Below are 222,597 nucleotides of genomic sequence, written 5' to 3'. Positions count from 1 at the left end.
CAAGGGCGACGACACCCTGAAGATCGCCTTCCCGACCGAGACCACGCAGAAGATCCTGCTGCTCGCCACCAACGGCAAGGTGTTCACGCTGGAGGCCTCGAAGCTGCCGGGCGGGCGCGGCTTCGGCGACCCGGTGCGGCTGATGGCCGACCTCGACGACGGCACCGAGATCGTGGCGGCGCTGCCCTACCGGCCGGAGACCAAGCTGCTGATCGCGGGCTCCGACGGGCGCGGCTTCCTGGCGCCCGCGGACGCGCTGGTGGCCAACACCCGCAAGGGCAAGAACGTGCTGGGTCTCGACGGCGACGCCAAAGCGGCCGTGCTGGTGCCGGCGGACGGCGACCACGTCGCGGTGGTGAACACCGAGAAGCTGCTCCTGATCTTCCCGGTCTCCGAGGTGGCGGAACTCGCCCGCGGCAAGGGCGTGCGGCTCCAGCGCTGCCGCAGCGGAAGCCTCCTCGACGCGCACGTCTTCAAGCTGGCGGACGGCCTGCCCTGGCAGGACGGCTCGGCCGAAGGCCGGCTCGCCAACGTCTCGGTGCTGGAGAAGTGGCTCGGCCACCGGGCCGAGGTCGGGCTGATGATGGCGCGCAGCTTCCCGAAATTCGAGCGGTTCGGGCGGTGAGGGAGGCCGGGGGCGCTCCAGTGCCCCCTCCCGGCCTGAGGTGCCAGTGCTCGCTGGACCCCTCCTTCTGGACGGCTCCACCGCAGCTCAGGACGAGGGCGCGGTCGGGCGCGGTCTCCGCGTTGCGGAGGCCGCTGTCCTCAATGCGCCCGCTGGGCGAGCCAGAGCGCGCCGAAGGCCAGCACGCCGCCACCGAGCGGAACCGCGAGCAGGAGGAGAAGCTGGGCTGTCGTCATGGCCGAAGGTTCCGCAATGCGTGCCTCACGGCCCAATGTATGGCGCCACTCATGATCCAGCAAACCACCATGGCGATGAGCACGGGCGCGAAGTGCGGACGATCCGACAGGGCGGTCGAGATGAACGGCGCGAAACCGCCGACGGCGAAGATCGCGACGGCCAGGCCGTTGGCGTAGGTCGCCGAGAACTTGATCCGCTCGTTCGCCACGAGCGTGTCGCGCGCTTCGCTCTCCGCTTCCGACATCGAACCAGAGCCCCCGGCCGGCCGCGAGCTTAGCCGATACCGGCGACGCGGACCATGAGCCTGCCGGCCGCCTCACCGCCCCGTCACGGCCGCCTCGTCCGCCGCCCAGAGGTGCTGTGCCGCGTAGGCCCGGAACGGGCGCCACGCCTCCGCCCGGGCCAGGAGCTCCGCCGGGCTCGGCCGCCCGGTGCCGGTCTCCAGCGCCCGCAGCAGCCCGACATCGCCCACCGGCAGGGCGTCGGGCAGCTTGAGCGCCCGCATGGCGATGTACTGCGCGGTCCAGGGCCCGATCCCGCGGATCGCCGTGAAGCGGAGCAGAGCGGCCTCCAGCGACTCGGCCGGAGCGAACAGGTCCGGGTCGGCCAGCGCCGCCGCCGCGAGCGCCCGGATCGCCGCGCCGCGGGCGCGGGGCATGTTGAGCGCCCGGGCGACATCCGCCTCGACCAGATCCGCCGGCGCCGGGAAGACGTGGGTCAGGCCGCCCGACGGCTCCGCCAGCGGCGTCCCGAACGCCGCCACCAGCTTGCCCGCGAGGCCGATCGCGGCCGCCACCGACACCTGCTGGCCGAGGATCGCCCGGCAGCCGGTCTCGAACGGGTCCCAAGCCCCCGGCAGGCGCAGACCCGGCCGCGCGGCCACGAGCGGGGCCAGGATCGGATCCCCGGCGAGGCAGGCCGCGACGGCGCCGGGATCGGCGTCGCAGTCGAACAGGCGGCGCAGGCGCCCGGCGACCGCTTCGGCGTGCCCGGCCTCGACGCCGCGGAGCGTGACGCGCAGGCCGTCCGCGCCGGGGGCCACCGTCAGGAGGCCGTGCCGCCCCGCGACGCTGACCGTACGCGCGTAGGCCTCCGCGGGATCCGTCGCCTCGACGCCCGGGATCGCCCGCTTGGCCAGGAAGGCGCGGATCGCCCCCCAGTCGTAGGGCGGCCGGACGGGCAGGCAGAGCTCGATCGCCTCCGCAAACACGAAGGGCGGCCTCTCGGCCGCCCCGCTGGTCGCGTCTCCGGACAGGTGATCCCGCCTCAGCCGCGCTGGTCGACCGGCACGTAGTCGCGCTGGGTCGGACCGACGTAGAGCTGGCGCGGACGGCCGATCTTCTGCGACGGGTCCTCGATCATCTCGGCCCACTGGGCGATCCAGCCGACCGTGCGGGCCACGGCGAACAGCACGGTGAACATGTCGGTCGGGAAGCCCATCGCCTTGAGGGTGATGCCCGAGTAGAAATCGATGTTCGGGTAGAGCTTCTTCTCGATGAAGTACTCGTCCTTGAGGGCGATCTGCTCCAGCTCCATGGCGACGTGCAGCAGCGGATCGTCGGTCTTCCCGAGCTCCTTCAGCACCTGGTGGGTGGTGCTCTGCATGATCCGGGCGCGCGGGTCGTAGTTCTTGTAGACCCGGTGGCCGAAGCCCATCAGGCGGAACGGGTCGTTCTTGTCCTTGGCCTTGGCGACGTACTTGCCGACGTTCTCCGGAGTGCCGATCTCCATCAGCATCTTCAGCGCCGCCTCGTTGGCGCCGCCATGGGCCGGGCCCCACAGGCAGGCGATGCCGGCCGCGATGCAGGCGAAGGGATTGGCGCCCGAGGAGCCGGCGAGCCGCACCGTCGAGGTCGAGGCGTTCTGCTCGTGGTCGGCGTGCAGGATGAAGATCTTGTCGAGCGCGCGGGCGAAGACCGGGTTCACCTCGTACTCCTCGCACGGCACCGCGTAGCACATGCGCAGGAAGTTCGACGTGTAGTCGAGGTCGTTCTTCGGATACACGAACGGCTGACCGATCGAGTACTTGTAGGCCATCGCGGCGAGCGTCGGCATCTTGGCGATCATGCGGATCGACGCGATCAGCCGCTGGCTCTCGTCCGTGATGTCGGTGGAGTCGTGGTAGAAGGCCGAGAGGGCGCCCACCGAGGCGACCATGACGGCCATCGGGTGCGCGTCGCGGCGGAAGCCGGTGAAGAACCGGTTCATCTGGTCGTGCACCATGGTATGGCGCGTGACCCGGTACTCGAAATCGGCCCGCTGGGCGGCGGTCGGCAGGGCGCCGAACAGCATCAGGTAGCAGGTCTCGAGGAAGTCGCCCTTCTCGGCGAGCTGCTCGATCGGGTAGCCGCGGTACAGCAGCACGCCCTCGTCGCCGTCGATGTAGGTGATCTTCGACTCGCAGGAGGCCGTCGAGGTGAAGCCCGGGTCGAAGGTGAAGGCGCCGGTCTGGGCGTAGAGCTTGCCGATATCGATCACGTCCGGCCCGATCGTGCCGGATTTCACCGGCAGTTCGATCGACTTGCCGTCCACGGTGATGGTGCTGGGTGCGCTCATGGATCGTGGACCCTTCTCTGGCGACGTGGCGGATGCCGGCCTCGGGCTGCCCGAGTCGGTCCCGGGGGCCTGAGCACACGCATTATGCTGCGGGTGCTCACAGCCATGGGTTACCCAAACGGCAGTGCAGCAGCAACGGGGTCGGTGACAACCCGCCCCCGACGCCAAGCGAATTCCGCCAACTGAATTCCACCCAACGCAATCCGGGCCGGGGCCCGCAGTTCCCGGTCCGCGCGCGGCAGTCTCAGCCCTGCGGCGCCTGATCCCCGAGGCGCGCCAGGGTTTCCTCCCGGCCGAGCACCGCCATCACGTCGAACAGGGGCGGGGAGGTGGTGCGGCCGGTCAGCGCCGCGCGCAGGGGCTGGGCGACCTGTCCGAGCTTGCAGCCGGCCGATTCCGCGTACTGGCGCACCGCGCCCTCGGTGGAGGCCGCGCTCCAGTCGGGCAGCGCCTCGAGCACCGGCCGCACGCCGGCGAGGCGGCCGCGCCCCTCGTCGGAGAGGAGGGCGCGGGCCTTGTCGTCCAGTGCCAGGGGCCGCTGGGCGTAGAGGTAGTAGGCGCTGTCGAGGAGCTCGATCAGCGTCTTGGCCCGCTCCTTCAGGCCCGGCATGGCTTGGATCAGCTTGTCCTTGAGGTCGGGCTGCAGCGGCGCCGACAGGCCGCGCTCCGGCCCGACATTCGGAAGGATGGTCTCGATCGCCGCGACGAGATCGGCATCGGCGCTGGTGCGGATGTAGAGGCCGTTGAGGTTGGCGAGCTTGGCGAAGTCGAACCGCGCCGCGGAGCGACCGACCGCCCCGAGGTCGAAGGCCGCGACCATCTCCTCGGTGGAGAAGACCTCCTGGTCGCCGTGGCTCCAGCCGAGCCGCACGAGGTAGTTGCGCAGGGCCGCCGGCAGGTAGCCGAGATCGCGATAGGCCTCGACGCCGAGCGCGCCGTGGCGCTTCGAGAGCTTGGCCCCGTCCGCCCCGTGGATCAGCGGGATATGGGCCATCCGGGGGATGTCCCAGCCCAGGGCGGAGAAGATCTGGCTCTGGCGCGCCGCGTTGGTGAGGTGGTCGTCGCCGCGGATGATCTGCGTGACGCCCATGTCGTGGTCGTCGACCACGACGGCGAGCATGTAGGTCGGCGTCCCGTCCGAGCGCAGCAGGACGAGGTCGTCGAGGTCCTTGTTGGCCCAGGTGACCCGGCCCTGGACGGCGTCCTCGACGACGGTCTCGCCCTCGATCGGCGCGCGCAGGCGGATCACCGGCTTGACCCCGGCGGGCGCCTCGGACGGGTCGCGGTCGCGCCAGCGGCCGTCGTAGCGCGGGGCGCGCCCCTCCGCGCGGGCGGTCTCGCGCATCTGCGCGAGTTCCTCGGCGGTGGCGTAGCAGTGATAGGCGCGGCCCGCGGCCAGCAGCTCCTCGGCCACGGCGCGGTGGCGCTCGGCGCGGGCGAACTGGAAGACCACGTCGCCGTCCCAGTCGAGGCCGAGCCAGGACAGGCCGTCGAGGATCGCGTCGATCGCGCCCTTGGTGGAGCGCTCCCGGTCGGTATCCTCGATGCGCAGCAGCATCTTCCCGCCGGTGTGGCGGGCGTAGAGCCAGTTGAACAAAGCCGTGCGGGCCCCGCCGATGTGCAGGTAGCCGGTGGGCGAGGGGGCGAAGCGCGTGACGACGGCTGAGGACATCGGTCCGGTATGTTCCGGGGCTGGTCGCGGACGGAGCGCGACGGACGGCGAAGGGGCGGCGGAGCGGCGAGGGGCTCGACAGGGCGCCCGTAGCACGAAGAGCCGGCTGTAGCACGGGCCGGCGGATGCGTTAAGAATCGCCCGCAGAATCGCTCGGCCCCGACGACAGGTCGCGCGGAGCGGGGCGGCGGCGATGCGGCGGATCGGCGCGAGGCGGGCGGGCGGCGCGGTGGCGCTGATCGGCCCGCGCGTCCGAGCCCTCCCGCCCGCCCTACCGGCGCTCCGCGGCTGGGTCGCCGCCGGTCTCGCCCGCGAGGCCGAGCAGCGCCGGCTGTTCCCCTGGCTGGCAGTGGCCTTCGGCGGCGGGATCCTGGTCTACTTCGCGGCGGCCGACGGCGCGCCGAGCCTGGCCGCGCCCCTGATCGCGGCCGCCTTCGCGCTGGCGCCGGTTCCCGTCCTCGGCGCGCGGCCGGCGGCCCTGGCGGCGGCGCTCGCGGTGGCGGCCGCGCTCCTCGGCTTCGCGGCGGCGACCTGGCGGGTCACGCAGGTCGCCGCGCCGATCCTGACGCGCACCACGATCGGTCCGCTCGTCGGAACGGTCGAGGCCCTGGACGAGCGCGAGGTCGGCGCCCGGCTGGTGATCCGGGTGGAGAGCTTCGCCGGCCTCGCGCCCGAGGCGCGGCCCGCCCGGGTGCGGGTCTCGTTCCGCAAGACGCCGATCCCGCGCCCCGGGGACGTCGTCGCCGCCACGGCGCGGCTGCTGCCGCCCCCGGAGGCGGCCCGGCCCGGCGGCTACGACTTCGCCCGGGACGCCTACTTCCAGGGGATCGGCGCGGTGGGCTCGCTGGTCGGCGCGGTCACCGTCCGGGCGCCGTCCGAGCCGCCGCCGCTGGGCCTGCGGCTCGCCGCGGCGCTGGACGCGGCCCGCAACGGGCTCACGCGCCGGATCGCGGAGGCCGCCGGCGGCCAGGCGGGCGCGGTGGCGGCGGCCCTGGTGACCGGCAAGCGCGGCCTCATCGGACCGGCGACCAACGACGCGCTCCGCGCCGCGGGCATCTACCACGTGGTGTCGATCTCGGGCCTCCACATGGTGCTGGCCGCCGGCGTGGTGTTCTGGCTGGTGCGGGCGGTCCTCGCCGCGGTGCCGCTCTGCGCGCTCCTCTGGCCGATCAAGAAGATCGCGGCCGGCTTCGCCATGGTCGGCGTCACCGCCTACTGCGCCTTCTCGGGCTGGGACATCGCGGCCGAGCGCTCGCTGATCATGACCCTGATCATGCTGGGCGCGATCCTGGTGGACCGGCCGGCCCTGTCGATGCGCAACCTCGCCCTCGCGGCGCTGATCGCGCTCGCCCGGGAGCCGGAGGGCCTGCTCGGCCCGAGCTTCCAGATGTCCTTCGGCGCCGTGGCCGGGCTGATCGCCTGCGCCCGGCTGATCGACGGGCGGCTGTTCGTGCGCCCCGGGGCCGGGCGGATCGGCCGCCTCGTCGGCACCGGCCTCTCGGCGATCACCGGGACCCTGGCCACGACCCTTGTGGCGCAGGTCGCGACGGCCCCCTTCGCCACCTACCACTTCCAGACGGTCCAGCCCTTCGGCCTCGTCGGCAACGCCCTGACCCTGCCGCTCGTCTCCCTGGTGGTGATGCCCGCCGCGGTGATCGGCTGCCTCGCCTATCCCTTCGCCCTCGACCGGCCGGTCTGGTGGCTGATGGGGCAGGCGGTGGCCGGCATGCTGGCGATCTCGGACTGGATCGCCGGGTTCGAGCGGGCGAGCCTGGTGCTGCCGGCCTTCGGCGCCGCGGCGCTGACCCTGCTGACCGCGGGCTTGCTGCTGGCGACGCTGCCGGCCTCCCGCCTGCGCTGGCTCGCCGTGCCGCCGGTCCTGCTCGGCCTCGTCCTCGCGGCCCGGCCCGACCGCTACGACCTCTACGTCGACCGGCAGGGCGCGGGAGCGGCGGTGCGGGGTCCGGACGGGCGGCTCGCGGCCCTCGGAAGCCCCTCCGGCTTCGTCCTCGAGCAGTGGCTGAAGGCGGACGGTGACGGGCGGCGGCCCGCGGCGCTCATCGTCCGGTCGGGCAGCGGGCGCTGCGACCGGCTCGGCTGCACCGCCCGGCTGCCGGACGGGCGGGCGGTCGCCCTCGTCCGGGACAGGCGGGCCTTCCCGGAGGACTGCGCCCGCGCCGCGGTGCTGATCACCTTCCTCGCGGCGCCGCCGACCTGCACGGGCCCCCTGGTGATCGATCGGCAAGTCCTCGCCGCCCGCGGGGCCGTGGCCCTCCGGGCCGACGGCGACGGCTTCGCCGCGCGCTTCGCCCGGGACGACGGGCGCGCCGTGCCCTGGCGGCCGGCCCCGGGACGCGATCCGGGACCGCCGCGGCCGGTCACCGCGGAGGACGGGGCCGCCGCGCCGGGCGGAGACCTCGCTCCCGGCGACGCGCCGGCCGAGCCGCTTCAGTAGCGGCGGACGAGGCTGACGAGGCGGCCCTGGATCCGGACCCGGTCGGGCCCGAGCACGCGGGTCTCGTAGGCCGGGTTGGCGGCCTCCAGGGCGATCGAGGAGCCGCGGCGGCGCAGGCGCTTGAGCGTCGCCTCCTCGTCGTCGATCAGCGCCACGATGATGTCGCCGGTATTGGCGGTGTCCTGCTTGCGGATGACCACGAGGTCGCCGTCCAGGATCCCGGCCTCGACCATCGAGTCGCCGCGCACCTCGAGGGCGTAGTGCTCGCCGCCGGCCACGAAGTCCGGCGACAGGGTGATGGCGTGGCTCTGGTTCTGGATCGCCGAGACGGGCGTACCGGCCGCGATCCGGCCCATGACGGGGATCGAGATGGCCCGGCCGGACTCGTCGATCATCCGCGTGCTCGCCGGGGCCGGCGGCTGCTTGGACTTGCCGCCCTCGACCACGCTCGGCGTGAAGCGGCGCGGCTCGGCGGGGGTCTGGGGCGCCGGCGCGGCCTGCGTCAGGCTCTCGGGGATGCGGATCACCTCGATGGCGCGCGCCCGATTCGGCAGGCGCCGGAGAAAGCCGCGCTCCTCCAGCGCCGTGATCAGCCGGTGGATGCCGGATTTCGACTTGAGGTCGAGGGCATCCTTCATCTCGTCGAACGACGGCGGGACGCCGCATTCCTGCATCCGGCTCTGGATGAATCGCAGGAGGTCCAGCTGCTTGCGCGTGAGCATCGACGGGGGACTCGCGGCTTGGCGGACCGCCACGTGACGGTCTCCGAAACAAATCACGAACAGGTTAAACGTTCCGCAAGTGTTCCGCAAGAGCGGCACCGCCACGCTCTGGGGCGGCGCAGCCAAATTGGCGGGCAACTCGCCATCGCTAACTGGCGGAGGGCAGAAAAATCTGATGCCATTCCACAGTTTGGGGGACCCGCATTGCGGACCTTGATCGCGCAGGTCCGGCATCGCCAGTTATAAGTAACTCGTTGTACGGCAGTAATTTTTTGCGGACCATGCACATTGCGGTCGGCCGAATGCGGACCCTATTGCGGACCCTGCGGCGTGAGGCGTCGGTCAGTCGCTGCGATCGGTGTCCGTGGGATCAAGGCGCGGACCGAATGCCGTCCCATCCGAGGACATGAGTTCTGTTGCCGCAACGGCTACGGCACGTGCCGCTTCGGCATCGAGCCCTTCATTTTTCTGTAACTGCTGCGCAGCCTCGGCCGCTCGTTTATATTGGAAAGCAATAGCTTTAGCCATCTGATTGAGCTCGGTCACGGTGTCCGCACCAATGACTTTGATGCGCTCAAAGGCCAGCAGGCTAAGCAAGATCGCTCGCAAGAGCTGAACATCAAGTTCTACTTCGCCACCTTGCTGTCGACCTTTATCGCCTCGACCCGTCAGAATGTAATCTATTGACGCATTCCGAGCATATGATGCGGCCACCGCCTCTGCATAAGGCACTGAGTTACGCGATCTCCACTTTGATATGTTTTGTCTAGTGGTGCGAAGAACATCGGCCAAGGCGGTATCTGTATCGACATCATATATCTCTTTCATCCGATCAAGGACAGCATCAGCATTTATCTGTTGCGCTTGGTTGGATGACGACACCGGCAGCCCTCGATCGATGGGAGTTGACATAATGGCTACAGGGGTGTTTCCATTTCGGTTACAAAACCGGAGCCTATCATGGACATCGTGTTGCACGATACCGTGCAAGCTTATGAGGCCGAATACGCACGTGTGCGTTCTGTCCTCATCGCACAGGGCAGCTCGCTCAATACGTATCTGAAGACCCGCGGCATCTGTCGCCAGCTCGCCTACAGAGCGCTGAAGGGGCGGTCTCTTGGTCGCAAGGCCATAGCCCTTAGGACGCAGATTATCCGGGACGTGCTGGATACGGCGGCCTGAAATGGAGGACTGGGTCACCGCCTCCGAAGTGGCTCAGGCTGCTGGCATTTCTGAACGCAAGGTTCGGCACGCTCTAGGGCGGATCGGCTCCGGGAAGGCGCAGACCTGGCGCGGATCGCGCCTCAACGTTCGCATGTGCCACGGGCGCGGTGGACAGGCTGGAGCTTCGTGGCGCGTTCTGGCAACGAGCCTCCCGCCCGAACTTCAGCTCCGCATTGAAGCCGCGGAAACGCGTGTTGAAGGGCTGTTGAACCCGTCCGCGAGAGCCGTTCAAGCGGCCGAGTGGTGGGCTTACTTCCTTCGTCCGGCTCTCGCCCATCCGAAGGGCTCGCGCGAACGCCGATCCGTCATGGAGGCGCTGGCAGGCGTTGAGGTGTGCGGCCCGGACGGACGTTGGTTCGTCCCGAGCCTTCGGGACATCGAGCGCAAGGTCAGCAAGGCGACGGCCTCCGGCATCCGCGGCCTCGTGCGCAAGCGGCGCGAGGTGAAGCCGGAGAGCCTACCGATCATCACCCGTCGCTGGGATGCCGCGACTGTCGCCCTGGATGATGATACCCGCGAGCGGATCGCCGGAACGATCCAACGGTACATCCGCGCCCTCTGGGGCAATGGCACGAGCTACAGCGGCGTCGTGCGCCTAGCATCCGAGCGCCTGGCCGAGCTGACGGCCCAGGCGGGCATCGGAGACTACGAAGCCAACCTGTCGGCCTGCCGGCTCCCGAAGCACGTCATCGAGGCCGGCCGGGATGCTCGTCGCGTCCACGGATACCGCACCAACACGAAGGAATGGGACAACGCCCGGCCGCGGGTGCGGCTCACCTCTGCCGGTCTCGCGCCCATGGAGGTGGTCTACGGCGACGTGCACCACTTCGATGTGTACGTGCGGCGGCAGGATGGCTCACTCGCGACACCCAAAGGCATCGCTTGGCTCGATGCAGCGAACCGCCGCCTGCGCTTGGACCTCGTGCTGTGCGAGCCCGGCACCGCGGTCCGCAACGCTGATCTGATCCGCAGCTTCGTTGCCATGACTCAGGATCCGCACTGGGGCATGCCGGCTCACCTCTACCTCGACAACGGCTCGGAGTACGCCTTCGCCGACTTCGTGCGCGACGCCATAAAGCTCACCAACCTCGATTGTCGATCGGGGCAAGGCGGCGGGATCACGCGAGCGGCTCCATACAACGCTGCGGCGAAGGGCATCCTGGAGGGCTCGTTCCGCGCCCTGGAGCAGAAGATCCTAGCTCCAGTGAAAGGCTACATCGGCGGCGACCGAATGAAGACGCGCTCGGGCAACCTTGGGCGTGCACCGGAGCCGTTCGACGGAAGCTTCGATGAGTTCTGCGCCCGGTTCGAGGGGCTGCTGGCCTACTACAACAGCGACCCTCAGAAGGGCGATCTGCGCGGCCTGTCCCCAGCCGTCGCCTACGGGCGAGCCGTCAAGGAAGGCTGGCAGCGGACCGACGCAGATGCCGATGCGCTGCTGATGGCCTTCTCCACTGAGGGTACGCGCATCGTCACGGACGGCAAGATCCGGTTCGACGGTGACGTCTACTTCTGCGATCAGCTCGCCGGACTGAGCGGCCAGCGCGTGCGTGTGCATTTGCCGAAGTTCGTCACCTGGGACGCCGTCCCGGTGCTGACGATGCAGGGCGCGCTGATCGGCATCGCCCGCCCGGATCCAGTCTATGCCCGGCTTGATCCACGCGGTGCGCGCGAGGCCGCGCGGCGCAAGGGGCTGGCGCTGGCCGACATCGCCGCCACTGCGAGCGAGATCGATGATCTCGACGTGCCCGCGGAGATGATCGCGTCAGCCGCCCGTCAGCCGGCACCGCCCGTGCCGGAGAGCAAGGGCACGATCGGTCTCGCCTCCACGATGGCCGAGATGGGCCGGAAGGTCCTGGAGAACCCGGTTGACCGCAAGAAGCGCGAGCGTGCGGAGAAAGAGGCGAAGATCCACGCCGCTCTCGCTCGTACGCAGATGCTGAGGGGGACGCCGTGAGCGACCTGCGCCCTTGGACTGACTTCGATCCGAACGATCCCGTCGATCGCGAAGTGCTCGAGTGGTTGCGCACCGAGCCGGAGCGGCGCGGCCGTGAGGCGGCCGAAGCTTTCCGTCGCGAGCGCGCGGAGCGCGAGGCGGAGAAGGTGCGCGCGACCGTTGAGGCGGAGAGGCGGGCTGCAATCGAAGCGCGGCGTCGGGAGCAGGGTATCTGGGAAACACCCTTCGTCCCCACTTCGGCGGCCAACCTCATCCACGGTGCGATCGATCGCTGCCTGCGCTTCGGCCAGAACGCCCTGATCATCGGATCGCCTGGCGTCGGCAAGACACGCGCCCTGGAGGAAGCGGTGCGCCGCTCCAGCACGCTTGAGGGGCCGTCTGTTGGGCTCGTCACCGTGTCGAGCGTGATGGGCGCTTCGACCATGGCGGTGTTCGAAGAGGTCGCCCCGCATCTCGGAGTACGCCCGGCCTACAGCATCGCGGCGACCCTCAAGCGCCTGTGCCGGGAAGCGTGCTTCGCCCCCGTCATGCTCTTCGATGAGGCGCAGAACCTCACCCTGCGCTCGGCACGCGAGCTGCTGACCATCAGCGAGCAGGCGCGCATCCAGATGGTGTTCGTTGGCAACGACGAGGTGATCAAGCTCGTCAGCTCCAGCCAAGCCGCCATCCAACAGATCGCCCGCCGCCTCCCGATCCGGGAGGAAATCGACTGCATCCTGGAGACGGACGCGGATCTGATCGCCAGCCGCTACGACGTAGAGGGCATGGATGCGTTCCGGCTGTGCCGGGATCTCGCCAGCGCTCGCCACGCGGACGGCCTCGGCAAGGTGCTGCCGGTGGCTCGCGCACTCGCGCGGGAGCGGCAGAGCAAGATGGTTCACGCGGTCGACATCCGCGCGGCTCTTATGACCTTCCCGCATTTCCAGCGCGACCTGGAGGGGCCGAGAGCCGCGCCCGCCCCGCAGGTCAAACGCCAGAGCAGCCTCAAACGCCTGCCGCGGAAGCGCTGATCCCCTTTCGTTGCGTACCCCGAGCTGGGGCTAACCCAGCCGGTCACTCCAGAGACGAGGCAAGCATTATGGCAGCCCAAGCGTCCCCCATTGCGGCGGATCCAACGCCGCGTGTTCCTCGCACCATGAGGGTTGACCCCACCGGCCGCGTCGTTCAGCCGCAGGTTCCGGATGATTTGCTCCAGCGCTGGCGGGACGATCGCGCTGCGCTCCAGGCCGAGGCTGCTGAGGCAGCGGCCCGCCACGCGACCGAGGCACGGATCCTGGCTGGCAGGGTCGGTGACCTTCGCCGCCTCGTGAGCGACGGCTACATGGTCGGCCACAACCTGCGCGGCCTCGTCTACCTGTTCGAGAAGGCGGTGACGGAGGATGGTCCGGAAAGCCCGCTGACCACGGCCTCGCACATCGTCATCGACTGCCTCAATACGATGGCCTCGCGCCTGGAAGCACTGGAGGAGCGGGCCTCAGCTACGCGCGGCGCTGGAGACGTACAGTGATCCGGCCAGCGCAGCGCAAGCTCTTGGACCGCGCCCGCGCGGCGTCCTCGCCCGACGCGACAGACTTCGCCGAAGTGCTGCGTCGCTATGGCGGCGCCGATCGGATTGAGGATCTCACCGCGGCCGGGCTCGACCGGCTGCTGGACCACCTCACTGTGACCGGCTTCCGCTCGCGCCAGCGGCCAATCATCTCGGCTCGCACCCGCAAGCTGATCGAGGAAGCCGCGCGCCAGCTCGGCCTCACGCCGCACGTCTACACGGCGGACCTGCGCGGCCACGGCGGCGTCGCCGATCTACGCGACCTTGTCGGCCGCGGGCTCCTCGATCTGCTGGCGCGATGGGAGCGGCGCGGCCTAGACGTGGCCGCCTTCAACACCGCTCGCCGCGAGATCTCGCCCGCGCAGCTCCGCCTGCTCCAGGTCGCCCGCAAGCGCGTCGAGATGGTCGAGCGCCGCTGGCACGCCATCCTTCAGGATTTCGGCGGCGTCGTCTCGGCGGCCGACCTGGACCGGCGCGGCGTCGACCTGATCATGGCCTTCCTGGAGGCCGAGGGCTTCGATCGCGTGCCGGTCGCCCCCGCCGGGCCCGTGTTCGGCCGTCGGCCCGGCTTCGCCTCGCCCGAGCAGGTGGAGCTGATCCGCACCCTATGGCGGGAGTGGACTGCCCCTGCCGCCGAGAGCGAGGCCGACGTTGAAGCCGGACTGAACACCTGGCTGGAGCGGTACCACGGCGCATCCTCACTGCGCTTCCTGTCCGCGGCCGGTGCCGCGAAGGTCATCACGGCTTTGAAGTCGATGAAGGCTCGCAAAGGCGAGCGGGAGACAACGCATGCTTGAGATCACGCCCGAGGCCACGATCGGCGGCTTCGTCTCCGTCGAGCTGGCCGCGAAGGCGGCCGGGATTGCGCTGAACGAGATGCAGCGGATCACCGCGGCGTTTGCCAAGGGGCGCGAGGCGCCATGGTTCGGCGCCGTTCTGGAGGTGCGCACAGAGAAGGTGATGGGCCGCCGGCGCCGGGACATTCGCGTGGCTAGCCTACCAGCGGCGATGCGCACGGCGCTGGAGAGCGACGCCTATCGCTTCCTCCTGGCGGCCGAGCAGGTAACGCTTGGCGCGGAGCTAAGGCCACAGGACTTCCTGCTGCTGCACCGCGCAGCGCACGCCGAGTTCGGTGCACCCCGCCTCGTCGGCGACGTTGTGTCGATGATGTGCAACGGCGGCCCACTGCTCGACGTGTCCCGCGCTTTGTATGACCTGACCGTAGACAACCTCTACGGCTACGGCTTCCGCGACGACGCCCTGCCGGGGGTGTCCACTGATTACAGAGATTGGCTCGACGCCTGCCGCCACCACCTCGGGATGAGCAACCGGTATTATGCCGCGCTTCTGATGGAGCTGGCGGGCGTAGATCGTCCGGAGCGGATCGACGGCCACGGCTTCATGATGCTGGCTCAGTACCTGCTGAGACAGGGCGTGCCATGGCCCCTGCCAAGGCGGGACTACATGGATCGCGAGGCAGTCGGCATCCTCAGCGAGGCCCGGCATCAGCTTGACCTACCCTACAATGAGTTCAAGCAGATCGTGACGATGGTCGGTGGTGGGGTGCACAGCGTTGGCGACCTCGATCTATCCGGCTGGTGCCGTGTCCGAGCTCAGTTCATGAAACTTGGCTATCGTGCTCCGGAACCGGTGCCGCGGGTGTCAAACGCGCGGGGCTTTATTAGCCAGCCGCAGGTGAACCTGCTCTCGCGGCTGGCCCGCGGGCCGCAAAACTGGGACACCGCCAGCATGGCCTCGCTGACCACAGCTGGAGCGGCTCGTATAATCGATCAACTTCTTGAACCAGTGATTAAAAGGCGCATACAGGGCGAAAGATAGTCATTCCGCATCGTCCTCCTCAGCTCGGGCCATTCTTACCGAAGCTGGGCCGATGAACAAGCTGTATCCACGCCGGACAAGATCATCCAAAGACGCAAAATAGCTGGTATACCGCGAAAGCAACCATGTGTTTCGCTGCTCGATTGCAGCTTGAGCAGCTTCATTTTTCATTCTGCGAGTCCATCCGCCGGACCGACCTGCGTCATCGAATTCGTGCCTAGCCGCTACGGACCATCGCTCATCCAGCCGATCCTTCACCCGCTGCACCCAAGCATCGAGGGCAGCCCGCCAAGCATGGAACTCCTCCTCGTCACTCGCATCCTTGATGTTATCGTAGAGATCAAGCCCCTCGCGGCGCATTTGACTGAGCGTCAGAAGCTCGCGTTCAACATCAGCATCAGTCTCCATCTCCGCCTTGTAGGCCGCGACTTCAGCCCGTAGTTCGGCATCAAGTCGTGGCGGCAAAGATAGCAGCCGCCATATTAGCGTTACTACGAATATCAAGACGATAGCGCCAACGGCACTTAAACCTAGGCGAACTTCGCTGGATGCATCAGGATTTTCAGTCCCAATAAATGGGATCCTGGACCATCCAATACTATAAAGCAGAAGGACGGTGCCCGACCATAAAACAAGACTTCGAAAGGCCTCCGTCGATTTTGTAAGCCCTATGGCTGCAAACGCTTCGGCGAAGGCTCGGCGGAACAGTTTTACGTAGTAACTCTTTGCGGCACCCTTGGGTTTTGCCTGCTTCATCCTACCATCAAGGCGTTCTTGCGCAGCTGAGTTTCGCATCCGAGGCACAGGTCACAATCCCCAGGGTATATCTGCTCTAGTCCACAGCACTGAATGATGCATGCCAAGAAAAAATCTAAATGGCAGAAACGAAACCCTTAAGTTTTTTAGGCAAAGCATCTAGTATGAAATCCTGACTTTTCGGCGCGATGCGCGCCAATTCCTTATGATACATTCTGTATATTAACCTGTTATACCTTTGCGCCAAGTTCTTCATTTCTGAGAATAGGTCCTCAAACTCAGATTGGTCGAAATGAGAAATAGTTCGCATGGGCACCCTTAGAGATAAGAACTCCTCAGAGGCCGCGTGAGTGTAAACGCAAAGCGCGGAGTACGAGTCTACTATTGAGCTCAAATCCGACCGAACAGGGGAATTCGCGTCTGCCAATGCACTTGCTTTGACAAGAGTGATTAATTCAAAAGTGAACTTGGCTCCGGAGGTGACAAAGCCCTGCTCAAGCGCAATCACGCGGAGCATGTTTTCCACCGAGCTTCGCATCATCATGCGCGCGGGCTTATATAGCCCTCCCAGAGCGAGCACCTGCGTTGACGCTAAATCTGAGAGGAGTTCATCGAACTGCAGGACAGCATCAGCGGATACTGCGCTCCCAGCTTGGTTAAGCGCCTCTCTCCAAAGCAAAAGAGCGTGAACGTACTTATATACACCGACGTAAATCTTCCGATTTAACGATACGGAAAGCGGACTTTCAAAACTTAGACTTGAAATAAAATTGTGGACTTCAGTGACGTACCCATCAATGTTGCTCATAGAGCACTACCGCAACAGAAGGTTTTGAATCACTACATTCCAGCTCATTCCCGCTTCTTTTCGATCTTCGATCAATTTCCTGGCATCGACTTCGCCATCAACGATACGCGTTAAAGCTCTTGTGAGATGCGCTACCTGCTTGTCGTTCAGACTGACAGCATGGCAAACGATGTGACCTACTAACTCAAATTTGGCCTTCTTCTGCCATCGAGGGATATTGATCTTCAATGCAAGCGAAGAAAATTCTGCAATATCTTCGTTGCTTGGAAACAACTTTTCATCCATAAAGAGACCAGGAAGCGTTCCGACCAAATAAACAACATTTGGATTTTTAGGTGCAAATTTTTGCAAAGACTCTGGCGGGTTCTCTTTCTGAACCGAAAGATCCTGCAACGCCTTGAAGTCTAAGCCTGAATATGACGTAAGAAGCCATGATAGCTCTTCGACAAATCTCTGCGCCGCCTGAGCATCAGAACGACGCGAGGATTTCTTGCGAGAGGTATTTGCTCCATCAGACATTTTTGATGCGTTCCAGGAACTCATTGGTGATTTTAGTCAGCGCTAGCTTTGCATCCTCCAAATCCGATCCCAGGATCATGACTTGCCGCCCCTGATTGCGAGCGATCTTGGTCCTATGCGGCATATGAGCCGCAAACCGCTTACCCTTCCATGCTGCGTTTTGGTCAAGAAAGGCTTTAGCTTCGTCGAAAACGAGGGTCCGCGCATCGACGCTCGTAAGCACGACACCGAGGCAACTTATATCATGTCCGTGGTTTTCCGAGCATCGGTTGACCACACCCCGAAGCAGGTCGATCCCCACCGTTGAGAGGGGCTCAGGCTTCACCGGGACGAGATAGGCATCAGAGGCCAGCAGCGCACTCATCATCCAGGGCGATGGGGTTGGAGGCGTATCAATTAGGACGAAATCATATTTAGTGTCGGCCTTGATTTTCTCAAGAAATCTTTTCAGGCGCTGCTCTCTTCCTTGCCCCGCCCCCATGTCGAGGCGATACAACTCTAAGTCGCCGGGGATGATGTCGAACCCCTTTATGGATTTCCAAGGAACTATATCTTCCAGCTTAACGGCAGGCGCAACTACGGCGCCCTCAACAGGACTTACTATCGTGTGCGCAGCATCATTGAAAACATTCAATATTGTATGCGCCCCCTCAGACCGCCTCTTCACGTACTCGGATGGAGAGAAAACGCATTGAGTTGCATTGAATTGAGGGTCTGTATCAATCAATAATATGCGCTTGCTGTGGCGGCGAGCAAGCGAATTAGCCAGATTAGTCGCAAGCGTAGTCTTTGCAACTCCGCCTTTCATATTTACAAGGGCGACTGTTTTCATCGTAGGCCCACTCGTGACATCGATCAAAGAGAGCGAGCCGGCACGAGAGAGTCAACCTCAGCGCAACATTCTTGCAGTTTTACGGTTACAAAGCGTGACGTTTTCCGTCACATCATCCCTGAAGTTGGATTGGATAGGATACCCCACGAGCCTCAGCGCATTGCGCGTCAGCAGCTCGACCCGCAGCGAGCGTTTACGCCCTCGTGCTGGCTCAGAGGCATTGCGAGACTGGAACGTGCCACGGTAAGCTATCTTTGCCGACGGTCGAAATCGAGGCACTGCCCAAATGCGGGTAGGAGGGGTCACGTCCTCCCGGCGGCCTCACCGGTCTTCTTCTGACGCCGCCTCTCTTTGGCTGCCTCCTTCTTCGCGAGCATCTGTTCCTTGCGCCGCGCCGTGATCACAGAGGGTGCCTCCCATTCGGTGTGATTGCGGGCGCTTTCAATGATCAGCTCCAGCATCGAGTAGCGAGAATGTATCCTACGCAGCCTCTCGTTGTTCGCCGCCTTCAGCCGTTCGATCTCATCGTCTAGGTGACTGTCGGCCGCTTCGCTGAATTCGCGATCGTCCCGCATGCAGTCCCACAGAGCATAGAGACAGCTGCGCAGGTCGAGCCCCGCCGGTAGGACGAAGGTTCGGGCGCAGTCTTCGAACCGCTCGCAGAACAACCTGATCTTTCCCACGATCTCGGCATCTGCCGCACCGTCAGGCAGCTCGAAAAGGCGCGTCAGCCGCTTCCGGTTGATCTCGCGCGCCATCGGACTTCACGATGTCAGAGAGCTCGGCCAGACGCCGGAACGGCGCGCCGCGAAACCTGCCCTCACGGATTAAGGGTGTCCCGCGCTTCACGGATCGCGTCGAGCATCAGGATCTTGACCCGCGCCGCGCGGATCCGCTCCAGGTTGGCCTCGATTTCTACGTTCAGCCGCTCGACCTCGGCGGCTTGCTCGGCCTTCACTCGCTCAATCTCAACGAGGCACGCGGCAGGCGACGTGTCGGGTGACAGGCCGAGCGCGCTAGCGATCTCCGGCCACGGCGCACGTCTGCGCCCGATCTCGGCGACGATTGCCGCTTCATCGGCGTCGGCTGGGATCCAGAGCAACCGAGCGAACGCGGACAGATCCTGAGGCTCGCGTTGGACTTCGCTCACCAATACCCCCTCAAATCGCCTCAGGTGCTTCAATTCCATCTTCAAGGAATTTGGGGCCCCGATGGCCGGAAACGGGCAAACGCCGCTCCACGGGCCGGATTTAAGCGCCCGATGAAAAGCAGCCGAGCCCCGTCGCGATGGCAGGGCGACAGCGTAACCCGTTCCCTCGCCTCCGACACGGCGAAGGGCTTCGCAGTGTCGAAACGTTTCGGTCAGGGCAGACTGTCTTCCGTAGCCATCGGCTCACGATAGCGGGACGAACCGAAGTGGAACGGGGGGAAGTGCTTCCCCCTGTCGAAACGTTTCGGTCTCTCTCATCAGTCCAATACGGATACGGGGGTCCGGCAAGGGCGGTCATGTCGGCGAACGCGCGAGACATTCTGAGCCTCATCCAGCAGATCAGCGGTACTGAGGTTGCTCACCACGTCCACGAAGCCTGCATGGGCAAGAGGGTCAGCCTCAGCGTCGTCGCGATGATGTCGGACGCGCACCCGTTCCGGCGCATCCTGGACGGGCCCGCGATGGCGCACCTCATCGAGATTGTGAGGCAAGATCTCCGGCGAGGGGGCCACGTGCGCTTTCCGGCCAGGATCGAGAGCGCCTATCTCCGCGACCGCGAGGCAAGAGCCGAGCGCCTGCGCCAGCTTATCACAGCCGGCCTCAGCACGGGGGACATAGCCCGCGCCGCTCGCGTCAGTAGCCGCACCGTCGAGAACCATCGCGCCCGGATGCGCCGCGAAGGCCTTTCCCCGCAGGAGGTACAGTCATGACCGGTGGGCCGCTCGGGACCTCGACGAAATATCGCGCTCCATTCCTCCAGGTCACCGGTCCCAACGATGAGGACATGCTGAAAACCTGGGGGAGCCGATTAATTGGCGTAAAGCTGATCGACCGCGCGTCTGACGTGAGCGACGAAGCCATCTTCATGTTCACTCGGAAGCCGCCTTACATGCCGCTGCCGAACGACGGCACGCCGTTCCGGGTGCGGCTCGGATGGTCGAACACAGATGTGGTGCTCGTCGGCTACTACACCTTCCAGCGCACACACATCTTCGGCTCCCCCAAGCGCGGACAGCAGCTTCACCTGATCTGTCGATCAGCGAACCTGGTAGAGCATTTCAAAGCCGTCGATAGCCAGCACTTCGACAAAGAGGGCGGCCACTACACATTGGGCGACGTGTTCCAAAGCATATTTCGCTCGACCGGCCAATCCGTAGACGTCCATCCGGACATTGCAAAGCTGGAGATCCCCGGCGGGTACCTCCTGCGCTGGAACCAGAGCGCCATCGATTTTGCAAGCGAGCTAGCCGACGCAAATGGTGCGCATGTCAAAATCCAGGGCAATAAGGTCCTAATTTTGAAGGACTATTCAAAGCAAAGCGTCAGCGGAAAAGAACTCCCGCGCATCACAATAAAGTACAGTGACAACTACGAATTTGATGTGGAGCTTGAGCCTCGCTTTGAGTACCGCAAAGTAACGGCCCGCTACCTCAACACAGATGAAGGTCGTCTTGAGAGCGCGGAGAAAACGGAGGGCCAAGGGAAGGATGGCGACGTTCTCCCGCACACCTATAGCTCCAGAGATCAGGCGGATCGGGCCGCCGCCGCTGTAGCCGCAGCTTGGGCGGCAAACTCTGGGACGGGGCTGTTTACCTCCTACGGCCGCCCCGAGGCTGTGGCCGATGCCCCGGTGAAGTGTGTCGGCTTCGGACCCGAGATCGATGGCGCGGCGTGGATCTCTACCATCGTTACCCACGACGTGAACCCTGAGGTCGGGTGGGTGACCACCGTGGAGACCTCGATCGACCCGTAGCCACCGGCCGGGACGCGAGCCCGACTTCATTCCTCAGCACAGTCCGGACAACACCATGAGCGAAGCCGCACCGAGTCTCCCACCCCTCAACATGTGTACCGCTGTCTTGGCGGGCGAGTTGCCGACACTGGCCGCCAGCGGCGCACCGCCGGATTGGATCAAGGTGACCCCTCGGGGTCGGGTGAAGACCCGCGACGGCCGCTCCTTCGCCTTTGATCCGGAAGCCCTCGTTGCCCGGTTCTCTGCCGATGCCGTGGATGTGCCTGCGGACATGAACCACGCCATCGCCATCCTCGGCGCGGCCGGGAAGCCCGCCCCTGCCATCGGCTGGGCAAAGGAAATGCAGGCCCGTGGGGATGGCACCTACGCCCGCATGGAATGGTTGGCATCCGGCAAAGCGACACTCGCCGCCCGGACGCACCCCTACATCTCTCCGACGTTTCCGCATGACGCCGCCGGCAACGCCGCGTGGCTGCACTCGATCTCGCTTGTCGCGGCGCCGGCCCTCGGCAACATGCCGGCGCTCGCGGCAGCCTGGGCGGATGGCAACGCACCGGCGTCGGTCGCAGAAGCGCTCGGCCTCGATGCCGCGGCAGACGAGGCAGCCTGCCTTGCGAGGTTGAGCGCGATCCGGTCCGAGTTCGTGCCTCTCAGCCTCTTCAATGACGCCGTGGCAACGCTGAATGCGGCTAACGGCACGATCGCCGAGCTGCATACGGCCGAACGGCAGACACGCGTCGCGACCCTGATCGAAGACGCGCTCAAGGCCCGCAAGATCGTTCCTGCTCAGCGGTCCCAATACGAGGCGCTGTGCAGCACCGACGCCGGCTTGGCTCATGTTGCCAGTCTCTTCGCTGCCACAGTGCCCAACCTCCAGCCTTCCGGCCTCGATGGGCACGTACCGGATCAGGGCCGGAACGATGCCGAAAGGCCCGAAATGCTGGCCGCCCGTGCGGCCCGCTACCGCGCGAATGAAGCGACCAGCGGCCGGATGCTCAATCACGCCGAGGCAATCCGCTTCGCGCACGAGAACCCGACAGCCGGCCGGTAGCCGGTTCCACCAGCGTAAACCACCGAGGATTTCCTATGGCCGGCACAGCTCGCCCATTCCCGACCGATCCTGTCCTGAGCGCTCTGGCGCTCGGCTACCACAACGACAGCACGACGCTGATTGCCGACGTGGTGCTTCCGAGGGTGCCGGTGCCCGCACCGAGGTTCTCCTGGACGCGCTATCCGATCGCGCAGGTGTTCACCGTCCCCAATACGCTCGTGGGCCGCCGCGGCCGGACGGAACGGGTCGAGTTCAGCGGCGCTCGCGATGCCAGCGAGGTCAACGACCACGCCCTGGAGTTCAGCGTCCCGCAGACGGACATCGATGAGGCCAAGGTCATGCGCGATCGTGGGCTTGGCAGCTTCAACCCCGTCGATTTCTCGACGATGGCGCTTACAGACCTCATCTTGCTCGATCGCGAGGTGCGCGCGGCCGCGATGGTCCAAGATCCCAGCAATTACGCGATCAACAAGCGCTTGACGCTGTCCGGCACGGACCAGTTTGATCATGCGGAAAGCGACCCAATCGCGGTGTTCAAGGCGGCATTTAATGCCACCCTGATCTACCGACCCAACACGATGACGATGAGCCGGCCAGTGTGGTCGGTGGTGTCGTCCCATCCCAAGATCGTGAACGCGATCCGCGGCAACGTTACGGGACAGGGCATCGTCACGCCGGATGAATTCGTACGCCTGTTTTCGGGAGAAGGGCTTAAGACGCTGGCGATCGGCGAGAGCTTCGTGAACACCGCACGCCCTGGCCAGGACGCGCGCATGGCCCGGGTGTGGGGAAACGCGATTTCGCTCACCCATCTCAATCCCATGGCGAACCCGACCACGGGCGGGGTCACCTTCGGCTTCACTAGTGAGTATGGAGCGCGTTTCGCACTGTCGTGGCCGGATCGCGATGTTGGCGCAGAAGGCGGGGTCGTGGTGCGCGTGGGTGAGCGGCTACGGGAGCTGGTGGTGGCACCGGATGTAGGCTTTCTCATTCAGAACCCGATCACCGGCATGCCGGGGCCAACGATCATCCCTGCTGAAACGATGCGCGGTTATTGAAGGCCACTTCAATGAGCGATGAAGGCAGCCCGCACGTAGTGCCGCCGCAGCAGCCGGAGCTGGAGATCCAGCCCGGCCAGCCGCTTCCCCTCTTCGGCCGCCGTGAGGGTGTCGAGGTGGTCGTGATCCGCTCAGATGAGTACCGCAAGCTGATCGGCCTCCAAGCGCGAACGGCTCGCGACGAGATCAGAGCGGTATCTCAGGAGCGGAAGGGACCACCGCCCGGCCTCTCGACCATCGAGAAGGATCCGGAGGTGGCAGACTTCCTTCGCGACCTGTTCCGCGGTCGGATGACGCTGGCGACGCTACACGAGGCGTGCGTCGAACGCTTCGGCGCGGGCCGCGCGCCATCGGCCAGCCGGATCCAAGTATTTCGCTCGCGCTGGCAGAGCTACTAATGTCAGACCCACCTTCCGTGGAGCCTATCCGAAACACAATCGCAGGCGTCGAGCTTGTGACGATCCCTCTGTGGCACTACGCCGAGTTACTGGGCCGCCAGCGTGCACTCGTAGTGGCCAACACGACTGCTATCACGCGTCCGCACCCGGCTTTGCGCAGCATCGACCCCCGAAGCCGCTTATTTGCGGATCCGGAGGTCAGCATGTTTCTCTACGAAGCTTTCGGGCAGATGAAGCTAAAGGACGCTACCGCCGCGTGTCGTGCTAGATTTGGAACAGACCGCAGCCCCAGCTCAGCAACTATTTCGCGTTATTGGACGCGACTGCGCGCACACTTGTAAAAAACAAACTGACGAATTACGTATATCATCACGCAACCTAAGTCGAGGCGAATTTATTGGATATTTGAATTTTTCTTCGGGGAGCCACATCTGCCTCCTATCGCTCTGGAGTGGGCAATATACCAACAATTAACGCCCTAACAATCTCTGCAGACCGATCTCTTACGTAGTATACCTGCAAATATACCATGTCGACATTCATACTGTCTATGAGTTTTCTCCTGATGGAAGGCAAAATATCATACGGTATGCTGAAGTTAATAACCTTAGCGCCGTTCTCGATCTTAAATTTTCCCCAGCCATTATCTTTATTAAACTGAGTTATATCAGCTAATATCGGGGTTATTTCATCGTCAACAATTGCAGTCTCAATCTCTTGAGCCATCCTTCGGTCAAGAAAAAGCACTGAATTCGAACCGCCCGTCGTCGCAGTAGTTATCTCTAATGTATTGGCACTTCTACGCAAGGCTGTCGCCATTTCGCTTATCAACGGCGCAGACATAGCTATCAACTTCTGACTTCTAGCGATATCTATGCGTGAAATCTCTGCTTGATTGAGCGCAAGACGTTGCTCTCTGTCTGTCTCGGCAACCCGTCGCTTAATTAGCTCCCCTATCTGGGGAGGGAGATCAGACGCTGAGGCCTCACCGGACCTGATTGTCGCAATAAGGCGATCCAATGCCGCCACCGGCGCGTCGCCCGGCGCATCACCGCCCGGAGGGCGGTCAGCCGAGCCTGTTGTCGTGTCTTGAAGGGAATTTTCATCGATCTTTTCGACGACCCTTTCGCTAACATAAGCGACAAGATCCGCCAGCGAGGCCCGCATAAAGGGATCATCTCCAGTACTTTGCTCAGGACTTTCGATGTTTATATTGAACGATCCGTCAGACTGACTCACCAACTGAACATCAAAATTTGAATTATTTGTTATATTTTTAACAAATCTGCCGCTTTGCCTAAATTGAACAAGTTTTACCATCAACCTTGCGGCAGCGTACTGAAATCTAGCAGACTCATAGAAATTCATCCTGTGCGTATCAGCAAGCGCACCTTCAAAATGGAATATTAGCTTTTCAGACACGAGACCAAACCTCGATACGAAAATGGTAACTCTCTCCAAATTCCATTACTTAAACTCAAAGTTGCTCCTTGACAATCCTACGTGAGGAGACAAACACTTTTCGAGGCTTTTTGATCGATGTAGGACTTGCGACCGAAGCGATGATCGATATCAGTGTGGGGGCAGTTGGAGCAGCCATAATAGCAGGGATCATATCCCTGATTGGCCTTATCCTTGGCAAAGAACAGAAGATTTCCGAGTTCAGGCAATCTTGGGTCGATGAACTCAGAAAGAGTCTTGTTGCTTATATTGTAAATATTAATGCCATATCGGATTTCCTGCGCCTTAGGAAGAGCGGCGACTCAGGCGACAACTCAGCATTGATAGCAAATTACAAATCATTGAATGAAGCGAGTCTGAGCATAAGACTTCGAATAAACGATAAAGAGGCTCAAGCTCAGGCGCTACTTAAGACAATGGAAGAATTTGAAAACTTAGCAGCCAGCAACAGCAGCCTGATACCCGACAGAATTAAAATAATAGAAAAAGATTTCATGGCTGCCTCTCAGACTTTACTCAAATTCGAATGGCAGCGCGTAAAAAAAGGAGAAAAAACATTTGTTGCAATCAAGCAAATAATTCTTGCAATTATTGCCGCTCTTGTAGTTTATATGTTGTACTTGACGATATCACCTGCAAGGCGCCCTAATAACAACACTACCACTAGTCCGAGAATTGAATTACTCTCATCAACTTAGGATTAAAACTAAGGAACCGCGAGAAATCGGACGCTCCGGAAGCTGAGCGGCCGTCGCCGCATCGGAAATCAAGCCGAGTTCCGATGCCGACAAACCCATGTGGCCTGCAAGCAACTGTCGGCCTTTAATCGCATCCCTGGACGGCCACCTTTGCGACATTGTGGGCCATAGCAGGGTGTCCGCATCAACGGCGATGCAACTCGCACCGTCCTGCATGATCCCGCCCAATCCCGCCAATTGCAGGTGGCTGCCGCCAGTTAGCGATGACATACACAGCTCGGCGCGCCGCGGCGCGCCCGCGGGACAAGGCGGAGAAACGCATTGACGGCGCAAGCGGAGCCGTTTCAATGCACCGCGGTGCCCCGCCGGGCAGGCGGCGGATCCGGGGCGCGGGCTGGGACCCTCTTGGAATGACGAGGATGCGACGACCCGCGGCTCTGCTGCCCCTCGGCCTCGCCGCCCTCGGCCTCGCCGGCTGCACCACCGGGTTCTCCTACATCTCGCGGAACTACGTGGCGCTCACCCCCCAGGTCGTGACGATCGGCTGCAAGGAGCCCTACGAGGTCTACGACAACCGGCAGCTGCGCCGGATGCTGATCGTCTCCAACGCCCTGCGCGAGTACACCGGCTGCAATCTGAGCGAGGTCCGGATCGATCCGGAGCCGGACGCCACCCGGGTGAAGCGCTTCCGCACCGCCGCCCGGGCCTATCTCGACGAGACGGTGCGCGAGGATTGCCGGATCACCGGCGAGACCGTGTTCGATCCGCTGAAGACCGAGTTCGCCTACGCGTGCGACGCGCCGATCGAGAAGCGCGGCACGGTGGTCCCCCGCCTGCCGGGCCGCAACCCCGGCCTCGGGGTGCGCTGACCGGCCGGCGGCGCGCCGTCAGGCGCCCGGCTTCGGGAAGGTCCGCTCCGCCGCGTCCCCGGCGGCGGCGAGCAGGGCGCGGGCGAAGGCCCGGGCCTCGGCCCGGTCGAGCACGATCGCGGCGGTCACCGGCGCGCCGCCGAGGTCGGCGAGGGCGAGTTCCAGGCGCACCCCGTCGGGCACGGCGCTCGCCTGCAGGCTCCAGCCGGAGCCCCGATCCGTGCTCTCCGCCATCTCACGCTCCTCCCGCCTGCCCCGGGAAAACGCCGCAGGCGCCCGCCGGAACCGCCCGTGCGCGGGACTGTTCCCGAGCCGTGCCCAGCGCTTCCCTGCCTCGCCTGTCCGCTTACCTCAAGGCCGCGGGCCCCGGACTCGTGGTGATGCTGGCCGATACCGATGTCGGAAGCCTCATCACGGCGGCCCAGAGCGGGGCGCGCTGGGGCTACGCGCTGCTGCTCCTGCAGATCCTGCTGGTGCCGATCCTGTACGTCGTCCAGGAGCTGACGGTGCGGCTCGGGACCGCCACCGGGCGCGGCCACGGCGCGCTGATCCGGGAGCGGTACGGGCCGGTCTGGGCCTGGATCTCGTACGGCGGCCTCGTGGTCGCCGGCCTCGGCGCCATCGTCACGGAATTCTCCGGCATCGCCGGCATCGGGGACCTGTTCGGGGTGCCGCGGCTCGTGAGCCTCGGCCTGCCGGCCTGCCTGCTCCTCGGGCTCGTCCTCACCGGGAGCTACCGGCGCGTGGAGGTCGTGGCGATCGTGGTCGGACTGTTCGAGCTGGTCTTCGTCGGGCTCGCCGCCGCGGCGCGGCCGAACGTGTCCGAGATCGTCGCCTCCTTCGGGCACATGCCGCTGGGCGACGGTCAGTTCCGGGTGCTGATCGCCGCCAATATCGGCGCGGTGATCATGCCGTGGATGATCTTCTACCAGCAGTCGGCGATCGTCGATAAGGGCCTGGGCTGGGAGCACGCGCGGCGCTCGCGGCTCGACACGCTCGTGGGCGCGGTGATCTCGCAATGCGTGATGGGCGCGATCCTCGTCGCCGCCGCCGCCACGATCGGCAAGGCCGGGCAGGGCAGCGCGAAGGGGCTGGAGACCGTCGGCGACCTCGCGGGCGCCTTCACGCCGGCCCTCGGGCCGTGGCTCGGACAGGTGGTGTTCGGGGTGGGCATCGTCGCGGCGGCCTTCGTGGCGCTCAACGTCGTGGCCCTGGCGCTGGCCTGGGGGTTCGGCGACGTGACCGGCCGGCCCCACTCCCTGGAGCAGTCCCCCCGGGAGGCGCCGGCCTTCTACGGCGCCTTCGCGCTCGCCGTCGCGGCGGGGGCGGGCGCCGTGCAGCTCGTGCCGAACCTCGTGGCGCTCAACATCGCCGTGGAGGTGATGAACGCGCTGCTCCTTCCCCTGGCGCTCGGCCTGCTGATTCTCCTGGCCACCCGGGCCCTGCCCGAGGGACAGCGCGTGGCGGGCGCCTACAAGTGGCTGGTCTACGCGGTGTCGGGCCTCACCGTCGCCTTCGCGATGGTCGGCGTCCTGGACGGGGTGGGCCTGCTCTGACGCGATTGACGCGGGGCCCCCGATGATGTCTCCCGCGGGCTCCGATCAGGTGGAGTTCGAACATGCAAGAGATCTGGTTCCGCGCGGGCGAGGCCACGGTGCTGGCGGCCGAGGGCCAGTACACCGACGCCATGCCGGAGGTGCTGATCGGCTCGGTGCGCGGTCCGGTGGGTCAGGCCTTCGCGTCGATGATGGGGCAGGTCCAGGGCCACACGCGGATGTTCGTGGTGCGCGACCTCAACCAGCTGGTGCGCCCGGCCACGATGATGACCACCAAGGCCACGATCCACACGGCCGAGTACGTCGAACTCCTCGGCGGCGTGGTCCAGGCCGCCACCGGCGACGCGATCGTGGACTGCATCATCGAGGGCATCCTGCCCAAGGACGGGCTCGACGAGCTGTGCATGATCATCATGATCTGGCTCGATCCCCGCTGCGCGGAGGACGACAACCTCGACCAGAAGGACCTCTACCGGACGAACTACGAGGCGACGAAGCTCGCCATCGCCCGCGCCCTCAAGGGCGAGCCGACGGTGGACGAGCTGATCGCCAACCGGAAGACCGTGAAGCACTACGCGCTCGACGGCGTGATCGAGTACTGATCGGCCGCGCGGACCGCATCCTGCCGGCTCAGGTAAGCCTCAGCCCGGCGGGATGCGCCCCACCGAGCAGAGGGTGCGCACCGTGCTGCTGCCCGGGTCGGTGTAGCAGGAGGCCGACCAGCCGTTCTGCTGGATGAACGACTTGCGCCGCTCCGCCAGCGCGGTCCGGTAGGCGTTGGCGATGATCGGCTCGACGGTCGCGGCCGGCTCGCCGACGAGGATCTCGGAGGCCACCGACAGGTCGCGGAAGAAGGCCGACGAGGGGGCCGGCTCGGCGGAGGTCGCCTGCACGATCGGCTCGGCCCGGCAGGTGACGTCGAACTTGATCGGGCCGGCCACGCGGATGTCGATGCTGGGGCCGGCGCGCTTGCCGACCCGGCCGCCGATCGCGCCGGCGATCTGGCGGGTGAGGTCGTCGCAGCTGTCGGCCCGGGCGGCCTCCGCCAGGAGGGGCAGGGCCGCGCAGGCGGCGAGGAGGAGGCGCGGAACGGCGAAGCTCGACATCGCCGCACTCTACGCCCGGCGCGGGGCCTGTCGAGGGGCGCGCCTCAGTGGAAATCCCGGCTGCGATACACGCGCCGGTCCGGGGGCACGCCGAAATCCGTGGTCTCGGGCGGCAGCCTCATGCCGGCCTCGCGCAGGTCGCTTAAGGAGGCGGTGAGGTCGCGGAACCCCTCCGCCACGAGGTGGACCACCCCGTCCGCCCGCTGGATCCGGCCGCGCACGGCGAGGAACCGGGCCTGCATGGCGGCCCGGCGGTTGGCCTCGAACACCGCCTTCCAGACGATCACGTTGGCGATACCGGTCTCGTCCTCCAGGGTCAGGAAGACCACGCCCTTGGCGGTGCCCGGTCGCTGGCGGATCAGCACGAGGCCCGCCACCGTGACCCGCGCGCCCTGAGGCAGGGCCGGATCGAGATGGGCCCGGGCCGGGATCGCGCCGATCCGGGCGAGCCGCCCCCGGAAGAACGCGACCGGGTGCCCCTGCAGGGACAGGCCGGTGGCGGCGTAATCCTCGGCCACCGCCTCGGACGGGGCCAGGGCCGGCAGGTCCACCGCCGGCTCATGCCGGAACAGGCCGTCATCGGCGTGCCAGGCGAAGAGCGGCAGCGGCGCGTCCAGCAGATGGGCCCGGCGCTCGCTCGGATCGGCTCGGGCGGCCTTGCGGGCCGAGGTCCCCTCCAGGGTGCGGACCATCCAGAGGGCGGCGCGCCGGTCGAGGCCGAGCGAGCGGAACGCGTCCGCCTCGGCCAGGCGCTCCAGGGCGTTGCGGGGCAGGGCGAGGGACGCCTGCAGGCCCTCGATGCTGGCGTAGCCGTTGGCGCGCAGCCGCACGAGCCGGCGCATGGCGGCCTCCGGCAGGCCGCGCACCGCGCGCAGGCCGATCCGCACGGCGTGCAAGGCCGGATTCCCGCCCGGCTCCAGGGTGCAGTCCCAGTCGCTGGCGTTGACGCAGACGCCGCGCACCTCGACGCCGTGGGCGCGGGCGTCGCGCACCAGCTGGGCCGGCTGGTAGAAGCCCATGGGCTGGGCGTTGAGGATCGCCGCCAGGAAGACGTCGGGGTGGCGGCACTTCATCCAGGCCGAGGCGTAGACGAGGAGCGCGAAGCTCGCCGCGTGGCTCTCCGGGAAGCCGTAGGTGGAGAAGCCGCGGATCTGCGCGAAGCAGCGCTCGGCGAAGTCCTTCGGGTAGCCCCGGCGGGTCATGCCGCCCACGAACTTGTCCGCGAACCCGCCGATCGAGCCGACATGGCGGAAGGTCGCCATCGCCCGGCGCAACCCGTCGGCCTCGGCCGGGGTGAAGCCCGCCGCCGTGATGGCGATCTGCATGGCGTGCTCCTGGAACAGCGGCACCCCGTAGGTCTTCTGCAGGACCTCCTTCAGCTCGTCGGCCGGGCCGTGGTCCGGGTGCGGGGCCGGGTACTCCACCGGGTCGATCCCGGAGCGCCGCCGCAGGTAGGGGTGGACCATGTCGCCCTGGATCGGGCCGGGGCGCACGATCGCGACCTGCACCACGAGGTCGTAGAATTCCTTCGGCTTCAGGCGCGGCAGCATCGACATCTGCGCCCGGCTCTCGACCTGGAACACCCCGACGGAATCGGCCTTCGCCAGCATCGCGTAGGTCGCGGGATCGTCCTGCGGCAGGTCGGCCAGCGTCGCGTAGAAGGTGCCGTGGTCCCGCTCCAGGAAGTCGAGGCCGCGCTTGAGGCAGGTCAGCATGCCGAGCGCCAGCACGTCGACCTTCATCAGCCCGATCGCGTCGATGTCGTCCTTGTCCCACTCGATGAAGGTGCGGTCCGCCATGGCGCCATTGCCCACCGGCACGGTCTCGTCGAGCCGACCGCGGGTCAGCACGAAGCCGCCGACGTGCTGCGACAGGTGGCGGGGGAAGCCGATCAGCTGGTGGGCGAGGTCGAGCGCCTGACGGATCGCGGGATTCTCCGGGTCGAGGCCGGCCTCGCGCACGTGCCGGTCCGGCATGCCGGTGCCCCAGGAGCCCCAGACCGTGTCGGCGATCGCCGCGGTCACGTCCTCGGTCAGGCCCAGGACCTTGCCGACCTCGCGGATCGCCATGCGCGGGCGGTAGTGGATCACCGTGGCGCAGAGGGCGGCCCGCTCCCGCCCGTAGCGGGCGTAGAGGTGCTGGATCACCTCCTCGCGGCGCTCGTGCTCGAAATCGACGTCGATGTCGGGCGGCTCGCCGCGGTTCTCCGAGATGAACCGGGCGAAGAGCAGCCGGTGCTTCGACGGGTCCACCGCGGTGATGCCGAGGCAGAAGCACACGGCGGAATTGGCCGCCGAGCCGCGGCCCTGGCAGAGGATGCCCTGGCCGCGGGCGAACTCGACCACGTCGAACAGGGTCAGGAAGTAGCGGGCGTAGTCCATCTTGGCGATGAGCCGCAGCTCCTCGCGGAGCGTCGCCGCGACGGCGTCCGGGACCTCGCCGGCGTAGCGCCAGCGCGCCCGCTCCCAGGTCTTCTCCTCCAGGTATTCCTGCGGCGTGCGCCCGGGGGGCACGGGCTCGTCCGGGTACTCGTAACGCAGCTGCGCCAAGTCGAAGGCGCAGGCCTGCGCGATCTCGACGGTGCGGGCCAGCGCCTCCGGGTGGTCGGCGAACAGCCGCGCCATCTCGAACGGCGGCTTCAGGTGGCGCTCGGCATTGGCCTCCAGGCGGTAGCCGGCGTCCTCGATCCGGCAGCCTTCGCGGATGCAGGTGACCACGTCCTGGAGCGGGCGCCTGTCGGGATGGTGGTAGAGCGCGTCCGAGACCGCGACCATCGGGGCGCCGGAGGCCGCGCCCAGCTCGGCGAGCAGCCCGAGGCGCCGCCGCTCGTCGCCGCGGCGCGTGTGGCTCGCCCCGAGGAAGGTCCGGCCCGGGGCCGCGGCGGCCAGCGCCTCCAGCCGGGCCCGGAAGCCCTCCGGCAGGCGCCGGGCCGGCGGCATGGCGATGAACATCTGCCCCTCCGAGGCCTCCAGCATCTCGGCGAAGGCGAAGCGGCAATCGCCCTTGCGGACGCGCCGGTTGCCGAGGGTGAGCAGCCGGCAGAGGCGGCCCCAGGCCTCGCGGTCCATCGGGTAGGTGACGGCCTCGAACCCCTCCTCGGTGACGAGGCGCACCCCCGGCAGGATCCGGATCGCGGTGCCCTGCGGTTCGAGGGCGCGGGCCGCCGCGTGCGCGCGCACCACACCGGCCACGGTGTTGCGGTCGGCGATGCCGATGGCCTCGAGGCCGTAGGAAGCCGCCTGCGCGACGAATTCCTGCGGGTGCGCGGCGCCGTGCAGGAAGGAGAAGTTCGTGGTGACGGCGAGCTCGGCGTACGGGAGCTGAGGCGCGGTCACGCGAACAGCCCGTGGACGTACCACGCGGCCGGGCGGTCGGGGGCGTGCGGGCCGTCGCGGTAGAGCCAGAGCCGGTGCCCGGCCTCGCACTCGATGCGGTAGTAATCGCGATCCGCGCCGGGCTCGCGCCACCATTCGGCGGCGATCCGCTCCGGCCCCTCGGCATGGGTGACCCGGTGGATCCGGGCGCGCCAGCGGAAGCGCCGGGGCGGCCCCTCCGGAACGGTCGAGAGCACGTCGAGGGCGGCCTCGCCGCGGGGGAAGATGACCAGGGGGCGGGGCGGGAGGTCTTCGGGCCAGGGGGACGCGCGGGTGCGCGCCTTCCCTTCCATCCCTGTGCGGGAGGTTGCCCCCATCGGGGTCGAACGCCGCCCTTGATCAAGGAGCGCACCCGGCCCCCCCTCCCGTGCGGGGTAAGGTCGGGGTGAGGGACGGGAAGCGTCGGGATCGAGCACACCGCCGCCGTGAGAGGCGGTCGCGCCGCGTCCCGCAGGACCTGATCCCTCTCCCTGCCCCTCTCCGGCCACCCAGACCCGGCTCCGGTCGGCCCGCTCGGGCAGGTGGCTCGCCCGGGGCTCGAGCCGCAGGAGCGCCCGCCCGAGGCGCTGCGCCAGGGCATCGGCCAGGACGCCGACCCCGTCGGCCGCGGACGCCGCGCCGAGATCCGTCTGGCGGGCCGGCATGGGACCGGTCACCGTGACGGCGAGCGCCACCGTCTCGAACCCGAAGCCGGCGTCGAGGGCGGAGCCCAGCCGGTCGAGGCGCAGAGAGACGAGGGTCGCGACCCGCTCCGGGCAGCGCTCGGGGCGGGATAGGCCGAGATCGAGGACGCGCAGGGCGCCGTCGACCCGGTGCAGGCTGAGGCGCAGGGCGCAGGCGCCGAGCCCGTCCCGCTCCAGCCGGGGGGCGGTCTCGGCCATCAGGTCCCGGACGGTCCGGACGATGTCCGCTTGCCGCCCGATCGGGTCGAGGAAGCCGCGCGCGGCGGCGTAGGCGGCGGCCTCCGTCAGGGGCGCCAGCGGCTCGGGCCGGCGGGCCAGGGCCTGATCGAGGCGCAGGAGCAGCGCCGCGCCGAATCGGCGGGCGAGGGGCCCCCGGGGCAGGGCGTCGAGTTCGCCGATCCGGCGCAGGCCGAGCCGCTTCAGCCCCGCGACCGTACCGGGATCGAGGCGCAGGGCGTCCACGGGGAGGGCCCGCAGGGCCTCGGGGGCCCCGCCCGGCGGCACCACGACCCGGTCGCCCCCGCCATGCCGCGCCAGCGCGAAGGCGCCGCCGGGCGTGTCGGCCAGCGCGATCCCCGCCGGGACGCTGCTCCGCGCGAGCCGGGCGGCCAGGTCCGCGACGAGGTTCGCCTCGCCGCCGCGCAGTTGACTCGCGCCGGCGACGTCGATGTAGAGCCCGTCCGCCGCCTCACCCGGCCCGAACGGCGCCACGAGGGGCGCGTACCCGCTCGCCCAGCGGCACAGCCGCAGCAGGGCGTCCCGGTCGGCTTCCGGGTCGGCGGGATAGACCTGGAGCGGGACGCCGATCCGCGCCCGGACCCGGCCGAGGGGCTCGCCGACCCGGAGGCCCAGGGCGCGGGCCTCCGGGTCGAGGGCCACGAGCCGCAGCCCGCCGGACCCTTCGGCCGCCACCGCGAGGGGGCCGCGCTCAGGCGCGAGACCCGCCCGCCGCAGCCGCGTCACCGGCCAGTGGCTCAGGCAGATGCAGACGATGCGCGGCATGGTCCCACTCCACAAGCCAGTCGCCGCCCCGCCCGTTGCGGCAGCGGTCGAGCCGCGCCCGCCAGCGCGGCCTGTCCAGGGTCCCGAACCGGTCCCGCGCCGCCGGCGCCGCCGCGATCCGCCAGCGTGTGGCGGCCCCGTTGGGCAGGCTGGCGGGCGCCGGCCGCAGGATCAGCAGCAGCGGCGGCGCGGGCCCTTCCGCGGCGAGCTGCAGGCGCCGGCCCGGCTTCAGCGGCAGCCCGTCCCGCAGGAGGCCGATCAGGGCCGTGAGCGCCCGCGCGTGCAGGGCCGCCTCCAGGGCGCGGAACACCTCCGCGTCGCTGCCGGCTTCCAGCAGCAGCAGGCGGCCGGGGTCGAGGCCGAGGCCGGCGAGACCGTGTCCGTAGGGCAGGGGCTGGCCGGGCGCGGCGGCGATCAGCGCCTCTCCGGGCGCCCGGGCGAGGTGGCGGGCGCAGAGCGCCAGGGCGAAGCCCAGGGCCGCGATCGCGTCCGCGGGCTCGGCCGGCGCGATCTCGTGGGGCGGCCCGAGGACGAGGCCGCCGCCGGGCAGGTGCGCGTCGAGGTCCGACACGCCGAGCGGCAGGACCGGGGACGGATCCCGGCCCCGGTCCGGCGGCGCGAGGCGCACCCGCAGGGCCGCCAGCCGGGCCCGGGGATCGCTCGGCGCGAGCGCCGCCTCGGTCTCGTCCGCAGGGTCCAGCCCCATCTCCATCGGCTCCGGTCATGCTGGACGATAGGAACAGAACAGGAACATGCACAAACGGTTTCCGCAGGGTCCCGGAATCGCGCGTGGCGGCAGCGGCTTGGCCTGTGGACGGCTGTGGACGCCGGTGGACTCGACAGCCACCGCAGGGTTCGAGGTCACGGTTGACCGCAATCGCAGGGCGAGACCAATGTCCCGACGCCGCGCGCGTGACGCGGCCGAACCGGACCGCGCATGCGCTCAGCCCTCAGCTCAGCCCTCACCCTGACGCTCCTGCTCGCCCTGTCGGGGGCGGCACTCGGCCAGCAGGCGGATCCGCCAAGTGCCGCCGGTCCGGATCCGGCCGCGGCCGCCCCCGTGACGGGGCGGTCTCGCCCGGCCCGCCCGCGGGTCCGCCACGCGCAGGCCCCGAGCCAGCCGATCATGGTCTACGACGCGCGGATCGAGGCCGGCGACCTGCGGATCTCGGGCTCGGTGCGCAAGCCCGGGGCGATCGTGGTGCTGGACGACGACATCTCGATCCAGGCCGACCGGCGCGGCCGGTTCACCTTCCGGCTGCCCTACCGGCCCTCGACCTGCGTGGTGACGCTGAAGGCGGAGCCGGACGAGCGCGAGGCGGTGGTGGCGAACTGCGCGCCCGAGGGGCCGCCCGGACCGCCCGGTCCCCAGGGTGCGGCGGGACCGGCCGGCGAGACGGGCCCCAAGGGTGAGACGGGCCCCAAGGGTGAGACCGGTCCCAAGGGCGAGCAGGGGCCCAGGGGGGAGCAGGGGGCCAAGGGCGAGCAGGGCCCTCAAGGCGAGCGGGGCCTCAAGGGCGATACGGGTCCCCAGGGCGAGCCCGGCCCGAGAGGAGAGCCCGGTCTCGCGGGCGCGGTCGGCCCACAGGGCGCACCGGGTCCGAAGGGCGACGCGGGCCCACGGGGTCCGGTCGGACCGCAGGGCGGCCCGGGTCCGAAGGGCGAGGCCGCCGCGGCCAGCCTGCGGCCCGTGCGCAAATCCGACTGCCCGGGGGGCTGCACGATCACCTGCGGGACCGGCGAGATGCTGGTCACGGCCCACTGCCTCAAGGGCGGCGCGCCGGTCTACGAGGGGGAGGGCGCCAGCTGCCCGGCGGAGGCGTCCGGCATCGTCGGGTTCTGCACGCGGCCCTGAGGCGGGCAACCCTGATCCCGGCGGCTCAGCCGCCGGTCTCGCGCAGCCAGTCGAGCATCCCGGCGGCGGCCGCCCGGCCGCCCGCGAAGGCGCCCTGGAGCAGGTAGCCGCCGGTCGGCGCCTCCCAGTCGAGCATCTCGCCGGCCAGGAACAGGCCGGGATGGGCGCGCAGCATGGACCGCCCGTCGAGGGCGTCGAGCCGGACGCCGCCCGCCGTCGAGATCGCCCGCTCGATCGGCGCGGAGGCGGTGAGGGTGATGGGCGCGGCCTTGATCAGACCGGCGAGGGCCCCGGGCTCCGTCGGGAGGGCGCCGCCGGCCGCCTCGCGCAGCAGACCCGCCGCCGCGGGCGCGAGGCCCGCGGCCTTGCGCAGCCGGGTCCCGGCCGAGTCGCCCGGCCGGGACCCGGACAGGCGGCGGGCGAGGGCCTCCCGGGTCAGGTCGGGGCGGAGATCCACGACCAGCCGCGCGCTGCCCACGGCCGCGATCGCCTCCCGCAGGGGGCGCGAGAGGGCGTAGATCGCCCCGCCCTCGATGCCGGCCTCCGTGATCACGGCCTCGCCCCGCACCGTGGTGCCCGCGCAGGTGAGCGCCACCCGCTTCAGCGGCGCGCCGGAGAACCGCTCCCGGAACAGGTCGGACCACGCCGCCGCGAAGCCGGCATTGGCCGGACGCAGGGGCGCCACCGCCACGCCGAGCCCTTCGAGGAGCGGCACCCAGCGCCCGTCCGAGCCGAGGCGGGGCCAGCTGGCCCCGCCCAGCGCCAGCAGGGTGGCGCGGGGGCGGAGGTCCAGGGGACCGTCCGGGGTCTCGAAGCGCAGGCCTTCGGCGATCCCCGTGAGCCGGTGGCGGGTGCGGATCCGGACGCCGAGGCGGTCGAGCCGCGCCAGCCACGCCCGCAGCAGCGGCGAGGCCTTGAAGCTTTGCGGGAAGACGCGCCCGCTCGAGCCGACGAAGGTCGGCTCGCCGAGATCCGCGCACCACGCCCTGAGCGCGTCGGGCGGGAAGGCCGCGATGGCCGCGTCGAGGACGCCGCGCGGATGGTAGCGGGCGAGGAACTCCGCCCGCGCCTCGCTGTGGGTGATGTTGAGGCCGCCGCGCCCGGCGATCAGCAGCTTGCGGGCGACGGACGGCATGCGCTCGTAGACCGTGACCGCGCGGCCGGCCTCCCCCAGCAGCTCGGCCGCGGCGAGCCCGGCCGGCCCGCCGCCCACGATGGCGATTGCATCCCTGTCATCCGGCATGGGCCGGGAGAGCGACAGCCCGGCGCCCTCTGTCAAGGGCGAAGGCCGGATCGGCGCCGGGCGCCATGGGCTGGCCTCCGGCGTTGCGCTAGGAACCGGGTACGTCCGGACCTGCGTTCTTTCCGATCCCGGGCGCCGCGGGTACCGGCACACCGGCCCGCGACCGCGGTCCGTCCGCACACCTCCTCATGCCGCCCCAGGCCCCGTCCGCCCCGGACGGTCGGCCGGCACGGTCCGGATCAGAGGCTCTCAGACACGTGGCCAGTCCCGTCGCCGTCACCGAGGTCCAGCCGCAAACCCGGGCGCGGCCGGCCGGCCCGCAGGCCGCGCTCAGCCCCGGCGAGATCCGCGCCATCGTCTACGGGCTGATGACCGCGATGCTGCTCGCGGCCCTCGACCAGACCATCGTGGCGACCGCCATGCCGACCATCGGCCTCGACTTCGGCGACGCCGCGAACCTGCCCTGGATCGTCACCGCCTACCTGCTGGCCTCCACGGCGGTGACCCCGCTCTACGGCAAGCTCAGCGACATCCACGGCCGGCGGATCATGCTGCTGATCGCCATCGCGACCTTCGTGGTCGGCTCGCTCGCCTGCGCGCTCGCGCCCACGATGGTGGCGCTGGCGCTCGCCCGGGGCCTCCAGGGCGTCGGCGGCGGCGGGCTGATCGCCCTGGCGCAGACCATCTTGGCCGACATCATGTCGCCCAAGGAGCGGGCGCGCTACCAGGTGGTGATCGCGGGCGTGTTCGTGACGGCCTCGGTGGCGGGGCCGCTGCTCGGCGGCTTCTTCGCCCAGCACCTGCACTGGTCGCTGATCTTCTGGATCAACCTGCCGATCGGCTGCCTCGCCTTCGCGCTCACCAACGCCAACCTGAAGCGCCTGCCGCGCCACGAGCGCCGCCACCGGCTGGACTATCCCGGCGCCGCCCTGATGGTGGCGGGCTCCGTCACCCTCCTGCTGGCCCTGAGCTGGGGCGGGGTGCGCTATCCCTGGGACTCGGCGCCGGTCCTCGCCCTCCTCGCCGGGGCGGCCGTGCTGGGGGGCGGCTTCGCGGCGCGGCTCGCCACGGCGCCGGAGCCGCTGATCCCCACGGAGGTGCTGAGGGACCGGGTGGTCTACAGCGCGACGCTGGCGGCCTGCTTCGCCATGGGCACCTTCATCGGGCTCACCATCTACGTGCCGATCTTCCTCGAAGGGGTGATCGGGCTCTCGGCGAGCGAGTCCGGCGTGGCCCTGGTGCCGCTGATGATCGGCACCGTCACGGGCGCGACCCTGTCGGGCCGGTCGATGCTGCATTTCCGGCACTACAAGCGGGTACCGCTGGCGATGATGTGCGTCAGTCTCGCCTGCTGCGCCACCATCGCCTGGCAGGGCCGGGCGCTGCCCTTCTGGCTCATGGAGGTGCTGTTCGCGCTGCTCTCCATGGGAATCGGGACGATCCTCCCGCTCTCGACCATCTCGATCCAGAACGCCGTGGAGACGCACCAGCTCGGCATCGCCACCGCCGCGATGAACTTCTTCCGCTCCCTCGGTGGGGCGCTGATCGTGGCGGCCTTCGGGACGATCGTGCTCGGCGGCGCCGCGGGCGGGGCAGGGGGAGGGGCGCACGACGTGGAGAGCCTGATCCGCGGCGCGGACCCGGCCCAGCTCGCCCTGACTTTCCGCTACGTCTTCCTGGCCGCCTGCCTCGGCCTGCTCGGCGCCTTCACGTTCCTGGCGCTGATGGAGGAGCGGCCCCTGCGCGAGCGCACGTCGCCGAAGATGGCCGCCGAGACGCCGGAGGCCTCCGCCTGACGGCCCCCGGGGTGGACTTGTGCCGATCCCGCGACGCCGGACCGGGCCGGGATCCCGTCACCGCGCACGCGGGCGGGGCCGAGACGGGAGACCGCTCCGGAGCAGGTCGCGGACGCGTGCGGGTGCTCGCGCCTTCCGGCGGCATCCGGAAGGTGACGCGCTCCTTCGTCGCGCCGGGGCCACGGGGGCCGGATATCGTCACCGGTCCGCGCGCCACGCCGGCGCTCTGCCCTTGATTCGCCCGGATCGCCCCTTACGTCGACCTCATCGGCTGCGGGCCCCTCTGGCGGGCGCTCCTCAGCGCCCGTGATGTCGGAGCCGATGCTTTCCATTCGGAATCAGCATCAGGTCCCGCACATGATGGACGTCCTTACCGTCGTATGGCTCGGCAAGCCGTTGTGGATGTGGCTCGGGTTCCACGTCCTGATCGCCTGCCTGCTCGCCTTCGACCTCGGGCTCCTCCACCGCGACAAGGAGCACGAGATCGGCGTCCGGGAGAGCCTGCTGCTCACCGGCTTCTACCTCGCCCTCGGCCTCGCCTTCGGCGGCTGGATCTGGTGGTATCTCGGGCCGTCCTCCGCCGAGGAATACGTCACCGGCCTCGTGGTCGAGAAGTCGCTGTCGATGGACAACGTCTTCGTCATCGCCATGATTCTCACGGCTCTGGGCGTCCCCCGGGCCGCCCAGCACCGGGTCCTGCTCTGGGGCATCCTGGCGGCCGTGGTGCTGCGCGGCCTGATGATCGGCCTCGGCGCCGCCCTGGTGCACGAGGTGCACTGGGTGCTCTCCCTGTTCGCCGCCTTCCTGATCTACGCCGGCCTGAAGATCCTGATCGCGGGCGACGAGGAGGAGGGCGACTTCCAGAACAGCGCCGTCGTGCGCTGGTTCAAGACGACCTTCCGGGTCACGCCCGACCTGCACGGCCAGCGCTTCACGGTGCGCAAGACCGACCCGAAGACCGGCAAGGTCGCCCTGTACTTCACGCCGCTGGCCCTCGCCCTGGTGCTGGTGAACGGCGCCGACGTGATCTTCGCGGTCGACAGCGTGCCGGCGATCTTCGCGATCACCACCGACACGTTCGTCGTCTACACCTCCAACATCTTCGCGATCCTGGGCCTGCGCGCCCTCTACTTCGCGCTCGCCGCCATGGTCGACCGGTTCGCCTACCTGAAGACGGCGCTGGCCTTCATCCTGATCTTCATCGGCGCCAAGATCGTGGTGGCCGACACGTTCGGGCTCATCCACGTGCAGCCCTGGGTCTCCCTTGTGGTGACCCTGACGCTGCTGGCGGCCGGTGTCTTCTACAGCCTCTGGCGGACCCGGACCGACGCTTCGGCCGCGGCCGCCCCGGAGGCCGCCCCCCCGCACGAGGCGCGGGCCCACCGCGCCTGAGGGAGGCCCGGCGGGCGCCCGGCCCTCAGGACGCCGGCAGCGCCGCGATCAGGTCGCGCAGGGTGGTGATGGTGGAGGCGTCGGCCACGCCGTCCACCCGCGCCGGGCGGAAATGGCGCTGGAACGCGGTGACCACAGCCCGGGTGCGCGCGTCGAACGTCCCGGTCACCGGCAGGTCGTAACCGTAGAGCGCGAACATCGCCTGCAGCGCCTCGACGGGCTGGCCAGCATCGCCCCGCGCGAGGAAGCGGCCGTCCTGGAGGCGCGCGGGCGGCACGTGGTGACCCACCCCCGCCGCCGCGAGGCGGTCCCACGGGAAGATCTCCCCCGGATCCTCCTTGCGCTCGGGCGCCACGTCGGAATGGGCGAGCACCCGCTCCGGCGGGATCGGCCAGCGGCCGAGGATGTCCCGGGCCAGCGCGATCACGGCCTCGACCTGCGCCTCCGGGTACGGCGGCAGCCCGCCGGCATGGCCCGGATTCACGATCTCGATCCCGATCGACCGGGAATTGACGTCGGTCTCGCCCTTCCAGGCGCCGGCCCCGGCGTGCCAGGCCCGGCGGGCCTCCGGCACCATCTGGACGGTGCCGCCATCCTCGAACACGAGGTAGTGCGCCGAGACCTCGCTCAGCGGGTCGCGCAGGCGCGCGAGGGCGGCGGCCCCGCTGTCCATCCCGGTGTAGTGCAGGATCAGCATGTCGAGCGGCCCCGCGCGGCGGGCGCCGTGGTTCGGCGAGGGCGCGACGCGGCGGGCCAGGGGGCTGTCGGGCGCGAGACTCACCGGAGTCCGCGCTCCTGCGCGATCCGGTCATAGGCCGCGTTGATCGCGGCGAGCCGCCGCGTGGCGATGGCGACCGCCTCCGTCGGCAGGCCGCGAGCGAGCGCCCGGTCCGGGTGGTGCTCGGCCACCAGCGCCCGGTGGCGGGCCTTCACGGCGGCGTCGTCCGCCCCGCGGTCGAGCCCGAGGACGCCGTAGGGATCGTCCGGCAGCCGCACGTGGCGGGCGGCGATGCGCCGGAACGCCGCCTCGTCGAATCCGAAGATGCCCGAGACGGCGCGCAGGTAGCGCTCCTCGGCCTCGTGCAGCGCCCCGTCGGCGCCGGCGATCTGGAACAGGCCGTCGAGCACGTCCTCGAGGAGCGCCGGCTCGTCGCCGAAGGTGGTCGCCAGTTGCTGGGCGTAGGCCTCGAAGCCGCTCGTGGTCTTCTTGGCGAGGTCGAACAGGCGCTCGACGCCCGCCCGCGCGGACGGCTCCACCTGCACGACCCGGCCGAACGCCTCGACCTCCGACGGCAGCACGACCCCGTCGGACTTGGCCATCTTGGCGGCGAGCGCCACGAGTCCGGTGGTGAACACGACGTCGCGCGGCGTCCGCCCGAAGGGCGCGCCGACGCGGTCGAGCAGGAAATGGCCCGCGACCCCGCCGATCAGCGCCCCGAGCGGACCGCCGAGCGCGAGGCCGAATCCGGCACCGCCGAGCTTGCCCCAGACGCCCTGAGACTTGGTCGCCTGATTCATGGGCGGACCGGTCCCGGCGCTGATCCTCGGCTCGGCTCTGTCATCGGGGGCGGCGGGGTTCCGGCGCCGGGACGGGCCCGGCCGAGCGACGGGATAGCCGCTCCGCACGCCGCGAGGAAGGGCCGGGACGCGCCCGGCCCCCCCCCAGGTACGCTCAGCGCGGCTCAGCGGCAGTAGACGTTGCCGTAGGCGTCGCGGTAGGTGCCGTAGGGGCAGCGCGGCGCGGTCGAGGCGCCCACGATGGCACCGCCGGCGCCGCCGATCGCGGCACCCGCCAGGGCACCGCCCGCGCGGCCGGTGGCCGCCGCGCCGATCGCCGCACCGGTCAGGGCGCCGAGGCCGGCACCGCCCAGAGCCCGGTCCTCCGGGGTGTTGCAGCCGGCGAGCGAGAGGGCGGCGATGGTGGCGATGGCGGCGGCCGTCAGCTTCTTCATGGTCCCCAGAACTCCCTTGTGTATCCGGTCCGGCCGGTGGCCGTGATCGTTGCGGATCGCGTCGAGCTTAGCAGGAAAGGAATGTCGGCCATACGGCTAAGGTTCCATCGGCCGCGGGACGAGTTGCGCCGGGTTCCCGTCTCGCCCTATGCCACGGTTCGGAGGCGCTCCGGCCGCAATGCCGCGACGCCCTATCCGGCACCACGCCCGGCACCAGTCCGGCTCATGTCCGAGGGTCCCATGCCGACAGCCACCACGATCGTCCGCCGGGCCGCGGTCCGCGCCGACCGCGTCGCCGACACGGTGACCCTCGACCGCGCGGCCCGGGCTGCCGTCGCGGGATCCCTGGTCGCCGAGGGCGGCCTCGGCTTCGACGTCGCGCTCACCAGGGCCGCGGCGCTCGAGGACGGCGACGCCCTGCGCCTCGACGACGGTCGGCTCGTCGCGGTGCGGGCGGCCGCCGAGGACCTCCTGGAGGTGCGCGCCGAGAATCCGGCCCGCCTGCTGCGCCTGGCCTGGCAGCTCGGCGGCAGCCACGTGGACGCCGAGATCGGCACGGACGTGCTCTACGTGCCGGCGACACCCGCCGCGGCCGAGCTGGTGCGGGGGCAGGGCTGCGTCGCGACCCCCGTCTCCCGCGCCTTCCGGCCCGAGCAGGCCGCCCACGATCACAGCACCTGCGGACACGATCACGGGCACGACCACCATGCCCACGATCACGACCACGATCATCACGACCACGGTCACAAGCACGCGCACGACCACCGTCACAGCCACGATCACGGGCACCATCACGAGCACGGGCACCAGAAGCACGCCCACGATCACGCCCATGACCACGGCCATGACCACGGCCACGTGCACGGTCCCGGCTGCGGCTGCGGCCACGAGCACTAGCGTTCGAGCCGGGCCCGGTCCGGAGCGGCGCTCGGGGACAGGGCGGGTCAGACGGGACCGATCGGGGGTCCCGCGCCGGCTCCCGACCGCGGCCGCTCCACCACCGTCACGCGGCCGTCACTCCGCCGGGACGAAGCGCAGCGTGCCGGCGCGACGCGTGGGCTGGCCGGTGTCGTTCGTGTGATTGACGCCGTCCATCACCGGGACCTCCGGAAAGTCGAAGGGGCTGACCCCGTCCAGGCAGGCCACGTTGACGGCGTGGACGTTCGGGTCCGACCGCCGCTGATGATGCGTGTAGACGCCGCAGCGGGAACAGAAGAAGTGCTGCGCCGCCCCGGTGTGGAACCGGTAGGTCGTCAGCGCCTCCGCGCCCTGCAGGATCCTGACCCCGCCCGGCCGCGCCATGACGACGACGGCGCCGCGCATGCGGCAGTAGGAGCAGGTGCACCGGCGGATCGACGCGAGATCGTCGCCGAGGGCCGCCTCGAAGCGCACGGCCCCGCAATGGCAGCGGCCGGACCGGATCGTCGCGTCGTCCGCCATGGGCCGGGCCTTCCGTGCGTTTTCCTGCGATCCGACTCGGCGACAGACCCGGCCGGTGCTCCGACGTCTAGGTTCCCGACGCCGCGGGGACAATCACCATGTCTTCACGCGGCGTGTCAGGAAAACTCACGCTCCGCCGTCAGGACATCCGCTGCGCTCCGGGTCACAGGCGCTTCGGCACGGGCCTGCGGCAGTAGAGGCGCGCCTCCTCGTCTGACAGGCTGTCCTGGGCCGCCACGCACTGGTCGAGGGTGAGGCCGATGCTGGCCGCGTAGGGCTCGTCGGGCGACAGCGCCGCGCGGGCGAGGGCCGCCAGGTACAGCAGGAACGCCGCGGCCGCGGCGATCAGCGCGGCGACGACGGCGCGCTTCAGCAGCATCGCCGGCGACCGATCACGGGATACCGACCAGCAGCAGCGCGAGCGCGAGCACCGCCAGCCCCGCTCCGATCAACGCCACGGCGGTGTAGTCGCGTCCGGACCGCCGCGCGGACGCCCGGCCGGGCCGGTTCATGATCGGCGTTCCGGATCCCTGTGCAGCGTTCGGGCCCCGGGGCTGGCTCACTTCAGCAGGCCCCACAGGCCCGTGGCCAGTCCGAAGGTGAGCGAGAGCATCGCGGCGCAGAGCAGGACGCGGTCGATCACGCGGGCGGCCCGATCCTCCGGCTGTGCGTCGATCATGGCGAGACCTCCTCGCGGCCAGAGTGGCGAACGGCTGTTGCTGACCTGTGTCGGCCCGCCGCCGGCACACGGGTTCGTGTTGTCCGCGACGGAAGCCGCCTCGAACGGGGCCGTGCCGGGCAGGGCTGTGCCGGGCGGGGCGCGGCGCCAGGGCACTGGAACACCCGGGAGACCGTGCGGTTGGACCGGCATCCCTATCGGAGACGACGCGTGACCACGGATCCGCTGCACAAATATCCCCGCCCGCCCTTCGCGGCGCAGCCCCAGAGCTTTCCCGGCAAGACCGGCCGCATGGAGCCGGAACCCGACCACGGCGAGGCGAGCTACAAGGGCTCGGGCAAGCTGACCGGCCGAGCGGCGCTGATCACCGGCGGCGATTCCGGCATCGGCCGCGCGGTCGCCATCGCCTTCGCCCGCGAAGGGGCCGACATCGCCATCTCCTACCTGCCCGACGAGCAGGCCGACGCGGAGGCGGTCGCCCAGTGGGTCGAGAAGGCGGGACGGCGGGCGCTGCTCCTGCCGGGCGATCTCAAGGACGCCGCCTACGGGCGCCAGATCGTCGCCCGCACGCTGGAGACGTTCGGGCGCCTCGACGTGCTGGTCAACAACGGGGCGTTCCAGCAGCCGAACGGGGACCTCGCCGGGATCGACGACGCCGTGTTCGAGGACCATTTCCGCACCAACGTGTTCGGCGCGTTCTACGTGACCAAGGCGGCGCTCGCCCATCTGAAGCCCGGCGCCTCGGTGATCTTCACCTCGTCGGTGAACTCCAAGCACCCGATGCCGTCGCTCCTGGCCTACAGCGCCACCAAGGGCGCCCTGAGCAACATGGTGCTCAGCCTCTCCCAGCTGCTCGCCGACAAGGGCGTGCGCGTGAACGGCGTGCTGCCCGGGCCGATCTGGACGCCGTTCATCCCCTCCGGGATGAGCCAGGATTCGGTGAAATCCTTCGGCAGCCAGGTGCCGTTCGGCCGGCCCGGACAACCGGCCGAACTCGCCTCGGCTTACGTGATGCTGGCCTCTGAGGAGAGCAGCTACACGTCGGGCGCGCTCGTCACGGTGGCCGGGGCCATGCCGGTGTTCTGACGCGCCCCTCCGGTGCGCTTCGCGGACGGGCCCCGCACCCGGGGGCGCCCGTCCGCGCGACGGCGCGCTCAGGCGGCGCGCATCTCGACGAGAAACCGCATCACCTCGGCGCGCAGGGCCTCGGCGCTGCGGCAGACATCGCCGGCCGCCGCGCCGACCTCCGCGGCCACGCGGTGCGTCGCCTCCGCGGCCGACGAGGCCGAGACCACGTTCTGGCTCACGGCGTCGGTTCCCCGGGCGGCCTCGTCGATGTTCTGCGAGATGTGCCCGGTGGCGAATCGCTGCTGCTCGACCGCCGCCGCGATCGCGCTGGCGATCGCGTTCATCGTGTCGACGGTCCTGCCGATCGCGTGGACCGCCCCGACCGCCTCCGTCGTCTCGCCCTGGATCGCCGCGATCTGCGCGGTGATCTCCTCGGTGGCCTTCGCGGTCTGCCCGGCCAAGCCCTTCACCTCGGCGGCGACCACGGCGAAGCCGCGACCGGCCTCGCCGGCCCGCGCCGCCTCGATCGTGGCGTTCAGCGCCAGCAGGTTGGTCTGCTCGGCGATCGCCGCGATGATCCGCACGACCTCCCCGATTCTCTCCGCTGCCCCGGCGAGGCCGCGGATCTGCCGGTCGGTCCGCTCCGCCTCGGTCACGGCCTGGCCGGCGATCGCGGCCGACTTGGTGACCTGCCCGCCGATCTCGCCGATCGAGGCGGACAGCTCCTCGGTGGCCGCCGCCACCGTCTGCACGTTGGCCGCCGCCTGCTGCGCCGCCCCGGCCGCCGAGCCCGCCTGCCGCGACGCCTGCGCGGCGGTGTCGGCCATCGCCCGACAGGCCTCGCGCATGCCGGCCGCCGCGGTATCGACCTGTGCCAGGAGCTGGCTCGCCTCGGTGTCGAAGCTGCGGGTCACCGCCTGCATCCACTGGGCGCGCTCCTGCCGGCGCTCCTGCTCGGCGCGCTGCTCAATCGACAAGGTCCGAGCCTGGATCATGCTGTCCCGGAACACGCCGGCGGCCTCGGCCATGTGGCCGATCTCGTCGCGCCGACCGAGTCCCGGAATGGCGACGTCCGTCGCGCCGTCGGCGAGGCGGCGCAGGGCCGCCGTGAAGGCGCTCAGGGGTCGCGTGATGCTGCGCGCCAACAGGAACCCGACCAGCCCGATCCCGACCGCGAGGGGTGTCAGCCAGAGCAGGGTGGTGACCGTCCGCCCCCGGTCCATGGCGTGGATGTCGTCCACGTACAGGGCCGAGTTGATGACCCATTGCCAGGGCTCGTAGGCGAGCGAGTAGGCGACCTTCGGGGCGGGCTCGGTCTCGCCGAGGCGGGCCCAGCGGTACTCGGTGAAGCCGCCGCCCTCCTGGCCGTGCTGGATCATCGTCCAGACGAAGGTCTTCTTCATCGCCGCGTCGTCGCGGGACCGCGTGCCTTCGATCTTGGGATCGGGATGGACGACGTTGCGGCCGATATTGCCCGGGGCCGAGCTGTAGACGAAGACGTAGTCGCTGCCGTTGTAGCGCATCGCCCGCAGCGCCTCCCCCGCGCGCCGCCGCGCCTCGTCGGCCGTGATGGCGCCGGCCTCCGCCTGCTGGGCGAACGCCGCCACGATGCCGTGCGCCGACTCGACCTGGGCGCGGATGGCGGCCCTGCGGCCATCCATCATCACCGCGCCGACGAGCGAGATCTGAACGCCCACGATCGATATGAAAGCCAGCAAGATACCGCCGATAAGGTAAAATATCCTCTTTCCGATCGTCATATCGAATTTCCCGGCCATGAATAAAGTTATTATGCCCAGACCGCGGACAGAATCGACTGTCCCTCAGCGCTGCGCCGGACCATCATCTGCCGTACATTGGAATTATTCCATGACGGGCGAGCATATGAGATATGCTTCATCCCGATCGCGGCGGAGAAGACCTGTCCGCGCCGGACGGCCACCCGGCCGGACCGGACGCCGGCCCGGGCCGACGCTCCGCCCGACATCGGCGCGCGGCCCTGTTCGACGGGGGCCTCGCCATCGACCGGTGGGACATCCCCGGAACGCCGCCGGAACGGCGATCCGCCCGCGCCCGGATGGCTGCCCGGGGGCGACGTTCGGCGCGTGCGGCCCGGCCGGGCCGGCACCCTGCGCGCTGGCTGTGCCGGATCGACGGCGCCGAGGGCTGGGAGGCGGCCGGGTCCCGCGGGCCAGGCGCTGGGCGTCGAGCGCGCGGCGAACCCGCGCGACCTTGCCCTCCGGTCGGTGCGCGCGGGCCCGACGGTCGCGGGCGCGGAACATCCGCGAGCCGCGCGGGCGGCTCGCGGACACGTGCACTCGAAATGCGCGCGCGGCCGGCGCGATCGCCCGGAGTCAAGTCTCGCTGAACGGCCCTGTCACCGCGGCCGCGATCGGCGAGGCCCCGCCTGTCCCGACCGTATGCCCGGACGGGAGCACCGCATCATCGCGCTGGCGGGACCTGGAACCTGACAGGCCGCGGGTCCGGCACCCGTGATCCCGTCTTCGAGTCGCGGGGCGAAGCGACACCCGGGGTTTGACCAGGTCCCGTCGGGGCGGGCTCGCCTCGAAGGCTCCGCGCTCGGCGGGCCCATCCATCGCGGCGCAGCTCGCAGGCGCTGCGAGCGTGCCGGCCGCTCCGGCTCGGCCGCCCGCGCCGGACGCGACGAGGCGGCTCAGGATCCGGCGCGAAGCGCGCGAGACGCCGCGATGATCTGAAGCGCTCTCGACGGCGCTTCGCGCGGTGTCGTCCGTGTCGGCGCAGGTCTCGTCGTCAGCGAAGAAGGTTCGGGGGCACCGGCGGGCTCGCATTGAGCAGCGTGATCGTCACCCGTCGGTTCGGCGCGAGGTAGGGATTGTCGGGGAAAACCGGCTCGGTGTCGCCGCGTCCCGACACGGCGGAGAAGTTGTCGTTGGGAACCCCGGCCCCCGACAGGATCTCGCGCACGGCGAGCGCGCGCCCGGCGGAGAGGCTCCAGGGTTCGCCGGCCCGTGCCGAGCCCGGGCGCGCAACGGCCGTGTAGCCGGTGATGGACAGGCGATTGGGCATCCGGCGCAGAGCGGGCGCGAGCGCCTCCAGCACGCGACGGGTGCGCTCGTAGGGCTCGACAGAGCCCTCGCGGAACATGGAGCGGCCGTCCTGGTCCACGAGGGACACGTTCACGCCCTCCTTGGTCGGCTCGATCACGATGTTCTTCGACAGCTCGGCGATATCGGGCATCGTCTGGAGCGCCTGCCGGAGGCTGGCTATGGCGCTCCAGTTGGCCTGCACGTTGGCGACCGGACGGCTGGCATCGAGCTCGCTGGTGAGGCCCGGACTGGTCGGGCGCGCTGTGACCTCCCGCTCGGCAGAGCCCCTCTCCGCGTCGCGGGGGGTGGACGGCTTGTTGCCTGCGGTGTCCAGGGCGGTGCCGTACAGGATCCCGCCCGCACCGCTGGTTGCCGGGCTCAGAGCCGCCGGCGAGAAGTACTCCGCCAGACCGATCTTCTGCTCCTGCGTCGTCATGCTGATCAGCCACATCAGCAGGAAGAACGCCATCATGGCGGTCACGAAGTCCGCGTAGGCGATCTTCCAGGCCCCGCCGTGGTGGGCATGGCCGGCCTTCTTGACCTTCTTGATGATGATCGTGGTCATCGAATCCCTGCCGGCTATCGGGTCAGCTCTGGGCGGGCAGAGCGGCGGTCGCCGCTTCCACCTCGTTGAAGGTCGGGCGGACGTCGCTCATCAGAGCCTTCCGGGCGAACTCGACCGCCATCACCGGGGGCTGGCCGGCGATGTGGGCGAGCAGACCCGCCTTGAGTGAGAGGTAGTATTTGGATTCGGCCTCGAAGAGGCTCTTGAGCGACTGCGCCATGGGCCCGAAGAAGCCGTAGGCGACGAAGACACCGAAGAAGGTGCCGACCAGCGCGCCGCCGATCAGATGCCCCAGCACCTCCGGCGGCTCCTTGATCGCGCCCATCGTCTTGATCACGCCGAGCACGGCGGCGACAATGCCGAGCGCCGGCGTTCCGTCGGCGAGCGACTGCATCGCCGAGACGACGCGCTCCTGCTCCTGGTGGTGCGTCTCCAGTTCCTCGTCCATGAGCGCGTCGATCTCGTGGACGTTGTTGGCGCCCAGCGTCACCATACGCATGTAGTCGCAGACGAACTCGACCGCGTGATGGTTCGCCGCGAAGGTCGGGAAGGCGTTGAACAGCGTCGACTCGCCCGGATCTTCGATGTGCGGCTCGAGCGCCATCGAACCCTTCTGCTTCGCGAGCCTGAACAACGAATACTGCATCCCCAGCAGCTCAACATAGGATTGCTGGTTGTATTTGGGGCCCTTCACGAGCGTGCCCAGCATGGCGGGCACGGCCTTGAGCACCGGCCCGGTGTTGCCGATGACGAAGGCGCCGATGGCTGCGCCGAGGATGATGACGAACTCGAACGGCTGCCAGAGGACCAGCAGATGGCCGCCCATCGCCGCGTAGCTGCCGAAGACGCAGGCGAAGACGATCAATGTGCCGACGATCAGCCGCATGACTTGCCATCCTTAAGCGGCGGCAGGTGCAGCCCGCGCGACGCTACCAATGGATCCGAGAAATCACTGATCTTGGTTAACGGTGCGTTTCGAGCCGCGACCGGAGGATCGTAGGATGTCTGATCCCGGCGTTCGGTGGGGCGGGTTCGGCCTCAGGTAAGGGATGCGGGCGTGCCCGAGGCGGCCGCACCGGCTTTCACGCGTCGTCGGGCACAGCCGCGGCGGGCGCGCCGAGTTCCGCCTCCCGCTTCCTGGCCCGGGGCGCGGCCGCGCGCCGGTGGACGGTCCGGGTCTCGCGGTGGACCTTGCCGGCTCTTTTGACGGCGATCTTCGCGTGATACCCCGTCGTCCCGGTCCTCCGCGCGCTCGACGATGGTCCCCATCGCGCGCCAAGCGGTGGTACAGCACGGGGTCGAGCCGGCACGCTGAGGCCGGGCTCCGCGCCGTCCGACGCCCGATGGGGCCCGGCGAGGTACAGCACGAGAGCGACAGCAAGTGATTGCCGCAACTGAAGAACCTGTAAATCTCAGCGGATGGCGCTTCTCCGTCGCCCCGATGATGGACTGGACGGACCGGCACTGCCGGGCGTTCCACCGGTCGCTGTCGGCGCGCGCCCGCCTCTACACCGAGATGGTGACCACCGGCGCGGTGCTGCACGGGCCGCGCGAGCGGCTGCTCGGCTTCGCGGCGGTGGAGCACCCGGTGGCGGTCCAGCTCGGCGGCTCGGACCCGGGGGAGCTGGCGCAGGCCGCCCGCATCGCCGCGGATCTCGGCTACGACGAGGTCAATCTGAATGTCGGCTGCCCCTCGGACCGGGTGCAGGAGGGCCGCTTCGGCGCCTGCCTGATGCGCGAGCCGGCCCTGGTGGGTGACTGCGTCGCCGCCATGAAGGCGGCGGTCCCCGTGCCGGTGACGGTGAAGTGCCGGATCGGCGTCGACGATCAGGACCCCGAGGCGGCGCTCGACGCCCTGGCCGACGCCGTGGTGGCGGCGGGCGTCGACGGGCTGATCGTCCACGCCCGCAAGGCCTGGCTCCAGGGCCTCTCGCCCAAGGAGAACCGGGACGTGCCCCCCCTCGATTACGGCCGCGCCGCGCGGCTGAAGCGGCGGCTTCCCGGGCTGCCGATCGCGGTCAACGGCGGCCTGCGCGACCTGGATTCCGCGCGGGCGCGGCTCGCCGAGGTCGACGGCGTCATGGTCGGCCGCGCCGCCTACACCGAGCCGGCACTGCTGCTCGGCGTCGATCCCGACCTGTTCGGCGTGCCGGCCCCGGCCCCCGACGTTTTCGCGGCGGTCGCGATGTTCGAGCCCTACATCGCCGCGTGCCTGGCCCGGGGCGAGCGCCTGCACGCGGTCACCCGGCACATGCTGGGGCTGTTCAACGGTCGGCCGGGTGCGCGGGCCTTCCGGCGCCACCTCTCGACCCACGGGATGCGCCCGGAGGCCGACCTCGCGACCCTGCGGGAGGCGGTGGCGCTGGTCTCCCGCGCCGCGCCCGAGGCGCGCGCCGCCTGAGCGGCGGCCCGGTCAGGGCCGGCGCAGGATCAGGCGGTCGCCCCGGACCTCGTAGCCGGACAGGCGCGACAGGAAGGTCTGGCCGAGGAGATTCGCCGAGAGCGCGCCCGGCTTGGCCACCATGGCGTTGACCCGCCGCTCGGTGATCGTCCCGACGCTGAGCGAGTCGAGCTGGGTCGGCGCCGCGTAGGTGACGCCGTTGGCGGTGGAGACGCGGGCGGTGAAATCGGCGGGCGCGGGCGTGAGCCCCAGCGCGGCGGCATTCTCGGCGGTGAGCACGACGCTGCTCGCCCCGGTGTCGAACAGGAAGGGCTGCACCCGGCCGTTCACCTCGGCATCGACGCGGAAATCGCCGTCCGCCCGCCGTGTGACGGTGACCGAGCCGTCGGCGCCCGGGGTCGCGCTCCCCGGCCGGAGATCGCCGAGCACCCGGGCGCCGACGTCCTGGATCCGGTCGCGGTAGCTGTAACCGATCACCAGGGCGAGGCCGATCAGCGCCCAGGCCAGGAGCGCCTGGAGGTTCGCGCCGAGCCGGGCCGTGAATTGCCGCCAGAACCCGGCCACCACCAGGAGCAGGATCGTGCCGGTCCAGGCGAGGTTCGCCAACTGGTCGGGCCCGATCACGCCGCCGACGCTGTCGCTGCCGTCGCTGAGGACCAGGGCGACGAGAACCAGGGCGAGGGCCGCGAGGCCGAGATAGATCATGACGGCAGCGGCGCTTCCAGGGGCGCGAGGCGGGCGGCGCGCATCCGGGCTTCCAGCCCCGCCATCACGGCGCGGCGCTGCGCCTCCGACAGCGAGCCCCAGGCGGCGATCTCGTCGCGGGTCCGGCCGCAGCCGCAGCACAGGCCGGTCGCGGCGTCGAGGACGCAGACCTTGGTGCAGGGGGAGGACGGTTTCGGCGCGGGCGGCATCGGTGATCCTTGGCCGGGGGATCGTGGCCGGGTCAAGACGCGGCGGGATCTGTCAGTCCGCCACGCCCGCCGTCGCCGCCACCAGGGCCAGCAGGGCGGCGATCTCCGCGGCCTGCTGGCAGGCGCCGATGACGTCGCCGGTCTGCCCCCCGATCTGCGCGCGCGCCAGCCGGGTGAGGCCCAGTGCCGCGAGGCCGGCGCACAGGATCATCAGCGCGACCCCGCCGAAGGGCAGGCCGAGCGGCACGGCGCCGAGCGCCAGCACCGCGCCGAGGCCGAGCGCGGTGGCGAGGCTCGCCCGGTCCGGGCGGCCGACCGAGGCGGAGAGGCCGCCCGGCCGCGCCGGCGCCAGCAGCACCATCGGGGCGAGGGCGGCGACCCGCGACAGCGCGGCCGCCAGGATCAGGCCGGTCACGGCCGCGTGGCCGGTCCGGTCGAGGAGCGTCGCCAGGGCGCCGATCCGCAGGGCCAGCGCCAGGACCAGGGCCGCGCCGCCGTAGGCGCCGATCCGGCTGTCGCGCATGATCTCCAGGCGGCGCTCCCGCGTGGCGCCGCCGCCGAACCCGTCCGCGACGTCGGCGAGCCCGTCCTCGTGGAGGGCGCCGGTCGCCACCACCGCGACCGCCACCGCGAGGGTCGCGGCCAGGAACGGCCCGAGCCCGACGGCCCAGCCGGCCGCCAGCACCAGGGCGGCGGGCAGCGCCAGGATCAGGCCGGCCAGGGGCAGCATCCGCGGCAGGGTGGTGAAGTCGGGGCTCCGGTGCGGGTCCGGCTCGCCGGGCAGTTGCGGCACCGGCAGGCGGGAGTAGAAGCGCAGGCACCCGGCGAGGTCGTAGAGGGCGCCGCGCCCGGGCCAGTCGGCCTCCCCGCCGGTCTGCCTGTCCATCGCGGTCTCTCGCATCCGCCCGCCACCGCGCGCCGCTCCCGTATAGTCTCCCCGTCCGGGGGCGCCCACAGGAAATCATCGCCGCCATGACCGATTCGAAGACCGACCCGATGACCGCGCCCGAGCCCGGCCCCTTCGCCGACATCCGCAACCTGCTGACGGCGATGCCCGGCCCCGACGCGGAGGCGAAGGCCGCCGTCGCGGCCCGGGACGCGACCCTGACGAAACCCGCCGGTTCGCTGGGTCGCCTGGAGAGCCTCGTGACGTGGCTGGCGGCGTGGCAGGGCAAGGCGCCGCCGACCTTCGACCGGCCGCTGGTCTGCGTCTTCGCCGGCAGCCACGGGGTCACGCGCCGCGGCGTCTCGGCCTTCCCGGACGCGGTCAACCGGCAGATGCTCGACAACTTCGCCGCCGGGGGCGGGGCGATCAACCAGATCTGCGCGGCCTACGGCCTCGGCTTCAAGGTGTTCGACCTCGCCCTCGACATGCCCACCGGCGACATCACGGAGGGGCCGGCCCTCGACGAGCGCGCCACGGTCGCCACCATGGCGTTCGGCATGGAGGCGGTGGCCGCCGGCACCGACTGCCTCGGCATCGGCGAGATGGGCATCGGCAACACCACGGTGGCGGCCGCCCTCTACGCCGCCCTGTTCGGCGGCGATCCCGCCCACTGGGTCGGGCGCGGCACCGGGGTCGACCGGGACGGCCTGTCCCGGAAGGTCGCGGCCGTGGAGGCGGCGCTCGCGCACCATGCCGGCCACCTCGACGACCCGCTCCAGGTCCTGGCGCGCCTCGGCGGGCGGGAGATCGCCGCCATGGCGGGGGCGATCCTGGCCGCGCGGCTGCAGCGCATCCCGGTGGTGATCGACGGCTACGTGGCCACCGCCGCGGCGGCCGTGCTGCACGCCGCCGACCCGGCCGCCCTGGACCACTGCCTCGCCGGCCACGTCTCGGCGGAGGGCGTCCACGCCGAGGTTCTGGAGCGGCTCGGGCTGGTGCCGCTGCTGGCGCTCGGCATGCGCCTCGGCGAGGCCTCGGGCGCCGGCATGGCGATGGGCCTGCTGAAGGGCGCGCTCGCCTGCCACACCGGCATGGCGACCTTCGCGCAGGCCGGTGTGTCCGAGAAGGGCGCGGGCTGAAGACGCAGGGGCATCCGCACCCTCGCGTCTTCGCGAGCGGCGCGAAGCGATCCAGCGGCGCCCCGCCCATCAGCGCCCCGCTGCCCTGGGTTGCTTCGCTGCGCTCGCGAAGACGAACCGTCCTCGGGAGCGCCCTGATCAGGCGGTCTTCTCGATGTTCCAGAAGAACTGCACGGGCGCCATGACCATGCCCTTGAGCTTCGCGCTGACGGCCATCGGCTGCTGAACGAGGCCCGCGGGCGCGTAGGGCACGACCGCGAAGGCCCGCTCCTCGATGCGCGCGGCGAGCGCCTTCTGCTGCGCCTCGTCGCCGGTGGCGATCCAGTCGCTGCGCAGGCTCTCCAGGGTCGGGTCGTCCGGCCAGCCGAACCACGCGGCCTGACCGTTGGCGCGGATCAGCGGGTGCAGCGCCGGGTTCAGCACGTCCGCCCCCGACCAGAGGGTGTGGAACAGGGACCAGCCCCCGGCATCGACCGGCCCGCGATTGCCGCGGCGGGCGATGAAGCTGCCCCAGTCGGTCGAGACCAGATCGACGTTCATGCCGAGCTGCTTGAGCAGGTCCTGGGTCACCAGCGACTGGTTGTAGGCGATCGGCTGGTCGGCCGGGGCCAGCAGGACCACGCGCTCGCCCTTGTAGCCGGCCTGGGCCAGCATCGCCTTGGCCTTGGCGAGGTCCGCCTGCATGGCGGCGGCCCCGCCGGCCCCGGTCGACATCGGCGAGCCGGGCGTGAAGAAGGTCTTGGCCTCCCGGTAGTATTCGGGGCTGCCGACCACCGCCTGCATGTAGTCGTCCTGCTTCATGGCCATCATCACGGCCCGGCGGATCTCGGGATTGTTGAACGGCGGCTGCGTGTGGTTGAACCGCATCAGCAGGATCAGCCCGAGCGGCACGTTGCGGATCTCGATCCCCGGCTTGCCCTTGAGGACCGGGATCAGGTCGATCGCCGGCTGCTCGTACCAGTCGACCGCCCCCTGGATCATCGCGCCCACCGCGGCCGAGGCCTCGGTGATGGCGAGCCACTCGATCCGGTCGACCTTGGCGACCTTGCCGCCGGCCGCCCAGGAGGGCGCCTCCTCGCGGGGGCGGTAGCCGGCGTGGCGGGTGTAGATCGCGTTCTGGCCGGGGATCCATTCCCGCGCCTCGAAGCGCCACGGCCCGGAGCCCGTGGCGTCGGCGATCGGCTTGGACGCGTCCTGGAGGGCGACGCGATCCGGCATGATGAACGGCACGTTGGAGGACAGCTTGCCGAGTGCCGCCGGGAGGAGGGGGAACGGCTTCTTCAGCGCGATGGTGAAGGTCCGCGCGTCCTCCTGGCCGTAGCCCTCCACGAAGCCCGCCAGGGTCTGGCCGAACGCGTCCCGCTTGGACCAGCGCGCGATGGACGCGATGCAGTCCTTGGCCTCGACGGGGGAGCCGTCGTGGAAGGTGAGGCCGTCCCGGAGATGGAAGGTCCAGCGCAGGCCGTCGGGCGCGGTCTGCCACGCGCTGACCATCTGCGGCTGGATCCGGAAATTCTCGTCGGTGGCGAACAGCGTGTCGTAGACGAGATAGCCGTGGTTGCGGATGACGTAGCTCGTGGCGACGATCGGATCGAGGGACGGCAGGGGCGTCGACGGGATGAAGCGCAGCACGCTGCCGCCGGGCTGGGCCCGGACCAGGTGCGGGAGGCCGAGGCCGGCGGCCGCGCCGGCGGTTCCGGCCAGTATCTGGCGGCGGGAGAGCGTCATCGCGGGCACCCTTGTCCTGATCGAGCCCGTTGCCCGATTGATTTTATACAATTTCAACACTGGAGCTCCGCCGTCAAGGGTCCTGCGGAGCACCGGGAGCCGACCGGGAGCGAGACGATGAAGAACCGGACCATCGCGGGTTCGATCGGGACCGAGATCCGGCGGCGCATCCTCGACGGCCGCTACCCGGCGGGCTCGCAGCTCCGCCAGGACGGACTCGCGGCGGAGTTCGGGGCCAGCCGGATCCCGGTGCGCGAGGCCCTGTTCCAGCTCGAGGCCGAGGGCCTCGTCCGGATCCTGCCCCATCGCGGCGCCATGGTGGCGCCCCTCTCGCCGGCGGACGCCGCCGAGGCCCTCGAACTCCGGGGCGCCCTCGAGCCGCGCCTCCTGGCCCTCTCGGCGCCCCGCCTGACCGCCGACGACTTCGCCCGGGCCGACGCCCTGCTGGAGGAGTACGCCGCGGCCCTGCGGGCGGGCGCGACGGCGCGCTGGGGCGCCCTCAACACCGAGCTGCACCTCCTCCTCTACAGCCGGGCGGAGCGTCCCCGCGCCCTCGGGCTGGTCGGCTCCCTGCTGGCCGAGTGCGACCGCTACACCCGCCTCCAGCTCTCCACCGACGGCGCCGAGCTGGAGCGGGCCGACCGCGAGCACCGCGAGATCGTCCGGCTGTGCCGGAACGGCCACGTCTCGGCCGCGCGCGCCCTCCTGACCGACCATATCGACCACGTCGCCGCCGCGCTGATGGCGTTCCTCGGGGCCGCGCCCGGCCCGGCCCACGAGACAGGGATTGTATAAAATCCTTGCCAGACTCGCGCGGCGCTGCCATGGAGAGGCGTGCCGCCCCGCGAGGCCCGCAAGGCCGGCCGGGACGATCCCACCTCCCAGCAGGCGAGCCGGCGATGGCCTTCGATCGACACATCTTCTCCGGCACGATCCCGGCCCTGATGACGCCCTGCCGGCCGGACCGGACGCCCGACCTCGACGCCCTGGCGCGCAAGGGGCGGGAACTCGTCGATGCCGGCATGTCGGCGGTCGTCTACTGCGGCTCGATGGGCGACTGGCCGCTGCTCACCGACGAGGAACGGATGGCGGGCGTCGAGCGGCTGCTCGCCGCCGGCGTCCCGGTGATCGTCGGGACCGGCGCGCAGAACCCGAAGCGGGCCGCGGCGCTCGCGGCGCACGCCAAGGCGGCCGGCGCCCACGGCCTGATGATCATCCCGCGCGTCCTGTCGCGCGGCAGCTCGGCCGCGGCCCAGGAGGCGCATTTCGGCGGCATCCTGGAGGCCGCCGTCGACCTGCCGTCGGTGATCTACAACAGCCCCTACTACGGGTTCGAGACCCGGGCGGACCTGTTCTTCCGCCTGCGCGCCCGCCACCCGCACCTCGTCGGCTTCAAGGAGTTCGGCGGCGCGGCCTCGCTCACCTACGCGGCCGAGCACATCACCGGCCAGTCGCCCGACATCACCCTGATGGTCGGCGTGGATACCCAGGTGGTGCACGGCTACGTCCATTGCGGCGCCCGGGGCGCCATCACGGGCATCGGCAACGTCCTGCCGCGGGAGGTGCTCCACCTCGTCGCCCTGTGCGAGAAGGCCGCCGCGGGCGACGTCCCGGCCCGGCGCCGGGCCGAGGAACTCGACGCCGCCCTGGCGATCCTGTCGAGCTTCGACGAGGGGACGGATCTCGTCCTCTACTACAAGCACCTGATGGTGCTGGAGGGGAACCCGGAATACGCGCTCCACTTCAACGCCACCGACGCGCTGAGCGCCGGTCAGCGCCACTACGCGGAGACGCAGCTGCGCCTGTTCAAGGCGTGGTACGCGCGCTGGTCGGAGGAGACCGCCGGGGCCTGATCCCCGGCCGCGGCCGAACGCAGGGCAGCCCGTCTTTGCGCGGGACCGCCCGTCGGCGCTATGGCGGGTGCGAGATCGGCCACATCCGCGAACCCTCCCATGAAGATCACCCAAGCCTTCACCTTCGAGGCGGCCCACCGGCTGCCGAACGTGCCCGAGACCCATCGCTGCCACCGGATGCACGGGCATTCCTACCGGGTCGAGCTGACGGTCGCCGGCCCGGTCGATCCCCGGACCGGCTGGGTGATCGACTTCTACGACATCGAATCGATCTTCGGGCCGCTCCTCGCCCGACTCGACCACCACTGCCTCAACGAGATCGAGGGGCTGGAGAACCCGACCGCCGAGAACATCGCGGCCTGGATCTGGCATCGCCTGCGGCCGGACCTGCCGGGGCTTGCCCTGGTGCGTGTCGCCGAGACCCCGATGTCCTGGGCGGAGTACGATGGCGAATGACCCTGTCGGGCCCGGCGACCGCGCCGCGCTGGTGCTGTTCTCCGGGGGCCAGGATTCGGCCACCTGCCTGGCCTGGGCGCTGGACCGGTTCGACCATGTCGAGACCCTCGGCTTCGACTACGGCCAGCGCCACCGGGTCGAGCTCGACCGCCGCGCGGCCCTGCGGGCGGGCACGACCGCCCTCGACCCCGCCTGGGCGGCCCGCCTCGGGGACGACCACACGCTCGCCCTCGACGCCCTCGGGCAGGTCTCCGAGACGGCGCTGACCCGGGAGGCCGCGATCGGCTACGAGGCGTCGGGCCTGCCCAACACCTTCGTGCCCGGCCGCAACCTCGTGTTCCTGACCTTCGCGGCGGCGCTCGCCTACCGGCGGGGGCTCCGGCACGTCGTCGGCGGCATGTGCGAGACCGACTATTCCGGCTACCCGGATTGCCGCGACGACACGATCAAGGCCCTGCAGGTGGCGCTGAACCTCGGCATGGAGCGGCGCTTCGTGCTGCACACGCCGCTGATGTGGCTCGACAAGGCGCAGACCTGGGAACTGGCCGAGAGCCTCGGCGGGCGGGCGCTGGTCGACCTGATCGTCGAGGAGAGCCACACCTGCTACCTCGGCGAGCGCGGGCAGCGGCATCCCTGGGGCTACGGCTGCGGGACCTGCCCGGCCTGCCGCCTGCGGGCGGACGGCTACGCCCGGTTCACTGCGGCCTGAGGCCGTCGACCAGCACCGCCAGCGTCCCCCGGAAGGCGTCGGGGCTCGCGAACAGGCGCTCCATCAGGAGCGCCCCCTCCAGGGTGGCGACGACGTAGCGGGCGAGCGCCGCCGGATCCGCGCCGCCGCGGACGCTCCCGTCCGCCTGGCCCGCGCGCAGGACCGTCTCCAGCCACGCGAGGTGGTCCGCGAAGAAGGCCGCGATGTCCCGGCGCAGGCGCTCGGGCAGGGCCTCGCCCTCGATGGCCAGCGCCGCGCAGAGGCAGCCGAGCCCCTGCTCGACGCCGCCGAGATAGAGCCGCCCGTAGGCCTCGATCCGCCCCGGCCCGTCCGGCACGTCCCGGTGGATCGCCTCCAGGGCCGCGGCGTAGCGCGCCGCGTAGGCCGCCACCAGGGCGCCCCCGAGATCGACCTTGGTGGGGAAGTGGTGGTGGATGCTCGCCTTGCGGATCCCCACCGCCGCCGCGAGGTCGGCGTAGCTGAAGCCGGCGAAGCCGCGGCCCCGCACCAGGGTCTCGGCCTGCATCAGCAGCTCGGCGCGGGTATCCCTCATCGCGGCGATCGTCGCTCCAAACCCACCCGCATCATCGCACGGAGTCACGCGAACGTGCACGCGCCCCGGCGACCGGCACACGGCGGCCCCTTGACGGTCGACGAATCTACCTACTTAATGGTAGACAATCAAGATCGGGAGGTTTCGGCATGACGGCACGAGCCGTCCATCCGAGGACGCTGGCCGCCGGGCCGACGCGACGGCACGCCCTCTTCGCGGGGCTCTGCCTGTGCTGCCTGCCGACGCTGGGCCGCGCCGCCGAGAGCTTCACGATGGAGGAGGTCGGGCCGGGCCTGTACGTGCGCAAGGGCCTGATCGCCGACGCCACGCCCGAGAATGCCGACGCCATCGCCAATATCGGCTTCCTCGTCGGCAGGACCGGCGTGGTGGTGACCGAGTCCGGCGGCAGCCTCGCCGACGGCCAGTGGCTGCGCGCCGAGATCGCCAAGCGCACGGACAAGCCGATCACCCACGTGGTGCTGACCCACGTCCACCCGGACCACGTCTTCGGGGCGGGGGCCTTCGTCCAGGACAAGCCGGTCTTCATCGGCCACGCCAAGCTCACCGAGGCGCTGGCGGCCCGGGGCGAGTTCTACCGCAAGCGGCTGATCGATCTGCTCGGCGAGGACCGGACCGGTCCGGTGGTCTACCCGACGATGAGCGTCGCCGACACGGCCGAGATCGACCTCGGCGACCGGCGCCTGACCTTCACGGCCCACGGCCCGGCGCACACCACCTCGGACCTGTCGATGATCGATTCCGGCAGCGGCCTGCTGTTCCCCGCCGACCTGCTGTTCGTGAACCGGATCCCGTCCCTCGACGGCAGCCTCAAGGGCTGGCTGCGGGAGATCGAGCGCCTGAAGGCCATGGGTCCCGCCCGGGCCGTGCCGGGCCACGGCCCCGTCGCGGTCGACCTCGCCCCGGCGCTCGCCGACCTCTCCGGCTACCTGACCGCCCTGCGCGACGGCACCCGGGCGGCGATCGCCAAGGACGTCCCCATCGAGAAGGCGGTGACCCGCGTCGCGGCGGACCAGCGCGACAGGTGGGCCCTGTTCGACACCTACAACGGCCGCAACGTCACCGTGGCCTACCAGGAACTCGAGTGGGAATAGGTTTCGGGATCCCCATATCCAAGCCAATCGGGAGGCACGCCATGACGCACAGGATCGGACAGACCTTCTCCACCCTCGCCCTCGGCCTCGTCCTGGCGACCACGGCCCTGTCCGGACCGCTCGCCGGCGCCGCGCGGGCGGCCGGCGCCTCCGACACCGACCAGGAGCGGGCGGCCCGCTGGCAGGAGATCGCCAAGTCGATCTTCGGCGACCGCCAGATCGCCCCGACCGACAGCCTCGTGAAGATCGAGGCGCCCGCCCGGGCGCTCGACGCCGCCCTGGTGCCGATCACCCTGACCATGCCCAACGACGGGCAGATCAAGGCGGTCTCGCTGATCATCGACGACAACCCGGCGCCCTACGCGGCCAAGTTCGAGTTCGGGCCGGCCGCCGACCCGGCGGAGCTGAAGCTGCGCGTGCGGGTCAACAACTACACCGACATGCACGCCGTGGTGGAGACGACGGACGGCAAGCTCTACGAGGCCAAGCAGTTCGTGAAGGCCTCCGGCGGCTGCTCGGCCCCGATGGGCATGAGCGACGAGGAGGCCATGAAGGGCATGGGCGACATGCGCATGAAGTTCGCCGAGACGGCGGCCGGCAAGCCCGTCGAGGCGACGCTGATGATCCGCCACCCGAACTTCTCCGGCATGCAGATGAACCAGGTGACCCGCGACTACACGCCGGCGCGCTACATCGACAAGCTGACCGTCTCGGCGGGCGACCGGACGGTCTTCACCATGACGGGCGACATCTCGATCGCGTCGAACCCGGTGATCAACTTCGCGTTCAAGCCGGACGGCAAGCCGATCCAGGTGGCGGCCTCCGACAACCAGGGCGGCCAGTGGCAGCACAGCTTCACCCCGCCGAGCCCGACGAACTGACCATGCGGCGCCTCCTCCTGACCGGCCGGGCCGCGGCGGCCTGCGCCGCGCTCCTCTGCCTCGCCGCGGCCCCGGCCGATTCCCCGGTGAACGTGCCCGAGCCGGAGGGCCTCTACGCCGGTCCCCCGAAGGGCTACACGCCGCCGACCCTCAAGGGCGCCGCGGTGGTCGACGCCGACGCCGTCGCCGCCCTGATGGCCGGGCCCGACAAGCCGGTGCTGCTCGACGTGGCGGCGCCGGACCGCAAGCCGTCGAACTTCCCGGAGGGCCGCCTCTGGCTGCCGGTGCATCCGTCGATCCCCGGCGCCGTCTGGATGCCGGAGGCCGGCGCCGAGCCCCTGGCGCCGGCGCGCGAGGCGCTGTTCTACGCCCGCGTCGCGGCCCTGACCGGGGGCGACAAGGCCAAGCCCGTCGTGGTGTTCTGCCACGTCGAGTGCTGGGGCAGCTGGAACGCCGCCAAGCGGCTGGTGCTGAAGGGCTATACCGGCGTGCGCTGGTTCCCGCAGGGGGTCGAGGGCTGGCAGGAGCAGCACGAGACCGCGAACCTGACGGTCGATCCGGACTGGAAGGCGGGTGCCGAGCCGCAGGCGGGGCGCTGACCCGCGGCGCCGGGCCATGTAAGAGAGGCCCGGAACGAGGCTCACGGAGCGGGCGCGCCCGCTCCCGGGCGGGAGAGGGGACCCGCGCCTCGTCCTGGGTGGCCGGAATGAGGTCTGAACCATGTCGCAGGTCGTGCAGTCCCGACGGCTCCGGGCGATCGATATCGGCAAGCGCAAGGCCGAGGGGCGCAAGATCATCGCGCTCACCGCCTACCACGCCCACACGGCCGGCATCGTCGATCCCTATTGCGACTTCATCCTCGTGGGCGATTCCCTCGGCATGGTCATGCACGGGATGGAATCGACGATCCCCGTGACCCTGGAGATGATGATCCTCCAGGCCCAGGCGGTGATCCGCGGCACCGAGAAGGCGCTGGTCGTGGTCGACATGCCGTTCGGCTCCTACGAGGCGAGCCGGGAGCAGGCCTTCCTGAACGCCTCCCGGGTCCTGAAGGAGACCGGCGCCGGCGCGATCAAGATGGAGGGCGGCGCCCATTTCGCCGAGACGGTGGCGTTCCTCGTCCAGCGCGGCGTTCCGGTGATGGGCCATATCGGCCTCACCCCGCAGGCGGTGAACACGATGGGCGGCTTCAAGGTGCAGGGCCGGGGGCCGGACGACGAGCGCCGACTCCTGGAGGATGCCCGCGCCATCTCGGAGGCCGGCGCCTTCGCGATCGTGCTCGAGGGCATCGTCGAGCCGGTGGCGCGGGCGATCGCGTCCTCGCCCCGGGTCACCGCCGCCACGATCGGCATCGGCGCCTCGGCGGTCTGCGACGGGCAGATCCTGGTTCTGGAGGACATGCTCGGGCTGTCCGAGCGCACGCCGAAATTCGTGCGCCAGTTCGGGAGCCTGCGGACCCACATCGAGGACGCCGTGAAGGCCTACGCCGACGAGGTCCGGGCCGGGCGGTTCCCGGCCGACGACCACACCTACGGGTAGGGCAGGGCGGCCCATGAGGCGCGTGATCGGGCCGTGGAGCGCTGCCGCCGCGTGGCCTGTCCGGGCGCTCGCGGTCTGCGCCGCGGTCGCCGGACCGGGAGCGGCGCGGGCGCTGGAGAATCCGGCCTCGGCCTTCTGCGCGACGATGGGCGGGCAGTCGATCCTCGCGAAGCTGCCCGACGGCGGCACGATCGGGCTCTGCGCCCTTCCGGGCCGGAAGATCGTCGAGGAATGGACGCTGTACCGGATGCTCCACGGCGTGAAGCCGGCACCCGGCGCCGACCCGTTCCGGTAGCCCGGCCGGCCCGGTCCCCGAACAGTCCTCATCCGTGGCCATCGGGCCGGCGTGAGTGATCTCGGCCGCCCGACGAGGCCACTCTCGTCGTGCGGGCTCTCTCAGGCGGGATCGACGACCCATGCGGCGTACCCGATCGCGCCGGCGCCGCGTCCGCGCGTGCCTCGCCCTCGGCCTGATCGCGGCCGGGACGGGAGCCGGTCGACCCCGACACGGTCATCCGGATCGCCTCCCTGACCGAGCCCGTGACCGCGACGGTCGCGGCGGCCCTGGCGGGCGACGCGCTCGACGCCGGCGGGCTCGGCACCCTCGCGCGGCGGGACGGATCGCCGCCGTCACCCCGCGCGCCGCGACGGCAGCCGCAGGCCCGGGGCCGGGCGCTCCAGCAGCACCTCCCGGCGGAAGCGCACCAGCCGCGCCGGCCGGCCGGCGGCGCCGCTGGTGACGCTCTCGGTCTCCTCCACCAGCCCCTGCTGGGCCACGAGGCGCCGGAAATTCTGCTTGTGCAGCTGCGTCCCCGACAGGGCCTCCACGGTCTTCTGCAGCTGCAGCAGGGTGAACTCCGGCGGCATCAGCTCGAACACCACCGGGCGGTACTTGATCTTGCCCCGCAGCCGGCCGATCGCGGTGGCGAGCACCCGCCGGTGGTCGAAGGCCATGGGGACGCCGGTCGGGTCGTTCGGCAGGGCCGGGCCCGGATTGCCCTTCGCCTCCGGGATCAGCCCGGCCTCGAACAGCAGCTCGTAGCGCTCCAGGACGCGCTCCTCGTTCCACGTGCCGCCGTTCATGCCGAAGGTCAGGCCGAGGCGGTCCAGGCGGCGGGTCCGCGCGGCGCAATCCTCGGGCTCGGACGCCCATTCGGCGAGCCGCGCCTCGATGGCGTCGAGCTGGCGCGGGCGCCCCTGCCGGAAATCCTCGTAGGGCAGGTAGCGGTACCAGTTCTGCCACGCGGCCTCGGCGAGCCCCGCCGGCCGCTCCTCGCGGACGAGCGCCAGATAGGCCACCGAGAGCGAGTGCACCCCCGACAGGGTCGCCGTGCCGGAGCGGTCGCGGTCGCCGAAGGTGTAGAGCTGCTCCACGTAGCCGAGGCGCTGGTGCGTCTGCCGCTCCACCCAGGCGCGCAGGCCGCGCTCCAGCGTGGCGTGCTCGGGGACGAGGGGACCGGCCGGCAGGCCGTCGCCGCGGCCGGGCGCCTGGTCCGGGACCCGGATCGTCAGGGCGCGCGGCTCCCCCTTGGTCGCGGCGACGATCACCGCGACGAGGCCTACGGAGGAGCGCTCCGGCGGGGCCTGCCCCCCGCGCGCGTCCGTCTGCGTCGCGGCACCCGTCATCGTTCCTCGACCGTCCGTCCCCCGGGATGCGCCGTAGCGGATCCCGCCTATAGGGGGGCAGGATCGCCGCGCGTCAACGCCGCCGTATGACGGAGCGGGGGGCCCCGTCGACGCACCGCGCGCCGACGGCCGCTTGCCAACGCGGCGAGGCCTGCCCAAACAGGGGCCGGGGCGGGCCGGCACGGGGCCGGCCGAGGCGGATCGAGCGACGACAGCGATGCCAGCGAGCGCGACTTCCCCCGCGAATTCCCCTGCGAATTCCCCCGCGACGTCCTCCGCGGCCGGCAGCCGGGCCGTCGACCTGCGCCTCTACGGGCTCCTCGATGTCGGCGTCTGCGGCGCCGACGGGGCGCGGCTGGCGGAACTCGGCGCGGAGGCGGTGGCGGGAGGCTGCACCCTGCTCCAGTACCGCGAGAAGGACATCGCCGATGCCCGCGCCGCCCTGGCGCGGATCCGGGCGATCCTGGCGGCGGTGGGCGGCCGCGTCCCGGTCCTCGTCAACGACCGCGTCGACCTCGCCCTGGCGGCCGGAGCCGACGGGGTGCATCTCGGCCAGAGCGACCTCCACCCGGCCGACGCGCGCCGGCTCCTGGGGGAGGGCGCGATCATCGGCCTCACCCTGAAGAAGCCCGCCCAGGCCGACGAGCTGTACCGGCTGCCCGTCGACTACGCCTGCATCGGCGGCGTGTTCGCCACCACCAGCAAGGACAACCCCGACCCGCCGGTGGGCCTCGACGGCTTCGCCAGCATCGCCTTCCGCGCCCGCCTCGCCCGTGGGGCCGGCCTGCCGCTCGGCGCCATCGCGGGGATCGGCCTCGACAACGCCGCCGCGGTCGTCGCCGCGGGGGCGGACGGCGTCGCGGTCATCACCGCCCTGTTCGGCGCCGACTCGGTGCGCCAGCGCGCCCACGACCTGCGCGCGCGGATCGACGGCGCCCTGGCGGAGCGGGCCGGCGCCCGATGAGCGGCCCGGCGCCCATCGCGGTCACGATCGCGGGCTCGGATTCCGGCGGCGGTGCCGGCATCCAGGCGGACCTCAAGACCTTCTCGGCGCTGGGCGTCTACGGCGCCAGCGTGATCACGGCCCTGACCGCGCAGAACACGATCGGCGTCCAGGGCATCCACGACGTGCCGGCGGATTTCGTCGCCCGGCAGATCGACAGCGTGTTCGCCGACCTCGCCGTGAAGGCCGTGAAGATCGGCATGCTGTCGCAGACCGCGGTGATCGCGGCGGTCGCCGAAGGCCTGGCGCGGCGCGCCGGAGCGATCCCGGTGGTCCTCGATCCGGTGATGGTCGCCACCAGCGGCGACCGGCTGATCACCGACGCCGCCGTGGCGACGCTGCGCGAGCGGCTGCTGCCCCGGGCCGACCTGATCACCCCCAACCTGCCGGAGGCGGCGGTGCTCCTCGGCGAGCCCGTCGCCGCGGACGCGGCGGCGATCGTGGCCCAGGCGCGCCGGCTGGTCGCCCTCGGCGCCAGGGCGGTGCTGATCAAGGGCGGCCACGGCACGGGGCGGGAGAGCATCGACCACCTCGTGACGGCGGACGGCGCCCTGCGGACCCTGTCGGCGCCGCGGATCGCGACGCGCAACACCCACGGCACCGGCTGCACGCTCTCGGCCGCGGTCGCGGCGGGCCTCGCCCAGGGCCTGGCGCTGCCGGAGGCGGTGGCGGAGGCCAAGGCCTACCTCACGGCCGCCCTCGCGGCGGCGGACAGCCTCGCGGTCGGAACGGGGCACGGGCCGGTCCACCACTTCCACGCCGTCTGGTCCTAGGCCGGTCCTGGGCCGGTCCTGGGCCGGCGCTTTCCGGTGCGCACGCCGCTGCGCGCGCCGGGCGCCGCCTTGCAACAGGGCGTCGATTGCGTTTGAAGAAGCGCACGATCGTTCGGATAACGGAACGGTGCAGGCGGATCGGGGACGATGCAGGATCAGGCGGAACGGCCCGACCGGGCGCGCGGGCGCGACCTGCTGACCGGGGCGCAGGCGCTCTCCGGCCAGCTCGGCAAGACCATCCAGCGGCTGCGCAAGGCCTACAACCTCTCGCTCTCGGAACTCGCCGAGCAGTCCGGCGTGGCCAAGTCGATCATCAGCCAGATCGAGCGCAACGAGACCAACCCGACGCTGGCGACGATCTGGCGCCTGTCCCAGGCCCTCGACGTGTCGATCGAGCGGGTGCTGGCGGCCGGCGACGAGGAGCCGTTCATCGAGAAGACCTCCCGGGCCGACACGCCGATCCTCGTCTCCGAGGACGGGAAGGTGCGGCTGGCGATCATCGGCTGGCTCAAGACGATCGAGTGGCTGCAATGGTACGAGGTCACGGCCGATCCGGGCGGCGTCCTCGACTCGGACCCGCACCAGCGCGGCTCGGTGGAATCCCTCTCGGTCACCGAGGGCGCGTTCGAGGTCGAGATCGGCGGCGTCGTGCAGCGGGCGCGGGCCGGCGAGACCCTGCGCTACCGCTGCGACCGGCCCCACCTCGTGCGCTGCACGGACGGCCCGGCCCGGGCCACCATGGTGGTGATCATGAAGGCCGCCGTGATGGAGTGAGGCGGCCCGGCCGAGCCCCCGGTCAAGCCCCCGGTCAGCGCTCCGGACTGGCGGCGGCGCCCGGCGCGAGGGCGCGCATGCGGTAGTCGCGGGGGCTCAGACTGTAGCGCTCCTTGAAGCGGCGGGAGAAGTGGGACTGGCTGAGGAAGCCGCAGCCATACGCCAGGGTCCCCAGCGGCATGTGGAGGCAGCCCGGATCGGCCAAGCGCTTGGCGGCCGCCTCGAGCCTGCGGTGCCAGATCCAGTCGGCGATGTGCCGGTCCTGCGCGCGGAACAGCGCCTGCAGCCGGCGCAGGGACACGCCGGCCGCGGCCGCGAGCCGGGGCGGGTCCAGGGTCGGATCGTGGAGATGGGCCTCGAGATAGGCCCGGGCGCGCTGCACCACGACGCTGTCCTGGACGGGCTGCTGCGCCTCCCGCGCGAGCCGCTCCGCGAGGCTGGCGACGATGAGGTCGAGCCCCGTGGAGACCATGCTCTCGGCCACCTGGGGCGTCAGCCGGTCGCCCAGGCTGAGCAGGTTGCCCAGGAACGACCGGGTCAGGGTCGCGGTCGGCAGATCGCCGCCGACAGTCACGCCGGCGAACAGGCGTGCGGAGCCCAGAGCCCCCTCCAGCCGCTCCCGCGGGATCCCGATGGCCAGCACCTCGCTGTAGCCGCCGTGCTCGATCGTCCAGGGTGTATTCGTATCCCGGATCGAGAAGTCGCCGACCCGATCCGTGCTCGACCGATCGTACTGATCCGCGCGGACCTGTCCCGAGAGCACGATGCTCATGAACAGGTGGTCAGTCTTGTGGTTCTCATGGCGAAGCGTGCGCGGCGTCGTGGCCGCCCGCAGGTTGCGCAGCGCGAATTTCGTGAAGACCAGGCCGCCGATACTGGCTCCCTCGATCGTCGCGTGAAACGGATCGTCGTTGAGACGGTCCTGCGCCATCGGAACCAGGCGATCTTCGCAGACGTCTCGCCACAGGCGAAACCTATCCTTCTCCGATACACCTTCGGTTGAGAACAGAGTCTGCATCGCGGCAGCCGTATGACCGCGATTGCTGCGAACCGCAACCGCGCCCCGTCCACGCACGCCGCCGCGGGACACGGATTGATCGGCGGGAAATCCCGCGCGCCCTTGATGGACCGTCGGGCCCGTCCCATCACTCGTGGCGCCTGTCGGGCCGTGGAGCGGATCCGCACGGCTGGCATTCGGAAGACGTTCCGTCGCGAGCGCCCCGCCCCGGCGGGGGCGTCGGCGCGGGCCGGCCGCGGAGGGGTCAGCGCCCGCTGTTCACCCAGCGCACCACGTCGGCCAGCACGACGGTCAGCGCCTGATCGAGGGCGCGGGCGCCGCTGCCGGCATCGATCTTGGACACCGGGACGCGGGCCGTGAAGATCCGCGCCGCCGCCACCTTGCCGGTGCCGTCGGCCACGAGCTTCAGCGACAGGTCGACCACGGCCTCGCCGGTCCCGGACTGCACGTCGAAGGCGCGGATCTCGCTGATCAGCTGGTAATCGGCCACGACCTTGTCGCCGGGCCGGCTCACGGAGCGGAGCCGCCCGGAATTCTCCAGGCTCTGGATGAGCCGCGTCTGGATCAGGCGCGGCAGCCGGTCGGCCCACTGGCCGCCGCCCAGGAAGGACAGGGCGCCGCCGTTCTCGCGGACGATGATCCGGTCGGCCTCGAAGGGCTGGATGCTCACCGGCTCCGAGACCACGATCGAGCGGCCGGCCGCGATCGGCCGCCCCGCGGCCGGCAGCGCCGCGAGGTCGAAGGTGAGGGGCGCCGCGCCGCCGCAGCCGCCCAGGAAGGCGGCGAGCAGCGCGGCGGCGGCGATGTGGGACGAGCGGACCATACGCATGACCTGAGGGACCCCGCCGGCGAACGGCGGAGCTGTATAAGCTATGCGGTTAAAACTAATCCGCCGCGGCATCCGTGCCGTGCGCCGGGACACATCCGCCCGGCGACGCGGCATTTCACCGGCCACCGTTGTATTCAGGCAACGAAGGCTTGCCGCCGAAGATCACCTGGCTCGGGTCGCGCTCCAGGCTGCGCACCGTGCGGTTGAGGGTGCTCAGCGTCCGCTGCCCGTCCCCCGACAGGGCCTCCACCTCCCGGCGGCCGGTGCCGCTCAGCCGGCCGAAATTGGCCGAGATGCTGGCGGTGCGCTTGTCGAGGTTCTCCGACATGGTCCGGAACGCCTTGCCGGCGTCGCGCACCGAGATCGCCGCCGCGCGGATCTCCGCGAAGGTGCTGGAGCCCTCCTGGCCGGAGGCCGAGCCCAGGAAGCTCTCGGCCCCGTTGAGCACGGCGTCGATCTTGTCGGCCGAGGCGCTGAGCTTGCCGGCGAGCAGCCGGGCGTCGTGCAGGCCGGCCTCGATGTCGGGGCTGGCCTTGGACAGGGCGGCCGAGAAGCGGTCGGCGTTGTCGATCACCCGGCCGAGCTTGGCCCCGTCCACGGCCTTGACCAGCGCGGAGATGTTCGGGCCGGCATCGGCCAGCGTCTTCGAGAAGGTCTCGACATTGGCGAGCGACCGGTTGATCGCCCCCTCGTTGGCGGAGACGAGCCGGTCGAGGCGGGCCAGCATGTCGTCGGCCCGCTGCGCCACCTGGCGGGCCAGCGCCATCATGTCCTGCATGTCGGAGGAATCGGCGAAGATCGTCGGCGGCTCGCCGTTGGCCATCGGGGTCAGCACCGGCGCGTCGGCGTTGCCGCCCGACAGGGAGATCACCGAGACGCCGGTGAGCATCGCCGAGTCGAGCCGGGCGCGGGTGTCGGCCCGGAGCGGGGTCGCGGGATCGACCTTGATCGTGGCGAGCACCCGGCGGGGATCCTGCGGGGCGAGGCGGATATCGGTGACCTCGCCGACCTTGATGCCGTTGAAGTTCACGCTCGAGCCGCGCGACAAGCCCCCGACTGAGCCGGAGAAGACGATGCGGACGAGCTGGCTGACCTGCCGCGACGAGCCGCCGGAGAGCCACAGCACGGTGCCGAAGCCCGCCAGGATGACGGCGATCGTGAAGGCCCCGATCAGGGCGTAGTTCGCGCGAGTTTCCATGCGCTCAACCTGCGGTTCTGGCCGGCGGAGATCCGGCCGGGCCTGGAGCCCCGGCTCCCGGACGGGAGCAGGGCGGGATCTGGGTGGGGCGGCGACCGGGCATCGGATCAGGCATCGGATCAGGGATCGGATCAGGCATGGGCCGAGGCGCCGCCCGTGGCGATGGTCCGGGCGCGCTTGCCGTGGAAGTACGAGCGCAGCCAGGGATGGTCGCTCGCCAGCATCTCGTCGATCGTGCCGGCGGCGATGATCTGGCCGTCGCCGAGCGCCGCGATGCGGTCGCAGGCGGTGTAGAGGCTGTCGAGGTCGTGGGTGACCATGAACACGGTCAGCCCCAGCGTCTCCTTGAGGGTCGAGACGAGGTCGTCGAACTCGCCCGCGCCGATCGGGTCGAGGCCCGAGGTCGGCTCGTCCAGGAACAGGATCTCGGGATCGAGCGCCAGGGAGCGGGCCAGGGCCGCGCGCTTGATCATGCCGCCCGACAGTTCCGAGGGCAGCTTGTCGGCGGCGTCGGGCTTCAGGCCGACCATCTCGATCTTGAGCCGGGCGAACTCGTCGAGCAGGCGCTCGGACAGGTTCAGGTGCTCGCGCATCGGCACCTGGATGTTCTGCTTGACGGTCAGCGCCGAGAACAGGGCGCCCTGCTGGAACAGCACGCCCCAGCGCTGCTCCATCCGGCGCCGCTCGGCGTAGGTCAACGCGTCGACGTCCCGGCCGAACACCTCGATCGTGCCGGCCCGCTTGGGGTTGAGACCCAGGATCGTCCGGGTCAGCACCGATTTGCCCTGGCCCGAGGGCCCGACGAAGCCCAGGATCTCGCCGGCGCGGATGTCGAGGCTCAGGCCTTTCAGGATGTTGCGGTCGCGGAAGCCGACCACGAGGTCGCGCACGCGGATGATCGGCGCGGGGCCATTCGGCGAGGCGGTCATCGGGGCATCCATCGCGGCGGCCTCAGAAGTCGATCGCGGCGAAGAACACCGCGAACAGGCCGTCGAGGACGATGACCATGAAGATGGACTTCACCACCGACGCGGTGACGTGACGGCCGAGCGATTCCGCGGAGCCCTCGACCGCGAAGCCCTCGATCGTGGCGATCACCCCGATGGTCAGCGCCATGAACGGCGCCTTGATCAGGCCGACCATGACGTGGTGCACGCCCACCGCCGCCTGGAGCCGGACCAGGAACTGGTCGAGGGTCAGGCCGCCGTAGAGCATCGCGGTGAGGCCGCCGCCGGCGAGCGCCGCGAGGTCGCCGATCAGCGTCAGCATCGGCAGGCCGATCATCAGCGCGAGCACCCGGGGCACGATCAGGATCTCGACGGGGTCGAGGCCCATGACCCGGAGCGCGTCGACCTCCTCGCGCATGCGCATGGAGCCGATCTCGGCGGTGATCGCCGAGCCGGAGCGGCCCGCGACCATGATCGAGGTGAGCAGCACGCCCATCTCGCGCAGGATCAGGAGGCCGATCAGGTTGACCACGAAGGTCTGGGCGCCGAAGCGCTGGAGCTGGAAGATGCCCTGCTGGGCGACGATGCCGCCGACGAGGAACGAGATCAGCACGATGATCGGCGTGCCGTTGAGCGCCACCTGCTGGATCTGGTTGATCAGGGCGTTGCCGCGGAACGTGCCGGGCCGCAGGGCGACGCGCCCGCAGGCGGCGATCAATTCGCCCAGGAAGGCGAGGGCGGTGACGAACTCGTGGCCGCCCTGCACGGTGCGGCGGCCGGTGGCGTCGAGCAGGCCGACGACCGGGCCGTGCCGCCGCGGCGGCGGCGCGTCCGGCTCGCGCAGCCGGACCTCGCCCAGCAGAATGCGGTGCTCCGGGCGGGCGCCGAGATAGGTGAGGGCGCTGCCCGCCTGCTCGATCTCGGCGCGGGTCCGCTCCAGGACCCAGGCGCCCAGGGTGTCGAGGCGCTCGATCCTCGACAGGTCGACCGCCACCGGCCCGGTCCGGCCGGCCGCCGCGATGCGCGCGGCCGCGGCCTCGACGGTCGGGGCCTGGTCGGCGGTCCAGCGGCCGTCGAGCGCCAGGCGGCCGTCGGCCGACCGGTCCCGCAGCGCGGCGCCGGCCAAGGCGCCGGGAACACTGCCCTCGCTCAGCAACACCCTTACTCCTCGATCGAGGCACCACCCTGCCCGGCGGTTATGACGACATTACGGTTGACGATCCGTCTCCAACCGCACCCCCAGCGCGCGGCGGGAGGCCAGGGCGAGGCCCAGTCCCGCGGCGGCGAGCGGCGCCATCAGCAGGAAGGCGAGGGGGCCGCCGGCCCGGTAGGCGACGCCGCTCACCAGGGTCGCGACCACCGAGATCCCGGCATTGACCGCGCTGAGGGTGCCCTGCGCCCGGCCCCGCGCGCCGTCGGGGGCGTAGGCCGAGACCGCCGCCATGGCGCCGAGCTGCGTCGCCCCGAAGGTCAGGCCGTGGAGGCACTGGAGCGGCACCAGCGCCGCGAGATGGTCGCCGAGGAAGTACATGCCGATCGCCCGGAGGATCGCCGCTACGGCCCCGGCGCCGAGGAGCCGCACCGGGCTGCGCCAGGCGGCGGGCAGGGCGGGCAGGCCGGCGAACAGGGCGATCTCGGCCAGCACGCCGATCGCCCAGAGCGCGCCGACCCAGGCGGGCGGGATGCCCTGGCCGGTCCAGTAGATGCTGCCGAACCCGTAGATCGCCCCGTGGCTCGCCTGGATCGCGGCCGCCGCGCCGATGCACAGCCAGAGCCTGGGCGGCAGCCGCTTCCGGCCGTCGCCCTCCGCCGACGGCGGCAGGGCCGCCACCGCGCGGCTGCGCCACGCCACCAGCGCCGCGCCGAGGGCGAGGCCGGTCAGGAGCAGCGGCACGGCGAGCCGGCCGCCGAGCGCCGTCAGCAGCACGCCGCCCGCGAGGTTCGCCAGCAGGAACGCGATGGAGCCCGCCATCCGGATCCGCGAGTAGGCGAGGCGGGCATCCCGGCGCACGGCGGCGAGCGTCAGGTAGTCGATGCAGGGCACGAGCGGCGCGCCGGCGACCGCGTTGAGCACGATCAGCCCGGCCAGCAGCGGCCACGCGATCCCGGCCGCGGCGGGCATCAGCGCGTAGGTCAGGCTCAGGGCGAGGCTGCCGAGCAGGATCAGCCGCCGGGGGCCGAGGCCGCGGTCGAGGAGGCTCATCAGCGGCGCCGTGGCGGCGATCCGCGTGGCGATCGGCAGGGCGAGGAGGACGCCGATCACCCGGGCATCCAGCCCCAGGGCGTCGAGCCACAGGGGCATGAACGGCATCGCGATGCCGATCTCGGTGAACACCACGGCGTAGAGCAGCGACAGGCGCGCCGGGCCGGACGGGCGGGGCAAGGCGGGTCTCGACGAGCGGGGAGGGGGCGGAGGCGGAACCGGGAGGGCGTCCGTAAGCGCCCGTTAAAGGGCCTCTGTCAAATTCCCGGGTATCGGTGCGCACCGGGGCGGGCCGCCGCCGCGCCCGCATCGAGCGTCCAGAGAGACCCATGTTCGGTTCCGTCAACCCGAGCGCGCACGCGTCGGCCGAGTACGAGGCGATCGAGGCGACGATCAGCGCCAGCGAGCGCGGCCGCTGGTTCCTCGCCGAGTATGCCCGGCGCAACCGGGGTGCCGAGACCGAGGTGCTGCTCGGGGCGATCGCGCGGCTGGAGCGGAGCGTCACCGCCGACCGCGGGCAGGAGGCCTTCGGGCACCTGCGCGGCAACCTCCTCGACATGGCCGACGCGATCAGCCGGACCAAGGGCGAGATCGCGGCGCTCAACGCCCCGAACGGCGACGAGACCCGGCTGACGCAGGCGTCCCTCGCCCTCGACGCCATCGTGCGCGAGACCGAGCAGGCGACCTCCGACATCCTCAGCGCCGCCGAGTCGATCCAGGAGGCGGCCTGGACCCTGCGCGAGCGCGGGGCCGACGCGCAGGCCTGCGACGCCCTCGACCGCCACGCGACCGCGATCTACACGGCCTGCTCCTTCCAGGACCTGACCGCGCAGCGCACCGCCCGGATCGTCTACACCCTGCGCTACCTGGAGGACCGGGTCTCCGCGATGATCGCCATCTGGGGCGAGGACGCGGTGCGGGTGCCGCCCCACCGGGGCGCGCGGCCGGACGGCGAGCCGGCCGATCTGAACCAGAGCGACATCGACCGCTACATCGCCATGGACGTGCCGGCCGTCACCGTGGCGGCCCTGGTGGCCCGCCCCGGCAGCCCGGCGCTGCACGAGGACCTGGTGTTCCTGCCGGTCCAGGCGGAGGCCCGGGCGCCGGAGATCGAGCCGGAGACAGAGGTCGCGGCCGAAGTGCCGGCCGCGCTGGAGCCGGCGGCGGAGGCCGAGCCGGACGCCGTGTCCGAGCCGACGGGAGCGGCCGCGCTGGCATTCGCCCCGGGACCGGACCTCGCCGCCGCGGCGGGGGACGGGCCGGAGGCCGCACCCGCGGCCGACTTGCAAGCCGGCTTGGAGGCCGATCTGGTAGCCGACTGGGCGGTCGATCTCGAGGCTGCCCCGGAGCCGGAGTCGGCTCCGGACGTCGCCCCCCTTCCCGTCGCCGATCCGTCCGCCGCGGACGCGCCGGAGGCCGCCACCGCGATCGAGGAGGCGTTCGAGACGGACGTCGAGGAGGATGTCGAGGAGGATGTCGAGGAGGATGTCGCGCAGGACATCGCGCGGGACGTGGCCGACCTCACCTGGGGCGAGACCGTCGCGGCCGCTCCCGAGCCGGCGATGCCGCCGGAGGAGCCGGCCCTGAGCTTCGCCGAGATCGACGCGCTGACGCCGGAACAGCGGCTCGCGCTGTTCGCCTGACAGGCTCCGACCGGGCCTCGGCGCCGACGCCGCGCGGCGGGGCGGTTCGACAGGCGCGCGCCGGCGCGGACCCTGCTATCAGGGGCGCCCCCGGCAACCCCGAGCACGCGCATCCGTGGCCCTGCACCTGATCAAGCTCTGCGTCGGCCCCGCCACCATCGCCGACCTCGAGGCCCGGCAGGCCCGGTTCCGGGAGGAGGCGCTCCGGGACGGCCGGCAAGCGGCCCCGTTCCACGTCACCCGCACCCTGCCCAAGCGCCACCGGGAGATCACCGGCCACGGTTCGATCTACTGGGTGATCCGCGGGACGCTGTCCTGCCGGCAGGCGATCACCGCGATCGAGCCGCTCACCGGGGAGGACGGCATCCCGCGCTGCCGCCTGGTCTTCGATCCCCGGCTCGTCCCGGTGGCGCCCCGGCCCTACCGGCCGTTCCAGGGCTGGCGCTACCTCACGGCGCGCGACGCGCCGGCCGATCTCGGGGCCGAGGCTTCCGGGGACCTCGCCGAGATGCCCGAGGCCCTGCGGCGCGAACTGGTCGGCCTCGGCCTGCTGTGAGGGCGGGGCGGCGCCCGCGCCGCCCGGTCCCGCGCGCAACGTCAGGATGCGGGGGCGGGTGCGACGGATCTCGTCGTCCCCGGCGTGTGCCCCGCCGGCGCCGCGAACGGCCCCGGCGGGATCGGTCCTACGCCCCGTCGAAGCGCCCGCTGGCATGGGCCAGCATGGTGTAGACCTTGCCGGTCTCCGAGGTCAGGTAGGCGTCGGTGCGCTTGGCGTCGCTGTCGTTCTTGACCACGTCGCCGAGCAGGCGCTCGAACTCGCTGACGTAGCGGTCGACGCTGCGGCGGAACTCCGCGTCGGTCCTGTAGCGGCGCTGGATCTCCGCGAAGGTCGCCCGGCCCTGCGGCGTGTAGATCCGCGGGTCGAACAGGTTCGGCTCACCCCGGCGGTACCGCTCCCACAGGTCGACCGCGGTCCGGTGCTCGATCATCTTGGCGATGTCGGTCGAGATCGTGTCGAGGGCGATCCGCCCGGTCTCGGCGGCCGCCACCGCGGGGCGGCGGGCCGGCGCCGCGGGCGCCGGGGCGGCGGCCGGCGGCGTCGGTCGCCGCTCCTCGTCGTCGTCCAGCGAGGCGCGGGTCAGCAGGTCCGACAGCCAGCCGCGCTTGTCGCCGGCCTGCGCCGGGCGGGCGGCGCGGCCGGGCGCGCCTCGATCTTGCCGCGGCGGCGCGGGCGTCGGCGCGGGGCCGGCAGGGCCGGAGCCGCGGGGCCGCCGTCGGCATCGACGGTGCGGGCGGGCGCGGGGGCCGCGGCGGTCGGCGCCGCCGCGACGGCCCGGCCGCCACCCTCCGCGACCCGGCGCTGGGCCTGCGGCTGGGCGACGTCGACCGAGCGGCCGGAGCGGGAGACCAGGGACGACAACTCGTTGAGGGCCTTGATCTGGTCCGCCACCACCCGGCGCATCTCGCCGGTGGCGTCCTGCGTCTCGCGCGGCAGCTCGAGGACGCCCTTGGCGAGCTCGGCGCGGGTCGCGTCGAGTTCGCCGCGGATCGAGCCCGCCATCTCGCGCAGGGCCGAGAAGGAGTCGCCGAAGCTGGCCTGGGCCTCCTGGAAGCCGCTGCGCATCTCGCGGGCCGCCTCCTCGATGACCTGCCGGACGCCCTGGGCGGCCTTCTCGCCCTCGGCGCTGGCGCTGTCCTTCAGGTCGGCGAAGGCGCTCGTCACCGAGGCCCCGGCCCCCTGGGCCGACTGGGCCAGGGACTCGCCGACGCTGCGGGCGCGCTCCTCGGCGGCGCGCAGCGTCTGCTCGATGGTCTGCGCCAGGGCGGTGCCGTTCTGCTCCAGGGCCGCGGCCCGGACCTCGAACGCGGCCAGCGCCTCGGTCAGCTTGGTCTCGCGGCCCGACAGGGCCGAGTCGAGCCGCTCCTCGATGGCCGCCAGGGAGGCCGCGGCCCGGTCGAGGGCCGCGACGTGCGCGGCGGTCTGCTCCCCGAGCGAGCGGCCGCGGCCGTCGAGGGTCTCGGCGAGGCGCGAGGCCTCGCTGAGCGCCCCGTCGGCGGCGCCGCGCAGGGCCTCGACCTGGGCCGAGACGCCGGCGCTGGCGCGGCCGGTCTCGGCGGCGATGCGCTCCAGCGCCCCCTGGACCTGCTCGATCCGGCCGGCGAGACCCTGCTCGATCGCGCCGAGATTGGTGTCGGCGCCGGCCACGAGGTCGGTCAGCGCCGTGTTGGCGGCCTCGATCCGCTGGAGCAGCGCGCCGAGCTCGCGGCCCATCCGGTCGTTGGTCTCGAACAGCTCGGAGAGGGTGCGGCCGGCGCCGTCCTCGACGGCGGCGCGCAGCAGCTCGGCCGAGGCCCGCGACTGCACGGCCAGCTCCTCGGTCCGCTCCCGCAGGCTCTCGGCCAGGGGCACGCCGGTCTCGGCGAGCGTCCGCTCGATCGCCTCGGCGCGGTCCGACAGGGCCCGCGACAGGTCCATCATCGGCCCGTCGATGGCGCCGCGCAGGCGCTCGACATGGCCTTCCAGGCTGTCGCCGACGGCGCGGCCGCTGCCCTCGACGCTCGCGAGCAGCGCGCCGCCGCGCTCCTCGATGGCGCGCACGAGGGTCTCGGCGCTCTCGGCGAGACGGCGGGACAGGGCCTCGCCGCGGGCATCCACCAGGGCGCCGAGCGCCGTGGCGCGGCGCTCGAACCCCGCCCCGAGGGCCTCGGTGCGGGCGTCGATCAGGCCGGCGAGCGCGGCCTCGCGGCGGCTGAGCGTCTCGGCCAGCGCCGCGTTGTGGGCGTCGACCTGCTCGGCATGGGCGCGGGCCCGCTCGTCGAGGGCGGCGACCAGGGCCGCCGTGCGCTCGTCCATGAGGCCCGCGAAGGCCTCGTGGCGGTCGTCGAAGGCGGTGGCCAGGGTGTCGGCCCGCTGCGCCACCAGGGTCGCGAACAGCCGCATGCGGCTGTCGATGCGCTGCGTGAACGCGTCGGCGCGGGCGTCGACGCCGCGGGCCAGGGCCTCGCTCTGCGCCTCGACGGCCTGCGCCAGGGCCGCGGTGCGGCCCTCGACCACGCCGTCCAGGGCGCGCAGCCGGGCGTCGAAGGTCTCCACGAGGGTGCCGGTGCGGCCCTCGACGGCGCCGTCCAGGGCGCGCAGGCGGGCGTCGAAGGTCTCCACCAGGGCGCCGGTCCGGTCCTCGACGGCGCCGTCCAGGGCGCGCAGGCGGGCGTCGAAGACCTCCACCAGGGCGCCGGTGCGGCCCTCGGCGGCCGCCACCAGGGCCTGGCCGCGGTCCTCCAGCAGGCCCTCGATCGCGGCGCGCGCCTGCTCGAAGGTCGCCCGCAGGGTCTCGACGCGCGCGTCGACCCGCTCGGACACGTCGCGGCCGGTGCCCTCGACCAGCGCGCCGAGGCGGTTCTGCACCCGGTCGAACAGGGTCTGCAGCTCGCCCGTCCGCTCCTTGAGGGTCTCGGCGAGGCGGGTCTCGCGCTCCTCGAGCAGGCCGGCAATGGCCGGGTTCACCCCCTCGATGGTCGCCTGGAGCGCCTGGGTGCGGTGCTCGATGGTGCCGGCGATCTGGCGGCCGCGGCTGTCCACGAGCCGGTCGATCTCGCCCTGCGCCCGCTCGAACAGGCCCTGGAGGTCGGACAGACGGGTGTCCAGCAGGTCCGCCATCTGGGCGGGCGCCGCGTCGAGGGTCGTGCGCAGGCCCTCGGTCCGGGCCGCGATCGCGTCGGCGACTTCCTGGCCGCGCCCGTCCACGAGGTCGCGCAGGCCGGCCTGGGCCTCCTCGAACAGGGTCTGCAGGCGCTGCGTGCGGGCGTCGAGGGTGGCGGCGAGCTGGCGCTCGCGGGTCTCCACCAGCGCCGAGACGGCGGCGGGCGCCTCCTCCAGCACCGCGCGGAGGGACTGGATGCGGGCGTCGACCGCGGCGGCGAAGCGGCCGCCGCCGCCCTCGACCACGCCGTCGAGGGCCGACTGGGCCTCCTCGAACAGGGTGCGCAGGGCCTGGGCCCGGGCGGTGAGGGTGTCGGCGAGGCGGTTGCCGCGGCCGTCGACCAGGCTCTCCAGGTGGCCCAGCCGCTCGTCGAACAGGCTGCCGAGCTGCCGGGTGCGGTCGTCCAGGGCGCCGGTGGCGGAGCCGAACGCGCCCTCCAGGGCGGCGACCATCGCCTGCCCGCGGCCGTCCAGCGCCTCGTGGATCGGCCCCATCCGGCCGTCCAACGTGGCGGCCAGGGTGCCGGCGTGGTCGTCCAGCATGACGCGGATCTGGTTGGTCCGGTCGTCCAGCAGGGTGTGGACCGAGCGCACGCCCTCGTCGAGGAGGCCGCTGATGTCGGCGGTGCGGCTCGACAGGGTGTGGCCCAGGCGGCCCTCGCCGGCATCGAGCATCCGCTCGGCGTCCGCGATGGTCTGCTGGAGCTTGGCGAGCACGCTCTCGCCGCGCTGGTCGATGAGCTCGGCCAGCGAGCTGCCGCCGCGGTCGAGCAGGCGGGCCAGCTCGGTGATCCGGCCGCCGATCGCCCCGAACACGGCGCGGCCCTTCTCGTCGAGCTCGCCCGACATGGCGGCGATGCGCTCGTCGATGAGGCGGCCGAGCAGGTCGGCGCGCTCCGCGAAGGCCGCGTGCACGGCCTCGGTGCGGGCGGCGAGCGCCGCGTCGGCGCTCTCGGTGCGCTCGTCCACCAGCCGGATCATCGAATCCGCGCGGTTCGCCAGCGCGGCCTCCAGGCCGCGGGTGGCCTCCTCGATGGTGCCGGTGAGGGCGCGGACGCGCTCGGCCATCGCGCCGTCGAGGCCGCCGGTCCGGTCGGTGATCATCGCCACGAGGTCGCGGGTCCGGCCGGCGAGCTCCTCGTCGACAGCGCGGGTGCGCGCCTCGATCAGGCGGATCGCCTCGAAGGCCTGCACGCCGAAGCTCTCGTCCACGAGGCGGGCGCGCTGGTCCAGGGTCTCGGCGATCGCCTGCAGGCGGCCGATGACGCCGGTGTCGAAATGGCCGGCGCTCTCCTCGATCCGCCGGGCGATCTCGCCGGTGTGGCGGGCGATGTCCTGGCCGAGCCCGGAAGTGCGGCCCTCCAGCATCTCCATCAGGCCGCGATGGCCCTCGGCCATGATCCGGTCCATCTCGTCGGTCCGGGCGCGCAGCGCCTCGTCCACGGCGTTCGCGCGGCTGCCGAGATGGTCGTCGATCTGGCCGACCAGCGCTGCCACGGCGGCCGCGATGGCGGCGGCCCGCTCGGCGGAGCGCGTCTCCAGGCCGCCGAGATGGGTCTCGATCAGGCTGCCGGCCTCGCGGGCCCGGGTGGCGATCGTCTCGGCCACGGCCTCGCCCTTGCCGGTGAGGAGCCGGTCCATCTCCTCCAGCCGCGCGCCGACGGTCTCGCCCAGCGCGGCGGTGTCGCGGTTGATCCGGTCGGCCAGGATGTCGCCGCGCGCGATGGTCTCCTGCAGGGCGGCGAGGCGGTTGCCCAGCGTCTCGTCGATCGCCCGGACCCGGCCGTCGGCGGTCTCGGCGAAGCTCGCGCCGGTCTGGCTGAGGGTGTCGGCGATGCGGGCGCCCTGGCTCGCCACGGCGAGGACGATGTCGCGGCCGGTGCCGCTGATCCGGGCCTGGGTCTCGTCGGCGTGGCTGGCGAGCAGCTCGGCGACGCCGCGGCCGTGCTCGCCGAAGGCCGCTTCCATCTCGCCGATCCGGGCGGCGAGGTCGGCCGAGATCGCGCGGGCGGCCTCGGCGAGGCTGCCGGTGGCGTCGCCGGTCCGGGCGGCGAGCTCGCGGTTGAGGTCGTCGAGGGCGGCGCGGACCGCCGCGACGGCTTCCGTCCCGCGCGCGCCGAGCTCGGTGCCGGCGCGGTCGGCGGCGTCGCGGAACCGGGCGGTGAGGATCGCGGTCTCGGCCTCGACGGCGCCCGTGACCTCGCCCGAGGCGGTCCGCAGGGTGTCCAGCGCCTCGGCGAGCCGGGCGGCGGCGTCGCGCGTCTGCGTCTCGGCGGCCTGGCTCGCCTGATCGGCGGCGGCCCGCAGCGCGGCGGCCGCCTCCTCGGTGCGCGCCGACAGGGCGGCGGCGGAATCCGCGACCCGGCGCTCGAACACCCGCACGGCCTCGAGGGTGCGGGACTCGACCGCGCCGGTGGCGTCCTCGGCGGTGCCGCGCAGGGCGCTGGTGGCCGCGTCGGCGCCGCGCTGGAGCGCCGCGACCGCCTCGGCGGTGCGGCCGTCGATCTCGCCCGACAGGCCCTCGACCGTGCCCCGCAGCGACTGGACCGCCGAGGCGGCCCCGGTCTCGAAGCCCTGGCCCAGGGCCGCGAAGGCGGCCTCCAGGTTCGCCGCGACCGTCTCGGTCCGGTGCGCGATGCTGCCGCCGGCCCGCTCGGCCGCCGCCGCCACCCGGTGCTCCAGGTCGGCGGCCCGGACCGTCACGGTCTCGTCGAGGCGCGCCGCGATGCCGTCCATCCGCTCGGCGAGGGCGCCGCCGCGCTCCGACAGGGCCTCGGCGATCCGCTCGGCGGTGCCGACGAGGTCGTCGCGCACGGCGCCCGCGCGGGCCGCCAGGGTCTCGCCGGCGCCGCTCGCGGCGAGCGCCAGGGCGGCCTGGGCGTCGCGCCCGCGGCCCTCGATCGTCTCGGCGACCGACAGGCCGGCGCTCTCGATCTCGGCGCGCAGCGCGAGGCCGCGGCCGGCGATGTCCTGGGTCAGGGCCGAACCGGTCTCGGCGAAGCGGGCGGTGATCTCGGCGCCCATCGCGCCGAAGCGCTCGGTCAGCTCCGAGCCGCGCGACAGGAAGGCGGATTCGAGCCCCGTCACCGAGCGCTCGAAGGTCTCGCGCACCGTGCCGGCCTGCCGCTCCAGCGCGTCGCTCACGCGGCTGCCGGTCTCCTCCAGGGTCCGGGTGAGGGCGCCGGCATTCTCCGACAGGCGCTCGGCCAGGGCGGTGCCGGCGGCCTGGAAGGCGCCGGTCGCGGTCCCGGCGCGGTCCTCGAAGCTGCGGGTCAGGGTCTCGCCGACCTCCTGGAAGCTGCCGCGCACCTCGTGGCTGGTGGCCGCCAGCGTGTCGATCAGGTCGCTGCCGCGGGCGGTCATCAGGTTGACCACCCGGTCGCCGGCCTCGCCCAGGGAGGCGGTGATCGCGGCGCCGCGGGTCTCCAGCGCGCCGGTCACGCGCTCGCCCGCGCCGGTCACCGCGGAGACGATCCGGTCGGAGGCGCCCTCCAGGTCCTGGCTCAGGCTCTGGTGCGACCCGGTGATGGCGCTGCGCACCCGCTCGGCGTTGGTGACGATCGCCTCGCGCTGGGCCACCAGCTCGTCCACGAGGGAGCGGATGCGGATCTCGTTGTCGGAATAGGCCCGCTCCAGGGTGGCGATCTCGCCCCGGACCAGGGTCTCCAGCTCGCCGGCCCGGGCGAGCGCCCGCTCGACGCCGTCGCCCACCGCCGCCACCTCGCGGCGCACGGTCTGCGACATGGTCAGGACCGCGTCGGTGGAGAAGCTCTCGGGCTCGGCCAGACGGACCGCGACCTCGCCGACCGCGCGGGCGACGAGGCGCATCTCCTGGGCGCGCACCGCCAGCATGGCGGCGATCACGAACAGCACAACCGGGCCGAACAGGGCCGCGGCGCCGACGCTCGCCTGGAGGGCGGAGAGGCCCGACACGACCGCGCGCAGGTCGCCGTCGGACTTCGCCCACGCGATCAGCACCAGGGCGCCGATCCAGACGGCGCCGGCGGCGAGGGCGAGCAGGTAGGGCTTGGGCGAGGAGCGCACCCGCAGGGTCTGCTGCAGGATGCCGATGTTGCGCCGGTCGTCGTTGGCCACGAGCGAGCGGTCGGGGGGCAGGAGGCCGCCCTCGCGGCGGGGGCGGTCCAGGCCCGGCGGCGGCAGGTCGGAGGCGAGCGGCGGGTCGAGGTCGAGGCGCGGCGGCATGGTCCGGCCGGCGTCGAGGCCGCCGTCGCGCAGCGGGTCGGCGTCACCGACATCGGGCAGGCGCGGCTCGGCGCGGCCGTCGGTGCCGTTCGGCGTCAGGGCGTCGAGGTTCAGCGCCTGCTCGATCGCAGAGAGCGCGGCCTCGGCCGGGTCCTTCAGCTTCTTCTCGGTCGCCATTCAACGCCTCGTTACACGGGTTCACCGGCGCCTGGGGAGGCTTGAGCCGGAGACGCAACGCCCCGTTTACCATTACAAGACTAAACTCGGGCAGCGACTGCCGATACCCGAGCCCTCGACCGGCCCCAGAAAACGTTAACCGAATGGTTACCGGGCCCGTCGCTCACCGCCTCCACCATCCTGCCGCAGGGGAGGGGTCCGGCGCGATCCCCACCCGGCGAATCAGGGGGTGAATTGTGTGGATCAGATCCGCAATCCCCGACGAATCCGGATGCCGGGAGCCCGAGCATGCAGGCCATCGACCCCGCGGAACTCGAGGCGCAGACCGGCGGCGACGCCGAGCTGGCCCGTGAGGTTCTGGAGCTGTTCGCCGGCCAGTGCCGGTCGATCCTGCCGCGCCTCGCGGACCCGGCCCTGCCGCGGGAGCAGCGCGCCGACCTCGCCCACACCCTGAAGGGCTCGGCCGCGGGCGTCGGGGCGGTTCACGTGCGCGCCCTGGCGGACGCCGCGGAGACGCGCCTGCGCGCCGGCGCCGGGGCCGTGCCGGTCGACGACCTCGCGGCCGCGGTCGCGCGGGCGCTGGCGGAGATCGCGGAGGCGCGCGCCTGACGGTGTCGCCGCGATGCGGCGATCGATCCGGGATTGGTGTCTAATGCCGCGCTTGCATTCCGCGTTTCCAGCCGCCAAGCAGGCACGCCGCCCGTCGGACAGAGTGCGCTCGACGCGAGCCCGGAGCCCCCAGCATGCCCAAGATCACCTACGTCGACCACGCCGGGACGGAACGGACCGTCGAAGGCAGCGTCGGCGCGACCGTGATGGAGACGGCTATGCGCAACAACGTCCCGGGCATCGACGCGGAGTGCGGCGGCGCCTGCGCCTGCGCCACCTGCCACGTCTACGTGGCCGACGCCTGGATCGACACGGTCGGCAAGGCGCAGGACATGGAGCAGGACATGCTGGATTTCGCCAGCGACGTCCGCGAGAATTCCCGCCTGTCCTGCCAGATCAAGATCACGCCGGCGCTGGACGGCCTCGTGGTGACGACTCCGCCCCAGCAGGGCTGACACGGCCGCCGTTCGGGTCTCGTCGATCCCCCGGTCATCGCGCGCAGCGAAGCGACCCCGGGCCGGCGCGACCGCATGCGCGTGGGATCGCCGGGTCGCTTCGCTCCGCGCGCCGAGACGGCACGGCGTCCGGCCGCATCGCGCTCGAAGGCCGCGACCCCGCCTGTCACCGCACCAGCGCCCGCGCCGCCGCGTCGAGCCCCTCCAGGGTGAGGGGGAACATCCGGCCGGCGACCAGCCGCTGCACCATCCCGATCGACTGGGTGTAGCCCCAGTGCGTCTCGGGCACCGGGTTGAGCCACGCCGCCTTCGGGAAATGGTCGAGGAGCCGCTGCATCCAGACGGCGCCGGACTCCTCGTTCCAGTGCTCCACCGAGCCGCCGGGCGTGGCGATCTCGTAGGGGCTCATCGAGGCGTCGCCGACGAAGACCAGCCGGTAGTCGCTGCCGTAGGTGCGGATCACGTCGAGGAGCGGCGTCCGCGCCTCGTGCCGCCGCCGGTTCTCGGTCCAGACCGCCTCGTAGGGGCAGTTGTGGAAGTAGTAGTGGGCGAGGTGCTTGAACTCCGAGCGCGCCGCCGAGAACAGCGCCTCCGCCTGCTCGATGTGCCAGTCCATCGAGCCGCCGACGTCCAGGAACAGCAGCACCTTCACGGCGTTGCGCCGCTCCGGCCGCAGCTTCACGTCGATGTAGCCCTGGCGGGCGCTCGCGCGGATCGTGCCGTCGAGGTCGAGCTCCTCGGCCGCCCCGGTCCGGGCGAAGCGGCGCAGGCGCCGCAGCGCGAGGCGCATGTTGCGCGCGCCGATCTCCCGGTCGTCGTCGAGGTCCTTGAACTCGCGCTTGTCCCAGACCTTCACCGCCCGGAAGTTGCGGTTGCCGTCCTGGCCGATGCGGATGCCCTCGGGATTGTAGCCGTAGGCGCCGAAGGGCGAGGTCCCGCCGGTGCCGATCCACTTCGAGCCGCCCTGGTGGCGCCCCTTCTGCTCGGCGAGGCGCTGCTTCAGGGTCTCGAACAGCTTGTCCCAGCCGAGCGCCTTCAGCTCCGCCTTCTCGGCCTCGGTCAGGTACTTCTCGGCGAGCTTCCTCAGCCATTCCTCGGGAATGGCTGAGGGCTCCACCGCCTCGCCGAGGGTCTCCAGCCCCTTGAACACCGTGCCGAACACCCGGTCGAACCGGTCGAGATGCGCCTCGTCCTTCACCAGCGCCGCGCGCGACAGGAAGTAGAACGCCTCGACGTCGTGCTCCGCGAGGCCCCGGTCCAGGGCGCCGAGCAGGGTCAGGTATTCCTTCAGGGAGACGGGGACCTTGGCGTCCCGGAGGGCCGTGAAGAACTGCAGCAGCATCCCGGGAGAACGCGCCAGCCGGGCGCCCGGGTCAAGCCCGCGCGAATCGGTCGGCGCCCCGCCGGGCGGGGCAGGACTTTCCCGGAAGACTTCCGAGTCTTCGACGATGGTCGACAAGATTCCGCCCGGTCGGCATCGCTGATTCCGGGACCCGAGCGAGTCTCTCCAGCCCGTTGGGACTCATAACCTGGGTATAAGTCGTCGAATCTGTTGATATGTGGCCGGACGGGCCTCGCCCGGTCACTCAATCGGTCATGGGAATCGCTCAACTCGGGACATCGAGTGTGTGCGGACGCGGCGACGCGGCCCACACGGAGCTGGCGAGGAGACCTGCGATGGCGGTCGTCCTGCGGAATCTGACGGAATTCAAGCGGTTTCTCGGGAAGCCGGGGGCGACGATTCAGCTGGTGCGCAACACCTTCATGGACCGCCAGCCGGAGGCGACCCGGGACGCCTATCGCGACAAGGGCATGTACGCCCCGCGGGCGGTGCAGGCCCTGTCGCGCAAGGCCGCGGTCTTCACCCTGCGGGGCTATCCCGGGACGGTCTGGCTCTACTGGGACAAGGGCGCCCGCGGCTGGCGCTTCTCCGGCGACACCGTGACGGTGCCCCTGGTCACCGGCCTCGGGCCGGCGGACGAGCTGGTCTACCGCTGCAGCTTCGCCGACGGGTTCGAGCCGGCGCCCCGCAGCCGCGTGGCGCGGCGAGCCAAGCACGAGGACGCGCACCCGGTCCTGATCTGAGGAGGCCCGCGGCCCGGGCCTCACGGTCCGCGCCGCGCGGCCGCCTCGCGCCCGCCGCCTCAGGCCTCCTGGCCGGCCGCCTCCTGGTGTCCGACTTCCTGGCGCCCGACTTCCTGGCGTCCGACCTCCTGGCGCTCGGGCTCCCGCTTGACCGGGGCCTTGCCCAGCGCCTTCCCGACGGTCCGCCGGGCCCGGAAGATCGGCTTCGACTCGCTCTCGCGCTTCTTCAGCAGGGCGCGATACTCGTCCCGCCGCTCGTGGATCGACGCGATCACCAGCCCCATCGGCACGCCGACATCGACCAGCACGGCCTCCGACAGCTGCAGCGACGCCTCGATCGTCTCCGGCACCGCGTCGTCGACGCCGAGCTCGTAGAGCGAGGAGGCGTGGCGGGCGTCGCGGGCCCGGGCCACGATGGTCAGGTCCGGCCGCTCGGCGCGGGCCGCCGCCACCGCCGCCTCGACGGCGCGGGGATTGTCGAGGGTGACGACCAGCGCCCGGGCCGTGGCGATGTCGCAGCGGCGCAGCATCTCGGTGTTGCCGCTGTCGCCGAAATAGACCGGCGCGCCGGCGCGGCGCTGCTCGGCGACCCGGGCGGCGTCGGAATCGAGGGCGAGGTACGGGATCTTGTGCCGCTCCAGCATCTCGCCGACCTGCCGGCCGACGCGGCCGAAGCCGGCCACGATCACCCGGTTCTCCACGCGCTGCGGCCACGGCTCGGCCTTGGCGGTGGCCTGGGCGCCGGCCGTCGCCCGCAGCTTGAGCCGGCGGCCGACGGCGGCGAGCGCCGGGATCATGATCATCGTGACCGTGGTCACCACGAGGGCCGCCGCGCCGACCTCCTCCGGCACCAGGCCTGTCGCCATGGCGCCGCCGATCAGCACGTAGGCGAACTCGCCGCCCGGACCGAGCAGGAGCGCCGTCTCCAGCGCCACCGGCCGGGGGATCTTCAGGACGGGGGCCGCCATCATCACCACGGCGGCCTTGATCAGGACCAGCGCCAGCGACAGGCCGATGATCGCGCCCGGCGTCGCCATGAGCTGCGCCGGATCGAGGTTCATCCCCACCGAGACGAAGAACACGCCGAGCAGCAGGCCCTTGAACGGGTCGATCGTCGCCTCGATGGCCCGGCGGTACTCGGTCTCGGCCAGCAGCAGGCCGGCCACGAAGGCGCCGAGCGTCATCGACAGGCCGCTCGCCGCCGCGGTCAGCGCCGTGCCGACGATGACCAGCAGGCAGGCGGCCATGAACAGCTCGGTGGAGCGCGTGCGCGCCACGAGCTGGAACAGCGGGCGCAGGGCGAGGCGGCCCGCCACCACGATCAGCACCAGCGCGATCGCCGCCTGGCCGAGCGCCATGGCGAGCGCCCAGCCCTTGTCGCCGCCGTCGTCGCGGCCGAGCACCGCGATCGCGAACAGGACCGGCGCCACCGCCAGGTCCTGGAACAGCAGGACCGCGAAGCTGGTGCGGCCCGTGGGCGCGTTCAGCCGCTTCTGCTCGGCGAGGACCGGCAGCACCACGGCGGTCGACGACAGGGCGAGGCCGATGCCCACGATCACCGCGCCGGTGAGCGGCACGTTGAGCCCGTAGAGGATCGCCCCGAGGATCAGCGCGGAGCAGCCCACCTGCAGGGAGCCGAGGCCGAAGACCAGCCGGCGCAGCACCCGCAGGCGCTCCCAGGACAGCTCGATCCCGATCATGAACATCAGGAAGATCACGCCGAACTCGGCGAGGTGCGAGATCTCGGCCCGGTTGCCGATGGTGAAGAGGTGCACGGAGGGATAGGTGTCGGCCAGCCGACCGAGGCCGAAGGGGCCGAGCAGGGCGCCGGCGCCGATGAAGCCGAGCACCGGCGAGATCCGCAGGCGGTGGAACAGCGGCACCACGATGCCCGCCGTGACGAGAAACAGGATCGCTTCCTTGTAGGAGCCGGCGTGGACCTCTGGCATCGGCGGCGGATCGAACCTCGTCTCTCGGGGCAGGGGGATGCCGATCACGGCTGCGCGATCATGGGTCGCCCCCGCCCTCGGGGCAACCGGATTCGGGTCGCGACCGGCCCCGCGGATGTGCGTTCCGACACAAGCCGGATACAGACGCGGGTGAGACATTTCGGTCACCGGCGCGCGGGATGCGGACGGCATCCAGAGGCGGCGCGCGCGGAGGGCGTGCAACCCGGCTCAAAATCGGCACAATGCGCGCATACACGCCTGAGTTAACCGGGGGTTAAGCTCGGCCGGGCCCCGCCCGGAACTGGACCGATGGATGCGACGAGGCCGATGATCTCCATCAAATCGATATTTGCCGGTCCGACAGCGCCTCCCAGCCGCGACATCGAGCGCGAGAAGCGCGAGTGGAAGCTCGAGTCGGACCGCTGGCGCCACCAGCGCCACGTCGAGAAGGGCTACCGCATCAAGTGGGGCTACGTGGCGATCGCGTACCTCGTCGAGTTCATGGTGATCGGCGCCTCGCTCTGGGGCGCGTGGCTGTTCGCGGGCGTCTACAGCGACGGCGACTGGCACGCCTTCTACTTCATGCTGCTGGCGCCGCTGGTCTACGCCGCGGTCGAGCTGTGCCGCGTGCCGCTCGGCATCCTGGCCCGCACCCAGCGCTCCTACTTCGTGCGCGGCCTCGCCGTGCTGGGCATCATCTTCGCGGCGGGCGTGACCACCAAGTCGGTGTCGCAGCTCGGCGAGATGATGTTCCATCCCCGCCTGATGGAGGCGGCCCGGACCAAGACCGCCCTGAAGGACGCCCAGGCCGACCGCGCCACGATCGGCGACCGGATCAAGGCGGCGGACGAGCGCGTGGCGCAGTACACGGCCGAGCTCGACCAGATCGAGAAGCGCTCCGCCGACAACGCCCAGCAGCTCGCCGGCCTGCCGGCCCAGCGCTGCGAGCGCGTGTTCGGCACCAACAGCAAGGGCCGCAAGTACCAGAACCTGAAATGCGTGGCCGATCCCCGCGTCGCCGCCCTGTCGCAGGGCGTCGCCAAGGCGTCCGCCGACCGCGCCGGGATGATCAAGGACCTGGAGGAGGCCCGCAAGGCGCGCGCCGCCCTCGATCCGGGCGCCGCCGACCGGCGCGTGGCCGATGCCGAGCAGGGCTACCGCAACGCGGTCAACCGCTCGCAGCTCCACTCCTTCACCGCCATGGTCTACGGCGTCGACCCGATCGACGTGACCGAGAGCCAGGTCCACGCCTTCCTGCGGATCTTCGTGTTCCTGCCCGCGGTCTGCGCGGCCTTCGCGTCGACGATCCTGGCGCTGTGCGCGGTCTCGACCCGCCGGACCTTCATGGACGAGGACGATCTCGGCGCCGCCGTGAACCCGGAGGCGGCCCCCTACATGCTCGACGCGATCGCCGACGCCCTGCGCTCGCATCCCGAGCCGATCCTGCCGCGGGCCGCCAACGCGTCGGGCGCGGTGATCCCGATGAACCGGCCGGCCCAGGGCCAGCAGGCGCTGCCGAACCAGACCCATCCGGGCCCGACCCTCCCTGCCGCTGGAGCCGGCGCATGAACTACGTCGCCAGCGGGACCCCCGAGAACATCGCCCTCGCCCAGCAGGTGAATTCCCGCCTGCGGGCGGATTCGAGCTACGTCGCCGCCCGGGCCTTCCTGTTCCGGGCGCTGGGCTTCGGCGCCTTCGCGTGCCTCGCCGGCATCGGCGTCGGCGCGGCGGCCTACGGCTGGGCGACCCTCAACCAGTTCGACACCGCGGCCGAGAAGATCGCCGCCGCCATGCAGGCCGCGCTCTCGGACGTGACCCTGAAGACCAAGGGCGAGGTCACGCTCACCGACAACGTGCTGAAGCTCGAGGGCCTGCCCAAGGCCTCCGCGACGCCGACGCCGACCAAGGCCCAGCTCGGCAGCGACGCCGCCCCGGCCTCCAAGGCGGCGGTGAACACGACCTTCACGGTGTTCAAGCAGGTGCCCTACCTCGACGGGCAGATCGTGACCGGCTGGAACTTCAAGGACAGCGCCGAGCAGCCCTACCAGCAGTACTGCTACTTCTCCCGCCGCTCCAACGAGGCGAAGGGCCAGGTCGAGATCAAGATCGACCTCGCCATGGACGGCAAGACCCTGCCGCAGCCGCAGAAGTCGGACGTCAACCTGGAGATCCTGGCCCGGAACTGCGTCTGGCACGAGAAGGGCTGAGATCGCTCGCGGCGATACCGTCCTCGCGAGCGGAGCCGAGCAATCCGGGGCGACGCCACGCCTCGGAACGTCGCGCTGCCCTGGGTCACGTCGCATCGCCCGTGATGACGGAGTTCGGACAGGCCCGGCCGGACGGGCTCGGCGCTTGCGGCCCGGCGGCGCGGCGCGCTACCCCTGGGCCCGAGCCCCTCTCTCCGAGACCGCGATGCGCTTTTCCGGAACCGAGACCTACGTCGCGACCCCCGACCTCACCGCGGCGGTCAACGCCGCCGTGGTCCTGGAGCGGCCGCTCCTGGTGAAGGGCGAGCCCGGGACCGGCAAGACCGTGCTGGCCGAGGAGATCGCCAAGGGGCTGAACGCGCCGCTGATCGTCTGGAACATCAAGTCGACCACGAAGGCGCAGCAGGGCCTGTACGAGTACGACGCGGTCTCGCGCCTGCGCGACTCCCAGCTCGGCGACCCGCGGGTCTCGGAGATCGGCAACTACATCCGGCGCGGCAAGCTCTGGGAGGCGTTCACCGCGCCCGAGCGCCCGGTCCTGCTCATCGACGAGATCGACAAGGCCGACATCGAGTTCCCCAACGACCTGCTGACCGAACTCGACCGGATGGAGTTCCACGTCTACGAGACCGGCGAGACCGTGAGGGCCGTGCGCCGGCCGATCGTGATCATCACGTCGAACAACGAGAAGGAGCTGCCGGACGCGTTCCTGCGCCGCTGCTTCTTTCACTACATCAAGTTCCCCGACGCCGAGACGCTGCAGCGCATCGTCGACGTCCACTATCCGGGCATCAAGCACCGCCTCGTCGAGGAGGCGCTGCGGACCTTCCTGGCGATGCGCGAGGTCCCGGGCCTCAAGAAGAAGCCCTCGACCTCGGAGCTGCTCGACTGGCTGAAGCTCCTCGTCTCCGAGGACATCGCCCCCGAGACCCTGCGCGAGCAGGACGGCCGCAAGCTGATCCCGCCGCTGCACGGGGCGCTCCTGAAGAACGAGCAGGATGTCAGCCTGTTCGAGAAGCTGGCCTTCATGATGCGCCGGGACCAGCGCGGCGGCTGAGGCCGGCGGGAAGACCCGAGGATTCCCGCGAGAGGAGCCCGGGACAGGGACAGGAGCGTGCGGCATGGGCGAGATCGCGATCGTCGGCGGCGGCGTGATGGGGCACGGCATCGCCCTGGTGCTGGCGCTCGCCGGCCACGGCGTGCGGCTCACCGACACGCGGCCCGAGACCCGCGCGCGGATCCCCGCCCTGATGGACTCGGCCCTCGCGACCCTGCGGGAGGCGGGCGCCGCCCCGGAGGGCTGGGATGCCGCGCGGCTGGCCCGGGCCGTCCGGGTCGAGGCGGAGCTCGGCGCGGCGGTGTCGGGCGCCGGTCTCGTGATCGAGGCGATCACCGAGGACCCGGAGGCCAAGGGCGCGCTCTTCTCCGAGCTCGACCGGCTCTGCCCGGCCGACGCGGTCCTCGCCAGCAACACCAGCTACCTCGACGTCTTCCCGCTGATCCCGGAACGCCGGCAGGCGCGGGCGCTGATCCTGCACTGGTACACGCCGCCCTACATCGTCGACCTGGTCGACGTGGTGCCGGGGCCCGGCACCGATCCGGCGGTGATCGCCGCCATGGCCGAGTTCGTGCGCGGCCTCGGCCAGGTCCCGATCGTCCTGAAGCGCTTCATCCCCGGCTACGTCGCCAACCGCATCCAGCAGGCGATCAGCGCCGAGGTGTTCCGGCTCCTCGACGAGGGCGTGGCCGCGCCGCGGGACATCGACGACGCGATCGTCCACGGGCTCGCCCTGCGCATCCCGATCCTCGGCCACCTCGCCAAGGCCGACTTCACCGGCCTGGAGCTGACGCAGCGGGCGCTCGCCAACGGCAGCTACGCGCCGCCGCCGCCGCGCACCCGGTCCGAGACCCTCGACGCCCTCTGCGCCGCCGGCCGGACCGGGGTGATGGCGGGGCGCGGCTACTTCGACTGGGGCGGGCGCGCGCCCGAGGAGCTGTTCCGCGAGCGCGACCGCAAGCTCCTGGCGCTCAAGGCGGCGATGGCCGGGATCGGCCGGATGGAGGGAACATGATCGGAGCGGACCTGTCCGGGCGGCGCGTCCTCGTCACCGGGGCCTCCTCGGGCATCGGGCTCGCGACCGTCGCGATCTTCGCCCGCAACGGCGCCGCGGTGGCGCTGAACCACCTGCCCGACGATGCCCGCGGCCCGGCCGAGGTCGCCCGGCTCGCCGGGGAGGGCCTCTCGGTGATCGCGCTGCCCGGGGACGTGTCGCGGGCGGGCGAGGCCGAGGCGATGGTGGCGGCCGGCATCGACCGGCTCGGCGGCCTCGACGTGCTCGTCAACAATGCCGGGACGTCGGCCACGACCGCGCCCATCGCGTTCGAGGATCTCGACGCGATGAGCGAGGAGTTCTGGGCGACGATCCTCGCGACCAACCTGCTCGGGCCGTTCCGCTGCGCCCGGGCCGCGGCCGCGACCCTCAAGGCGAGCCGCGGCGCCATCGTCAACACCGCGTCGGTGGCCGGTCTCGGGCGGCGCGGCTCGTCGGTCGCCTACGCGGCCAGCAAGGCCGGGCTGATCAACCTGACCCGCAGCCTCGCCCGGGCGCTGGCGCCGGAGGTGCGCGTCAACGCCGTCGCGCCGGGCCTCGTCGCCACGCCCTGGACCGACCCCTGGTCGGAGGAGCGCAAGGCCGCGACGGTGGGGCGCACCATGCTCGGCCGCATGGCCCGCCCGGAGGACATCGCCGAGACGATCTTCTTCCTGAGTGCCGGCGCGGCCTACATCACGGGCGAGACGATCACGGTCGACGGCGGAGCGATCTAGGGTCCGAGGAGAACACCCATGGCGAGCACCACCGTCATCACCTGCGCCCTCACGGGCTCCTTCGACACGCCGCGGAAGAACCCGGCCGTGCCGGTGAGCCCGGAGGCGATCGCCGAGTCGGCGCTCGAGGCCGCCGCCGCCGGGGCCGCGGTGGTGCACATCCACGTCCGCGACCCCGAGACGGCCGCGCCCAGCATGGCGCTCGCCCATTACCGCGAGGCGGTGGAGCGGATCCGCGAGAAGAATACGGACGTGATCCTCAACCTGACCACGGGGGCGGGGGGCCGGTTCGTGCCGGGCGATCCCGACCCGGCGGTCGCCGGCCCGGGCACCACCTTCGTCAGCCCGGAGGTGCGCACCCGGCATGTCGGCGCGCTGCGGCCGGAGATCTGCACCCTCGACATCGCCACGATGAATTTCGGCGAGCACCTGTTCCTCAACACGCCAAGCCATCTGCGGGCGATGGCGGGTCACATCCGCGACGCGGGCGTGAAGCCCGAGATCGAGGTGTTCGACCTCGGCCAGATCGAGCTGGCCCGGCACCTGATCGCCGAGGGGCATCTGGCGCGCCCGCCCCTGTTCCAGATCTGCCTCGGCATCCCCTGGGGCGCCCCGGCGACGCCCGAGGCGCTCGTGGCGATGCGGGCGCGGCTGCCGGAGGACGCGGTCTGGTCGGCCTTCGGCATCGGCCGGGAGGAGTTCCCGATCCTCGCGGTGGCGGCCGGGATGGGCGGCAACGTCCGGGTCGGGCTGGAGGACAACCTGTACCTGTCGAGGGGCCGGCTCGCGCCGAGCAACGCCGCCCTGGTGGAGAAGGCGGTGAGCCTGCTGGCCCATCTCGACCGGGAGCCGGCCACCCCCGATCAGGCGCGGGCGATCTTCGGGTTGACGCCGCGGGGCGGTTGAGCGGCCGATCGCCGCCGCACACCCGTCATCACGACCGTGGCGCTGCTGGATCGCTCCGCTCGCGAAGACGGCGGTGTCGTCTCGCGTGGTGAAGGCTGTCCCTGACGGATCGCCGGCATCCTCACGCGCACCCGTTCCAGCCGCGATCCGCCACGGATAGTCTGCCTTCGGAAACGTCCCGAGCGGCGATCAACGCGGCCGGGAGAGATTCGACAGGGAGAGAGACATGACGCTCCGCCACCGCGCCGCGGCGCTGCTCGGGAGTCTGTGCGCGCTCGGCGCCGGCGCGGCGCTCGCGGCCGACCTCGTGCCGGTGAAGATCGGCGTGCTGAACGACCGCTCCGGCGTCTACTTCGACTCCACCGGCGAGGGCTCGGTGGTCGCCGCCCGGATGGCGGTCGAGGATTTCAAGCCGGAGGCGCACGGGCTGAAGGTCGAGGTCGTCGCCGCCGACCACCAGAACAAGCCCGATGTCGGCGCCTCCATCACCCGGCAATGGTACGACCGCGACGGCGTCGACGCGGTGTTCGACGTCCCCACCTCCTCGGTGGCGCTCGCCATCGCGCAGATCACCAAGGAGAAGAACAAGGCCTTCATCAACTCGGGCGGCGGCACCGCCGACCTGACCGGCCCGGCCTGCACGCCCAACACCGTGCACTGGACCTACGACACCGCGGCGCTGGCCAACGGCACCGGCAAGGCCATCCTCAAGCGCGGCGGCAAGTCCTGGTACTTCATCACCGCCGACTACGCCTTCGGCCTCGCCCTTGAGCGCGACACCAAGGCGGTGGTGGAGAAGAACGGCGGCAAGGTCGTCGGCGGCGTGCGCACGCCGTTCCCGAACCCGGACTTCTCCTCGTTCCTCCTCCAGGCCCAGGCCTCGGGCGCGCAGGTGATCGGGCTGGCCGATGCCGGCCTCGACGCCGCCAACGCCATCAAGCAGGCGCACGAGTTCGGCATCCGCCAGGGCGGCCAGACGCTCGCGGCCCTGCTGATCGCCATCACCGACATCCACTCGCTGGGCCTGGACGTGGCGCAGGGCCTCGCCTTCACCGCCTCGTTCTACTGGGACCTCAACGACGGCACCCGGGCCTTCGCGGAGCGGTTCGAGAAGCGCATGCCCGGCAAGAAGCCGACCTCGTACCAGGCGGGCGTCTACGCCAGCACGCTCCACTACCTGAAGGCGGTGGCGGCCCTGCACTCGGCCAGGGACGGCGCCGCCGTGGTCGCCAAGATGAAGGAGATGCCGACCGACGACCCGCTGTTCGGCAAGGGCACGATCCGGCCGGACGGGCGCAAGATCCACCCGATGTACCTGTTCGAGGCCAAGGCGCCGTCCGAGTCGAAGGGCGCGTGGGACCTCTACAAGGTGCTGGAGACGATCCCGGCCGAGCAGGCGTTCCGCCCGATGAGCGAGGGCGGCTGCCCGATGCTCGCCGATATGACGGCGAAGTAGGCGCCGGGTCGATCGTTGCGGCACCGCCGTCCTTGCGAGCGGAGCGAGGCACTCCAGACAGCGCGACGCCGACCGTCGTCGCGCGGCCCTGGGTCACTTCGCTGCGCTCGCGATGACGGGGAGGGAGAGCGCAACCGAAGCGTCCGGACGGGAACCGTTCACGCCGCCCCGATCCGATCCAGCGCCGCCATCGCCTCATCCGGGAGCGCGAGCGCGGCCGCCGCGAGGTTCTCGCGCAGATGGCCGAGCGAGGAGGTCCCCGGGATCAGCAGGATGTTGGGCGACCGGCGCAGCAGCCACGCCAGCGCCACCTGCATCGGCGTCGCGCCGAGCCCGGCCGCGACCTCGGACAGCGTGCCCGACTGCAGCGGGCTGAACCCGCCCAGCGGGAAGAACGGCACGTAGGCGATCCCGGCCGCCGCCAGATCGTCGATGAAGGCGTCGTCGCCCCGATGGGCGAGATTGTACTGGTTCTGCACGCAGACGATGTCGGTGATCCGGCGCCCCTCGGCGACCTGACGCGGCGTGGCGTTGCTCAGGCCGATCCGGCGGATCAGCCCCTGGCGCTGAAGATCCGCCAGCACGGTGAGCGGCGCCTCGATCGGGCCCTCTGCCGGCCCGTGGACGTCGAACATCAGGCGCAGGTTGACCACGTCGAGGGCGTCGACGCCGAGGTTGCGCAGGTTGTCGTGGACCGCCCGGGCGAGCTCCTCGGCCGAGAAGGCCGGGTTCCACGAGGCGTCGGCCCCGCGCCTGGCGCCGACCTTGGTGACGATCACGAGCCCGTCCGGGTAGGGGTGCAGCGCCTCGCGGATGATCCGGTTGGTGACGTGCGGCCCGTAGAAGTCGCTGGTGTCGATGTGGTCGACGCCCGCCGCCACGGCTTCCCGGAGCACCGCGACCGCGGCGGCGCGGTCCTCGGGCGGCCCGAACACCCCGGGCCCGGCGAGCTGCATGGCCCCGTAGCCGAGCCGCTTCACGGTGCGGTCGCCGAGGGCGAAGGTCCCGGCCTGCGCGATGTCGGTCATGACGTATCTCCTGTGGGCGCCCCGGATGTAGACGCCCGGTTTTGCGCCGATAAGCCGTGACAATCGGCACGGCCTGTGCGGATTCTCGAACGATGACCCGGGATCTCACCGACCTCGCCGCCTTCGTGACCGTGGCGCGGGCTGGCGGGTTCCGCGAGGGCGCCCGCGCCGGGGGCGGGAGCGCGTCGAGCCTCAGCGAGGCGGTGCGCCGGCTGGAGGCGGGGCTCGGCGTGCGCCTCCTGAACCGCACCACCCGCAGCGTCGCGCCGACCGAGGCCGGGACCCGCCTGCTGGAGCGGCTCGGCCCGGCGCTCGCCGAGGTGGAATCCGCCCTCGACGTGGTGAACGGGTTCCGCGACCGGCCGGCCGGGACGCTGCGGCTCAACGTGCCGCTCAGCGCCGCCCGGCTGGTGCTGCCGGCACTCGTGCCGCCCTTCCTGGCGGCCTACCCGGAGATCCGCCTGGAGGTGGTGGTCGAGGACGGGTTCGTGGACGTGCTGGCGGCAGGCTGCGACGCCGGCATCCGCTACGACGAGCGGCTGGAGCAGGACATGATCGCCGTGCCGATCGGCCCGCGGCGGCAGCGCTTCGCCACGGCGGCGTCCCCGGCCTATCTCGACCGGCGCGGCCGGCCGGAGCATCCGCGGGACCTCCTCGACCATGCCTGCCTGCTCGGCCGCTTCCCCAGCGGCGCGCTGACGGCGCCGTGGGAGTTCGAGCGCGACGGCGCGATCGTCCGGGTAGACCCGACCGGGCCGCTGATCGTGCGGGTCGGCGCCAGCGACCTCGCGGTGGAGGCCGCGGTCGCCGGCACCGGGATCGTCCACCTGTTCGAGGACTGGCTGCGGCCGCGGCTCGACGGCGGCGCCCTGGAGCCGGTGCTGGAACCCTGGTGGCAGGACTTCCCCGGCCCGTTCCTCTACTACCCCGGCCGGCGGCACCTGCCGGCGCCGCTGCGCGCCTTCGTGGACTTCGTCGGCGCGCAGGCGTCGCGCGCTAGAACCGCAGGGTGAAGCCGCCCGTCACGGCCTGATCCCGCGCGCGGGCGCCGGTCTGGCCCGTGTAGGCCACGCCCAGGCTCGCGTCCGGCGTCACCGCCAGCTCGAGCCCGACCTGCGCCACCAGCGCGTCCCGGTCGATCGGCACCCCCGCGCTCAGGAAGGCCGGACCGCCCGCGCCGAAGGCCAGCAGAGCCGTCGGCACCACGTCGCCGAACGCCCGCCGGTAGCCGACGAGGCCCCGCAGCGTCACCGGCCGGCTCAAGCCCAGGTCCAGGCGCGTCTGCGCCCGAACCCCCACGGTCGCCGCGCCGAGATCGTAGTCCCGCGCGACGCTCGCCAGCGCCGCCGCGCCCCCCGTCTCCGCGAAGGCGCCGCGCCGGATGCCGACATACGCCCCGCCCGCGAACGGCTCGACGGACGCGCCCGCCGGCTGCCCCAGCGCGATCCGCCAGCCGATCTCGCCGAATGCCTGCACCGTGTGGCCGCCGCCGTGCCCGCTCAGCGTGTCCGACAGCCCGTACGCCACGGCCCGGCGGGTGCGCGCGTCCGTCTCGGCGTAGAGGGCGCCCAGCCGCAGCGCCAGCGGGCCGCGTTCGTAGCCGCCGTACAGGCCGCCGAAGCCGCTCTTGAGCGTCGCGCTCTCCGCCCGGCTCAGGCCGCCCACCCGGCCCGCGCTGGCGAGATCGGCCTCGGTGTAGCCGCCGACCACGCCGACGCGCGGCCCGCTGGCCAAGCGCACGTCCGCGCCCGCCGCGAAGCCGGCGATCTGCCGGTTCAGGTCGAAGGCGTTGCCGCCGCCGCCGGCCGTGCCGAAGGCGCCGAAACCCTGGCCCCAGACCCCGAACACCTGCGGGTCGAGCGCCCGCACCGGCACGTCGGCCACCACCGGGGCCCGTCCGGGCAGGTCGGCCGCGTCGGCGGCCGGCAGGCGGCCGTCGTCGAGGCCTGTGCCGGGGCCGCCCCAGCGCAGCCGGTCGAGCACGGCCTCGCGCACGAAGTAGGCGGTCTCGTAGGCGGTGGACACGGTGCCGGCGTGGATGTCGCCGGCCAGCGCCCGGAAGCCGCTACCGGCCTCGTCGGCCGTGAAGGCGACCGCCGCGTCGTAGAGCCGGCCCGATCCGGCGGCCTGGATCGCGTTGGCGGCGGCCGCGCCGTTGCGGCCGGTGGCGGAGGCGGCGAAGGGCACGTCGTTGCGGGTCAGCGTCAGGTCGACCGCGTCGCTCCGGTAGCGCAGGCCCGGGCTGAGGAAGGCGAGGTTCGCGGTCACGCCGGCGAACCGGCCGGAGACGCCGCCGGCGGCGGAGAGGATCGTGTAGGTGGTGCGCGGGCTGTAGGCGCCCGGGGCGGCGCGCACCTGGACGGTGCCGCCCGACAGGGTGGCGGTGCCGGTCGCGGCGATCCGGTCCGCCTGTCCGGCGGCGCCGGCCTCGACCCGGTAGACGGAGCCCGGCGCGAAGGCGACATGGCCGGCGGCGGTGAGGGTCCCGATGGAATTGCCCGGCGCCACGGTGCCGCCCGCGAGCGCGCTGATCCCGCCCAGCGTGCCCGAGCCGCCGAGTTCCGCCCCCGGCAGCACCGTGACGACCGAGTGGGCGAGGGCGCCGTTCACCACGAGCCGCCCGGCCTGCACCGCGGTGGCGCCCGTCAGCGTGCCGAGCCCCGTGAGCGTGAGGGTGCCCGCCCCGGTCTTGGTCAGGGTCCCGGAGCCCGAGACGGCGTTGGCCAGCGTCCCGTCGGTCGACTGATCCACGACGAGCGCCGCGTCGTCGACGATGGCGCCCGTGCCGAAGGCGCCGGCATGGCCGACGAGCGTCCCGCCGCCGATGGTCGTGCCGCCCGCGTAGGTGTTGGCGCCGGTCAGGACCAGCGTGCCGCTGCCGAGCTACACGAGGCCGCCCGCGCCGCCGATGTCGTTGCGCCAGACGTCGTAGGCCGAGAAGCCGCCCCTGGCCGCGTCCATCGTGACGGTGACCGTGCCGTCGAGGGCGCCGTAGCCGTCGGCGGCGGCGAACAGGTTGATGCGGTCGTAGCCCAGCCCGTTGTCGAGGAAGCCGCCGGAGGGCAATTCGGTGGTCGCGATCACGTCGCGGCGCTGCGCCGCCGTGAGGTAGGGGAAGCGGGTCGCGAGCAGCGCCTCCGCCCCCACCGGGACCACCGGCGGCCGGTCCGTGGGCCCGACCGGCGGCAGGCCGTAGGTCAGGCGCGCCGTGTAGGCGGCCTTGTCGCGCGCGTAGTCGGAGAAGCGGTCGGTGGCCGGATCCACGGGCGCGTGGGCGCACCGCTCCAAGGGACCGCCGCAGGCCTGGCTCAGGTAGCGCTGCGCCTGCGCGAAGGCCTCGCCCAGCAGGGCCGCGTTCGCCGGGTCGTTGAGCGCCCGGATGGCGAAGGCGGTCGCCAGCACGCGGCCGCCGATCACGTCGGTGGGCGAATGCATGCCCGCCTCGATCCGGTTGTCGCCGAGCTCGCTCGCGCGGGTGAGCAGTTCCTGGAACCGCTGCGGGACCGCGTAGGCCAGGGCGAGGGCCGACAGGTAGGCGGCGTTGGTGTGGCCGCTCGGGAAGCCGCCATCCGTCGCGGGGGTCGGGCTCCTCTCCGGCCCGAGGGAGGGCGGCACGACGAAGCCGAGGCTCTGGCCGTTCAGGCTCTGCCGCCAGGGGCGCGGATAGCTGTAGGCGTCCTTGGCCGGGCCGGTGGAGGCGTTGGTCCGGAACGCGTTGACCAGCTGCACGACCTTCCCGAGGGGCGACGTCGTCACGCCGGCGCCGGTGCCCTGGTCGACGTACTGGACGCGCGACGTGGTCGCGTCGAAGGCCGGGATCGTGGTGGTCGCCCCCGATCCCGCCAGATAGGCCCGGGTCAGCGGCCCGAGGCCGTCGATGACGCTGTAGCTCTGGTTTCGGCGGTCGTCGTCGTAGGCGGCGATCTCCTGCGCCTGGGTCCGCTCCCGCGCCCGCTCGGCGACGATCTGGATGTTGCGCAGCAGGAGGGGCGCCCCGAGGGCCGTGGGCGATCCGGTGTCGTAGGTCTGCCCGGGGATCCAGATCCGCCGGAAACCCGACAGGATGTCGACGCCGTTGCCGGCCGTCTGCGCCTGAGCGCCCGGACCGAGCAGCGCGACCGCCAGCGCGGCGAGTGAGACCCCATATCCCCGTGTCATGACGCGCTCCCCGACACCGCCCCATCCGGCCGGTCGCGCGCCCCATAGCCAAGATCAGCTCCAGCAGATCGTCATAGTTCGTTCAAGATCCGACGTTCCAACGATTCGTATCATCGGAGCAACACTCTGTAAGGCGGCTTATTTTCGGAGATAGACTCTGGATTTGCGAATTTATACCGTTGAATTCGCCCCATCACAGCGGCATGCCGACCATTGATCGCCGTGAACGGCACGGCCGCACCTGAATAGTTGCGTCCGGGGCCGGCCGCCGGAGCCGGAATCGGGGCCGTGCGGGACAGGAGAGGCGGCCCGGGATGCGGCCCGGCAAACCCGGCGCGGGGGCGCCTCGGAACGTCGGAGGGATGCCGCGCGAATCGCCCGGCGGCGCGTGCGGACGCCGCCGGGGGCGGCTCACTGCGGCAGTTCGAACACCGTGAGCTGCCCGCCGGGCGCCGTGTACTGCGACAGGGCCGCGTAGCCGCCGACTGCCCCCGAACCGTCGGCCGGGTCGGTCAGCCCGGCCGCCAGACCGATCCCGGCCCAGCCGCCGACCCCGGAGAGCACCGCCACGTACTGCTTCCCGCCGTGCAGGTAGGTGGTGACGTTGCCGACGATGCCGGACGGGGTCTTGAACCGGTAGAGCTCGTGCCCGTCCCGGGCGTCGACCGCCTTCAGGTAGCCCTCCAGCGTGCCGTAGAAGACCACGTTGCCGGCCGTGGCGAGCGCCCCCGACCAGACCGAGAACGGCTCCGGGATCGTCCAGGCGATCCGGCCCCTGGCGCCGTCCCAGGCGATGAACGCCCCGGTCCGGTCCGAGCCCTCGGGCGGGTGCAGGGTGAGCGTCGCGCCGACATAGGGCTGGCCGGGCGTGTAGGTCACCCGAAACGCCTCGTAGTCCATGCACATGTGGTTGGTCGGCACGTAGAACAGCCGCGTCTTGGCCGAGTAGGCGGCCGGCTGCTGGTTCTTGGCACCCAGCGCCCCGGGGCAGATGTTCTTCGTGGCCTCGTCCTCGTCGGCCGCGCCGGGGGCGTAGCGCTTGTCGACCGCGGGCCGGCCGTAATCGGGGGCGGCGGGGTTCGTCTCCACGCGGCTCGCCCAGTTCACCGTGGGATCGAACTTCTCCGCCACCAGCAGAGCGCCGGTGGCGCGGTCCAGCGTGTAGCCGAAGCCGTTCCGGTCGAAATGGGTCAGCACCTTCCGGGCGCGGCCGTCGATCACCTGCTCGGTGAGGATCATCTCGTTGACGCCGTCGTAGTCCCACTGGTCGTGGGGGGTCATCTGGTAGACCCAGCGGGCGACGCCCGTATCGGCGTCGCGGGCGATGATCGCCTGTGCCCACCGGTTGTCCCCCGGGCGCTGGTTCGGGTTCCAGGTCGAGGGATTGCCGGTGCCGTAATAGACGAGGTTCAGGTCCGGGTCGTAGGAGAACCAGCCCCAGCTGCAGGCGCCGCCGGTCCGCCACTGGTCGCCCTCCCAGCTCCTGAGCGAGGAATCCCTGCCGATCGGGCGCCCGAGCTCGGTCGTCGTCTCCGGATCGACCAGCATGTCGGCGTCCGGCCCGGTGGCGTAGGCGCGCCAGAGCCGCTGACCCGTCGCCTGATCGTAGGCGGTGACGTGGCAGCGCGCCCCGTACTCGCCCCCCGCGAGCCCGACGATGAGCTTGCCGTGCACCGGCAGGACCGTGGCGGTGTTGGTCTCGCCCCGGCCCGGGTCGCCGTTCCGCACCGACCACAGCACCCGGCCGGTCTCCGGATCGAGTGCCACCACGGTGGTGTCGGCCTGCTGCAGGAACAGCCGCCCGTCCGCGTAGGCGAGCCCCCGGGAGACCGTGTCGCAGCACATCACGGCGATGACGCTCGCGTCCTGCCGCGGCGCGTAGCGCCACAGGATCTTCCCACCCTGGTCGAGGTCGAGGGCGTAGACCGCGTTGGGGAACGGCGTGTGCACGTACAGGACGTGCCCGACCACGATCGGCGCGCCCTCGTGGCCGCGCAGGACGCCGGTGGAGAAGGTCCAGGCGACCTTCAGGCGCCCGACATTGCCGGCATCGATCTGGTCGAGGGCGGAGTAGCGCGTGTTGGCGTAGTCCAGGGTCTGCAGGACCGGCGACGGGCCGGCCGCCGCCGCGCCGGCGAGGCCGGCGAGCGGCAGCGCCGCGAGGAGTGAAGCACGCATCGACGCCCGCATCCCTGTGATCCTCTTCGCCGCGCGGCCGGCGGCGGGCCGGAACCCCGGCCGGGATCCGCGACGGCAGCCATGGCTCCCCGCGCGAGGGCGCGCGCCTCTACGCGCCTCTACATGCGCTGCTGGACGATGCTCTCGGCCTTCGGGTCCGGCTCGTGTCCGGCCGCGCGGAGCAGCGGCACCACCTCGGCCGCCTCCCGCGCGACGAGGTAGCTCAGGTCGAGGCCCTCGCGGATGAAGCCGTGGCCGCGCATGTGCTCGAACAGGGCCAGCAGCGGCGCCCAGAACTCCGCCACCGAGACCAGCACCACCGGCTTCCGGTGGCGCCCGAGCTGCGCCCAGGTCAGCTGCTCGACCAGCTCCTCCAGGGTGCCGATGCCGCCCGGCAGGGTCACGAACGCGTCCGAGCGCTCGAACATCAGGCGCTTGCGGGTGTGCATGTCGGAGACCACCACGGTCTCCTGGATGTCGGCCAGCATGTGCTCGCGCGCCTGGAGGAAGTCCGGGATGATGCCGGTGACGTGGCCGCCGGCGGCGAGCGCCGCCCGCGCCACCGTACCCATCAGACCGACATCGCCGCCGCCGTAGACGAGGCCCATCCCGGCCTGCGCGACCGCGGTCCCGAGGATCTCGGCGGCCGCGCGGAAGGCCGGGTCGCGGCCGAAGCCGGAGCCGCAATAGACACAGACTGTCCTCACCGGAGCCATCCGGCGTCCTCCTCGCGCGTCCGTTGCGTGCCGTCCAGAACGCGCCCCCGCCCGGCACTCCACGTGCCAAACTGCTGAATTCGCGTGGGATTCACCCGCCTGGGCGGCAGGACGGCTTGGTGTGGGGACCATGTACGGTATTATGGGCGGCGCCGTCGACGGGTTTTCGCGCGGCCGGATGGCCGCCCGCCGGGCGGCGGCAGGATGAGGGGAGGCCTTCGTGGCGATGTCGAGACAGGTGCGGCGCAGTCTCGCCCTGGCGCTCGCCGGCCTCCTCGGCGGACTGGGCCTCGTGCTGGCGCTGTTCGGCGGCGACTCCCTGCGGCGGCTCACCGGCCGCGCCGGCCCCGAGACGTCCGCGTCGTCGGCGCCGGGCGGCAGCCCGCGCGGCCTCGCCGATCCGGGCGCCCTGGCCGCCGCGCCGACCCGCCGATCGACTTCCGCGACGAACAAGCCGGGCCGGGCGCGCCCGGCGCCGGGCCGGGCCCCGCGCGGCGCTCCCGCAGGATCCCGCGCCGGCGCCGCCGGGGCGCCGCAGGCCGGTCCGGGCCGGGACGCGCGCCTGCCGGAGGCGGCCGAGGCGCCGCGCTTCGACATCGTCCGCGTCGAGCCGAACGGCGACGCCGTGGTGGCCGGCCGTGGCGCGCCGGACGCCGCCATCGAGATGCTGGTGGACGGGAAGCCCGTGGCCCGGGCCAAGGCCGACGCCAACGGCCAGTTCGCGATCGTGCCGCCGGCCCTGCCGGCGGGCGCCAGCACCCTCCGCCTGCGCATGACCGGCGCGGACGGGCGCGCGACCGAGTCGCAGCAGAGCGTCGCGGTGGACGTGGCCCCCGGCCGGGACCGCCAGCCCCTCGTGGCCCTGACCGCCCCGGACGCCGCCACCGTCGTGCTGTCGCAGCCCGGCGCGCCCGGGGCGACGGCCGACGCGCAGGGTGGCGCGCACGGCGGCGCGCAGGGTGGCGCGAAGGGCGGCGGATCCGGCACGAGGCCCGGCGCCGAGCCGGGCACCCGGGCCGCCGACGCGGCGCCGGCCGGGGGCGGGGAGACCCGCGCGGCCGCGGCGTCCGGGTCGGGGCCGACCCGGATCGCCAGCGTGGACGTGCAGGGGAACGGACGCCTGTTCGTGACGGCCACCGGCACGCCGGGGGCGCGGATCCAGCTCTACCTCAACGACACGCTGATCGCCCCGGGCAGCATCGGGCCGGACGGCCGGGCGACCTTCACGATCGGGCGCGGGATCAAGCCCGGGCAGTATCAGGTGCGGATCGACCAGGTCGATCCGGCCACCGGCAAGGTCGCCAGCCGCGCGGCGGTCCCCCTCGCGGTGCCGGAGCCGACGCAGGTCGCCGCCCGGGAGACCGCCGAGCCCGCACCGGCCCCTGCCCAGGAGGGCGCGCGGGACCACGGCGGGCGCGATCGGGCCGCGCTGGCCGGTTCCGGTCGGGACGGGTCCGGGCAGGACCGGCCGGCGGCGGCCTCGCCCCCGGCCGCGGTCTCGAATCCCCAGCTGGCCGACATGGCGGGGCCGGACCGGGTCGGCGCGGTGTTCGTGCCGGAGATCAGCACCGCCCGGATCACCCGCGGCGACAACCTCTGGCGGATCAGCCAGCGCACCTACGGCCGGGGCGAGCGCTACACGGTGATCTACGACGCCAACCAGAACCAGATCCGCGATCCGGACCTGATCTACCCGGGCCAGATCTTCGTGCTGCCCACCGACAAGCGCGGCTGAGCGGCCCCGCCTACTCCACCACCTGATCGTCGCCCGCGAAGGCCAGGCGGCGCAGGCCGCGCAGGGCCCGGTCGAGCTCCTCCCGGGACGGCGAGGCCAGGGCGAGGCGCACCGCGTTCGGCGCGTGGCCGGGATGGACCGCGAAGGACGAGGCCGGCAGGAGGGCGATGCCCTGGCGCAGGGCCGCGGCCGCGTAGGCCTCGGCCCGCCACGTCTCGGGGAGCTCCAGCCAGAGATGGTAGGCCTGCGGATCGCCCACGACCCGCAGGTCGGCGAGCGCGGCCCGGGCGAGGGCCTGCCGGGCCGCGGCGTCGCGGCGCTTGGCCTCGGCCAGCGCCGCCGCCGAGCCCCCCGCCATCCAGTGCATGCCGGCCGCGAGCGACAGGCCGAGCACCGTCCAGGCGCCCTGCCGGACGGAGGCGGCGAGCCGGTCGGTGAGGGACGGCGGCGCGGCGATCAGGCCGACCGTCAGCGCCGGCATCACCCGCTTCGACAGGCTGTCCACGAAGATCACCCGGTCCGGTGCGAGGCCGGCGAGGGGCGGCGCGTCCGCCAGGAAGCTGTAGACCGCGTCCTCGACGGCGGTGAGCCCCGTCCGCTCCAGGACCTCCGCCAGGGCGGCCCGGCGCGCCGGCCCCATCGTGGCGCCGAGGGGGTTGTGCAGGGTCGGCTGGAGATAGACGCCGCTCAGCGGGGTCGCCCGGTGGGCCTGGAGCAGCGCCTCGGGGCAGACGCCCTCGGCGTCCATGGCGAGCGGGATCAGCGTGATCCCGAGCCGCGCCGCGATGCCCTTCACCCCCGGATAGGTCAGGGGCTCGCAGCCGATCCGCTCGCCGGGCGCCGCCAGGGCCGCCAGGGCGGCGGCCAGCGCCTGCCGGCCGTTGCCGGTGAACAGGATGTCGGCGGGGTCGGGGGCGTAGCCCGCCCGGGCCAGGAACCCGGCGGCGATCGCCTGCGCCGACGGCGTGCCGGCGGGCCCGTACTGGCTGAAGCCGATCTGGCCGTCGTCGCGGGCGAGCGCCGCCAGGGTCTCGGCCAGGACGGCCTCCTGCTCGGGCAGGCGCGAGTGGGTCCGCTGCAGGTCGAGGGCCGCCGGGGGCGGCTCCGGACGGAGCAATCCGGCGCGCCCCGGCTCGCTGCGGACGTAGGTGCCGCGCCCGACCTCGCCGGTCACCAGACCCCGGCGGGCCAGCTCGGCGTAGACGCGGCTCGCCGTCGAGACCGCGATGCCCCGCGCGTAGGCGAAGTCGCGCTGCGGCGGCAGCCGCGCGCCGGGGCGGAGCCGGCCCGCCGCGATGTCGGCCGCGAGCGCGTCGGCGACGGAGCGGTAATCCGCGGGGCGCATAATTGCTCCGAGGTCAATGTTTCGATTGATCCGAGGTTTGTATCGGATCAATGCTCCGCCAGCAATCCCGGCCGGACTGCATTCCCGCCACCGGATCGTCTGCGATGCAAGCCGTCACCCTGTCCCCGTCGCCCGCCGCCGCCCGTCCGACGGCCCGTCCGACCGCGCGCCCGTCCCTGCTCCGCACGTGGCTGCAGCGGATCCGCACCCGCCGCGCCCTGGCGGCGCTCCACCCCGATCAGGCCCGGGACACCGGCCTCGAGCCCTGGGACCTGCGCGCCGAGATCGCGAAGCCGTTCTGGCGGGCGTGAGACGGGGACATGCACGCAGCGCGGGTGATCCCGCGCGATCCCGGGCCTATATGCGGGTCTCGCGACACGCTCCCCGCGGAACCCCATGACCGACGACACCGCGCCCGCGGCCGGGACGAAGATCCCGGCCGAGCGCCCCGGCCTGATCGCCACCTACCGGCGGCTCTGGCCGCATCTCTGGCCGCACGGCCGGCCCGACCTGCAGCGCCGGGTGTTCCTGGCCTTCGGGCTGCTGCTCGCCGCCAAGCTCGTGACCATGGTGACGCCGTTCACCTTCAAGTGGATCACCGACGCCCTGGTCGCGGCGGTCGGCGGCAAGGACGAGGCCGTGCCCACCGGCCTCCTCGCCGCGCCGATGCTGCTGATCGCCCTCTACGGCGTCTCGCGGATCGCCATGTCGGCGCTCACCCAGGTGCGCGACGGGCTGTTCGCCAAGGTGGCGATGCACGCGGTGCGGCGGCTGGCGCTCCAGACCTTCGAGCACATGCACCGCCTGTCCCTGCGCTTCCACCTGGAGCGCAAGACCGGCGGCCTGACCCGGGTGCTGGAGCGCGGCCGCGCCGGCATCGAGGAATTGTCGCGCCTGATGGTGCTGACCCTGGTGCCGACCATCGTCGAGTTCGTGCTGGTGCTCGGCGTGCTGGCCTACGAGTTCAGCTGGACCTACGCGGCGACCGCCTTCCTGACGGTCGCGGCCTACCTGGCCTTCACCTACAAGGCGACCGAGTGGCGGATCGCCATCCGCCGCCGGATGAACGCGTCGGACACCGACGCCAACACCAAGGCGGTCGACTCGCTGCTCAACTACGAGACGGTGAAGTACTTCGGCGCGGAAGCCCGGGAGGCCGCCCGCTACGACGAGTCGATGGCCAAGTACGAGAAGGCCTCGACGCAGACCTACGTGTCGCTGGCGGTGCTCAACGCCGGGCAGGCGGTGATCTTCACGCTCGGCATGACCGTGGTGATGTGGCTCGCGGCGCGCGACATCCTGGCCGGGCGCACGACGATCGGCGGCTTCGTGCTGGCCAACACCATGCTGGTGCAGCTCTCGATGCCGCTCAACTTCATGGGCATGATCTACCGCGAGATCAAACAGGCGCTGATCGACATCGACGACATGTTCCGCATCCTCGGGCAGAACCCCGAGATCGCCGACCGGCCGGGCGCCGCCCCGCTCGCGGTCGCGGGCGGCACGGTGCGGTTCGAGGACGTGCGCTTCGCCTACAACCCCGAGCGGCCGATCCTGCGCGGCGTCACCTTCGAGATCCCGGCGGGCCAGACGGTGGCGGTGGTGGGGCCCTCGGGCGCCGGCAAGTCGACGCTCTCGCGCCTGCTGTTCCGGTTCTACGAGCCGCAGGCGGGCCGGATCAGCGTCGACGGGCAGGACATCGCGGCGGTGACGCAGGCGTCGCTCCGGGCGGCGATCGGCATGGTCCCGCAGGACACGGTGCTGTTCAACGACACGATCGGCTACAACATCCGCTACGGCCGGGCCGACGCCACCGACGCGGAGCTGCGGGAGGCGGCCCGCCTCGCCCAGATCGACCGCTTCGTCTCGGGGCTGCCGGAGGGCTACGACACGCCGGTGGGCGAGCGCGGCCTGAAGCTCTCGGGCGGCGAGAAGCAGCGGGTCGCCATCGCCCGCACGATCCTCAAGGCGCCGCCGATCCTGGTCCTCGACGAGGCGACCTCGGCGCTCGACTCCTTCACGGAGGCCGAGATCCAGTCGGCGCTCGACCGGGTCAGCCGCGGCCGCACCACCCTGGTGATCGCCCACCGGCTGTCGACGGTGGTCAACGCCGACGCGATCCTGGTCCTCGACCACGGCCGCATCGTCGAGCGCGGCAGCCACGCCGAGCTGCTGGAGGCCGGGGGCGTCTACGCGGCGCTCTGGGACCGCCAGCGGGAGGCCGACGCCGCCCTGGAGGTGCTTCAGCGCGCCGACGCGCCGGTGCTCCCGCCCCGGTCGGGCCGCGCCGCCGTGCCGGAGACCGAGGCCGCGGAGTGACCGAAAGGCGACACGTGGAGAGCGCAGTCCGGGCGGGACGCAACCGGAAGCGGTAAGCGCGGTTTGCCGGTCATGCCGCACTTCTACCTGCACATCCGGGACGGTCAGTGGCTGGTCGAGGATCTCGACGGCGCCGACCTGCCCGACCTCGACGCCGCCCGCGCCGAGGCCGAGCGCTCCGCCCGGGCGCTCTTGGAGATCCAGCAGGTCGACGGCGCGGTGCTGGCCGGGCAGTCCTTCGAGATCGCCGACGCGTCGGGTCAGGTCCTGGCGGTGGTGCCGCTGAAGGACGTGCTCGAGCTGCCGTAAGCTCCAGGGCGCGGGTGGGACGGCCGGGATCGACCGCCCGAGGGCCCCTACGGCCGGCCCCTACGGCCGCGACCGCACCCGGACCCCGAGCAGCTCCTCGAACGGCAGCACCATGGCGCCCTTGTCCCGGTCGCCGTGGCCCTGGCGCAGGGCGGTCTGGTAGGTGGCGGTGGCGGCCGCGGTGACCGGCATCGGGAAGCCGTTCTCCGCCGCGACCGCCGCGGCGGCGACGAGGTCCTTGTAGGCCGCCCCCATCGGGTAGCCCTCGTCGAACTGGCCCCGGAGGATGCGCGGCACGAAGTACTGGGCCGCGTAGCTCCGGCTCGTGCCCGTGGTGACCACCTGGGCGACCTGGTCCGGGTCGAGCCCCATGGCGACGGCCATCGGCAGCACCTCGGCCAGGGCCGCGATGTTGATGTCGTAGAGCACGTTGTTGATCGTCTTGGTGAGCTGGCCGGACCCGGCCGGGCCCATGTGGAGGATTGTCGTGCCGATCCGCTCCAGGAGCGGGCGCACCCGCGCGACCGCCCCGGCCGCGCCGCCGCACATCACGGTGAGCGTCCCGGCCTCGGCGCCGGCCGGCGCGCCGGAGACGGGCGCGTCCACGAAGGCGCGCCCGGTCGCCGCCACCGCGCGGCCGACCGCCAGGGCCTGGGCGTGCGCGACGGTGCTGAGGTCGACCACGACCGCGCCCGGGGCGAGGCGCTCCGCGAGGGCGCCGGTCCCGAGCAGGGCGGCCTCGACCGCGTCGCCGTTCGGCAGGCACAGGAACAGCACCTCGGCGCCGGCGGCCCGGCCGGGATCGGTGGTGGCGACGAGGCCCGGCCCGTCGAGACCGGCGAGGCGCGCCGGGTCGGTATCGATCGCGACGAGCGTCTCGGCACCGGAGGCCCGCTTGGCCGCGAGGTTGCGGGCGATGGGGTGCCCCATCGCGCCGAGGCCGATGAGGGCGAGGCGCGCAGCCATGCGGGTGTCCCTGTTCCGAGTGTCCGGGCGCCCGCCCCTCCGTGCGGGGGAGGCGCCGCGCCAGCATGTCGCCGGACGCGGCCGCCTTCCAGTCCCGATCCCGGCATCCGTGGGAGACCCGTCACCCCGGATCCCATGGCGGCCCCCGGGCCGCGCCCGATCGTCGTGCGACGGCCCGGACGGCGGGCGTCCCCGGCCGGGCCAGCCGCGCCATGCCGCCTCTCCCGCTCACGGAGACGTCCAACTGCGCCCCGACCTTGACAATATTCCTATTCTGTGCTTCCTGACCGCACCTGTCCGCGGCGTTTCGGGAGCGATCCCGGGGCGTCCTTCGGGGGCCTGCCCGGTGGCTGACCGGTCGGGTCCGGGGACGGGGCGGCGCCCGCGTCGGTGGCTCTCAGCCGCCATCGCCCCGGGCGGCGGACCGGTGCGGGGCGTGCCTCGGACGCGGGCGTGAGACCGGGCGGCACTCTGCCCGGCGGGGGAGGAAATGCCCCCGCGCCGACCCGCCTCTGGGCTGACCCTGAGCGACCTGCGGACCCGCCCACGACGAGGCGGGGGACGGCTGGAAGGCCACGGCGCCGATGCGGGTTCCGGGGGTTGCGGGCACGGCGTGCGCGCACCTCGCCCGAGACCGCTAACGGGGAGTCGCAGGACCGGGACGTCGGAGACGCCGCGACGAGAAAGACGGCAGCGGCCGGGGGAGAGGCCCGGCCGGTGCCGCGGGGCGCCGCGGGGATCGGATCCCGCGCGTACCTGGCCGACACCTGGGTTCCCGCGGCGTCCCGCGTCCCTCGTGCGGTCTCCCGGGCCATGCCCCCGGCGCCCAGGCGCGCGGGGACGATCACGCGCGTCGGAACGGCGGGCGGGGGCCAGGGATGCGTGGAGTTGCACCGCACCGTTGTTCCCTCGCCCGAGAAATCGGTCTACACGGCCGCTCCCTCGAAATCGCTTACCTGCCCCGTATGCAGGACTGAGCCCGGAGACGCGCGCACCATGCCGATTCTCACCTTCCCCGACGGCAACACGCGGGAGATCGCCGCCGGCACCACCGGCCGCGCCGTGGTCGAGGGCATCGCCAAGTCGCTGGCCAAGCGCACCGTCGCCATGGCGCTCGACGGCACGGTCGCCGACCTCGACGACCCGATCGACCGCGATGCCCGCATCGAGTTCCTGGACCGCACCGACCCGCGCAGCCTGGAGCTGATCCGCCACGACTGCGCGCACGTGCTCGCCGAGGCCGTGCAGGCGCTCTGGCCGGAGACGCAGGTCACGATCGGCCCGGTGATCGAGAACGGCTTCTACTACGACTTCCACCGCGAGACCCCGTTCACGCCCGAGGACTTCCCGAAGATCGAGGCGAAGATGCGCGAGATCATCGCGCGCGACGCGCCCTTCACCAAGGAGGTCTGGACGCGCGACGACGTGCGCGGCCTGTTCGCCGGCAAGGGTGAGGGCTTCAAGGTCGAGCTGGTCGACGCGATCCCACCGGGCGAGGACCTGAAGATCTACCGCCAGGGCGACTGGTTCGACCTCTGCCGCGGCCCGCACATGACCTCGACCGGCAAGGTCGGCACGGCCTTCAAGCTGATGAAGGTCGCGGGCGCCTACTGGCGGGGTGATTCGAACAACCCGATGCTGACCCGCATCTACGGGACGGCCTGGGCGAACCAGGCCGACCTCGACGATTACCTGCACCGGCTGGAGGAGGCCGAGCGCCGCGACCACCGCCGGCTCGGCCGCGAGATGGACCTGTTCCACTTCCAGGAGGAGGGCCCGGGCGTCGTCTTCTGGCACGCCAAGGGCTGGACGATCTTCCAGGAGCTGATCGCCTACATGCGCCGGCGCCTGCGCGGCGACTACGCCGAGGTGAACGCCCCGCAGATCCTCGACAAGGCCCTGTGGGAGACCTCCGGCCACTGGGGGTGGTACCGGGAGAACATGTTCGCCGCGCAGTCCGCGGGCGAGGAGGCCGAGGACAAGCGCTGGTTCGCCCTCAAGCCGATGAACTGCCCGGGCCACGTGCAGATCTTCAAGCACGGCCTGAAATCCTACCGCGACCTGCCCCTGCGCATGGCCGAGTTCGGCATCGTCCACCGCTACGAGCCGTCCGGCGCCATGCACGGGCTGATGCGCGTGCGCGGCTTCACGCAGGACGACGCCCACGTCTTCTGCACCGAGGACCAGCTCGCCGACGAGTGCCTGAAGATCAACGACCTGATCCTCTCGACCTACGCGGATTTCGGCTTCGACCAGATCGTCGTGAAGCTCTCGACGCGGCCCGAGAAGCGCGTCGGCTCCGACGCCCTCTGGGACCACGCCGAGGACGTGATGACCCGCGTGCTGGCGCAGATCGAGGAGCAGTCCGGCGGGCGGATCCGGACCGCGGTCAACCCGGGGGAGGGCGCGTTCTACGGGCCCAAATTCGAGTACGTGCTGCGCGACGCCATCGGCCGCGACTGGCAGTGCGGGACCACGCAGGTGGATTTCAACCTGCCCGAGCGGTTCGGCGCCTTCTACATCGACGCCGACGGCGCCCGGAAGCCGCCCGTGATGGTCCACCGGGCGATCTGCGGCTCGATGGAGCGCTTCACCGGCATCCTGATCGAGCACTTCGCCGGGCACTTCCCCCTGTGGCTGGCGCCGGTCCAGGTCGTGGTGGCGACGATCACCGGCGAGGCCGACGCCTACGCCCGCGACGTCATCCGCACCCTGGAGCGCGCGGGCCTGCGGGTCGAGGCGGATCTGCGCAACGAGAAGATCAACTACAAGGTCCGCGAGCACTCGCTGGCCAAGGTGCCGGTGCTGCTGGCGCTCGGCCGCCGCGAGGCGGAGGAGCGGACGGTCTCGATCCGGCGGCTCGGCAGCCAGCAGACCCGCACGCTGCCGCTGACCGAGGCCGTGGCGGCCTTCGTGGAGGAGGCGACCGCGCCGGACATCCGCCGCGCCGAGGCGGTCGCCGCGACGGTCCCGACCAGCGACACGGTGCTCGACGCCCACCACGACCGGCACGACGCGCCCTGACGGGGCCTCCGGAAGACGTCGTCCCGGCGCCGCGCGGCGGCGCCCGGGACGACAGCGCGGATCCACCGCGTCGAGGCCGGGTTCGAGCCGGCGACCGACAGAGTTCGCGTGTCGGGATCGCGGTCTCAACTTGCGGATGGTCAATCTCGGCGTGGATCGCTCAACGCGCACAACTTTCGTCAAGGTTGGCGAAAGGAATCCCATTCTATGAAGGCCGGAGACTAATTTCCGAGCCGGCTCGATCCGGCAATCGCCCGACGACGCTGTCGGGCGCTTCGGGGGACCGGCCATGGCGGCGGAGGCGGGCAGGGCGGCGACGAGGCTGGCGCGGCGCCACCGGCAGGTGGCCTGCGACCGGCGCCAGGACGGGCTCGGCCGCGGGCGCAAGCTCGGACCCGGCATCGTTCAGGCGCTGGATTCGCTGCCGCACGGCCTGTGCCTGTTCGATTCCGCCGACCGGCTGCTGTTCGTGAGCGACGGGTTCCGGCGCCTGTTCGGCCCGCCCGCGAGCCGGGTCCGGCCCGGCATGCACGCCCGGGCGGTGGGCGCGGCGAGCGCGGCGGGGGCCCTCCCGGCCGACCGGGATCCCTGCGGCCTCTGGGCGGCGCGCCGGCGGCTCCTCGCCCGGGGCGCGACCGACGCCGTGGTGCAGACGCTCGCGGACGGGCGCCAGATCGCGATCACGCTGCACCCGCAGGCCGGCGGCGCCTGGACCGCCCTGTGGGAGGACGTGACCGAGCGCTGCCGGGCGGAGTCGCTCCTGCGCTACATGGCCCACCACGACCCGCTGACCGGCCTGCCGAACCGCCGCCTGTTCGCGGCCCGGCTCGAGCGGACCCTGGCGGACCTCGACGGCGCGCCCTGCGCGCTGCTGTGCCTCGACCTCGACGGCTTCAAGCCGGTGAACGACCGCCACGGGCACGCGGTGGGCGACGCGCTCCTGCGGCAGCTGGCCGAGCGCCTGCGGGCGGCGCTCGGCGCGGGCGATTGCGCCGCGCGGCTCGGCGGCGACGAGTTCACCATCCTGCTCGGCGACGCGGCGCCGGCGCCGGCCCTCGGCTTCGCCCTGCGCCTCCAGGCGCGCCTCGCCGAGCCGTACGATCTCGGGACCGGATCGCCGATCCGCATCGGCGCGGCGATCGGCGTGGCCTGCGCGCCCCTGCACGCGACCCGGGCGCAGGCCCTGGTGGAGCGGGCGGACGCGGCGATGTACGCGGCCAAGCGCCTCGGCCACCCCTACCTGTGGGACGACGCGCTGGGTCCGGGGCCGGCGGAACCGGGCAGGGCGCCGCCGGCCTGCGGCGGCCGGGACGGCGCTCAGCGCGCCTTCTCGTGCTCCGCGAGGCCCACGGCCCTGTAATCGTAGGTCGGGAAGAACTCGGTGCGGTAGGCCCCCCAGGCCGTGTCCTCGAGGACGCGGTTGACCTCGCGCAGGCGGGACGCGGGCAGCCGCAGGACGATGATCTGCCCGATCCCCATGACGACGTTCCAGGAGACGACCTCGATCCCCGGCGGCGGGAAGGCCTTGTAGAAGCCCTGCTTGGCGAGCTGCGCGTTCAGCTCCGCCAGCGGGCGGGACTGGTCGTGGCGCAGGAAGACCGTCAGCAGCACGGCGTTGTCGGCCGTCGCCGCGGCGGAGCCGGGGGGCGGGGGCGGCGCGGTCTGCGCCACCGCCTGTCCGGCGGGACCGAGCAGCAGCAGCGCCGCCGCGAGCGGGGCTGTCAAACCTGTTGAACGTCGCATGCGATCTCCTGGCCTTCCCGTGCGCCGGCCGTCGTCAACGCGCCCGGGCGCCGGACTTTCCCGCCCCGCCCCGTCAGCCGCCCTCGACATCGTAGGAGAGCCGCAGACGCAGGCGGACCGCGCCCTGCTCGTCGCGCACGGCGATCACGTAATCCTGCCGCTCCATCGGATCGGTCAGGCCCTGCGCGAGCCGGGTCAGGATGCGCACCGCCTGCGCCCGCGCCGCGGCGAGATCCGGAAGATCGAAGCCGTCGCGGTCGCGAACCAAGTTGGCGCCGTCGTGGAGGTCGATGAAATAGCGGGGCACGGATACGAGCTCAGCGAGCGCCGGAGCTCGCAAGGATCAATCTCCGCTGTTTCTACGTAGTTTCCCGGGGGCCGCAATCCGAGGTCGCCCGTGTCGCACCCCCAGACGCGGCCGGTTGTGAGGCCGGGCAGGCGGGCGGCGTCAGCTCCCCAGCAGGCTCTCGGCGAAATCGTCCGGAACGGTCCCGAACTGGCCGAGGATGGTGACGCCCTCGAGCTCCCCGGTCTCGTCGTCGGCCACAACCTTGAGGGCCGCGGCGCCCGGCATGCGGGCGGCCAGCGCCTCCGCCTTCTTGAGGGCACCGAACTCGCTCTGTGCGGGCTCCTGGCGAGCGGGCCGCAGGCGGTTCCGGTGCAGCTCGAACGGCTGCACGAGGTAGGTGGTCTTCAGGGTCATTCCGGCGTCCTCGGCGCGGCGCGCGGTCGCGAACAGACCGCGGCGCGGTCCGCTACAGGCTGCGGGTGGTCACCCCGAGGGCGAGCAGGGCGTAGGCGCCGATGAAGAACCACTGCCGGTGCGCCACGACGGTTTTTCCGACCATCGGGATGCGTGTGTAAAGGCTGGCGACGGCGAGGCCGATCAGCACGGCCGACACCAGGAACGTGAGCAGGCGCGGGGCGGAGAGCGTGGGCATGCCCCATGCTCCGCCCGGTACGCTTACCGAACCGTTACCGGTCGAGTCCGGGCACGAGCGGGCGATACGCCGTCAACGGCCCCTGCGTCCCGGGAAGCAGCCCGACCTCGGCGAGCCAGAGGACCATGATCGCCCCGGCCAGCAGCGTCGCGAGCGAGGCGAGACGCCCGGTCCACCGCCGCAGGACGAACATGGCGACCACGACGGCCAGCAGGGCGACGAGGAGGGCGAGCATCAGCATGGTGGCGCCATGCCACGGCCGGGCCGCCGCGTCACCGCGGTTCACGGCGGAACACACCACCGGCCCGGCCGCACCGGGCTCGAGGCCGCCAGATGCACGTTCTGGTCGTTCCGCAGAGCGGAAACTCTACCGCAGTCGATAGGCCGCCTCGAGAGGCGCTCGGAAATACTCCGCCGCAAATCGCCAGGAATAGCTGTCCGCTCTCCGCGACGGGCACCCCAATCATGCACGGGATGCCGCCCACCAACGCTTTTGTAACTTGCATTCAGCGCTCAAAAGTAGCAGATCGCGGGCGAGGGGCACACCAGGAATCTTGCAGTGACAGAAGAAACCACAGGGCCCAACTCCAACTTCATCGAGCTGGCGGGCGATATCGTCGCCGCCTACGTGTCGAACAATCCGGTGCCGGCCGCGGAGCTGCCGGCGCTGATCGCGCGGGTGCACGGCGCGATCAGCGGGCTCGTCACCGGGACCCTGACGGCGGAGATCGGCGCGGCTCCGCAGGCCGAGGTCGAGAAGCCGAGCGCGGCCCAGATCCGCAAGTCGGTTCGGCACGACGGGATCGTCAGCTTCATCGACGGCAAGACCTACAAGACGCTGAAGCGTCACCTGACCAGCCACGGCCTGGACCCGCGCAGCTACCGCGATCGCTACGGCCTGCCGGCCGACTATCCGATGGTCGCCCCGAGCTACGCCGAGCAGCGTTCCGCCCTCGCCAAGGCGATCGGCCTGGGCCAGCCCGGCGCCATGGCCGAGCGCGAGCGCAGGGGCCGCAAGGCCGCCTGAGGACGAAGACCTCCGAGGGTGCCCCGCTCGGGGCACCCTCGCAACGACGCGTCGCAGGGCCCGGCGCGTCGCGCGGCCGCCGGCCTCCCCCCGGATCGGGGGAGCGGACCCCCGCGCGGCCCGAAACCGCGCCGAGACCGTTGCATCGTCGCCACACGCGCTCAGGACATCGCGCGACACGGACAAGCTGCCACACTCTGCACAAAGCTGATGCGCACGCCGGGGCCCGAGGATGCTACCGAAGGGTTCGGCGAGATGAAGCGAGAGCAGACGATGACGAGTTCGGTCGTACCGTTCCCGGCGCATATCGCGCCGGCGGTCGTGGACGAGGACACCGCGTCGATCATCGCCGTGTTGCAGGATCAGTTGGCACTGGCCCGCGAGGGCCGGCTGCGCTCGGTGGCGGTCGTCTCCGTCTCGGCGGACGGCGAGGCGATCGGCACGCAATGGTCCTGCAAGGGCTCCGATATCAGCAACCTGATCGGCAAGCTGACCGTCCTGACCCACGACCTGATGGCCGCCCGCAAGTGACCGACCGGCGCTGACGGGCATGCCCGCGGGACCCTCCGCGCACGCTGCGGGGTGGCACGGTCCGCGCGGTGCGGCGCTCCGGACTCGGGTCCAGCCTCGGACCGAAGGAATGCCCCGGATGACTCGCGCTCTCCTGTTCGCCGCCCTCCTGGCCACGGCCGTCCTGCCGGGCACGGCCCGGGCCGCCGAGGAGGCGGACGACACCAAGCGTGCTGAGACGATCCAGGGGCTCGTGCGGATCGTCGGCGCGCAGGCCGGCATCGTCCTGTATTGCCGCAAGCTCTACACCATCGACGACACGGTTTCCGAAGGCCTGTCCCGCACGGTGCGCCGAGCCCTGGACGCGGCCCTCGGCCGCCCGCGCGCCCGGAACGCCATCGCCGAGGAAGGCCGGCGGGTCGCGGGCGAGATCGCCGCGGTCGGCGCGGAGCAGTGGTGCGCCGACCAGCGCGACATCCTGAACACGGACGGCGTCCGGGTGTTCATCGACTGATCGCGTCGGCTTCCGTTCCTGCGGGCCGGTCCGGGCGGTCAGCCGGCCGATGCCCCTCGGGAACGACAACCCCAGCGGCGGCGCGCGCCGCGAGGCCCGCGCCCCGTCAGATGAAGGCGGCATTCCGGCCGTTGTTCCGCAGTGCAGAACAGATTAGCGCCTTGTTCACCGCGTCCTCGTCTGTCATGCTCCGATGACGGAAGAGCCTGAACAGATCAAGCCGGTCGCACTCGTCCGTTTACAAGAGCCCTCAAGGGCCGAGAGACCGGCGCAGAGGGAAACGCCATGTCTCGTCCAATACTTCTGGCCCTCGCTCTCGTCGTCTGCGGGGCCGCCGTCACGCTGTTCGCCTTCCTGCGCGCACCCCAGTCGCGGGAGTTCGCCGGGTGGGACGTCGCCTTCATGGGCGGCATCGGGGCCGTCGCGCTGGGCTTCCTCACCACCCTCGTCGAGGTCGTGACCGGGTAGGTCGCGTCCGCGGAAGGCCCCGGGCCGCCGAGCGGTCGGACCGAGGCCGTCCCGTCCCTGCGGATCCGTCGCCCCCGTCGACCGGCGGGTGGCGGGGCTCTGCGCATCCGGTGCCCGACCGAACCCGCATATAGAGCTCAGAATTCACAGGGACGCGGGCATCCCGACAATTCGAGGCATTTCGCAAACCGCCCTTGAACCCGGGTGACCGATCCTGTCGGGCAGAGGTTCTCGAGGCGGTGATGTTCGAACGACGCAGCGCTCCACGCACGCTTCTCAACGAGACCGGCAGCATCTCGGTCGACGAGCATCGAAGCTTGCCCTGCATCGTCTACGACCGGTCCGCCGGCGGCGTGCGGGTCGCGCTCCCGGATGCCGAGATCGTCCCGGACAGCTTCATCCTCAGCATCGACGCGAGCAGCGAGATCCTCGTCTGCCGCGCCATCTGGCGCAAGGCGGAGGAGATCGGGGCCACCACCGACATCCCCGAGACGGCGCGGTCGGGCCGGGCGAATGTCTGGCGCGAGCTCGAACCGACCTGACAGCCGCCTCGGCGGTTCACGCGGCGGGCGGCGCGGCTCCTGTCATCGACGGACTCGGCCGGCAGCGGCGTCGCCGTCCGACGCGCGTCACTCCCAGTCGATGTTGAGCGAGCGCTCGAAGGCGGCCGCCGACAGCTCCTTGCCCTTCGGATCGGCGACCGTGATCTCGCGGAAGCCGCGCCGGGCCAGCTCCCAGGTCTTCTCCATCGCCTGCTCGTCCGTCCCGCAGGCGAACGTCATGACGCGACCGGACGGATCAATCCCCTTGACGGTGAACACACCACTCTCCCTGCTCGCGCCTCCCATATAGAGTCGCGATCCGAAACGCGCCTCCCGCCATCGTGACGAAGCCGCGGGACCCGCACCCGCGCCGTCGCGTTGGCTGCAGGCAGGGAGAGACCGCATGACCCGCGCAGGCGAGACCGCAACCCCGACGCGCCCCGCTACGGACCCGGTCGAGGCGGGCGAGGTCCCGACGGAGCGCGGTGACAGGGCGGCCACGGTCCCGACCGACGATCCCGAGGTCGGCCTCGCGCAGAAGGGCAGCGGGGAAGAGGCGGTCGTTCGGCGCGAGACGGAGATCTGACCGGTCGCGCCGGTGCGCGGGCGGTCCCTGGACGCCGGCGCTTGTGCGGCGCACAAACGGGGGCCGCACCCGGATGGCGGCCGACAGGAGACCGTTCATGGCACAGATGTCGAGCTACGAGGTCCCGACCCAGATCCGCGACCTCGCCGAGACCAGCGTCGAGCAGGCCCGCAAGGCCTTCGGAAGCTTCATCGGAGCGGCGCGGCGCGCCTCCGAGACGGCGCACGATACGGCCGATCTCGCGCGGACCAACGCGCAGGCCCTGTACGCCCGCAGCCTCGACCACGCGGAGCAGAACATCCGCGCCGCCCTGGATCACGCGCAGAAGCTCGCCGCGGCCGGGTCGCTCCCGGAGGCGGCCGCGATCCAGGCCGAGTACGCCCGCGAGCGCTTCGCGGCCCTGCAGGCGCAGGCCCAGGAGGTGGGCAGCCTGGCCCAGAGCGCGTTCCAGCAGGGGGCCGAGCGCGCCCGCGCCGCTCTGCAGCAGGGCGCCGATGCGGCCCGCACGACCCTCGAGCAGGGGCAGGATGCGGCCCGGGACGCGGCGGCCGCGGCACACGAGGCCTCCGGGGCGGCGTCCCACTGAGCGGAACCGCCGAGCGCCCCCTGGGCGAGTGGCCGGCGGCCCTTCGCGGCGCTGCTGGCCGTGTTCGGACGCGGAGTTGGAAATGATGTACGGGGAGGTTGGCCGCCTGACGGATGAGAGTCTGCGGCTGGGCCTGAGACAGGCCGAGAACGCCGTCCTGCTGGTTCTGGCGGCGCAGTACGCGTGGGCGGATCTGTGGTTCGAGGGGTACCGCGCGGCGGGGACCGCCCTCAGCACCGAGCTCGATCAGCGGGCGCGGACGCGGCGCTTGATCCGTCGCGGCGTGGCACCTTCGGTGGCGTCGCAGGAGTTGCACATCGTCTGAGCTATGGCCGGGGACGGAGCCGCCCGAGGGGCTCCGTCCCCAGCAGCGGGCTCAGCGGCTCGCCTCAACGGACGCCTGGACCATCGGCCGGCGGAGGGACGAGACCGTCCGGCCGACGGTCGCCGGCGCGGCGACGGGCTGGGGCGTGGTGGTCAGATCGTGGATCGCGCGGATCTGCTGGGCGGGCCGGGCCTGATCGCGATAGAGCGGCGGCGTCAGGTGCAGGCGGTCGTCGGCGGCGGCGAGACCCGTGAAGGCCGCCGAGGTGAGCGCGGCCGACGCGAGGATGAGGATCGTGCGCATGGTGCGTCTCCGGTTCGATCGCGGCGTCGACCGCGGGATGCGATCGACCAGCGCATGAGACCACGGATTTGTGCAGCGCGGCATGCAAATTGCGCATTGCACCATATCGCCATGACGGCACGGTATTGCAGTGTTTCCCGGGAATTCCCAGCCGCGAATTCAGGCCCCGATCCCGCGCGCCATGCATTCGATGCAAATGAACTAAACTTCCATGGGCGCGTTCTCAAATCAAACTTGAGGAGCGCGTCATTTGTTTTTCGCGCGGGCCACCGGATCGACCGAAACCGTCGGGCGAGCGCGAGCATTGTTGGCGTCGCGGCCCGTGACACGAATCGGAGACCTCGACGCCAGATCCGCGTCACACAGGCACGCTAGAAGACCGCACAACCCGCGCAGGCACCCTGCGAAGCACCACGAGAGCGCCGATGACGCCCTCCGACCTCGACAGACGAGCCGAACTGACCATCTGGCCCAAGGGCGCGCCCGGCCACGCCGCGGAGGGGCGGCCCTTCGCGACCCTGCGGGAAGCCCTCGCCGTCGCGATCGCGGCGATCGAGTCCGGCGAGGCCCAGCCCTGGATCATCACCGAGGCCGGCGACATCCTCTCGCCGCGCTGGATCCAGGCGAATTCCCGGTCGCGGGCGCCGCACTAGCCGGCGCCACGCCGGGCGCGGAGCCTGATCAGCAGCCGATGCAGATGTCGCGGACCACGTGCTGATGCCGCTGGCCGGTGCGCTGGTTCGGGAGCTGTCCGTCGAGCGACGAGAAGCCGCTGCCCAGGACCCGGAAGCGGCGCTCGACCGCTGGCACGGAAGCGGCCTTGACCGGAGCGGGGGCCGGGGCCGCCGTAGGGGCAGCCGCCGGTGCGGGCGCTCCGTTGGCCATGCCGGGATCGGGCAGGGTCAGGGCCATGCCCGGCGCCGGCGGCACCTGCGCGAACTCGCCCGCCCGGCCGGGCAGAGGCGCCGCGACCAGAAGCGCGAGGACCGGGGCCGCGACGACGCGCCGGTTCAGCGGATGCATCACACTCTCCTGCCTCGGGAGCCGGCACGCCACGGACCCCGTGCCTCTGGGCCATCGCCGGATCGGCCCCCGTCCCGATGACGGGAACGGCGCCGATCCCGGTTGTGCGCGGCGGAGCGGGGCGCCGCCACTCATCCATTCGGCGGAGCGTGCGCCGGGCGGCTCAGTAGGCCCGACCGTAGAAGGGCTGCGAGACCGGGCGATAGCGGTCGCTCACCGGCCACGTGTAGGGCTGCTCCTTGCCGGTGCGAAGATCCGAGCGGAACTTCGGCTCATTGAAGCCGATCCCGTGCAGGCCCGCCGCGCCCTTGGCACCCTGGGCCTTGGGCCCGGCATCGCGCGCCAGGGCAGCGCCCGAGACGCCGATAACGAGAGCGGCCGCGAGCGAGACGCGGCCCAGCATGACGTTCATCTCTGTCTCCTGTCCCGGCCGAGGTGCCGGCACAGAAGGAACGGCAGCGGTTCGGCCCGGTTCCGGGCCCGGAGGCCGGTCAGAACCCCTGGCCGAGGCAGGCTTCGGCGAAGGGCCCGCCGCAGAGGTCGCCGGTCCGGACCGGCGCGGCCGCCGCGCCGCCGATGCCGGCACCACCGGTCGCCCCGCCGCCGCTCGGCAGGGTGCGGGCCCCGGGCGGGGTCGTCCGGGGCAGCCCGCAGCCCCGGCGATCGCGGCGCCGCCCGTGCCGGCGCCGCCCGCCCCGAGTGCCGTCACGGCCGTGGTCCCGCCGACGGCCGTGACGGTCCCGAGCCCGAACAGCCGAACAGCCCGCCGCTGGACAGGGTGACACCGGTCGCGCCGATGCCCGACGCGGTGCCCGCGCCACTGCCGAGACCTGTCGACGCGGCGGCGGCGGACGAGCCCGGCGCGAGCGAGGATCCGGCAATCCCGGCGGCGTTCAGGCCTGTGCCGAGCCCGGTGCCCAGACCGGTGCCCAGACCGGCGCCGGCGCCCGTGGCGCCGGCGCCCAGGCCGGAGGTGAGGCCCGCCCCGCTCCCGAGCCCGCCCGTGCCGGGGATCGACGTCAGGACGCTCCCGGTGGTCGAGCCCGAACCCGTGCGGGACGCGCCGCTGAGACCGCTGCGGAATCCGGTGGCGCCGATCGTCCCGCCGGTCCCGGGGGTCGTACCGGTGACACCGGCACCGCCGGTCGCGGTGGATCCCAGGCCGCCGAGCTGGCCCGCGCCGCCCGATCCGGCGGTCGTCGTACCGAGTGTCGTCCCGGCCGACAGGCCGGCCGACGAACCGATGCGGCCGCCACCTCCGCCCCCGCCGCCGAAGCTGAGCTGACCGGCATTCACGAGGCCGCCGGTCTGCGCCGAGACGGTCGGGAAGGGGCCGGTGGTGGAACTGCCGCCCAGGCTGAGCTGGCCAGGATTGGCGATGGGGGTGATCGGCTCCAGCGCGGCCCCACTCGGCACCGTCGCGGTGGCCGAGAGGCTCTGCGCCCCGGCCGGGACGGCGATCGGCAGCAGCAGGGCGGCGGCGAGGATGGACCGCATGGCACGCTCCTCAGGCGGAGGGACGGTGGCAGAAGCCGGGACGGGGTACGGCTCGGAAACCGGAGGGCGTCCGGCGGGTTCCGGCGGCGCGGGGACGCGGCGCGGCCCTGGCCGGCGGGAGAAAGGAGGCTGCCGGCCTTCATGCTGCCGGAAAGGCGGTGTGCTCTCGGCCCGGATCCGCCCGACCTGCGCCCGAACCTGCGACCGTGCCGTTGCCCGAAACCCTCGCCCAAGGCCTGCGCAGTGCCGGCTGGCTCGCCGGCCTGCCGGCCCTCGCGCTGATCTGGGCGAGCGCGACCCTCTACGCCGCCCCGCGGATCGCCGACGGGCTCGAGGCGGAGGGCGCGGCGATCGCCGCCGGCACGGCCACCGCCACCGGCGAGCCGTGGCTGCGCCTGGAGGCCAGCGGGCGCGACCTCGTGGCCGCCGGCGAGGCCCCGGACGTCGCCGAACGCGCCACCGTGCTGTCCCGCCTCGCGGCCCTCGACGGCCCGCGCCGCATCGTCTCCGAACTCGGCATCGTGGAGACCGCCGCGCCGTTCCAGTGGGCGGCGATCCGCACGGGTCAGAACCGGATCGCCCTGGAGGGGAGCCGCCCGGTGGAGATCGGCCGGCGGGCGCTGGAGGCGCGGATCACCGGCGCCCTCAATCCCGGCACCGGTCTCGACGACACCGCCAGGGCCGCCCGGGGCGCGCCGCCGGATTTCGCCGGCGCGGCCGCGTTCCTGGCGGCCCGGCTCTCCGGCCTCGCCAAGGGCGGGCGGGCGGCGCTCAGCGACACGGTGCTCAGCCTGTCGGGCGAGGCCCTCGACGTGCCGGCCTACGAGGCCCTGCGGGCGGCCCTGTCGGACCCGCCGGAGGGGTTCAGCGTCGGGCGGGTCGAGATCCTGCCCCCGAAGGTGGCCGCGTACCGGTTCGCCGTCGAGAAATCGGGCCGGGGCATCGTCCTCGACGGCTTCGCCCCCTCGGCGGCCGACCGCGAGGCCGCCCTGCGTGCCGCCACCGAGGCCGCCGCGGGCGGCACCGTGGAGGACCGGCTCCTGGCCGCCCGGGGACTCGACCCGGCGATCGACCCGAAGGGCCTCATCGCCTTCGCGTTCAGACTCGCCGAGCTGATCCAGTCCGGGCAGGTCGTGTTCCAGGACGGGGCGGTGTCGGTGACCGGAGACGCCATCGACGGGCAGGCGCTCCCCGACGCCGAGGCGCTGATGCGCGACGGCCGGCCCGCCGGCGTGGCGGCCGGGCGGGTGGCGCTCACGGCGCGGCCGCTCTCGCCCTACCGGGTGGCGATCCGCCGGACCGCCGACGCCGTGACCCTCACCGGCCACCTGCCGGACGCCGCGACCCGGGAGCGGGTGCTCGCCGCCCTGCGCCCGCGCCTGTTCCGGGAGCCGGTGATCGACCGCACCCGCCTCGCCGACGGCGCCCCGCCGGATCTCGGGGACGCGCTGGCCGCCGCCGCCCCGCTGGTGACGAACCTCGCGGACGGAACCGTCTCGGTCTCGGACCGCGCCCTGACGCTCACGGGCGAGAGCCTCTACCGGGAGGGCGCCGCGCGAACCCCGGACCGGCTCGCCGAGGCGCTGCCCCCCGGCTGGACCGGGCGGGCCAGCGTCACGGCCCGGGACGCGGCGGAGCGGCGCGATCCCGCCACATGCCGCACCGACTTCGCCGCCGCCCTGGCGGGGGCGGACCTGCACTTCCCCGCGGGCGGCGCCGTGCTGACGCCCGCCTTCTACCCGACCCTCGACGCGCTGGCCGCCCTGGCGAAGACCTGCCCGTCGCTGCGCGTCGCGGTCTCCGGCCCCGCCGACCCGGCGAGGCCGCCCGCGACCCCGGCCGCCGGGCCGTCGCCGGGGGAGGGCGCGGCCGCCGAGCCGACCCGGGTCGCCGACGCCGCCAAGCCGGAGGTTGCTGCCAAGCCGGCCCCGGCCGCTCAGGACACCGCGACGCATACGGTCAAGGATGCGGCCAAGGACGCGGCCAAAGATCGGGGCAAGGACGCGGCCAAGGACCGGGGCAAGGACCGGGGCAAGGCCGAGACCGGCAAGGCGAGCACGGCCAGGAAGGAGCCGGCCGCGCCCGGCAAGGTGGCGGCGAAGAAGCCCGCCGAGGCCCCCGACGAGCCGCCGGCCGACCTGCCGCGCCTGCGCGCCCAGGCGGTGGTGGAGTATCTCCTCCAGGCCGGAGCCCGGCCGGATCAGGTCGCGGCCGGTCCGGACGGGCCGGCCGGCCCCGTCGTCTTCGCGCTGCTGCCGTGAGGGACATCCGCTCCGCCGCGCGCCCGCCAGCCGGGCCGCGCCCATCCGCGCGCCACCATCGCGCCCGCAGGGAGGCCGGACGGCCGTGACGCTGCTGCTCGCCGGATTCTGGCCCGGACTCGCCGGGGCGGCCGCGCTCGGCCTCGTGGTCGGCGCGCTGGTCGGCTGGCCGGACCGGCTCGCCGTCTCGCTGGGCCTCTGCGTGGTCGCGGGGCTCGTGGCCGCGGCGGCGATCGCCGGGTTCGTGCCGGGCCTGCCCGGCCTGTGGCTCGACGGCGCGGCCCTGATGCTGCCGGTCTACTGCGCGGCCTGCCTGCTCGGGGCGCTGGGACGTCGCCTCGCCGGCCGGACCTGACGGCGCGGGAACCGGTCCGCCCCCCGGCCGCGTTTTTCCGGCAGAAGGGCCCCGAGGGCCCGCCCCGAACCCGGAGAGGCCGCGATGCCCAGGACCGTCGACAGTCCCCAGCCCGCGCGACGCCGCGCCGTCCGCCTGCCGCGCCCCCGCGCCGGCGCCGCCGCCACCGGCCTGTTCCTGGCCGGACTGATCCTCTCGGCCGCGACGGTGCCGCTGGTCGAGCCCGCCGACGCCACCACCGGCGGCGGCACCGCCCAGGCCGCGCTCGCGACGCCGGCCCGCTGAGCGAGGCAACCCGCGCCCGCCCCGGATTGTTGTTCGGCCGGGCCCGTCCGGCCCGGTTCTGCGGGGGAGACGCGCATGGGACTGCTCGAATCGGCGATCGGCGGCGTGCTCGGTCAGGTGTTCGGCGGGCAGAAGCAGGGCTCCGGGGGCATGTCGCCCCTGGTCAAGGCGCTGCTGATGCTGCTGCTGGCCAAGGGCGCCAGCGGCGGCTTCGGCGACATCTTCGGGCGCGGGCGCCAGGGCGAGCCCGGCCCCGAGGCCGACCGCTCCGGCGGCGCCGGCCCCTACGGGCGCGATCCCGGCCAGCACCCCGCCGATGCCGGCGGGCGCCGCCCCGACGACGGCGGCGATATCGGCGGCTGGGACCAGTACGGCGGCCGCCGCGACGGCGGCCGCCGCGACGGCGGCCCGGTGGACTCGTCCCTGCCGCCCGGCGACTTCTCGGACCTCTCCGGCATGCTCGACGGCCCCGGCGACGCCCCGCCGCCGAGCCGCGCCGCCCCGGACGGGCAGGGGGATCTCGGCGGCCTCGACGGGCTGGTCGACCGGTTCCGCCAGGGCGGCCTCGGCGACGTGATCGAGTCCTGGATCGGCCACGGCACCAACCGCCCGGTGGCCCCGGACCAGCTCGCCCGGGCGCTCGGCCCCGACACGGTGGACACCCTCCAGCAGCAGACCGGGATGGACCGCGAGACGCTTCTTTCTCAGTTGGCCCAGGCGCTGCCGGAGGTGGTGCACACGCTCACGCCGCAGGGACGGGTGCCGGGAGCGGATGAGCGGCGGGGGTGGTAGCCGGACGCCGGATCGGGTGCCGCGCGGCGCGCCGGACAGGGGATTCGATCACGACCCCATCCTGAAGGGCCGGGGCGCCGCGCCGGTCACGATGCCCTCCGTCGAGGCGGCCGCGCAGTCTGCCAGGATGCGCGCGGGATCCCGCTCACAGCGCGATCACCCGATCGAAGCCCCCATTCCGGACGTCAGCGCGCTGACGGAACCTGCGGAAGACTTTCCGAAGACTTCGCGAAGATTTGCGGAGCGTGTCGGAGTTGGACGGCGACGCGCCTAAGCGACCCGCCGCATCACCAGCGACGCGTTCGTCCCGCCGAACCCAAACGAGTTCGACAGCACGACGTCCACCTGCTTGCGCTTCGCCTCGAACGGCACGAGGTCGATCTTGGTCTGGACGGAGGGGTTGTCGAGGTTGAGCGTCGGCGGGATGACGTTGTCGCGCAGGACGAGGATCGAGAAGATCGCCTCGACCGAGCCGGCGGCGCCCAGCAGGTGGCCGACCGAGCTCTTGGTCGACGACATGGTGGCGTTCGCGGCGGCGTCGCCCAGGAGGCGCTCCACGGCCTTCAGCTCCAGCTCGTCGCCCATGGGCGTCGAGGTGCCGTGGGCGTTGATGTAGCCGATCTCGGACGGGGAGATGCCGGCGCGCTTCACCGCGGCGGTCATGCAGCGGAAGGCGCCGTCGCCGTCCGGGGACGGGGAGGTGATGTGGTAGGCGTCGCCCGAGAGGCCGTAGCCCACCACCTCGGCGTAGATCTTCGCGCCGCGGGCCTTGGCGTGCTCGTACTCCTCCAGCACCACGATGCCGGCGCCCTCGCCCATGAGGAAGCCGTCGCGGTCGCGGTCGTAGGGGCGCGAGGCCTTCTCGGGCGTGTCGTTGAAGCCCGTGGTCAGCGCCCGGCAGGCGGAGAAGCCCGCGATCGACAGGCGGTTCACCGGCGACTCGGCGCCGCCCGCCACCATCACGTCGGCGTCGCCGAGCGCGATCAGGCGGCTCGCGTCGCCGATGGCGTGGGCGCCCGTGGAGCAGGCCGTCACCACGGCGTTGTTCGGCCCCTTGAGGCCGTACGCGATCGAGACCTGGCCCGAGGCGAGGTTGATGATCCGGCCCGGGATGAAGAACGGCGAAATCCGGCGCGGGCCCTTCTCGTGCAGGGTCACGGAGGCGTCGTAGATGCCGCCGATGCCGCCGATGCCGGAGCCGATCAGCACGCCGGTGGCGCACTGGTCCTCGTGGCTCTTGGGCGCCCAGCCGGCATCCTTCAGCGCCTCGTCGGCCGCCGCCATCGCGTAGACGATGAACGGGTCGACCTTGCGCTGCTCCTTCACCTCCATCACGAGGTCGGGGTTGAAGGTGCCGTCGGTGCCGTCGCCGAAGGGGACCTGCGCGGCGATCCGGCAGGGCAGGTCGGCGGATTCGAAGCCGCGGATCGGGCCGGCGCCGCTGTCGCCCGCGATCAGCCGGCTCCAGGTGTGCTCCACCCCGCTCCCCAGCGGCGTGACCATCCCCAGACCCGTGACCACCACCCGCCGCATGTGCCCTGTCCCGTCTTGAGGCGCCGCCCCGCCGGCACCGCCGCGGTCGCGCATCGTCCTAACTCGCTCGGAGGCGGAATCGGTCCCTGCGGGACGCCTCGCGACTCCGAGCCTTGAAACGCGTAACGGCGCGGGGGCTGTCTCGCCTCACCCGCGCCGCGTCAAACCCGCTCCCCGGCGCCTTCAGGCGGCGGAGTTCTTCTCCAGGAACTTCACGGCGTCGCCGACCGTCTGGATGGTCTCGGCAGCGTCGTCCGGGATCTCGACGTTGAACTCTTCCTCGAAGGCCATGACCAGCTCGACGGTGTCGAGGCTGTCGGCACCGAGGTCGTCGATGAAGTTGGCGCTCTCGACCACCTTCTCGGGCTCCACGCCCAGGTGCTCGACGACGATCTTCTTCACGCGCTCAGCGATATCGCTCATCGGTCTTCCGTCCTCGTCCTTCTGGTCTGTCAGTCTTCTCGGGGTGGTGCCGTGGCCGCGTCGCGCCCTTGCGGGCTTGTTGTGACGGGCCGGTGTCCGATCGCGCGTGCTTCTGAGGTGAACCGGCGCGTGAGCCGGGACGCCCCCGCCGGAGGGCCTTGGACTGAAAACCCGCAGAACCGTCAACCCCCTGTACGGCTGCGGGGCGTGGTAGCACAGGGTTCCCGCCCTGGCGAGGGCCCGTTCAGAAAGCCTTCATGGGTGTGGCACTTGCGTGTCGGCGGGGGTGATTCGCGCGCCGTTCGCGCCGGTCGGGAGCCGGTATACGCGCCCTAGTACATGGCCATCCCGCCATTCACGTGCAGCGTGTGGCCGGTGACGTAGCCCGCCTCCGCGGAGGCGAGGTAGAGGCAGGCCGCCGCGACCTCCGCGCCCTCGCCGAGACGGCCGGCCGGCACGCGGGCGAGAATACCCTCGCGCTGCTTCTCGTTGAGGGCGTCGGTCATGGGCGAGCTGATGAAGCCCGGGGCGATGCAGTTGACGGTGATTCCCCGCGAGGCGACCTCGGCGGCGAGCGCCTTGGTCATGCCCACGAGGCCGGCCTTGGCGGCGGCGTAGTTGCCCTGGCCGGGATTGCCGGTGCTGCCGACCACCGAGCCGATGTTGACGATCCGCCCGGAGCGGCGGCGCATCATGCCCTTCACGGCGGCCCGCGACAGGCGGAAGGCGGCGGTGAGGTTGACGGCGATCACCTGCTCCCACTCCTCGTCCTTCATCCGCATGAAGAGGTTGTCGCGGGTGATGCCGGCATTGTTCACGAGGATGTCCAGCGGACCGATCGCGGCCTCGGCGGCCGGGACGAGACCCTCGACCGAGTCCTTGTCGGAGAGGTCGGCCGCGACGGGGCTCGCGCGCTCGCCGAGCTCGGCGGCGAGCGCCTCCAGGGCCGCGGGCCGCGTGCCCGAGAGCGCCACGGTGGCCCCCTGCGCGTGCAGGGCCCGGGCGATCGCCTGGCCGAGGCCGCCGGTCGCGCCGGTGACGAGGGCCTTGCGGCCGGTGAGGTCGAACATGCGGGACTCCGTCGGATCAGAGCGCGCGGATCAGAGCGCGAAGGCGGCGACGTCGGCGGGGGTGCCGATTGCGGCGGCGCTCGCCTGGGGGGCGATGCGCTTGACGAGGCCGGTCAGCACCTTGCCGGCGCCGAGTTCGTAGAACCGGTCGACGCCGGAGGCGGCCATGGCGGCGACGCTCTCGCGCCAGCGCACGGTGCCGGTGACCTGCTCGACCAGGGCCGCGCGGATCGCCTCCGGATCGGTGACCGGGGCGGCCGCGACGTTGGCGTAGAGGGTGACGCGCGGGGCCGCCAGGGTGACGGCGGACAGCGCTCGGGCCATGGCCTCGGCGGCCGGGGCCATCAGGCGGCAGTGGAACGGCGCCGAGACGTTGAGCATCACGGCGCGCTTGATGCCGCGGCCGGTGGCGATGCCGACGGCGCGCTCCACGGCCGGACGGTCGCCGGAGAGCACCACCTGGCCGCCGCCGTTGTCGTTGGCGACGTCGCAGACCGCGCCGTCGCCGGCCTCGTCGGCCGCCGCCTCGGCGACGGAGCGGGCGGCCTCGAGGTCGGTGCCGATCAGCGCCGCCATGGCGCCGGCGCCCGGCGCGACCGCCGCCTGCATGGCCTCGCCGCGCAGGCGCAGAAGCTTGGCGGCGTCCGCGACGGTCAGGCTGCCGGCGGCCGCGAGCGCGGCGTACTCACCGAGCGAGTGGCCGGCCACGCAGGCGACGTCGCGCGCGAGGTCGAGGCCGCGCTCGGCCTCCAGCACGCGCAGCACCGCGAGGCTCGCCGCCATCAGGGCCGGCTGGGCGTTGGTCGTGAGGGTCAGCTCCTCGACCGGCCCCGCGAACATCAGCCGCGACAGGTTCTGGCCCAGGGCGGCGTCGACCTCGTCGAGCACGGCCCGGGCCTGCGGGAAGGCCTCCGCGAGGTCCCGCGCCATGCCGACCGCCTGGCTGCCCTGGCCCGGAAAGATGAGTGCGCGCATGTTGCGTCCTGATCGCCGGCGCCGTGCGGCGCGCGAACGCCGCCCGTGTCGGCCGAAACTCTGGAATGGCGCGCGCACTCGCACCCGCGGCCCTGGGTGTCAACAATGCGCCGCACCATGACGCCGCAGCACGATGCGCGTCGGCGGCGCGCCTCGGAGGGGCGCCGGGGCCCCGGGGGCGACCGGACCGGCCTGCTCGTCGGACGCTCGTCGGACGCTCGTCGGACGCTCGTGGGCCGCTCGCCGGACGCGCGCCGGGTTCGCGCCGGGCGCGCGCCCTGCGCAACCCGCTGTGCTTGTTGCACAACGGCATCCGGTGTAGAGTGGGCCCATACCCGACATCACCCGTCGCTCAAGCCCAAGGAGCCGCCCCGCATGGCGCGCGTCACCGTCGAAGACTGCATCGAGAAGGTCGAGAACCGCTTCGAGCTGGTGCTGCTGGCGAGCCACCGGGCCCGCCTCCTGGCCGCCGGCGCCCCGCTGACCATCGACCGCGACCGCGACAAGAACCCGGTCGTGGCCCTGCGCGAGATCGGCGACGAGACGATCACGGCCGACGACCTCAAGGAGCAGCTGATCCACTCGATGCAGAAGTACGTCGAGGTGGACGAGCCCGAGGCCGAGACCGTGCCGCTGCTGTCGAGCTCGCCGGCCGCCGCCGCGGTGGCGCCCCAGTCCTCCAGCGACGACGCGGCGGTCCAGTTCGACCGCATGAGCGAGGAGGACCTGCTGCGCGGCCTCGAGAACCTCGCCCCGCCGGTCGAGACCGACGACGAGGGCGAGTGAGCCTGACGGCGTGGGCCTGGATGCGCGCGACCTGACCGAGACCGGACCCGGCGGAGACGCCGGGTTCTCTCGTTCCGTGGCCGGCCCGCCGGCACCCGGCGCGGCCGCGCCGCCGGAGGCCGGCGCCGTCCCGGCCGTCGCGGAACAACCGCGCGTGATCCCGGCCCCGCGCACCGCCCCGGACGCGCCGGCGCCGTCCCGGCGGATGATGCGCCAGTACGAGCTCGTCGAGCGGGTCAAGCGCTACAACCCGGCCGCCGACGAGGCGCTGCTCAACCGCGCCTACGTGTACGCCATGCAGGCGCACGGCACGCAGAAGCGCGCCTCGGGCGACCCCTTCTTCGCCCATCCCCTCGAGGTCGCGGCGATCCTGACGGATCTCCACCTCGACGACGCCACCATCGTGGCCGCGGTCCTGCACGACACCGTCGAGGACACCGAGGCGACGCTGGAGGAGATCCGCCGGCTGTTCGGCCCGGAGATCGGCGCCCTGGTCGACGGCCTGACCAAGCTCAAGCGCCTCGACCTCGTCTCCAAGCAGGCCGCGCAGGGCGAGAACTTCCGCAAGCTGCTGCTCGCGGTCGCGGCGGATGTCCGCGTGCTGCTGGTCAAGCTCGCCGACCGCCTGCACAACATGCGCACCCTCCAGCACATGCGCGACGACAAGCGTCGCCGCATCGCGCAGGAGACGCTCGACATCTACGCGCCGCTCGCCGGCCGCATGGGCATGCAGGAGCTGCGCGAGGAGCTGGAGGACCTGGCCTTCCGCAACCTGGAGCCGGAGGTCTACGCCACCATCACGCAGCGCCTGACGCGGCTCTCCGCCAAGTCCGAGAGCGTGGTCGAGACCATCGCGCAGGTGCTCACCGAGAAGCTCGGCGCGCAGGGGATCACCGCCGAGGTCAGCGGCCGGCAGAAGCGCCCGTTCTCGATCTGGTCGAAGATGGAGCGCAAGTCCGTCGCCTTCGAGCAGCTCTCCGACATCTTCGGCTTCCGCGTGGTCGTCGACACCGTGCAGGACTGCTACGCGGCTCTGGGCATCGTCCACACCAGCTGGCCGATGGTGCCGGGACGGTACAAGGACTACATCTCGACCCCGAAGCAGAACGATTACCGCTCGATCCACACCACGGTGATCGGGCCGAAGAGCCAGCGCGTCGAGCTGCAGATCCGCACCCGCGCCATGGACGACATCGCCGAGTACGGCATCGCGGCCCACGCGCAGTACAAGGAAGTCGGCGCCGAGCTGGTCAAGGACCCGGCCCGCGCCGAGGGCAGCGTGCATCCCCGGCTCGCCGCCGAGAGCGGTGCCTACCAGTGGCTGCGCCGGACCATCGAGCTCCTCGCCGAGGGCGACAGCCCCGAGGAGTTCCTGGAGCACACCAAGCTGGAGCTGTTCCAGGACCAGGTGTTCTGCTTCACCCCGAAGGGCCGGCTGATCGCCCTGCCGCGGGGCGCGACGCCGATCGACTTCGCCTACGCGGTCCACACCGACGTGGGCAACACCGCGGTGGGCGCCAAGATCAACGGCCGGATGGCGCCGCTCCTGCACGAGCTCGCCAACGGCGACGAGGTCGAGATCAGCCGCTCCGACGGCGCCTCGCCCCCGGCGGCCTGGGAATCCCTCGTGGTGACCGGCAAGGCCCGCGCGGCGATCCGGCGGGCGACCCGCACCGCCGTGCGCCGGCAATATGCCGGCCTCGGCCGCCAGATCCTGGACCGGGCGTTCGAGCGCGCCGCCAAGACCTTCTCGGAGGACAAGCTCCGGGGCGCCCTGCCGCGGCTCGCCCGCGCCACCACCGAGGACGTCTTCGCCGCCGTGGGGCGGGGCGAGATGTTCTCGGGCGACGTCGTCCGCGCCGTGTATCCCGACCACCGCGACGAGCGCCGGCCCTCCGCCGCGCAGGGCGCCGCCAGCGGCGCGGGCCGGCTCGTGCGCTCCTCCGACCAGACCATGCGGCTGACCTTCCCGGGGGCCGAGGGCGGCAAGGAGGGGGAGGACGCGGATCGCAGCGACGCCATCCCGATCCGCGGCCTCGCGGGCGACCTGCCGGTGACCTTCGCGCCGAACGGCGGCGCGGTCCCGGGCGACCGGATCGTCGGCATCCTGACTCCCGGCGTCGGCGTGACCGTCTACCCGATCCAGTCGGCGGCGCTCGCGGCCTTCGACAACGAGCCGGAGCGCTGGCTCGACGTCCGCTGGGACACGGAGGCGCTCGGCGGCGAGCGCTTCCCGGCCCGGCTGGCGCTCAAGTCGATCAACGAGCCCGGGGTGTTCGCCCAGATCGCCCAGGTGATCGCCGACCACGACGGCAACATCGACAACATCTCGATGAAGCGGCGCACCCAGGACTTCACCGACATCACCATCGACCTGTCGGTCTGGGATCTCCAGCATCTCAACGCCATCATCGCCGAGCTGCGCGGCAAGCGCCCGGTCAACAGCGTGGAGCGCGTGAACGGCTGAGGCCGAGAGTCGCGGGGCCCGGTGGATCTGAGGTTTACAGGATCAACTTCCGTAAACCGTCTTCTTCATGATGAATCCCTGGCGCGGCCAATTATTCCCGACCACGGATTGAGTTTTTCAGGTCCGCACAGTCTCGTGCTCTGCTTGACACGGACCCGTTTGAATCGAATGGTCCGGCGCCCGGGGCGGCGGTCGCGCGGATCTCCGACCGCGCCGGTCCACCCCGGAGTGCAGAGCGTGGCGGCCGCGATCGCGGAGCACCGTCCTCGACCGCTCGTCCCGGCCATTCGCCCCGGGCGAACCCTGACCGATTGTTCAGACGATTTCCTGTCACCCACGATTTTTCGGGATCTGACCTGTTCATGCCAGCGACCCAGCGCAGCGCCATCTTCATCGACGGCGCCAACCTCTACGCCACCACCAAGGCCCTCGGTTTCGACATCGACTACAAGAAGCTGCTCAAGGAATTTCAGTCGCGGGAGAATCTCCTGCGGGCATTCTATTATACGGCCATGATCGAGGATCAGGAATATTCGTCGATCCGGCCGCTGATCGACTGGCTCGACTACAACGGCTACCGCGTCGTGACCAAGCCCGTGAAGGAGTTCACGGACTCGATGGGGCGGCGCAAGTACAAGGGCAACATGGACATCGAGCTGGCGATCGACGCCCTCGAGCTCAGCCCGCACATCGACCACATGATCCTCTTCTCGGGGGACGGCGATTTCCGCTCCCTGGTCGAGGCGATGCAGCGGCGCGGCGTGAAGGTGACGGTGATCTCCACGATCCAGACCCAGCCGGCGATGATCTCGGACGAGCTGCGGCGGCAGGCCGACGAGTTCGTCGACCTCGCGAGCCTCGCGGGCCGCATCGGGCGCGAGCCCGGCGAGCGCCCGGCCCGGGCCTCCGGGGAGGCGCCGACCCGCTACCGCGGGGAGGGCCGGGCCAATCCGGGCCTGGAGAACCGCTACGGCATCCGCCAGCCGGAGTCCGAGGCGGAGTAGCGCCTCAGGCGCCGGCCGCGTCGAGCCAGTCGAGGACCTGCCGGGCGCTCCGGTCCGGCGGGAAGACCGGGTAGAACAGCTGGCTCACGACGCCGTCGTCGATCACCAGGGTGAGGCGGCGCAGCAGCACGTGGCCGCCGGCCTCGAAGACCGGCAGGCGCGCCGCCATCGCGAAGGCCCGGTGCGGATCGGCCAGCAGCGGGAAGGGCAGGCGCAGGCGCTCGGCCGCCTCCCGCTGGTAGGCGCTCGTCTGGGTCGAGAGGCCGAAGACCTGCGCGACGCCCCGGGCCTTCAGGTCGCCGTGGTGATCGCGGAAATCGCAGGCCTGCGGCGTGCAGCCCCGGGCGCCCGGGATCGCGTCCCAGTCGGGCGTCAGGCCCGGCTGACCCGGCTCGCCGGTGCGCGGGTAGGCGTAGGCCACGGTGCGGCCCGGCAGCCGCGCCAGCGAGACCGTGCGGCCGTCCGTGGCGGTGAGCGCCACGTCGGGCAGGCGCATCCCGCGCAGATGGTCGGCCGCGCCGTCGTCGACGGGGACGGGCAGGTCGTCGGGCAGGGCGTCGTGGGTGGACGGCATGGATGTCTCCTCCCGGCTCGGCGCACGGCCGCGGCACCCGTCATCGCGAGCGGAGCGATCCAGAGGCGCACCGCTCGCCGACGTCGCGACACCCTGGGTCGCTCCGCTCCGCTCGCGATGACGCCCGGCCTCAGCCCCGGTCCCGCATCAGCCGCGCCCGGTCGCGCTGCCAGTCGCGCTCCTTGACCGCCTCGCGCTTGTCGTGGGCCTGCTTGCCCTTGCCCAGACCCAGCTCGACCTTCGCCCGTCCCTTGTCGTTGAAGTAGATCTTCAGCGGCACCACCGTGTAGCCCTGGCGCTGGGTCGCGCCGATCAGCTTGTTGATCTGGCGGCGGTGCAGCAGCAGGCGGCGCGGGCGCTTGGTGTCGTGGTTGAAGCGGTTCGCCTCCAGGTATTCCGGGATGTAGGCATTGAACAGCATCAGGTCGGTGCCGGAGGGTCCGGCATAGGCCTCGCCGATCGTCGCCTTGCCGCCGCGCAGGGACTTCACCTCGGTGCCGGTCAGCGCGATGCCGGCCTCGAGCGTGTCCTCGATCGTGTAGTGATAGCGCGCGGCGCGGTTGTCGGCGACGATGCGCCGACTGGGCTCCGGTTTCGGGGCCATGATGCGTGACTTCCCTCAGTCGACCAGCAGGCCGGCGTGGCGCAGGGCGTCGTCGACGATGCGCTTGGTGGGCTCGGTCACCGGCACGAGCGGCAGGCGCAGCTCGTCGGTCATGTGGCCGAGCCGCGACAGCGCGTACTTCACCGGCGCCGGGTTGGCCTCGGCGAACAGGCCCGTCTGCAGCGGGAACAGCCTGTCCTGGAGGGTCAGCGCCTTGGCGTAGTCGCCCGCGAGCGTCGCCTCCTGGAGGTCGGCGCAGAGGCGCGGGGCGACGTTCGCCACCACCGAGATGCAGCCGTGGCCGCCGTGGGCGTTGTAGCCGAGCGCCGTCGCATCTTCGCCCGAAAGCTGGATGAAGCTGTCGCCCATGGCCTGACGCTGCTGGCTGACGCGGTCGATCTTGGCGGTCGCGTCCTTCACGCCGGCGATGTTCTTCAGCTCGAAGAGCCGGGCCATCGTCTCGACGCTCATGTCGATGACGGAGCGCGGCGGGATGTTGTAGATGATGATCGGAATGCCGACCGCATCGTTGACGGCCTTGAAGTGGGCGTAGAGGCCCGCCTGCGTCGGCTTGTTGTAGTACGGCGTCACCACGAGGACGGCGTCGGCGCCCGCGCGCTCGGCGTGCTGCGCCCGCTCGACCGCCTCGGCCGTCGAGTTGGAGCCCGCGCCTGCCACGACCGGCACGCGCCCGCCCGCCTCGTCGATGCAGGCCTCTACCACCCGGTCGTGCTCGGAATGGGTGAGGGTCGGGCTCTCGCCGGTGGTGCCGGTGGGCACGAGGCCGTGGCTGCCCTGCTCGATCTGCCAGCGCACGAACTTTCGGAACGCGGCCTCGTCGAAGGCCCCGTCGCGGAAGGGCGTCACAAGCGCGGTGAGCGAGCCCCGCAGGCGGCTCCCGGTCATCTCGGTCATCTCAGGCGTCCCAAAGGGTCCCAGCTGGGATTTCGGCGGTCTCGGCGCCGCGCGTGGTCCGCATCGTGCGGGCACGGACCGGCAGACATAGGCGGTCGCGTCACGGCGCGCAAACAGATCGTGGCGACGGTTAACGCGATCTTAATGGTCACAGCCCGATCCTCGACCTTTCCCGCTCCGGTGATCAGTAGGGGGGAATCGTGATCCGACCCGCGGCCTCGTCTCCGGCCTCGAAGCGCACGTCCCTCACCGCCGCCGCGCTCGTCGCCACCGTCGGCGTCGCGCTGGCCGGTCAGGTCGGCACGGACGCGCCGACCGCGGCGGCCCTGGCGGCGCCCGCGTCGCAGCCGAGCTCGCAGCCCGCCTCGCAGCCGACCCCGCCGGCGAGCGACGCCGCCCTCTCGACCGCCCAGGTCCGGGGCGCCCAGGCCGCGAAGGCCGCCGACCCGGTCGCGGCCGACGCCCTGAAGCTCGACCCGGTCCACGCCTCCGGCGGCGACGACAAGGGCGAGGAGCCCGCCCGGACGCTGCCCGCCGCGGCCTCGGCCTACGCCTCCGCCGACCCCGACGCCCCGGTGGCCTTCCCGCTGCCCGACGCCGCCGTCACCCCGGCGGCCCCGGTGCCCGAGGTGCCGGACCCGGCGCGGCCCAAGATCTCCGGCGACACCGACCCGACGCTGCTGCGCGGCGCCATCGACCTCTACCGCAAGGGCCGGGTCGCCGACGGCGACCGGATGCGCGACGGCTTCACCGACCCGGCCGCGCGGGCGCTGCTCGAATGGGTGGCGATCCGCGCGGGCGCCGGGATCGGCTTCAACCGCACCGTCGCGTTCGTCCGGGCCAACCCGGACTGGCCGGCGGGCCCGCTGCTGCGCCGCCGGGCCGAGGAGGCGCTGCTCTCCGAGCGGAAATCCCCCGCGGTCGTCCGGGCCTACTTCGCCACGGCGAAGCCGTCGAGCGCGCCGGGCAAGTTCGCCCTGGCGCTGGCCCTGCGCGCCGACGGCTGCGAGGCCGACGCCGCCGAGATGGTCCGCGACCTCTGGCGCACCGAGAGCTTCGGCCGCAGCCTCGAGGCCAAGGTGCTCGACGCCTTCCCGGACGCGCTGACCCGTGTCGACCACCGCTACCGGATGGAGCGGGCGCTCCTGAAGGACGACTGGGAGAGCGCCGGCCGGGCGGCCGGCTACGCGGGCGGCGGCTACGCCAGCCTCGTGCGCGCCCGCCGGGCCGTGGAGGACAAGTCCTCCGGCGCCGCGGCCGCGCTCGCCGCCGTGCCGCCGTCGCTGCGCGGGGACGCCTCCTACATCTTCTCCCGGGCGCAGTATCTCCGCCGGGCCGACAAGCCCGAGGCCGCCGCCGCCGTGCTCGCCACGGCGCCGAGCAACCCGGACGTGCTGGTCGACGGCGACGAGTGGTGGATCGAGCGCCGGATCGTGGCGCGCAAGCTCCTCGACCTCGGCGATGCCAAGACCGCCTACGCGGTGGCGAGCCAGCCGGCGGCGCGCTCGCCCGAGAAGCGCATCGAGGCCGAGTTCCACGCCGGCTGGATCGCGCTCCGCTTCGCCGGCGATCCCGCCGCCGCCGCGCAGCATTTCGCGCAGGTGGCGGCGATCGCCGAGAGCCCGATCTCGGTGGCGCGGGCCGCCTACTGGCAGGGACGGGCGGCCGAGGCGCTCGGCCAGTCGGAGGAGGCGAAGCGCTTCTACGAGCGCGCCGCCCTGCAGCCGATCGCCTATTACGGCCAGGTGGCCCGGGCCCGGCTCGGCCAGACCAGCCTGCCCCTGCGGGCGCCGGCCGACCTCGAGGGCGCGGAGCGCCAGGCCTTCGACGGGCGGCTCTCCATCCGCGCCCTGCGCCTGCTCGGCGAGGCCGGGATCAAGGAGCTGGCCCTCCCGCTCTACATCGACGCCGCCCGGGACCTCTCGGACCCGCGCGAGCTCCAGGCGCTCGGCGACCTCGCCACCGACATGAAGGACGCCCGCGCCCTGGTGGCGATCGGCAAGCTCGCGGTCCAGCGCGGCCTGCCGCTCGACGCCCACGCCTACCCGACGATCGGCATTCCCAGCTACGAGACCTTCACGGCGGTGCCGCAGGTCGAGCGGGCCATGGTCTACGCCATCGCCCGCCAGGAGAGCCAGTTCGACCCGCGGGCGCAGTCGGGCGTCGGCGCCCGGGGGCTGATGCAGATGATGCCGGCCACCGCCCAGCGCACCGCCCGCCGGGTCTCGACGGCGTTCGACGTCGACCGGCTGACCAGCGACCCCGCCTACTGCGCCAAGCTCGGCCAGGCCCATCTCGGCGAGCTGATGGAGGATTGGCGCGGCTCCTACGTGCTCGCCTTCGCGTCCTACAACGCGGGCGGCGGCAACGTGAAGAAGTGGATCGACGCCTACGGCGACCCGCGCAAGGGCGACGTCGACGTGATCGACTGGGTGGAGCGCATCCCGTTCACGGAGACGCGCAACTACGTGCAGCGGGTCATGGAGAACCTGCAGGTCTACCGCTCGCGGCTCGACAGCCGCAGCGCCCTGCTGATCGAGGGCGACCTCCACCGCGGCGCGCGGTAGGTCCTGGGCACGAGGCGCCGGCCCCTCGCGCGCGCGGCAGAGGTGGCGCGCGCGGCAGCGGCGGCGCGACAGAGGGCGCGCGGGGAGCCTCGCGGCGCGCGGCGGGAGTCGGCACCCGCTCGACGGACGAGCCCCTCCCGTCCGCGCCGCGGCCGCGCGAGGCCGACACCCGATTTTCCCACACCCCGCTCCGCAGCGGCATAGCTTTTGGTTGTGCCCTCGTTGCCTGGCTCCCTAGAAGATGGGCCGGTCCGCATTGATCGGCTCCCGTGAGCCCGCGCTGCCGAGAGGTTCCCCATGCCGCGTTCGAGATCGGGTTTCGCCCTCCTGCTGAGCACCGCGCTCACGGTCGCCGCCCCGGCCCTGGCCCAGGAGGCCTCCACCGCCGAGCAGACGATCGACGTGATGAACACGCTGTTCGGGAAGCATCCCGGGGCGCGGGCCAACCACGCCAAGGGCGTCGTCGCCGAGGGCAGCTTCACCCCGTCGCCCGAGGCGGCGAAGATCAGCAAGGCGTCCCTGTTCCGGGGGCCGGCGGTGCCGGTGACGGTCCGGTTCTCGGACGCCACCGGCGTCCCGACCATCCCGGACGGCGCCGCCGACGCCAACCCGCACGGCCTCGCGCTCAAGTTCAAGCTGAGCGACGGCTCCGAGATGGACGTCGTCACCAACGCGCTGAAGTACTTCCCCGTCGCCACGGGCGAGGAGTTCCGCGACCTCCTCAAGGCCGCCGCCGAGAGCGGCCCGAACGCCGCCCATCCGACCGCGCTGGAGCGCTTCGCCGCCGCCCACCCGGCCGCCGCCACCGCGGGCGGAACCGCCAAGACCCCGTCGAGCCTCGCCCGGCAGACCTACAACGGCGTCAACGCCTTCATCCTGGTGGACGCCGCCGGCAAGCGGCAGCCGTTCCGGTTCCGCTTCGTGCCGGTGGAGGGCGAGGAGATCCTCGCCCCCGATGAGGCGGCCAAGCGCGACCCGAACTTCCTGATGGCCGAGATCGGCCCGCGGGTCGCCAAGACTCCGGCGAAGTTCCGGATGCTGGCCCAGCTCGCCGAGCCGGGCGACCCGACCAACGACGCCACCAAGCCCTGGCCGGACGACCGCAAGACTGTCGATCTCGGCACCGTGACGGTGAGCAAGGTCGTGCCCGACAGCGCCGAGGCCGAGAAGGCGCTGCTGTTCATGCCCAACAACCTGACCGACGGGATCGAGGTCTCGGACGACCCGCTGATCGACGCCCGCGTCCAGGCCTACGCGGTCTCGTTCAGCCGCCGCTCGCAGTAGCGCGGTCCGGCCGGACGGGATTTCCGGCTCGCGTCCTCACCCTGAGGCACCCGCCTCAGGATGAGGTCCAGGGTGGGCGGTCGCCCGGACCGGGCGGATCAGCGGCCCGTCCCGGCCATCGGGGCTGACGGCGCCGTCGCGCCGCCCGGCTGCCCCTTGCCCTCGGCCGAGCCCGTGCGGGCGCCGTCCCGGGTGGAGCCGGTGCCGCTGAGGCCGCCGGCGCCCATGCTGGTCGTGGGCGCGCCGGCATCCTTGCGTCCCTCCGCCTTGCCCGGCCCCCCGGCGGCGTGCGCGGTCCCGGCCGCGCCGGCAAGGAGGGCGGCGAGCAGCGTCGTACGGGTCAGGATCCTCATGGGGCCTCCGCGGTTCCACCTGCGCCCGGGCGGGCTTGCCGGTCCAACCGGGCGCGCCCGGGAGCGTTCCCGCGCCGGCGGGGCGTCACCCGTTGGCGCGCAGGCTCGCGGCGGCGCGGCGGCCCCGCCGCTCGGCGGGATCCTGGAACACCCCCGACCACAGGCCGATGCGGCGTCCCCAGGCCCGGTCCGCCGCGGGCGCGTAGTCCGGCGCGACGTCCCGATCGGGCAGGGCGAGGCCCTGCGCCACCATCCAGGCCCCGAGATCCGCGTCGCCGACCCGGCAGAGCGCCGTGCTCGCGTCACCGCGCGGCTCGCAGGCGACGGCGGCCCCACCGATCCGGTCGGCCAGCGCCCGGGCGGCGTCCCGGCCGCACGGGTAGGGCCGGTCCCGGGCATCCGCGCAGGTCGCGTCCGCCTCCGGCGCGGCGATCCCGAACAGGCTGACCTGACGCGCGCCGACGCGCAGCGTGCCGGCGTCGATCACCTGGGCGGGGCCGCGCAGGATCTCGCCGGCCCGGGCGGGGGCATGCCAGGGCAGGCCGCCGATCAGGAGCGCGGCGAGGAGCGGCAGGCGCGAGCGGCCGCCCCTGTCGTCCGGGCAGAGGAGGGTGCCGGCGAGGCCGGCCGCGCAGGCGAGGAGGATACCGACGAAGAGCGACATGGTCTCAGGTCTCCGAAAGGGCTATGGCCGCCCTTGTGCCGAAGCCCCGCCCCGCGACCCTGACGCCGCCTGTCAGCGTCCCGTCAGGCGGCGCCGACTAGCCTGCACCCGCATGAGCCCGTTCCCGCCCCGCCGCGCCCTCGTTCTCGCCCTCGGCCTCGGCCTCGGCCTGCTGGCCGCCCTCGCGGGCGGGCCCGTGCACGCCTCCGAGGACGCCGACCGGGCCCGCCGGGCCCTGGAGAGCGGCGCGATCCGCCCCCTCGACGCGGTGCTGGCGGCCGCCCGGGCGGCGGTGCCGGGAGACGTCGTGTCGGTCGACCTCAAGCACGACGACGGGCGCTGGCTGTACAAGCTGCGCATCCTCGGGGCCGACGGGAAGCGCCGGACCGTGAAGGTCGATGCCGGCACGCTCAAGATCCTGGACGAGGACGACGATGATTGAGGGGGCCGACCCGTGCGCGTCCTGATCGTCGAGGACGAGCCGCGCATCGCCGCCGACATCCGGCAGGGGCTGGAGAGGGCCGGCTACGTCGCCGACGTGGTGGCGGACGGCGAGGCGGCGTGGTTCCGCGCCGAGACCGAGACGTACGACGCCATGGTGCTGGATCTCGGCCTGCCGCGCCTCGACGGTCTCGGCGTGCTGCGCCGCCTGCGCGCCGCCGAGGTCGCCCTGCCGGTCCTGATCCTCACCGCCCGCGACGGCTGGCGCGAGCGCGTCGAGGGCATCGACGCCGGCGCCGACGACTACCTCGCCAAGCCGTTCCGCATGGAGGAGCTGGTGGCGCGGCTCCGGGCGATCCTGCGGCGCACCGCCGGGCACGCCGCGCCGGTGCTACGCGCCGGCGCGGTGGAGCTCGACACCCGCACCCGCGCGGTCAGCGTCGACGGACGGCCCGCGGAGCTGACCGCCCTGGAGTACCGGCTGCTGGCCTTCCTGCTGCACCGGCCGGGGCAGGTCGTGCCGGCGGGCGAGCTGCTCGACCACCTCCACGGGGTCGGGACCGAGCGCGAGGCCAACGCCCTGGAGGCGCTCGTGACCCGCCTGCGCCGCAAGCTCGGGCCGGGGGTGATCGAGACCCGGCGCGGCCAGGGCTACCGGATCGCCGGACCGGGCGGGTCGTGAGGCGCGACTCCCTCCGCCTGCGTCTCGGCCTCGCGGCGGCCGCGCTGATCGCGCTGGCGCTGGTTCTCGCCGGGATCGGCCTCACGGTGATCCTCGACCGGGTGCTCGACGCCCGCACCGTCGCGGAGCTGGACCGGACCGCCAAGCTCATCGCCGGCCGGGTCGGCCTCGCGCCGGACGGGGCGCCGACGCTCTCGCGGGACCTGCCGGACCCGCGCTTCGCCACGCCCTACGGCGGCCTGTACTGGCAGGTCGAGGCGGGGTCGCACCTGCTGCGCTCGCGCTCCCTGTGGGACAAGAGCCTCGACCTGGGCCAAGCCGGGGCGGCCGCGCAGGCCCCCGCCACCCTCGACACGACCGGGCCCGACGGCGGCCGGCTCATCGCGGTGGTGCGGCCGCTGCAGATCGGCGCGCCGGGCGCCGAGACCGCGCTGCGGGTCGCGGTGGCGGAGGACCGGCGCGGCCTCGCGGCGAGCCGGACCACGTTCCTGCGCCTGCTCGTCCCGGCCCTGGTCGCCCTGTTCGTCGTCCTGACGCTGGCGATGGGCCTGTTCGTGCACCGGGCGCTCGGCCCGTTCCGGGTGCTGCAGGCCGAACTCCTGGCGGTCCATGCCGGGCGGCGGGCGCGGCTGCCGGAGCATTTCCCCGACGAGGTCCGGCCGCTGGTCACCGACCTCAACCGGCTGCTCGACGCGCAGGAGCGGGCCCTGGTCCGCGCCCGCGCCGCCGCCGCCGACATGGCCCACGGCCTCAAGACGCCGCTGGCGGTGCTGGACGCCCTGGCGCGCCGGACCGGGCCGGCCGACCCGGCGCTGGCGGCCGAGATCGCCGAGCAGGCGCGGGCCATGGGCGGGCAGGTCGAGCGGGCGCTGGCCCGGGCGCGGATCGCCGCCGCGGGCGACCTGCGGCGGCGCTCCTGCCGGGTCGCCCCGGTGGCGGAGCGCCTCGTCGCGACCCTGCGGCGGCTGCCGGAGGGCGACTCCCTGGAATGGACAGTGGCGGTGCCCGAGACCCTCGCCTATCCGGGCGAGGAGGGCGAGCTGATGGAGGTGCTGGGCAACCTCCTCGACAACGCCCGCAAGTGGGCGCACCGGCGGGTCCGCGTCACCGGGACGGACGCCGGCCGCCCGGGCCTCGCCGTCGAGGATGACGGCCCCGGCATGAGCGCCGCGGCCATCGCGGGGATCGGGCGCGGCCAGCGCTGGGACGAGAGCCGGCCGGGCACCGGCTTCGGCATCGCCATCGCCCGCGACGTCGCCGAGGCCGCGGGCGCCCAGCTCGATTTCGGCCGCTCGGAGCTGGGGGGCCTGCGGGCGGACCTGCGCTGGCCGGGCGGGTAGGGCCACGGGCGCCGCTGGCGGGCGCGACCTGCCCCCTCTCCCGTGCGGGAGAGGGCTGGGGTGAGGGACCGGATGCTTCAGGACGGAGCACGCCGTCGACGCGCATGAACGGTGCGCCTATTCCGGACAGACCTGATCCTTCACCCTGTCCCTCTCCCGAACGGGAGAGGGGACCCGCGTCCAGTCCCGGATCGTCAGCGCGGCCGCGACCCGTCCGCAGCTCCCGCGGCCGCCCGGCTCAGCCGCATCAGCCGCGCGCTCAGGGCGCGGGCGCAAGGCCCGGTGCCGCGGCCCTCGGTGGCGATCGTCAGATCGGGCCGCTCCGGCGCCTCGTAGGGCGCCGAGATGCCGGTGAAGCCCGGGATGCGGCCGGCGCGGGCCAGACGGTAGAGGCCCTTCGGGTCCCGGGCCTCGCACAGGCCCAGCGGCGTGTCGACGAACACCTCCAGGAACGGGATGTCGCCGGCGATCCGGCGGGCGAGCGCCCGGTCGGCCCGGTAGGGCGAGATCAGCGAGACGATCACCACCGTCCCCGCCTCGGCCATCAGCCGGGCCACCTCGGCGGTGCGCCGGACGTTCTCGGCGCGGTCCTCCGGCGAGAAGGCGAGGTCGGCGTTCAGCCCGTGGCGCAGGTTGTCGCCATCGAGGACCGCGCTGTGCCGGCCGCCCGCGACCAGGGTCCGGTCGGCCTCCGCCGCGAGCGTCGACTTGCCGGCACCCGACAGGCCGGTCAGCCACGCGATCACCGGCACCTGGCCGAGGCGCGCCCAGCGCGCCTCGCGGGCCTGGAGGGGGTGCCAGGTCACGGGACCCGGAGGGAGACCCGTCGAGACCGTCTGCGGGATCGTCCGCGGGACGCACATATCCACCGCCTGGGGCTCCACCACCTGGGGCAGCGTCCGCGAAGGCGGCCGCCGGTTCTCGGACATCGACACGGGCGCGGCCCCTAGGGCACGCGCCAGACCGGGTAGCCGAGGGCCTCGCCGAGGCGCTCCCGGCACTCCTCCAGGACGTGGGCCGTCCGCCGCCGCCACGCGGGCGGGGACCGGAAGGCGGCCCGCGCCGCCGCCGCCCGCACCAGCGCCTCGACCGCGGCCTCCGTCTCCGGCGCGACCGGCCCGGCGGCGAGCTCGTTCGGCGGCGCGGCGGGCGCGGGCGCGATGACCGCGTCCCAGCTCTGCCCCCAGCAGGCGGCGGCGAAGCGCGCGTTCCCGGCCGCGTAGCGCGCCGCGACGCGGGCCAGCCCCTCCGGCGCGTCGCCGCGGAACCGCTCCGCGTCGAGCCCCCGCGCCCAGGCCCAGTCGTCGAGGATATGGCCGAGCAGGCGGCGATGCCCGGTCACCTGCCGATGCACGCCGAGCCGGTACAGGCGGCGCGACGCCTCGACCGCGACCGGCCCGGAACTCCGGTTCGTGCGGTAGGCGAGGTCGGCCGGGCCGAGGAGCGGCGCGAGGCGCTCGCCCAGGCCCAGCCCGTCGACCAGCCGCGCCAGCAGCGGCGCGTCGGACCGTCGGTCGCGGTAGGGCAGGGCGGTGACGCGCCCCGCGGCGGCGCGGCGCCAGGGCTCGAGCCGTTCCGCGTAGTCGTAGCGCCGGGACCCGCCCTCGGAGCGCAGGAAGCCGCGGAACGTGCGGCCCTCGGCGACGACCTGGGCCCGCAGGGCGTAGGCCGAGGCCAGCTGCTCGGCCTGCGGCTTGACCACCAGCGCCGCCTCCAGGGCGAAGCCCCGGCGCGCGAAGAGATCTGCCAGAATCTCGGGCACGCGCCAGAGCGGGCGCTGGACGGAGAAGTCCTCGTAGGAGAGCAGGACCGTGTCGGCCGGCGTGGCGGCGAGGATCGCGTCGAGGCGCGCGAGGGCCTCGCGGCGCTCCGCGGCGCCGCGGCGCCGGTCCAGCGCCTGGCCGAGCCGGTAGTGATTGACGTCGTCGCTCCCGGGCGCGCCCGGCGGGGCGAGGTTCGGGTAGCAGATCCCGGCCGAGGCGAGGCGGGGGCGCAGGCGGGCCAGCACCTCCTGGAAGGCGGTGGAGCCGGTTCGCGGCATCCCGATGTGAACGATCGCGCGGCGCACGTGTCCTGTCGACCCTGCTGGAATTCGCGGTTGCGGCAAGTCTTCCGCGCAGCCGGACACAGTCCACGACCCCTCGTGGACGCGCACGTCTCGGGAAAACGCCGAACGAATCCGTAATCACGGTCCGATCACGGGAACGCGATCGGAAATAGCCAAGCTCCGTTTCTGGTCTATTTCAGGCTGCTGTCGGCAGCGCCGGGCCGGGGCGCGGCGGGTGCCGGGGAGAGACAGCGCCGTGCGGCGACCCTCGAGCGCCGGACACCAGCGGCGCGATGCTGGGGCCGCTTCCGATCGTGTTGCAACGGTTGGGAAGGACGAAGACCCCGGTCGAGACATCCGCGCCATGCCCCCTCTCCCGCACGGGAGAGGGTTGGGGTGAGGGACAAGACGCTTCGAGGTCGAGCGAGCCATCACGGCGCGACGGGGGTGTGCCTCGTCCGGACAGAGCTGATCCCTCACCCTGTCCCTCTCCCGCACGGGAGAGGGGCCCCGCGCCTCGTCCGGCACGGGCTCGACGCGCCACCGCCTCGCCTTGATCGGGAGCGGCGCTAGGGCCCGGGATCCTCGCGCCGGAGCAGGAACACGCCCTGCGCGCCGAACAGGTTCCAGACCCACCAGGGCATGGAGAACCGCATCGGCCGGCCGCGGGCGTCCAGCGCCGTGGCGTGCTCGATCCGGGCGCCGATCAGGCGGCACAGGCCGACGAAGTCGCGGATCGTGCAGTGGTGGATGTTGGGCGTCTCCCACCACGCGTCCGGCATGATCTCGGTGACCGGCATCCGGCCGCGGAAGGCCAGCTCGGAGCGCACGCGCCAGTGCCCGAAATTCGGGAACGAGATGATCACCTGCCGGCCGATGCGCAGCAGGTGCTCCAGCACCACCCGGGGATTGCGGGTCGCCTGGATGGTCTGGGACAGGACCACCACGTCGAAGGCGCCGTCCGGGTAATTGGCGAGGTCGGTGTCGGCGTCGCCCTGGATCACCGACAGGCCCCGGGCGAGGCAGGCGTTCACGCCCTCCCGGGACAGCTCGATCCCGCGCCCGTCGATGCCGCGGCGGTCGCGCAGCAGCGCCAGCAGCGAGCCGTCGCCGCAGCCGATGTCGAGGACCCGGGCGCCGGCCGGGACGAGGCCGAGCACGACGAGGTGGTCGACGCGGGCGCCGCCGCCCTCGGCCGCGTGGGGGAGGGCGTCCGCGCTCTCCCAGGGGGCGCCGTGCCGGATCCTGCCCAGGGGCAGCTTGCCGAAGGTCATCTTGCCGGACCCGCCGCTCGCCATCCGCGTCACAGCCCGCGCGCCCGGGCGGCGGCGTCGATGAAGCCGCGGGCCGCGGAGAACATCGCCGGCTCGTCGAGCAGGAACGCGTCGTGGCCCTTGTCGCTCTCGACCTCCACGAAGGCCACCGGCGCCGCGGCGGCGTTCAGCGCGTGGACGATCGCCCGCGAATCGCGGGTCGGGAACAGCCAGTCCGAGGTGAACGAGATCACGCAGAAGCGGGTCTTGGTGCCCCGGAAGGCGTTGGCGAGCACGCCGCCGTGGTCCTCGGCGAGGTCGAAATAATCCATCGCCCGGGTCAGGTAGAGGTAGGCGTTGGCGTCGAACCGCTCGACGAAGCTCAGGCCCTGGTGGCGCAGGTAGCTCTCGATCTGGAAATCGGCGTTGAACGAGAAGGTCGGCGCCGTGCCGCCCTGGAAGCGCCGGCCGAACTTCCGGTGGAGCGCCGGCTCGGACAGGTAGGTGATGTGCGCGCCCATCCGGGCGACGCCGAGCCCCTTGGCGGGGCGCGTGCCCGCCTCGAGGTAGCGCCCGTCAGCCCAGGCGGGGTCGGCCATGATCGCCTGGCGGCCGACCTCGTGGAAGGCGATGTTCTGCGCCGAGTGGCGGGCGCCGGTGGCGATCGGCATCGCGGCGAAGACGCGCTCGGGATAGAGCGCCGCCCATTGCAGCACCTGCATCCCGCCCATCGAGCCGCCGATGCACAGGAACAGGTCCCGGATGCCGAGATGCTCCAGCAGCATCGCCTGGGCCCGGACCATGTCGCGGATCGTCACCAGCGGGAAGTTCAGCCCGTAGGGCCGCCCCGTCGCCGGGTCGATCGAGGCCGGGCCGGTGGAGCCCATGCACGAGCCGATGACGTTCGAGCAGACGACGAAGTAGCGGTCCGTGTCGATCGGCTTGCCGGGGCCGACCAGCGTCTCCCACCAGCCGGGCTTGCCGGTCACCGGATGGGTGTGGGCGAAGTACTGGTCGCCGGTGAGGGCGTGGCAGATGAGGACCGCGTTCGAGCGCGCGGCGTTGAGGGTGCCGGCGGTCTGGTAGGCGATCTGGAACGGCGCGAGCTCGACGCCCGCGTCGGTGAGCAGCGGCGTGTCGGCGGCGAAGCGCGCCACCGGGCTCCTCGGGTCGAGCGCCTGCGAGCGCTCGGACGCGCGCCGCGCCGGCTCGTCGATCGGGTCCGGCCTCAGGGCCGTGTCCGTTTGGGTGTCCATGGCGGGTCTTGACGACCGTGTATCGGTTCGGATCCGAACCGGGAGAGCACGGAATCGCCTGACGCGCCGCACTCGCCCGACGCGGCCAGCCCCGCCGAGGTAATGCGCGGGGCGCCGAGCGTCAACGCGGGCCGGCCGGCGGCCCCTGCCGGGCGAGGCCGGCGCGACCGCTCACGCGATCGGCGCGGCCATCACGGCGAGCCCCAGGGCGGGCAGGCCGAGCGCGAGGGCCGCCCGGACATCGAGCCGGTCGGCGCGGACGCCCGCCCGCCAGTGCCGGCTCGCCGCGCTCTCGATCAGGATGCCGGTGAGCACGAGACCGCAGCCGATCAGGGCCTGCATCGAAACCATGGAAACCTCGCCCAGCCAGCCGCAGATCCTGGCGCCGCACGGCCCGGCACGCACCGGGTCGACGCTGGGAAATTCCGTCCGGTGGCCGACGGTTCCTCAGCGCATGGCGGCCGCGCAGGCCGCGAAGACCAGGGCGGCGCCGGCGGCCGTGATGCAGCCGTTGGCCCAGGGCGCCGCCTCGGCACGGCGCAGGCGGCAATCCGCGGCGACCGACACGAGGATCCCGATCAGGAAGAGGCTGCAGGGGATCAGGTCACCGGGCATCGTCGATCCATCCAGGGGCATGCGGGGCGGGGCACGCCCGACGCGCCCCTGTTCTCCCGGTTCAACAGGCCGAAACGTGGCGAGTGCCCCGCGGCATTTGCGCGTCGCCGATTTGCCGCGGCGCCCCGGATGGATCGAACCGGCGGGAGCGCGTCGATCAGAGCTCGGCGATCAGAGCTTGGCCGAGGCGGGCCGCGTGTCGAAATCCTCCGGGCCCAGATCGAGGAGGTCGTTCGGGGTCTCGGTTCGGTCGTAGGCCTGGCTCGCCGCGGCCTCGATCACCGCCTGATTGCGGGCGAACAGCTCCAGGGGGGCGAGGTCGGCGCCGCCGCCGAACTGCTGGCGCAGCACCGGAACCGGGACCTCGACCGCGATCACCCGCTGGCCGTTGGTCATGGCGAAGCGGATCAGCGAGTCGTCGGCGGGGAGGATGTGGGCGCCGCCGTCCAGGTAGCGTTCGAGGGGCATGCGGGAGATCCTTCGCGTTGGGCGCCTGTCGGCGGAGCGCCGGCATACAGCCACGACTCCGTGGGGCCGGACAAGTCGCCACGGCGGGATCGGGCCGGCGCCGGAGGAGGCGGGCCCGGGTTCACCGGAAGAGGAAATGCTGTAGACGGGCGCGGAACCGATCGAACCCCGCGCATCCCGAGTCGCACTGCAATGTCCGCCCCCCGACCCGCCCGTCCGGAACCGCGTCCCGGCGTCCTGGCGATCGACACCTACGTGCCCGGCAAGAGCGGGCGGCCCGGCGGCGGCAAGGTCTACAAGCTGTCCTCCAACGAGACGCCCCTCGGCCCGAGCCCGGCGGCGCTCGCGGCGCTCCACGCGGCGACCGCCAAGCTCGAGACCTACCCGGACGGGCGCGCCACCGCCTTGCGCACCGCCATCGCCCGGCGCTACGGGCTCGATCCCGAGCGGATCGTCTGCGGCGCCGGCTCGGACGAGCTCCTGTCGCTGCTGGCCTACGCGTATTGCGGGCCGGGCGCCGAGGGCATCTACTCCGAGCACGGATTCCTGGTCTACCGGATCGCCATCCTGGCCTCGGGCGGCGAGGCGGTGGTCGCGCCCGAGCGCGACCTGACCGTCGACGTCGACGCGATCCTGGCCCGGGTCACGGACCGGACCCGGATCGTCTACGTCACGAACCCCAACAACCCGACCGGCACCTACCTGCCCTTCGACGAGATCCGCCGCCTCCACGCCGGCCTGCCGCCGCACGTGCTGCTGGTGATCGACGGCGCCTACGCCGAGTACGTCCGGGCCAACGACTACTCGGCCGGGCTCGAGCTGGCGCTCGAGGCCGAGAACGTCGTGATGACCCGCACCTTCTCGAAGATCCACGGCCTCGCCGCCGTCCGGATCGGCTGGATGGTCGCGCCGTCCCACGTGGCGGACGCGGTCAACCGGATCCGGGGGCCGTTCAACGTCTCGGGCCCGGCGATCGCCGCGGGCTCGGCGGCGATCGCCGACGAGGCGCACATGGCGGCGGCCGCCGCCCACAATTCCGAGTGGCTGCCGAAGCTCACCGCGGGCGCCCGCGCCCTCGGCCTGGAGGTCACGCCGAGCGTCGCGAACTTCCTGCTGATCCACTTCCCCGACGCGCCGGGCCGCTCGGCGGAGGACGCGGACGCGTTCCTGACCGAGCGCGGCCTCATCACCCGGCGGGTCACCGCCTACGGCCTGCCCAACGCCCTGCGGGTGACGGTGGCGGGCGCCGAGGCGAACGAAGCCTTCCTGGCGGCGCTCGGCGACTTCGTGCGGGGCCACCATGGCTGAGACATCCGAGGGCGTCCCCGCGATCGACCGCCTCGCCATCGTCGGCCTCGGGCTGATCGGCTCCTCGATCGCCCGGGCGGCGCGGCGCTACGGCCTCGCCCGCACCATCGTGGCGGTGGACCGGGACGAGGCCGTGCGCGCCCGGGTGCGCGACCTCGGCATCGCCGACGTCGTCACGGGCGACCCGGCGGAGGGGGCCGCCGGCACCGACCTCGCGATCCTGTGCGTGCCGGTGGGCGCCATCGGGGCGGCGGCGGCCGAGATGGCGCCTTACCTCAAGCCCGGCGCGATCGTGTCGGATGTCGGTTCGGTGAAGGGTGCCGTGGTGGCGGCGGTCCGGCCGCACCTGCCCGACGGCGTCGCGCTGGTCCCCGGCCACCCGATCGCCGGCACCGAGTTCTCGGGCCCGGACGCGGGCTTCGCGACCCTGTTCCAGGGCCGCTGGTGCATCCTGACCCCGCCCGAGGGCACCGACCCGGCCGCGATCGAGACCGTCCGCGCCCTGTGGGCGGGGATGGGCGCCGACGTCGAGACGATGAGCGCCGAGCACCACGACCACGTGCTCGCCATCACCAGCCACCTGCCGCACCTGATCGCCTACAACATCGTGGGCACCGCGGCCGACCTCGAATCGGCGACGCAGTCCGAGGTGATCAAGTTCTCGGCGAGCGGGTTCCGCGACTTCACCCGCATCGCGGCGTCGGACCCGACCATGTGGCGGGACATCTTCCTCAACAACCGCGACGCGGTGCTGGAGATGCTCGGCCGGTTCAACGAGGACCTGTCGGCGCTCGCCAAGGCGGTGCGCTGGGGCGACGGCGACGCGCTCCACGCGATGTTCACCCGCACCCGGGCGATCCGGCGCAGCATCGTGGCGCAGGGCCAGGAGACCGCGGCCCCGGATTTCGGCCGGCCGCGGCCGCCGGAGGAGTAGGGACCGCCGGCGCTCACGCCGGCGGGCGGTTGACCAGCACCGGCTGCGCCGCCGCCCGCTCCGGGAACAGGTGCTTCAGGGCTTCGAGCTTCGGCGCGTCGTTGGCGGCGATGTACGGGTGCCCCGGATGCAGGACCATGAAGTCCTGGTGGTACCCTTCCGCCGGGTAGAAGGCCGCCCCCGGCTCGATCCGGGTGGCGACCGGCCGCCCGTAGGTCTTCGCCCCGTCGAGCTGGGCGATGTAGGCCCGCGCCACCCGCGCCTGGTCGGCATCCTGCGGGAACAGCGCCGAGCGGTACTGGCGCCCGGCATCGGGCCCCTGGCGATCCACCTGGGTCGGGTCCAGCGCCACCGAGAAGAAGATCCGCAGGAGCTCGTCGTAGCGGATCGCGGCCGGGTCGTAGGTGACCGACACGGCCTCGGCGTGGCCGGTCCCGCCGCCGCTCACGGTGCGGTAATCGGCCTCCGCACGGGTGCCGCCGGCGTAGCCCGACACCGCGCTCGTCACCCCGCGCACGTGCTGGAACACCCCCTGCACGCCCCAGAAGCAGCCGCCCGCGAAGACGGCCACGCGCGGCCCCGGCGGCTCGGCGGAGCGGGTCGCGGCCTCCGGCAGGCGCCGGGGCGCCTCCTCGGCGAAGGCCGGCAGACGCGGGAGCAGGACGGCCCCCGCGAGGCCGAGCCCGAGGGCGGCCCCGAGGAGCGGGCGGGCGAGGGGACGGGAAAGGGGGCGTACCGTGTCGCGAAGTGCCATGCTGACCTCCTTCGGCCTCCGTGCCGGCCTCCTGGCGGAGGCTGACAGCCCGTTCGTCCCGGCACCCGTTCCGGTTACGCGCGCGGCAGGCCGCATTGCGGTGGCGGCCGCATGGGTCTAGGCACCCCGCAAATCATCGCTTCGCCCGCAGGATCCGTCCCGTGACCATCGCGCCCGAGCCCAACTCCTTCCGCACCGGCCCCGACGAGCGCGGCCGCTTCGGCATCTTCGGCGGCCGCTTCGTCGCCGAGACGCTGATGCCGCTGATCCTCGAGCTCGAGGCGGCCTACGAGACGGCCAAGAAGGATCCGGCCTTCCAGGCCGAGATGGAGAGCTACGGCACGCACTATATCGGCCGGCCGAGCCCGCTCTACTACGCCGAGCGCCTGACCGAGCACCTGCGCGCCAAGGCGCCGGCGGGGCAGGGCGCCAAGGTCTATTTCAAGCGCGAGGAGCTGAACCATACCGGCTCCCACAAGGTGAACAACGTGCTGGGCCAGATCCTGCTGGCCCGCCGCATGGGCAAGCCGCGGATCATCGCCGAGACCGGCGCCGGCCAGCACGGCGTCGCCACCGCGACGCTCTGCGCGCGCTTCGGCCTCAAGTGCGTCGTCTACATGGGCGCGGTCGACGTCGCCCGGCAGGCGCCCAACGTCTTCCGCATGAAGATGCTCGGCGCCGAGGTGGTCCCGGTGGAATCCGGCACCAAGACCCTCAAGGACGCCATGAACGAGGCGCTGCGCGACTGGGTCACCAACGTCGCCGACACGTTCTACTGCATCGGCACGGTGGCGGGCCCGCACCCGTACCCGGCGATGGTGCGCGACTTCCAGTCGGTGATCGGCCGCGAGACCCGCGAGCAGATGATCGCGCAGGAGGGCCGGATCCCGGACTCCCTCGTCGCCTGCATCGGCGGCGGCTCGAACGCCATGGGCCTGTTCCACCCGTTCCTCGACGACCGCGAGGTCGAGATCTTCGGCGTCGAGGCCGCGGGCCACGGCGTCCAGTCGGGCCTGCACGCGGCCTCGCTGACCGGCGGCAAGCCGGGCGTGCTGCACGGCAACCGCACCTACCTGCTGATGGACGGGGACGGCCAGATCGCCGACGCCCACTCGATCTCGGCCGGCCTCGACTACCCGGGCATCGGCCCCGAGCACGCGTGGCTGCACGAGATGGGCCGGGTCACCTACCTGTCGGCGACCGATTCCGAGACGCTGGAGGCGTTCAAGCTCTGCTCGATGCTGGAGGGGATCATCCCCGCCCTGGAGCCGGCCCACGCCCTGTCCAAGGTCCTGGAGCTCGCGCCCCAGCGCCCGGCCGAGCACCTCATGGTGATGAACATGTCGGGCCGCGGCGACAAGGACATCCCGCAGGTGGCCGAGATCTTCGGCACGAAGATCTGAGGACGCGCGGCGGCGGTCCTCCGCCCGCCGCGCCCCGCCTGCCCCGCGCGCGCACCGTCGGCCTCAGGCGGTCTCGATGTCCGTGAGCGGGAAGTCGTTGCCCTTGTAGAGCAGCGGGACGCCGTGGGCGCGGGCACAGGCGTAGGCGAAGCAGTCGCCGAAGTTCAGGCCGGCCGGGTGCCGGCCCTTGCCGAAGCGGTCGTAGGCGTCCAGCGCACCCGCTTCGGCCTCCGGCGGGACGGCCAGGATCTCGATGCCGGCGAGGTCGAGATAGGCGTGCACCGCCTCGCGGGCGGCCGGGACCGGGAGATCGAGGTGGCGCGCCACGGCCACGCCGGTTTCCCAGACTGCCAGGGGCGACGTCACGCGGCGCAGCGCCCGCTGAAGCCGGGCCGCCAGGGCCGCCGCATCCGTTTCGTCGGTGAGGATCGCCGTGAGGGCCGACGCATCCACGAACATCGGGTCCCGCCTCAGGTGCGCTCGTACAGACCGTCGATGAACGCCGCGTCGGCGGGCTTCCGGTCCGGACCGGCGCGCTCGTGCAGGGCACGGACGAAGTCGGCCGTCCGCGCGACGAGATCGGGCCGGTTCGTCTGGCGGGCGATCTCGTTCTGAAGCGCGCGGCGCACCGCGTCGGTCTTGCTCGTGCCCAGCAGCGCCATGAGCTGGGTCGCGAGCGCGTCGACCTGCGGATCCTTGACGTAGAGCGGCATGCGCGGACCCCTGGGATATCCCGCACAGCGCTAATTTATATCCTCGGACGCCGCAAGACGGAGCGGGCCGGAGCGGGTCGCGGGGCCGCGGCCTCACCGAACGCTCACCGCACAGTCACCGCACAGTCACCTGATCCTTGATCTTCTCGTAGACTGACCGGCTGAGCACGCGCTTCGACAGCAGCTGCTCCACCGACGTGTAGGGCCGCTTGGCGACGATCGCCCGGCCGATGGCGCCGCCGCCGCGCAGGCGGTTGAGATCCGCCACCGAGGCGGTGTTGAGATCGAGGATGGCCAGGGCCCGGGGACCGGCGCTGTCCTCCGCCCGGTCGACCTCGTCCTGACCGGCCGGCTCCTGCGCCGACGGCCCGGGCTGCGCCTCCCGCGGGGGCGGCTCGGCGGGGAAGGCCGTCGCGTCGGAGGGCATCTGCGTCGGCGCCGGGGCGCCGCCGGACGGGGCGGGGGCGGGCTGGACCGCCGCGGGCGGCGCGGGCGATGCAGCCGGCGGGGGCGGAGCCGCCGGAGCCGGCTCGACGCGCCGCACCGTCGCCGAGGGCTGGGGGGCCGCCGGTGTTTCCGGAGCGGACGCGGGCAGAGTCGCCGGTCCGGGTGCGGGGCTCGGCAGCAGGGCCTGCACCACCGCCGCGAGGATGCCGGCAATGATGAGGAGAACCGAAACTCTGAGAATTGCAGGACCGCTGAGCACGCACCACTCGACGAGGATTAAAACTATATGCATCTACAGTTAATGCTGTCCTTGCGCCTCGTCCAATCCACGTCCGAAACCCGGCCGGTCATCCCCAGGGGATGAGCGGGCCCGCGCCGCGGCCGGGGGCGGGCCCGCGCCAGCGCCTCCGCGAGCGACTCGCTGGGCGCCTCGGTGGGCGCCTGGGCGAGCGCCTGGGCGAGCGCGTCGGCGCCCTGCGCTACCTGCCGACCCTGTTCCGGGAGATCGCCGCCGCGAGCCCGCGCCTGCTGGCGGCGAGCCTGTCGCTGCGCCTCGTGGCGGCCTGCCTGCCGGTCCTGACCCTCTACCTCGCCAAGCTGATCCTCGACGGGATCGTGGCCGAGCACGCCCGGCCGGCGCCGGAGGCGGGGCTCGCGGCGTGGTTCGCCGATCCCGGCCGGGCGCGGCTCGCCGGCCTCGTCGCCGCCGAGCTCGGCCTCGCCCTGCTCTCGGACCTGACCGGCCGGCTCACGAGCCTCGTCGAGACCCTGATCGGCGACCTCTACGCCAACGCGGCCTCCCTGCGGCTGATGGCGCACGCCGCCGAGCTCGACCTCGCGCAGTTCGAGGACAGCGCCCAGCAGGACCGGCTGGAGCGGGCGCGCCGGCAGGTCAGCGGCCGCACCGGCCTCATCGGCACGGTGTTCGGCCAGCTGCAGGGCCTCCTGACCCTCGCGACCCTGGCGGTCGGGGTCGCGGCCTTCACGCCCTGGCTCGTCGTGCTGATCGCCGCCGCCCTGGTCCCGGCGGTGCTCAACGAGTGGCACTTCACCAAGGCCGGCTACCGCCTCGCCTGGATCCGCAGCCCGGAGCGGCGGCGGATCGACTACCTGCGCTACCTCGGCGCCAGCGTCGAGACCGCCAAGGAGATCAAGCTCTTCGGCCTCGCGGGCTACCTCACCGGGCTCTACGCCGCGGTGGCGGGGCGGCTGCTGGCCGAGAACCGCAACCTCGCGGTCGCCCGGGCCGGCTGGGGCTTCGCCTTCGCGAGCCTCGGGACGCTCGCCTACTACGCCGCCTACGCGGTGATCGTCTGGCGGACGGTGGCGGGCGCCTTCTCGGTGGGCGACCTCGCCTTCCTGGCCGGCGCCTTCCAGCGGCTGCGCGGCGGCCTGGAGGGGCTGCTCCTCGGGCTGACCCAGATCACCGGGCAGGCGCAGTACCTCGAGGATTTCTATGCCTTCTTCGCGATCCGGCCGCAGATCCGCTCGCCCGCCCGGCCCGTGCCGGTCCCGCGCCCGATCCGGGAGGGGCTGGTCTTCGAGGGGGTCGGCTACCGCTATCCCGGCACGCAGACTTTCGCGCTGCGCCACCTCTCCTTCGCGGTCCGCGCCGGGGAGACGGTGGCGCTGGTCGGCGGCAACGGCGCCGGCAAGACCACGATCGTCAAGCTGATGACCCGGCTGTACGACCCGCACGAGGGCCGCGTGCTCCTCGACGGCGTGCCGCTCGCCGCCTACGACCTCGACGAGTTGCGGGCGCGGATCGGGGCGATCTTCCAGGACTTCGTCCGCTTCGACCTCACCGCCGGGGAGAACGTCGCGGTCGGCCGGATCGAGGCCGCCGACGACGCGGGCCGCATCGCGGCCGCGGCGGCCCGGGGGCTCGCGGCCCCGGTGATCGAGCGCCTGCCCGCGGGCTACGCCCAGCCGCTGGGCAAGCGCTTCGCCGGCGGCCTCGACCTCTCCGGGGGCGAGTGGCAGAAGGTCGCGCTGTCCCGGGCCTACATGCGCGAGGCCGAGATCCTGATCCTGGACGAGCCGACCGCCGCCCTCGACGCCCGGGCCGAGCACGACGTCTTCGCGCGGTTCCGGGAATTGTCGGCCGGGCGGACGGCGGTGCTGATCTCGCACCGCTTCTCCACCGTGCGCATGGCCGACCGCATCCTCGTCCTGGAGGGCGGCCGGGTGCTGGAGGAGGGCAGCCACGCCGCCCTCATGGCCCGCGGCGGCCGCTACGCCGAGCTGTTCACCCTCCAGGCAGAGGGCTACCGGTAGGCGGGCCGCGGCCGCCCGGCGCCGCCGCGTCCCGCAGGCGCGAGGTCCCGCGACGCGGCCCAAGCATTGCCCGATTCCGTCAGCCTGCTATCTGCGGCGGACCGAACCGGGGTTGTCCATGCGCCTGCGCCTCTCCCACCTGCTGACGGCCGGCCTTCTCGTCTGCGCCGGGCCCGCCCGCGCGGCCCCGCCGGCCGGGCCCGAGCCGGAGGCCAAGCCGCCGGCGCCCGAGATCGTGCTCGCCAACCACCGCGCGGTCTACGACCTGTCGCTCGCCGAGGGCGGCGGCACCCGCTCGGTGGAGAGCGCCCGCGGGCGCATCGTCATCGATTTCCGGGGCGACGCCTGCCGCGGCTACACGATGCAGACCCGCCAGGTGACGGAGCTGTCCTCCGGCGAGACCGGCGCGCGCCTGTCCGACATGCGCAGCACCACCTTCGAGGGCGGGCAGGGGCGCGAGTTCCGGTTCAAGACGACGACGCTCACCAACAACAAGCCCGCCGCCCCCGTGGACGGGACCGCCTCCGAGCAGGGCGACGCCCTGACGGTGAGGCTGAAGGGCGGCCCGAAGCCGTTCACCGTGGAGGGGCCGGTCCTGTTCCCGAGCGAGCACATGCGCCGCCTGATCGAGGCGGCGCGGGCCGGCCAGTCGACCCTCGCGGTCAAGGTCTTCGACGGCTCGGACGACGGCCGGAAGGTCTACGACACCTTCGCGGTGATCGGCCACGCCGCGACCGGCCCGGCCCCGGCCGCCGACTCGACCCGCGACAAGCCCCTGCGCGAGGGCTCGCTGGCCGCCATGCCGCACTGGCCGGTCCGCCTCAGCTACTACACCGAGGGCGCCGGGGAGCGCACGCCGATCTACACCCTCGGCTTCGACCTGTACGAGAACGGCGTCAGCGGCGCGCTCAAGCTCGATTACGGCGACTTCGCCATCCTGGGCGACATGACCGCCCTCGACATCGACGCCAAGGCCGGGCGGGCCGACAGGGAGGCGGGGAAGGGCTGCACGCCCTGAGGGCCCGCCTCACGCCCACTCGTCGTCCGGCCGCGGCGACAGCCTCTGCCAGGCCGCGGCGATCCGCTCCGGCTTGATGCCGAGGCCGTTCGCGCAGGCGACGAGCACGTTCTCGTCACCCATCACGTGGTCGAGCACGCCCACCAGGAAGGCGGGCTCCCGGGCGCTCGCGCGGAGCGTGTCGGGGCTCAGGCCGCTCGCCGCCAGGAAGGGCAGGAGACGGTCGTCGTCCCCAGCGATCCACAACAGAACGTCCAGGGCGAGCCGTTCGGCCGACTCATCCCCTTGAAGAGGTTTGCCATTCATCAACATGTGAACGCTACAAAGGTGACGGAGGGGCTTCACGGCCCGCTAATCATGATCGGCGCGCACCGGGACAACGGATCATGAAGAAGACGGTGCTGATCGTCGAGGACAACGAGTTGAACATGAAGCTGTTCAACGATCTCCTGGAGGCGAACGGCTACGCGACGCTCAAGACCGCCCACGGCATCGAGGCGATCGAGCTGGCGCGCGCCCACCACCCCGACCTGATCCTCATGGACATCCAGCTCCCCGAGGTCTCCGGCCTCGAGGTGACGAAATGGCTCAAGGAGGACGACGACCTCAAGGGCATCCCGGTGATCGCCATCACGGCCTTCGCCATGAAGGGCGACGAGGAGCGGATCCGCGAGGGCGGCTGCGAGGCCTACCTGTCGAAGCCGATCTCGGTCGCGAAGTTTTTGGCAACGGTTCGGGCCTATCTTGAACCGCGTTGACGCCGGCGAGGCGTGCCGTTGAACCGGCCCCCCGGCCGCGCCGGGCCGGGGGGCCGGTTCAACCGTCCGTCCCGTCGTGTCCGCCCCGGCCCCGGCGGCCGACCGGCGGCGCGCACCCACGGCACACGGCGCCCGGTCCGGGCCGCTCACCCGCGCCCTGACGAGGAAGCATGTCGGCCCGTGTCCTGATCGTCGACGATCTGTTCCCGAACGTCAGGCTTCTGGAGACGAAGCTCGGCCTGGAATATTTCGACACGCTCGCGGCCATGAACGGCCGGGACGCGATCGCGATCTGCGAGAAGGGCCTCTGCGACCTCGTCCTGCTCGACGTGATGATGCCCGGCATGGACGGGTTCGAGGTCTGCCGGCACCTCAAGAACAACCCGCTCACGGCCCATATCCCGGTGGTGATGGTCACGGCCCTCGACCAGCCCGCGGACCGCCTGCGCGGCCTCGATGCCGGGGCCGACGACTTCCTGACCAAGCCGGTGGACGACACCGCCCTGTTCACGCGGGTGCGCAGCCTGGTGCGGCTCAAGGCCGTGACGGACGAGCTGCGCCAGCGCGCGCTCGCCTCCCGCGAGTTCGGCATCGGCGATCCCCTGGCGCTCGCCACCGCCGAGACCGGCCTCGACGCCCGGATCCTGCTGATCGAGGACCGTCCCGGATCGGCCGAGCGCCTCGCCGGGGCCCTGCGCCAGCACCACGTCGTCACGGTCGAGCCCGACCCGCAGGAGGCCCTGCGCCGCGCCGCCGAGGAGACCTTCGACCTCGCCCTGGTGAGCCTCGACCTCACCGGCTTCGACGGCCTGCGCCTGTGCAGCCAGCTCCGGTCCCTCGACCGGACCCGGGCGATGCCGCTGATCATGCTCGCCGAGGAGTACGACCGCGCCCGGGTGGTCCGCGGCCTCGATTTCGGCGTGCACGACTTCCTGATGCGGCCGGTCGACCGCAACGAGCTGATGGCCCGGGTCCGCACGCAGGTGAAGCGCAAGCGCTTCACCGACGCGCTCCGCGGGGCGATGCAGGCCTCCCTGCAGATGGCCGTGACCGATGCGCTCACCGGCCTGCACAACCGGCGCTACCTCGACAACCACCTCGGCACGCTGTTCGGCGACGAGGCCGCCCGCCGGGCGAACCTCGCCGCGCTGATCCTCGACATCGACCACTTCAAGGGGATCAACGACAGCTTCGGCCACGAGGCCGGCGACGAGGTGCTGCGCGGCTTCGCCGAGCGCGTCCGCCAGCACACGCGGCCCATCGACATCGTGGCGCGCTACGGCGGCGAGGAGGTGGTGGTGATCCTGCCGGAGGCGGGCCTCGTCGAGGCGCAGGGCATCGCCGAGCGCATCCGCGAGCGCGTCGAGGCGATGCCGTTCACCGTGCAGCGGGCGAGCCGGACCGTGTCGGTGACGGTCTCGATCGGCGTCGCCGTGCGCCGCGGCGACGATCTCGGCCCCGCCGACATGCTCCGCCGGGCCGACCTCGCCCTCTACCGGGCCAAGGCGGCCGGGCGGAACCGGGTCGAGTCGCAGGCGGCCTGACCGGCGGCCTGACAGGCGCCCCCCCGCGTCAATCCGCGCGCCCGCGCGCGCGGATGAAAAGGCCGGCCTCGCCGTGTTATCGGATTCGGCCGGCCCGGCGAGGCCGGCGGAGCGGCGCGCGGGACCGAATCCATGGACATGCAGGTACCGGCACGATCCGGCCGCGACGCGAGCGTGCTGAACCACCGCCGCCTGTGCAAGATCGCCTCCTCGCCGCACGCCTACGTCCGCGGCAGCACGGCGCGGTTCTACGAGCTGCTCGCCGGGATGCCGGCCGGCACCCTGCCCGAGGGGCCGCCGGTCTGGATCTGCGGCGACGCGCATCTCGGCAATCTCGGCGCGCTCGCCGGCCCGGACGGCGGGATCGACATCCAGATCCGCGACCTCGACCAGACCGTCGTGGCGAACCCGGCCTTCGACCTCGTCCGGCTCGCGCTCTCCCTGGTCACCGCGGCGCTCAACGCGACCCTGCCGGGCATCGTCACCGCCCGGATGATGGACGCGATGGCGGACGGCTACGCCGACGGGATCGCCGATCCCGAGGGGGCCGAGCGGGGCGTCGACCCGTCCGAGATCGTCGTCACGACGAAGCGGCGGGCGCTCGGCCGGCGCTGGCGCCACCTCTCGCGCGAGCGGCTGAAGGGCAAGGCCGCCCGGCTCCCGCGGGGCAGCCGGTTCTTCGACCTCGACCCCGACGAGCAGGCGTCGCTGACGGCGCTGGTCCGCGACCCGGAGATCCGCCGCCTCGTCCTGGCGCTCGGCAGCGCGGCCGACGGCGCCGAGATCCGGCTGCTCGACGCCGCCTACTGGATCAAGGGCTGCAGCTCCCTCGGGCGCCTGCGCTACGCCGCCCTGGTGGAGGTCCTGGGCGGCGACCGCCCGCAGCTCGCCCTCCTCGACGTCAAGGAGGCCGTGCCGCACCTCGCGCCGGCCGCCGCCGGGATCGCGGTGCCGCCCGACCACGCCGAACGCGTCGTCGCGGGCGCGCGGGCGCTGTCGCCCAACCTCGGAGACCGGATGGTCGCCGGCCATGTGGGCGACCGCGCCGGCGGCACGCCCGTCACGGTCCGCGAGCTGCTGCCGCAGGATCTCAAGATCGACGCCGAGCAGTTCTCCCGCGGCGAGGCGGTCCGGGTCTCCCGGCACCTCGCCGCCATCCTGGGCCGGGCCCACGGCCGCCAGATGGGCGCGGCCGACCGCCGGACCTGGATCGACGCCGTGCGGGCGCCGGGGCCGGGCCCCGACGCCCCCGGCTGGCTCTGGTCGGTGGTCACCGACCTGATGGGCGCGCACCAGCGCGGCTACCTGGAGCATTGCCGCCGGATCGCCCGCGAGGCGCGGGACGCGGCCTGACGCCCGATCGCCGCCCGACACCGCCCGACGCCGCCCGACACGGCGTGCCTCGACCCCGGCGCGGGGCGCATCCGCCACAACGCCGGTTGACACCATCCCCGCCATCGCCAACACCTCGCGCCCGCCGCCTCTCGCGCGGCGGACCCCGGGAAGACCTGTGATACGATGGCGGTGACGCGCACCTACCTCGACTTCGAGAAGCCGGTGGCCGAGCTGGAGGCCAAGCTCGAGGAGCTGCGCGCCGTGAGCGCGCGCGACGGCGCGGTCTCGATCGCCGAGGAGGTCGGCCGGCTCGAGGCCAAGGCCGGCCAGGCGCTCGCCGAGATCTACGCGAATCTCACGCCCTGGCAGAAGACCCAGGTGGCCCGCCACCCGCAGCGGCCGCACTTCGTGGACTATTGCGACGGGCTCATCACCGAGTTCACCCCGCTGGCCGGCGACCGCAGCTTCGGCGAGGACGAGGCGATCCTGGGCGGGTTCGGCCGGTTCCGCGGCCGGCCGGTCCTGGTGCTCGGCCAGGAGAAGGGCGCCACCACCGAGGCGCGGCTGCGCCACAATTTCGGGATGGCCCGGCCCGAGGGCTACCGCAAGGCGGTCCGGCTCATGGAGACCGCCGACCGGTTCGGCTTAGCCGTCATCGCCTTCGTGGACACCGCCGGCGCCTATCCGGGCATCGAGGCGGAGGAGCGCGGCCAGGCCGAGGCCATCGCCCGCTCGACCGAGGCCTGCCTCGCGCTGGGCGTGCCGAACGTCGCCGTGGTGATCGGGGAGGGCGGCTCGGGCGGCGCCATCGCGCTCGCCACCGCCAACCGGGTGCTCATGCTGGAGCACGCGATCTACGGGGTGATCTCGCCGGAGGGCGCCGCCTCGATCCTGTGGCGCGACCAGGGCCGCGCCTCCGACGCCGCCACCGCCATGAAGATCACCGCCCAGGACCTGCTGCGGCTCGGCGTCATCGACGGGATCATCCCGGAGGCCACCGGCGGGGCGCACCGCGACCGCGAGGCGGCGATCCGGGCCGCGGGCGACGCCGTCGCCGACGCCCTCGCCCAGTTCGACGGCCTCTCGCCCGCCGAGGTCCGCGACCGGCGCGCGGAGAAGTTCCTGGCGATCGGCCGGACCCTGTGAGCGAGCCCGGGGCGACGGGGGGCCTGTTCGGCGCGCTCGGCCGGCTGCTGGGCCGGCGCGACGCGCGGGAGCCGGGCCGGCACAACCACGTCTCCCTCGGCTGCAATTGCCAGATGGCGCACGTCCTCAAGACGCTCGACCTGCGCCAGTGGTCGGGGCCCCTCGACTGGATCTTCTCCATGCCCGGCATGGCCCGGGACTGTCTCGCCGACGACTTCGCCGCGCTCGTCGACCGGGGCCAGCTGGAGAGCATCCCGGAGGCCGAGCGGCGCGGCCCCGGCATCTGGCGCGGGCGCCACCGCCTCTACCGGGAGCGGCACGGCCTCGAGTGCGTGTTCAACCACCACGACCCGGCGACGAGCGAGGCGGACTACGCCTTCCTGACCGAGGGCGTGCGCCGGCTGCGCCGGGCCCTCGACACGCCGGGCACCGACAACCGGCTCTGGATGATGACCCATCTCCACACGCCCCGGGACGTGGTCGAGGCGATCGACGACCTGCTCGGGCAGCGCGCCAGCCGCAACCACCTGACCTTCGTGCAGCTCGAGACCGGGCACCCGCGCATGGCGGTGGTCGAGGCGGTCGACCTCCGGCCCACCCTGCGCTGGCTCACCGTGCACACGCCCTCGGAGCCGGTCGGCCTGCGGCTGGCCGACCCGGCCGACGACGCGGCGCTGGTGGCGATCATCCGCGCCGAGGCGGCGCGGCGGCCGGCGCTGTTCGCCTGAGCGGCCGCCCGGGAGCGACGTTGCGGGGGCAACGTGGCCGGGGCGACGGCCGGTCGGCGCCCGGGGCGGCCGTCAATGGGCGGCGCGCGACAGGGCAACGATCGCGCCGACGATGACGATCGTCTGGACGCCGATCGAGCCGATCACCCATTTCATGATGTCGACCGTCGCTTCGGCCAGATCGGTCTCGGTGACGCGGTTCGTCAGATCGGAATCCCGACTCTCGCGGATCGCCGCGGCGATCGCCTCGGCCTGATCCTCGGACAGGCCGGTCGCCCGCAGGCGACGGACGAGGGCGTGCGTGTCGAGCGAGAGGGCCGTCATGGGCGACGTTCGCGTGTTCGAGCCGTCCGGGTCGATCGGCCGAATCCGGATGGCAGCCTCCGCGACCGTGGCGCCCTCATCCCGCCGGGGCAAGCAGCTCGAAGTCGGGCGCCCGGCGCGGTCACGCGCGTCCGCTCCGCAGGGAGTCCACCGGTACGCGCACCGGGCCGGCAGGACGGACCGGGGGCCGGACCGCGGGCCGGACCGCGCACGCGCACCGCCTGTCTCGCCGCGCGGCCCTGCGGCTCGAACGGCGCCGGCCCGCGACCCCGCCGCGGCGCGCTGTGGATAGGGTGCATCCGCCGGCTCTCCACACCGGAGAACAATCCAGTGTTGCAGCCGGGTCCTTGCGGTAAGGAAGGCGCAAGCTTAACGAGCCTATTGGGTTGGGGAGTGGCACCCGACGCGGCCAGCAAGGCCCGCGGGCGCGCGTAAGACGATCGAGGTTCCCCATGACGGCGCGTCTCGCGACCGCGCGACTGCTGGCGGCGGCGTCCCTGCTGGCCCTGTCGCTCGCCGCCTGCCAGGACGGTTCCGGGATCAACGGCCCGAGCGCGCGCAGCCTCGCGCCGATCGCCCCCCAGACCGTCGCGCTGATGCAGTCCAAGGGGATGCAGCCCTCCGACCCGATCCTGATCCGCACCTTCAAGAAGGAGGCGGAGATGGAGATCTGGAAGCGGGGGAGCGACGGCCGCTACGCCCTGATGAAGACCTACCCGATCTGCCGCTGGTCCGGCCAGCTCGGGCCGAAGACCCGCGAGGGCGACCGGCAGGCGCCCGAGGGCTTCTACACGATCACCCCGGGCCTGATGAACCCGAACTCCTCGTACTACCTGTCGTTCGACACGGGCTTCCCGAACGCCGTCGACCGGGCCAACGGGCGCACCGGCAAGTACCTGATGGTGCACGGCACCTGCTCGTCGGCGGGCTGCTTCGCCATGACCGACGCCACCATCGCGGAGATCTACGCCGTCGCCCGCGACGCGTTCATCGGCGGCCAGCGCAGCTTCCAGTTCCAGTCCTACCCGTTCCGGATGACGGCCGAGAACATGGCCAAGTTCCGCAACGACCCGAACATCGCCTTCTGGCAGAACCTCAAGGAGGGGTCCGACTATTTCGAGGCCCTGCACGAGGAGCCGAAGGTCGGCCAGTGCGGGACCAAGTACGTGTTCGGCGGGGCCGACGCGGCCGCCGGCGCGTGCCGGCCGCACGTCGACCCGCTGGTGGCCGAGAAGAGCGCGCACGACGCCCGCGCGGTCGCCGACCTCGTCGCCAAGGGCACGCCCGCGGTGCGGGTCGTCTACCAGGACGGCGGCCAGAACCCGGTCTTCCGCCCGCAGAACGCCAGCGCCTTCGCGAGCCTCGGCGGCACCGAGACGGTGCTGCCCTACGACGCCAAGGAGTACGGCCGGCACAATCTCGGCGACGTGAGCCGCCCCGAGACCCTGGCGGCGGGCCCGCAGGAGATCGAGGTCGGCCCGAAGGGCCGGCCCACGATGCTGGCCGGCGCCGAGCCGGAGGCGCCCGCCCGGGCCGCGAAGGCCGGCGGCAAGGGGCACGGGCGCGAGCCGGCGGCGCCCGCGGCGCCCACGACCCTCATGGCGAACCGCGCCGATCCCGGCGCGCAGGTCGAGACCACGGCGGCCCTGCCCGACAAGCCCGCCCGGATCGCCGTCGCGGACGCGGACGGCGATGCGAGCAGCTACCAGAAGCTGTTCGGTCAGCTCTTCGCCAAGGACAAGCCGGCCCCGGCGGCGCCCCCGGCCCCTCCGGTCGACGCCGCGGCGGCGCCGGAGCCGGCGAAGCTCGCCCACGCCGCCGAGACGGCCGCGCCGCGGGCCGCCAAGGCCCACGCGGTGAGGACCGCCAGGGTCGAGGCGAAGGGCGACGGGAAGGGGAAGGGTGACGGGAAGGCGGAGGCGAAGCCCGCCCTCCGGAAGGGCGAGCCCGAGGGCCGGAAGCCCTGACGGCTCAGACCAGCGGACGGTCGCGGTTCATCAGCCACAGGGCGTGGACCGTGCCGGGCAGCCAGCCGAGGATCCACAGCAGGATGTTCAGCAGGAACTGCAGGCCGAAGCCCGTGGTGACGAGCACGGCGATCGGCGGGAAGAAGATCGCGAGCAGGATGCGGACGAGGCTGGACACGGGGACTCCGGGCGCGAGGTAGGCACGTCCCGGCTCCAACGGCACACGGTTTCATCCGTTCCGCTCGATCCGGCCGCGACAGCCCCGGCCTGCCGGGGCCGCGCGGCGGCGCCTCAGTTCCTGGCCGGCGGCGTGGTGGCGGAGGGGACGTTGGCGGCCTGCTTCTCCGGGTGCTTCACCTGGCTGTAGGCGACGTTGGCGAAGGTGCCGATCACCGCGGGCCAGCTCGGCTTGCCGTATTGCGGGTCGTCGCGGCCGACCTTGCAGAAGGCCGTGGTCAGGCCGTTGACGATGTCGTCGTCGGTGACGCCGGTCGGCTCCGCCTTCACCTGCTGGACCAGCCGGGCGAGGGTCGGGACGAAGTCCTGCTGCTTCAGTCCGGTCAGGCTCGCCTGGATGCCGAGCTTCTCGAAGGCGGCCTTGAGCTTGTCCTGCTCGATCTCCGCGCAGGGGGCGGTGCCGGCCAGCATGGTCCGGGTGGCGGCGCGCGCCTCCGAGGCCTTGTCGCCGGTCACCGGCGGCGCCCTGTTGCCCCAGGAATTGCGGATGTAGTCGGTGACGTTCTTCACCTCGACATCGGTCATCTGCTGGCCGATCGCCACCATCGGGGCCAGCCCGCTCTGGGCGGCGAGGCCGCCGTAGATCACCCGCAGCACCGTCTCGGGCCCGTCGGACTGGACCGAGGTGTTGCCGGCGAGCGCCGGGACCGCGCCCTCGATGCCCTTGCCGTCGGGCTGGTGGCACGAGGAGCAGTAGGTCAGGTAGGTGGAGGCGCCCGGCGCGTCGGGCGTGTCGAAGGCCGTGAGGTCCTTCGGCTTGTAGGTCTGCTTGGCCGGCACGGTGCGCAGGTACGCGACCATGGCCTTGAGGTCCTCCTCCTTCACCTTGGAGAGGGATTCCATGATGGTCTGGCGCATCGGGCCGGCGGCGACGCCCGGCCGGTCGCCCGGGGCGGTGCCGGTCTTGAGGTAGGTCACCACCTGCTCGTCGGTCCAGGCACCGATGCCCTGGTGGCCGTCCGGGGTGATGTTGGGGGCGTACCAGCCGTCGATCACGCCGCCGCCGAACCGGCCCGCGAAGCTCGAATTGCCGACGAGCTTGTTCTCGTTGTGGCACATGGCGCAGTGGCCGAGGCCCTCCACCAGGTAGGCGCCGCGGTTCACCTCGGCGCTGGCCTTCGGGTCGGGCTTGAAGCGCTCGTCGGTGAAGAAGGCCGTCCGCCACGTCACCAGCGCCGTGCGGACGCTGAACGGGAACGGGATCTGGCTCTCCTGCCGCTTCTCGTTCACGGCCGGGACCGATTGCAGGTAGGCCCAGATCGCCTGGGTGTCCTCGTCGGTGACCTTGGTGAACCAGCCGAACGGGAAGGCCGGGTAGAGGTAGCCGACGTTCTTGCTGTAGCCGTGCCGGAACGCCTGGTCGAAGTCGGCGTAGCTCCAGTTGCCGAGGCCGGTCTCCTTGTCGGGGGTGAGGTTGGGGGTCATGATCACGCCGAAGGGCATGTTCAGCGCGTAGTTGCCGGCGAGGTACTTGCCGCCCGGCGCCGTGTGGCAGGCCGCGCAGTCGCCCATGGTCACGAGATACTTGCCGCGCGCGATCTGGTCGGCCGACCCGTCCTGCGCCAGCGCCGGCGCGGCCGGGAACAGGCTCGCCAGGAACAGGCTCCCCAGGATCGGCGCCGTCCGGATCGGCGGCAGGCGGCCGGAGGAGAGGGCTCTCGTGCGCTGCATGCCGCGTCTCCCATCCCGAGTTTAGAGCTGTTTGAGATTTGTGACGCGCGTGAACGCGGCCGTTCGGGGCGTTGTTCCGGGCGGCGCCGGGCTGCGGCGATGTGCCGTGGCGGACCGGAAGCGCAGGCCGAGATCGGCCAGATGGGCGGCGAGCCCGGCGAGCATCCACCCGGCGACCGCGACGAAGCCGGCCCCCGCCAGCGCCGCCCGCAGGGCCAGCATCAGCGCGGCGCCGGAGGCGAGCGTGGCCAGCAGGGACGGCAGCGGCGGCCCGCCCCGGCGGCTGAGCCAGGCGAGGACGAGGGCCTCCAGGGCGACGAGCAGGAGGATCCCGTCGACGATCCGGCCCGAGGCGAAGGCGGCGGCGAGGGCGGCGGCGAGCGGCGGCTCCATCACGCCGGCTCCCCGAAGGGCGCGTTGAGGCGCACGATCCGCAGGTTCAGGCAGGCGGCGACGCTGACCCAGGCGAGGTAGGGCAGGTTCATGAGGCCCGCCGCGACGGAGATCCGGCCGGTGACCAGCACCAGCACGGCGATCGACAGCCACAGGGCCGCGACCTCGGCGAGCGCCCAGTCGGGCCGGCGGAACCGGAAGAACAGCACGCTCCAGGCGATGTTGAGCACCCCGTTCACCGCGAAGGCGGCGATCAGCACGCCCCGGGCGACGGGGTCGGCCGCGCCGCTCCAGGCGAGGACCGCCGAGGTGGCGGTCAGCGCGAAGATCACCGCCCAGACCGGCCCGAAGGCCCAGTCCGGCGGCTTCCAGGCCGGGACCCGCAGGCGCCGGTACCACGTGTCCGTCGTGGTCGCGAGGCCGCCGGCCACGGCCACCAGCACGGCGGCGGCGGCGGCCACCGCGGGCGGCCCGAGATCGGCGAGGCCGAGGCTCACGGCGAGACCCAGCGGAACAGGTGGGCGAGGTCCTTGAAGAAGATCCGCGCGTGGGCGGCGGGCTTCGCGCGGACCAGCTCCTTGTTCATGTAGCTGTCCCAGGTGAGCTGCTGGACGTCCTTGTCCCGGCAGATCGAGACGAAGCGCTCGCGCAGGCCGTCGCTGCGGTACCAGACCCACTGCATCATCCCGAGGATCCAGAACACGCGCCCGTGCAGCTTCATGAACCGTCTTCGCGCGCGCCCGAGCGCCCGGGCATCGCCGGTCTCGAGGAAGGCGGCGGCGGCCTCGGCGGAGAGGCGCCCGCCCAGCATCGCGTAGTAGATGCCCTCCCCGGAGGCCGGGGCGACGACGCCGGCGGCATCGCCCGCCAGCAGCACGTCGCGGCCGTTGTCCCAGCGCTTCAGCGGCTTGAGGGGGAGGGGGGCGCCCTCGCGCCGGACGGTCTCGGCCCCGTCGAGGCCGGTCGCCACCCGCAGAGCGCGGATCGAGGAGCGCAGGGAGAAGCCCTTCCGGGCGCTGCCGGTGCCGATGCTCAGCGTGTCCCCGTGGGGGAAGATCCAGCTGTAGAAATCCGGCGAGTGGCGGCCCTGGTAGTAGACGTCGCAGCGGGTCGCCTCGACCGACCCGGCCCCGGGGGCGCCGGCCTCCGGCACCCGGAGGATCTCGTGATAGGCGAAGACCTGCCGCATCCTGGCGTGGCCCGGCACCTCCGCGCGGCCGACCGGCGAGCAGGCGCCGTCGGCGCCGACGACGAGGCGCGCCCGGACGGCGTGGCGGGCGAGGCCGGTCCCCGCGCCGGTGGTGAAGTGGACCAGCGGCGGCCCGTCGTCGGGCCGGGTGATCCGCTCGAAGGCGGCCGCGCGCAGGTCGGCGCCGGCCTCCGCGGCCCGGGCGCGCAGCCACGGGTCGAAATGCTCGCGGTCGACCATGCCGACGAAGCCCTCGCCCACCGGCATGTCGACGGTCTTGCCGCTCGGCGCCACCATCCGGGCCGAGCGGATCTTGGCGACGAGGAGCGCGTCGGGGATCGCGAAGTCGCGGATCAGCCGCGGCGGGATCGCGCCGCCGCAGGGCTTGATCCGCCCGGGCTTGTCGAGGAGCAGCACCGCGTGGCCGGCCCGGGCGAGGTCGGTCGCCGCCGTGGCGCCGGCCGGCCCGCCGCCGACCACCACGACGTCGTAGCTGTCGCGGCCGGGGCCGCCGTCGTCCAACCGGGCCATGGCCTCACCTCGCGCTGAAGGCAGGATCGAGCGGCACCGGGTCCGGTGCCGGGGCTGAGTCGAGCCGGGCCGCCAGGACGACCGCGACGAGGAACAGCAGCCCTTCCGCGGCGAACACCGCCGCGTAGGCCTGGACGGGTTCGGCGGTGACGAGCCGGACGGCGTCGACCGCCACCGCTCCGAGGAAGCCGCCGGCGCCGAAGGCGACGCCCTGCGCGGCGCCCCAGACGCCCATGCGGGTGCCGCGCTCCCGCGCGTCGCCGCGGCCGGCGAGCGCCATCATCGAGCCGATGGCGGCGACCGCGTAGGCGCCGTTGGCCACCCCGAGGGCGAAGACCGTCGTGCGCAGGGGGAAGTCCGATCCCGCCGCCGCGCCGCTCGCCAGGGCGAACAGGGCCGCGGCCGAGCCGGCGCAGCCGATCCCGATCCAGAGCCGCAGGGACGCGAGGGCGGTGCCCCGGGCGAGGAGCGTCACCGCCGCCACCAGCAGCATGCCGGCGAGCACGCCGCCGTGCTGGAGGCCGGCGAGCTTGGTGGTGGCGCCGGGGGTCATCGCGAAGACGAGGCCGGCATAGGGCTCCAGGATCAGCTCCTGGGCGCTGTAGGCCAGCATCGACACGAAGACGAAGACCGTGAAGGTCCGGGCCACGGGGTCGGCCAGCACCCGGGCCAGCACGGTGAAGAACGGGCGGCGGGCCTCCGCGGGCTCGGGGGCCCGGACCGGCAGGCGGCGCTCGACGCCGGCGAGCGCGAGCGCCGCCACGCCGAAGGCGACGAGCGAGACCGTGCCCGAGACCGCGACGAGCCGCGGGCCGGAGAACGGGTCGAGGAAGTGCCCGGCGAGCGGCGCCGTGACGGCGAAGCCGACGATCATCATCACCCAGACGACGGTGGCGGCCGCGCCCCGCCGGGCCGGCGCGACGCCGCCCGACAGCAGGACCAGGAGGGAGGTCCCGGCCGCGCCGACGCCCATGCCGACGCACAGGAACGAGAGGGCGGCGAGCGCCAGCCCCAGGGCGAGGTTCTCGGCCGCCAGCGCGGTGCCGCAGGCGGCGCCGAACCCGCCGAGGCAGAGGGCGGCCATGCCGCCGACGATCCACGGGGTGCGCCGGCCGCTCCGGTCGGACCCGTAGCCCCAGCGCGGGCGCAGGACCTGCACGGCGTAGTGCAGGGCGACCAGCAGGCCCGGCACGAAGGCGGGGAGCGCCAGTTCCACCACCATGACCCGATTGAGGGTGGCGGTCATCAGCACGACGACGCTGCCCAGCGCGGTCTGGACGAGGCCGAGGCGGACGATCTGGGGCCAGCCGAGGCCGTCGGCCGCGCCAGGCTGCTCGGGCACCCGCCCACGAGAACCGCGACGCGCCCCCTCTCCCGCACGGGAGAGGGGACCCGCGCCCGGCCCTGAAACCGGCTGCGCAGCGGAGGAACCGAGAGCCCCCGTACGGCGCGCGCGCGACTCGATCCCCATCACGCGCCTCCCACCAGCGGGCGCAGCGCGAAGGCCGCGACCAGCATGCCGAGGACGTAGAGCGTGGTGCCGGTGCCGTTGTACCAGATCGCCCGCTCCCGGGGATTCTCGAGGAACCGGGCCATCAGGGCGACCTGGCCGGCGAGGAGCGCCGCCACGAGGCCGGCGTGCCAGTAGCGCTCCCAGCCGGCGAGGAGCGCGATCACCGCGACCTGCGGCAGGGCCATGACCAGGCAGGCGAAGCGCGCGGCGCGCGCGGAGCCCATCTGCACCGGCAGCGACAGCAGCCCCATCCGCCGGTCGCCCTCCACGGACTTGAAGTCGTTGAGGGTCATGATGCCGTGGGCGCCGGCCGCGTAGAGCAGCGCCACCAGGAGCACCCGCCGGTCGGGCAGGGCGGCGGCCATGACGGCGGCGCCGGTGAACCAGGGCAGACCCTCGTAGCAGAGCGCCACCGCGGCGTTGCCCCACCAGCCGTTCCGCTTCAGCCGCACGGGCGGCGCCGAGTAGACCCAGGCGAGCGCGAGCCCGAACAGGGCGGCCCCGAGGATCCAGGGCCCGAGGGCGGCGGCCACCGCCAGCGACAGGGCCGTCCAGGCGAGGGCGAGGTAGAGCCCCCAACGGCCCGGGATCCGCCCGGACGGGATCGGCCGGTCCGGCTCGTTGATCGCGTCGACGTGGCGGTCGAACCAGTCGTTGGCGGCCTGGCTGGTGGCGCAGACCAGCGGGCCGGCCAGCAGGATGCCGGCGGCGATCACCGGCCACTGGCCGCTGGCCGGCTGGCCCGAGGAAATGACCCCGCAGGCGAAGGCCCACATCGGCGCGAACCACGTGAGCGGCTTCAGCAGCTCGATGACTGCGCTCGGGGCGGGCGTAGCGGTCATGGCGGGAGGCTAACGGGGCCCGCCCGAGTGTCAAGGCAGATTTACACGACGCGACCACGTGTGCGCGACGTTTGTCGGATCAATACAGCGGTGGCCCAGAAATACATTATCCGAAACACCTGGGAACCGCGGCGGCGGACCCGCCCGGCGCGGGCGGGTCCCGGCGCGACGGCGGCGCTCCGGCGGCGCCCCGGGCGCCCCGGGCGCCCCTCGGACGCGAGCACGATTCCGGGATCCTCGAGCCACTCGGCGCCCGGCTCAGGCACCCGGTTCCGGCACCGGGTTCCGGGCCGACGCGGCGCGCCCGCACGGGGCTCCGGCAGGCCGGGCGGGGATGAACCGGACGGGACCCGCGGCCGGCCGCGCCCCGGGGCGGGGGCCGTCAGGCCTCCTCGACCGGGCCGTCGAGGTCGCCGACGCCGTAGCGGCGCATCTTGGCGTAGAGGCCCTGCCGGCTCAGGCCGAGCATCTCGGCCGCCGAGGCCCGGTTGTCCCGGGTGATCCGCAGCGCCGCCTCGATGCAGAGCTTCTCGATCAGGTCCGTCGTCTCGCGGACCAGGGTCTTCATCGAGACCCGGCCCACGAGCTCGGTCATCTGCTCCACCGAGCGGGGCACCTCCCGACCGACCCCGGGACGTCCCTCGGCGATCCGCCGCGGGCCCGACCGGATGGCGAAGCCCAGGCAGGGGCGGGTCCCGGCCACCGACACGGCGGCGACCTCCACGTCCTCCATGCCGCCGTAGGCGCCGCGGACGACGGTGGCGAAGCGGCGCACGGCGCCGTGGTCGACGAGGGTCGCGAACAGCGCCTGCGCCTCGGTCTCGTCGCGGCCGAGCCAGTGGTCGAGGGTGCGCCCGCGGGCCTGGCCCACGGTGGCGAGCTGCGCCAGCTCCAGGAAGGCGGCGTTGGCCATCAGGACCCGCCGCGCCGAATCGGTGACCACGAAGCCCTCCGGCATCGCCTCGATCACCGCGGCGGTCGGCGCCTCCTGGTCGGGCCCGGCCGCCGCGGCCGCCGGGTCGGCGGCCAGCTGCAGCAGGGCGCTCGCGCCGCCCTCGCCCCGGAACAGCGAGGCCGAGACCGTGACCTCGCCGCGCCCGTGCTGGAGCGCCGCCCGGATCTCGCCCGCCTGCCCGGTCGCCCGCAGGGCGGCGAACTGGGCCTCCAGGGTCCGGGTGCTGGCGGGATCGAACAGCTCGACGGCGTCCTGCCCGGCGATGCGCTTGGCCGGGCGTCCGAGGAGGCGCGCCGCCGCCGGGTTGGCCTCGGCCACCCGGCGCGTGCCGGCATCGACCACCAGCACCGGCTCGCCGGAGATCTGGAACAGCAGCCGGTAGCGGGTCTCGGCGGCGCGGAGCCGGTCGTAGTCCCGCTCCAGGGCCTGCTGGGTCTCGACCAGCCGGCGCTGCAGGGCCGCCACCGCCCGCATGTCGCGCCCGAGCACGAGGATCGGGCCGCCCTCCGAGGGCCGGATCGACGCGTAGCGGATCGGCAGGTCGGCGCCGTCGGGCGAGGGGTGGTTCACCTGGCGCCAGCGGGTGATGCCCTCGGTCCCGGCATCCCGCAGCAGGGCGTCGATCTTCGGGCGGCTCTCCACCGTGACGGTGTCGATCCAGCGCCGGCCCAGCCAGCCGGCCACGGTCTCGGCCGCGAGGTCGGCGCCGACCGCGGCGTCCCGAATCACCCCGTCGGCGTCGATCACCAGGGAGAGGTCCGCGGACGCCGCGACGATGCGCCCGACCGCCTCGCCCTGGAGGAGGCCGGCCACCTGCTGCAGGGCCGCGGGCGGCGACTGCGGGGAGGGGCGGGGCTGAGGGGTCACGGTCACCGCAATGTGATAGTCGGTTTGAGGCCCTTTCAGCAGGCCAATGCCTGTCTGTCCAGCAAAGCTTCCGCCGCGGCGGGCGCGAGGCACGCGTCCGACGCGCAGGCATCCGCCCCGACGATCCCCGCCTCGCCGCCGTGGCGCGCGAAGAAGGGGCCGCCGACCAGCACCCGGACGTCCCGGTTGCGCGAGTCGCGGCGCACCTCCGCCACCGTCGCCGTCAGGACCGGCAGCAGGACGTCGCAGGAGAGCGACAGGCCGACCACGTCGAACCAGTCCGACCGGAGCAGGTCCAGGGGGTCGACCCCCGGCCCGGGCACCGCGGTGGTCACGTCCCAGCCGGCCTCCCGGAAGAAGCTCGCGACCAGGGACAGGCCGAAGACGTGGGTCTCGCCCGGGCAGGGCAGCAGCAGGACGCTGCGCCCGTTGGCCGGGACCGATTCGCTCTCCAGCTCGGCGCAGAGGCGGCGGCTCACGGCGTGGAGCCGCCCGAGGGCCTCGGTCACCGCCAGGAAGTCGCAGGCATCCTCCTCCCAGAGGGCGCCGAGATGCCGGGCCGCCGGGGCGAGCAGGTCGAGGAGCAGGCGCGCGAGCGGCAGGCCGCCGTCGCGCAGGGCGTCCACCCGGGCGTCGAGGTCGACCGGGCCGGCGGCCAGGAGCAGGGCGCTGAAATCGGCGATCTCCCGCGCGCTCGGCGCCCGGTCCGCCGGGACGGCGCGGCCGGCGGGCCGGTGGGCGAGCATCAGGCGGGGCAGGATCTCCGCCTCGACGACCTTGGCGAGCGCGTCCGGGACGGGCCTGTGCAGGTCGGACCAACCGAGGGCAGTGTCGCGGAACACGGGAAGACCATCGCTCACGGGGCTGCAGCCGGCCGCGGACGGACCGTAATCAAGACGGCCACCGAAATGCCTCCAGTTTCCCATCGGCATCCTCCCTGAGACGACCCCGGCCCGGAAGGGCCGGCGGATCCGCTCGCCTGCTCGGTGTGGCGTTGCTCGCCCGTCTATTCTTCGCGTCCGCCAGTTCCTGGATCTGACAAGCCAAACGGCGGCAATCTCTGCCGTCTCAGTTGACGATACGCTTCCTGGCCATCTTGGCAATGATCTTATTCGAAGAAAAAATATCCCTCCCCGTGTCATACCGCAGAAGCGTCAAGCGCACTTGACACTTCCGGGACCCCCGCCCTAGCCTCTGTCAACGACGGAGCCTCTGGCGCCGCCGACCAGCAGGGAGCGGATGCATGGGTCCCGAGGACCGGCCGGCACGACCGCTCTACACGCCCGCCGAACGGCGCCGGCGCGATTCCTCGCCCTGGACCCTGGTCCAGGGGGTTCTGGCGCCCCTCCAGTTCGCGATCTTCCTGATCAGTCTCGCCCTGGTGCTGCGCGCCCTGGCCACCGGTGACGGCGCGCGCGCGGCCGAGATCTCGGTCGTCGTGAAGACCGTGGCCCTCTACGCAATCATGGTCACCGGTTCGATCTGGGAGAAGGTCGTGTTCGGACGGTGGCTCTTCGCACCCGCCTTCTTCTGGGAGGACGTGGTCAGCATGCTGGTGCTGGCCCTCCACACCGCTTACCTCGCGGCCCTCGCGACGGGCGCCCTGAGCGGGCAGGCGCTGCTGCTCCTCGCGCTGGCGGCCTACGCGACCTACGTGGTCAACGCGGCCCAGTTCCTTCTGAAGCTCCGGGCCGCGCGCCTGGAGAGGGCCGGCAGCCGCGCACCGCGTCTCGCGGAGGCGCTGCCATGAACGCCCCCCTGGCCCACCCGCCGTCCTGCGGCGGTATCGAACTGCGCCAGGAGCACGGCCAGCGGGCCGTGTTCTGCGGCCTCACCGGCATCGTCTGGCTGCACCGGAAGATCCAGGACGCGTTCTTCCTCGTGGTCGGCTCGCGCACCTGCGCGCACCTGATCCAGTCGGCGGCCGGGGTGATGATCTTCGCCGAGCCGCGCTTCGCCACCGCCATCATCGACGAGCGCGACCTCGCCGGCCTCGCCGACGCCAACGAGGAGCTCGACCGGGTGGTGACCCGGCTGATCGAGCGCCGGCCCGACATCAAGCTTTTGTTCCTCGTGGGCTCCTGCCCGTCCGAGGTGATCAAGCTCGACCTGTCCCGGGCGGCGCAGCGCCTGTCGGGCCGCCTCGCCCCCGTGCGGGTGCTGAACTATTCGGGCTCCGGCATCGAGACGACCTTTACGCAAGGTGAGGATGCCTGCCTCGCGGCGCTGGTGCCGGACCTGCCCCGCGAGGCAGAGGCAACCGCGTCGTCGCTCCTGATCGTCGGGGCGCTGGCCGACGTGGTGGAGGACCAGTTCCTGCGGATGTTCGCCGCGATGGGCATCGCGGATGTCCGGTTCCTGCCCGCCCGCCGGGCCGGCGCCATGCCGGCGGTCGGGCGCGGCACCCGCTACCTGCTGGCCCAGCCCTTCCTGACCGAGACCGCCCGCGCCCTCGAGGAACGCGGCGCCCGCCGGCTCGCGGCCCCGTTCCCGCTCGGCGCCGAGGGCACCACCGGCTGGCTGCGGGCCGCCGCCGAGGCGTTCGGCGTCTCCGGGGAGGCGTTCGACCGGGCGACCGCCGCGGGCCGGGCCCGCGCCGAGACCGCGCTCGCGCCCCACCGCGAGAAGCTCGGCGGCAAGCGGGTGTTCTTCTTCCCCGACTCGCAGCTAGAGGTGCCGCTCGCCCGCTTCCTCGCCCGGGAACTCGGCGCTGAGCTCGTGGAGGTCGGGACGCCCTATCTGCACCGGGGACATCTCGCCGCCGAGATCGAGTGGCTTCCCGCGGGCACACGCGTGACCGAGGGCCAGAGCCTCGACGACCAGATGGACCGCTGCCGGGCGGCCCGCCCGGACCTCACGGTCTGCGGCCTCGGCCTCGCCAACCCGCTGGAGGCGGAGGGGCTGTCGACCAAGTGGTCGATCGAGTTGCTGTTCACGCCGGTGCAGGGCTACGAGCAGGCCGGCGACCTCGCCGAGCTGTTCGTGCGCCCGCTCCGACGCCGTGCCCTGCTGGAGGTGTAGCGCCATGCAGCTCACCCTCTGGACCTACGAGGGTCCGCCTCACATCGGCGCGATGCGCGTCGCCACGGCGATGTCCGGGCTGCATTACGTGCTGCACGCTCCGCAGGGCGACACCTACGCCGACCTGCTGTTCACCATGATCGAGCGGCGGGACGCCCGCCCGCCCGTGACTTACACGACCTTCCGTGCCCAGGATCTCGGCCGCGACACCGCCGAGCTGTTCAAGGAGGCGGTCGCCGCCGCGCACGCACGGTTCCGGCCCCAGGCCATGATCGTCGGCGCCTCCTGCACGGCCGAGCTGATCCAGGACGATCCGGGCGGCCTCGCCAAGGCCCTCGACCTTCCGATCCCGGTGATCCCGCTGGAGCTGCCCGCCTACCAGAAGAAGGAGAACTGGGGCGCGTCGGAGACCTTCTACCGGCTGGTCCGCGCGCTCGCCGGGGCTCCGGCCCCGCGCCCGGCGCGGGAGCCCGGGCGGCGCCCGCTCTGCAACATTCTGGGTCCAACGGCGCTGGGCTTCCGCCACCGGGACGACCTGATCGAGATCCGCCGGCTGCTCGATACCCTCGGCATCGCCGTGAATGTCGTGGCGCCGCTGGGGGCCACGCCCGCCGATCTGGGCCGGCTCCGGGACGCCGACTTCAACGTCGTGCTCTATCCCGAGACGGCCCGCTCCGCTGCGGACTACCTGAAGAAGGCCTTCGGGCAGCCGTTCACGCAAACCATCCCGATCGGCGTCGGCGGCACCCGCCGGTTCGTCGAGGAGGTGGCGGGCCTCGCCGGGATCGACCCGGCGCCGGTGCTCGACGGATCCGGCTCGCGGCTGCCCTGGTACTCCCGCTCGGTCGATTCGACCTATCTCACGGGCAAGCGCGTCTTCGTGTTCGGCGACGCCACGCACGCCATCGGCATCGCCCGGGTCGCCGCGAAGGAACTCGGCTTCACCCTCGTCGGGCTCGGCACCTACGGCCGCGAGTTCGCCCGCGAGGTCCGCGCCGAGGCGGCCGCGCACGGTATCGAGGCGCTGGTCACCGACGACTACCTCGACGTCGAGGCGGCGATCCGCGCGGCCGCGCCGGAACTCGTCCTCGGCACCCAGATGGAGCGCCACGTCGCCAAGCGGCTCGGCATCCCCTGCGCGGTGATCTCCGCGCCGGTCCACGTCCAGGACTTCCCGGCGCGCTACGCCCCGCAGATGGGCTTCGAGGGCGCCAACGTCCTGTTCGACACCCTGGTCCATCCGCTGATGATGGGCCTCGAAGAGCACCTCCTCGGCATGTTCCGGGAGGATCCCGAATTCCACGACGGCGTCGGCCCCTCGCATCTCGGCGGCAAGTCCTTCGGGACTCCGGCGGACGAGGCGTTCGAGGCCGCGGAACGGGCGCCGGCTGACACCCCTCCGACGCCGGCGCCCGTTCCGATCCTGCTTGAGCGGCCGGCCGCGACCGCGTGGTCGCCCGAGGCCGAGAAGGAGCTGAAGAAGATCCCGTTCTTCGTGCGGGGCAAAGCACGCACGAACACCGAGACTTTCGCGCGGGAGCGGCACCTGCCGCTCATCACCCTCGAGACCCTCTACGATGCCAAAGCGCATTACGGCCGCTAGGCCGCCGATCCGCGTCGTCATCGTCACGCTCGACAATCACTTGGCGAGCGCGGTGGAGCGGGCGCGCCTGCGCCTCCGGTCCGAGATGCCCGGGCTGGTGCTGGGCTTCCACGCGGCCGCCGAGTGGGACAACGATCCCGCGACGCTGGCGGCCTGTCGGGCCGACATCGCGCAGGCCGACATCGTGCTCTCGGCCATGCTGTTCATGGACGAGCAGGTGCGGGCGATCCTGCCGGCGCTGGCGGCCCGGCGCGCGGCCTGCGACGCGATGGTCGGCTGCCTCTCGGCCGGCGAGGTGGTGAAGACCACGAAGCTCGGCCGCTTCGACATGAGCGGCACCAAGCGCAGCGCCCTCGACTTCCTGAAGAAGCTGCGGGGCAAGCCGGGCCAGCAGGGCAATGCCGGCCGGCAGATGGCCCTGGTGCGCAAGCTGCCGAAGATCCTGCGCTTCATCCCGGGTTCGGCCCAGGACGTGCGCGCCTATTTCCTGACCCTGCAATACTGGCTGGCGGGCTCGGACGAGAACGTCGCCGCCCTGGTGCGCTTCCTCGTGCACCGCTACGCGGCCGGCGAGCGCGCCGCTTGGCGCGAGGGTCCGGCGGCGCCCGCACCCCTCGATTATCCGGAGACCGGTCTCTACCACCCGCGCCTCACCGGTCGGATCGGTGCCGACCCGTCGCGGCTGCCGCGCCTCACGGGCGCCAAGGGCCGGGTCGGCCTGCTGGTGATGCGCAGCTACGTGCTCGCCGGCAACACCGCCCATTACGACGGCGTCATCGCCGCCCTGGAGGCGCAGGGCCTCGACGTGGTGCCGGCCTTCGCCAGCGGCCTCGACAACCGCCCGGCGGTAGAGTCCTTCTTCATGGAGGACGGGCGCGCCTGCATCGACGCGCTGGTCTCGCTCACCGGCTTCTCGCTGGTCGGCGGCCCCGCCTACAACGACGCCGCCGCCGCCGAGGCGATGCTGGCCCGGCTCGACGTGCCCTACCTCGCCGCCCAGGCGCTGGAGTTTCAGACCCTGGAACAGTGGGAGGCGGGTGACCGCGGCCTGTCGCCGGTCGAGGCGACCATGATGGTCGCGATCCCCGAACTCGACGGCGCCACCACCCCGATGGTGTTCGGCGGCCGCTCCGCGAATTCCGGCGCCGACAACGCAAGGGACATGCGGGTCCATCCCGAGCGCGCGGCCCGGCTCGCCGAGCGGGTCGCGCGACTGGTATCGCTCCGCTGGACCGCGAAGGCCGAGCGGAAGCTCGCCGCGGTGCTGTTCAACTTCCCGCCCAATGCCGGCGCCACCGGCACGGCGGCGTTCCTGTCGGTCTACGCCTCGCTGCTCAACACGCTGAAGGGCCTGGCGGCGGACGGCTACACGGTCGAAGTGCCGGAGAGCGTCGACGCCCTGCGCGAAAAAATCCTCGACGGCAATGCCAAGCGCTACGGCACCCAGGCCAACGTCCACGCCCGCATTCCGGCCGAGGACCACCTGCGCCGCGAGCCCTACCTCGCGGAGATCGAGGCCCAGTGGGGCCCGGCGCCGGGCCGCCACCAGACCAACGGCGCCGACATCTTCGTGCTGGGCGCGCAGTTCGGCAACGTCTTCGTCGGGGTCCAGCCCGCCTTCGGCTACGAGGGCGACCCAATGCGGCTGCTGTTCGAGCGCGGCTTCGCACCGACCCACGCGTTCAGCGCCTTCTACCGCTACCTGCGCGAGGACTTCAGCGCCGACGCCGTGCTGCATTTCGGCACCCACGGGGCGCTCGAGTTCATGCCCGGCAAGCAGACCGGCCTGTCCGAATCCTGCTGGCCGGAGCGGCTGATCGGGGCGCTGCCCAACGTCTACCTCTACGCGGCCAACAACCCGTCCGAGGGGACGCTCGCCAAGCGGCGCTCGGCGGCGACGCTGGTGAGCTACCTGACCCCGAGCCTCGCGGCGGCCGGACTCTATCGCGGGCTGCTCGACCTGAAGAGCTCGATCGAGCGCTGGCGCGGCCTCGGCCCCGAGGCGGGCGGCGAGCGCGAGACGCTGGCGCGCCTGATCCAGGACCAGGGCGCGGCGGTCGATCTCGTCGCCGCCGAGCCGGCCTGGACCGGCGATCTGGAGGCTCGGGTCTCCGGCCTCTGGACCGCGCTGCAGGAGCTGGAGCAGACCCTGATCCCGCACGGCCTGCACGTGGTCGGCGCGGGCACGCCGGAAGAGGAGCGGGTCGATCTGCTCCTGGCGCTCGCCCAGTCGGCGCACGGCGTGCGGCCGGAGCGGGCCGGGATCGAGGCCCTCGTCACGGGGCAGGGGGTCGAGGCGGCGCTGACGGCTTCCGGCCTGCCCGCCGACGACGTGACCCGGGCGGCGTTCGCAAGTCTGGCGGAGACCGACCGGCTGCTGTCGCGCGACCACGAGGTTCCGGCGCTGCTGCGGGCGCTGGACGGCCGCTTCGTGCCGCCGGTGGCCGGCGGCGACCTGCTGCGCAACCCGGCCGTGCTGCCGACAGGCCGCAACCTCCACGGCTTCGATCCGTACCGCCTGCCCTCGGCCTTCGCGGTGGCGGACGGTGCCCGGCAGGTGGCCCGCATCCTCGAACGCTTCGCCGCGGACGGAAAACCCTGCCCGGAGAGCGTCGCCCTGGTCCTGTGGGGCACCGACAACCTCAAGAGTGAGGGCGGCCCGATCGCCCAGGCTCTGGCGCTGATCGGCGCCGCGCCCCGCTTCGACGGCTACGGGCGCCTGAGCGGCGCCGAGCTGATCCCGCTGGAGACCCTCGGCCGCCCGCGGATCGACGCGGTGGTGACCCTCTCGGGCATCTTTCGAGACCTGCTACCGCTGCAGACCAAACTCCTGGCGGAAGCGTCTTTCCTCGCCGCCACCGCCGACGAGCCCCTCGAACAGAACTACGTCCGCAAGCACGCCCTCGCGATCCAGGCCGAGCAGGGCTGCGATCTGGAGACGGCGGCGCTCCGGGTCTTCTCCAACGCCGAGGGCGCCTACGGAGCCAACGTCAATCACTTGGTCGACTCGGGCAACTGGGACGACGAGGCCGAGCTCTGCGAGACCTTCGCGCGCCGCAAGAGTTTCGCCTACGGCCGCACCGGCCGCCCGGCGCCGCAGCGGGCGCTGATGCAGGCGGTGCTCGCCTCCGTCGACATGGCCTACCAGAACCTCGACTCGGTCGAGGTCGGCGTCACCTCGGTCGACCACTACTTCGACGGGCTCGGCGGCATGGGCCGGGCGGTGGCCCGGGCCAAGGGCGAGTCGGTGCCGATCTACATCAGCGACCAGACCCGCGGGGAGGGGCGCGTCCGCTCCCTGGAGGAGCAGGTGGCGCTGGAGACGCGCACCCGGATGCTCAACCCGAAATGGTACGAGGGCCTGCTCGGCCACGGCTACGAGGGCGTCCGGCAGATCGAGACGCATCTCACCAACACGGTCGGCTGGTCGGCCACCGCCAACGCGGTCCAGCCCTGGATCTACGAGCGGATCACCGAGACCTACGTCCTCGACCCCGCCATGCGCGAGCGCATGGCCGCCTTGAACCCCACCGCCTCCGCCAAGGTCGCCCAGAGGCTGATCGAGGCGCACCGCCGCGGCTTCTGGACCCCCGACGCAGCGATGCGCGACGCCCTCGACCGGGCCGAGGAGGAGCTGGAGGACCGCCTGGAAGGCGTCACCGCAGGAGTGGCCGCATGAACATCGCGATCCGCAACCCCGTCGTGGCGCGAAAGGAGGAGGGGAGCCTTCAGGTCGCCCTCGATCCCGATCTGAAGATCGAGACCGCCAAGGTCTTCGCGGTCTACGGCAAAGGCGGGATCGGCAAGTCGACCACCTCGTCGAACCTGTCGGTGGCCTTCTCGAAGCTCGGCAAACGGGTGCTGCAGATCGGCTGCGACCCGAAGCACGACTCGACCTTCACGCTGACCAAGCGCCTCGCCCCCACGGTGATCGACGCGCTTGAGGCGGTGAACTTCCACTCGGAGGAGCTGCGCGTCGAGGATTTCGTGGTCGAGGGCTACAACGGGGTGATGTGCGTCGAGGCCGGCGGCCCGCCCGCCGGCACCGGCTGCGGCGGCTACGTGGTCGGCCAGACGGTGAAGCTCCTCAAGGAGCACCACCTCCTCGAAGACACCGATGTCGTCGTGTTCGACGTCCTGGGCGACGTGGTCTGCGGCGGCTTCGCCTCGCCGCTCCAGCACGCCGACCGGGCGCTGATCGTCACCGCCAACGACTTCGACTCGATCTTCGCCATGAACCGGATCGTCGCGGCGATCCACGCGAAGTCCAAGAATTACGGCGTGCGACTCGGCGGCGTCATCGCCAACCGCTCGGCCAAGACCGACGAGATCGACCGGTTCAACGACGCGGTCGGCCTGAAGCGGCTGGCGCATTTCCCCGACCTCGACGTGGTCCGCCGCTCGCGGCTCAAGAAGTCGACCCTGTTCGAGATGGAGTCCTCGCCGGAGCTCGACGCCGTGACCGCCGAGTACATGCGGCTCGCCGAGACGCTCTGGGCCGGCGCCGAGCCCTGCGAGGCGCAGCCCATGAAGGACCGCGACCTGTTCGAGTTTCTGGGATTCGACTGATGGCCAGCGCCAGCTACGACGCCCGCCGGGGCGAGCTGACCACCTACTTCGACCGCACCGCGGTCGAGGCGTGGTCGCGCCTGACCTCGGACGCGCCCGTGAGCCGGATCCGCGCCACGGTGCGGGCCGGGCGCGACGCCATGCGGGCCACGCTGCTCTCCTGGCTCCCGGCCGACATGACCGGCCTGCGTTTGCTCGATGCCGGCTGCGGCACCGGGGCGCTCAGCGTCGAGGCGGCGCGGCGCGGCGCCGAGGTGGTGGCGATCGACGTCTCGCCGACGCTGATCGGGCTGGCGCAGGAGCGGCTGCCGGCGATCGCCGGCGCGGGGCGCATCGATTTCCGGGTGGGCGACATGCTCGATCCCGGGCTCGGGCGGTTCGATCACGTGGTGGCGATGGATTCGCTGATCCACTACCGCGCCGCCGACATCGCCCGGGCGCTGGCGGTCCTGGGTGCGCGCACGGACGGGTCGGTGCTGTTCACCGTGGCGCCGCGCACGGCCCTGCTGACGCTGATGCACGCGGCCGGAAAATTCTTCCCGCGCGGCGACCGCTCGCCTTCCATCGTGCCGGTGACCGAGGGTGGATTGCGGCGGCGGATCGCCTCGGAGAGCGCCCTGGACGCCTTCGCCTGGGCGCAGAGCCACCGGATCAACAGCGGGTTCTACCTGTCGAACGCGGTGGCGCTGACGCGCACCCTGCCGCCCCGCGCGGATCGGGGCGGGGGCCCGGTGCAATCCGGGATGCGGCCATGACCCCCACCCGCAAGCTCACCGCCGCCCTGATGCGCCTCGGCCCGGCGGTGCTGCCCTTCGCGGACGCCGCCACCGCCGAGCTGCCGCTCGGGCGGCTGCTCCGCCTCGCCCTGTTCCAGGTCACCGTCGGCATGGCCGCGGTGCTGCTGATCGGCACCCTGAACCGGGTGATGATCGTCGAGCTCGGCGTCCCGGCCTGGATCGTCGCGATGATGCTGGCGCTGCCGCTGGTCTTCGCCCCCTTGCGGGCGCTGGTCGGCTTCCGCTCGGACACGCACCGCTCGGTGCTGGGCTGGCGGCGCGTGCCCTACATCTGGTTCGGCACGCTGCTCCAGTTCGGCGGCCTCGCGATCATGCCGTTCGCCCTGCTCATCCTGTCGGGCGACACGACCGGGCCGCTCTGGGTCGGCGACCTCTCGGCGGCGCTCGCCTTCCTGCTGGTCGGCGCGGGCCTGCACACGACCCAGACCGTGGGGCTCGCGCTCGCCACCGACCTCGCCCCCGCCCATGCGAGGCCGAAGGTGGTGGCGCTGCTCTGCGCGGCCCTGCTGTTCGGCATGATGGCGAGCGCGGTGCTGTTCGGCCTGTTCCTGGCCCATTTCTCGCCCGTCCGGCTGATCCAGGTGATCCAGGGCGCGGCCCTCGTCACCATCATCCTCAACGGGTTCGCCCTGTGGAAGCAGGAGCCGCGCGATCCGAACCGGACGCGGACGGCGCCGCAGCGGGACTTCCGGTCCTCCTGGCGGGCCTATGCGGGGCAGGGCACCGCCCGGCGCCGCCTCGTGGCGATCGGGCTCGGCACGGCGGGCTTCTCCATGCAGGACATTCTGCTCGAACCCTACGGCGGCCAGATCCTGCACCTCTCGGTGGCGGCCACCACGGCGCTGACCGCCTTGCTGGCCGCCGGTGGCGGGCTCGGCCTGCTGGTCGCGGCGCGCTGGCTCGGCCGCGGGGGCGACCCGTTCCGCGTCTCCGCGGTCGGCGTCGGGATCGGGATCCTCGCGTTCTCGGCGGTCGTGTTCGCCGCCCCGCTCGCCTCGGCCGACCTGTTCGCCGCGGGCGTGAGCCTGATCGGGCTCGGCGGCGGCCTGTTCGCCCACGGCACGCTCACCGCCTCGATGAACCGGGCCGGCCCCGAGGATACCGGGCTCGCGCTCGGCGCCTGGGGCGCCGTGCAGGCGACCGCGGCCGGCCTCTCGATCGCGGCGAGCGGCCTCGTGCGCGACGTGGGCGGCGCCATCGCCCAGTCGGGGGTGCTGGGCGAGGGCATGAACGAGCCGGCCATCGGCTACCTCATCGTCTACCACATCGAGATCGCCCTGCTGTTCGCCGCGCTGCTCGCGCTCGGACCGCTGGTGCGCGAGGACGCTCGGACAGAGGATCGGAACCGCATCGCCGACGGCCTTGCCGGCCGGACGGCCTGACATTCGGGGAGGACAGCCATGCCAACCGGCGCACTTACGGGTTACGTCGACGTCGCCCAGGTCGTGCTCTACGCCTTCTTCCTCTTCTTCGCGGGACTGGTCTTCTGGCTCCGCCGCGAGGACCGGCGCGAGGGCTACCCCCTGGAGAACGAGGCGGTCGGCCGGCGCAAGGCGGACGACCCGATCCTGATCCCGCGGTCCAAGGCGTTTCACCTGCCGGGCGGCGAGACGACCTACGCGCCGCAGGCGGTGCACGGCCGGGACGACATCGAGACCGGCATCCCGGCCCGCAAGGTCGAGCCCTGGCCGGGGGCGCCCTACGAGCGCACGGAATCGTCGCTCCAGGCCGGCGTCGGTCCCGGCTCCTGGGTGCTGCGGCACGACGTGCACGACCGGACCTGGGACGACGAGATCCGCATCGTGCCCCTCCGGGTGGCGAAGAACTTCGTCATCCACGAGGACGGCCCGAACCCGATCGGCATGACGGTGTTCGGCACCGACAGCGCCGTCGCGGGCGTGATCAGCGACGTCTGGGTCGACCGCGGCGAGTCGCTGATCCGCTACTACGAGGTCGAGCTCCCGACGGGCGGACGCCGGCTGATGCCGACCACGTTCTGCCGGGCCGGCGGTTTCACCAAGACGGTGACGACCGAGGCGCTGCTCGCGAGCCAGTTCGCCGACATCCCGACCACCCGCGATCCCGACAGCGTAACCTTCCTGGAGGAGGAGCGGATCATCTCGTATTTCGGCGCCGGCACGCTCTACGCGACGCCGGCCCGGGCGGAGCCCCTGATATGAGCGGCGACTTCCTCCCCGAAGGCACCCTGCGGGGTCTGCCCGGCCCGCTGCCGCCGGGCGAGCGCATCCTCTGGCAGGGCGCGCCGACCACCGCGGGCCTGCTGGTCCGAGTGTTCCACGCCCGCCTCGTGATCGCGTGGTTCTCGGTCTGCGCCCTGGCCTTCGGCCTCGCGGCGGGCTCGCCCGCGGCGGCGCTGAGGGTGGTGGCGCCGACCCTGGTGATCGGCGCCGGCGCCGTCGCGCTGCTCTGGCTGCTCGCCTGGCTCACCCACCGGACGACGCTCTACACGGTGACCAACCGCCGCGTCGTGCTGCAGGCCGGCATCGCCCTGCCGGTGACCCACAACCTGCCCTTCGCGCAGATCGAGACCGCGGCCCTGCGCGCCTTCACGGACGGCAGCGGCGACCTGCCACTGCGGTTGCAGCCGGGCCTCCGGATCGCCTACCTTCACATCTGGCCGCACGTCCGGCCCTGGCGTCTCGCCCGGACCGAGCCCATGCTGCGCTCCGTGCCGGACGCGGACGCCGCGGCGGCGCTGCTGGCACGCGCCCTCGAGGCCCATGCCGACGGCACCGCGCCGCCGGTCCGGGTGGCGCGTCTCGGCCGAGCGGACGAGAATCCCGGTCGCCTCGTCGCGGCCGAATAGGGAGGGGCACGATGGGCGAGCGGGCGGAAGGCGCCGGCCGGGCCACGGCATCGGCGGTCGCGGGACCGGCACCGGCGCTGCTGATGATCGGCGGCGGCGCGCTGATGGGCTTCACCATGCTGGCGGTCCTGATCGGCCGGAGCGAGAAGGTCGGCCTCGTCGCCCTGCCGCCCGCCAATGTGGTGGAACGGCTCGAATTCCGCGCCGAGGATCAGGTCGACGGCTCGATCGCCCTGCGGGACGTCGCCGACCGGCACATCGTGGCCTGGATCCGCCCCGGCGAGGACGGCTTCCTGCGCGGGACGCTGCGGGGCCTCGCCCAGGCCCGCCAGCGGGAGGGACTCGGCCCCGAGAAGCCCTTCAGCCTGACCCGCTACGACGACGGCCGCCTCGCGCTCGCCGACGAGGCCACCGGCCGCCAAGTGCCCCTGGAGGCCTTCGGGTCGACCAATGCCGGGGCCTTCGCCCGGCTGATGCCCGGGCCGGGCGCGCCCGCCACGGAGACGCGGTGATGGGCCTGTTCGGCAGCCGCACCGTCACCGTGCCCTGCACGGTGGAGATCGAGCAGACGCCCGAGAGCCTGCACGCGCACGTCACCCTCGATGCCGGCTTCGAGATCGAGCCCGGCGACGCGGTTCAGGTCCACGACGCGCCGACCTCGGTGCCCTACGGCGAGCGCCTCACCGTGCGGCGCACCGCCACGGTGACCAGGGCCGGCCCGCTGGAGCGGGCCTGGACCAAGCTCATCGCCCATCTCGAGCTGACCGAACTCTACGAGGTCAGCTTCTCCGAGAGGAGGAAGCTGTGAACGCACCCGTCCCGCCGCCCTCCGGCCAGCCCGTTCCGAAGACTCCGGTCAACGAGTCGACCCGGGCCGCCCAGGAGACGACCTTCCTGTCGCCCCGCTTCTACACGACCGACTTCGACGAGCTCGACCGGACCAACGTCGAGCCGGTACGCCGCGACTGGGACGTGCTGATCGCCGAGCTGCGCTCCGACCCGAACAAGCGCCACTTCACCCGCAACGCGGAGTTCGACTGCGACCTGTCGCGGATGGAGCCCGAGTTGCGGAAGGAGTTTCTGGACTTCTTGGTCTCTTCCATCACGGCAGAGTTTTCCGGCTGCGTGCTCTACGCGGAGATGCGCAAGCGCGCGAAGAACAAGGACATCAAGGAGCTGTTCGGCTTCATGAGCCGCGACGAGGCGCGTCACGCCGGCTTCATCAACGACACGCTGAAGGATTTCGGCATCGGCGTGGACTTGGGGTTCCTCACCAAGTCCAAAAAATACACGTTCTTCCGGCCGAAATTCATCTTCTACGCCACCTATCTCTCCGAAAAGATCGGCTACGCCCGCTACATCACGATCTTCCGCGAGCTGGAGCGGCACCCGGAGCGGCGCATCCACCCGATCTTCAAGTGGTTCGAACTGTGGTGCAACGACGAGTTCCGCCACGGCGAGGCCTTCGCGCTGCTGATGCGCGCGAACCCGAAGCTGACGAGCGGCGTGAACCGCTACTGGATCCGGTTCTTCCTGCTCGCGGTCTTCGCCACGATGTACGTGCGCGACCATCACCGCCCGGCCTTCCACGCGGCGCTCGGGGTCGATCCCAGCGACTACGACTTCAAGGTCTTCCGGATCACCTCGGAGATCTCCCGCCAGACCTTCCCGCTGGAGCTCGACCTCGACAACCCGAAGTTCAAGGCGGGGCTCGACCGGCTGCTCGCCTGCTCCCGGGCGATCGCCGACGCCAAGGCGCGGGGCGGCCTCGTCGGCAAGGCCCTGCAGGGGTTCCACGCCGCCCGGGCGGCGGTGACCTTCGCGCGGCTGTATTGTCTCCCCGTCAAGGCCAACGTCCTGCCGGCCGACATCCGTCTCCAGCCGGTCTGGTAGCATGGGGACCTACGCCGCCCCGGTCCTGTACGCGGTCCTGCTCTGGTGGTTCTCCACCGGGCTGATCCTGCTGCTCGACCACGCCCCGCGGCGGACGCATCCGTGGAGCATGGCCGGGGCGACCCTGCTGCTCGCCGGCGCCCTGGTGGCGATCCGGTCCAGCGCCGCCGACACGAGCGCCACGGGGGCCTACACGGCCTTCACGGCCGCGCTCGTCGTCTGGGGCTGGCAGGAGATGAGCTACTACATGGGCTTCCTGTCGGGCCCGCGGCCGGTCGCCTGCGCGCCGAGCGTGCGCGGCCTCGACCGGTTCCTCGCCGCGCTCGCCACCAGCCTGTGGCACGAATTCGCCATCGTGGTCGGCGGCCTCGCGATCCTGGCGCTGGTCTGGGGCAGCCCCAACCGCTTCGCCCTGTGGACCTACGGCACGCTGGTGGTGATGAACCTCTCGGCGCGGCTCAACCTGTTCCTGGGGGTGCGCAACCTCCACGCCGAGTTCCTGCCGGACCATCTCGGCTACCTCGCCTGCTACCTGTCCCGGAAGCCGATGAACCTGCTGTTCCCGGTCTCGGTGAGCCTCGGGACCATCGCGGCGGCCCTGCTCGGGCGCGCGGCGCTCGGCGCCGACCTGCTGGAGCACGAGCTGATCGGCTTCACGGTCCTGGCGACGCTGACCGCGCTCGCCACCCTGGAGCACTGGTTCCTGATGCTGCCGCTGCCCTCGGCGGAGCTGTGGCGCTGGAGCCTGCCCGCGCGGGCGCCCGGGGAAGCGGCCGGGCCGCCGGACCACGTGTAGGCCGAGGGATCATCGCGGGGCGACGCACGTCCACCAATCTGGAACTGGTCTTGTGCGAAGTCCGGTGTCACAGGCGGGATCAACCCGCAGGATTTGTTCGGGGAGAGGCGACATGGATTACGAGACCTTCTTCGAAGGCGAGATCGCCGGGCTCCACCGGGAGGGCCGCTACCGGGTCTTCACCGACCTCGAGCGCCACGCGGGCAACTTCCCGCACGCCACCCACCACCACGCCTCCGGCACGCGGCCGGTCACGGTCTGGTGCTCCAACGACTATCTCGGCATGGGCCAGCACCCGGCCGTGACGGGGGCGATGCACGCGGCGATCGACCGCTGCGGCGCCGGGGCCGGCGGCACCCGCAACATCTCGGGGACGAACCACTACCACGTGCTGCTGGAGCGCGAGCTCGCCGACCTCCACGGCAAGGAGGCGGCCCTGCTGTTCACCTCCGGCTACGTGTCGAACTGGGCGGCGCTGGGGACCCTGGCGTCGCGCCTGCCGAACTGCGCGGTCTTCTCCGATTCCGAGAACCACGCCTCGATGATCGAGGGCATCCGGTTCTCCCGCGCCGAGCGCCACATCTTCCGCCACAACGACCCGGAGGACCTGAACCGCAAGCTCGCGCTGGTCGACCCGGCCCGGCCGAAGCTGGTGGCCTTCGAGTCGGTCTACTCGATGGACGGCGACATCGCGCCGATCGCCGAGATCTGCGACGTGGCCGAGGCCCACGGGGCGCTCACCTATCTCGACGAGGTCCACGCGGTCGGCCTCTACGGGGCGCGCGGCGGCGGCATCTCGGAGCGGGACGGCGTCGCCCACCGGCTCGACGTGATCGAGGGCACGCTCGGCAAGGCCTTCGCGGTGCACGGCGGCTACATCACGGCCTCCGAGAAGCTCTGCGACTTCGTGCGCAGCTTCGCCTCGGGCTTCATCTTCACGACCTCGCTGCCCCCGGCCGTCGCGGCGGGCGCGGCGGCGAGCATCCGCCACCTCAAGGAGAGCGGCGCCGAGCGCGCCCGGCATCAGGAGCGCGTGGCGAAGGTCCGGCAGGCCCTGGAGGCCGCCGACATCCCGACCATGCCCAACGACAGCCACATCGTGCCGGTGATGGTCTGCGATCCCGTGCTCTGCAAGGGGATCTCCGACACCCTGCTCGACGAGTTCGGCATCTACGTGCAGCCGATCAACTACCCGACCGTCGCCCGCGGCACCGAGCGCCTGCGGATCACGCCGTCGCCGCTGCACACGGACGCCGACATCGCCCATCTGGTCCAGGCGCTCACCACGATCTGGGGGCGGATCGGGCTCCGGCAGAAGGCGGCGGAGTAGGGCTTCCCTTCTCCGACCCACCCCCTCATCCTGAAGTGCCCGCGGCGGCGGGCCTCGAGGGAGGGCTCGGGCCGGCCGCGCGATCCCTGGAGTTCCCCTTCGAGGCCTTCGCCGCGCTCCGGCACCTCAGGATGAGGGGGGTGGGTCGGATGCCCCCCGCAGCGTCGAGTCACACCCGTGCCCACCTTTCCCTTCTCGGCCATCGTCGGCCAGGACGAGATGCGCCAGGCGCTGCTGATCGCGGCGGTGGACCCGGCGGTCGGCGGCGTGCTGGTCTTCGGCGACCGCGGCACGGGCAAGTCCACGGCGATCCGGGCGCTGGCCGCCCTGCTGCCGCCGATGCGGGCGGTGGTCGGCTGCCCGTACAATTGCGATCCCGACGGCCCGGCGGAGAGCTGCCCGCACTGCGCCGAGGGTGGCCCGCGCAAGAGTCATAAGAAGCCGGTGCCCGTCGTGGACCTGCCGCTCGGCGCCACCGAGGACCGGGTGGTCGGCACCCTCGACCTGGAGCGGGCGCTCGGGGCCGGCGTGAAGGCGTTCGAGCCGGGGCTGCTGGCGCGCGCCAATCGCGGCTTCCTGTACATCGACGAAGTGAACCTCCTCGAGGACCACCTCGTGGACCTGCTGCTCGACGTGGCGGCCTCCGGGGTCAACACCGTGGAGCGCGAGGGCCTGTCGCTCCGCCACCCGGCGCGGTTCGTCCTCGTCGGGTCCGGCAACCCGGAGGAGGGGGAGTTGCGCCCGCAGCTCCTCGACCGGTTCGGGCTGGCCTGCGAGGTCGCGACCCCGAAGGACATCCCGACCCGCATCGCGGTTGTGCGCGCCCGCGACGCCTACGAGCGCGACCCGGAGGGTTTCTGCGCGGCGCACGCGGGTGGCGAGCGCAAGATCCAGAAGAGCATCCTGCTGGCGCGGGAGCGCCTGCCCGCGGTGACTGTCCCGGACGCCGCCCTGGAGCGCACGGCGCGGCTCTGCCTGGCGCTGGGCACCGACGGGCTGCGCGGCGAGCTGACCCTGATGCGCACCGCGCGGGCGCTGGCCGCCCTCGACGGCGCCGGGGCGGTGACCGACGACCACCTCCGGCGCATCGCCCCGGCCGCCCTGCGCCACCGGCTGCGTCGCAACCCGCTGGACGAATCCGGTTCCACCGCCCGGGTGGAGCGGGCGCTGGCGGAGGTGTTCGCGTGACGGGCGCGCGGCTTCTCCCTCCCCGCGCAGAGGTCGGAAGGCGTGCGCTCGATCTCTGGGCCGATGCTCGTCTCGCCGCCCGTCTGCTCGCCGCCGACCCGCACGGGCTCGGCGGCGCGGTGCTGCGCGCCTCCCCCGGCCCGGTGCGCGAGCGCTGGCTCGAGATCCTGAGGGCGGCGCTGCCGCCCGGAACGCCCTGGCGGCGCCTGCCGCCCGGCATCGGCGACGACGGCCTGCTCGGCGGCCTGGATCTCGCCGCGACCCTGGCGGCGGGCCGCCCCGTCGCGCGGGCCGGGCTGCTCGCGGAGGCCGATGGCGGGATCGTCCTCGTCCCCATGGCCGAGCGTCTGCCGCCGGGCACCGCGTCGCGGCTCGCGGCCACCCTCGATACCGGCACGGTCTCCGACCGCCGCGCCCGGTTCGGCCTGATCCTCCTCGACGAGGGCGTGGCGGACGAGACGGTCGCCGAGGCGCTGGCCGATCGCCTCGCCTTCCGGATCGACCTGAGCGGGCTCGGCCTGGCGGAGGCCGCGGCGGCCGAGCCAGAACCCGCCGCAGGCGCACCGGAGCCCGACCCGGTCGGCAGCCTCTGCGCCCTGGCCGAGGCCTTCAGGATCGCGTCGCTGCGCGGGCCGATCCTGGCAGCGCGGGTGGCGCGCGCCCTCGCGGGAGTCGGGCCGATCGACCAGGCGGCGATCGTGGCGGCCGGGCGCCTGGTCCTGGCGCCGCGCGCCACGCGCCTGCCCGCACCGGAGCAGCCCGCCTCCGAGACCGCGGAGGCGCCGCCGGCGGAGCCGCCCGAGCCGAACGAGGCGGAGGCGTCGGATCCGGCCGCCGCGGAGGCGCCCGACGACGTCGTGCTGGAAGCGGTGCGCGCCGCGATCCCGCCGAACCTCCTCGACCAGCTGCTGGCGGGCGCGCAGCGTCTCCCGGCCGCGAGGGCCGGCCGGGTCGGGCAGGCGGCCTCCGCCCGCACCGGGCGCCCTGTCGGCAGCCGGCGGGGCGACCCGCGGCGGGGACGCCTGGACCTGCTCGCCACCCTGCGGACGGCGGCGCCCTGGCAGGCGCTGCGGCGCGACCCGGAGGAGGCGCGCCGCATCGTGGTGCGGCGGGACGATCTGCGGATCCGGATCCTCAAGCAGCGGACCGAGACCACCACGGTGTTCTGCGTGGACGCCTCGGGCTCGGCCGCCCTGGAGCGGCTGGCCGAGGCCAAGGGCGCGGTCGAGCTGCTGCTGGCGGAGGCCTATGTCCGCCGGGACCGGGTGGCGCTGGTGGCGTTCCGCGGCGCCGGCGCGGATCTGGTCCTGCCGCCGACCCGCTCGCTCACCCGGGCCAAGCGGGGGCTCTCGGGACTGCCGGGCGGAGGCGGGACGCCCCTCGCGGCGGGAATCGACGCCGCGGTCGCGGTGGCGCTGGGCGTGCGCCGCGGCGGCAGCCGGCCGGCGATCGTGCTGCTGACCGACGGGCGCGCCAACGTCGCGCGGTCGGGGGAGGGGGGACGGGTCCGCGCGGGCGCGGAGGCCCTGCAGGCGGCCCGCGCGTTGCGTGCGGCCGGGCTGCCGGCCCTCGTGGTCGATACCGGCACACGGGGTGAGGAGGCCCGTTCGGTCGCGAGCGCGATGGGCGCCCGCTACCTGAAGCTGCCGCGGGTCGAGGCCGGTCAGATCAGCGCGGCGGTGCGGGCGGCGCTCTGAGTGCCGCGCGCGTCAACCTCGGGCCAGGGTGTCAGAGGTCGCCGCCGATGCCGCTGTCGGCGAGGCGCTGGTGGTGGGCGAGCCAGGAGTTCAGCATCTCGCGCACGATGGCCTTGAGGCTCCAGCCGCCGGAGACGGGGGCGGCGATGTTCTGGGTCGAGGAGGTGAAGAGGATCATGGCCTTCTCCGAAGTTGGCGAACGCGTCTTGTTCTTGCTCGCCCGTGATATGCCGCCGCTGTTGCAGCGCAGCAATCGGTCTCCGCTCACCGGTGGCATGCGGCCGCCGCATGGGATTGTTCAGTGTTACGAAATACTTCCGGCCATGAACGATAGCGCCGCCGCCTCCCCCGGATCGCCCGGCGATGCCGCAGTGCAGGATACGGGCCCATGCTGACCGGTCTCGACGCGGAGCGGCCGAACTGGGCCGTGGAGGGCCGGGACTGGCCCCATCGGGAGGCGAGCCGCTTCGTGGAGGCGGCCGGCCTGCGCTGGCACGTCCAGGAATTCGGGTCTCCGGACGCCCCGACATTGCTGCTCCTGCACGGGACCGGGGCGGCCACGCACTCGTGGCGCGGGCTGGCGCCGCTCCTCGCGCGGGACTTCTTCGTGATCGCCCCGGACCTGCCGGGCCACGGCTTCACGGATCCGCTGCCCGACGCTGACCTGTCCCTGCCCGGCATGGCCCGGGCCGTGGCGGGCCTCGTGGCGGCGCTCGGCCGGCCGCCGGCCCTGGCGGCGGGCCACTCGGCCGGCGCCGCCGTCCTCGCGCGGATGTGCCTCGACGGCGCCATCGCGCCCCGGTTGCTGGCGGCCTTCAACGGCGCCCTGGCGCCGCTGCCGGGGGCGGCCAACCTGCTGTTCCCCAGCATGGCGCGGCTGCTGTTCCTCAACCCCTTCACCCCCCGCATCTTCGCCTGGACGGCGGACCGGTCCGCGGCCAAGCGGCTGATCGAGGGGACCGGCTCGCGCCTCGACCCGGAGGGCGTCGACCTGTACCGGCGGCTCTTCGCCCGGGCCGGCCATGTCCGCGGGGCGCTGGGCATGATGGCGAACTGGGATCTCGCCGGGCTGCACCGGGCGCTGCCCGGCCTCGCGACCCGGACCCTGCTGATCGTCGGCGGCGACGACAAGGCGATCCTGCCGGACACCGCCTTCGCGCTGCGCGATCGCCTGCCCGACGCCCGCGTCCGCCTGATCCGCGGGCTCGGCCACCTCGCCCATGAGGAGGCGCCCGAGCGCGTGGCCGAGGTGCTCCGCGCCGAGGCTTCGGACGCGGGTGTGCTGTCGCCGCCGTGAGCCGCATAGGACTGGCGCCGGCCTTGCGTGGGTCGTAGAGCCTGCCGCGGAGCGCGGCGGCCGCCGCGCGGCCAGGACAGGATCGAGGAGCAGCCGGGACGATGACGAGACCCGTGATCGGCGTCATCGGCAACGCGCGCCTGATCGACAGCCGCTTCCCGGCACAGATCGTCGGCGAGAACAACATGCGGGCGGTCGCCGCGGTGGCCGGCGCCCTGCCGCTGATGTTCGCCGCCGTCCCGGCGATCACCGACCTCGGCGACCTCCTCGACACCGTGGACGGCGTCCTGCTCACCGGGGGCCGCGCCAACGTCCACCCGGCGCGCTTCAACACCGAGCCCTGCGCGGCGCACGAGCCCTACGACGAGGATCGCGACGCCGTGGCGCTGCCGCTGATCGAGGCCTGCGTGGCGCGCGGCGTGCCGCTGTTCGGCATCTGCCGCGGCTTCCAGGAGATGAACGTCGCCTTCGGGGGCAGCCTGCACCCGGAGATCCGCGATCTGCCGGGCCGGCTCAACCACCGCATGCCGCGCCTCGAGAACGGCGAGATCCACCCGGACCTGGAACTGATCTTCGCCGACCGTCACGAGGTCAGGCTGGCGCCCGGGGGCACCTTCGCCCGCCTCCTGGAGCGCGAGACGATCCGGGTGAACTCCCTGCACGGCCAAGGTATTCTGGAGCCGGGCGGGCGGATCGTGGTCGAGGGCATCGCCGAGGACGAGACGGTCGAGGCGATCCGCGTCCGCGACGCGGCGGACTTCGCGCTGGGCGTGCAGTGGCACGCCGAGCACGACCCGGCGACCAACCCGATCAACCGCGCCCTGTTCGAGGCCTTCGGGGCCGCCGCGGCGACGCGGCACCGGGCGCGAACGGCCGGGCGGGCCTGAGCTTCCGCCCGGCGGATCGGCCCAGTCCAGGCGGCCCTCGCGGCAGCACAGCGCCGGAGCGGTGCCAGTCCGGCGAGTCTTTCCTGCCTTAACCTATGTTTATCCGGCACGCCTGATCCACGGAATATTGGCTGATCGGCGGAGCACAACTTACCCGCGTTCAGCCGGATTCACCCTGTCCCCCGGACGACCTGTCGCAGGACGGAACAGCGGCCGCCCGGTGGTGTTGCCGGAGTCCCGAACAGCGGCCGCCTCGCGTCGAGGCCGGCCGCACAGAGACCGGGCAGGACCCGCATGCATCTCCCCCGCGACGACCGAGAGCACCCCCGTGCCGAGGCCTTCCGCGACTTCATCCGGAATCCGCCCTTCCCCTGCGTGGGCGCCAAGTCGGCCCTGTCCCGCGGGCGGATGCGGATCGTGGTGGCCCGGGACATCACCTCGGGTTGGGACGACATGCGGATCTACCCGGCGCTGCTCGCCTTCGTGGCGCAGTACCGCGCGCAGCCCGACCTGTTCCAGAGTTTCGCGGTCGTGTTCGAGGGTCCGGGCGATCTCTCGGAGGAAGCGTTCGAGCGGAATCTCTGGGCGCGCGCGCAATCCCTGACCGACAAGGATGCCTGGCTCGGTCAGCCCCACGATGCCCGCGTGGCCGAGGATCCCGACAACCCGCACTTCTCCCTGAGCTTCGGCGGCGAGGCGTTCTTCGTGGTCGGGCTGCACCCGCAGGCGAGCCGGCCGGCGCGGCGCTTCTCGTCGCCGGTCCTGGTCTTCAACCTGCACGCGCAGTTCGAGCGGCTGCGGGCGGAGGGGCGCTACGAGAAGCTGCGCGCCGCGATCTTGGAGCGCGACGAGGCCCTCGCCGGCAGCGTGAACCCGATGCTGGCGCGCCACGGCGAGGCCTCGGAGGCGCGCCAGTACAGCGGCCGCGCGGTCGACGCGGACTGGCGCTGCCCGATGAAGGGCCGACCGGCACCGGCCCCCGAGGCGCGGGACTGGCACCCGCCGGTCCTGCCCTTCGACCGCGGCCTGCCGGGCAGCGGCGCCTGAGCCGGTCGGATCGCGGGCCTCGAACGGAGTGAGCCAACCCACCATGTGCCAAGACGACGTGCAGACGATCGAGCCGCGCTCCGGCGTCGCCTTCACCCTCGAGCGGGGTCAGCGCCTCACGGTGATCGACCCGTGCGGGGAGCAGGTGGCCGACCTTCTCGCCTTCAACCGCCACGATACGGGGGAGGTGATCTCGTCGGGCCGGACCCTCGACTACGCCAGCCGGATCTACCTGACCACCGGTGACCCGCTCTACTCGAACCGCTCCAACATCCTGCTGCGGATCGTCGAGGACACGGTGGGGCGGCACGATTTCCTGCTGACGCCGTGCTCGTCCGACACGTTCCGCATCATCTACGGCGACACGAACCCGCATCGCGGCTGCTTCGGCAACCTCGCGGCGGCGCTCGCCCCCTACGGCATCGCGCCGGACGCGATCCCGGTGGCGTTCAACTGCTTCATGAACGTGCCGGTCGACGGCGCGACCGGGGCGCTCACCGTGGCGCCGCCCCTCAGCCGGGCAGGGGACCGGATCGTGTTCGTGGCCGAGACCGACCTGATCATCGGGCTCACCGCCTGCTCCGCCCTGCAATCCAACAACGGCAGCTTCAAGCCGATCCACTACAGCGTCAGCGCGTAGCTGCAGGCCGTCAAACGGCCCGGCCCGGCCCCGATACTAATCTGTGTAAACCTCTAGACTGAACCGCATTCGCTGACTTGGCACCGATATTCGCCTCCGAAGTGCCGGCTAACGGCCTCACATCTTTGCGATTTACTAACCCGATTGCACGACGCTGATGCGGTGCAGCGCCGACGGCGAGTCCATGCCGGCCGGCCGAACGCCTCCTCTTCCGGTGCTCGGATGACCCCCACGCAGACCAGCCGCCCGCCCGCCGACCGTGCCGCGCCGTGGCAGGGCCTCGCCGATCTCCGGCTTCGCCACAAGCTCGCGGCCGTGATGGCCCTGGTGCTCCTGGCCATCGGCGCCCTCAGCGCCCTGAGCTTCGTCGACATGCGCGGCTCGGCGCTCGAGGACCGCGCCCTGATGACCAAGCGCCTGACCGAGGTCGCGCAGAGCCTGCTCGTCCACTACGAGGCGCAGGCCCGGACGGGCCAGATGCCCGTCGCCGAGGCGCAGAAGGCCGCGCTCGCGGCGATCACCGCCCTGCGCTTCGGCAGCGAGGACTACTTCTTCGTCCTCGACGCCCAGGGCCACCTGATCGCCAACGCCTTCAACGCCAAGAACGTCGGCAAGCAGGTGCTGGACCAGACCGACGTCCCGGGCGGGAAGCGCTACTTCGCCGAGATGGTCGAGACCGCCAAGCGCGACGGCTCCGGCTTCGTCGACTACATGAAGCCGCGCGCCGGCGGGTCCGTGCCGGTGGAGAAGGTCGCGAGCGTGCAGATGTTCAAGCCGTGGGGCTGGATCGTCGCCACCGGCCTGTACCGCGACGACGTCCACGCGGCCGTGCGCGACCGGGCGATCACCCTCGGGCTCTGGTCGGCCGGCCTCGCCCTGCCGATCCTGGCGCTGCTCCTGCTCGTCGGCAACGGCCTGTCGCGCCCGATCACCCGCCTGACCGCGGCGATGCGCGGCCTCGCGGACGGCGACCTCGCGGTGACGGTCGCCGACCAGCGCCGCGGCGACGAGGTCGGCGCCATGGCGCGCGCCGTCCAGGTGTTCAAGGACGCCCTGATCGCCAAGCGCGCGGCCGACGCGGCCGCCGTGACGGAGAGCGAGGCGAAGATGCGCCGCGCCCAGATGCTGGACGACGTCACCGCCCGGTTCGATGCGCAGGTCAGCGCGCTGACGCAGGGCCTGTCGGCGGCCGCGGTGGAGATGGAGGCCACGGCCCGGGAGATGACGCGCACGGCCGCGCGGACCACCGACCAGTCGGTGCGCGTCGCCGCGACCTCCGAGCAGACCTCCAGCAACGTGCAGACCGTGGCGGCGGCCAGCGAGGAGATGGCCGCCTCGATCAACGAGATCGCGTCCCGCGTCGCCCAGTCCTCCGCGATGGCCGACCGGGCCGGCACGGACGTGGCTCAGACCAACGCGCTGATGCAGGTGCTCTCCCGCGGCACGGACCAGATCAGCGAGGTGATGGGCCTGATCGCCGGGATCGCCGGGCAGACCAACCTGCTGGCCCTCAACGCCACCATCGAGGCCGCGCGCGCCGGCGAGGCGGGCAAGGGTTTCGCCGTGGTGGCGGGCGAGGTGAAGGCACTGGCCTCGCAGACCGCCCGGGCGACCGAGACCATCGCGACGCAGATCGCGGCCATCCAGAACGAGACGCGGCAGGCGGTGGAGTCGATGCGGACGATCGGGGGCACGATCGAGGAGATGCGCACGGTCGCGCTCAGCGTGGCCGCCGCCATGGAGGAGCAGGGCGCGGCGACGAGCGAGATCGTCCGCAACGTCACGCAGGCGGCGCAGGGCACCCAGGCGGTGAGCACCGACATCGCCGACGTCCGGCAGGCGGCCCGCGAGACCGGCGCGGCCTCCGATCAGGTGCTGAGCGCCGCGCAGGAACTGGCCCGCTACTCGACGAGCCTAGGCCAGGAGGTCGCGACCTTCCTCGCCGCCGTGAAGGCCGCCTGACAGCGGAGCGCCGGGCCGGCCGGGGCGGGCTGAGGCGGCGACCCGGCCGCAGATCGTCCGGCCCCCCGTCTCGGCGGCCGCCCGGCCTCGCGGCCCCTCGGCTCACGCGATCCCGTCGATCGCCACCCGCAGGTGCTCCGGACCGCGCAGGGCGGCGCCCGGCCGGTAGGGCGGCGGGTCCTCGATGAGGCGCGGCGCCTTCAGCCGGCGGGCGAGGGCGGTGAGCGCCGCCTCGGCCTCGAACCGGGCGAGCGGCGCGCCCACGCAGTAGTGCAGGCCGCCGCCGAACCCGAGATGGCGGGTTCCGGCGCGGTCCGGGTCGAACCGGTCGGGATTGGGGAAGACGGCCGCGTCGCGGTTGCCGGAGGCCAGCAGCAGCACGAGATCGGCCCCCTCGGGGACCGTGACCCCCGCGATGTCGATGGGCGACAGGGTCCGCCGCGTCCGGAACTGCACCGGCGGCTCGTAGCGGAGCAGCTCCTCGATCAGCCGCGGGGCCCGGAGCGGATCCTGCCGCAGGCGCTCCAGCTCGTCCGGATGCCGCAGCAGGGTCAGCAGGCCGTTGGTGATCAGGTTCACGGTGGTCTCGTGCCCGGCGACCAGCATCAGGATCGAGGTGGCGATCAGGTCGTAATCGCCCATCTTCACGCCGGCCGGGGTGGCGTGGTTGGCGAGGCCCGACAGCATGTCGTCCTGCGGGTGCCGGCGCTTCTCCTTGATCAGGTCGCCCATGTAGCCGCCGATCGCGTCGAAGGTCCGGCTGTTCGCCGCGCGGATCTCGGGGTCCGACAGGCTGTCGGGCTCCAGCGCGGTGGCGAGCTGGGTCGCCCAGCCGTGGAATTTCGGCTCGTCCTCCCGGGGCACGCCGAACAGCTCGCAGATCACCGTCACGGGCAGCGGGTAGGCGAGGTCGTCGACCGCGTCGATCTCCCGGGCACCGCATTTCTCGTCGAGCAGGTCGGCCACCAGCCGGTCGGAGCGGGCGCGCATCGCCTGGACGCGCTCGCGGGAGAACTGGTGCATCACCGCCGAGCGCAGCGCGTCGTGGTCCGGCGGGTCGCGGAAGATGAAGACCCGGTGCCGGTCCATCATCCAGTCCTTGAGCGGCTTCACGATCAGGTCGGTGAGGGGGTTGCCGGTGCGGGGCCGGTCGGCCGGCGGCAGGGTGTCGGAGCTGACCCGCGGGTCCTGCAGCAGGCGCGCGATGGTGCCGTGGCTCGCCGCCACCCACGTGCCCGCCTCGGTGCCGTCATCCTGGCGCGAGACGGGATTCTCCCGCAGCTTCGCGTAGACCGGGTAGGGGTTCGGCCGGTTGGCGAAGTCCTTGACCTGATCGAGGAGGGTGGCGTCGGGCATGCGGTCTCCTTCACACTTCGGGACAGATGCCGCGACAGCAAAGGCTTCGCGCATCGTGGCGGTTCCGCATCCGGGTCCGCGTCGTCCGCGCGACGCGGTCGGGCGGTCCTAGGCGAAGCCCGGCTCGAAGACCGTGACGCCCTTCGGTCGGTCGGTCGCGGCGCCCTCGGGCGGGAACGGCGCGCGGGCCTCGACCAGCTCGGCATGGGCCGGCAGCCAGCGGGCGGAATCCACCGAGACCGCCGCGATGCAGCGCCCCGCGCGGCCGTAGGTGGCGACGAACCGGCCGGCGGCCGCGTCGCCCTGCGTGATCGCCACCGCGTCGGCGCCCTCGGTCAGGCCGACGGACTTCACCACGAGGTCGCCCTGCGTCGACCAGAAGGTCGGCAGGGCGCCGTAGGGCGCCCCGGGCTCCGCGCCGGCGAGGAGCCGGCCGGCATGGACGCCCTGCGCCACCGCGTGGCTCCAGTGCTCCAGGGCGACGCGCCGGCCGTCGTAGAGCGGGTGGGGAAAGCGCGCCACGTCGCCGGCGGCGGCGATGCGCGGGTCGGGCCTGCCGTCGGTATCGAGGACGTGGCCGCGGGCGTCGCAATCGACCCCGCCCGGATCCGCCGACAGGCCGGCCCCGTCGAGCCACTCGGTGTTGCGCACGGCCCCCAGGGCGATGACGGCGATGTCGGCCGCGAGGCTGCTGCCGTCGACGAGATGGGCGCGAACCAGCCGGCCGTCCCGGCCCTCCAGCCACTCGACCTCGCGGCCGCACCGCAGCGCGACGCCGTGGCCCTCGTGGATCGCGCCGATGAACGCCCCGACGGTGCTGCCGAGGACGCGGCCCAGCGGCGTCGGGCCCGGCTCGACCAGGGTGACCGGCAGGTCGAGCTGCCGGCACAGGCTCGCGACCTCGCAGCCGATGAAACCGGCGCCGATCACCAGCACGTGCTTCGGGCCGGCGGCCAGCGCCCGCCGCAGGGCGGCGGCGTCGTCCCGCCCGCGCAGGGTGAAGACGCCGGCGAGGCGGCCCTCGTGCGGATTCGCCCAGGGCCGGGCGCGGGTGCCGGTGGCGATGAGCAGGCGGTCGTAGGGGAGGATCCGCCCGTCCGCGAGGCTGACCGTGCGCGCCTGCCGGTCGAGGCGCTGCGCCGCGCTGCCGAGCTGCCACTCCGCCGCGAGGGCGCCGATTCCCGGCAGGGTCGTGGCCTCCGCCGGGATCGCGCCGGTGAGGACGTGCTTCGAGAGCGGCGGCCTGTCGTAGGGAAAATGGGGCTCGTCGCCGACGATCGTCAGCGGGCCGGAGAAGCCCGCTTCGCGCAAGGCCTCGGCCCCGCGCAGCGCCGCGAGGCCGGCGCCCACGATCAGGACACGCCCGGGCTCCCACGCCATCAGGCGCCCCGCTCCGGATCCTCGACCCGGATCGCCTGGACCGGGCAGGCGACGCGCGCCCGCTCGATGTCGTCCCGGTCCCGCGCGGCGGGGGCGGGATCGTAGAACAGCGCCTCGTGCCCCTCGATGCGGAAGTGCCGCGGCGCCGCGTAGCAGCACTGGGCGTAGGCCTGGCACAGGTTGAGGTCGACGCTCACCCGAAGGCCGGGTGGGGGACCGGAGGACGCATCGGCGGGGGCGGACATGGCGGAGCAACCGCGCGCGGCGCCGCGGGTTCCGCGGGCCTTCGTCGCGGGCCTCGGTCGCGGGTTCCATCGCTGGTATCGCCGCCGCCGGTCGTCGGACGGCCCGTCCGCGTCCGGCGCCGGCCGTCATCCGTATTAAACGTGTTTCGGCGATCCTGGTGGAAATGCAGCGACGCGATTCCCCTGCGCGGCGGTTCGATCTATTGTTGCGCTGCCCCGCGGATCTGTCCGAAACCCCGCGATGACAGGAGGGCGCCATGCCGCACGGTGCGCGAACGAGCCTCGCCGCCCTCATGCTGGTCCTGGGGATCGGCGGCGCCTCCGCCGAATCCGTCGCCACGACCTGGACGGACCCGCCGGCCCACAAGGCCGCGTCCCCGAAGGCGCCGGCCGCGGACCCGAAGGCGGCCGCACCGGCGCCGTCCGCCTCGACCCAGGCCGCGACCCCCGCCGCCGCGACCGAGACCCGGGCGGCCCCCGCCCGGAAAGCCTGGCCGCGCGCGCGCGCCGGAGCGAAGACCGCCCGCGCGGCGTCGGCGCCCAAGCGGGTCGACGCCGCGCGCGCGCCGCGTCGCGCCCGCCCGGGACCGTCCGGGGCACCCGCACGCAGGTCGTCGCGGCCGCGCCGCCGCCCCCGGAAGGCTACGCCCGCTACCGGGCCTACAATTACGGGCCGGGCTACGGCTACGGCTACGCGCCGGGTTACGCGTCGGGCTACACCGACGACCGCCTCGACCGCCTCAGCAGCGCCCAGGCCGCCGGCTACGTCGTCGTCCACCGCCGGACGGTGCAGTTCCCCGACGGCCGCACCCTGCGGGTCTATCGCCCGGACGACGAGGGCGAGCCGTTCTGACCTGAACCGGCCGCGAACACCGCCCGCAGGGGCGCCCGCAGGATCTTCCCGGCGGGGTTGCGGGGCAGGAGCCCGTCCCAGATCTCGATCCGCACCGGCACCTTGAACGCCGCGAGCCGCTCGGCCGCGAAGGCGCGGATCGCCTCCGGGCCGGTCTCGGCGCCCTCGGCCAGCACCACGATGGCGCCCGGCTCCTCGCCCAGCGTCGGGTGGGGCACCGGCAGCACCACGGCGTCGATCACGTCCGGATGCGCGTAGAGGGCGTTCTCGACCTCGCAGCAGTAGATGTTCTCGCCGCCGCGGATCAGCATGTCCTTGATCCGGTCGACGATGGTCAGGAAGCCCTCGTCGTCGGTGCGGGCGAGGTCGCCGGTGCGCAGCCAGCCCTCGGAGAGCACCTCCGCGGTGGCCGCCGGGTCGTCCCAGTAGCCGCGGACCACGTTGGGGCCCTTCGCGCAGAGCTCGCCGATGCTGCCCGGCGGCAGCGGCTCCCCGAGGGGATCGACAATCCGCACCTCGCAGACCGGCAAAGGCGGGCCGCAGGATTCCGGGTGGGCGAGGTAATCCTCGCCCTGGTGGTGGGTGAAGGTCGCCGAGGTCTCGGTCATGCCCCAGCCGGTGCCCGGGACGACCCGCGGCAGGGCCTCGCCCAGCGCCCGCACGAGGTCGCCGGCCGCTGGAGCGCCGCCGTAGGTGACGCCCTCGAGGGTCGGCAGGGGCCGGCCGGCCTCCCGGGCCGCGGTGGCGAGCTGCCACGCGATGGTCGGGACGCCGCCCGCGCTGGTGCAGCCCTCGGCCTCGATCAGGTCGAGGGCCGCGTTCGCGTCCCAGCGGTGCATCATCACCAGCCGGTGGCCGCCGTAGAGGGCCGCCCCGAGGCTCGCGTGGCAGCCGGTGACGTGGAACAGCGGGATCACCAGCAGCGCCGCCCGCTGCGGCGCGGCCGGGTCGGGCTTCGGCGGCGCCTCGCCCCGGCGCAGGGCGCTGCGCGCCGCCGAGTAGGGGTAGGCCATCACCGTGGTGGCGGCCGCCCGGTGCGTGCCGACCGCGCCCTTGGGCCTGCCGGTCGTGCCCGAGGTGTAGAACAGGGTCGCGTCGTCCTCCGGGTCGAGGGCGATGTCGGGCAGGGGCAGGTCGGGCAGGGCGCCCCAGTCCCGGACTGGCCCGAGGATGTCGGCGAGCGGCGTCGCCCGGGGGTCCGGCGCCGTCCGCGCGGTGAGGACCCGCTCCAGGGCCGGGCATTCGGGCAGGTGCGGGGCGATGCGGTCGAAGCGCTCGCCGTCGGCGATCAGCACCCGCGCGCCCGAATGCTGCAGGCCGTAGGCGAGTTCGGGCCCGGTCCACCACGCGTTGAGCGGCGTCGCGATGGCCCCGGCGAGCAGCGCGCCGAAATAGCTCACCGGCCATTCGGGCAGGTTGCGCTGCGCGATGGCGACCCGGTCGCCCTTGCGCACGCCGGCCTCGACCAGGGCCCGCGCCAGGGCGGTGGCGGCGCGGGCGAAGCCCGTGAAGGTCACGCGCTCGTCCTGGTAGACCACGAAGGTCTTGTCCCCGTGGCCGCGCGCGATCCGGAACAGATCGCCCAGCGTCGGCGGTGCCTTCTCCCAGATCCGGGTCGGCACACCCCGGATCGGCACCGTGGCGATGGCGAAGGGCGCACCCGGGGCGGTGAGCCGCGCCTCGGCCTCGCGGAAGGGCAGGGCCGGCCAGCCGGCGGGGATGCGGGGATCGGGGCTCATCGGGCGATGGTCACGCCGCCGTCGATCACGAGCGCCTGGCCGGTCACGAACCGGCCGGCCGCCGAGGCCAGGAACACGGCGGCGCCGGCGATCTCGTCGGGCTCGCCGATCCGGCGCAGGGGGGCGGCGTCAGTGGTGGCGGCCAGCATCTCGGGATCCTCCCACAGGGCGCGGGCGAAATCGGTGCGGATCAGGCCCGGGCAGAGGCAGTTCACCCGCACGTTGGCGGGCCCGTACTCCACCGCGTAGTTGCGGGCGAGCTGGAGGTCGGCGGCCTTCGAGACGTTGTAGGCGCCGATCACGGGCGAACCCTTGAGCGCCCCGATCGAGGAGACGATGACGATCGCCCCGTCCCGCCGCGCCACCATGCCGGGGGCGACCATCTGGATCAGCCAGTGGTTCGACAGGACGTTGTTCTCGAGGATCTTTCGGAACTGCGCGTCGGAGATGCCGGCCAGCGGCCCGTAATAGGGATTGCTGGCGGCGTTGCAGACCAGAACGTCGACCGGCCCGAGCCGGCTCTCGGTCTGGGCGACGAGGTGTTCCAGCTCGGCCTTCACCGAGATGCTGGCGGGGATCGCCACGGCCCGGCCGGCGCCGTGGGCGGCCTCGATCTCGGCGACCACCGCCGCGCAGGCCTCGCGCTTGCGCGAGGAGATCACCACGCGGGCGCCGTGCTCGGCCATCCGCAGGGCGATCGCCCGCCCGATGCCCCGGGACGAGCCGGTGATGAGGGCGACCTTGCCGGTCAGGTCGAACAGGGACATGGCGAGACTCTGCGCTGCGTGAAGCGGCGAACGGCTTCCATTCTTGGTTCGCGGATCGTGATGGTCGCGACGCGTCCCCTCTCCCGTGCGGGAGAGCGGACCCGCGCCTCATCCGGCCATCGGTGGGATAGCCCGGAGCCGCCCATCCTCACGCCCCCGCCCGCATCGACCGGCGCAGCCGCGCCATGCCGGCGAGCCAGCGCTCGGGATCCTCGGCCCGGCGGCGGGCGTACTCCGCCACCTGCGGATGCGGCAGGATCAGGAAGTGCCCCGACGCCAGTCCGTCGAGGGCCGCCTCGGCGACGACCTCCGGCGTCAGCACGCCGTCGCGCGACGCGGCGCTGGCTTCCCCCAGCATGGCGGTGTCGACGCCCTGCGGGCACAGGGCGGCGACCCGGATCCCGTCCTCGGCATGGGCGATGGCGATATGCTCCAGGAAGGCGAGCGCCGCGTGCTTGGTGGAACCGTAGGTGGCGCTGCCGATCTGGCTGAGCAGCCCCGCCGCCGAGACCGTGCCGAGGAACGCGCCGCCGCCCCGGGCGCGCCAGAGCGGGACCAGCACCCGCGCCGCGTGGACGTGGCCCATCACGTTCACCGCGAAGGCACGCGCCCAGCTCTCCGGGTCGGCGGAGGTGGCCAGATCCGGATCGGGGTCGCGCTCCAGGATGCCGGCGTTGGAACAGTACAGCGCGACCGGGCCGATCTCGGCCTCGATGCGCCCCAAGATGGCGGCGACCGCCACCGCATCGCCCACGTCGAGGGCGAAGGCCCGGCCGCCGAGTCCCGCCGCCACCGCCTCCGCCCCGGCCCCGTCCCGGTCGAGGGCCACGACCGTCGCGCCCCGCGCCCGTGCGGCTTCCGCGAGCGCCCGGCCGATGCCCCGGGCGGCCCCCGTGACGGCGACGACGCGGCCAGCGAGGTCCATGCTCACGCCCCCGCCCGCTCGGCGAAGCCCCAGGCCGCAGCGGCGAGTTTCGGCACCCGCGCCGCCATCGCGGCGGCGTGCTCGCTCGCGGCGTTGCCGGCCTTGGCGCGGGCCGCCACGCCCTGGAGGATGCCGACCAAGCGGAACAAGTTGTAGGCGAAGTACCAGTCGAGATCGGGCAGGTCTCTGCGATCCGACGCCCGGCAGTAGAGCGCCACCGCCTCGTCCCGCGTGGGGATGCCGAGCGCCTGGAGGTCGAGCCCGCCCAGCCCGCTGCGCCCGTCCGCCGGCAATGCCCACTGCATCAGAAGGTAGCTGAAATCGGCGAGCGGATCGCCCAGCGTCGACAATTCCCAGTCGAGCACGGCGCTGACACCGCCATCTGGCGAAAAAATCAGGTTGTCGAGGCGGTAATCGCCGTGGACCACGCAGGCGCCCTGCTGCTCCGGCACGGTGCGGGGCAGCCACGCGATCAGCCGCTCCACGTCCTCCAGCCGCCCGTCCTCGGCGGCGCGGTATTGGCGGGTCCAGCGGTCGACCTGCCGGGCGAAGTGATTGCCGGGCCGGCCGTAATCGCCGAGCCCCGCCGCCTCCGGGTCGATGGCGTGAAGGCGCGCCAGCGTGGCGATCATGCCCGCGTAGTGGCGGTGGCGGGCGTGGGGATCGAGGCCCGGCAGGGCGCCGTCCCAGTGCACGGCGCCGTCGACCGCCTCCATCACGTAGAAGGCCGCACCGATCACCTCCGGGTCCTCGCACAGCGCGAAGGGGCGCGGCACCGGAAACCCCTCGCCGTAGAGGGCGCCGATCACCCGGAACTCGCGGTCCACGGCATGGGCGGAGGGGAGGAGCGCGCCGAACGGCTTTCGGCGCAGCACGTAGGCCTGACCCGGCGTGTCGAGCCGATAGGTCGGGTTCGACTGGCCGCCGCGGAACTGCTGCACGGTGAGCGGGCCGGCGAAGCCCCGGACGTGCTCGGCCATCCAGGCGGCGAGCTTCGCCTCGTCGATCCGGTGGCGCGGCTCGACCGGCTTCACGCCGGAGAAGATTTCGGCGTCGCTCATGCCCCCTCCCGGGCATTGGTGTAGCGCCCGAATTCCAGCCGGGCGATCGAGCGATTGTGGACCTCGTCGGGCCCGTCGGCGAGCCGCAGGGTGCGGATATGGGCGTACATTTTGGCGAGACCGAAATCCTCCGAGACGCCGGCCCCGCCATGGGCCTGGATGGCGTCGTCGATCACCTTCAGCGCCACCCGGGGCGCCGCGACCTTGATCATGGCGATCTCGAGCTTGGCGCCCTTGTTGCCGACCTTGTCCATCATGTCGGCGGCCTTCAGGCAGAGGAGGCGGGTCATCTCGATGTCGATCCGCGCCTCGGCGACCCGCTGCTCCCAGACCGACTGCTCGCTGATCCGCTTGCCGAAGGCGACCCGGGACACGAGCCGCCGCGCCATGGCCTCCAGCGCCACCTCGGCGGCCCCGACGGTGCGCATGCAGTGGTGGATGCGGCCCGGCCCGAGCCTGCCTTGCGCGATCTCGAAGCCGCGCCCCTCGCCGAGGATGAGGTTCCCGGCCGGGACGCGGACATTCTCCAGCACCACCTCGCCGTGGCCCTTGGGGGCGTCCTCGTAGCCGAAAACCGGGAGCAGGCGCTCGACCCGCACGCCCGGCGTGTCCATGGGCACGAGGATCTGCGATTGCTGCCGGTGGCGGGGGGCCTCCGGGTCGGTCTTGCCCATCAGGATCGCGATCCGGCAGCGCGGGTCGCCGACGCCGGTCGACCACCATTTGCGGCCGTCGACGACGTAGTGGTCGCCGTCCCGGCGGATCGACGTGCTGATGTTGGTGGCGTCCGAGGAGGCGACCTCCGGCTCGGTCATCAGGAAGGCCGAGCGGATCTCCCCCGCCATCAGCGGCTTGAGCCAGCGATCCTTCTGGGCCGCGGTGCCGTAGCGGTGCAGCACCTCCATGTTGCCGGTATCGGGCGCCGCGCAGTTGAACACCTCCGAGGCGATCCCGACCCGGCCCATCTCTTCGGCGCACAGCGCGTAGTCGAGGTTGGTCAGGCCGGCGCCGCGATACGCGTCGGTGTCGTGCTCGGGGGAGGGCGGCAGGAACAGGTTCCACAGGCCCTCGGCCCGGGCCTTCTCCTTCAGCCGCTCCATGGTGGGCGAGGGATCGCGGCTCTCCGCGCGCTCGGCCGCCACCGCGGCGGCGGCCGGCAGGATCGCGTCTTCGATGAAGGCGCGGACGCGGGTCAGCCAGTGGGTCTGGGAGGGGGAGAGGGTGAAATCCACGGTGTCCGCTCCCTAGGGTTTCTCTGCCGGGCGAGCGCACCGAGCTTGCATGCGCCGGCTGCCCGCCTTCCCGTTGCCTTCACCCACGGCGCGACGCGCCCCCTCTCCCGTGCGGGAGAGGGTTGGGGTGAGGGACGAGAAGCCACAGGATCGAGCCCGCCCTTGTCGCGCAGTCAGATCGAGCCCTCTCTGGACAGACCTGATCCCTCACCCTTTCCCTCTCCCGCACGGGAGAGGGGACCCGCGCTCCGACCCAAATCGAACCTAGATCTTGATCGACCCGGATCACGCCCCCCTCACAGATAGGCCGATCCCATCTCGCTGGCGAAGCGCTGCGGCGGCCCCTCCCAGACGATCCGCGCCTGTTCCAGCACGTAGACCCGGTCGGCGTGCGGGAGCGCGAAGGTGACGTTCTGCTCGCCGAGCAGCACCGTGATCGGCGTGGTCTGCCGCAGCTTCTCCAAGGCCTTCGACAGCAGCTCCAGGATCACCGGGGCGAGGCCCAGAGTCGGCTCGTCGAGGATCAGGAGGCGGGGCCGCATCATCAGCGCCCGGGCGATGGTCAGCATCTGCTGCTCGCCGCCCGACAGGGTGCGGGCGCTCTGCGTCTCGCGGTCCTTGAGGATCGGGAACAGCTCGTAGAGCCACTCCCGCTGCTTGGCGCTCTCGGCCTTCGGGAAATGCTGGCCGCCGAGGTCGAGGTTCTCGCGCACGCTGAGGTCGCCGAACAGCTCCCGGGTCTCGGGCACCTGGACGATGCCGGCGCGCGCGATGGCGGCGGGCTTCATCCGGGCGAGATCCTGGCCGTCGAACCGGATCGTGCCCCCATGCGGGACGAGGCCCGAGATCGCGTTGAACAGCGTGGTCTTGCCGGCGCCGTTCAGGCCCACCACCGAGACGAACTCGCCCTCGTGGACGTGGATCGAGGCGGAGCGGAGGGCCTGCGCCTTGCCGTAGAGCACGTCGACATTCTCGACGGTCAGCAGCGAGTCGGGCTTGAACGCGGCTTCCGGCCGGGCCGCCGTCTCGATGCTGCCGCCGAGATAGACCCGGCGGACGGTCGGGTCGGCCATGACGGCTTCGGCCGAGCCCTCGGCGATGCGCTCGCCGAGATACATGGCGAAGACCCGGTCCACGAGGGCCGCGACGCTCTTCACGTTGTGGTCGACGAGGAGCACGGCCTTGCCCTCGTCGCGGAAGCCGCGGATCAGCTCCGAGAAGGCCGCGACCTCGCCGCCGGTCAGGCCCGCGAAGGGCTCGTCGACCAGCACCACCCGGGGGTCGCGGGCGATGGCCTTGGCGAGCTCCAGCCGGCGGAGATCCGCGAAGGGCAGGGTGCCGGGCCGCCGGTCGACGACGGCGCCGAGGCCGACGCGCTCGGCGATCTCCTTGGCGCGCCGCGCCACGTGGGGGTCCGCGGCCAGCCGGATCAGGCTGTCGGGCAGGAGCGCGAGGCTGATGTTTTCGAGAACCGTCTGCCGCTGGAGCGGCCGCGCGTGCTGGAACACGAGGCCGATCCCGGAGCGCGCCACCCGGTGGGCCGGCATCCCGCCGATCTCGGCGCCGTCGAGGCGGATCGAGCCGGCGCTCGGCCGCTCCAGGCCCATGATCAGCTTCATCACGGTGGACTTGCCCGAGCCGTTCGGGCCGATCAGGCCCAGGATCTCGCCGGGCCGCAGGTCGAGGTCGATCCCCTTGACGGCGACGAGGCCGCCGTAGCGCTTGGTCAGGCCGCGCACGGTGAGGCAGGGCTCGGCCCGAACGGGGGACACGGCCGGCGGGGGCGCCACGGCGACGGTCATCGGGCGCTCCGGAAGGAGGCGAGGCCGAGCAGCCCCGAGGGCACGAACAGGATCACCAGCAGCGCCACCGCCGAGACCACGAAGGTCGAGAGGCCGCCGAGCGGCCGCAGCAGCTCGCCCGCCGCGATCAGGAACACGGCGCCGAGCGCCGCGCCCACGATGGTGCGGCGGCCGCCGAGCACCGCCGCGATGATCACCTGCACGCCGACCGAGGTGTTGATCAGCGTGCCGACCGAGGCGGTGCCCATGTAGAAGACCACCAGCCCGCCCGCGAGGCCCGAGAAGGCGGCGCTGACCGCGAAGGCCGCGAGCTTGTGCTTGGCGACGTTGAAGCCGAGCGCCCCGGTCACCACCGGGTCCTGGCCGGCGGCCTGGAGGATCAGCCCCGCGGGCGAGCGCGCGATGGCCGTGAGGATCAGGCCGGAGACCGCCATGAAGCCGAGCGCCAGCCAGTAATTGGTGTCGGCGTCGATCGAGATGACGTCCGGCACGGTCAGGCCGATCTCGCCGCCGGTGAGGCCGGAGAACACCACGATCATGTTCTGCAGGAGCAGGACCGCCACCAGGGTGATCAGCCCGAAATAGGGGCCGCGGACCTTCAGCGCCGGCAGCGCCAGGGCGAGGCCGCCGACCACGGCGAGCACGGTCCCGGCCGCGAGGCAGTAGGGGATCGGCAGCTCGTAGCGGTTGTTGAGGATGCCAGCGCCGTAGGCCCCGAGGCCGATCAGGAAGGTCGGGCCGAAATTCACCTCGCCGGCGAAGCCGAAGAGCAGGTCCCAGGCCATCGAGAACACGCCGAAATAGTAGGCGATGGTCAGGAGGCCGAGGATGTAGCCGGAGACCCACCAGGGCAGGGTGGCGGCGGCCAGGACGGCGAGGACCGCGATCCAGAAGCCGGGGGTGGTGAGGAGCTTCATGGATTAGCCAGACCGGGACCGACTGCGAGGGATCCGATTGCCCGAAGCGATGCGGGCACGGCGCGGGTCCCCTCTCCCGTGCGGGAGAGGGTCAGGGTGAGGGATCAGGTCTTGCAGGACGAGGCGCGACCGGAATGCCCGGGGATGGGCTGCTCCATCCGGAGCCTCCTCATCCCTCACCCCAGCCCTCTCCCGCTCGGGAGAGGGGGTGCGTCGCGCTCTGCCGCCGGCGTCGATGCCCCACTCCGATTCCATCATCACCGCCGCCCCAGCAGGCCCTGCGGGCGCAGGTACATGACGGCGACCAGCAGGAGCAGGGCCGGGATCACCCGGTAGGCCGGCGAGATCAGGTAGGCGGTGGCGGTCTCCAGATACCCCACCACGTAGGCGGCGATCAGCGAGCCGGTGACGCTCCCGAGGCCGCCCAGCACCACGATCGAGAAGGCGCTCGCGGTGAGCGGCCCCACCGAGTACGAGGACACCCCCAGGAACATCCCGAGCAGCACCCCGGCGGTGCCGGCGAGCAGGCCGTAGATCGCCCAGACCGCCACGTAGATCTTGCCCATGTCGTGGCCGAGCAGCGTGACGCCCCGCGGGTTCATGGAGGCGGCGAGCAGGACCTTGCCGGCCCGCGCCCGGTTCACGAACAGCCAGAGGAGGCCGATCACGATCCAGCAGACCACCGCGGTGAAGACCTGGTTCCTCGGCGTCCGCACGCCCGCGATCTCGAAGACGCCCTCGACGATCGGCAGCACGGTCTTCGGGTTGTCGGTGAAGAAGTAGGCCACCAGCTCCTGGATCATGATCCCCCAGAGCAGCGTGCCGGTGAGCACGAAGATCTCCTTCTCCTCCCGCGGGATCGCCCGGCTACGCTCGATCGGCGCGACCACCGCGAAGTAAGTGACCAGCGCGCCCGCGAGCCCGCACAGGATGCCGATCGCCGCGCCCGCGTAGGAGCCGAGCCCGAACAGCGCCGAGGCCGCCCAGGCCGCCACCGCGGCCATGACCATCAGGGCGCCGTGGGTCAGGTTGAGGACGCCCGAGACCCCGAAGATCAGGGTGAAGCCCATCGCGCCGAGCGCGTAGAGGGCCGAGATCGCGAAACCGTCGACGAGGATCTGGAGGCCGATCACCGCGCTCTCCCCGCCCGACCTACTGGACCGCCGGCTTGACCGCAGGGGGCAGGATCATGGTCCCGTTGGCGGTCGCGGCCGGCCAGATCGCCACCTGCTTGCCGTTCTGCCACTGCCCGAGGACGCTGGTCATCAGGCCCGGCCCGTACTGGATCGAGTGGGTGAACGGGTCGTCCTTGCCGTAGAACTTCAGGCGCCCGACGGTGCCGACGTAGTCGGTCTTCTCCAGGGCCTCGACCAGCTTGTCGGCCTCGGTCGAGCCCGCCCGCTTGATCGCCTCCGCCGCGTAGTGCGTGGCGTCGTACGCCATGTAGCCCGCGTAGGACGGCGCGCCGCCGAAGCGCTTGGTGAAGGCCTCGGCGAACGGGATCGTCTTCTCGGTCAGCGCCACGCCCGGCACCGCCACGCTGTCGAACAGCACGCCCTGGGTGCCGCCGTTGGTGTTGGCCCAGAAGGTCGAGGAGGTCGCCTGGCCGCTGATGCCCGTCATGGCGATCGGGACCTGCTGGTTCTGCCACTGCACGGTCGGCTGCACGCCGACATGGGCGATGCCGGTGACGATCAGGTCGGGCTTGGCCGCCTCGATCTTGTTGTAGATCGGCGTGAAGTCGCCCGTGTCCGGCGAGAAGCGGACGTGCTCGACCACCTTGAGCCCGGATTTCGGCAGGCATTCCTGGTAGGCGGCGTCCAGCGGCCGGGTCCAGGCGGCGTCCTCGCTCATGATCGCGGCGGTCTTGGCCTTGAGCTTGTCGACCAGCACCTCCTTGGCCGAGTCGCAGACCGCCTGCGCCAGGGCGTGCGAGGTCAGGTAGCCGTGGAAGGTGTACTTGTTGCGGGCGTAGTCCTTGTGGACCGCGACGCTGATCTCGTTCGAGGCCGCGCCCGGCGTGATCATCGGCGTCTTGAGCCGGGCCGCCCAGGGCATCAGCGCCAGCACGACCTCCGAGATGTAGCTGGCGATGACGAGGTTGACCTTGTCCTCGGAGGCCGCCCGCTGGAAGGCGCGGACCGCGTCGGAGGCGGAGGACTTGTCGTCGTAGGTGACGACCTGGATCTGGCGGCCGTCGACGCCGCCCTGGGCGTTGATCTCGTCGGCGGCGAGCTGGACCGCCTGCGGGATCGAGGCCCCGGCCACCGACTGGGCCTCGGCGATCACCCCGATCTTGATCGGATCGGCGGCCCGGACGGGCCCGGCGGCGACCAGCCCCGCGGCGATCAGCGCGGGCAGCGTGCGCCGAATCGGGGCAACCCGGGCGGCGGCGCGCACGGTCTCGGACATCGGCGTTCCCTCATCCCAGTGCCCGAATTTTATATTCGCGGGCTTGGCCCGGACTGTACCCGCGCTCCGACGGATCACAAGGGGCCGATCGGGATCGGCCGGTGACGTTTGCACCGAGTCGTTTTCCGCCCGGGGTATCGCCGCGCGCCGCCGCGGCCTAGGCTCGCCGCGGCCCTGCGAAGCGCGGGCCCGGCGGCCTCGAAGAAGGGCACGGTCTGGTGAGGAACGCACGCTCGGCCGCGGCCGGGGTTCGCCCCGGACCGCGGCCCTGGAGCCTCGGGAAGCGGCCCGCTCGGCGCTCGGCGCGGGCAGGGGAACCACAGGCATGACCCTGCGCTGGACGCGGCGGCCCGAGGGCTCGACCTGGGGGGATTTCGGACCCGACGACGAGCTGGGCCGCCTGAACCTGCTCACCCCCGAGAAGGTGCTGCAGGGGATCGCGGAGGTGCGCGAAGGGCTCACCTTCTGCCTCAGTCTGCCGCTGGACCTGCCGGGCGGCAACGTCCTGAACCCGCGCCGCCACCCGCCCCAGATCACGCCGACGCGCCGCGCCAACGGCCGGCCGAACATGAACTTCCCGGTCTGCGAGGAGGTCGACGGCGCCACCGACGTGATCTGCGACGACCGCGCGCTGATCCACCTGCAATACTCGACGCAGTGGGACGCGCTCGCCCATGTCGGCGCGCTGTTCGACGCGGACGGGGCGGGCGCCGCGCCGACCTTCTACAACGGCTTCCGCGGCGGCCACGACATCGTCGGGCCGAGCGCGCCGGAGGCGGCGGATGAGCCGTCCCGGGCCAAGCGCCTCGGGATCGAGCGCCTCGCCGAGACCGGCATGCAGGGCCGGGCCGTGATGATCGACCTGCGCGCCCATCTCGGCGATGCCAAAGCCAAAGTCGGGTACGACCAGCTCGCCCGGATCCTGGAGGCCGACGGCGTCGTGGTGGAGCCGGGCGACATGGTCTGCCTGCACACGGGCTTCGCCGAGCGGCTGATCGCCATGGGCGGCGCGCCGGACCCGAAGCAGGTCCACACCCTCTGCGCCGGGCTCGACGGGCGCGACCCGCGGCTCCTCGACTGGATCACCCGCACCGGGCTCTGCGCGCTGATCGCCGACAACTACGCGGTGGAGGCCTACCCGGCCGGCCCCGGCCCCGCCTGCTGCGCGACGCTGCCGCTCCACGAGCACTGCCTGTTCAAGCTCGGGGTCAATCTCGGCGAGCTGTGGCACCTGACGCCGCTCGCCGACTGGCTGCGGGCCCGCGGCCGCAGCCGCTTCCTGCTCACCGCCCCGCCGCTGCGCCTGCCCGGCGCCGTCGGCTCGCCGACGACGCCGGTCGCCACGGTGTAGGGATCGGGGGCCCCGGGACGCGCCCCGGGGCCGCCGGATCAGCCGAGGGCGCGGGCGCAGTGGCGGGCGCGGCGTCGCGCGCGCGGCGGCGCGCGCCGGCGCCGCGGCTCGCTCCGCGCTTCCTGGGCGGCCCGGGGGGAGGACGGCGCGCTCGCGGAAATGCGGGATGGCCGCCTCGAACACGGCCTCGGCGGCCGCCCGGTCGCCGGCCGACACGGCGTCGCGCAGCCGCGCCACCCAGGCGTCGAGCCGGTCCCGGTCGGCGAAGACCGGCCGCGCCGCCATCACCCCGTCGATGCCCGGCAGGGCGATCCGGGGCTCCTCGCGGGCGAACAGGATCTCGTTGAGCCGCTCGCCCGGCCGGGCGCCGGTATAGGCGATCTCGATCTCGGTGCCGGGCTCGAAGCCGGCCAGCCGGATCATCCGCTCGGCCAGGTCGGCGATCCGCACCGGCTGCCCCATCTTGAGCACGTAGACCGCGGCGCGCTCCGCGCCCGCCCGCGCCTCGCCGTCGGCGTGCGAGGCCGCCGTCAGCACGAGGTCGCAGGCCTCGCGCACGGTCATGAAGTAGCGGACCATGTCCGGGTGGGTGACGGTGACCGGGCCGCCACGGGCGATCTGCGCCTTGAACACCGGTACCACCGAGCCCACGGAGCCCAGCACGTTGCCGAAGCGCACGGCGATCAGCCGGGTCGGGTGGTCCGGCCGCGCCGCCTGCGCGGCGTCGAGGGCCTGGGCGACCATCTCGGCGAAGCGCTTGGTGACGCCGAGCTGCGAGACCGGCTCGATCGCCTTGTCGGTGGAGATCATCACCAGGGCGCGGGCGCCGGACGCCACCGCCGCCTCCGCGACGTTGATCGAGCCGAACACGTTGGTCTTGATGCCCTCCTGCCAGTCCCGCTCCAGGTAGGGCACCTGCTTCAGCGCGGCGGCGTGGAGCACGTAGTCGGGCCGGAACGCCGCGATCACCGCGTGCGTCCGCTCCCGGTCGCGGATATCGGCCAGCACCCCCGTCACGGCGGCCTCCGCGGCCAGGATCGCGGGGTGGCTGAGGATGCCGTGGAGCGCCGGCTCGGAGGATTCGAGCACCAGCACCGCCGCGGCCCCGAAGGCCACGGCCCGCAGGCAGATCTCCGAGCCGATCGAGCCGCCGCCGCCGGTCACCACGACCCGGCGGCCGGCGAGGAACGCCTCCAGGCGCGGCCGGTCGATGGCGACGGTCGGCCGCAGCAGCAGGTCCTCGATCTCCAGCGGCGCCAGTTCCGGCCCCTGCACGCCCTCGCCGAGGCCGACGACCCGGGCGAGGGGCAGGCCGAGGCGCCGGGCGCGGGCGATCAGGTCGTCCGGCGCCGCCTCCGGCACGAGGGCGCTCGGGGCGGCCACGAGCCGCCGCACCGGCTCGCCCCGCGCGGCGAGGTCGGCGACCACCCGCTCGAGATCCGGGAAGCCGCCGAGCACCGGCACGCCGCGCATGAACTGGCCGCGCTCGTCCGCCCGGGGCGACAGGATGCCCCGCGGCGCGAGCTTCCGCACCGAGCCCGACTCGATCGCCCGGATCAGCACGTCCATGTCGGCGCCGCGCCCCAGGAGCAGGGTCGGGACGGTGGCGGCCCGCGCGCTCGACTGCCGGGAGCGCGTGTCCTTGAGGTAGCGGAACGCCAGGCGCGTGCCGCCCAGGAAGAAGATCTGCAGAACCCAGTAGAGCAGGATCGCGATCTTGCCGAAGAAGTAGAAGCCGTAGAGGTCGGACGAGACCAGCACCCAGTCGATGACCAGCAGCGCCAGGGCCAGGACGCTGGCCGCCCGGACGATGCCGGCGAGGTCCTGCAGCGAGGCGAAGCGCCACTTGGTTCGGTAGAGCCGGAAGCGGCCGTAGACGAGGCCGGCGAGGACCAGGAACGGCGGCAGCAGCAGAGGCAGGGCGTGCAGGCGCTCGGCCAGCATGCCGCCCTGGAAGCGGAACAGGAAGGTGAGCACCACGGCGGCAGCGGTCGCCGCGAGGTCGTGGGTCACCATCACCGCGGTCTTGTAGAGGCGCTGCTGCATCGTGGGCCGGATGGGATGCCGGGGGTATCCGCCGCGGCACCGGCCCTGTCAACGCGGCCCGTCCGGGGCCGGCGGCCGCGCGGGCGCGGGCCTCAGCCGAGCGCCCGGGCCGCCGCACCGGCCGCATCGTCCACCCGGTCGATGTCGGGGGCGTCGATGTGCCGGTAGCGGGCCTGGATGAGCCCGAAAGCCCCGAAGGCGGCGTGGCCGGCCGCCACGAGCCCGAGGAGGATCCAGCCGTAGGGCTGGGCGCGCAGCAGCGCGAACGCCTCGGACAGGCCCTTGGCATCCGAGGAGCGCTGGTGCCACGCCGCCGCCACGAGGAACCCGCCGATGATCAGGAAGGCGAGGCCCCGCGCCGCGTAGCCGAACCGGCCGATCGGGCCGGCCCAGCGGTCCCGGGCCCGGGCGTCGAGGGCGAGGCGGTCGGTGACGTCCCCGCGCCAGGCCTTGCCGAGGAAGCCGAAGCCGCCCGCCACCACCGCGAGGCCGACCAGGGCCACGAGCCAGCGGCCGAAGGGCTTGCTCAGGAGCCACGCGGTCCCGTCATGCACGCCGTCGCCGCCGCTCATGCCCAGGCCGAGGCTGAGCGAGGCCGCGCTGGCGGCGAGGCCGAGATAGAGCCCGGCGCTGATCAGGTGGGCGCCGCGCACCGCGAGGCCCTTGGCGGAGGTGCCCCGCCGGTCGGCGTCGGTGATCCCCTCGACGAGGCGCCAGAGGGCGAAGCCGGCGAGGCCGAGGGCGATCAGGCCGACGACGGCCGCGCCGAACGGACCGGCCATCACGGCGCGGAGCGCGTCCTTGCTGTCGCCGGCCCGGCCGCCATGCCCCAGGGCCGCCAGCAGGGCGAGGGCGCCGACCACGATGTAGACCACGCCGCGGGCGCCGTAGCCGAAGCGGGCGATGCGCTCGATCGCGTTGCGGCCGCCGGGAAGGGTCCTCATCGGCGGGACCGGGCTTCGGGGAATCGGGCGTCGGGCACGGGCGGCATCCTGTCGGGCGGGCCTGTCGGGCGGGAGCGTTCAACGCCCGGCGGCGCGCACCCGATCCGTTGCCGGCACAACCTCCGCGGCCGCCCTACATCGGCGTCCGCTCGGCCCGGCCGGTGAGCGCCACGTAGAAGCCGAGGCCGTCCTGGGCCGGCAGGGTCTGGAGGCGCTCGATCAGGCCGCGGCGCTTCGCGTCGAGGAGCAGGCGCCCGGCCGGCTGGAACAGGGTCTCGCCGCCGCCCTCCGGGGGCGGATCGAGCCGGATCGCCACGGTCTTGCCCTTGGCGAAGCGGCTGCGCTCCAGCATGTCCTTGAGCGAGGCCTCGGCGGTCGCCCGGTTGGTGCCGCGCAGGTCGAGCACCGACTCGGCGTCGGTCACGCCGAGGGAGCCGCGCAGCTTGGCCGCGTAGAAATCTTCGAAATGGGGCAAGTCGGTGCCTTGATGCTTCGCCGTTCGATCAGGTGGGGTGCGGCCGCTCAGAAGGCGAGACCGCGGTAGAGGTCGCGCACCGGCACGGCGCCGTCGAGCTCCGGCAGCGACACGGTGCCGTCGAGCCCGAGGGCCGCGACGCTCCAGGCGTCGCCCGCGCGCCGCCAGACCTCGACCCGCGCCTCGTCGGAATAGACGATCAGCAGCACCGCGAGGCTCGGCACGGTCCGGTAGAAGTCGATCTTCCGGCCGCGGTCGAGACTCATGGTCGAGGGCGAGAGCACCTCGGCGACGAGGAGCGGGTCGGCGGCGTAGCCCTCCGGCAGCGGCGGCCCGCACCGCACCACCACGTCGGGGATCGGGGCGAAATCGTCCATCGCGGCGCTGAGGATCGCCAGCCCCGGCATGGCGCGGCAGCCTCGCGGCTCCGCCAGGGCGTCGAGTCGTCCCGCCAGGTTCATGACGATTCGCCGATGCCGCTCCCGCGGCGACGCCATGAGCACGGGCTCGCCGTCGAGCAGCTCCCAGCGCTCGTGCGCGGGCCGGCCCTCCACCCAGAGCCTGAACTCGGACACATCCATCCGCGCGTCGCGCATCGCGGCCAGAGCCATCGCCGATCCCCACCTCGGCCGGATCGTAGCACCGGGCCGGCCGCCCGCAACAGGTCCGGCCCGGAAGGCCATCCCCGCGCGGGCGTCGCGCGTCACGGCGGCCCGCACACGGCGACCACCGCGACGGCTCAGTCGGCGCCGAGCCCGGCCGCCGCGACGGTGGCGCCGGCCTCCAGGAAGCGCTGCGGATCCACCGGCTCGCCGTCGATGCGGGTCTCGTAGTGGAGATGCGCCCCGGTGGAGCGCCCCGTCGAGCCGACGGCGCCGACTACGTCGCCCGCGGCCACGCGCTGCCCGGGGCGGACCGCGATGCGGGCGAGATGGCCGAACCGGGTGCTGACGCCGTGGCCGTGGTCGATCTCGACCATGTTGCCGTAGCCGCCCGCGGCCTCGGCGGCGATCACCCGGCCCGGCGCGGTGGCGCGGGCGGGCTCGCCGTACTCCGCCTTCAGGTCGAGCCCGGTATGCAAGGCGAGGCCGCGGGTGAAGGGATCGAGGCGCGTGCCGAACGGGCTCGACACGGCCGAGGGGCCCCGGATCGGGCGGCCCAGGGGCAGCGTGGCGGCGAGCCGGCGCAGGCGCTCGCCGTCGTCGAGCGTCCGCCGGGCCAGGGCGAGGCCCTCCGCGAAGCCGGTGCCGTCCAGGGCGCGGCCGTCAAGGGCGCGGCCGTCCAGAGGCACGAACGGTCCGCCCAGCCCGGCGGCCGGTGCGGCCGCGCCGGTGCGGTCGGGATCGAGGCGGTCAGGGTCGAGACCGGTGCGGCCGATCAGGCCGCGCAGCCGCCGCACCGCGTCCCCGGCCCGGGCGGCCAGCCCGGCGAGGCGCTCGCCCTGGGCCGCCTGAACGCCGTCGAGCCGAGCCTCCAGCCGGATCAGCCCGGTCTCGGCCTCGCGCGCGCCGCGCCGCGGCAGGGGATCGCGGGCGGAGCGCGGCTCCGGAGGCGGCCCCTCGGTCGGACGCAGGAAGAGATCGTCGTAGCCCCCGCCGCGCGCTCCGTCGGGCCGACCGGGCAGGTCGCCGGTGGCGGACGGCTCGGGCAGGGCCTGCCGCGCGAGGTCGGCGAGGGCGGCGGTGCGCCGCTCCAGCTCGGCCTGGCGCTCCAGGGCGGCCGCGACCCGGTCGGCCAGCCCCGCCTCGCTCCCCGCCCGGTCGCTCCGGTCGCGGTCGAGCCGGTCCAGGAGCTCGCCGATGCGCGCCTCGTAGGCGTCGCGCAGGGCGGCCTGCCGGGCCACGAAGCCGGCCAGCACGTCGTCGTGGAACACGATCAGGTAGGAGGCCCCGAGCGCCCAGGCCAGCGCCAGGGCGAGGCCGGCGGCGAGCCAGGGGGTCGGCCGGTGCGGCCTGAGACGCGCGAGGAACTTCGGAGACTGCATCGGGACGGCACCGGAGGAGCCGCCATTCAGACCTCGGTAGGGTTAAGGATCCGTCGCGC

218 protein-coding genes and 1 pseudogene (1 of these 219 only partly in view) are annotated in these 222,597 nt (G+C 72.5%); 110 read left to right on the top strand and 109 right to left on the bottom strand.

The annotated features are described in order from the left end of the window. A protein-coding gene (gene parC, locus BKE41_RS11415) for a DNA topoisomerase IV subunit A (protein ID WP_070999419.1) crosses the window boundary here: on the top strand, positions 1-625 show its end. The gene continues 1,622 nt to the left of window position 1, outside the view; the window shows 625 of its 2,247 coding nt (coding positions 1,623-2,247); its start codon lies off the left edge, out of view; the stop codon is at positions 623-625. A gap of 232 nt (positions 626-857) precedes the next feature. On the opposite strand, the gene BKE41_RS11410 is transcribed toward parC, so the two are convergent. The 4 genes from BKE41_RS11410 to gltX all read right to left on the bottom strand — a co-directional run bounded on the left by BKE41_RS11410 (position 858) and on the right by gltX (position 5,090). Further along, positions 858-1,106, bottom strand: a complete 249-nt coding sequence (locus BKE41_RS11410) for a hypothetical protein (RefSeq protein WP_012319004.1) — start codon at positions 1,104-1,106, stop codon at positions 858-860. A gap of 72 nt (positions 1,107-1,178) precedes the next feature. Beyond that, a complete protein-coding gene (locus tag BKE41_RS11405; protein WP_058607642.1) occupies positions 1,179-2,072 on the bottom strand; it encodes an AlkA N-terminal domain-containing protein in 894 nt (297 codons plus the stop codon). 56 nt (positions 2,073-2,128) lie between these two features. Further along, positions 2,129-3,418 carry a citrate synthase gene (gene gltA, locus BKE41_RS11400; protein ID WP_012319002.1) on the bottom strand — a complete coding sequence of 430 codons (1,290 nt, stop codon included), beginning with the start codon at positions 3,416-3,418 and terminating at the stop codon, positions 2,129-2,131. Between the two features lie 244 nt (positions 3,419-3,662). Then, positions 3,663-5,090, bottom strand: a complete 1,428-nt coding sequence (gene gltX / locus BKE41_RS11395) for a glutamate--tRNA ligase (RefSeq protein WP_063111550.1) — start codon at positions 5,088-5,090, stop codon at positions 3,663-3,665. 193 nt (positions 5,091-5,283) lie between these two features. On the opposite strand from gltX, the gene BKE41_RS11390 reads away from it, so the two are divergent. Then, the gene (locus tag BKE41_RS11390) at positions 5,284-7,545 is read left to right on the top strand and encodes a ComEC/Rec2 family competence protein (protein WP_070999418.1); all 2,262 of its coding nucleotides are present in this window, start codon (positions 5,284-5,286) and stop codon (positions 7,543-7,545) included. On the opposite strand, the gene lexA is transcribed toward BKE41_RS11390, so the two are convergent. Together lexA and BKE41_RS30265 are read right to left on the bottom strand one after the other, a co-directional pair. After that, positions 7,539-8,267 (bottom strand): transcriptional repressor LexA, encoded by a 729-nt coding sequence (lexA, locus tag BKE41_RS11385; RefSeq protein ID WP_012318999.1) that lies wholly within the window; start codon positions 8,265-8,267, stop codon positions 7,539-7,541. The two genes, BKE41_RS11390 and lexA, sit on opposite strands and share 7 nt — an antisense overlap. Before the next feature lie 342 nt (positions 8,268-8,609). After that, positions 8,610-9,149, bottom strand: coding sequence for a helix-turn-helix domain-containing protein (locus BKE41_RS30265; RefSeq protein WP_159392747.1), 540 nt, complete (start codon positions 9,147-9,149; stop codon positions 8,610-8,612). Between the two features lie 78 nt (positions 9,150-9,227). On the opposite strand from BKE41_RS30265, the gene BKE41_RS11380 reads away from it, so the two are divergent. The 6 genes from BKE41_RS11380 (at position 9,228) to BKE41_RS11355 (ending at position 14,833) form a co-directional block, all read left to right on the top strand. Continuing rightward, on the top strand, positions 9,228-9,449 hold the full coding sequence (locus BKE41_RS11380) for a hypothetical protein (RefSeq protein WP_070999417.1): 222 nt from the start codon (positions 9,228-9,230) through the stop codon (positions 9,447-9,449). A gap of 1 nt (position 9,450) precedes the next feature. After that, positions 9,451-11,448 (top strand): Mu transposase C-terminal domain-containing protein, encoded by a 1,998-nt coding sequence (locus tag BKE41_RS11375; protein ID WP_107645302.1) that lies wholly within the window; start codon positions 9,451-9,453, stop codon positions 11,446-11,448. Then, a complete protein-coding gene (locus BKE41_RS11370) occupies positions 11,445-12,458 on the top strand; it encodes an AAA family ATPase (protein ID WP_083374346.1) in 1,014 nt (337 codons plus the stop codon). Before BKE41_RS11375 ends, BKE41_RS11370 begins: the two co-directional genes overlap by 4 nt. 125 nt (positions 12,459-12,583) lie before the next feature. Further along, complete coding sequence (locus BKE41_RS11365; RefSeq protein WP_070999413.1) at positions 12,584-12,955, top strand: hypothetical protein; 372 nt, start codon at positions 12,584-12,586, stop codon at positions 12,953-12,955. After that, a complete protein-coding gene (locus BKE41_RS31615) occupies positions 12,952-13,791 on the top strand; it encodes a regulatory protein GemA (protein ID WP_199825839.1) in 840 nt (279 codons plus the stop codon). The genes BKE41_RS11365 and BKE41_RS31615 overlap by 4 nt, the downstream gene beginning before the upstream one ends. Next, a complete protein-coding gene (locus BKE41_RS11355; protein WP_070999412.1) occupies positions 13,784-14,833 on the top strand; it encodes a hypothetical protein in 1,050 nt (349 codons plus the stop codon). The genes BKE41_RS31615 and BKE41_RS11355 overlap by 8 nt, the downstream gene beginning before the upstream one ends. Here the strand turns inward: BKE41_RS11355 and BKE41_RS31175 are convergent, their stop codons facing one another. The 6 genes from BKE41_RS31175 to BKE41_RS11345 form a co-directional block, all read right to left on the bottom strand. Continuing rightward, the gene (locus BKE41_RS31175) at positions 14,834-15,589 is read right to left on the bottom strand and encodes a hypothetical protein (RefSeq protein ID WP_159392746.1); all 756 of its coding nucleotides are present in this window, start codon (positions 15,587-15,589) and stop codon (positions 14,834-14,836) included. 115 nt (positions 15,590-15,704) lie between these two features. After that, positions 15,705-16,397, bottom strand: coding sequence for a hypothetical protein (locus BKE41_RS31170; protein ID WP_159392745.1), 693 nt, complete (start codon positions 16,395-16,397; stop codon positions 15,705-15,707). A gap of 6 nt (positions 16,398-16,403) precedes the next feature. Continuing rightward, a complete protein-coding gene (locus BKE41_RS31165; RefSeq protein ID WP_159392744.1) occupies positions 16,404-16,916 on the bottom strand; it encodes a hypothetical protein in 513 nt (170 codons plus the stop codon). Next, positions 16,909-17,748: a ParA family protein gene (locus BKE41_RS30260; protein WP_083374345.1), complete on the bottom strand. Its 840-nt coding sequence runs from the start codon at positions 17,746-17,748 to the stop codon at positions 16,909-16,911. The genes BKE41_RS31165 and BKE41_RS30260 overlap by 8 nt, the downstream gene beginning before the upstream one ends. A gap of 302 nt (positions 17,749-18,050) precedes the next feature. Then, the gene (locus BKE41_RS11350) at positions 18,051-18,506 is read right to left on the bottom strand and encodes a hypothetical protein (protein WP_070999411.1); all 456 of its coding nucleotides are present in this window, start codon (positions 18,504-18,506) and stop codon (positions 18,051-18,053) included. 62 nt (positions 18,507-18,568) lie between these two features. Continuing rightward, complete coding sequence (locus tag BKE41_RS11345; RefSeq protein ID WP_070999410.1) at positions 18,569-18,937, bottom strand: hypothetical protein; 369 nt, start codon at positions 18,935-18,937, stop codon at positions 18,569-18,571. A 317-nt stretch (positions 18,938-19,254) separates the two neighbouring features. Between BKE41_RS11345 and BKE41_RS11340 the strand changes: the two genes are divergently transcribed. From BKE41_RS11340 to BKE41_RS11320, 5 genes are read left to right on the top strand one after another with little or no spacing between them, the layout of a single operon-like run. Further along, positions 19,255-19,668: a LuxR C-terminal-related transcriptional regulator gene (locus BKE41_RS11340; protein WP_070999408.1), complete on the top strand. Its 414-nt coding sequence runs from the start codon at positions 19,255-19,257 to the stop codon at positions 19,666-19,668. Then, positions 19,665-20,711, top strand: a complete 1,047-nt coding sequence (locus tag BKE41_RS11335; protein WP_070999407.1) for a hypothetical protein — start codon at positions 19,665-19,667, stop codon at positions 20,709-20,711. The genes BKE41_RS11340 and BKE41_RS11335 overlap by 4 nt, the downstream gene beginning before the upstream one ends. Positions 20,712-20,766: 55 nt before the next feature. Then, positions 20,767-21,762: a phage protease gene (locus tag BKE41_RS11330; protein ID WP_070999406.1), complete on the top strand. Its 996-nt coding sequence runs from the start codon at positions 20,767-20,769 to the stop codon at positions 21,760-21,762. A 35-nt stretch (positions 21,763-21,797) separates the two neighbouring features. Then, positions 21,798-22,820, top strand: a complete 1,023-nt coding sequence (locus BKE41_RS11325) for a hypothetical protein (protein WP_070999405.1) — start codon at positions 21,798-21,800, stop codon at positions 22,818-22,820. 11 nt (positions 22,821-22,831) lie between these two features. Then, positions 22,832-23,218 carry a hypothetical protein gene (locus BKE41_RS11320; protein ID WP_083374344.1) on the top strand — a complete coding sequence of 129 codons (387 nt, stop codon included), beginning with the start codon at positions 22,832-22,834 and terminating at the stop codon, positions 23,216-23,218. 438 nt (positions 23,219-23,656) lie between these two features. Here the strand turns inward: BKE41_RS11320 and BKE41_RS30255 are convergent, their stop codons facing one another. Continuing rightward, positions 23,657-24,586 carry a hypothetical protein gene (locus BKE41_RS30255; protein ID WP_245295948.1) on the bottom strand — a complete coding sequence of 310 codons (930 nt, stop codon included), beginning with the start codon at positions 24,584-24,586 and terminating at the stop codon, positions 23,657-23,659. A 194-nt stretch (positions 24,587-24,780) separates the two neighbouring features. Here BKE41_RS30255 and BKE41_RS31160 point away from each other — a divergent pair, with 194 nt between their 5' ends. Both BKE41_RS31160 and BKE41_RS11315 read left to right on the top strand, forming a co-directional pair. After that, on the top strand, positions 24,781-25,377 hold the full coding sequence (locus tag BKE41_RS31160) for a hypothetical protein (protein WP_159392743.1): 597 nt from the start codon (positions 24,781-24,783) through the stop codon (positions 25,375-25,377). Between the two features lie 419 nt (positions 25,378-25,796). Further along, the gene (locus BKE41_RS11315) at positions 25,797-26,246 is read left to right on the top strand and encodes a hypothetical protein (protein WP_012318998.1); all 450 of its coding nucleotides are present in this window, start codon (positions 25,797-25,799) and stop codon (positions 26,244-26,246) included. Positions 26,247-26,264: 18 nt separating this feature from the next. On the opposite strand, the gene BKE41_RS11310 is transcribed toward BKE41_RS11315, so the two are convergent. Further along, the gene (locus BKE41_RS11310; protein WP_012318997.1) at positions 26,265-26,480 is read right to left on the bottom strand and encodes a hypothetical protein; all 216 of its coding nucleotides are present in this window, start codon (positions 26,478-26,480) and stop codon (positions 26,265-26,267) included. 80 nt (positions 26,481-26,560) lie between these two features. Between BKE41_RS11310 and BKE41_RS11305 the strand changes: the two genes are divergently transcribed. Together BKE41_RS11305 and fae are read left to right on the top strand one after the other, a co-directional pair. Beyond that, entirely contained in the window at positions 26,561-27,802 is a 1,242-nt protein-coding gene (locus tag BKE41_RS11305; RefSeq protein WP_024830256.1) for a divalent metal cation transporter, read from the top strand. A 62-nt stretch (positions 27,803-27,864) separates the two neighbouring features. Next, positions 27,865-28,404 (top strand): formaldehyde-activating enzyme, encoded by a 540-nt coding sequence (gene fae / locus BKE41_RS11300; RefSeq protein ID WP_012318995.1) that lies wholly within the window; start codon positions 27,865-27,867, stop codon positions 28,402-28,404. A 39-nt stretch (positions 28,405-28,443) separates the two neighbouring features. On the opposite strand, the gene BKE41_RS11295 is transcribed toward fae, so the two are convergent. Genes BKE41_RS11295 through BKE41_RS11280 form a run of 4 tightly spaced genes read right to left on the bottom strand, consistent with a single transcriptional unit; the run spans position 28,444 to position 34,679 of the window. Beyond that, positions 28,444-28,908, bottom strand: a complete 465-nt coding sequence (locus tag BKE41_RS11295) for a hypothetical protein (RefSeq protein WP_070999404.1) — start codon at positions 28,906-28,908, stop codon at positions 28,444-28,446. A gap of 44 nt (positions 28,909-28,952) precedes the next feature. Then, the gene (locus BKE41_RS11290) at positions 28,953-32,243 is read right to left on the bottom strand and encodes an error-prone DNA polymerase (protein WP_070999402.1); all 3,291 of its coding nucleotides are present in this window, start codon (positions 32,241-32,243) and stop codon (positions 28,953-28,955) included. Next, positions 32,240-33,967 carry a DNA polymerase Y family protein gene (locus tag BKE41_RS11285; RefSeq protein WP_245295947.1) on the bottom strand — a complete coding sequence of 576 codons (1,728 nt, stop codon included), beginning with the start codon at positions 33,965-33,967 and terminating at the stop codon, positions 32,240-32,242. The genes BKE41_RS11290 and BKE41_RS11285 overlap by 4 nt, the downstream gene beginning before the upstream one ends. Then, positions 33,894-34,679 carry an ImuA protein gene (locus tag BKE41_RS11280; protein ID WP_070999400.1) on the bottom strand — a complete coding sequence of 262 codons (786 nt, stop codon included), beginning with the start codon at positions 34,677-34,679 and terminating at the stop codon, positions 33,894-33,896. Before BKE41_RS11280 ends, BKE41_RS11285 begins: the two co-directional genes overlap by 74 nt. A 225-nt stretch (positions 34,680-34,904) precedes the next feature. Between BKE41_RS11280 and BKE41_RS11275 the strand changes: the two genes are divergently transcribed. Continuing rightward, positions 34,905-35,822 carry a collagen-like protein gene (locus BKE41_RS11275; protein WP_070999398.1) on the top strand — a complete coding sequence of 306 codons (918 nt, stop codon included), beginning with the start codon at positions 34,905-34,907 and terminating at the stop codon, positions 35,820-35,822. A gap of 25 nt (positions 35,823-35,847) precedes the next feature. Here the strand turns inward: BKE41_RS11275 and BKE41_RS11270 are convergent, their stop codons facing one another. Beyond that, positions 35,848-37,065, bottom strand: a complete 1,218-nt coding sequence (locus BKE41_RS11270) for a TIGR03862 family flavoprotein (protein WP_012318989.1) — start codon at positions 37,063-37,065, stop codon at positions 35,848-35,850. 257 nt (positions 37,066-37,322) lie between these two features. Between BKE41_RS11270 and BKE41_RS11265 the strand changes: the two genes are divergently transcribed. Continuing rightward, positions 37,323-38,861, top strand: coding sequence for an MDR family MFS transporter (locus tag BKE41_RS11265; protein WP_199825838.1), 1,539 nt, complete (start codon positions 37,323-37,325; stop codon positions 38,859-38,861). Positions 38,862-39,218: 357 nt separating this feature from the next. Continuing rightward, positions 39,219-40,253 carry a TerC family protein gene (locus BKE41_RS11260; protein ID WP_012318987.1) on the top strand — a complete coding sequence of 345 codons (1,035 nt, stop codon included), beginning with the start codon at positions 39,219-39,221 and terminating at the stop codon, positions 40,251-40,253. 25 nt (positions 40,254-40,278) lie between these two features. Here BKE41_RS11260 and BKE41_RS11255 read toward each other — a convergent pair whose 3' ends face one another. The 3 genes from BKE41_RS11255 to BKE41_RS11245 form a co-directional block, all read right to left on the bottom strand. After that, complete coding sequence (locus tag BKE41_RS11255) at positions 40,279-41,034, bottom strand: N-acetylmuramoyl-L-alanine amidase (protein WP_012318986.1); 756 nt, start codon at positions 41,032-41,034, stop codon at positions 40,279-40,281. Further along, a complete protein-coding gene (locus BKE41_RS11250; protein ID WP_024830265.1) occupies positions 41,031-41,771 on the bottom strand; it encodes a TerB family tellurite resistance protein in 741 nt (246 codons plus the stop codon). The genes BKE41_RS11255 and BKE41_RS11250 overlap by 4 nt, the downstream gene beginning before the upstream one ends. Before the next feature lie 164 nt (positions 41,772-41,935). After that, on the bottom strand, positions 41,936-42,205 hold the full coding sequence (locus tag BKE41_RS11245) for a hypothetical protein (protein WP_012318984.1): 270 nt from the start codon (positions 42,203-42,205) through the stop codon (positions 41,936-41,938). A gap of 240 nt (positions 42,206-42,445) precedes the next feature. Between BKE41_RS11245 and BKE41_RS11240 the strand changes: the two genes are divergently transcribed. Then, positions 42,446-43,102, top strand: coding sequence for an urease accessory protein UreE (locus BKE41_RS11240; protein WP_070999396.1), 657 nt, complete (start codon positions 42,446-42,448; stop codon positions 43,100-43,102). Between the two features lie 117 nt (positions 43,103-43,219). Here BKE41_RS11240 and BKE41_RS11235 read toward each other — a convergent pair whose 3' ends face one another. Then, the gene (locus tag BKE41_RS11235; protein ID WP_012318982.1) at positions 43,220-43,645 is read right to left on the bottom strand and encodes a GFA family protein; all 426 of its coding nucleotides are present in this window, start codon (positions 43,643-43,645) and stop codon (positions 43,220-43,222) included. Between the two features lie 163 nt (positions 43,646-43,808). After that, a complete protein-coding gene (locus BKE41_RS11230) occupies positions 43,809-44,024 on the bottom strand; it encodes a hypothetical protein (RefSeq protein ID WP_012318981.1) in 216 nt (71 codons plus the stop codon). A gap of 510 nt (positions 44,025-44,534) precedes the next feature. Between BKE41_RS11230 and BKE41_RS11225 the strand changes: the two genes are divergently transcribed. Further along, entirely contained in the window at positions 44,535-45,410 is an 876-nt protein-coding gene (locus tag BKE41_RS11225) for an SDR family oxidoreductase (protein ID WP_063111438.1), read from the top strand. 68 nt (positions 45,411-45,478) lie between these two features. Here BKE41_RS11225 and BKE41_RS11220 read toward each other — a convergent pair whose 3' ends face one another. The 3 genes from BKE41_RS11220 to motA all read right to left on the bottom strand — a co-directional run bounded on the left by BKE41_RS11220 (position 45,479) and on the right by motA (position 49,911). Further along, on the bottom strand, positions 45,479-47,110 hold the full coding sequence (locus BKE41_RS11220) for a cache domain-containing protein (RefSeq protein WP_245295946.1): 1,632 nt from the start codon (positions 47,108-47,110) through the stop codon (positions 45,479-45,481). A gap of 1,054 nt (positions 47,111-48,164) precedes the next feature. Next, a complete protein-coding gene (locus tag BKE41_RS11215) occupies positions 48,165-49,025 on the bottom strand; it encodes a flagellar motor protein MotB (protein WP_012318957.1) in 861 nt (286 codons plus the stop codon). A 22-nt stretch (positions 49,026-49,047) separates the two neighbouring features. Continuing rightward, on the bottom strand, positions 49,048-49,911 hold the full coding sequence (gene motA, locus BKE41_RS11210) for a flagellar motor stator protein MotA (protein WP_012318956.1): 864 nt from the start codon (positions 49,909-49,911) through the stop codon (positions 49,048-49,050). A 555-nt stretch (positions 49,912-50,466) separates the two neighbouring features. Between motA and dusA the strand changes: the two genes are divergently transcribed. Further along, entirely contained in the window at positions 50,467-51,426 is a 960-nt protein-coding gene (gene dusA, locus BKE41_RS11205; protein WP_012318955.1) for a tRNA dihydrouridine(20/20a) synthase DusA, read from the top strand. Positions 51,427-51,438: 12 nt separating this feature from the next. Here the strand turns inward: dusA and BKE41_RS11200 are convergent, their stop codons facing one another. The 3 genes from BKE41_RS11200 to cobS are packed head-to-tail and all read right to left on the bottom strand — an operon-like array spanning position 51,439 to position 53,226. Further along, complete coding sequence (locus tag BKE41_RS11200; RefSeq protein ID WP_012318954.1) at positions 51,439-52,131, bottom strand: TIGR02281 family clan AA aspartic protease; 693 nt, start codon at positions 52,129-52,131, stop codon at positions 51,439-51,441. Next, on the bottom strand, positions 52,128-52,340 hold the full coding sequence (locus tag BKE41_RS11195) for a DUF1289 domain-containing protein (RefSeq protein WP_012318953.1): 213 nt from the start codon (positions 52,338-52,340) through the stop codon (positions 52,128-52,130). The genes BKE41_RS11200 and BKE41_RS11195 overlap by 4 nt, the downstream gene beginning before the upstream one ends. A gap of 52 nt (positions 52,341-52,392) precedes the next feature. Next, on the bottom strand, positions 52,393-53,226 hold the full coding sequence (cobS, locus tag BKE41_RS11190) for an adenosylcobinamide-GDP ribazoletransferase (protein ID WP_012318952.1): 834 nt from the start codon (positions 53,224-53,226) through the stop codon (positions 52,393-52,395). Between the two features lie 110 nt (positions 53,227-53,336). Between cobS and cobT the strand changes: the two genes are divergently transcribed. Continuing rightward, on the top strand, positions 53,337-54,365 hold the full coding sequence (cobT, locus tag BKE41_RS11185) for a nicotinate-nucleotide--dimethylbenzimidazole phosphoribosyltransferase (RefSeq protein ID WP_041372593.1): 1,029 nt from the start codon (positions 53,337-53,339) through the stop codon (positions 54,363-54,365). Between the two features lie 138 nt (positions 54,366-54,503). Here the strand turns inward: cobT and BKE41_RS11180 are convergent, their stop codons facing one another. Beyond that, complete coding sequence (locus BKE41_RS11180; protein WP_070999392.1) at positions 54,504-56,093, bottom strand: ABC transporter substrate-binding protein; 1,590 nt, start codon at positions 56,091-56,093, stop codon at positions 54,504-54,506. A gap of 117 nt (positions 56,094-56,210) precedes the next feature. On the opposite strand from BKE41_RS11180, the gene BKE41_RS11175 reads away from it, so the two are divergent. The 4 genes from BKE41_RS11175 (at position 56,211) to queC (ending at position 59,111) form a co-directional block, all read left to right on the top strand. Beyond that, a complete protein-coding gene (locus tag BKE41_RS11175; RefSeq protein WP_029361236.1) occupies positions 56,211-56,888 on the top strand; it encodes a GntR family transcriptional regulator in 678 nt (225 codons plus the stop codon). A gap of 104 nt (positions 56,889-56,992) precedes the next feature. Then, positions 56,993-57,946, top strand: a complete 954-nt coding sequence (locus tag BKE41_RS11170) for a dihydrodipicolinate synthase family protein (RefSeq protein ID WP_029361237.1) — start codon at positions 56,993-56,995, stop codon at positions 57,944-57,946. A 99-nt stretch (positions 57,947-58,045) separates the two neighbouring features. Continuing rightward, positions 58,046-58,402, top strand: a complete 357-nt coding sequence (gene queD, locus BKE41_RS11165; protein WP_012318947.1) for a 6-carboxytetrahydropterin synthase QueD — start codon at positions 58,046-58,048, stop codon at positions 58,400-58,402. After that, entirely contained in the window at positions 58,392-59,111 is a 720-nt protein-coding gene (gene queC, locus BKE41_RS11160; RefSeq protein WP_012318946.1) for a 7-cyano-7-deazaguanine synthase QueC, read from the top strand. The genes queD and queC overlap by 11 nt, the downstream gene beginning before the upstream one ends. Here queC and BKE41_RS11155 read toward each other — a convergent pair. Further along, positions 59,098-59,664, bottom strand: coding sequence for a TetR family transcriptional regulator C-terminal domain-containing protein (locus BKE41_RS11155; RefSeq protein ID WP_070999391.1), 567 nt, complete (start codon positions 59,662-59,664; stop codon positions 59,098-59,100). The two genes, queC and BKE41_RS11155, sit on opposite strands and share 14 nt — an antisense overlap. A gap of 149 nt (positions 59,665-59,813) precedes the next feature. Here BKE41_RS11155 and BKE41_RS11150 point away from each other — a divergent pair, with 149 nt between their 5' ends. The 5 genes from BKE41_RS11150 (at position 59,814) to BKE41_RS11130 (ending at position 63,491) form a co-directional block, all read left to right on the top strand. After that, on the top strand, positions 59,814-60,776 hold the full coding sequence (locus BKE41_RS11150; protein WP_012318944.1) for a quinoprotein relay system zinc metallohydrolase 2: 963 nt from the start codon (positions 59,814-59,816) through the stop codon (positions 60,774-60,776). Between the two features lie 41 nt (positions 60,777-60,817). Next, complete coding sequence (locus BKE41_RS11145) at positions 60,818-61,657, top strand: quinoprotein dehydrogenase-associated SoxYZ-like carrier (protein WP_070999389.1); 840 nt, start codon at positions 60,818-60,820, stop codon at positions 61,655-61,657. Positions 61,658-61,659: 2 nt separating this feature from the next. Next, entirely contained in the window at positions 61,660-62,256 is a 597-nt protein-coding gene (locus BKE41_RS11140; protein WP_012318942.1) for a rhodanese-like domain-containing protein, read from the top strand. A gap of 121 nt (positions 62,257-62,377) precedes the next feature. Further along, positions 62,378-63,196, top strand: coding sequence for a 3-methyl-2-oxobutanoate hydroxymethyltransferase (gene panB / locus BKE41_RS11135; protein ID WP_012318941.1), 819 nt, complete (start codon positions 62,378-62,380; stop codon positions 63,194-63,196). Between the two features lie 13 nt (positions 63,197-63,209). After that, complete coding sequence (locus tag BKE41_RS11130) at positions 63,210-63,491, top strand: DUF333 domain-containing protein (protein ID WP_083374342.1); 282 nt, start codon at positions 63,210-63,212, stop codon at positions 63,489-63,491. A 335-nt stretch (positions 63,492-63,826) separates the two neighbouring features. On the opposite strand, the gene BKE41_RS11125 is transcribed toward BKE41_RS11130, so the two are convergent. After that, the gene (locus BKE41_RS11125) at positions 63,827-64,822 is read right to left on the bottom strand and encodes a membrane protein (RefSeq protein WP_012318939.1); all 996 of its coding nucleotides are present in this window, start codon (positions 64,820-64,822) and stop codon (positions 63,827-63,829) included. 217 nt (positions 64,823-65,039) lie between these two features. Between BKE41_RS11125 and thiE the strand changes: the two genes are divergently transcribed. The 3 genes from thiE (at position 65,040) to BKE41_RS11110 (ending at position 67,372) form a co-directional block, all read left to right on the top strand. Further along, on the top strand, positions 65,040-65,786 hold the full coding sequence (gene thiE / locus BKE41_RS11120) for a thiamine phosphate synthase (protein WP_029361399.1): 747 nt from the start codon (positions 65,040-65,042) through the stop codon (positions 65,784-65,786). Beyond that, entirely contained in the window at positions 65,783-66,598 is an 816-nt protein-coding gene (thiD, locus tag BKE41_RS11115) for a bifunctional hydroxymethylpyrimidine kinase/phosphomethylpyrimidine kinase (protein ID WP_012318937.1), read from the top strand. Before thiE ends, thiD begins: the two co-directional genes overlap by 4 nt. Positions 66,599-66,745: 147 nt before the next feature. After that, the gene (locus tag BKE41_RS11110) at positions 66,746-67,372 is read left to right on the top strand and encodes an XRE family transcriptional regulator (protein ID WP_012318936.1); all 627 of its coding nucleotides are present in this window, start codon (positions 66,746-66,748) and stop codon (positions 67,370-67,372) included. Between the two features lie 34 nt (positions 67,373-67,406). Here BKE41_RS11110 and BKE41_RS11105 read toward each other — a convergent pair whose 3' ends face one another. The 6 genes from BKE41_RS11105 to BKE41_RS11080 form a co-directional block, all read right to left on the bottom strand. Further along, entirely contained in the window at positions 67,407-68,303 is an 897-nt protein-coding gene (locus tag BKE41_RS11105; protein ID WP_348628365.1) for a helix-turn-helix domain-containing protein, read from the bottom strand. A 331-nt stretch (positions 68,304-68,634) separates the two neighbouring features. Beyond that, positions 68,635-69,213 carry an ABC-type transport auxiliary lipoprotein family protein gene (locus tag BKE41_RS11100; protein WP_012318934.1) on the bottom strand — a complete coding sequence of 193 codons (579 nt, stop codon included), beginning with the start codon at positions 69,211-69,213 and terminating at the stop codon, positions 68,635-68,637. A gap of 121 nt (positions 69,214-69,334) precedes the next feature. Beyond that, the gene (locus BKE41_RS11095; RefSeq protein ID WP_012318933.1) at positions 69,335-70,417 is read right to left on the bottom strand and encodes an MlaD family protein; all 1,083 of its coding nucleotides are present in this window, start codon (positions 70,415-70,417) and stop codon (positions 69,335-69,337) included. Positions 70,418-70,548: 131 nt separating this feature from the next. Further along, positions 70,549-71,358, bottom strand: coding sequence for an ABC transporter ATP-binding protein (locus BKE41_RS11090; protein WP_012318932.1), 810 nt, complete (start codon positions 71,356-71,358; stop codon positions 70,549-70,551). A gap of 10 nt (positions 71,359-71,368) precedes the next feature. Then, positions 71,369-72,523, bottom strand: a complete 1,155-nt coding sequence (locus tag BKE41_RS11085; protein ID WP_070999385.1) for an MlaE family lipid ABC transporter permease subunit — start codon at positions 72,521-72,523, stop codon at positions 71,369-71,371. A 48-nt stretch (positions 72,524-72,571) separates the two neighbouring features. Next, the gene (locus tag BKE41_RS11080) at positions 72,572-73,747 is read right to left on the bottom strand and encodes an MFS transporter (protein WP_070999383.1); all 1,176 of its coding nucleotides are present in this window, start codon (positions 73,745-73,747) and stop codon (positions 72,572-72,574) included. A 149-nt stretch (positions 73,748-73,896) separates the two neighbouring features. Between BKE41_RS11080 and BKE41_RS11075 the strand changes: the two genes are divergently transcribed. Together BKE41_RS11075 and BKE41_RS11070 are read left to right on the top strand one after the other, a co-directional pair. Continuing rightward, a complete protein-coding gene (locus tag BKE41_RS11075) occupies positions 73,897-75,210 on the top strand; it encodes a hypothetical protein (protein ID WP_070999381.1) in 1,314 nt (437 codons plus the stop codon). Between the two features lie 115 nt (positions 75,211-75,325). Next, complete coding sequence (locus tag BKE41_RS11070) at positions 75,326-75,766, top strand: DUF1489 domain-containing protein (RefSeq protein WP_012318928.1); 441 nt, start codon at positions 75,326-75,328, stop codon at positions 75,764-75,766. Between the two features lie 127 nt (positions 75,767-75,893). On the opposite strand, the gene BKE41_RS32115 is transcribed toward BKE41_RS11070, so the two are convergent. Together BKE41_RS32115 and BKE41_RS11065 are read right to left on the bottom strand one after the other, a co-directional pair. Then, positions 75,894-76,259, bottom strand: a complete 366-nt coding sequence (locus tag BKE41_RS32115) for a hypothetical protein (RefSeq protein WP_245295945.1) — start codon at positions 76,257-76,259, stop codon at positions 75,894-75,896. A gap of 89 nt (positions 76,260-76,348) precedes the next feature. Further along, positions 76,349-83,290, bottom strand: a complete 6,942-nt coding sequence (locus BKE41_RS11065) for a hypothetical protein (protein WP_245295944.1) — start codon at positions 83,288-83,290, stop codon at positions 76,349-76,351. A gap of 288 nt (positions 83,291-83,578) precedes the next feature. Between BKE41_RS11065 and BKE41_RS11060 the strand changes: the two genes are divergently transcribed. Further along, positions 83,579-83,899 (top strand): Hpt domain-containing protein, encoded by a 321-nt coding sequence (locus tag BKE41_RS11060; protein WP_012318926.1) that lies wholly within the window; start codon positions 83,579-83,581, stop codon positions 83,897-83,899. A 134-nt stretch (positions 83,900-84,033) separates the two neighbouring features. After that, positions 84,034-84,354 (top strand): 2Fe-2S iron-sulfur cluster-binding protein, encoded by a 321-nt coding sequence (locus BKE41_RS11055; RefSeq protein ID WP_012318925.1) that lies wholly within the window; start codon positions 84,034-84,036, stop codon positions 84,352-84,354. Between the two features lie 166 nt (positions 84,355-84,520). On the opposite strand, the gene BKE41_RS11050 is transcribed toward BKE41_RS11055, so the two are convergent. After that, the gene (locus BKE41_RS11050; RefSeq protein ID WP_012318924.1) at positions 84,521-85,696 is read right to left on the bottom strand and encodes a VWA domain-containing protein; all 1,176 of its coding nucleotides are present in this window, start codon (positions 85,694-85,696) and stop codon (positions 84,521-84,523) included. A 335-nt stretch (positions 85,697-86,031) separates the two neighbouring features. Here BKE41_RS11050 and BKE41_RS11045 point away from each other — a divergent pair, with 335 nt between their 5' ends. After that, complete coding sequence (locus BKE41_RS11045; protein WP_012318923.1) at positions 86,032-86,439, top strand: hypothetical protein; 408 nt, start codon at positions 86,032-86,034, stop codon at positions 86,437-86,439. Between the two features lie 59 nt (positions 86,440-86,498). Here BKE41_RS11045 and BKE41_RS11040 read toward each other — a convergent pair whose 3' ends face one another. Beyond that, entirely contained in the window at positions 86,499-88,388 is a 1,890-nt protein-coding gene (locus tag BKE41_RS11040; protein ID WP_012318922.1) for a cation:proton antiporter, read from the bottom strand. Between the two features lie 309 nt (positions 88,389-88,697). Here BKE41_RS11040 and BKE41_RS11035 point away from each other — a divergent pair, with 309 nt between their 5' ends. The 7 genes from BKE41_RS11035 to BKE41_RS11005 all read left to right on the top strand — a co-directional run bounded on the left by BKE41_RS11035 (position 88,698) and on the right by BKE41_RS11005 (position 95,784). Beyond that, the gene (locus tag BKE41_RS11035) at positions 88,698-89,957 is read left to right on the top strand and encodes a hypothetical protein (protein ID WP_012318921.1); all 1,260 of its coding nucleotides are present in this window, start codon (positions 88,698-88,700) and stop codon (positions 89,955-89,957) included. Then, entirely contained in the window at positions 89,954-90,595 is a 642-nt protein-coding gene (locus BKE41_RS11030; protein WP_012318920.1) for a hypothetical protein, read from the top strand. The genes BKE41_RS11035 and BKE41_RS11030 overlap by 4 nt, the downstream gene beginning before the upstream one ends. Positions 90,596-90,800: 205 nt before the next feature. Beyond that, positions 90,801-91,652 (top strand): MoxR family ATPase, encoded by an 852-nt coding sequence (locus BKE41_RS11025; protein WP_024830280.1) that lies wholly within the window; start codon positions 90,801-90,803, stop codon positions 91,650-91,652. 64 nt (positions 91,653-91,716) lie between these two features. Then, positions 91,717-92,667, top strand: coding sequence for a 3-hydroxyacyl-CoA dehydrogenase family protein (locus BKE41_RS11020; RefSeq protein WP_012318918.1), 951 nt, complete (start codon positions 91,717-91,719; stop codon positions 92,665-92,667). Further along, entirely contained in the window at positions 92,664-93,422 is a 759-nt protein-coding gene (locus BKE41_RS11015) for an SDR family oxidoreductase (protein ID WP_024830282.1), read from the top strand. The genes BKE41_RS11020 and BKE41_RS11015 overlap by 4 nt, the downstream gene beginning before the upstream one ends. A gap of 18 nt (positions 93,423-93,440) precedes the next feature. After that, complete coding sequence (locus tag BKE41_RS11010) at positions 93,441-94,328, top strand: 3-keto-5-aminohexanoate cleavage protein (protein WP_063111706.1); 888 nt, start codon at positions 93,441-93,443, stop codon at positions 94,326-94,328. Between the two features lie 226 nt (positions 94,329-94,554). Next, positions 94,555-95,784, top strand: a complete 1,230-nt coding sequence (locus BKE41_RS11005; protein ID WP_024830284.1) for an ABC transporter substrate-binding protein — start codon at positions 94,555-94,557, stop codon at positions 95,782-95,784. A gap of 158 nt (positions 95,785-95,942) precedes the next feature. Here BKE41_RS11005 and BKE41_RS11000 read toward each other — a convergent pair whose 3' ends face one another. Then, positions 95,943-96,812 carry an aldo/keto reductase family oxidoreductase gene (locus tag BKE41_RS11000; RefSeq protein WP_070999379.1) on the bottom strand — a complete coding sequence of 290 codons (870 nt, stop codon included), beginning with the start codon at positions 96,810-96,812 and terminating at the stop codon, positions 95,943-95,945. Between the two features lie 92 nt (positions 96,813-96,904). On the opposite strand from BKE41_RS11000, the gene BKE41_RS10995 reads away from it, so the two are divergent. After that, a complete protein-coding gene (locus BKE41_RS10995) occupies positions 96,905-97,825 on the top strand; it encodes a LysR family transcriptional regulator (protein ID WP_012318913.1) in 921 nt (306 codons plus the stop codon). Here BKE41_RS10995 and BKE41_RS32110 read toward each other — a convergent pair. The 4 genes from BKE41_RS32110 to BKE41_RS10980 form a co-directional block, all read right to left on the bottom strand. Beyond that, complete coding sequence (locus BKE41_RS32110) at positions 97,809-99,563, bottom strand: autotransporter domain-containing protein (RefSeq protein ID WP_245295943.1); 1,755 nt, start codon at positions 99,561-99,563, stop codon at positions 97,809-97,811. The two genes, BKE41_RS10995 and BKE41_RS32110, sit on opposite strands and share 17 nt — an antisense overlap. Positions 99,564-99,695: 132 nt before the next feature. Next, complete coding sequence (locus tag BKE41_RS32100; RefSeq protein ID WP_245295942.1) at positions 99,696-100,970, bottom strand: phosphatase PAP2 family protein; 1,275 nt, start codon at positions 100,968-100,970, stop codon at positions 99,696-99,698. A gap of 411 nt (positions 100,971-101,381) precedes the next feature. Further along, positions 101,382-103,148 (bottom strand): methanol/ethanol family PQQ-dependent dehydrogenase, encoded by a 1,767-nt coding sequence (locus BKE41_RS10985; RefSeq protein WP_071000673.1) that lies wholly within the window; start codon positions 103,146-103,148, stop codon positions 101,382-101,384. Positions 103,149-103,267: 119 nt separating this feature from the next. Continuing rightward, positions 103,268-103,864, bottom strand: coding sequence for a TIGR00730 family Rossman fold protein (locus BKE41_RS10980; RefSeq protein WP_012318910.1), 597 nt, complete (start codon positions 103,862-103,864; stop codon positions 103,268-103,270). 226 nt (positions 103,865-104,090) lie between these two features. On the opposite strand from BKE41_RS10980, the gene BKE41_RS10975 reads away from it, so the two are divergent. Continuing rightward, positions 104,091-105,599, top strand: coding sequence for an Ig-like domain-containing protein (locus BKE41_RS10975; RefSeq protein ID WP_070999377.1), 1,509 nt, complete (start codon positions 104,091-104,093; stop codon positions 105,597-105,599). 10 nt (positions 105,600-105,609) lie between these two features. Here BKE41_RS10975 and BKE41_RS10970 read toward each other — a convergent pair whose 3' ends face one another. Further along, a complete protein-coding gene (locus tag BKE41_RS10970; RefSeq protein WP_029361560.1) occupies positions 105,610-106,944 on the bottom strand; it encodes a PLP-dependent aminotransferase family protein in 1,335 nt (444 codons plus the stop codon). Between the two features lie 104 nt (positions 106,945-107,048). On the opposite strand from BKE41_RS10970, the gene BKE41_RS10965 reads away from it, so the two are divergent. From BKE41_RS10965 to BKE41_RS10955, 3 genes are all read left to right on the top strand, one after another. Beyond that, complete coding sequence (locus BKE41_RS10965; RefSeq protein ID WP_070999375.1) at positions 107,049-107,255, top strand: translation initiation factor IF-2; 207 nt, start codon at positions 107,049-107,051, stop codon at positions 107,253-107,255. An 85-nt stretch (positions 107,256-107,340) separates the two neighbouring features. Then, positions 107,341-109,263: an ABC transporter ATP-binding protein/permease gene (locus tag BKE41_RS10960; RefSeq protein WP_070999369.1), complete on the top strand. Its 1,923-nt coding sequence runs from the start codon at positions 107,341-107,343 to the stop codon at positions 109,261-109,263. A 72-nt stretch (positions 109,264-109,335) separates the two neighbouring features. Then, entirely contained in the window at positions 109,336-109,572 is a 237-nt protein-coding gene (locus tag BKE41_RS10955) for a hypothetical protein (protein WP_012318905.1), read from the top strand. A 60-nt stretch (positions 109,573-109,632) separates the two neighbouring features. Here the strand turns inward: BKE41_RS10955 and BKE41_RS10950 are convergent, their stop codons facing one another. Further along, positions 109,633-110,538 carry an NAD(P)-dependent oxidoreductase gene (locus BKE41_RS10950; protein ID WP_070999367.1) on the bottom strand — a complete coding sequence of 302 codons (906 nt, stop codon included), beginning with the start codon at positions 110,536-110,538 and terminating at the stop codon, positions 109,633-109,635. A 996-nt stretch (positions 110,539-111,534) separates the two neighbouring features. Between BKE41_RS10950 and thrS the strand changes: the two genes are divergently transcribed. Together thrS and BKE41_RS32425 are read left to right on the top strand one after the other, a co-directional pair. Next, on the top strand, positions 111,535-113,562 hold the full coding sequence (thrS, locus tag BKE41_RS10945; RefSeq protein ID WP_012318903.1) for a threonine--tRNA ligase: 2,028 nt from the start codon (positions 111,535-111,537) through the stop codon (positions 113,560-113,562). 289 nt (positions 113,563-113,851) lie between these two features. Beyond that, positions 113,852-114,922: a sensor domain-containing diguanylate cyclase gene (locus tag BKE41_RS32425; RefSeq protein WP_053621331.1), complete on the top strand. Its 1,071-nt coding sequence runs from the start codon at positions 113,852-113,854 to the stop codon at positions 114,920-114,922. On the opposite strand, the gene BKE41_RS10935 is transcribed toward BKE41_RS32425, so the two are convergent. The 5 genes from BKE41_RS10935 to BKE41_RS10915 form a co-directional block, all read right to left on the bottom strand. Beyond that, positions 114,880-115,305 (bottom strand): hypothetical protein, encoded by a 426-nt coding sequence (locus BKE41_RS10935; protein WP_012318901.1) that lies wholly within the window; start codon positions 115,303-115,305, stop codon positions 114,880-114,882. The two genes, BKE41_RS32425 and BKE41_RS10935, sit on opposite strands and share 43 nt — an antisense overlap. A 73-nt stretch (positions 115,306-115,378) precedes the next feature. Then, complete coding sequence (locus BKE41_RS10930; RefSeq protein WP_012318900.1) at positions 115,379-115,612, bottom strand: hypothetical protein; 234 nt, start codon at positions 115,610-115,612, stop codon at positions 115,379-115,381. A gap of 141 nt (positions 115,613-115,753) precedes the next feature. Further along, positions 115,754-116,008: a hypothetical protein gene (locus BKE41_RS10925; RefSeq protein ID WP_012318899.1), complete on the bottom strand. Its 255-nt coding sequence runs from the start codon at positions 116,006-116,008 to the stop codon at positions 115,754-115,756. A gap of 52 nt (positions 116,009-116,060) precedes the next feature. Next, positions 116,061-116,246 (bottom strand): hypothetical protein, encoded by a 186-nt coding sequence (locus BKE41_RS10920; RefSeq protein ID WP_012318898.1) that lies wholly within the window; start codon positions 116,244-116,246, stop codon positions 116,061-116,063. 34 nt (positions 116,247-116,280) lie between these two features. Continuing rightward, positions 116,281-116,532, bottom strand: a complete 252-nt coding sequence (locus BKE41_RS10915; RefSeq protein WP_306419169.1) for a hypothetical protein — start codon at positions 116,530-116,532, stop codon at positions 116,281-116,283. A 273-nt stretch (positions 116,533-116,805) separates the two neighbouring features. On the opposite strand from BKE41_RS10915, the gene BKE41_RS10910 reads away from it, so the two are divergent. The 5 genes from BKE41_RS10910 (at position 116,806) to BKE41_RS10890 (ending at position 119,307) form a co-directional block, all read left to right on the top strand. Next, the gene (locus BKE41_RS10910) at positions 116,806-117,273 is read left to right on the top strand and encodes a MucR family transcriptional regulator (protein WP_012318896.1); all 468 of its coding nucleotides are present in this window, start codon (positions 116,806-116,808) and stop codon (positions 117,271-117,273) included. Between the two features lie 255 nt (positions 117,274-117,528). Next, positions 117,529-117,804, top strand: coding sequence for a hypothetical protein (locus BKE41_RS10905; RefSeq protein ID WP_012318895.1), 276 nt, complete (start codon positions 117,529-117,531; stop codon positions 117,802-117,804). 118 nt (positions 117,805-117,922) lie between these two features. After that, on the top strand, positions 117,923-118,297 hold the full coding sequence (locus tag BKE41_RS10900; RefSeq protein ID WP_012318894.1) for a hypothetical protein: 375 nt from the start codon (positions 117,923-117,925) through the stop codon (positions 118,295-118,297). Between the two features lie 285 nt (positions 118,298-118,582). Next, positions 118,583-118,765 (top strand): hypothetical protein, encoded by a 183-nt coding sequence (locus BKE41_RS10895; protein WP_012318893.1) that lies wholly within the window; start codon positions 118,583-118,585, stop codon positions 118,763-118,765. 242 nt (positions 118,766-119,007) lie between these two features. Then, a complete protein-coding gene (locus BKE41_RS10890) occupies positions 119,008-119,307 on the top strand; it encodes a PilZ domain-containing protein (RefSeq protein ID WP_070999365.1) in 300 nt (99 codons plus the stop codon). An 87-nt stretch (positions 119,308-119,394) separates the two neighbouring features. On the opposite strand, the gene BKE41_RS10885 is transcribed toward BKE41_RS10890, so the two are convergent. After that, positions 119,395-119,586, bottom strand: a complete 192-nt coding sequence (locus BKE41_RS10885) for a hypothetical protein (RefSeq protein WP_020095190.1) — start codon at positions 119,584-119,586, stop codon at positions 119,395-119,397. A gap of 124 nt (positions 119,587-119,710) precedes the next feature. On the opposite strand from BKE41_RS10885, the gene BKE41_RS10880 reads away from it, so the two are divergent. From BKE41_RS10880 to BKE41_RS10870, 3 genes are all read left to right on the top strand, one after another. Further along, complete coding sequence (locus BKE41_RS10880) at positions 119,711-119,893, top strand: hypothetical protein (RefSeq protein WP_012318890.1); 183 nt, start codon at positions 119,711-119,713, stop codon at positions 119,891-119,893. A 97-nt stretch (positions 119,894-119,990) separates the two neighbouring features. Next, positions 119,991-120,479 (top strand): phasin, encoded by a 489-nt coding sequence (locus BKE41_RS10875; RefSeq protein ID WP_024830294.1) that lies wholly within the window; start codon positions 119,991-119,993, stop codon positions 120,477-120,479. Positions 120,480-120,561: 82 nt separating this feature from the next. After that, the gene (locus BKE41_RS10870) at positions 120,562-120,804 is read left to right on the top strand and encodes a hypothetical protein (RefSeq protein ID WP_012318888.1); all 243 of its coding nucleotides are present in this window, start codon (positions 120,562-120,564) and stop codon (positions 120,802-120,804) included. 51 nt (positions 120,805-120,855) lie between these two features. Here the strand turns inward: BKE41_RS10870 and BKE41_RS10865 are convergent, their stop codons facing one another. Further along, positions 120,856-121,107: a hypothetical protein gene (locus BKE41_RS10865; protein ID WP_012318887.1), complete on the bottom strand. Its 252-nt coding sequence runs from the start codon at positions 121,105-121,107 to the stop codon at positions 120,856-120,858. A gap of 425 nt (positions 121,108-121,532) precedes the next feature. On the opposite strand from BKE41_RS10865, the gene BKE41_RS10860 reads away from it, so the two are divergent. Further along, positions 121,533-121,760, top strand: coding sequence for a hypothetical protein (locus tag BKE41_RS10860; protein ID WP_012318886.1), 228 nt, complete (start codon positions 121,533-121,535; stop codon positions 121,758-121,760). A gap of 28 nt (positions 121,761-121,788) precedes the next feature. On the opposite strand, the gene BKE41_RS10855 is transcribed toward BKE41_RS10860, so the two are convergent. The 3 genes from BKE41_RS10855 to BKE41_RS10845 form a co-directional block, all read right to left on the bottom strand. After that, on the bottom strand, positions 121,789-122,130 hold the full coding sequence (locus BKE41_RS10855; protein WP_012318885.1) for a hypothetical protein: 342 nt from the start codon (positions 122,128-122,130) through the stop codon (positions 121,789-121,791). Between the two features lie 163 nt (positions 122,131-122,293). Next, positions 122,294-122,542, bottom strand: a complete 249-nt coding sequence (locus BKE41_RS10850; protein ID WP_012318884.1) for a hypothetical protein — start codon at positions 122,540-122,542, stop codon at positions 122,294-122,296. A gap of 293 nt (positions 122,543-122,835) precedes the next feature. Beyond that, positions 122,836-123,627: a hypothetical protein gene (locus tag BKE41_RS10845; protein WP_070999364.1), complete on the bottom strand. Its 792-nt coding sequence runs from the start codon at positions 123,625-123,627 to the stop codon at positions 122,836-122,838. 206 nt (positions 123,628-123,833) lie between these two features. Here BKE41_RS10845 and BKE41_RS10840 point away from each other — a divergent pair, with 206 nt between their 5' ends. From BKE41_RS10840 to BKE41_RS10825, 4 genes are all read left to right on the top strand, one after another. Beyond that, positions 123,834-125,888, top strand: a complete 2,055-nt coding sequence (locus BKE41_RS10840; protein ID WP_245295990.1) for a BON domain-containing protein — start codon at positions 123,834-123,836, stop codon at positions 125,886-125,888. Between the two features lie 85 nt (positions 125,889-125,973). Then, on the top strand, positions 125,974-126,243 hold the full coding sequence (locus BKE41_RS10835; protein WP_012318881.1) for a hypothetical protein: 270 nt from the start codon (positions 125,974-125,976) through the stop codon (positions 126,241-126,243). Positions 126,244-126,327: 84 nt separating this feature from the next. Then, positions 126,328-126,528, top strand: a complete 201-nt coding sequence (locus BKE41_RS10830; protein ID WP_012318880.1) for a hypothetical protein — start codon at positions 126,328-126,330, stop codon at positions 126,526-126,528. Between the two features lie 75 nt (positions 126,529-126,603). Continuing rightward, positions 126,604-127,320, top strand: a complete 717-nt coding sequence (locus BKE41_RS10825; protein WP_070999360.1) for a YidB family protein — start codon at positions 126,604-126,606, stop codon at positions 127,318-127,320. A 270-nt stretch (positions 127,321-127,590) separates the two neighbouring features. Here BKE41_RS10825 and fabF read toward each other — a convergent pair whose 3' ends face one another. The 4 genes from fabF to fabD form a co-directional block, all read right to left on the bottom strand. Then, positions 127,591-128,853, bottom strand: a complete 1,263-nt coding sequence (gene fabF, locus BKE41_RS10820; protein WP_012318878.1) for a beta-ketoacyl-ACP synthase II — start codon at positions 128,851-128,853, stop codon at positions 127,591-127,593. A gap of 183 nt (positions 128,854-129,036) precedes the next feature. Then, positions 129,037-129,276: an acyl carrier protein gene (locus tag BKE41_RS10815; RefSeq protein WP_007559070.1), complete on the bottom strand. Its 240-nt coding sequence runs from the start codon at positions 129,274-129,276 to the stop codon at positions 129,037-129,039. Positions 129,277-129,608: 332 nt separating this feature from the next. Next, positions 129,609-130,346 (bottom strand): 3-oxoacyl-[acyl-carrier-protein] reductase, encoded by a 738-nt coding sequence (gene fabG / locus BKE41_RS10810; RefSeq protein ID WP_012318877.1) that lies wholly within the window; start codon positions 130,344-130,346, stop codon positions 129,609-129,611. 30 nt (positions 130,347-130,376) lie between these two features. Beyond that, positions 130,377-131,321 carry an ACP S-malonyltransferase gene (fabD, locus tag BKE41_RS10805; protein ID WP_012318876.1) on the bottom strand — a complete coding sequence of 315 codons (945 nt, stop codon included), beginning with the start codon at positions 131,319-131,321 and terminating at the stop codon, positions 130,377-130,379. Positions 131,322-131,696: 375 nt separating this feature from the next. Here fabD and rpoZ point away from each other — a divergent pair, with 375 nt between their 5' ends. From rpoZ to BKE41_RS10790, 3 genes are all read left to right on the top strand, one after another. Beyond that, positions 131,697-132,107 carry a DNA-directed RNA polymerase subunit omega gene (gene rpoZ / locus BKE41_RS10800; RefSeq protein WP_010685409.1) on the top strand — a complete coding sequence of 137 codons (411 nt, stop codon included), beginning with the start codon at positions 131,697-131,699 and terminating at the stop codon, positions 132,105-132,107. Positions 132,108-132,312: 205 nt separating this feature from the next. Beyond that, the gene (locus tag BKE41_RS10795) at positions 132,313-134,574 is read left to right on the top strand and encodes a bifunctional (p)ppGpp synthetase/guanosine-3',5'-bis(diphosphate) 3'-pyrophosphohydrolase (protein ID WP_012318875.1); all 2,262 of its coding nucleotides are present in this window, start codon (positions 132,313-132,315) and stop codon (positions 134,572-134,574) included. 362 nt (positions 134,575-134,936) lie between these two features. Then, a complete protein-coding gene (locus BKE41_RS10790) occupies positions 134,937-135,578 on the top strand; it encodes an NYN domain-containing protein (RefSeq protein WP_012318874.1) in 642 nt (213 codons plus the stop codon). A 4-nt stretch (positions 135,579-135,582) separates the two neighbouring features. On the opposite strand, the gene BKE41_RS10785 is transcribed toward BKE41_RS10790, so the two are convergent. The 3 genes from BKE41_RS10785 to dapA form a co-directional block, all read right to left on the bottom strand. Then, the gene (locus BKE41_RS10785; protein WP_012318873.1) at positions 135,583-136,152 is read right to left on the bottom strand and encodes a peroxiredoxin; all 570 of its coding nucleotides are present in this window, start codon (positions 136,150-136,152) and stop codon (positions 135,583-135,585) included. 130 nt (positions 136,153-136,282) lie between these two features. Then, positions 136,283-136,756: an SsrA-binding protein SmpB gene (gene smpB / locus BKE41_RS10780; protein ID WP_012318872.1), complete on the bottom strand. Its 474-nt coding sequence runs from the start codon at positions 136,754-136,756 to the stop codon at positions 136,283-136,285. A gap of 15 nt (positions 136,757-136,771) precedes the next feature. Continuing rightward, entirely contained in the window at positions 136,772-137,671 is a 900-nt protein-coding gene (gene dapA / locus BKE41_RS10775; protein WP_012318871.1) for a 4-hydroxy-tetrahydrodipicolinate synthase, read from the bottom strand. Positions 137,672-137,871: 200 nt separating this feature from the next. Between dapA and BKE41_RS10770 the strand changes: the two genes are divergently transcribed. Then, a complete protein-coding gene (locus tag BKE41_RS10770; protein ID WP_012318870.1) occupies positions 137,872-140,238 on the top strand; it encodes a lytic transglycosylase domain-containing protein in 2,367 nt (788 codons plus the stop codon). Positions 140,239-140,535: 297 nt separating this feature from the next. Then, the gene (locus BKE41_RS10765) at positions 140,536-141,522 is read left to right on the top strand and encodes a catalase family peroxidase (protein WP_059409883.1); all 987 of its coding nucleotides are present in this window, start codon (positions 140,536-140,538) and stop codon (positions 141,520-141,522) included. 98 nt (positions 141,523-141,620) lie between these two features. On the opposite strand, the gene BKE41_RS10760 is transcribed toward BKE41_RS10765, so the two are convergent. Then, positions 141,621-141,875: a hypothetical protein gene (locus tag BKE41_RS10760; protein WP_063109954.1), complete on the bottom strand. Its 255-nt coding sequence runs from the start codon at positions 141,873-141,875 to the stop codon at positions 141,621-141,623. Between the two features lie 85 nt (positions 141,876-141,960). Further along, positions 141,961-142,539: a thermonuclease family protein gene (locus BKE41_RS10755; RefSeq protein WP_043073619.1), complete on the bottom strand. Its 579-nt coding sequence runs from the start codon at positions 142,537-142,539 to the stop codon at positions 141,961-141,963. Between the two features lie 112 nt (positions 142,540-142,651). Here BKE41_RS10755 and BKE41_RS10750 point away from each other — a divergent pair, with 112 nt between their 5' ends. The 3 genes from BKE41_RS10750 to BKE41_RS10740 are packed head-to-tail and all read left to right on the top strand — an operon-like array spanning position 142,652 to position 145,002. After that, positions 142,652-142,981, top strand: coding sequence for a PepSY domain-containing protein (locus BKE41_RS10750; RefSeq protein WP_070999358.1), 330 nt, complete (start codon positions 142,652-142,654; stop codon positions 142,979-142,981). Positions 142,982-142,993: 12 nt separating this feature from the next. Further along, the gene (locus BKE41_RS10745; RefSeq protein WP_024830306.1) at positions 142,994-143,662 is read left to right on the top strand and encodes a response regulator transcription factor; all 669 of its coding nucleotides are present in this window, start codon (positions 142,994-142,996) and stop codon (positions 143,660-143,662) included. Further along, positions 143,659-145,002 (top strand): sensor histidine kinase, encoded by a 1,344-nt coding sequence (locus BKE41_RS10740; protein ID WP_070999356.1) that lies wholly within the window; start codon positions 143,659-143,661, stop codon positions 145,000-145,002. Before BKE41_RS10745 ends, BKE41_RS10740 begins: the two co-directional genes overlap by 4 nt. 194 nt (positions 145,003-145,196) lie before the next feature. Here BKE41_RS10740 and cysC read toward each other — a convergent pair whose 3' ends face one another. The 7 genes from cysC to BKE41_RS10710 all read right to left on the bottom strand — a co-directional run bounded on the left by cysC (position 145,197) and on the right by BKE41_RS10710 (position 150,641). After that, entirely contained in the window at positions 145,197-145,865 is a 669-nt protein-coding gene (gene cysC / locus BKE41_RS10735; protein ID WP_024830308.1) for an adenylyl-sulfate kinase, read from the bottom strand. Between the two features lie 83 nt (positions 145,866-145,948). Beyond that, positions 145,949-147,070 (bottom strand): hypothetical protein, encoded by a 1,122-nt coding sequence (locus tag BKE41_RS10730; protein WP_070999352.1) that lies wholly within the window; start codon positions 147,068-147,070, stop codon positions 145,949-145,951. Between the two features lie 548 nt (positions 147,071-147,618). Next, complete coding sequence (gene metW / locus BKE41_RS10725) at positions 147,619-148,323, bottom strand: methionine biosynthesis protein MetW (RefSeq protein ID WP_058606767.1); 705 nt, start codon at positions 148,321-148,323, stop codon at positions 147,619-147,621. 29 nt (positions 148,324-148,352) lie between these two features. After that, positions 148,353-149,558, bottom strand: a complete 1,206-nt coding sequence (locus BKE41_RS10720) for a homoserine O-acetyltransferase (RefSeq protein WP_020095220.1) — start codon at positions 149,556-149,558, stop codon at positions 148,353-148,355. A 171-nt stretch (positions 149,559-149,729) separates the two neighbouring features. Further along, complete coding sequence (locus BKE41_RS10715) at positions 149,730-149,909, bottom strand: hypothetical protein (RefSeq protein WP_012318859.1); 180 nt, start codon at positions 149,907-149,909, stop codon at positions 149,730-149,732. A 96-nt stretch (positions 149,910-150,005) separates the two neighbouring features. Further along, a complete protein-coding gene (locus BKE41_RS31610) occupies positions 150,006-150,173 on the bottom strand; it encodes a hypothetical protein (protein WP_020095222.1) in 168 nt (55 codons plus the stop codon). Between the two features lie 171 nt (positions 150,174-150,344). After that, the gene (locus BKE41_RS10710) at positions 150,345-150,641 is read right to left on the bottom strand and encodes a hypothetical protein (protein WP_024830311.1); all 297 of its coding nucleotides are present in this window, start codon (positions 150,639-150,641) and stop codon (positions 150,345-150,347) included. A 192-nt stretch (positions 150,642-150,833) separates the two neighbouring features. Between BKE41_RS10710 and BKE41_RS10705 the strand changes: the two genes are divergently transcribed. Further along, a complete protein-coding gene (locus BKE41_RS10705) occupies positions 150,834-151,949 on the top strand; it encodes a histidinol-phosphate transaminase (protein WP_029359391.1) in 1,116 nt (371 codons plus the stop codon). Next, positions 151,942-152,883 (top strand): prephenate/arogenate dehydrogenase family protein, encoded by a 942-nt coding sequence (locus BKE41_RS10700; protein ID WP_012318855.1) that lies wholly within the window; start codon positions 151,942-151,944, stop codon positions 152,881-152,883. The genes BKE41_RS10705 and BKE41_RS10700 overlap by 8 nt, the downstream gene beginning before the upstream one ends. A 13-nt stretch (positions 152,884-152,896) precedes the next feature. Here the strand turns inward: BKE41_RS10700 and msrA are convergent, their stop codons facing one another. Next, positions 152,897-153,637, bottom strand: a complete 741-nt coding sequence (msrA, locus tag BKE41_RS10695; protein ID WP_012318854.1) for a peptide-methionine (S)-S-oxide reductase MsrA — start codon at positions 153,635-153,637, stop codon at positions 152,897-152,899. Between the two features lie 161 nt (positions 153,638-153,798). On the opposite strand from msrA, the gene trpB reads away from it, so the two are divergent. Next, on the top strand, positions 153,799-155,040 hold the full coding sequence (trpB, locus tag BKE41_RS10690) for a tryptophan synthase subunit beta (protein ID WP_012318853.1): 1,242 nt from the start codon (positions 153,799-153,801) through the stop codon (positions 155,038-155,040). Between the two features lie 63 nt (positions 155,041-155,103). Here trpB and BKE41_RS10685 read toward each other — a convergent pair whose 3' ends face one another. The 3 genes from BKE41_RS10685 to BKE41_RS32595 form a co-directional block, all read right to left on the bottom strand. Continuing rightward, a complete protein-coding gene (locus BKE41_RS10685) occupies positions 155,104-155,499 on the bottom strand; it encodes a type II toxin-antitoxin system VapC family toxin (protein ID WP_012318852.1) in 396 nt (131 codons plus the stop codon). A gap of 11 nt (positions 155,500-155,510) precedes the next feature. Further along, positions 155,511-155,753 carry a type II toxin-antitoxin system VapB family antitoxin gene (locus tag BKE41_RS10680; RefSeq protein ID WP_012318851.1) on the bottom strand — a complete coding sequence of 81 codons (243 nt, stop codon included), beginning with the start codon at positions 155,751-155,753 and terminating at the stop codon, positions 155,511-155,513. 115 nt (positions 155,754-155,868) lie between these two features. Further along, complete coding sequence (locus tag BKE41_RS32595) at positions 155,869-156,180, bottom strand: helix-hairpin-helix domain-containing protein (RefSeq protein ID WP_051252308.1); 312 nt, start codon at positions 156,178-156,180, stop codon at positions 155,869-155,871. Positions 156,181-156,560: 380 nt separating this feature from the next. Here BKE41_RS32595 and BKE41_RS10670 point away from each other — a divergent pair, with 380 nt between their 5' ends. Next, complete coding sequence (locus BKE41_RS10670; protein ID WP_083374341.1) at positions 156,561-158,477, top strand: ABC transporter ATP-binding protein; 1,917 nt, start codon at positions 156,561-156,563, stop codon at positions 158,475-158,477. A 118-nt stretch (positions 158,478-158,595) separates the two neighbouring features. Then, a complete protein-coding gene (locus tag BKE41_RS10665; RefSeq protein ID WP_024830314.1) occupies positions 158,596-159,495 on the top strand; it encodes a cell envelope integrity EipB family protein in 900 nt (299 codons plus the stop codon). A gap of 9 nt (positions 159,496-159,504) precedes the next feature. Here BKE41_RS10665 and BKE41_RS10660 read toward each other — a convergent pair whose 3' ends face one another. Beyond that, the gene (locus BKE41_RS10660; protein WP_234741816.1) at positions 159,505-159,741 is read right to left on the bottom strand and encodes a DUF3572 domain-containing protein; all 237 of its coding nucleotides are present in this window, start codon (positions 159,739-159,741) and stop codon (positions 159,505-159,507) included. A gap of 140 nt (positions 159,742-159,881) precedes the next feature. On the opposite strand from BKE41_RS10660, the gene BKE41_RS10655 reads away from it, so the two are divergent. The 5 genes from BKE41_RS10655 to BKE41_RS10635 all read left to right on the top strand — a co-directional run bounded on the left by BKE41_RS10655 (position 159,882) and on the right by BKE41_RS10635 (position 165,006). Beyond that, positions 159,882-160,253 carry a response regulator gene (locus BKE41_RS10655; RefSeq protein WP_012318846.1) on the top strand — a complete coding sequence of 124 codons (372 nt, stop codon included), beginning with the start codon at positions 159,882-159,884 and terminating at the stop codon, positions 160,251-160,253. 170 nt (positions 160,254-160,423) lie between these two features. Continuing rightward, a complete protein-coding gene (locus BKE41_RS10650; protein ID WP_070999345.1) occupies positions 160,424-161,797 on the top strand; it encodes a PleD family two-component system response regulator in 1,374 nt (457 codons plus the stop codon). Positions 161,798-161,929: 132 nt separating this feature from the next. Continuing rightward, positions 161,930-163,150, top strand: coding sequence for a DUF2252 family protein (locus BKE41_RS10645; protein ID WP_029359389.1), 1,221 nt, complete (start codon positions 161,930-161,932; stop codon positions 163,148-163,150). Positions 163,151-163,315: 165 nt separating this feature from the next. Continuing rightward, a complete protein-coding gene (locus BKE41_RS10640; RefSeq protein WP_029359388.1) occupies positions 163,316-164,278 on the top strand; it encodes an acetyl-CoA carboxylase carboxyltransferase subunit alpha in 963 nt (320 codons plus the stop codon). Further along, complete coding sequence (locus tag BKE41_RS10635; RefSeq protein WP_024830317.1) at positions 164,275-165,006, top strand: DUF1796 family putative cysteine peptidase; 732 nt, start codon at positions 164,275-164,277, stop codon at positions 165,004-165,006. The genes BKE41_RS10640 and BKE41_RS10635 overlap by 4 nt, the downstream gene beginning before the upstream one ends. A gap of 72 nt (positions 165,007-165,078) precedes the next feature. Here the strand turns inward: BKE41_RS10635 and BKE41_RS10630 are convergent, their stop codons facing one another. Beyond that, complete coding sequence (locus tag BKE41_RS10630; RefSeq protein WP_070999340.1) at positions 165,079-165,330, bottom strand: DUF1640 domain-containing protein; 252 nt, start codon at positions 165,328-165,330, stop codon at positions 165,079-165,081. Between the two features lie 452 nt (positions 165,331-165,782). On the opposite strand from BKE41_RS10630, the gene BKE41_RS10625 reads away from it, so the two are divergent. Continuing rightward, the gene (locus BKE41_RS10625) at positions 165,783-167,297 is read left to right on the top strand and encodes a murein L,D-transpeptidase family protein (RefSeq protein WP_070999338.1); all 1,515 of its coding nucleotides are present in this window, start codon (positions 165,783-165,785) and stop codon (positions 167,295-167,297) included. 4 nt (positions 167,298-167,301) lie between these two features. Here BKE41_RS10625 and BKE41_RS10620 read toward each other — a convergent pair whose 3' ends face one another. From BKE41_RS10620 to BKE41_RS10580, 9 genes are all read right to left on the bottom strand, one after another. Further along, positions 167,302-167,475, bottom strand: a complete 174-nt coding sequence (locus BKE41_RS10620) for a YqaE/Pmp3 family membrane protein (protein WP_012318839.1) — start codon at positions 167,473-167,475, stop codon at positions 167,302-167,304. Between the two features lie 113 nt (positions 167,476-167,588). Continuing rightward, positions 167,589-169,205 (bottom strand): c-type cytochrome, encoded by a 1,617-nt coding sequence (locus BKE41_RS10615; protein WP_012318838.1) that lies wholly within the window; start codon positions 169,203-169,205, stop codon positions 167,589-167,591. Between the two features lie 21 nt (positions 169,206-169,226). Next, positions 169,227-169,598, bottom strand: a complete 372-nt coding sequence (locus BKE41_RS10610) for a hypothetical protein (RefSeq protein WP_012318837.1) — start codon at positions 169,596-169,598, stop codon at positions 169,227-169,229. Further along, on the bottom strand, positions 169,598-170,095 hold the full coding sequence (locus tag BKE41_RS10605; protein WP_012318836.1) for a TspO/MBR family protein: 498 nt from the start codon (positions 170,093-170,095) through the stop codon (positions 169,598-169,600). Before BKE41_RS10605 ends, BKE41_RS10610 begins: the two co-directional genes overlap by 1 nt. Further along, positions 170,092-171,318 (bottom strand): geranylgeranyl diphosphate reductase, encoded by a 1,227-nt coding sequence (locus tag BKE41_RS10600; protein WP_012318835.1) that lies wholly within the window; start codon positions 171,316-171,318, stop codon positions 170,092-170,094. Before BKE41_RS10600 ends, BKE41_RS10605 begins: the two co-directional genes overlap by 4 nt. A 4-nt stretch (positions 171,319-171,322) precedes the next feature. Next, positions 171,323-172,789, bottom strand: coding sequence for a BCD family MFS transporter (locus BKE41_RS10595; protein ID WP_244633182.1), 1,467 nt, complete (start codon positions 172,787-172,789; stop codon positions 171,323-171,325). Continuing rightward, positions 172,789-173,673: a chlorophyll synthase ChlG gene (gene chlG, locus BKE41_RS10590; RefSeq protein ID WP_012318833.1), complete on the bottom strand. Its 885-nt coding sequence runs from the start codon at positions 173,671-173,673 to the stop codon at positions 172,789-172,791. Before chlG ends, BKE41_RS10595 begins: the two co-directional genes overlap by 1 nt. A 382-nt stretch (positions 173,674-174,055) precedes the next feature. Continuing rightward, entirely contained in the window at positions 174,056-175,501 is a 1,446-nt protein-coding gene (gene ppsR, locus BKE41_RS10585) for a transcriptional regulator PpsR (RefSeq protein ID WP_012318832.1), read from the bottom strand. Positions 175,502-175,530: 29 nt separating this feature from the next. Further along, positions 175,531-176,421: a cobalamin B12-binding domain-containing protein gene (locus tag BKE41_RS10580; protein ID WP_043073611.1), complete on the bottom strand. Its 891-nt coding sequence runs from the start codon at positions 176,419-176,421 to the stop codon at positions 175,531-175,533. 317 nt (positions 176,422-176,738) lie between these two features. Here BKE41_RS10580 and bchF point away from each other — a divergent pair, with 317 nt between their 5' ends. The 16 genes from bchF (at position 176,739) to BKE41_RS10500 (ending at position 195,216) form a co-directional block, all read left to right on the top strand. Further along, positions 176,739-177,245 carry a 2-vinyl bacteriochlorophyllide hydratase gene (gene bchF / locus BKE41_RS10575; RefSeq protein WP_070999336.1) on the top strand — a complete coding sequence of 169 codons (507 nt, stop codon included), beginning with the start codon at positions 176,739-176,741 and terminating at the stop codon, positions 177,243-177,245. Continuing rightward, complete coding sequence (locus BKE41_RS10570; protein ID WP_070999334.1) at positions 177,242-178,516, top strand: ferredoxin:protochlorophyllide reductase (ATP-dependent) subunit N; 1,275 nt, start codon at positions 177,242-177,244, stop codon at positions 178,514-178,516. The genes bchF and BKE41_RS10570 overlap by 4 nt, the downstream gene beginning before the upstream one ends. A 4-nt stretch (positions 178,517-178,520) precedes the next feature. Next, positions 178,521-180,119: a ferredoxin:protochlorophyllide reductase (ATP-dependent) subunit B gene (gene bchB / locus BKE41_RS10565; RefSeq protein WP_024830327.1), complete on the top strand. Its 1,599-nt coding sequence runs from the start codon at positions 178,521-178,523 to the stop codon at positions 180,117-180,119. After that, positions 180,094-183,798 (top strand): magnesium chelatase subunit H, encoded by a 3,705-nt coding sequence (locus BKE41_RS10560; protein WP_070999332.1) that lies wholly within the window; start codon positions 180,094-180,096, stop codon positions 183,796-183,798. Before bchB ends, BKE41_RS10560 begins: the two co-directional genes overlap by 26 nt. Next, positions 183,795-184,688: a ferredoxin:protochlorophyllide reductase (ATP-dependent) iron-sulfur ATP-binding protein gene (bchL, locus tag BKE41_RS10555; RefSeq protein ID WP_012318826.1), complete on the top strand. Its 894-nt coding sequence runs from the start codon at positions 183,795-183,797 to the stop codon at positions 184,686-184,688. The genes BKE41_RS10560 and bchL overlap by 4 nt, the downstream gene beginning before the upstream one ends. Further along, positions 184,688-185,443: a magnesium protoporphyrin IX methyltransferase gene (gene bchM, locus BKE41_RS10550; protein WP_012318825.1), complete on the top strand. Its 756-nt coding sequence runs from the start codon at positions 184,688-184,690 to the stop codon at positions 185,441-185,443. Before bchL ends, bchM begins: the two co-directional genes overlap by 1 nt. Continuing rightward, positions 185,440-186,867 (top strand): BCD family MFS transporter, encoded by a 1,428-nt coding sequence (locus tag BKE41_RS10545; RefSeq protein ID WP_070999331.1) that lies wholly within the window; start codon positions 185,440-185,442, stop codon positions 186,865-186,867. Before bchM ends, BKE41_RS10545 begins: the two co-directional genes overlap by 4 nt. Before the next feature lie 18 nt (positions 186,868-186,885). Beyond that, positions 186,886-187,665, top strand: a complete 780-nt coding sequence (gene puhA, locus BKE41_RS10540; RefSeq protein ID WP_012318823.1) for a photosynthetic reaction center subunit H — start codon at positions 186,886-186,888, stop codon at positions 187,663-187,665. After that, positions 187,662-188,312 carry a photosynthetic complex putative assembly protein PuhB gene (gene puhB, locus BKE41_RS10535; protein ID WP_012318822.1) on the top strand — a complete coding sequence of 217 codons (651 nt, stop codon included), beginning with the start codon at positions 187,662-187,664 and terminating at the stop codon, positions 188,310-188,312. The genes puhA and puhB overlap by 4 nt, the downstream gene beginning before the upstream one ends. Before the next feature lie 11 nt (positions 188,313-188,323). Further along, a complete protein-coding gene (gene puhC / locus BKE41_RS10530) occupies positions 188,324-188,824 on the top strand; it encodes a photosynthetic complex assembly protein PuhC (RefSeq protein WP_070999326.1) in 501 nt (166 codons plus the stop codon). Continuing rightward, on the top strand, positions 188,824-189,120 hold the full coding sequence (locus BKE41_RS10525) for a hypothetical protein (RefSeq protein ID WP_012318820.1): 297 nt from the start codon (positions 188,824-188,826) through the stop codon (positions 189,118-189,120). Before puhC ends, BKE41_RS10525 begins: the two co-directional genes overlap by 1 nt. Further along, positions 189,117-190,205 (top strand): magnesium-protoporphyrin IX monomethyl ester (oxidative) cyclase, encoded by a 1,089-nt coding sequence (acsF, locus tag BKE41_RS10520; protein ID WP_059409497.1) that lies wholly within the window; start codon positions 189,117-189,119, stop codon positions 190,203-190,205. Before BKE41_RS10525 ends, acsF begins: the two co-directional genes overlap by 4 nt. A 1-nt stretch (position 190,206) precedes the next feature. Continuing rightward, complete coding sequence (puhE, locus tag BKE41_RS10515) at positions 190,207-191,001, top strand: putative photosynthetic complex assembly protein PuhE (RefSeq protein WP_012318818.1); 795 nt, start codon at positions 190,207-190,209, stop codon at positions 190,999-191,001. Between the two features lie 112 nt (positions 191,002-191,113). Then, entirely contained in the window at positions 191,114-192,331 is a 1,218-nt protein-coding gene (gene hemA / locus BKE41_RS10510) for a 5-aminolevulinate synthase (RefSeq protein WP_012318817.1), read from the top strand. A 177-nt stretch (positions 192,332-192,508) separates the two neighbouring features. After that, the gene (bchI, locus tag BKE41_RS10505; protein ID WP_024830331.1) at positions 192,509-193,519 is read left to right on the top strand and encodes a magnesium chelatase ATPase subunit I; all 1,011 of its coding nucleotides are present in this window, start codon (positions 192,509-192,511) and stop codon (positions 193,517-193,519) included. After that, positions 193,516-195,216, top strand: coding sequence for a magnesium chelatase subunit D (locus tag BKE41_RS10500; RefSeq protein WP_070999325.1), 1,701 nt, complete (start codon positions 193,516-193,518; stop codon positions 195,214-195,216). The genes bchI and BKE41_RS10500 overlap by 4 nt, the downstream gene beginning before the upstream one ends. A 31-nt stretch (positions 195,217-195,247) precedes the next feature. Here BKE41_RS10500 and BKE41_RS31605 read toward each other — a convergent pair whose 3' ends face one another. Continuing rightward, positions 195,248-195,394, bottom strand: a complete 147-nt coding sequence (locus BKE41_RS31605; RefSeq protein ID WP_012318814.1) for a hypothetical protein — start codon at positions 195,392-195,394, stop codon at positions 195,248-195,250. 210 nt (positions 195,395-195,604) lie between these two features. Here BKE41_RS31605 and bchO point away from each other — a divergent pair, with 210 nt between their 5' ends. The 5 genes from bchO to BKE41_RS10475 all read left to right on the top strand — a co-directional run bounded on the left by bchO (position 195,605) and on the right by BKE41_RS10475 (position 201,049). Then, a complete protein-coding gene (gene bchO / locus BKE41_RS10495; protein ID WP_070999323.1) occupies positions 195,605-196,513 on the top strand; it encodes an alpha/beta fold hydrolase BchO in 909 nt (302 codons plus the stop codon). 101 nt (positions 196,514-196,614) lie between these two features. Further along, complete coding sequence (locus BKE41_RS10490) at positions 196,615-197,400, top strand: gamma-glutamyl-gamma-aminobutyrate hydrolase family protein (protein WP_012318812.1); 786 nt, start codon at positions 196,615-196,617, stop codon at positions 197,398-197,400. A gap of 294 nt (positions 197,401-197,694) precedes the next feature. Next, the gene (gene gntA, locus BKE41_RS10485; protein ID WP_024830335.1) at positions 197,695-198,447 is read left to right on the top strand and encodes a guanitoxin biosynthesis heme-dependent pre-guanitoxin N-hydroxylase GntA; all 753 of its coding nucleotides are present in this window, start codon (positions 197,695-197,697) and stop codon (positions 198,445-198,447) included. A gap of 43 nt (positions 198,448-198,490) precedes the next feature. Beyond that, positions 198,491-199,087: an urea carboxylase-associated family protein gene (locus BKE41_RS10480; protein ID WP_012318810.1), complete on the top strand. Its 597-nt coding sequence runs from the start codon at positions 198,491-198,493 to the stop codon at positions 199,085-199,087. 222 nt (positions 199,088-199,309) lie between these two features. After that, positions 199,310-201,049: a cache domain-containing protein gene (locus BKE41_RS10475; RefSeq protein ID WP_029359369.1), complete on the top strand. Its 1,740-nt coding sequence runs from the start codon at positions 199,310-199,312 to the stop codon at positions 201,047-201,049. A gap of 102 nt (positions 201,050-201,151) precedes the next feature. Here BKE41_RS10475 and BKE41_RS10470 read toward each other — a convergent pair whose 3' ends face one another. From BKE41_RS10470 to BKE41_RS10460, 3 genes are all read right to left on the bottom strand, one after another. Then, on the bottom strand, positions 201,152-202,405 hold the full coding sequence (locus tag BKE41_RS10470; RefSeq protein ID WP_070999321.1) for a cytochrome P450: 1,254 nt from the start codon (positions 202,403-202,405) through the stop codon (positions 201,152-201,154). 108 nt (positions 202,406-202,513) lie between these two features. After that, the gene (locus BKE41_RS10465; protein WP_059409500.1) at positions 202,514-203,785 is read right to left on the bottom strand and encodes an FAD-dependent oxidoreductase; all 1,272 of its coding nucleotides are present in this window, start codon (positions 203,783-203,785) and stop codon (positions 202,514-202,516) included. Further along, positions 203,785-204,030: a ferredoxin gene (locus tag BKE41_RS10460; RefSeq protein ID WP_020095273.1), complete on the bottom strand. Its 246-nt coding sequence runs from the start codon at positions 204,028-204,030 to the stop codon at positions 203,785-203,787. The genes BKE41_RS10465 and BKE41_RS10460 overlap by 1 nt, the downstream gene beginning before the upstream one ends. 241 nt (positions 204,031-204,271) lie before the next feature. On the opposite strand from BKE41_RS10460, the gene BKE41_RS10455 reads away from it, so the two are divergent. Next, positions 204,272-204,883 (top strand): hypothetical protein, encoded by a 612-nt coding sequence (locus BKE41_RS10455; RefSeq protein WP_245295941.1) that lies wholly within the window; start codon positions 204,272-204,274, stop codon positions 204,881-204,883. On the opposite strand, the gene BKE41_RS10450 is transcribed toward BKE41_RS10455, so the two are convergent. The 9 genes from BKE41_RS10450 to BKE41_RS10410 all read right to left on the bottom strand — a co-directional run bounded on the left by BKE41_RS10450 (position 204,850) and on the right by BKE41_RS10410 (position 215,738). Beyond that, a complete protein-coding gene (locus BKE41_RS10450; protein ID WP_070999320.1) occupies positions 204,850-206,622 on the bottom strand; it encodes a class I adenylate-forming enzyme family protein in 1,773 nt (590 codons plus the stop codon). The genes BKE41_RS10455 and BKE41_RS10450 overlap by 34 nt on opposite strands. After that, a complete protein-coding gene (locus tag BKE41_RS10445; protein ID WP_063111444.1) occupies positions 206,619-207,389 on the bottom strand; it encodes an SDR family oxidoreductase in 771 nt (256 codons plus the stop codon). The genes BKE41_RS10450 and BKE41_RS10445 overlap by 4 nt, the downstream gene beginning before the upstream one ends. A 148-nt stretch (positions 207,390-207,537) precedes the next feature. Further along, positions 207,538-208,314 carry an SDR family NAD(P)-dependent oxidoreductase gene (locus BKE41_RS10440; RefSeq protein ID WP_063111445.1) on the bottom strand — a complete coding sequence of 259 codons (777 nt, stop codon included), beginning with the start codon at positions 208,312-208,314 and terminating at the stop codon, positions 207,538-207,540. 2 nt (positions 208,315-208,316) lie between these two features. Next, positions 208,317-209,375, bottom strand: a complete 1,059-nt coding sequence (locus BKE41_RS10435; RefSeq protein ID WP_070999319.1) for a phosphotransferase family protein — start codon at positions 209,373-209,375, stop codon at positions 208,317-208,319. Beyond that, positions 209,372-210,607 (bottom strand): acyl-CoA dehydrogenase family protein, encoded by a 1,236-nt coding sequence (locus BKE41_RS10430; RefSeq protein ID WP_063111447.1) that lies wholly within the window; start codon positions 210,605-210,607, stop codon positions 209,372-209,374. Before BKE41_RS10430 ends, BKE41_RS10435 begins: the two co-directional genes overlap by 4 nt. Positions 210,608-210,903: 296 nt before the next feature. Next, entirely contained in the window at positions 210,904-212,409 is a 1,506-nt protein-coding gene (locus BKE41_RS10425) for an ATP-binding cassette domain-containing protein (RefSeq protein WP_029361515.1), read from the bottom strand. After that, positions 212,406-213,326 carry a branched-chain amino acid ABC transporter permease gene (locus BKE41_RS10420; protein ID WP_012318798.1) on the bottom strand — a complete coding sequence of 307 codons (921 nt, stop codon included), beginning with the start codon at positions 213,324-213,326 and terminating at the stop codon, positions 212,406-212,408. Before BKE41_RS10420 ends, BKE41_RS10425 begins: the two co-directional genes overlap by 4 nt. Positions 213,327-213,583: 257 nt before the next feature. After that, on the bottom strand, positions 213,584-214,459 hold the full coding sequence (locus tag BKE41_RS10415; protein WP_012318797.1) for a branched-chain amino acid ABC transporter permease: 876 nt from the start codon (positions 214,457-214,459) through the stop codon (positions 213,584-213,586). 19 nt (positions 214,460-214,478) lie between these two features. After that, a complete protein-coding gene (locus tag BKE41_RS10410) occupies positions 214,479-215,738 on the bottom strand; it encodes an ABC transporter substrate-binding protein (RefSeq protein ID WP_012318796.1) in 1,260 nt (419 codons plus the stop codon). A gap of 325 nt (positions 215,739-216,063) precedes the next feature. On the opposite strand from BKE41_RS10410, the gene BKE41_RS30245 reads away from it, so the two are divergent. Further along, on the top strand, positions 216,064-217,089 hold the full coding sequence (locus BKE41_RS30245) for a cyclase family protein (RefSeq protein WP_012318795.1): 1,026 nt from the start codon (positions 216,064-216,066) through the stop codon (positions 217,087-217,089). Between the two features lie 72 nt (positions 217,090-217,161). Here BKE41_RS30245 and BKE41_RS10405 read toward each other — a convergent pair. The 5 genes and pseudogenes from BKE41_RS10405 to BKE41_RS10385 all read right to left on the bottom strand — a co-directional run. Continuing rightward, a pseudogene (locus tag BKE41_RS10405) lies at positions 217,162-219,135 on the bottom strand (SDR family NAD(P)-dependent oxidoreductase); the annotation flags it as partial. 92 nt (positions 219,136-219,227) lie between these two features. Next, on the bottom strand, positions 219,228-220,079 hold the full coding sequence (locus BKE41_RS10400) for a DUF1206 domain-containing protein (RefSeq protein WP_012318793.1): 852 nt from the start codon (positions 220,077-220,079) through the stop codon (positions 219,228-219,230). Between the two features lie 133 nt (positions 220,080-220,212). Then, complete coding sequence (locus tag BKE41_RS10395) at positions 220,213-220,554, bottom strand: hypothetical protein (protein ID WP_012318792.1); 342 nt, start codon at positions 220,552-220,554, stop codon at positions 220,213-220,215. Positions 220,555-220,601: 47 nt separating this feature from the next. Beyond that, positions 220,602-221,165 carry a Uma2 family endonuclease gene (locus BKE41_RS10390; protein ID WP_070999317.1) on the bottom strand — a complete coding sequence of 188 codons (564 nt, stop codon included), beginning with the start codon at positions 221,163-221,165 and terminating at the stop codon, positions 220,602-220,604. Positions 221,166-221,293: 128 nt separating this feature from the next. Next, a complete protein-coding gene (locus BKE41_RS10385; protein WP_070999316.1) occupies positions 221,294-222,538 on the bottom strand; it encodes a M23 family metallopeptidase in 1,245 nt (414 codons plus the stop codon). Between the last annotated feature and the right edge of the window lie 59 nt (positions 222,539-222,597).

Origin of the sequence: Methylobacterium sp. C1 (assembly GCF_001854385.1) — a bacterium.
GTDB classification, from domain to species: domain Bacteria; phylum Pseudomonadota; class Alphaproteobacteria; order Rhizobiales; family Beijerinckiaceae; genus Methylobacterium; species Methylobacterium radiotolerans.
This window is presented reverse-complemented; position numbering and strand designations above follow the sequence as displayed.

Coding starts and splice junctions, on each gene's coding strand:
- BKE41_RS10435 (WP_070999319.1), bottom strand. CDS start 209,375: ATGAGCGACGCCGAAATCTTCTCCGGCGTGAAGCCGGTCGAGCCGCGC.
- BKE41_RS11410 (WP_012319004.1), bottom strand. CDS start 1,106: ATGTCGGAAGCGGAGAGCGAAGCGCGCGACACGCTCGTGGCGAACGAG.
- lexA (WP_012318999.1), bottom strand. CDS start 8,267: ATGCTCACGCGCAAGCAGCTGGACCTCCTGCGATTCATCCAGAGCCGG.
- BKE41_RS10715 (WP_012318859.1), bottom strand. CDS start 149,909: ATGGTTTCGATGCAGGCCCTGATCGGCTGCGGTCTCGTGCTCACCGGC.
- BKE41_RS10710 (WP_024830311.1), bottom strand. CDS start 150,641: ATGCCCCTCGAACGCTACCTGGACGGCGGCGCCCACATCCTCCCCGCC.
- BKE41_RS11330 (WP_070999406.1), top strand. CDS start 20,767: ATGAGCGAAGCCGCACCGAGTCTCCCACCCCTCAACATGTGTACCGCT.
- BKE41_RS11275 (WP_070999398.1), top strand. CDS start 34,905: ATGCGCTCAGCCCTCAGCTCAGCCCTCACCCTGACGCTCCTGCTCGCC.
- BKE41_RS10985 (WP_071000673.1), bottom strand. CDS start 103,148: ATGCGTGCTTCACTCCTCGCGGCGCTGCCGCTCGCCGGCCTCGCCGGC.
- BKE41_RS10640 (WP_029359388.1), top strand. CDS start 163,316: ATGGCGGTGACGCGCACCTACCTCGACTTCGAGAAGCCGGTGGCCGAG.
- BKE41_RS10955 (WP_012318905.1), top strand. CDS start 109,336: ATGCCGCACTTCTACCTGCACATCCGGGACGGTCAGTGGCTGGTCGAG.
- BKE41_RS11355 (WP_070999412.1), top strand. CDS start 13,784: ATGCTTGAGATCACGCCCGAGGCCACGATCGGCGGCTTCGTCTCCGTC.
- BKE41_RS10490 (WP_012318812.1), top strand. CDS start 196,615: ATGACGAGACCCGTGATCGGCGTCATCGGCAACGCGCGCCTGATCGAC.
- BKE41_RS10545 (WP_070999331.1), top strand. CDS start 185,440: ATGACCCCCACCCGCAAGCTCACCGCCGCCCTGATGCGCCTCGGCCCG.
- puhE (WP_012318818.1), top strand. CDS start 190,207: ATGGGGACCTACGCCGCCCCGGTCCTGTACGCGGTCCTGCTCTGGTGG.
- bchB (WP_024830327.1), top strand. CDS start 178,521: ATGCAGCTCACCCTCTGGACCTACGAGGGTCCGCCTCACATCGGCGCG.
- hemA (WP_012318817.1), top strand. CDS start 191,114: ATGGATTACGAGACCTTCTTCGAAGGCGAGATCGCCGGGCTCCACCGG.
- BKE41_RS11340 (WP_070999408.1), top strand. CDS start 19,255: ATGTCGGCGAACGCGCGAGACATTCTGAGCCTCATCCAGCAGATCAGC.
- bchL (WP_012318826.1), top strand. CDS start 183,795: ATGAACATCGCGATCCGCAACCCCGTCGTGGCGCGAAAGGAGGAGGGG.
- BKE41_RS10950 (WP_070999367.1), bottom strand. CDS start 110,538: ATGGCTGCGCGCCTCGCCCTCATCGGCCTCGGCGCGATGGGGCACCCC.
- BKE41_RS11235 (WP_012318982.1), bottom strand. CDS start 43,645: ATGGCGGACGACGCGACGATCCGGTCCGGCCGCTGCCATTGCGGGGCC.
- BKE41_RS11130 (WP_083374342.1), top strand. CDS start 63,210: ATGAGGCGCGTGATCGGGCCGTGGAGCGCTGCCGCCGCGTGGCCTGTC.
- BKE41_RS10665 (WP_024830314.1), top strand. CDS start 158,596: ATGCGCCTGCGCCTCTCCCACCTGCTGACGGCCGGCCTTCTCGTCTGC.
- gltA (WP_012319002.1), bottom strand. CDS start 3,418: ATGAGCGCACCCAGCACCATCACCGTGGACGGCAAGTCGATCGAACTG.
- BKE41_RS11350 (WP_070999411.1), bottom strand. CDS start 18,506: ATGGCGCGCGAGATCAACCGGAAGCGGCTGACGCGCCTTTTCGAGCTG.
- BKE41_RS10645 (WP_029359389.1), top strand. CDS start 161,930: ATGGACATGCAGGTACCGGCACGATCCGGCCGCGACGCGAGCGTGCTG.
- BKE41_RS10850 (WP_012318884.1), bottom strand. CDS start 122,542: ATGAACGTCATGCTGGGCCGCGTCTCGCTCGCGGCCGCTCTCGTTATC.
- BKE41_RS11105 (WP_348628365.1), bottom strand. CDS start 68,303: ATGGCGCAGGACCGTCTCAACGACGATCCGTTTCACGCGACGATCGAG.
- BKE41_RS10995 (WP_012318913.1), top strand. CDS start 96,905: ATGACCCGGGATCTCACCGACCTCGCCGCCTTCGTGACCGTGGCGCGG.
- BKE41_RS10655 (WP_012318846.1), top strand. CDS start 159,882: ATGAAGAAGACGGTGCTGATCGTCGAGGACAACGAGTTGAACATGAAG.
- BKE41_RS10600 (WP_012318835.1), bottom strand. CDS start 171,318: ATGGCCCGGTTGGACGACGGCGGCCCCGGCCGCGACAGCTACGACGTC.
- BKE41_RS10450 (WP_070999320.1), bottom strand. CDS start 206,622: ATGAGCCCCGATCCCCGCATCCCCGCCGGCTGGCCGGCCCTGCCCTTC.
- BKE41_RS10830 (WP_012318880.1), top strand. CDS start 126,328: ATGCCCAGGACCGTCGACAGTCCCCAGCCCGCGCGACGCCGCGCCGTC.
- BKE41_RS11175 (WP_029361236.1), top strand. CDS start 56,211: ATGAAGAACCGGACCATCGCGGGTTCGATCGGGACCGAGATCCGGCGG.
- BKE41_RS11035 (WP_012318921.1), top strand. CDS start 88,698: ATGGATGCGACGAGGCCGATGATCTCCATCAAATCGATATTTGCCGGT.
- BKE41_RS10905 (WP_012318895.1), top strand. CDS start 117,529: ATGAAGCGAGAGCAGACGATGACGAGTTCGGTCGTACCGTTCCCGGCG.
- thiD (WP_012318937.1), top strand. CDS start 65,783: ATGAGCGGCCCGGCGCCCATCGCGGTCACGATCGCGGGCTCGGATTCC.
- BKE41_RS11000 (WP_070999379.1), bottom strand. CDS start 96,812: ATGACCGACATCGCGCAGGCCGGGACCTTCGCCCTCGGCGACCGCACC.
- BKE41_RS11095 (WP_012318933.1), bottom strand. CDS start 70,417: ATGGAAACTCGCGCGAACTACGCCCTGATCGGGGCCTTCACGATCGCC.
- BKE41_RS10925 (WP_012318899.1), bottom strand. CDS start 116,008: ATGACCCTGAAGACCACCTACCTCGTGCAGCCGTTCGAGCTGCACCGG.
- fae (WP_012318995.1), top strand. CDS start 27,865: ATGCAAGAGATCTGGTTCCGCGCGGGCGAGGCCACGGTGCTGGCGGCC.
- fabD (WP_012318876.1), bottom strand. CDS start 131,321: ATGCGCGCACTCATCTTTCCGGGCCAGGGCAGCCAGGCGGTCGGCATG.
- BKE41_RS10440 (WP_063111445.1), bottom strand. CDS start 208,314: ATGGACCTCGCTGGCCGCGTCGTCGCCGTCACGGGGGCCGCCCGGGGC.
- BKE41_RS32595 (WP_051252308.1), bottom strand. CDS start 156,180: ATGCCCTCCGACGCGACGGCCTTCCCCGCCGAGCCGCCCCCGCGGGAG.
- BKE41_RS10525 (WP_012318820.1), top strand. CDS start 188,824: ATGGGCCTGTTCGGCAGCCGCACCGTCACCGTGCCCTGCACGGTGGAG.
- BKE41_RS11295 (WP_070999404.1), bottom strand. CDS start 28,908: ATGTCGAGCTTCGCCGTTCCGCGCCTCCTCCTCGCCGCCTGCGCGGCC.
- BKE41_RS11280 (WP_070999400.1), bottom strand. CDS start 34,679: ATGGAGATGGGGCTGGACCCTGCGGACGAGACCGAGGCGGCGCTCGCG.
- BKE41_RS11040 (WP_012318922.1), bottom strand. CDS start 88,388: ATGCCAGAGGTCCACGCCGGCTCCTACAAGGAAGCGATCCTGTTTCTC.
- BKE41_RS30245 (WP_012318795.1), top strand. CDS start 216,064: ATGACCCTGCGCTGGACGCGGCGGCCCGAGGGCTCGACCTGGGGGGAT.
- BKE41_RS10650 (WP_070999345.1), top strand. CDS start 160,424: ATGTCGGCCCGTGTCCTGATCGTCGACGATCTGTTCCCGAACGTCAGG.
- BKE41_RS11045 (WP_012318923.1), top strand. CDS start 86,032: ATGGCGGTCGTCCTGCGGAATCTGACGGAATTCAAGCGGTTTCTCGGG.
- BKE41_RS10970 (WP_029361560.1), bottom strand. CDS start 106,944: ATGCGCCCCGCGGATTACCGCTCCGTCGCCGACGCGCTCGCGGCCGAC.
- BKE41_RS11390 (WP_070999418.1), top strand. CDS start 5,284: ATGCGGCGGATCGGCGCGAGGCGGGCGGGCGGCGCGGTGGCGCTGATC.
- dapA (WP_012318871.1), bottom strand. CDS start 137,671: ATGACCGAGATGACCGGGAGCCGCCTGCGGGGCTCGCTCACCGCGCTT.
- BKE41_RS10480 (WP_012318810.1), top strand. CDS start 198,491: ATGTGCCAAGACGACGTGCAGACGATCGAGCCGCGCTCCGGCGTCGCC.
- BKE41_RS11180 (WP_070999392.1), bottom strand. CDS start 56,093: ATGACGCTCTCCCGCCGCCAGATACTGGCCGGAACCGCCGGCGCGGCC.
- cobS (WP_012318952.1), bottom strand. CDS start 53,226: ATGGACAGGCAGACCGGCGGGGAGGCCGACTGGCCCGGGCGCGGCGCC.
- BKE41_RS10560 (WP_070999332.1), top strand. CDS start 180,094: ATGCCAAAGCGCATTACGGCCGCTAGGCCGCCGATCCGCGTCGTCATC.
- BKE41_RS10790 (WP_012318874.1), top strand. CDS start 134,937: ATGCCAGCGACCCAGCGCAGCGCCATCTTCATCGACGGCGCCAACCTC.
- BKE41_RS11155 (WP_070999391.1), bottom strand. CDS start 59,664: ATGAGGGATACCCGCGCCGAGCTGCTGATGCAGGCCGAGACCCTGGTG.
- BKE41_RS11150 (WP_012318944.1), top strand. CDS start 59,814: ATGACGGCACGAGCCGTCCATCCGAGGACGCTGGCCGCCGGGCCGACG.
- BKE41_RS11335 (WP_070999407.1), top strand. CDS start 19,665: ATGACCGGTGGGCCGCTCGGGACCTCGACGAAATATCGCGCTCCATTC.
- BKE41_RS10815 (WP_007559070.1), bottom strand. CDS start 129,276: ATGAGCGATATCGCTGAGCGCGTGAAGAAGATCGTCGTCGAGCACCTG.
- BKE41_RS10870 (WP_012318888.1), top strand. CDS start 120,562: ATGATGTACGGGGAGGTTGGCCGCCTGACGGATGAGAGTCTGCGGCTG.
- BKE41_RS10895 (WP_012318893.1), top strand. CDS start 118,583: ATGTCTCGTCCAATACTTCTGGCCCTCGCTCTCGTCGTCTGCGGGGCC.
- fabF (WP_012318878.1), bottom strand. CDS start 128,853: ATGCGGCGGGTGGTGGTCACGGGTCTGGGGATGGTCACGCCGCTGGGG.
- BKE41_RS10465 (WP_059409500.1), bottom strand. CDS start 203,785: ATGGCGTGGGAGCCCGGGCGTGTCCTGATCGTGGGCGCCGGCCTCGCG.
- BKE41_RS31165 (WP_159392744.1), bottom strand. CDS start 16,916: ATGTCTGATGGAGCAAATACCTCTCGCAAGAAATCCTCGCGTCGTTCT.
- BKE41_RS11240 (WP_070999396.1), top strand. CDS start 42,446: ATGCCGACAGCCACCACGATCGTCCGCCGGGCCGCGGTCCGCGCCGAC.
- BKE41_RS11140 (WP_012318942.1), top strand. CDS start 61,660: ATGCGGCGCCTCCTCCTGACCGGCCGGGCCGCGGCGGCCTGCGCCGCG.
- BKE41_RS11060 (WP_012318926.1), top strand. CDS start 83,579: ATGCAGGCCATCGACCCCGCGGAACTCGAGGCGCAGACCGGCGGCGAC.
- BKE41_RS10935 (WP_012318901.1), bottom strand. CDS start 115,305: ATGCGACGTTCAACAGGTTTGACAGCCCCGCTCGCGGCGGCGCTGCTG.
- BKE41_RS10680 (WP_012318851.1), bottom strand. CDS start 155,753: ATGCCGCTCTACGTCAAGGATCCGCAGGTCGACGCGCTCGCGACCCAG.
- BKE41_RS32100 (WP_245295942.1), bottom strand. CDS start 100,970: ATGACACGGGGATATGGGGTCTCACTCGCCGCGCTGGCGGTCGCGCTG.
- BKE41_RS10965 (WP_070999375.1), top strand. CDS start 107,049: ATGCAAGCCGTCACCCTGTCCCCGTCGCCCGCCGCCGCCCGTCCGACG.
- BKE41_RS11090 (WP_012318932.1), bottom strand. CDS start 71,358: ATGGATGCCCCGATGACCGCCTCGCCGAATGGCCCCGCGCCGATCATC.
- BKE41_RS10980 (WP_012318910.1), bottom strand. CDS start 103,864: ATGGCTCCGGTGAGGACAGTCTGTGTCTATTGCGGCTCCGGCTTCGGC.
- queD (WP_012318947.1), top strand. CDS start 58,046: ATGAAGATCACCCAAGCCTTCACCTTCGAGGCGGCCCACCGGCTGCCG.
- BKE41_RS11375 (WP_107645302.1), top strand. CDS start 9,451: ATGGAGGACTGGGTCACCGCCTCCGAAGTGGCTCAGGCTGCTGGCATT.
- bchM (WP_012318825.1), top strand. CDS start 184,688: ATGGCCAGCGCCAGCTACGACGCCCGCCGGGGCGAGCTGACCACCTAC.
- BKE41_RS11025 (WP_024830280.1), top strand. CDS start 90,801: ATGCGCTTTTCCGGAACCGAGACCTACGTCGCGACCCCCGACCTCACC.
- BKE41_RS10785 (WP_012318873.1), bottom strand. CDS start 136,152: ATGCCGTCCACCCACGACGCCCTGCCCGACGACCTGCCCGTCCCCGTC.
- BKE41_RS10760 (WP_063109954.1), bottom strand. CDS start 141,875: ATGAGGATCCTGACCCGTACGACGCTGCTCGCCGCCCTCCTTGCCGGC.
- BKE41_RS10845 (WP_070999364.1), bottom strand. CDS start 123,627: ATGCGGTCCATCCTCGCCGCCGCCCTGCTGCTGCCGATCGCCGTCCCG.
- puhA (WP_012318823.1), top strand. CDS start 186,886: ATGCCAACCGGCGCACTTACGGGTTACGTCGACGTCGCCCAGGTCGTG.
- bchO (WP_070999323.1), top strand. CDS start 195,605: ATGCTGACCGGTCTCGACGCGGAGCGGCCGAACTGGGCCGTGGAGGGC.
- BKE41_RS11345 (WP_070999410.1), bottom strand. CDS start 18,937: ATGGAATTGAAGCACCTGAGGCGATTTGAGGGGGTATTGGTGAGCGAA.
- BKE41_RS10880 (WP_012318890.1), top strand. CDS start 119,711: ATGACCCGCGCAGGCGAGACCGCAACCCCGACGCGCCCCGCTACGGAC.
- BKE41_RS11230 (WP_012318981.1), bottom strand. CDS start 44,024: ATGCTGCTGAAGCGCGCCGTCGTCGCCGCGCTGATCGCCGCGGCCGCG.
- BKE41_RS11380 (WP_070999417.1), top strand. CDS start 9,228: ATGGACATCGTGTTGCACGATACCGTGCAAGCTTATGAGGCCGAATAC.
- thiE (WP_029361399.1), top strand. CDS start 65,040: ATGCCAGCGAGCGCGACTTCCCCCGCGAATTCCCCTGCGAATTCCCCC.
- BKE41_RS10390 (WP_070999317.1), bottom strand. CDS start 221,165: ATGGCTCTGGCCGCGATGCGCGACGCGCGGATGGATGTGTCCGAGTTC.
- BKE41_RS10470 (WP_070999321.1), bottom strand. CDS start 202,405: ATGCCCGACGCCACCCTCCTCGATCAGGTCAAGGACTTCGCCAACCGG.
- BKE41_RS11285 (WP_245295947.1), bottom strand. CDS start 33,967: ATGCCGCGCATCGTCTGCATCTGCCTGAGCCACTGGCCGGTGACGCGG.
- BKE41_RS11200 (WP_012318954.1), bottom strand. CDS start 52,131: ATGATCTATCTCGGCCTCGCGGCCCTCGCCCTGGTTCTCGTCGCCCTG.
- BKE41_RS10625 (WP_070999338.1), top strand. CDS start 165,783: ATGACGGCGCGTCTCGCGACCGCGCGACTGCTGGCGGCGGCGTCCCTG.
- BKE41_RS10765 (WP_059409883.1), top strand. CDS start 140,536: ATGCCGCGTTCGAGATCGGGTTTCGCCCTCCTGCTGAGCACCGCGCTC.
- thrS (WP_012318903.1), top strand. CDS start 111,535: ATGCCGATTCTCACCTTCCCCGACGGCAACACGCGGGAGATCGCCGCC.
- BKE41_RS11100 (WP_012318934.1), bottom strand. CDS start 69,213: ATGGTCCGCTCGTCCCACATCGCCGCCGCCGCGCTGCTCGCCGCCTTC.
- BKE41_RS10610 (WP_012318837.1), bottom strand. CDS start 169,598: ATGGAGCCGCCGCTCGCCGCCGCCCTCGCCGCCGCCTTCGCCTCGGGC.
- BKE41_RS11245 (WP_012318984.1), bottom strand. CDS start 42,205: ATGAAGAAGCTGACGGCCGCCGCCATCGCCACCATCGCCGCCCTCTCG.
- BKE41_RS32425 (WP_053621331.1), top strand. CDS start 113,852: ATGGCGGCGGAGGCGGGCAGGGCGGCGACGAGGCTGGCGCGGCGCCAC.
- puhC (WP_070999326.1), top strand. CDS start 188,324: ATGGGCGAGCGGGCGGAAGGCGCCGGCCGGGCCACGGCATCGGCGGTC.
- BKE41_RS11260 (WP_012318987.1), top strand. CDS start 39,219: ATGATGGACGTCCTTACCGTCGTATGGCTCGGCAAGCCGTTGTGGATG.
- BKE41_RS10755 (WP_043073619.1), bottom strand. CDS start 142,539: ATGTCGCTCTTCGTCGGTATCCTCCTCGCCTGCGCGGCCGGCCTCGCC.
- chlG (WP_012318833.1), bottom strand. CDS start 173,673: ATGACCGCTACGCCCGCCCCGAGCGCAGTCATCGAGCTGCTGAAGCCG.
- dusA (WP_012318955.1), top strand. CDS start 50,467: ATGATGGACTGGACGGACCGGCACTGCCGGGCGTTCCACCGGTCGCTG.
- BKE41_RS31160 (WP_159392743.1), top strand. CDS start 24,781: ATGATCGATATCAGTGTGGGGGCAGTTGGAGCAGCCATAATAGCAGGG.
- BKE41_RS10400 (WP_012318793.1), bottom strand. CDS start 220,079: ATGAGGACCCTTCCCGGCGGCCGCAACGCGATCGAGCGCATCGCCCGC.
- BKE41_RS11195 (WP_012318953.1), bottom strand. CDS start 52,340: ATGCCGCCCGCGCCGAAACCGTCCTCCCCCTGCACCAAGGTCTGCGTC.
- motA (WP_012318956.1), bottom strand. CDS start 49,911: ATGCGGCTGATCGTCGGCACATTGATCGTCTTCGCCTGCGTCTTCGGC.
- BKE41_RS10890 (WP_070999365.1), top strand. CDS start 119,008: ATGTTCGAACGACGCAGCGCTCCACGCACGCTTCTCAACGAGACCGGC.
- BKE41_RS10460 (WP_020095273.1), bottom strand. CDS start 204,030: ATGTCCGCCCCCGCCGATGCGTCCTCCGGTCCCCCACCCGGCCTTCGG.
- BKE41_RS10900 (WP_012318894.1), top strand. CDS start 117,923: ATGACTCGCGCTCTCCTGTTCGCCGCCCTCCTGGCCACGGCCGTCCTG.
- BKE41_RS10860 (WP_012318886.1), top strand. CDS start 121,533: ATGACGCCCTCCGACCTCGACAGACGAGCCGAACTGACCATCTGGCCC.
- BKE41_RS10595 (WP_244633182.1), bottom strand. CDS start 172,789: ATGGGGATCGAGTCGCGCGCGCGCCGTACGGGGGCTCTCGGTTCCTCC.
- cysC (WP_024830308.1), bottom strand. CDS start 145,865: ATGTGCGTCCCGCGGACGATCCCGCAGACGGTCTCGACGGGTCTCCCT.
- BKE41_RS11310 (WP_012318997.1), bottom strand. CDS start 26,480: ATGGCGGAGAGCACGGATCGGGGCTCCGGCTGGAGCCTGCAGGCGAGC.
- BKE41_RS30255 (WP_245295948.1), bottom strand. CDS start 24,586: ATGAATTTCTATGAGTCTGCTAGATTTCAGTACGCTGCCGCAAGGTTG.
- BKE41_RS10630 (WP_070999340.1), bottom strand. CDS start 165,330: ATGACGGCCCTCTCGCTCGACACGCACGCCCTCGTCCGTCGCCTGCGG.
- bchF (WP_070999336.1), top strand. CDS start 176,739: ATGGGTCCCGAGGACCGGCCGGCACGACCGCTCTACACGCCCGCCGAA.
- fabG (WP_012318877.1), bottom strand. CDS start 130,346: ATGTTCGACCTCACCGGCCGCAAGGCCCTCGTCACCGGCGCGACCGGC.
- BKE41_RS10420 (WP_012318798.1), bottom strand. CDS start 213,326: ATGAAGCTCCTCACCACCCCCGGCTTCTGGATCGCGGTCCTCGCCGTC.
- BKE41_RS10670 (WP_083374341.1), top strand. CDS start 156,561: ATGAGCGGGCCCGCGCCGCGGCCGGGGGCGGGCCCGCGCCAGCGCCTC.
- BKE41_RS11365 (WP_070999413.1), top strand. CDS start 12,584: ATGAGGGTTGACCCCACCGGCCGCGTCGTTCAGCCGCAGGTTCCGGAT.
- BKE41_RS11145 (WP_070999389.1), top strand. CDS start 60,818: ATGACGCACAGGATCGGACAGACCTTCTCCACCCTCGCCCTCGGCCTC.
- BKE41_RS10615 (WP_012318838.1), bottom strand. CDS start 169,205: ATGCAGCGCACGAGAGCCCTCTCCTCCGGCCGCCTGCCGCCGATCCGG.
- BKE41_RS11250 (WP_024830265.1), bottom strand. CDS start 41,771: ATGAATCAGGCGACCAAGTCTCAGGGCGTCTGGGGCAAGCTCGGCGGT.
- rpoZ (WP_010685409.1), top strand. CDS start 131,697: ATGGCGCGCGTCACCGTCGAAGACTGCATCGAGAAGGTCGAGAACCGC.
- BKE41_RS11005 (WP_024830284.1), top strand. CDS start 94,555: ATGACGCTCCGCCACCGCGCCGCGGCGCTGCTCGGGAGTCTGTGCGCG.
- msrA (WP_012318854.1), bottom strand. CDS start 153,637: ATGGCACTTCGCGACACGGTACGCCCCCTTTCCCGTCCCCTCGCCCGC.
- BKE41_RS11320 (WP_083374344.1), top strand. CDS start 22,832: ATGAGCGATGAAGGCAGCCCGCACGTAGTGCCGCCGCAGCAGCCGGAG.
- BKE41_RS10795 (WP_012318875.1), top strand. CDS start 132,313: ATGATGCGCCAGTACGAGCTCGTCGAGCGGGTCAAGCGCTACAACCCG.
- BKE41_RS11055 (WP_012318925.1), top strand. CDS start 84,034: ATGCCCAAGATCACCTACGTCGACCACGCCGGGACGGAACGGACCGTC.
- BKE41_RS10700 (WP_012318855.1), top strand. CDS start 151,942: ATGGCTGAGACATCCGAGGGCGTCCCCGCGATCGACCGCCTCGCCATC.
- BKE41_RS11215 (WP_012318957.1), bottom strand. CDS start 49,025: ATGACCACGATCATCATCAAGAAGGTCAAGAAGGCCGGCCATGCCCAC.
- smpB (WP_012318872.1), bottom strand. CDS start 136,756: ATGGCCCCGAAACCGGAGCCCAGTCGGCGCATCGTCGCCGACAACCGC.
- BKE41_RS10960 (WP_070999369.1), top strand. CDS start 107,341: ATGACCGACGACACCGCGCCCGCGGCCGGGACGAAGATCCCGGCCGAG.
- BKE41_RS31605 (WP_012318814.1), bottom strand. CDS start 195,394: ATGATCCTCTTCACCTCCTCGACCCAGAACATCGCCGCCCCCGTCTCC.
- BKE41_RS10975 (WP_070999377.1), top strand. CDS start 104,091: ATGTCGAGACAGGTGCGGCGCAGTCTCGCCCTGGCGCTCGCCGGCCTC.
- BKE41_RS30260 (WP_083374345.1), bottom strand. CDS start 17,748: ATGAAAACAGTCGCCCTTGTAAATATGAAAGGCGGAGTTGCAAAGACT.
- BKE41_RS10580 (WP_043073611.1), bottom strand. CDS start 176,421: ATGGGAAACTGGAGGCATTTCGGTGGCCGTCTTGATTACGGTCCGTCC.
- panB (WP_012318941.1), top strand. CDS start 62,378: ATGTCGCAGGTCGTGCAGTCCCGACGGCTCCGGGCGATCGATATCGGC.
- metW (WP_058606767.1), bottom strand. CDS start 148,323: ATGACCTTCGGCAAGCTGCCCCTGGGCAGGATCCGGCACGGCGCCCCC.
- BKE41_RS31175 (WP_159392746.1), bottom strand. CDS start 15,589: ATGAAGCAGGCAAAACCCAAGGGTGCCGCAAAGAGTTACTACGTAAAA.
- BKE41_RS10410 (WP_012318796.1), bottom strand. CDS start 215,738: ATGTCCGAGACCGTGCGCGCCGCCGCCCGGGTTGCCCCGATTCGGCGC.
- BKE41_RS10855 (WP_012318885.1), bottom strand. CDS start 122,130: ATGCATCCGCTGAACCGGCGCGTCGTCGCGGCCCCGGTCCTCGCGCTT.
- BKE41_RS11325 (WP_070999405.1), top strand. CDS start 21,798: ATGGCCGGCACAGCTCGCCCATTCCCGACCGATCCTGTCCTGAGCGCT.
- gltX (WP_063111550.1), bottom strand. CDS start 5,090: ATGTCCTCAGCCGTCGTCACGCGCTTCGCCCCCTCGCCCACCGGCTAC.
- BKE41_RS10425 (WP_029361515.1), bottom strand. CDS start 212,409: ATGACCGTCGCCGTGGCGCCCCCGCCGGCCGTGTCCCCCGTTCGGGCC.
- BKE41_RS10705 (WP_029359391.1), top strand. CDS start 150,834: ATGTCCGCCCCCCGACCCGCCCGTCCGGAACCGCGTCCCGGCGTCCTG.
- BKE41_RS31170 (WP_159392745.1), bottom strand. CDS start 16,397: ATGAGCAACATTGATGGGTACGTCACTGAAGTCCACAATTTTATTTCA.
- BKE41_RS11050 (WP_012318924.1), bottom strand. CDS start 85,696: ATGCTGCTGCAGTTCTTCACGGCCCTCCGGGACGCCAAGGTCCCCGTC.
- BKE41_RS10445 (WP_063111444.1), bottom strand. CDS start 207,389: ATGTCCCTGTTCGACCTGACCGGCAAGGTCGCCCTCATCACCGGCTCG.
- BKE41_RS11270 (WP_012318989.1), bottom strand. CDS start 37,065: ATGCCGGATGACAGGGATGCAATCGCCATCGTGGGCGGCGGGCCGGCC.
- BKE41_RS11065 (WP_245295944.1), bottom strand. CDS start 83,290: ATGGCGACCGAGAAGAAGCTGAAGGACCCGGCCGAGGCCGCGCTCTCT.
- BKE41_RS10750 (WP_070999358.1), top strand. CDS start 142,652: ATGAGCCCGTTCCCGCCCCGCCGCGCCCTCGTTCTCGCCCTCGGCCTC.
- BKE41_RS10920 (WP_012318898.1), bottom strand. CDS start 116,246: ATGCCCACGCTCTCCGCCCCGCGCCTGCTCACGTTCCTGGTGTCGGCC.
- BKE41_RS10685 (WP_012318852.1), bottom strand. CDS start 155,499: ATGTTCGTGGATGCGTCGGCCCTCACGGCGATCCTCACCGACGAAACG.
- BKE41_RS11110 (WP_012318936.1), top strand. CDS start 66,746: ATGCAGGATCAGGCGGAACGGCCCGACCGGGCGCGCGGGCGCGACCTG.
- cobT (WP_041372593.1), top strand. CDS start 53,337: ATGACCGCGCCCGAGCCCGGCCCCTTCGCCGACATCCGCAACCTGCTG.
- BKE41_RS11170 (WP_029361237.1), top strand. CDS start 56,993: ATGGCCTTCGATCGACACATCTTCTCCGGCACGATCCCGGCCCTGATG.
- puhB (WP_012318822.1), top strand. CDS start 187,662: ATGAGCGGCGACTTCCTCCCCGAAGGCACCCTGCGGGGTCTGCCCGGC.
- BKE41_RS11125 (WP_012318939.1), bottom strand. CDS start 64,822: ATGACGGGTGCCGCGACGCAGACGGACGCGCGCGGGGGGCAGGCCCCG.
- BKE41_RS10720 (WP_020095220.1), bottom strand. CDS start 149,558: ATGGACACCCAAACGGACACGGCCCTGAGGCCGGACCCGATCGACGAG.
- BKE41_RS10875 (WP_024830294.1), top strand. CDS start 119,991: ATGGCACAGATGTCGAGCTACGAGGTCCCGACCCAGATCCGCGACCTC.
- BKE41_RS10455 (WP_245295941.1), top strand. CDS start 204,272: ATGACAGGAGGGCGCCATGCCGCACGGTGCGCGAACGAGCCTCGCCGC.
- BKE41_RS11030 (WP_012318920.1), top strand. CDS start 89,954: ATGAACTACGTCGCCAGCGGGACCCCCGAGAACATCGCCCTCGCCCAG.
- BKE41_RS31610 (WP_020095222.1), bottom strand. CDS start 150,173: ATGCCCGGTGACCTGATCCCCTGCAGCCTCTTCCTGATCGGGATCCTC.
- BKE41_RS10475 (WP_029359369.1), top strand. CDS start 199,310: ATGACCCCCACGCAGACCAGCCGCCCGCCCGCCGACCGTGCCGCGCCG.
- gntA (WP_024830335.1), top strand. CDS start 197,695: ATGCATCTCCCCCGCGACGACCGAGAGCACCCCCGTGCCGAGGCCTTC.
- BKE41_RS10570 (WP_070999334.1), top strand. CDS start 177,242: ATGAACGCCCCCCTGGCCCACCCGCCGTCCTGCGGCGGTATCGAACTG.
- BKE41_RS11015 (WP_024830282.1), top strand. CDS start 92,664: ATGATCGGAGCGGACCTGTCCGGGCGGCGCGTCCTCGTCACCGGGGCC.
- BKE41_RS10385 (WP_070999316.1), bottom strand. CDS start 222,538: ATGCAGTCTCCGAAGTTCCTCGCGCGTCTCAGGCCGCACCGGCCGACC.
- BKE41_RS10825 (WP_070999360.1), top strand. CDS start 126,604: ATGGGACTGCTCGAATCGGCGATCGGCGGCGTGCTCGGTCAGGTGTTC.
- queC (WP_012318946.1), top strand. CDS start 58,392: ATGGCGAATGACCCTGTCGGGCCCGGCGACCGCGCCGCGCTGGTGCTG.
- BKE41_RS11010 (WP_063111706.1), top strand. CDS start 93,441: ATGGCGAGCACCACCGTCATCACCTGCGCCCTCACGGGCTCCTTCGAC.
- BKE41_RS11315 (WP_012318998.1), top strand. CDS start 25,797: ATGCGACGACCCGCGGCTCTGCTGCCCCTCGGCCTCGCCGCCCTCGGC.
- BKE41_RS11020 (WP_012318918.1), top strand. CDS start 91,717: ATGGGCGAGATCGCGATCGTCGGCGGCGGCGTGATGGGGCACGGCATC.
- BKE41_RS10865 (WP_012318887.1), bottom strand. CDS start 121,107: ATGCGCACGATCCTCATCCTCGCGTCGGCCGCGCTCACCTCGGCGGCC.
- BKE41_RS11075 (WP_070999381.1), top strand. CDS start 73,897: ATGTTCGGTTCCGTCAACCCGAGCGCGCACGCGTCGGCCGAGTACGAG.